Source organism: Arthrobacter sp. 49Tsu3.1M3 (genome assembly GCF_900168135.1).
Taxonomy (GTDB): Bacteria; Actinomycetota; Actinomycetes; order Actinomycetales; family Micrococcaceae; genus Arthrobacter.
Map to the genome: position 1 here is coordinate 1 of NZ_FUZD01000002.1, position 226,066 is coordinate 226,066.

The window sequence follows — 226,066 nt, forward strand, 5'->3', positions numbered from 1 at the left end:
AACCAGACCCAGGTCCAGCTGGACCAGCGGAAAACAGGATTCTCTGACTGCCGCATGAAGGCCAGCAGCACGGCCAGGATAATGGCCAGGACCATAGAGGCGACCGTCAGGACCAGGGTCCAGACAACGCCCTGGACCACCTTGACATCCAGGATGTAAGCGCCGACGACGTCCCAGCGGAAGTTGGGGTTCGTGACGAGACTCTGCAGGAAAAGAGCCAAAGCGCCAAGAATCACCACGGCGCTGATCCAGCGGCCGGGATGGCGCACCGGAACTGACTTGTTCAGTACCGGTGCGGCGTGTTGGTTCTGATGGCTGTCCATCTGTCCACCTGTGGCGTGGCCGGTTGCGGGAAGGCTCAAGACGCGGCCGCCGGGTTGACCTCGGACTTGGTGATGGCACCGTCAGCAGCGCCCCAGCCCTCAAGGATCTTCTTGTACGAGCCGTCTTCCATCAGCTTGGTCACAGTCTTCTGGATGACGTCGGCCAGGGCCGTGTCCGACTTGGCGACGGCAATGCCCTGGGGCGCAGAATCGTAGACATCGCCGAGCTTCTCGAGCTGGCCGTTGGTCTGGGTCAGTGCGTAGCCGATGATGGGGGAGTCCGCAGCCATTGCATCGATGCTGCCGTTGACCAGACGGGTGGTGATGTCCGTCTGGGTCTTGAGCGTCACGATGTTGATGGGTTGCTTGCCCGCGGCGGTGCACTTCTTGTTGCGGTCCGAGAGGTCCGGATCTTCCTGGATGGTGCCTGTCTGCACGCCAACAGACTTGCCGCACAGGTCATCGAGGGAGACCTTCTTCGGGTTGCCCTTCTGGACGGCCCAGCCGGTACCTGCCTGGAAGTAGCTGACCATGTTCACAGCGGCAAGCCGCTCCGGGTTGATCGTGAAGGAAGAGATGCCGAGGTCGTACTTCGGGCCCAGGGCCGGGAGGATGCCGGTGAACTCGGACGTCTGGACCTGGACCTTAAGGCCCAGCATGGCGCCGATCGCCTTGGCCATGTCGACGTCGTAGCCCACAGGGGTCTGGCCGTCGGTGCCGAGGAATTCCGCGGGGGCGTAGGACGTATCGGAGCCCACGGTCAGGGTGCCCTTTGTCTTGATTGCCTCAGGAACCATGGCCGCCAGGGCATCGTCCTTCTTGACCGTGCTCGGGTCAAAGCTGGCCGCGGCGCTGCCCGAAGCGGAAGCCGCGCCGGAGGGGCCGGTCTCGGAGGCGTTCGTGCAGGCCGTCATGGCCAGTGCGCCGACGGCGAGCACCGTGGCGACCTTCAGTGCGGGGTTGCTCAGGAGCGAACGGGAGATCTGCATTTTCTTACCTTTTGTTGCCGGAGGGATGCGTAGCGAAGCCGATTTATAGTGTATCGCCGAACAAGAGATGTACGTCACAGAAAACTAAGTTTCACTATTGGATAACTAAACCAGACCCAAAAGCAATATCTTCAATGCCCGCCCTGTCTGTGATCCCGGATTCCTGTCCGTTTCGCCAGTTCCCGCGGTCCAGATCGGGGTCCGACTCACCGGCCCGGCCGGCGTTGGCGGCCCCGCACCCTAGCTGCTGATGCCGAGCGATTCCAGCATCGGCCGGAATTTCGCCCACGTCTCGGCGAGCTCAGTCTCGGGAACCGAGCCGTCCACCACGCCGCAGCCCGCATAGAGCCGGACCGTGTGCGGGGATTCGATGACGGCGCCACGCAGGGCGATGCCCCATTCGCCGTTGCCGGCCGCGTCGAGCCAGCCGACCGGCCCGGCGTAGGGTCCGCGGTCCAGGTGCTCGAGCTTGCGGATGAGCGCCCCGGCCACGGCAGTGGGGGTGCCGCAGACGGCGGCGGTCGGATGCAGCGCGTTGATCAGGGCCAGGCACGTGGGGACGTGGCCTTCCACCTCGGCCAGTTCAGCCTTCACGTCCGAGGCCAGATGCCACACATTGGGCAGTTCGAGGATGAAGGGCTCGCTGTGCGCGTTCATGGCCTCGGAAAACGGGGCCAGCTGCGTGGTCAGGGACTGGATTGCGATGTCGTGTTCGTGCCGCTGTTTCTCGGAGCCGGCCAGCACCCGTTCGGCGAATTCCAGCGGTGAGCCCGCCTTGCCATCGGCGTCGCGGCGGTCCAGGGTGCCGGCCAGGACGCGGGCCTGCGCGGTGCGTCCCTCCACCTGGATCAGCATTTCCGGCGTGGCCCCCACGAGTCCGTCCACCCCGTACGTCCAGCATTCGCGGTACCGGGCGGACAGCTCGCGCAGCACCTCGGCGGCCTTGACACCGGTGGGGACGGTGGCCACGACATCCCGCGCCAGCACCAGCTTTTCCAGGGCGCCGGTCCGGATCTCCGCGACGCCCGCGGCAACGGCGGCCATCCAGTCTTCCTCGCTGAGCGAGCCGGTGTGCAACGTTGCCCCTGCGGCCAAGGGCAAAGGACGTACGACGGCGCCACCGGCATGCGCGGCCGCCGGCACCGGGTCGTCCGCCAGGGTCACGCCGGTCCCGGGATTGGCGCTGGTGCCGGGATTGGTGCCGGTCCCGGGATTGGCGCTGGTGCTGTGAAGCCAGCGCTCCAGGGCGGCGCGGGCGCCGGCTTCGGTGAGGTCGCCGTCGTCGAACGTGAGCTGGGTCAGCCAGGCCTGGCCGTCACGGAGCCCGACAACGATTTCCGGGACCAGCAGCCGGGACTCATGGGCGGAGGCCTTGGAGAAGGCGAAGGAGCCGAAGGCGACCGGGCCGGTGCCGGGGCAGCCAACACTGTCCTGGATGTCTGCCTCCAGGACCTGGTGGCGCCACCAGATGTCCGCTTCCAGGAACCGCTCGGGCCCGGTGGCGGTAAAACGGGCTATCTCGCCGAAGCCCACGAGACCGGCCTCGCGGCGGGTCCAGCAGAGGACATCGTCCCGGACCAGAAACGACGGCAGGCCCCCGGGGAAAGTTTCGGCATCGAGGGGGACTGTCAAGGTGCGGAACGTGCTCGTCATGATTTCATAACACTAGCCCGTGATCGCCCATTGGGTGGATATACACGTGCCGGCCGGGCCAGCACGGGGCCGCCGCGCCCGTTGCCGCAGGTGAAAGCCGCGTCAATTGGCGGCCCGTTCGTGGGAGCGCCGATCATTTGAGACAATGTCAGGGTGAACCGAGCATCCTTGGATAAGCGTCCGGACGAAGTAGCCACGATGTTTGACGACGTCGCCCCCAAATACGACGTCGTTAACGATGTCCTGTCCCTGGGGCAGACGCGGCGTTGGCGCAAGGTGGTGGTGGAGGCCATGGGCGTATCGGCCGGTCAGCACGTCCTGGACCTCGCCGCCGGCACCGGCACCTCCAGCGAGCCATACGCCGACGCAGGCATCAACGTCATCGCCTGCGATTTCTCCCTTGGCATGCTCAAGGTCGGCAAGCGCCGCCGCCCGGACATCGACTTCATCGCCGGGGACGCCACCCGCCTGCCGTTCGCGGACAGCACCTTCGACGCCAGCACGATCTCCTTTGGCCTGCGCAACGTCAACGAGCCGAAGAAGGCCCTGGCCGAGATGCTGCGGGTCACCAAGCCCGGCGGCCGGCTGGTCATTGCGGAATTCTCCCAGCCCGTGGTGCCGCTGTGGCGCACCATGTACACCGAATACCTCATGCGGGCCCTCCCGGCCATCGCCGTCAAGGCCTCCTCCAACCCCGACGCCTACGTCTACCTCGCCGAGTCCATCCGCGCCTGGCCGGACCAGGACCACCTTGCGGCCTGGCTGCAGGAGGCCGGCTGGGAATCCGTCACCTACCGCAACCTCAGCGGCGGCATCGTCGCCGTGCACCGGGCCCAAAAACCGGCCGACCCCTCAACCGGCCCTGCCGCCGGCGCTGCGGCGCTGGCCGCCCACACCGGACCCGTGGCCAAGCTGCGCCGCAACATCACCCGGCCCGGCCGATAGCCGATCCCTGCTGTGAATGTACTGATCGTCGGGGCGGGCCCGGCCGGATCCACCGCCGCCTACTACCTTGCCAAAGCCGGCATTGACGTCACGGTGCTGGAGAAAACCAGCTTTCCCCGCGAGAAGGTGTGCGGCGACGGACTCACCCCGCGCGCGGTCCGCGAGATCCAGAAGCTGGGACTCGCCCACCCCGAAACCGACGGCTGGCGGCGGAACAAGGGCCTGCGCCTGATCGCCGGCGGCCGCACGATCGAACTGCCCTGGCCGGAGGTTGCCGACTTCCCGCAGTACGGGCTGATCCGTACCCGGCTCGGCTTCGACGAACAACTCGCCCGGCATGCCCAGTCCGCGGGCGCCGTCGTGCTCGAACGCCACAGCGTCACCGAGGCGCTGCGCTCCGAGGATGGCCGGGTCACCGGCGTGCGCGCCGCGCTGCTGGACGACTCCGGGCGCAAGACCGGCGAGACGCGCGACTTCAGCGCCGACGTCGTCCTCGCCGCCGACGGGAACTCGACGCGCACCGCCGTCTCACTGGGCATCGGCAAGCGCGACGACCGGCCGCTCGGCGTGGCTGTGCGGACCTACTTCACCTCGCCGCGGCACGACGACGACTGGATGGAAGGCTGGCTCGAGCTCCCCGGCCGCGACGGCAAACTCCTGCCCGGCTACGGCTGGGTGTTCGGCGTCGGCGACGGCACCTCCAACGTGGGCCTGGGCATCCTGAACTCCTCTAAGGACTTCGGCAAGCTGGACTACAAGCAGGTGCTGCGCGAATGGACCGCCGGCATGCCCACCGACTGGGGCTTCACCCCGGACAACCAGGTGGGCGAGATCCGTGGCGCCGCGCTGCCCATGGGCTTCAACCGCACCCCGCACTATTCTCCGGGCCTGCTGCTCCTCGGCGACGCCGGCGGCATGGTCTCCCCGTTCAACGGCGAGGGCATCTCCTACGCCATGGAGTCCGCCCGCTTCGCGGCCGAATTCATCGCCGACGCCGCTGCCCGGTCTGCGTCCGCCGGCTGGGGGTCCGGGACGGAGGCTTCCAGGGCCGCCGACGCGCACCTCGCCCGGTACGCCGACTATGTGCGGCAGCAGTGGGGCTCACACTTCACACTGGGACGGGCGTTCGCCGCCCTGATCGGCAAGCCGGCCGTCATGAAACTGGCCCTCCGGACCGGCATGCCTGTCCCGGTGCTCATGCGTTTCGTGGTGCGGATGCTGGCCAACCTCACCGATCCCGCCGCCAAGGGCTTCGAGGACCGGGTCATCCGGGTCCTGGAATCCCTGGTTCCCGCCACGTCCAATCAGGCAGCGTCCAACAAGGCCGCATCCACCACGGACAGCGTTCCGCGCTCCAACTCCGCGGTTTCCGCAACAAAAAGTTAGGGTTAACCCGTGACCAACTCTGCAGACCAAAGCTGGACGCACGCCGGACACGGCCTGCCGAGCGCTGAACCCAGCCTCAACACCACCGCGATTGCCACCGGCCTCCAACTGCCGGCAGGCTTCTCGGCCATCGCGGGCGACCCCGAGCTGGGCCCGGCGCTCACCACCAACCTGGCGCGCGTCGAGAAGAAGCTGCGCGAAGCCATTGCCAACTCCGATCCCCTGGCTGACGCAACGTCGCGTCACCTCGTGGAAGCCGGCGGCAAGCGGATCCGCCCGCTGCTGACCCTGCTGTGCGCCCACCTTGGCGACGCCTCCCTGCCCGCAGTGGTGCAGGCCGCCGTCGTCGTTGAACTGACGCACCTCGCCACCCTCTACCACGACGACGTCATGGACTCCGCGCCGTTCCGCCGGGGTGCGCCGACGGCCCACGAGGTCTGGGGCAACTCCGTCGCGGTCCTGACCGGCGACCTCATCTTTGCCCGCGCCTCCATCCTGGTCTCGGAGCTCGGGTCCCGGGCGCTTGGCATCCAGGCCCGCACCTTTGAACGGCTCTGCCTGGGCCAGCTGCACGAGACCGTGGGACCGCGCCCGGACGAGGACCCCTTGGCGCACTACCTCTCCGTCATCGCGGACAAGACCGGCTCGCTCGTGGCAGCCTCCGGTCAGCTGGGTGCGATCTTCTCCGGCGCCGACGAAGCCTACGAGCCCATCCTGGTCGAGTACGGCGAGAAGGTGGGCGTGGCGTTCCAGCTCGCCGACGACGTCATCGACGTCACCGGGATCAAGGTCAAGTCCGGCAAGTCGCCGGGAACGGACCTTCGCGAAGGCGTCCCCACCCTGCCCGTGCTGCTGCTGCGCAACGCGGCCCGCGACGGCGATCAGGCCGCCGTCGAACTGCTGACGCTGATCGACGGCGACCTCAGCTCGGATGAGGCCCTGGCCGCCGCCGTGGCCGGACTCCGGGAGCACCCCGTCACTGCACAGTCCTGGGTGGTGGCACGCACCTGGGCCGATGAGGCCATTGCCGCCCTTGCCCCGCTGCCCGAAGGCGTCGTCAAGGCCTCGCTGACCAGCTTCGCCCACGCCGTAGTGGACCGCAGCAGCTAGCAGTCCCCGGCCTCCGGCGTATCGCCAGGCCTGCCGCTGAGCCTTTACCGCGGTCTCCAGCCGGTCCTTCCGGCGAGGGCGCGGCCTGCCGATCAACCAGGCCTCCGGCTTAAACGGAATGGCCCCGGTTCCTCACAACGTTCGAGTCTTCCGTTGTGCCGAACCGGGGCCATTTCTCCGTTCGCATCAGATCCACCGGAGGCATTTGGTGAACCCACAAACAACTCTATGACAGTTATGTCATAGCGTCCAGACCTATCTGTAAATTTGTTGTCACAAGTTTTCGATTCGTTGCCAAACAATGTCGCGCTGAGTTTCGCCAGGGGCACATTGCGTCGCTGCGGCACTGCGCTGCCGTGCGGGGCCACTTTGCCGCGGTACGGGCTGCTTCCAGGCTGTTTCCTCGGCGTGTTCGTGTCAAAGTGCCCCGCAGCGGCACTGGGTGACGGTCCCGGGGTTTTCCACATGACGCAACCGGAGTGAGCTCATAGGATCCCAGGCGCGGCACATTGGCGGAATGAACGTTGCCACTTATCTTGCTTCGCGGGGCGGAACGGCCACCGCGGCTGACCTTGGCCGGGCTGGATTCAGCCGACACCGAATTGCCGCGGCCGTGGCCCAAGGCACCATGGTGAGGATTCGTCGCGGGCACTATGGACTGCCGCAGGATTCCGGCGTCTACCGGGCGGCGCGCGAACTGAACGGGTTGCTGACTTGCCTGTCGGCCGCTCCGGGCTATGGTTTGTGGACCTTGGTGCCGGCTCAGTCCATGCATTTGTGTCTTGGGCATCGGGCGGTACCGCCCGGCACCGTGGCCCATGGCCGCTGCAGGCATCCCCGGCACCCGTGGCTGCCGGTGGCCGGACTGGCCGACGTCCTGATCCATGCACTCCATTGTCTGCCGGAATTTCGGCCGTGATGGGCAGGTCGCGGCGGCCGTCCGGGGCTACTTTGGCGCCTCAACCGGGGATCACCGGGCTGGGCCTCGGCATGTCCTTGGCAAAGTGCCCCCGTACTGCCGAGCCCGGCCGTTGAGCCTAGTCTTCGTCCTCGTCGTTGAAGGCCCACTCGAACATGTCGAAGACGAATTCGGAGAAGGTCCCTTCCTCGCTCTTCCACTGGCCGCGGGCGTTGTTGCGGCGGTACACGATGGGATCCGGGATGCTGAGGTCCCCGACGCGGAAACCCCAGGTGAACTGCTCTTCCTCGTCCTCGAGGAACATGAGGAAGCCCTCGTCATCTACTTCGAGCTCTTCGGGGTCCCAGAAGTAGTGGTAGGCCTCCATGATGTCCTCGCAGCCGCCGACTGCCAGGTAGAACTCGCGCAGGACCAGCGGGACCTGGAATTGGTGTTCGGCGAGGGCGGCGTCGAGCTCCTCGGCCGGGAGGCCATCTTCTTCCTGCCATTCGTCTTCGAGATACTTCGGGACAAGCGCGCGGAATTTCTCGAGGAACATGTCAGTCATGGTCTTATCCTAGCTAATCCTCAGCGGTCGTTTTCCGCGTTGTCCAGGCCCAGCCGGTGCCAGCCGCGCACCGCAAGCGGAACGTACCAGTGGCGCCGCCAGGCCGTGACCCGGAAGGCGAAGACCACCCCGGCGACGGCGCAGGCGCTCACCGCGGTGAAGGTCCCCGTGAGGGACAGGATCACCGTCGACGCCGACCCGGCGAACGCCGGCAGCGCGTACAGATCCCTGGGGTCGAAGAGCTGCGGGACCTCGTTGGCGGTGATATCCCGCAGCAGGCCGCCACCCACCGCCGTCGTGACACCCAGCAGTACGGCGGCCACGGGATTCATCCCGGCGGCGAGGGCCTTCAGCGTGCCGGTGATGCAGAACAGGGCCAGCCCGCCGGCGTCGAACAGGATCAGCAGCGACGTGAAGCGCTGGACGCTGGAGAACAGAAAATACACCAGCACCGTGGCAAACAGGGGCGGCGCCAGATACGCCGGATTAGTGAACGCGGCGGGCGGGCCCGCGTTGATGATGATGTCGCGGATGACGCCGCCGCCCAGGCTCACCACCGAGGCCAGGAGCAGCGAGCCGATGATATCGAACTGCTTGCGCGCCGCGAGCAGCGAGCCGGAGACCGCAAAGAAGAACACGCCGGCGAGGTCAAGCCAGACCAGGACAAGGCTGAAGGAGAAGGTCATGAAGCGTCCCGGTCGATTGCAAGGGGGCGGATAGGGCGGCTCCAAGGTTACGCTAACGGCTATGAATACCCCCATCCTGATCGCCTGCGCCCACGGCACGTCGAGCCCGCACGGGGCCGCGGAGGTCAACGCGCTCCGGGACGGCATCGCCGGGCTCCGTCCCGGGCTGGACGTCCGCGAGGCCTACGTGGACGTGCAGGACCCGGACCTGCCGGCCGTCGTGGCTGGGCTCCCGGCGGGGGTAACCGCCGTCGTGGTTCCGCTGCTGCTCAGCGTTGGATACCACGTCAAGGTGGACATTGCCCGCGCCGTGAAGAGCCGGCCGGACACCCTGGCCGCGGCGCCGCTGGGTCCGGATCCGCGGCTCGCAGCGTTGCTCGACCAGCGGCTGCGCGAGGCCGGGGTAACGGACAACGACGCCGTGGTCCTCGCCGCCGCCGGGTCCTCCGATCCCAGCGCCGCACAGAATGTAGAGGAACTCACGGAACAGCTCCGTGCCCTGCGTTCCAACCGGATCGTGGCTGCCTACGGCGCCTCCGCCAAGCCCTCGGTTCCCGACGCCGTCGCCATGCTCCGCGAGGAGGCCGCCGGCGGTGCCGGCGCGGGGGAGTCCGCCGGAGCGGTGGACCTTGGCGGACGCGTCGTCATCGCCTCGTATCTCCTGGCGCCCGGCTTCTTCCACGACCAGCTGGCCAAGGCCGGTGCTGACCTGGTGACGGCGCCGCTGCTGCCCTCCCCGGTCCTCGCCGAAATTGCCCTGGAACGCTACGACGCGGCGCTGGCCGGGGCACCGCAACCCCGGCCCTGACGGTCCGCGCAGATGCACAGCCGCAGGGCGACTTCAAGGGTTTCCGGCGGTTCGTGACGAAATGTTGCCCTAGGTGACTCCCCGTTTCTGACCCTTTGTGACGGGATTACGGCCGCCCCTACAGTCGATGCATGACTGATACAGCTCTAGCCGGAGCGTCCACGGACGAGGCTGCCGCCGGCCGCACCAAGCGCCCTCCCCGCCCGGCCGCAAAGCCGCACGGCCAGTGGAAAGTCGACGGCACCACGCCGCTGAACGCCAACGAGACCTGGAAACAGGAAGACAACGGCCTCAACGTCCGCGAGCGTATCGAGTCCGTCTACTCCAAGCACGGCTTCGACTCGATCGACGGCACCGACCTGCACGGCCGCTTCCGCTGGTGGGGGCTCTACACCCAGCGCAAACCCGGGATCGACGGCGGCAAGACCGCCACGCTTGAGCCCCACGAGCTCGAAGACAAATACTTCATGCTCCGCGTCAGGATCGACGGCGGTGCGCTCACCACCGAGCAATTGCGCGTCATCGGCCAGATCTCCGTGGACTTCGCCCGCGACTCGGCCGACCTCACGGACCGCCAGAACATCCAGCTGCACTGGATCCGGGTCGAAGACATGCCCGAAATCTGGCGCCGGCTCGAGGGCGTGGGGCTGTCCACCACGGAAGCTTGCGGCGACGTGCCGCGCGTCATCCTCGGCTCCCCGGTGGCGGGCATCGCCAAAGACGAGATCATCGATCCCACGCCGCTGATCCAGGAACTCGCCGAGCGGTTCATCGGCGACCCGGAACTGGCCAACCTGCCGCGCAAGTTCAAGACCGCCATCACCGGCCACCCCAGCCAGGACGTGGTGCACGAGATCAACGACGTCGCCCTGGTGGGCCTGGTCCACCCCGAACTCGGCATCGGCTACGACCTCTGGGTGGGCGGCGCGCTCTCCACCAACCCCATGCTGGGCAAGCGCCTCGGCGCCTTCGTCCGGCCGGACCAGGCCGCCGATGTGTGGCTCGGCGTCACCAGCATCTTCCGCGACTACGGCTACCGGCGCATGCGCACCAAGGCCCGCCTGAAGTTCCTGCTGGCTGACTGGGGGCCGGTCAAATTCCGCCAGGTCCTCGAAGACGAATACCTCGGCTACAAGCTCTCCGACGGTCCCGCGGCGCCCAAGCCCTCCACGCCCGGTGACCACATCGGCGTGCACGAACAGAAGGACGGCAAGTTCTTCATCGGCGCCACCCCGCTGGCCGGCCGCCTCTCCGGCAGCCAGCTGGTCAAGCTCGCGGACACCCTGGAGGCCCGCGGCTCGCAGCGCCTGCGCACCACCCCGCACCAGAAGCTCGTGGTCCTCGACGTGCCCAAGGATGAGGTGGACCCACTCGTGGCCGAGCTCGACGCCCTGGGCCTGTCCGCCCGCCCGTCCGTGTTCCGGCGCGGCACCATCGCCTGCACCGGCATCGAGTTCTGCAAGCTCGCCATCGTGGAAACGAAGATAACTGCGGCGACGGCGGTTGCCGAGCTGGAGCGCCGGCTGGCCGACCTCGCCGAGAGCAAGCAGCTGCCTCAGGCGCTGTCCCTGCACATCAACGGCTGCCCCAACTCCTGCGCCCGGATCCAGACGGCGGACATCGGCCTCAAGGGCATGATGCTGCCAACGCCCGACGGCGACCCCACCCCGGGTTTCCAGGTCCACCTCGGCGGCGGGCTCGCGTCCGACAGCCGCGAGGAGGCAGGCCTGGGCCGCACCGTCCGCGGTCTCAAGGTCACGGCCGGGGAACTGCCCGACTACGTTGAACGCGTGGTCCGCAAGTTCGTCGCCGACCGCGCCGAGGGCCAAAGCTTCGCCGAGTGGGCCTTCGCCGCGGAAGAGGGTGATCTTCAGTGACCAACGTTCAGCCGCTGGCGGCATCGCCTGGCAACGGCCCTGTTGCACTCCGCTCCCACGACGAGCTCAAGGCCCTCGCCGAGGCCGGCGCCGCCGAGCTCGGCTGGGACGCCCCGGCCCGTGACGTCATTGCCTGGGTGGCCCGCAATTTCGAGTTGCCGACCGTCGCCGTCGCCTGCTCCATGGCGGATGCGGTCCTGCCGGCACTCGTCGCGGACCAGCTCCCCGGCGTCGACGTCCTGTTCCTGGAGACCGGCTACCACTTCCCGGAGACGCACGCGACGCGCGACGAGGTCGCGGCCAACCTGCGCGTCAACGTCGTGGACGTGCTGCCGGAGAACACCGTCGAGCAGCAGGACCGGCTCCTGGGCAAGGACCTCTTCGCCCGCGACCCCGCCCAGTGCTGCGCCCTGCGCAAAGTGGCGCCGCTGCGCCGCACCCTGGCCGGCTACGAGCTCTGGTTCACCGGAGTCCGCCGCGACGAGGCCCCCACCCGCACCAACACGCCGCTGGTCATCTGGGACGAGGCCAACGGCCTGGTCAAGGTCAACCCGGTGGCGGCGTGGACCTTCGACCAGCTGGTGCAGTATTCCGACGACAACCTCCTGCCCGTCAACCCGCTGCTTTCACAGGGCTACCCGTCCATTGGCTGCCAGCCCTGCACCCGCAAGGTGGCGCCCGGCGACGACCCCCGCGCCGGACGCTGGGCAGGAACCGACAAGACAGAATGCGGACTACACGTATGAGCAATGTTGAGACTTTCGTGGCCGTCGACCCCGATGTCGCCACCTTCACCACCACCGCCTCCACGGCATCTGCCGCTCCGGCAATCGGCGTCGCGGCCGCCCGACTCTCCAGCCTGGACACCCTCGAGTCCGAGGCCATTCACATCATCCGCGAGGTGGTCGCCGAGTTCGAGAAGCCCGCGCTGCTGTTCTCCGGCGGCAAGGATTCCGTGGTGATGCTGCACCTGGCCACGAAGGCCTTCTGGCCCGGCAAGGTGCCGTTCCCGGTGCTGCACGTGGACACCGGCCACAATTTTCCCGAGGTCATCGACTTCCGCGACCGCACCGTGGAGCGGCTGGGCCTGAAGCTCGTCGTCGGTTCCGTCCAGGAGTTCATCGACTCCGGTGAGCTGGCCGAGCGTGCCGACGGCACCCGGAACCCGCTGCAGACCGTGCCGCTGCTGGATGCGATCCAGCGCAACAAGTTCGACGCCGTCTTCGGCGGCGGCCGCCGCGACGAGGACAAGGCCCGGGCCAAGGAACGGATCCTGAGCCTGCGCGACGAGTTCGGCCAGTGGGACCCGCGCAACCAGCGGCCCGAACTGTGGAACCTCTACAACGGCCGGCACACGGTGGGCCAGCACGTCCGCGCGTTCCCCATCAGCAACTGGACCGAACTGGACGTGTGGCGCTACATCGAGCGCGAGAACATCGAGCTGCCGGGCCTGTACTACGCCCACGACCGCGAAGTCTTCGCCCGCGACGGCATGTGGCGCGCCGTCGGCGAGGTCTCCCAGCCGCGCGAGCACGAGGAAGTCATCACCAAGACCGTCCGCTACCGGACCGTCGGCGACATGTCCTGCACCGGCGCCGTGGAATCGGCCGCCGCCACGGTGCGCGACGTCGTCATTGAGGTTGCCGCCTCGACCATCACCGAACGTGGCGCCACCCGGGCCGACGACCGCATCTCCGAGGCCGCCATGGAAGACCGCAAGAAGGACGGCTATTTCTAATGAGCACGGAAACGTTTCTCCCGGGCCCGGACCTCGTTGCCGCGGCGCTGCCCACCACGCTGTTCCGCTTCGCCACGGCGGGCTCCGTCGATGACGGCAAGTCCACCCTGGTGGGCCGGCTCCTGCACGACTCGAAGGCGATCCTCGCCGACCAGCTGGACGCCGTCGCCCGCACGTCGGCGGACCGCGGGTTCGGCGGTGAAGGGGCCACCGGCACGAAAGCGATCGATCTCGCCCTGTTGACCGACGGCCTGCGCGCGGAGCGCGAGCAGGGCATCACGATCGATGTCGCCTACCGCTACTTCGCCACGGACCGGCGCAGCTTCATCCTCGCGGACTGCCCCGGGCACGTGCAGTACACCAAGAACACGGTGACCGGCGCGTCCACAGCGGACGCCGTCGTCGTGCTCATCGACGCCCGCAAGGGTGTCCTCGAGCAGACCCGCCGGCACCTGTCCGTGCTGCAGCTGCTGCGCGTGGCACACGTGATCGTCGCCGTGAACAAGATCGACCTCGTGGATTTCAGCGAGGACGTGTTCCGCGGGATCGAGGCGGACGTCCAGCAGGTCGGGCGCGAACTCGGGCTCGGCCGTGACGATACAAATGCAGGCGGGGTCTCCGATCTTTTCGTCATCCCCGTCTCCGCCCTCGACGGCGACAACGTGGTGGACCGCTCCGAGCGGACCCCGTGGTACGACGGCCCGGCGCTCCTGGAGGTCCTGGAGACGCTGCCGGCCGCCGACGAACTCGAAAGCCACCTCGAAAGCTTCCGTTTCCCGGTCCAGCTGGTGGTCCGGCCGCAGGGAGCGCTGGCTCCGGACGCCATCGCCGGCGGACTCGATCCCGAGGCCTACCGCGACTACCGTGCCTACGCCGGCCAGATCACCGAGGGCTCCGTGAAACTGGGGGACCAGGTCAGCATCCTGACCCCGGGCCAGGCCCCGCGCACCACCAGCATCACGGGGATCGACTTCGCGGGCCGCGAGCTCGCCGAGGCGGCCGCCCCGCAGTCCGTGTCCCTGCGCCTGGCGGACGAGTTCGACGTGGCCCGCGGTGACACGATCGCGGCGGCCGGGACGGTGCGCGAGGCATCGGCTGACCTCTACGCCGCACTGTGCTGGCTCTCGCCCAAGCCGCTCCGGGAGGGCTCCAAGGTCCTGGTCAAGCACGGCACCCGCACGGTCCAGGCCCTGGTGCGGAACGTGACGGGCAAACTGGACCTCGCCAGCTTCGGCCTCGAGCCGACCACCACCCTGGAGCTCAACGACATCGGGCACGCGCAGCTCCGGCTCGCCGCGCCGCTGCCATTGGAGAACTACCTGCACCACCGCCGCACCGGGGCGTTCCTCGTGATCGACCCGCTCGACGGCAACACCCTCGCCGCAGGCCTGGTCAACGACCACCCCGGCGACCACGAGGACGAGCGCTACTCGATCTAGGCCACGTGCCACACGGGCGCAGCTTGTTTCCCGGTCGGTTGCCATGGGCGGCGGTCCGGGAAGCAAGCTGCCGTCTTTTGGGGCCGAATGTGACGCTGCGTGAACCCGCGTGACCCCCGGTTTCCGGGCCGTTGAACCCCGAATATGACACTCCCTATGGTGAATGAATGAAGACACAGGAACGGTTCCCCGGCCTGCCCCGCAGGGACTTCCAGGGGCGATGTCGCCGGCGCTGACCAGCCGCCCGGCCCTTCCGCACACACCCCAGAACAGGACTTCACCCATGTCACACACCCCCGAAACCCCCGGGTCCGGCACACAGCCCGGCACCACCCGGATCGTCGCCGGCGAGACCGGCAAACCGAAACGCAAGCGCACCCTGGAGATCGCCCTGGTCGCGGGCCTCGTGCTCCTGATCGGCGCCGGCGCAGCCGTTGCATCCTCGCTGTCGCGCAGCCCGGAAACCGCCCCCGCAGCGGCCACGGCGGACGCCGGCCCGGCCACGGAACTCAGGCTCGGCTACTTTGGCAACATCACCCACGCTCCGGCCTTGGTGGGTGTCAACAAGGGGTTCATCGCCAAGGACCTCGGGGCGACCAAGCTCAGCACGCAGGTGTTCAACGCCGGCCCCGCCGCGATCGAGGCCCTGAACGCCGGCGCCATCGACGCCACGTACATCGGCCCCAATCCGGCCATCAACTCCTATGTCAAGAGCAACGGCCAGTCCATCAGCATCATCGCCGGCGCCGCGTCCGGCGGAGCGCAGCTGGTGGTCAAGCCCGGCATCAACTCGGCCGCCGACCTGAAGGGCAAGACGCTCGCGTCGCCGCAGCTCGGCGGCACGCAGGACGTGGCCCTCCGCGCCTGGCTCGGCAAGCAGGGGTTCAAGACCTCCACTGACGGCAGCGGCGACGTCTCGATCAACCCGACCGAGAATGCCCAGACCCTCAAGCTGTTCCAGGACGGCAAGCTCGACGGCGCGTGGCTGCCCGAGCCCTGGGCCTCCCGCCTGGTGCTCCAGGCCGGCGCAAAGGTCCTGGTCGACGAGAAGGACCTGTGGGAGAAGGGCGAGTTCGTCACCACCGTCCTGATCGTCAACAAGACGTTCGCGGCCGAGCACCCCGCCACTGTGCAGGCGCTCCTCAAGGGCCATGTCGAATCCGTGGACTGGCTCAACGCGGCGCCCGCCGCCGAGAAAGCCACCGTCCTCAACGACGGACTCAAGGCTGCCGCCGGCAAGGCACTGCCGGCCGACGTCATCGACCGGTCCCTGAAGAACATCGTCTTCACCACCGACCCGCTCGCAGGGACGTACAAGAAACTGCTCCAGGACGGCGTCGACGCCGGCACCACCAAGCAGGCCGACATCAACGGCATCTTCGACCTCACGGCGCTCAACAGCGTTCTGAGCGAGAGTGCGGCCGGCAAGAAGATCTCCGCCGAGGGGCTCGGCAAGGAATAGCGCCCCGGCCCCCAGCCATCCGCCACAACAGTAAGGACCAGACCATGCCAGTCGTACTGGAACACCTGGGCAAGCGCTTCGGCGCCGGCGCCCCTGTGCTGGACGACGTCAACGCCACCATCGGGCAGGGCGAGTTCGTCGCCCTGCTCGGTGCCTCCGGCTGCGGCAAGTCCACCCTGCTCAACATCATGGCGGGACTGGAGGCCCCGACGTCGGGCGCCCTGGAAGTGCCCAGCGACGGCGCCGCCTTCATGTTCCAGGACGCGGCGCTGTTTCCCTGGCTGACCGCGCGCGAGAACATCGAGCTGGCCCTGAAACTGCGGGGCGTCGGGAAGGCCGACCGCCGGGTCCGGGCGGGGGAGCTGCTGGACCTGGTACACCTGGGCGGTGCGGGGGACAAACGGCCCCACGAACTCTCCGGCGGGATGCGCCAGCGCGTCTCCCTGGCCCGGTCGCTGGCCCAGGACCGCCAGCTGCTGCTCATGGACGAGCCGTTCGCGGCCCTGGACGCGATTACGCGGGACCTGCTCCATGACGAGCTGGAACGGATCTGGAAGGAAACCGGCCGGACCATCGTCTTTGTCACGCACAACGTCCGCGAGGCCGTCCGGCTTGGCCAGCGCGTCCTGCTGCTCTCCTCCCGGCCCGGCCGCGTGGTGCGGGAATGGCACGTCAGCGAAGAGCACCGCACCGACGCCGGACTGGCCGGCCAGCTCACCGGCGAAATCACCGCCCGGCTACGCGAGGAGATCCGCCGCCATGCCAAGTAACCAGCTTCCCGTGGCGGAAGCCCCGGTCGAGACCCGCAAAGTGCATGCGGCCCTGACCCGTTCCTCCACCGGCAAGGAGGACCTCCGCGAGCTCGAAGCGGGCCTCGACTCCCTGCAGTCAGACTCCATCCGCAAGGTCCGCATCGACTGGAGCCGGATCCTGCTGCCGGTGGCCGCGCTGGCGGTGCTGATCATCCTCTGGCAGTTGTACGTCTCCCTCGGCTTCAAGCGGCGCGACGTCGTGCCCGGCCCCCTGGATGTCATCGGCCAGGTCGGAACCCTGTGGGGCGAGGGCAAGCTTCAAGAGGCCGTCTGGACCTCGCTGCAGCGCGGCGTCGTGGGCTTCCTGATAAGCGTGGTGATCGCGACGCCAGTGGGTCTCGTGCTGGCCCAGGTGGCACCGCTGCGGCGCGCTTTCGGGCCGCTGATCTCAGGGCTGCAGGTCCTGCCGTCGGTGGCGTGGGTGCCGGCCGCTATTCTCTGGTTCGGGATCACGGACGCCACCGTGTATTTCGTGGTGTTCATGGGTGCGATTCCCTCGATCATCAATGGCCTGATCTCCGGTGTGGACCAGATTCCGCCGCAGTACCGCAGCGTCGGAAAGGTCCTGGGTGCGTCCCGGCTCCAGTTGGCCCTGCAGATCATCCTGCCGGCGGCCCTGCCCGGGTACCTCGGCGGCCTCAAGCAGGGCTGGGCGTTCTCCTGGCGCTCGCTCATGGCGGCGGAAATCATCGCCGTCGGCGGCACCATCGGCTTCGGCCTGGGCTCCATGCTGGACCAGGGCCGCGTCCTGTCCGACATGACCATCGTCATGTCCGCCATCCTGCTGATCCTCGCCGTCGGAATCCTGATCGAGCTGCTCGTGTTCGCGCCGATTGAAAAGCGGCTGCTCCGCCGCCGCGGCCTCCTGGCCGGCAGCACCCGCTAGCGTCAACCACCCGGCTCCTCCAAAGCAACGCGGAGTCACTTACGGCCCACATTCCTGAGGTTTATGGGCCGTAAGTGACCCCGCGTTGCTTTTGCGATCGCACCTTGCCGGGGCACGGGCACGGGCCTACACTCACGCCTAGAGGCCGGGTTGCGGCCCCTTCCACGGCTGATGCAAAGCCCGATTCCTAGGAGGTCGCTGTGGCGGCAAAATTTGGCGTGCTGGCCCTGGTCGAAGCCAAAGCGGGAAAGGAACAGGACGTCTGGGACTTCCTGAACGGAGGCCGCGAGATCGTGCTCAACGAGCCCGGAACGCGCACCTGGTATGCCTTCCGGATCAACGAGAACACTTTCGGCATCTTCGACACCTTCGACACCGAGGAGGACCGGCAGGCCCACCTCAATGGCGCCATCCCGGCCGCGCTCGGCGAACACGGTCCCGCCCTGCTCGCCAAGGATCCGGACATCAAGCTGATCGAACTCATCGCCGTGAAATAGGGGCGCCCCGTCCCGGCGCGACGATTGCCATTATGTGACGCGGCGTTACCTTGCGTGAACTGGTGTTGCCGCACCGTTGTTCCGCTATGTGACGCCGCCCTATCGTCGATGCATGGCAATTCAGGACATTTACCCCACGGCGCTGCGCCTCCTCGGCCGTCCCGTGCTGGTGGTCGGCGCCGGACCGGTGGCCGCCCGGCGCACCAAGGGGCTGCTCGACGCCGGAGCCCGCGTCACCGTCGTGGCACCGGCTGCCTGCCCGGCGCTCGCTGAACTTGCCGACGCCGGCCTCCTGAACTGGGAGCCCCGCCCGTACCGCCGCTCCGACGTCGACGGCGTCTGGTTCGTCCAGACCGCCACCGGCGACGGCGCCGTGGACGCCCAGGTCTCCGCCGACGCCGAGGCGCAGCGCATCTGGTGCGTCAACGCCTCCGACCACGAAGCCTCCGCCGCCTGGACGCCCGCCGTCGCCGTGGTGGACGACGTCAAGATCGCTGTCAACGCCGGCGGAGACCCCCGCCGCGCCATGGCCCTGCGCGACGCCGTCGCCACCGCCCTGGCCACCGGAGACCTGCCGCTGCGCCGGCACCGGGTTCCCGGCACGGGGGCAGCTCCCGGATCCGTGGCCCTCGTGGGCGGCGGTCCCGGCGACACCGGACTCATCACCGTCCGCGGCCGCCGGCTCCTTGGCCAGGCCGACGTCGTGGTGGCGGACCGGCTCGGTCCGCGTGAACTCCTGGCCGAACTGGCCCCCGACGTCCGCGTGGTGGAGGTCGGCAAGACCCCCGGCCACCATCCGGTGCCGCAGTCCGACATCAACCGGATCCTGGTCGAGGAAGCCCTGCAGGGCCACCGCGTGGTCCGGCTCAAGGGCGGCGACCCCTACGTGCTGGGCCGCGGCGGCGAGGAAGCCGAATTCTGCCGGCAGCACGGCGTCGAGGTCGAAGTGGTTTCCGGCGTCACATCGGCCATTTCCGTCCCCGCCGCCGCCGGCATCCCGGTCACCCACCGCGGGCTGGCCAAAGGCTTCAGTGTGGTCACCGGCCACGAGGAACTCTCGGAAGTCCCGGCCCGTGCCGACCACACTGTGATCCTGCTCATGGGTGTGGGCCAGCTGCGCGATTCCGCAGCCTCCCTGGCCCGCGCCGGTTTGCCACTTCAGACGCCTGTTGGCATCGTAGAGAATGGATACCTGCCAAACCAGCGGGTGACCATAGGAACCCTCGGGACCATCGCGGACCAGGCGGAGGCCGCAGGCGTAGCGAATCCCGCCGTGATCGTGATCGGCGACGTGGTCCGCGTCAGCCCGTTCGCGCCGTCGCACTTCAAGACCGCGGACTACAGCACCACCTCCCCGAACGCCCCCCGCACCACCAAGACCCGCGTACTGACCCCCTAACACCCGTCGATTGCTCCACAACTGCCGTTATCGAGCCCCAAAAGGGCGCTTGTGGAGCAACGGATGCAGAAGAAAAAAGGAACACAGCCGTGTCAACTAGCACCCCCGTAGGAACCGCCGCCCGCCCGCTGCGCGTCGCCGTCGTCGGCTCCGGTCCCGCCGGCGTCTACGCCGCGGACATCCTGACCAAGAGCGAGGCCGTCAAGAGCGGCGAGCTCACCGTCAGCATCGACCTCTTCGACCGCTACCCGGCACCCTACGGTCTGATCCGCTACGGAGTGGCCCCCGACCACCCCCGCATCAAGGGCATCGTCAACGCCCTGCACAAGGTCCTGGACCGCGGCGACATCCGGTTCTTCGGCAACGTGGACTACGGCACGGACTTGTCCATCGATGACCTCCGCACCCACTACGACGCCGTCATTTTCGCCACCGGCGCCATCAAGGACGCGGACCTCAACATCCCCGGCATCGAGCTCGAGGGCTCCTACGGCGGCGCCGACTTCGTGTCCTGGTACGACGGGCACCCCGACGTGTCCCGCGAATGGCCGCTGGAGGCCAAGGAAATCGCCGTGATCGGCAACGGCAACGTGGCCCTCGACGTGGCCCGCATGCTCTCCAAGCACGCCGACGACCTCCTGGTCTCCGAAATCCCGGACAACGTCTACGCCGGGCTGAAGTCCTCGCCCGTCACGGACGTGCACGTGTTCGGCCGGCGCGGGCCCGCCCAGGTCAAATTCACGCCCCTGGAACTGCGCGAACTTTCCCACTCCAAGGACGTGGACATCATCCTCTACGCCGAGGACTTCGAGTTCGACGCCGAATCGGACCGGCAGATCCAGAGCAACAACCAGACCAAGACCATGGTGGGCACCCTCACCAACTGGATCGCCGAACAGCCCGAGGACCTCTCCGAGCTCACCGCGTCCCGCCGGCTGCACCTGCACTTCCTGCACAGCCCTGTCGAGATCTACGGAGAAAAGACCGACGGCGCCGAGGCGCCCGGCCGGGTCGCCGGGATCAAGTTCGAGCGCACCGAACTGGACGGCACCGGCAACGCCCGCGGCACCGGCGAGTTTGTTGAGTACCCGGTCCAGGCCGTGTACCGCGCCATCGGCTACTTCGGCTCCGCCCTCCCCGAGGTCGAGTTCGACCACAGCAAGGGCGTCGTCCCGAACGACGGCGGCCGGGTCCTGGACGCGGCCGGCACCCACGTGCCGGGGATCTACGCGACAGGCTGGATCAAGCGCGGGCCGGTGGGACTGATCGGCCACACCAAGGGTGACGCCCTCGAAACCGTGACGTACCTGCTTGAGGACCGCGAGAACCTGCCGTTGGCCGCGACGCCCGCCCCCGAGGCGATCGTCGAGCTCCTGGCGGCCCGCGGCGTCGAGTACACCAGCTGGGAAGGCTGGCTGGCCCTGGATGAGCACGAGCGCGCCCTGGGTGAGAAGGCCACCGCCGCCGGCGGGTCGCACGGCGTCGCCGTCCAGCGCGAGCGCATCAAGGTGGTGCCCCGCGAGGACATGGTGGAGATCTCCCGCGGCGCCGCCGTCGAGGTCTAAACGCCCGCCTCGAACTGCAACGCGGGGTCACTTCGCGCCCATAATCCCCTCCGGGACGGGCGCGAAATGACCCCGCGTTGGGTTTTAACGGCGCAATCCCGCCGGGTAGTCAGTAGGCTTACCGTCATGGATGAACACTCGCCCGGGGCCGGCCAATGAGGCTCCGCCACAGCAACGCGTCCGGCCGCGGATACCGCAGGGTCCCCGTCGGGACCGGGTTCAGTTACAAGGACCTGGATGGCTCCACCCTGCCGCCGGGCCCCGTGCGGGAACGGCTCGAGGGCATCGGGATCCCGCCGGCCTGGACCGACGTCTGGATCGCCCCGTACGACAACGGGCACATCCAGGCCACGGGCGTCGACGCGGTGGGCCGGCGGCAGTACATCTACCATCCGAGCTGGCGGGAACGGAAGGATCGGCTGAAGTTCGACCGTTCGCTCCAGCTGGCTGAGACCCTTCCGGCCGCACGCCGCCTGGTGACCATGGACCTGCGCTCCGAAGGGCTGACGCGGGAACGCGTGCTGGCGGCCGCCTTTCGGATGCTCGACAGCGGGTCATTGCGCGTCGGCTCGGAGCGCTACACCAACGAGAACGGCAGCCACGGCCTCGCCACCCTGCTCTGCGCCCACGTCAAGGTCCGCAAGGACGAACTCCGGCTCAGCTTCCCGGCCAAGAGCGGCAAGACCTGGGAGTCGCGGATCGACGACGCCGACCTCGCCGCCGTCGTGCGCCAGCTCAAGCGCCGCGGCGGCAACGCCCGGCTGCTGGCCTACAAGGACGGCCGCAGCTGGCATCCGGTGTCGAGCGCGGACATCAACGAGTACGTCAAGGAGCGCACGGGGGAGGACTTCACCGCCAAGGATTTCCGCACCCTGCGGGGGACGGCGGCGGCAGCGGTCAGCCTGGCGCAGAGCGGCCCCCAGGCGAAAGTCTCGGCCCGGAAGAGCGCGGTGAGCCAGGCCATGCAGGACGCGGCCGCGGTCCTGGGCAACACACCGTCGATCGCCCGGAAAAGCTATGTGGATCCCCGGCTGCTGGACCACTTCGCGGCCGGGGAAACGATCGACCCGAGGCGGCTGGATTCCGCCGAGTCCGAGATCCGCGCCCTGCTGTATCAGGAAGGCGACGTGGTGCCGCTGCGGAAGGCCGCCGGCTAGAACCTGGGCGCGGCCCGGCGGCACCTCAGAACTCGGCGTTGATGAACCCGATGGCAATCGCCGTCCACCAGCACAGCTGCGAGATCACCAGGCAGAGCAGCAGATGGCCCCGTTGCCCGCCAGCCAGGTCCTTGAACGAGGCGTCAGCCTGGCCAGCCGCCGCATGAGCGGAATGAGCATGATCCCGTTCAGGCTGAGCACAAGGACGGCGGCGAGCTTGAGGTCGGTCATCGGGTTGTTCAGGTGCGGGTTCAGGAACACGCCCGTGGCCAGCATGCCGGCCAGGCCGCCCCAGATCAGCGGTGTCGCCGCACCGTCGAGCCTCATAGTTTCGGCCGGGTCGCGTCTGCCGAGCAGCCATAGGAAGCCGTGCCGGTTATCCCCACCCAGAGCGGCGCCTACATCCGGCCGAAGCGGGCCCGGACCAGCGCGAACACGCCGTAGGCAATGAACCCCGCCCCGATCGCCAGGAGCAGGTACGGGCCGAAGGGGTGGTCCCGGAGCGCCTTGAGGCTGCCGTCCAGGCCGGTGGAGGAACCGGGGTTGTTGGTCGCCGCGGCCACGACGAAGAGCAGCCCGGTCAGGATCAGCGCCAGCCCTTTCGAGACGTGGCCGGTGACGCCAAGCGCGCTGATCACCCTGCCGCGGCGGGTCCCTTCGAAATGCTGCAGTTCCTCCTTGAACTTCTTCCCGAAGCCCTTGACGATGAAATACACGCCGATTCCCATGATGGTGAGCCCGAGGCCGGCCAGGGCCGGAACCCCCAAGGGTGACTGGATCAGGGCCGTGCTGAAATCCCGGGTCGAGTCGCCCGAATCACCGCGCTGGCCGAGCCCGAAGCCCGCGAAGCTCAGCCCGACGCTCCCGTACGCTATGGCAAGGAAGCCGGAGGAAATGAGTTTGCCCAGCTGCCCCCGGCGCGGCAGGTGGCGGCCCCGGAGCGTCGCCTCGCTCAGCTGCCAGAGCGCGAGGCCCGCGCAGGCGATGCAGGCCGCCCACATCACGGCCGGACCCCAGGGGTTGGCGGCGAGTTGTTCGATGGCGCCGGTGGGCTCGGCCTGGCCCGGCGCGCCCAGGACCAGGGCGACGGCGATGGCCCCGATCACGATATGAAGCAGTGCCATGACCGCGAATCCGGAACGTGCGACGACGTCGAGCGCCGTGCTGTTCGACGCCGCCTCCGCGGTGTCGACGGCGTCGCCGATGGCGGCTTCGATCCCGGACTCTTCTTCTGCCATGGTGATGCGGCTATTCCTCATTTGTGTCCGGTGGAACGGTGCTGTGCTCCGGCGCCCGCGGCGGTGGAACGGTGTTTGCCCCGGCGGTGTGCCTATGTCGCCGATTCTACGCGCGGCAACGTGGCAGCCGCTTGGACTACCGCGTTTTTGGTAAGTGTGCTTACCATAGCCGAGTCATGGCCCCGCTCGTGGACATGCCGCGGACCGGCAGCCTTGCTGCCCCTGCGATTCGGATTCGAAGACAGATGATAGGAAGCTCAACATGGCAGGTAATCTTGTTGCCCGATCCATTCACGACCTGACGGCAGCCGCCTGGTTCGGCGGTTCCCTGATGGGCGCCATTGGGCTCAACGGTGCCACTGCTGAAGCCAAGGACCCGGCGGAACGTACCCGCCTCTCAAGCCTGGGCTGGAAGAAGTGGGCGCCGTACCAGACGGCGGCGTTTGGGGCGCATTTTCTTTCGGGCCTCGCCGTCATGTGGGAGAACAAGGGCCGGATGGCCAAGCAGGACGGCGTCACGCGCCTGAGCGTCTACAAGTCCGTCGTCACCCTCGCCGGTGCCGCTGTGACCCTGTACGCGGGCCTGCAGGGAGCCAAGGTGGACAAACTGGCCGCCGAGGGCGCCAAGGGTGCCACGGAGCCGAAGCCGGGTGCCTCCGAGGAACTCCGTTCCGCGCAGCAGCAGCTGAAGATCCTGCAGTGGAGCATCCCCGTGTTCGCCGGCTGGGTGATCGTGCTCGGCGCCAAGCACGGCGAAATGCAGCGGCCCAAGAACGTCCTGAAGGGCCTCGTCCGCTAGCCCCGGCATAGCCGGTATACGACACTCTTGAGGGCCGGAGCATCGCGTTCCGGCCCTCAACAGTGGCAGCCGCACTCACGCCGGAACGGCACTCTCACGCCGGAACGGGGGGAGCTGAGACTGCGGCCTGGCCCTTCGATTGCCGGGCCCGCAGGATGATCTTGAAGAGTTCACCGAGGAACAGCAGCACCACGCCCGGCACCAGGCAGAGTAGCCACTGCTGGCCGGTGAGCGGCAGCGTCCCGAACAGGTCCTGCATCACCTTCATCTGGGTGATCAGCATGGAGCCGAGGACGGCCCACGCGAACGCCCAGAGCAGCTTCGGGTTGGACACCGTGGCGGGCCCGAAGGCGCTCTCGGTCGGGTAACGCAGATTGAGCGCCACGAAGATGTTCATCAGCCCCAGCCCCACCACGGCCATGGTCTGGCCGATCTCCAGTGAGCCGTAGGTGGTCTTGCCGATCTGCACGAGGATCAGTGTCGCGGCCGCCATGAAAAGCCCGACGACGAACAGGCGCACCATCATCGACCGGACGAGGATCGGCTGGTTGAAGGGCCGTGGTTTGCGGTCCATGATGCCCGGCGTTGCGAGATCCAGGCCCATCACCGCCCCAATGGGGGCGACGATCGCCATGTGGATCCACAGCACCTGGGCCGGGCTGAGCAGGGCCGTGCCGGCTATGGCGAAGGCCGAAGATCCGATGAACGCCAGAATGAACATGAACAGGTTGGCGACCTGGATCCGGATGAACTTCTGCAGGTTGTCGTACACGAGCCGGCCCTCTTCGACCGCGGCCACGATGGTGGCGAAGTTGTCGTCGGCCAGGATCATCTTGGCCGCGCCCTTGGCGACGTCGGTGCCGGTGATGCCCATCGCGATCCCGATGTCGGCGGCCGCGATCGCCGGCGCGTCGTTCACGCCGTCGCCGGTCATGGCGACGATGTTGCCCTTGCGCTTGAGCACCTCGACCAGCCGTACCTTGTGTTCGGGGGCGACACGGGCGATCACGCCGATGCCGTCCACCTGGCTGTCGGCCTCCGCGTCGCTCATCGCCGCGAACTCGGCCCCGGTCACCGCGCGGCCCCTGATGCCCAGTTCGTCGGCGATTGCCGCAGCGGTGACGGCGTGGTCGCCGGTGATCATCCGGACCCGGATGCCGGCGTGTTTTGCCTTGGCGATGGCGGCCACCGCCTCGGCGCGCGGCGGGTCAACCTCGCCGACCAGCGCGGAGATCTCCAGGTCCTGCATCAGTGCCATCAGGTCGCCCGACGGCTGGAACGTCGCCGGGTCGAACTCGCGCTGCGCCAGGGCGAGCACCCGCCTGCCCTGGCTGGCGATGCGATCGTTCTCGGCAAGCACCTTCCCCCGCATTTCGTCGGTGAGGCGCTCGGCGTGGCCGCCCGGCATCCGGCCGAACGAGGACCTGCTCAGGAGCACGTCGGGTGCCCCCTTGACGTAGGCGCGGATCACGGGCCTGCCATCGGCCCCCGGCATCCGGTGGAACGTGGCCATGAACTTGTAGTCGGAATCGAACGGTACGGACGCCACGCGGGGGTTGTTCCGGCGGAATTCCCTGACGTCCACGCCGCCTTTCTGCGCGAGCACGTAGAGTGCGGCCTCGGTGGGGTCCCCGACCACCTCGCCGTCGTTGATATCGGAGTCGTTGCACAAGGCGCAGGAGAACATCACGTAGTCCAGGTCCCGTTCGGCGTCCCCGGTGGTCCGTTGGATCTGGCCGTCGAAGCTGTAGCCCTCACCGCTGACGGTGTAGTGGTGCTGCACGGTGGTGATCTCGCGGACCGTCATCTGGTTCAGGGTCAGGGTGCCGGTCTTGTCCGAATTGATGGCCGAGGTGGAGCCCAGGGTCTCGACCGCCGGGAGGACCTTCATAATGGCGTTCTTCTTGGCCATGTTGACCGACCCGACGGACAGGATGGTTGTGACGACGGCGGGCAGCGCATCCGGGATGGAGCCGACGGCCAGCGCCACGCCGATCCCGAAGAGCACCGCGAAGGACTCGCCGGAGGCCAGGCCCATCACGACGATGGCGATAAACGCGAAGAGGGCCGCGATGATGATGAAGATGGTGAGCCGGTCCACCTGCTTGGTGAGCGGGGTTTTCTCCACTTTCTGCCCGGACAGCATGTGGGCGATGTGGCCGACCTCCGAGCCCATGCCGGTGGTGGTGACGAGGATTTCGCCGTGGCCCCGCGTCACGTTCGTGTTCATGAACGCCATGTTCAGGCGGTCGCCGATGCCGACGTCGTGCCGGCCGATGGTCTCGGTGTCCTTCTCGACGGCGACGCTCTCCCCGGTCAGGGCGCCCTCCTCGATCTGGAGGGTTGCCGCCAGGATGATCCGGCCGTCGGCGGGGACGCGGTCACCGGCATCAACCACCACGATGTCGCCTGGGACAATCTGTTCGGCGGGGAGCTCCACAACGTCACCGTCGCGGCGCACCTTGGCCATGGCCTTCATCATCTGCCCCAGGGAAGCGGCGGCTTCTTCGGCCTTGCCCTCCTGGTGGTACCCCAGCCACGCGTTGAACAGCGTCAGCAGGGCGAGCCCAATGGCGGTTCCGTATTCCGCGATCAGCAAGCTGACCAGGGCGGCGACCACAAGGACGATCTGCATGTAGTCCTGATAATGCTTGAAGAACCGTTTCCACACGGGCTCCTGCTTTGCGGCGGCCAGGGCGTTCGGACCGTACTCCTGCAGCCGCTGCTGCGCCTCTCCCGTGCTCAACCCGCCAGCCGGATCCACCTTCAGCTCGGCCGCCACTTCAGCCGGTGCCAGCGCGTACCAGCTCGCGTCTGCCTCCGCCGGGGCCACCCCAGCTACTGCTCCGGGATCGTCGCTCATGACTTCCTCCTCATCGCCGGGGCGCTGCTTAGAACGGGGTGGGGATGTGCCGCACGGGCAGTGCCGGCTCGGTGTAACCGCCGGCCTTCTGGCGCTTGGGGAGCTCAACGTCGAGCCCCGGGTACGGCTCGTAGGGCACCTGGCTGAGAATATGGCTGATGACGTTGAGCCGGCCGCGCTTCTTGATGTCATTGTTCGCGGTGTACCACGGTGCCCAGGCGGTGTCGGTCGCCTCGAACATCGCGTCCCGGGCCCGGGAGTAGTCGTACCACCGTTTGTAGGACTTCAGGTCCATCGGAGAGAGTTTCCAGGTCTTGCGGGGATCATCCATGCGGCTCTCGAGCCGCCGGGTCTGCTCGTCCGCACTGACCTCAAGCCAGTACTTGAGCAGGATGATGCCGGAGTCGACCATCGCCTTCTCCACCATCGGGGTCATGTCGAGGAACCTCTGGGTCTGTTCCGGGGTGCAGAAACCCATCACCCGCTCGACGCCCGCACGGTTGTACCAGCTGCGATCGAAGATGACCACCTCGCCTGCCGCCGGGAAGTGGGACATGTAGCGCTGGAGGTACATCTGGGACTTCTCCCGCTCGGTCGGGGTGGGGAGTGCGACCACGCGGAACACCCGGGGGCTCACCCGTTCGACGATGCGCTTGATCGTGCCGCCCTTGCCGGCAGTGTCGCGGCCTTCGAAGACGATGCAGATCTTGGCTCCGGTGGACTTCACCCACTCCTGCATGGCGACCAGTTCACCCTGCAGGACGGCCATCTCCGCTTCGTACTTCTTGCGGGGCATCTTCTTCCCGGCGCGCTCGTCCTCTGCGTCGGAGCCCTTGGACTTTTTCTTCTTCTTGCCCACCATCGACCTCCTCGCGACGTACTTGCTGAGGTAAACCACAACACTGCGACACCGGCGGGACTGTCATCCAACGAGGCCGGCACCTCGGCCGGGGACGGGGGCGCAGCTGCACTTGTCGCGGGCACCCTCGTGCGGCGTCCTGCCATTCCTAGTGTTGACCGCGGCTGGGGTCGGGTCTACGGCACTAAGACCCTAATGGGCGCCCGCGGAACCTGGCGTCTCAGCCGAGCCGGCCCCTGCTGCTGGGCGCAGGGGCCGGCCGTCCGGACTCGGCGCTGACGCCGATGATGACGGGAACCCGCCTGGCTGCGAGGCCGGTGCGCGGGTGGTGGCCGTCACTGAGACAGAGCATCTTCCGCGCACCTTGGGAAAGCCTTGGGTTACTCCTGGAGCCATTCCGCGCAGGAATTCAGGTTACGGGTGACGCTTTCGACGGCGGCCGCCTCGTCGCGGGCGGCAATCGCGGCCACGAGTTCGTCGTGGCCCTCGTGCGGCAGGCCGTTGAAGCCTCCCCGACGCTGCTGGCGGAGCAGGTCATTGTGGAAGACGCTGCCGAAACTGACATACAGCTCATGCAGCAGCGGGTTGGCGGACGCCTGCGCCACGCGCGCATGGAAGTCCCAGTCTGCCCGGGCCCACGCGGCGTAGTCCTCGGCGAGCCAGGCGGCACGGCGGGCGGCGAGCAAACCGCGCAGGGCGGTGAGGTCCTCGGCCGTCGCGTGCCGTGCAGCGAGCCGGGCCGCCTGGGTGTCCAGCCCGACCCGGACCTCGAGGATGTGCTCCTGGGAGTGGTCCTCATACATCCGCTGCGTGGCGCCTGCGATCTCGCTTGTGGCGCGGACGTACGTGCCGTCCCCGCGGCGGACCTCGAGCATTCCGCTGTGGGCCAGGGCTTTGATGGCCTCGCGCAGGGTGCCACGGGAGACCCCGAAGCCGGCCATCAGCTCAGGTTCGGCCGGAATGCGCTGCTGCAGCGGCCACTCGCCCGAGTGGATCAGGGCCCGCAGCTTGGCAGTGATTTCCTCCGCCAGCGGTGGCCGGTGCGAGGCTGTGAGTGTCATCGCCGGGTTCCTTCCGAGGGGTGCGAGACGGCGGCGCGCAGCTTTTTGGCCGCCAGTTCCTTGGCCCGCAGTTCCTTCGGTCCCGCCGAGAGGAGGTGGCCCACCGCGATCTGGCCGAGGGCCACGGCCAGCAGCAGGGCCAACGGCAGCGTCCAGGAATTGGTGGCGCTGTGCAACAGGCCCATGCCGAACGGGCCGAGAGTCGCCAGCAGATACCCGGCGGACTGGGCCACGGTGGACAGCGCGGTGGTCTCGGCCGTGGTGCGGCCGCTGCGGCTGATCATCACCATGACCAGCGGGAAGATGCCCAGGCCGAAGCCCACCAGCACAGCGGTCAGGGGAGACCAGGCAGGGGGCAGGACCAGCATGGCCAGGATGCCCAGGGCCATGGTCACGGTGGCAAGGTAGAACGCCGTCCGCAGCATCCGGGGGCGTGAGCCGATGGCCACCAGCACCATGCCGGCGGGGACGGAGACAAGCTGCATGAGTCCGAACATGAGCCCGCTGTCGGAGGCGGTGAGGCCCATGGTGGCCAGCATGTAGGGGAACCAGCTGAGCACGGCATAGGCCAGGAGCGCCTGCACCGTGAAGCCGAGGGTGATCAGCGCGCCCGTGCGGGTCCGCAGCAGGGGCCATGGCGAGACCCGGGCAGCCTTGGTCCCTGACGCGTTGCGGTGGGCGTGCACCGCGATCGGGAGGAAGCCGAGGCACGCCCCGAGGGCCAGGAAACCGATCGCGCCGACGCCCGCCGACGGCGAGCCCAGGGCTTGGGCCACCGGAACGATCAGCACGGCGGTGGCGGTGGCGCCTGTGGTCATGGTCAGCGTGTAGACGGCGGTCATGAGGGACGTGCGGTCCGCGAAGTGCACCCGGATGAAGGAGGGCATGGCCACGTTGCAAATGGCCAGCCCGGACATCCCCGCCACGGTGCCGGCCAGCAGCATCCCGGTGGACGGGACGCCGCGGAGCAGCAGTCCGGCCGCCAGCATCACGAGGGAGAGCAGGATGGCTTTTTCCAGCCCGAGCTGCCGGGTGAGCCAGGACGTGGCAGCTCCGGCCACCGCGAAGCACAGTGTGGGGATCGAGGGGAGCAGTGCCGCGATCAGCGGGCCGTAGCCCAGGACAGCCTGCAGGTCGTGGAAAAGCGCGGCGGCGCCGGTGATGCCGGCGCGCAGGTTGAGCCCGATGAGCACGAGCGCCACGACGCCGGCCACGATCACGCCCCGCGGGCGGACCCCGCCGGGTGGAGCTGTCTGGGAAAGTGCGGAAACCGCCGAGCTGCTAGCCATAGCTAAAGGTTAGACGTTTGATGTTTGGGACTCAGCCTTTAGTGGCGAATATCTCGGCAAGTGACCCGCCGAACAGCAACACGGGGTCACTTAGCGCCCATAGTGCGGCCCGGAATGGGCGCTAAGTGACCCCGCGTTGCTTGGGTGGTCAACGCGGGTGCCGGGCGCTGAGCCGCTGCACCGCGAGCGCAAGCCAGAGCTGCACCCGGTCCGCCGTCTGCGCGGGGTCGTATCCGGTGAGTTCGGTGATCTGTGCCAGCCGGTAGCGGACCGTATTGCGGTGCAGCGTCAGTTCCTCGGCGACGGCCGCCACCGAGCCGTTGTTGCCGAGGTAGCTTTCCAGCGTGGCCATGAGTTCGGCGCCGTGCGCAGCGTCGAAGGCCCGCAGCGGGTTCAGCGATTCGTTGGCCATGTCCGCCAGCGGAACGTCCTCGCTCGCGAGCAGCAACGAGGTCAGGCTCAGCCGCTCGGGCTCGTTGACGGGCAGCCCGTGGCTGGCCGCGTCGCGGGCCTCGAAATAGCTCCAGCGCAGGCCGTTGGGCTTGGTGTACGCCCCGCCTATGCCGATCGTGGCATGGATCCCGGCCTCGGCGAGGTGGTCGCTGAGGCTGCGGGCCAGGGCGCTTGCGCCGCTGCCGTCGTCGGCCACCACCACCACGAGGTCCTTCCCGACGACGGAGCCGACCGCCGCGGCAAGCGGCTGGGGCAGCGAAGAGCTGCCCAGCTGTTTCTGGTGGGCGGCCGATTCGGCGAGCAGGACCACGTTCTTGCGGGTGCTGTTAATGCCGACGCCGGCCAGGCGCCGGGTGGCTTCGGACGCCTCCAGCGTCCCGTGGATGACGTCGTCGAGGACCTGGCCCGCCAGCGCCCGCTGCGCCTGCCGCTGTTTGACCATGTTGTTGAGCTCAACGCTGATCAGGTTTTGGGCGTAGCCCACGATGCCCGTGTCCTCGAACGGCTGCTTCACCCACAGGGTGCAGGCGTCGCGGCGTCCCGTGGGGATGGGATAGGACGCCCAGCCCTCGGCCTTGGGTGCCGGGTGGCCGGCGACGCTGTTGTACAGCTGGGCGGTGAACTGGGTCAGGACGATCTCGGTGCGCAGCATCGACCCCAGGTGTTTCAGGAGCTCGGCCAGGCCGCCGCCGGTCAGGAGCGCACGGGCCAGGATCTGGTGCCCGGCGATGAGCCGCTCAAGCTTGACCAGGTGGTCCGCGGACTGGGCGTCGGCCACGAGCTTTCCGATCGCGATGAAAGGCGTCTCGTAGGGCACTTCCACCACCGGCAGCCCCCACCGGTTGGCTTCGGCGATCAGGGCCGGCGGAACGGCGTCGTGCGTCAGGCCGACCCCGAACCCGATGCCCACCGCGCCTGCCCGCTGGACCTGACGCACGAACCGCCGCTGCTCCGCGGCACTCTTGAGCCGCATCCCGGTGGTCAGGATCAGTTCGCCGCCATTGAGGAACCGCTGCGGATCCTCCTGCTCGGTGACGGCCACCCACAGAATGTCCTGGTGCCACGTGGTTTCAGCGAGTCCGGCCTTGGTGAGATTCAGGGACGGAACTCCCAGTAGGGCTGCGAGTGAAATGGCCATGGATACAGGATAGCCGGGTGCTGGTCAAGCGCACTAAAGTTCTGCGGGGATGGTGTGCAGGTGCCTATTCCCTGCCTTGGCCTGCTGGCATAGGCTCGTGACCAGTCACACATCCGTCATTGGCAGTAAGAAAGAGGTTGTACACCGTGGTTCAAACCTTGCAGAACTTCATCAACGGCGAGTTTGTCACGCCCGCTGGCACAGGATTGCTGCCCATCGTGAACCCCACCAACGGTGACGTGGTCGCGCAGTCGCCGATCTCGGTGCAGGCCGACGTCGACGCCGCCATGGCGGCAGCCAAGGACGCCTTCAAGACCTGGAAGCACACCACGCCCGGGCAGCGGCAGCTCATGCTGCTCAAGCTCGCGGATGCCGTCGAGGCCAACAGCGATGAGCTCGTCGAGGCCCAGCACCGCAACACCGGCCAGGTCCGCTCGCTGATCGCCTCTGAGGAAGTGGCCGCGGGCGCCGACCAGCTGCGCTTCTTCGCAGGTGCGGCCCGCATCATGGAAGGCAAGTCCGCCGGCGAATACTTCGAAGGCCACACCTCTTACGTGCGCCGCGAGCCGATCGGCGTTGTGGCGCAGGTGGCCCCGTGGAACTACCCGTTCCTCATGGCCATCTGGAAGATCGGGCCGGCCCTGGCCGCCGGCAACACCGTGGTCCTCAAGCCCTCCGACACCACCCCGGAATCCACCCTGGTGCTGGCCCGGCTCGCCGGCGAGATCTTCCCCGCCGGCGTCCTGAACGTGGTCCTGGGCACCGGCGAAACCGGTGCCATGATGGTGGAGCACAAGGTCCCTGGCCTGGTCTCCATCACCGGTTCCGTCCGCGCCGGCATCGCCGTCGCCTCCGGTGCCGCCAAGGGACTCAAGCGCGCCCACCTGGAACTCGGCGGCAAAGCCCCGGCGATTGTGTTCGCCGACGCCGACATCAAGAAGAGCGCCGCGGCGATTGCCGAGTTCGCCTTCTTCAACGCCGGGCAGGACTGCACGGCGATTACCCGGGTCCTGGTCCAGGATTCGGTGCACGACGACGTCGTCGCCGCCATGGTGGAGCACACCAAGACCCTGCACACGGGTTCGCAGAACGACGAAGACAACTACTTCGGCCCGCTGAACAACGTCAACCACTTCAACGCGGTCACCTCCGTTGTCGAGCACCTGCCTGCCAACTGCAAGATCGAGACCGGCGGCCACCGCGCGGGCGAGAAGGGCTTCTTCTTTGAGCCCACCATTGTCACGGGCGCCAAGCAGAGTGATGACATTGTCCAGAAGGAAACCTTCGGCCCAGTCATCACGGTGCAGAAGTTCAGCACCGAGGACGAGGCAGTGGAGCTGGCGAACGACGTCGACTACGCCCTGGCCTCCAGCGTCTGGACGACCAACCACGGCACCGCCATGCGCCTGAGCCGCGATCTCGACTTCGGTGCGGTCTGGATCAACACGCACATCCTGCTCACGGCCGAGATGCCGCACGGTGGCTTCAAGCAGTCCGGCTACGGCAAGGACCTGTCCATGTACGGCGTCGAGGACTACACCCGCATCAAGCACGTCATGTCTGCGTTGGACGCATAACGCAGGCGCATAAACCCAGGCGCATAACGCAGCTAACTCAACCTGACGCATAACTCGCGCGCTCAACCGCACGCTTAGAAAGGCTTTCCCATGACCACCACGGCACATGACATTACCTACCGGCTCGAGCAGAAGCGCCGCGTCCAGGCCGACTTCCCGGGCCCCAAGTCCGTCGCCCTGACCGAGCGCCGCAAGGCGGTGGTCGCCGCTGGCGTCGCCTCCAGCGTCCCGGTCTTCGTGGCCGACGCCGACGGCGGCATCATCCACGACGTCGACGGCAACTCCTTCATCGACCTCGGCTCCGGCATCGCGGTGACGAGCGTCGGCGCCTCGGACCCGGCCGTCGTCGGTGCCGTGAAGGAAGCCGTGGAGCACTTCACCCACACCTGCTTCATGGTCACGCCGTACGAGGGCTATGTCGCCGTCGCCGAGCAGCTGAACCGCCTCACCCCGGGCGACCACGAAAAGCGCACGGTGCTGTTCAACTCCGGCGCCGAGGCCGTCGAAAACGCCGTCAAGGTGGCCCGCCTGGCCACCGGCCGGGACGCCGTCGTCGCATTCGACCACGCCTACCACGGCCGCACCAACCTGACCATGGCGCTGACCGCTAAGGCCATGCCGTACAAGACCAACTTCGGCCCGTTCGCGCCCGAGGTCTACCGCATGCCGATGAGCTACCCGTTCCGCGAGGAAAACCCGGAGATCACCGGTGCCGAGGCCGCCAAGCGCGCCATCACCATGATCGAGAAGCAGATCGGCGGCGAGCAGGTTGCCGCGATCATCATCGAACCCATCCAGGGCGAGGGCGGCTTCATTGTCCCCGCTGACGGGTTCCTGCCCGCGCTGGCAGACTGGGCCAAGGACAAGGGCATCGTGTTCATCGCCGACGAAGTCCAGTCCGGCTTCTGCCGCACCGGCGAATGGTTCGCCGTGAACCACGAAGGTGTTGTCCCGGACATCATCACCATGGCCAAGGGCATCGCCGGCGGCATGCCGCTCTCCGCCATCACGGGCCGCGCCGACCTCCTCGACGCCGTCCACCCGGGCGGCCTCGGCGGCACCTACGGCGGCAACCCGGTGGCGTGCGCGGCAGCACTGGCCTCGATCGGCTCGATGGAGCAGTACGACCTCAACGGCCGAGCCAAGCACATTGAAGAGATCGCCCTCGGCAAGCTGCGCGAACTCGCAACCGAACTTTCTGACAGTTCGGTGATTGGTGACGTCCGCGGCCGCGGCGCCATGCTGGCCATTGAACTCGTCCAGGCCGGTTCCAAGGAGCCGAACCCGGAGCTGACCAAGGCCGTCGCCGCAGCTTGCCTCAAGGAGGGTGTCATCATCCTCACCTGCGGCACCTACGGCAACGTCATCCGGCTGCTGCCGCCGCTGGTCATCAGCGACGAGCTGCTGCTGGACGGACTCGGGGTCCTGGCCGCGGCCATCAAGGCCAACGCCTAGCCCACGGCCCAGTGAGCTGCCGGGAAGGCGATCCTTTCCCGGCGAGCCGGCGCTACCCGAAAACGCACGACACAGCGGAGGAGCCGCGGACACCTTGTCCGCGGCTCCTCCGCTGTTTCCGCTGTTTCCGCTGTTTTTTCGCCTGGTTTTTTCGACCCTGCATCCGGCTCTGCAACCGGCCCGGCATCCGGCCCTACTTCCAGGCGGTCGAGTCCAGCTGGATCGCGACCACGTACAGGTGCTGGCCCTGCTCGATCTTCTCCACCTCAGTGACCCGCACCTTAGTCTCCGGAATCGTGCCCATCGGACGGCCGACGCCGATTCCGTAGCTCAGCACGCCCTCGAAGTCCCCGGCCGGCGCGTAGCTGGTGAGCGCCTCGTATCCGATTGCCGGTGGCGGCGCACTGGTCACGGTGCTGGCCGCGCCGTCCGCGGTGTGCGACTGGGCCCCGCGGAAGGTCACCTCGAGGAGGGTTCCCGTGCCGGGCATCGGGATCGGCAGGCCGCTGCCGTCGTCGACGAGTTCGGGGACCATTTCGACGTCGTAGCTGGGGAAGCCGCCGCTGAACCGGAAGCTCAACTGGTCGTACGGGGGCGCGTCGGAAGGGTGCTGTCCCGCGCCGATGGCGGACAGCGTCGGCAGCGGTGCCGCCGGCGGGGGCGCGATCGGCACAGGGTTCTTGTGGTCCGTGTGGAACGGGGTGGTCGGCCCCGGCACGGACCAGTCGTGGGTGACCGTGGAGGAGATCACCTTGTCGCCCGGCTGCGGCGGTGCCGTTTCGTCGGCATCCCCGGTTGCTGACGGCGACGGGCTGGCGGTCGGGCCTGCGGAGGCGGTGGGCGACTGCGACGGCGGCTGGCTGCCGGCGGAGGGCTGCGGGGCCGGCGGCGTGCAGCCTGTCAGGACCAGCAGGAGCGTGAGGGTTCCCAGTCCCGCGGTCCGCGTCCGGGCCCGTCCGTTGCGCATGGCGTCCATGGTGCGCTCCCCTCGACCATTCCAGCGTAGGTCCGGAAGATTGTGCTGGTCAGGGTAATAAGTCACCACCTTTTGAGGTTCCGCTGGACTAGAGTCGTTCCTATCCACTGCAGGAACGCAGACCGGCCGACGTCGCCCGGAACCCCCGGGGCGCAGCTGGCATCTGCCCCAGACCCAAAAGGGGTTCATACATGCGATACGTAGTCGGCTATACACCCACCGAACGTGGTGCGGACGCCGTTGCCTTGGCCTCGGCCATGGCCCGCGCGCAGGGAGCGCATCTCGACCTGGTCTATGTGGTGGATCGGCACACGCCCTATGTGGCGATGAATCCGGAAGGAAACCAGGTCAGCGCCGCGGAGCAGAAGATCCGCTCAGCCGAACGCCAGGGAATGGAACTGGTCCCCGAGGGGCTGGAGGCGCACTTCCATGTCCGCCAGGCAGAATCGTTCGCGGCTGGCCTCATCGAGGCCGCACTCGAGTACCGGGCCGGCCTGATCGTGGTGGGTGCCGCCAGCAGCGGCCTGTTCAAGCGCCATACCGTGGGCAACGTGGCCAACGCCCTGCTGCACGCCGCCCCGGTCCCGGTGGCGCTGGTGCCGCGCGGCTACCGCCGCACCGAAGCCATCACACGCCTGACCCTCGCCGTGGGCCAGCGCGTCGGAGCGGAGGCGGCGATCGACGTCGCGATCGAATCCGCCGAGCGCCGCGGTGTGCCGCTTCGGCTGGTTTCCCTCGTGGAACTGGACGTCGAGGGGGACGGCGGCGAGAACGTCAACGCTGCCCACATTCACGCCAACACCATCCTGTCCGCCGCGGCGCAGCGCCTGCCGGAGGGCCACCACGTCAGCGTGGAGGTCGCCCACGGGCGCACGATTGAGGAGGCAATCGACGACCTGGAATGGGACGACGGCGAGGTCATGATCGTCGGGTCCTCCCGCCTGGCGGAGAAGTACAAGCTGTTCATCGGCAGCACGGCTTTCAAGGTGCTGCGGGCGCTCCCCGTTCCCATGGTCGTGGTCCCGCGCGACTACCAGCGCGTGGATTCGCTGCCGGAGGTCTGAGGCCTCGGGGCCAGGACCGCCCAGTACGCTGGAATGCTGCCGGGCGGTCCACCGGCCTCCATCGGCACCGTCTTCAGGGCGGTGGGGCCCTCCGCGATGAGGGTCCAGCGGTCCGGGGGAAACACGCGGGAGCGTTGCCCGGCACCGAAGTGGCCCGGTTTCGGCAGCGCGGCAATGGCCTGGCGGAGCGGTCCCGGGATCCGTTTGCCGGTGGCGCCAAGTTGCCGCAGATAGCTCAGGGCGCCGCCCGGGACGTTCGTTTCGACGAGGTAAATCCTGCCCCGGGTGCCCAGGAGCGCTTCGATGGAGCCCACGAGGCGTGCCTGCCGTCGCCGGCTGAGGACATGGAGCACGCCGCGGACGAAGACGTTGGCGTCGCCGAGGTCGCGCGCCAGGGCGGCCGCCGCGGCCGGCTGCGTGGCATCCAGGCTCCGGAAACTGAGGCCCGCGACCTGCGGCTGCGCGGAATGCGCGGCTGCCACGGCTTGGGGTGAGACGTCGACGCCGAGGACCGAGGCGAAGATGTCGGTGAGCCGCCGTGTGATGGTGCCGTTCCCGCAGCCGAGATCGATCACCGGAAGGCTGGTGTCCATCGCGCCGGCCATCACCTGCAGGTGGTGCCGGATCTCTTCGTTCCCCGCGCCCGGGGCGGCGTCCCAGATGACCGGTTCCCGGAGGGATCCCTGCGACACGCCGCCCCAGAAGGCATCCCAGCGCCGGTCCGGGCGGCTGGGACGGTGCAGGGAGAGCACGGCAACCCTGGCCGCGAGCCGGACAGTATCTGCCACCCTGTGCACGCGTGTTCCTGGTTTGCGTGTTCCTGGTTTGCGTCTGCCCGCCGGCACGGGTCCGCTCACGCGACCGCGCCGTCCCTGCGCGCGAGCAGGTCCGTCATGGCCGCCACCGGGAGCGGGCGGCTGAAGAAATACCCCTGGCCGAATTCGCAGTTCAGCTGCCGCAGCCTGTTGGCCTGCTCCCTGTCCTCGATGCCTTCGGCGACGGCGCCCAGCCCGGCCGAGTGGATCAGCTGCAGGATGGCGGCGACGAAGGTCTCCTGCTGCCGGTCCGTGGTCAGCCCGTCGAGCAGCGACTTATCGATCTTTGCCTGCGCGGCGGGGAGCGTGCGCAGGTAGCTGATGGAGGAATAGCCGGTGCCGAAGTCGTCGATCTCGATCCGGACGCCGAGGTCATTGAGCGACTGCATGGTGGCGGCCACTTCGGGGCCGCCGCGCATGATCGCGGTTTCGGTGATTTCGATCGAAATATGGTGGGGCTCGACGCCGTGCTGGGCCAGAAGGCCTTCGACATAGGGTGCCAGATCGACGTGGTGCAGGTCCGCGGGGGAGAGGTTGATGTGCGTGCTGAAGTCCGCGGGAAGCCCCGGATCGGACTTCCAGCGGCCGGTTTGTGCGATGGCGTTCCGGAGCACCCAATGGCCGATTTCCACGGTGAGCCCGGCCTCGTCGGCGGCGTCGAGGAAGGTGTCCGGCCCCAGCAGGCCCAAGGCCGGGTGGCGCCAGCGGATCAGGGCCTCGGTGCCGGCGATCGCTCCGGTGCGCAGGTCCATGATGGGCTGGTACTCCAGCTCCAGCTGGTCCATCGCCAGTGCGGTCCGCAGCTCGGCCACCTGGTGGACCCGCTGGATGGCGGCCTCGTGCATGGCCGCGGAAAACACCAGGAGGGTGTCCCTGCCGCGTTTCTTGGCCTCGTGCATGGCGATGTCGGCATCGCGGATGAGTTCCTCGCTTCGCAGGCCGGGCTCGCCCAGCCGGACACCCGTGCCGGCCGTAAGGGCGACCGCCACACCGCCGGCAACGATTCTGTCCTTCAGCGATTCGCCGAGCCGGGCCGCAGTCTGCAGCACGGACTCCGTGTCCTGGTCCGCGACGAGCACCGCGAATTCATCGCCGCTGAGGCGTGCGATCAAATGGCCCGGCCCGGCCGCGGCGCTAAGCCGCAGGGCCGTCTCGCGCAGCACAGCGTCCCCGGCGGCGTGGCCGAGACTGTCGTTGATGAGCCGGAAGGAATCAAGGTCCATCAGGATCAGGGCCGGCTGGCGTCCCGTGCCCGCCCCGGCAACGGCTTCGGCCACTTTTTCCTGCAGCAGCGAGCGGCTGGCCAGGCCGGTCAGCTCATCGGTGTTGATGACGCGCCGGAGTTCGGCTTTCGCCGCCTCCAGGAGCGCGGTCCGCTCGGCGACCCGGACTTCCAGGTCCTCGTACATGCTCTGGAGCTCTTCGGCCAGCAGGTTGATGCCGGTGGTGACTGCGTCTATCCCGTCCCGGGCCGGTGAGACCGGCAGCCGGTTCGACAGATCGCCCGAGGACAGTACGACGATGCCGTCCACGAGTTCCTCGAGGCGGCGGTCATCATCACGCCCCGTCATGGCCCTGCGAGGTCAGCCAGCGGACCGCCTCTTCGCCGTTGGTGAAAAAGCGTGTGGGAACCGGCGCGGAATTGACGCCGAGGAAGAAGTTGGCGAGGACCCGGTCCACGGCGGAGGAGCCGAGGAGTGCGATTGCCGAGGCGTCGCAGTGCTTGGCGAACACGGCCCGGGCGGCCCGGCTGACGGACTCCGTGGTGGCCATGTCGATCAGCAGCGGCGTGGGCCGGCCGCCGCACAACTCATTGACACGATCCATGGCCAGCTGGGCGTTGGGGGCATCAATCACCACGCCGCGGGCCCACTGAAGGCGCAGGATGCCGTTGCTGTCGAAGTCCAGGGACGAGATGTCGCGCCCGTCCTGAGTTTCACGATCCTCGTGTGGCACCAGCAATCCTCAATTTCGCCCCGACATGTCCCCTTCATGATGACACTAACGCACAGTGGCAGGGGTGCGCAGGCCGCCAACCCGCCGGGGCGGCAGTCCTAGGCGGTGGCGCGGGCCCGTTTCCGGGTCACGGAGTTCTTCCGGGCTGTGTGCAGCATGTCCACGGTCAGTACCAGCAGCGCCAGCCAGACGACGCCGAAACCGGCCCACCGGTCCGGTGTCATGGTTTCCTTGAACACGACGAGCGCCACGATGAACTGCAGGACGGGCGCGAAGTACTGCAGCAGCCCGATCGTGGTCATCGGCAGACGGCGGGCGGACGCGCCGAAGAACAGCAGGGGCACCGCGGTGATGACGCCTGACGCCACCAGCAGCCAGAAATGTCCCGCACCGTTTGTGGCCAGAGTTGCCGACCCGCTTACCGCGAGGAAGATCATGGTGGCCGCAGCCACGGGCGCCAGGACGATCGTCTCCACGGTGAGGCTCGTGATCGCCTCCGCCCTCGGGCCCACGCGCTTCTTGACGAATCCGTACAGGCCAAAGCTGAGCGCGAGTGTCAGTGCTATCCAGGGGAGCTTGCCGTAGGAGACTGTGAGCACCCCGACGGCCACGAAGCCGATGCCGACGGCGGCCCACTGCAGCGGCCGCAGCTTCTCCTTCAGGACGAAGACCCCCAGCAGCACGGAGACGAGCGGGTTGATGAAGTAGCCCAGCGAGGCCTCCACGGCCTGGCCGGTGGTCACGCCGTAGGTGTACGTCAGCCAGTTCACCGCGATCAGCGCAGCGGCGATGGACAGCGGCCCAATCACCGTGCGGTCGCGGAACGCGGCAGCCAGCACCCGCCAGGACCGCGTGACGGTGATGAGCAGGACGCAGAACAGCAGCGACCAGACCACCCGGTTGGCGACAATTTCGACCGCGCCGGCCGGATGCAGGACGTAGAAGTACAGGGGCAGCAGCCCCCAGAGCCCGTAGGCGCCGATACCGAACAGGATTCCCGCCGTCGTGTCCTTGTCCACCGGCGCCGGCCCGGCCGGCCGGACCGGCGCCGGCCCTGCTCCAGCGGCCGGGCCGGCCGGCGCTGTCAGTGGGGCGGGGGACAAGGATCCTTCGGGCTTAGGCACAAGACCAATAACACCACCTGCGCGGCGCCTATTCCTGCCAATCGGAGCGCGAGCGGGCCGGTCACATTTAGAATAGGGGCCTGTGCGCTGTATCTACTGGCGCTGTCCCTAAGACTCAGAAGGGCTCCCGGTGTCCAACTCGGCCGAATCCACATCCTCCCGTCCCCTCCGTGTCGCGATTGTTGGCGCCGGCCCGGCCGGTGTCTATGCCGCGGACATCCTGACGAAGTCCAATGAGGTCAAGGACGGCGACTTCCAGGTCAGCATCGACCTCTTCGAGGCATATCCGGCGCCCTACGGCCTCATCCGCTACGGCGTGGCTCCCGACCATCCGCGGATCAAGGGCATTGTCAACGCGCTCCACAAGGTCCTCGACCGCGGCGACATCCGCTTCCTCGGCAACGTCACCTATGGCCGGGACCTGACCCTGCATGACTTCCGCGCGTTCTACGACGCCGTTATCTTCTCCACCGGCGCCATCAAGGACGCGGACCTGGATATTCCCGGGATCGGCCTGGAGGGATCCTTCGGCGGGGCCGACTTCGTCTCCTGGTACGACGGCCACCCGGACGTGCCGCGGGACTGGCCGCTGGAGGCCAAGGAGATTGCGGTGATCGGCAACGGAAACGTGGCCCTCGACGTGGCCCGCATGCTGGTCAAGCACGCCGATGAACTCCTGGTCACCGAAATTCCGGACAACGTCTACCGGGCGCTGAAGGATTCGCCGGTCACCGACGTCCACGTGTTTGGCCGCCGCGGCCCGGCCCAGGTGAAGTTCACGCCGCTGGAGCTGCGCGAACTCAGCCACGCCAAGGATGTGGACATCGTCCTGTATCCCGAGGACTTCGAATTCGACGAGGCCTCGGACGAGGCCATTCGCAGCAACAACCAGGTCCGGACCATGGTCAACACCCTCACGAACTGGCTCGTCGAGGAGCACGCCGAGGCCGAGGAACCGTCCTCGCGCCGGCTGCACCTGCACTTCCTGCACAGCCCCGTCGAAATCTATGGATCAACAGACGACGCCGCGAACCCCGGCAAGGTCGCCGGCATCAAGTTCGAACGCATGCAGCTGGACGGCACCGGGAACGTCAAGGGCACCGGGGAGTTCCTCGACTACCCCGTCCAGGCCGTCTACCGCGCGATCGGCTACCACGGTTCGCCGCTGGATGAGCTGGAATACGATGCCCGCCGCGGCGTCGTCCCGAACGAAGGCGGCCGGGTGCTCGACGCCGAAGGCAACGCCGTGCCCGGAATCTATGCCACGGGCTGGATCAAGCGCGGCCCCGTCGGGCTGATCGGCCACACCAAGGGCGACGCGCTGGAGACCATCGGCTTCCTGCTCGAGGACCGGCTGACGCTGCCGCCGGCGCAGAACCCGGACCCGCAGGCCATCATCGACCTGCTCCAGGAGCGCGGCATCGAGTACACCACGTGGGAAGGGTGGATCAAGCTCGATGCCCACGAACTCGCCCTCGGCGCCGAGTGGTCCGCGGCGGAGTCCGCCAACGGCATCGAACGGGAGCGCATCAAAGTGGTGCCGCGCGAGGACATGATCGAGATTTCCCGCGGATAGCCTAAGTCCGCGGGCGGCAGAGGCCGGTGCGTTTCCAAACGCCGCGGGCGGAACTAGACTGGGCCGGACGAGGCGGCCTTTGGCACGCCGTCGAGCCCGTCCGGTGGGAGTTCAATGAGGAAACTGGTCCATCCCGAAGCACTGTTGCCGCCGGCAGGCGGAGTACCTGCAGCGCTGCGCCAGCAATATGCCAGCGCGGGCCATGAGCAACTGGACTCCCGTGGGCTGGCGTTCTCCGAGGGCCTGCAGCTGCCCGGGATCAGCAGCCTGATTCAGGAATCGTGGCAGCGCTCCGTCCGGCTGCACGCCAACCCGGACAACCCCGAGGCGCCGCTGGCCATGGACCGCGAGGAACTCGAAGAATACCGCCGCCAGCACCCCCTGGCCGCCATCATGCCCGTGATCCACAAGCTGCTTGTCCTGCCCAGCCACGACAGCGGAATGCTGGTAGCCGTGGGCGACGAGGTCGGCAGGCTCCTCTGGGTGGAAGGGGACGCCGCCCTGCAGCGCCGTGCCGAGGGCATGATGTTCGTCCCGGGCGCGGACTGGTCCGAAGCGACGGTCGGCACCAGCGCCCCCGGCACCGCGCTGGCCTTGGGCCGGGGAATCCAGATTTCCGGCGCCGAGCACTACAAACGCTCCGTGCATCCGTGGAGCTGCACGGCGGTGCCATTCCACGATCCGGATTCCGGGGCCCTGCTGGGGGTTGTGGACATCACCGGCACGGAGTCGGCCGTGGCCCCGCACACGTTGTCGCTCGTGGAGGCGACGGTCGCCGCGGCCCAGGCGCATCTGCGGGTCGAGCGGCTGCAGCTGGCCGCCGCCGGCCAGTCCTCGCAGTCCAGGCGGCGGAACTCGACGCCGAAAACGGCCGGCGGCCCGGGCACCAGCAGCCTCTACCGCAACAGCCTCCAGCTGCTCGGCCGCGACCAGGCCCTGCTCAGCATTGACGGCCGCACCGTGGCCCTGTCCGCCCGGCACAGCGAGATCCTGGCCCTGCTCAGCATCCACCCGGCGGGGCTGAATGCCGAGGAGCTTTGCGCCCTCCTGTACCCCGGGGACGCCTCCACTATGACGTTGCGCGCGGAGATGGTGAGGCTGCGCAAGGTACTTCAGCAGATCAACCCCGATGCCGTCCCGCAATCACGCCCCTACCGGCTGCCGCTGGACCTGGTTCCCGACGCCGGACAGGTCCTGGACTGCCTGCAGCGCGGCGCCCACCGGATAGCGCTGGAAATCTACCGCGGCGCCGTGCTGCCCCGCTCCGAGGCGCCCGGCATCGTGGAACTGCGGGCCAGGGTCTCCGCGCTGATGCGCGAGGCCCTGCTGACGGACGGCAGCGCGGAGTCGCTCCTGAAATACGCCGCGCTGCCCGAAGCAAAGGACGACGTCGACGTCCGCAGCGCCGCGCTGAAGCTGCTGGCACCGCGCTCGCCCAAGCGCGCCGCCGTCGTCGCCGACCTGGAACGGCTGGACCGCGAGCTGAGCGCCTGACCGTCGCGGACCGGCGGAATGCCCCGCCAGTGACCTGGCTCACTGCGGTTGCAACCTGACTGCAACCTTGGCGCGCCTACGCTGGGTGCAACGGGGGCCGGAAGCGCCTTGCAGCCCCCCATCTTGCACAGCAAAGGAGCTAGCAATGACTGTTTACGCCCAGCCCGGAACCGAGGGCTCGAAGGTCACCTTCAAGGACCGCTACGAAAACTGGATCGGCGGCGAGTGGGTTGCGCCGGTCAAGGGACAGTACTTCGAGAACATCACCCCGGTGACCGGCAAGGCTTTCTGCGAGGTGGCCCGCGGCACCGCCGAGGACATCGAACTGGCGCTGGACGCCGCCCACAAGATTGCACCGTCCTGGGGCAAGACCTCCGTGGCCGAGCGTGCCGCGATCCTGAACAAGATTGCCGACCGGATCGATGAGAACACCGAGATGCTCGCCGTCGCCGAGTCCTGGGACAACGGCAAGCCGATCCGCGAGACCCTCAACGCCGACATTCCGCTCGCCGCCGACCACTTCCGCTACTTCGCCTCCGCCGTGCGCGCCCAGGAGGGCCGGCTGTCCCAGCTCGACGACGACACCACCGCGTACCACTACCACGAGCCCCTCGGCGTCGTTGGCCAGATCATCCCCTGGAACTTCCCGATCCTCATGGCCGTCTGGAAGCTCGCCCCGGCCCTCGCCGCCGGCAACGCCGTCGTCCTCAAGCCGGCCGAGCAGACACCGTCCTCGATCCTGGTGCTGATGGAACTGATCAGCGACCTCCTGCCGGCCGGCGTCATCAACGTGGTCAACGGTTTCGGCGTCGAGGCCGGCAAACCGCTGGCCTCCAGCCCGCGGATCCGCAAGATCGCCTTCACCGGCGAGACCACCACGGGCCGCCTGATCAGCCAGTACGCCAGCCAGAACCTGATCCCGGTCACCCTGGAGCTTGGCGGCAAGAGCCCGAACATCTTCTTCAACGACGTCGCCGACACCAATGACGCGTTCTACGACAAGGCCCTTGAAGGCTTCACGCTGTTCGCCTTCAACCAGGGCGAGGTCTGCACCTGCCCGTCCCGTGCCCTGGTCCAGGACGGCATCTACGATTCCTTCATGGCCGACGCGCTGGCCCGGACCCAGAAGATCATCCAGGGCAACCCGCTGGACACCGAAACCCAGCTTGGCGCCCAGGCCTCCAACGACCAGCTGGAGAAGATCCTGTCCTACATCGACATCGGCAAGCAGGAAGGCGCCAAGGCCCTCACCGGCGGTGCCCGTGCCGAACTGTCCGGCGACCTGGCCGGCGGCTACTACGTGCAGCCCACTATTTTCGAGGGCCACAACAAGATGCGGATCTTCCAGGAGGAGATCTTCGGCCCCGTGGTGTCCGTGACGCGCTTCAGTGACTACAACGACGCCATGGGGATCGCCAACGACACCCTCTACGGCCTCGGTGCAGGCGTCTGGTCCCGCAACGGCAACGTTGCCTACCGTGCCGGCCGCGAGATCCAGGCCGGCCGCGTGTGGGTCAACAACTACCATGCCTACCCGGCCGGTGCCGCGTTCGGCGGATACAAGTCCTCCGGCATCGGCCGCGAGAACCACTCCATGATGCTGGACCACTACCAGCAGACCAAGAACCTCCTGGTCAGCTACAACGAAAACAAGCTCGGCTTCTTCTAAGCCGCAATTGACCCGGGCGGGGCGGATCGGCAGTGATCCGCCCCGCCCGCTCCATCTGTATGCCTACGCGGAAGGACGCCGGCTCACCGCACCTGCCTTTTAGCTACACCCAAGCTTGATGACGCAAGGATTTCGCTATGACGACGACAACGACGACTTCAATGCAAGCCGCAGTAGTAACCGAATTTGGCAAGGACCTGCAGATCCAGACCCTCCCCGTTCCCGTGCCGGGCCGGGGTGAGGCGCTCGTCAAGGTTCTGACTACCGGCGTCTGCCACACCGACCTCCATGCAGCGCAGGGCGACTGGCCCGTAAAACCAACCCCGCCGTTCATTCCCGGCCACGAAGGAGTGGGCGAGGTCGTGGCCCTCGGGGAAGGCGTCACCGATCTAGCCGTCGGAGACCTGGTTGGCAACGCGTGGCTCTGGTCCGCGTGTGGCGACTGCCAGTTCTGCCGGACCGGCTGGGAAACACTCTGCGAGGCCCAACAAAACGCCGGCTACAGCGTGGATGGCTCCTTCGGCGAATACATGCTCGTGGACAGCCGCTTCGCCGCCCGCATCCCCGCCGGCTCGGACCCGGTCGAGGTAGCGCCGGTTCTCTGTGCCGGCGTCACTGTCTACAAGGGCCTGAAGATGACCGAGGCCAGGCCGGGCCAGTGGGTCACCATCTCAGGGATCGGCGGACTCGGCCACATCGCCGTCCAGTACGCCGTGGCCATGGGGTTGCGGGTTGCTGCGGTGGACATCGCTGACGACAAGCTGGCCCTGGCGAAGAAGCACGGGGCAGAGCTGACAGTCAATGCCCTGCACGAGGATCCCGCCGAAGTCATCCAGCGCGAAACCGGAGGTTGCCATGGAGTCCTGGTCACGGCTGTGCACCCGTCGGCATTTGGCCAGGCGATCGGAATGGCCCGCCGCGGCGGAACCATTGTTTTCAACGGCCTGCCGCCGGGGGATTTCCCGGCACCGATCTTCGAGATTGTGCTCAAGGGCCTGACCGTCCGCGGCTCGATTGTTGGCACCCGGCAGGATTTGCAGGAAGCCCTCGATTTCTACGCCCAGGGCAAGATCCACCCCACCGTTTCCACCCGGGAACTCTCGGAGGTCAACGCCGTTCTCGACGAGATGAAGCACGCCAAGATCGACGGCCGAGTGGTGCTGAAATTCTGATGCAGGAAGGACTCTGATGCCGGAGGCAAAGCTCGACGCCGCCGTGACCCGCCCCGGGGAGGAATTCTCCCGGGTGGCGCTCACGCGGGAGTCCGTGGACCTGCTCCGTAAGCTCTGGATACAACACGGTCCCTTGATGTTCCACCAGTCGGGCGGCTGCTGCGACGGGTCCTCCCCCATGTGCTATCCGGCGGGGGAGTTCCTGACCGGCGACTCCGACGTCTTGTTGGGACTGTTCGACATCTCCGACGGATTGCAGCCCCAGCCGCTGGAATTCTGGATGTCGCGTGAACAGTTCAACTACTGGAGCCACACGCACCTGACCGTCGACGTCGTCCCCGGCCGGGGGAGCGGCTTCTCGGTGGAAGCGCCGGAAGGCAAACGGTTCCTCATCCGCTCCACCCTGATGGAAAACTGGCCCGTCTGACCCGACACCCCGGCCCGGCCGGGGCCGCCGCGGAACAGCTTCCGCGGCGGCTCCGGCCGGGCCTTTGTCTCACTATGTGGGACAAATCGGGCCGTCCAGTGGATGGACTCTAAGATGGATAGGTCTGTTTCCACCCCAGTTATCGAGATTGCGGACTTTCCTAATGAACCTTTTCCGGACCAAATCCATCGAGCAGTCCATGTCCGACGCCGATGAACCCGGACGCAAGCTGAAGCGCACGCTGAGCACGTGGGACCTCATGATCATGGGGGTCGCGGTTGCCGTGGGCGCCGGGATCTTCTCAGTCGGTGCCAAGGCCGCCGCGAACTTCGCCGGCCCCGCCGTCACGATCTCCTTCGCGATCGCCGCCGTCACCTGCGCGCTCGCGATCATGTGCTACGCCGAGTTCGCCACCGCCATCCCGGTGGCAGGCTCCGCCTACGTCTTCACCTACGCGACCATGGGTGAGATCCTGGCGTGGATCATCGGCTGGAACCTGATCCTCGAACTCTTCACCGCCGGCGCCGTGATTGCGAAGTACTGGGGCATCTACCTCAGCAAAGTCTTTGCGCTCATGGGCGTGGACATTCCGCCGTCGATTTCCCTGGGCGGCGTCGACCTCTACTGGGGCGCCTTCCTGATTGTTGCCATCTTCACCGTGCTGCTGGTCCTCGGGACCAAGCTCTCCGCCCGCGTCGGCAACATCTTCACGCTCATCAAGATCGCGGTGGTCCTCTTCGTGATCGTCGTCGGCTTCACGTACGTGAAGTTCGAGAACTACGCCCCGTTCGTCCCGGCCTCCGAGCCGACCGGAGGCACCGGCACCGCGGATGTCCTCAAGCAGTCGTTCTTCGGCTTCCTGACCGGCGCCGCCCCTGCCCAGTACGGAACCCTCGGGATCTTCGCCGGCGCGGCCCTGGTCTTCTTCGCCTTCATCGGCTTCGACGTCGTCGCCACCTCGGCCGAAGAGGTCAAGAACCCGCAGAAGACGCTGCCCCGCGGCATCTTCGGCGGCCTGGCGATCGTGACCGTGCTGTACATCCTGGTGTCTCTGGCGTTGACCGGCATGGTGTCCTACACCCAGCTGGCTGAGGCCAAGAACCCGACGCTCACCACGGCTTTCGAGGCGGTCGGCAATACCGACGCCGCCAAGGTCATTGCCTTTGGCTCCCTCGTGGGCCTGACCACCGTGATCATGGTGCTGCTCATGGGCCTCTCGCGTGTGGTGCTCGCGATGAGCCGCGACGGGCTGCTTCCGCGCTCCCTGTCCAAGACCAGCTCGGTGCGGGGGACGCCGGCCCGCCTGCAGATCATCTGCGGCGCCGGAGTGGCGCTCGTCGCCGGCCTGACCAACGTGGACCTGCTCGAGGAAATGATCAACATCGGGACCCTGTCCGCCTTCGTGATGGTGAGCCTTGGCATCCTGGTGCTGCGCAAGAAGCGCCCGGACCTGAAGCCGGCCTTCCGTGTCCCGTTCGGCAAGGTGGTCCCGGTCGTCTCTGCGGTCCTGTGCCTGTACCTCATGACGAACCTGGCCGTGGAAACCTGGATCTTCTTCGCCATCTGGCTCGTGATCGGTATTGCGATCTACTTCGCCTACGGCCAGCGCCACTCCCGGCTGAACGAAAAGTTCGCGGAGGCCCGCGCCTCGGTGAACGGTACGGCCACCTCAAGCGCCGTCAGCGCGGCCGGAGCACCCGCGGAGGACCACGAGGACGCGCTCACCCGCTCCTAAACCGGGCGCGATCGGCCCCGACGCATCGAAGTCGCCGGAGCAGTGCGGATTCGCCGGAAATTTCCGGCGTAGTCGCACGGCTCCGGCGACTTCGGCGTTCGGGCGGCGTTCGGGCAGCGTTCCGTAAGGGCGGCGCTCCCTAAGATGGACACATGGCCCGCCCAGCACGACCCGAACGCAAATCAGAGTTGCTGTCGGCAATTCTCGACTACCTCATGGACAAGACCCTGGCGGAGCTGACCTTTCGCGGCCTGGCCGACGGGCTGGGCGTCAGCAGCTACGTGTTGGTCTACCACTTCGGGCACCGCGAACAACTGATCAACGAGATCATCCGCGGCATCGAGTCCCGGCTGGACAGCATCCGCGCCACCGACGTCAGGGACATCGACCGGGACGCGTGGCGGGCCTTCCTGCTTGAGTCCTGGCAGTGGACCATGGCGCAGCGCAACCGGCACCTGGCCCGGCTTGAATTTGAGGCCACCGCGCAGGACATTGTGGCGGCGGTGCCCCGCGGCACAGCGCAGGAGCACTTCCGGATGCTGCACGAGAAGGCCCGGGACTGGCTGGTCATCCAGGGCATCCGGCCGGAATTCGCCGACACCGACGCCCGACTGTTCACCGCCGCGTTCTACGGGCTGCAGTTCGATTTCGTCGTCAACAACCAGCCCGAGGAAGCCAGCAAGGCCTTTGAGCTGATGATGCTGGTCTTCTTCAACAACCTCGACAGGCGCCTCGCCACCGACGGCCAGCACATCTGAGCAGTACCTCAGGGAGCGGCGTAGCGGCCCTCCCACTCCACGAGGGGACGCAGTTGCTCCCAGCGCTGTGCCACTTCCTCCACCGCCCCGGGACCCGCAAGCCAGCCGGGCTGACCCACGTTGACGCCGGCCGTGAGGGATTTATGCTTCAGCAGCTCCGCCCGGGGATGGTCCTTGTCGAAGCCCCTCGGCACCGTCTTTAGCCGTTCGCCCTCCACCGCGAACCCTGCGGCCTCGACCTTCCGCACGATCGCCTGCAGGGCATCGCCGCTGGCGGGATCGTCCACGGCACCACGAAAGCGTGCCAGCTGGGCCGGAGTGTGGGTGTGGCAGCCGCCGCCGATCAGGAGGCCATCGGCGCTGAGCTGGATATAGAAGCCCACGCCTTCGTCCACGGCAGCGAAGGCCCCCTGCGCGGTCTTATAGGGTGATTTGTCCGGCGAGAACCGGACATCCCGGTTGGGGCGAAAGAGCTTGGCCGGTCCGAAGCGTGGCTCCAGCCCGGCCAGCAGCTGGGTCAGCGGCTCCTTCACCGCGGCCTCGTAGACCGGCTTGTGTTCCAGCCACCAGTCCCGGTTGTTGTTCTGTTCAAGATCGGCGTAGAACCGGAAGGCGTCACTTGGGATGCCTGCGAATGGAGTGCCAGCGAAAGCGGTCATGCCCAAATCCTACGGAGCCGCGGCACGCGGAGGCGAGGGGCACGCGCGCCCATGTGGATAACCGCAAAACGCCCCGCCACGGGAGTTCGTGGCGGGGCGTTCTGTTGGCTCCAGCGGCCACCGAAGGCCGGTCACCGGCCGCCCAAGCGGCCGTCAAGTCCGTCAGTCAGGCAACCTTCGACGCAACGATCAGACCTTGTTGGCGGCCTCGGCGTCGGACTCAACCTGGCCGGCACCGAGGTTGGCGCGCAGCTTGGCGCCGAATTCGGCGTCGACGTTGGTCCAGTACTGGATGGCGCGTTCCTTGATGCCGGCGTTCTTGACGCCGCTGACGGCGCCGGTGACGGTCTCCAGCAGGCGGGCCTTCTCGCCCTCGTTGTACACCTCGCGGTACAGCGTGCCGGCCTGGCCGAAGTCGCCGTCCTCGGCGTGCAGGGAGTGCGCGGAGAGCGTGAGCTCGCCGTCGTTCTCCCAGCCGCCGCCTGCAACGCCGGGCTCAACGGCAGCCGGGCCGCCCACGGAGTTCGGTGCGTACACCGGAACGGACGGGGCGTTGAAGTGGTAGCGCCCGGCGCCGTCCTGGCTGTAGTTGTTGACCTGGCTCTTGGGCAGGTTCACCGGGAGCTGGGCGTGGTTGGTGCCGACGCGGTAGCGGTGCGCGTCCGCGTAGGAGAAGATGCGGGCCTGCAGCATCTTGTCCGGAGAGGCGGCGATGCCCGGCACGAAGTTCGACGGTGCGAAGGTGGCCTGCTCGATCTGCGCGAAGTAGTTCTCCGGGTTCTTGTTCAGCTCCATGGTGCCGACCTTGACCAGCGGGTAGTCCGCGTGCGGCCATACCTTGGTGAGGTCGAAGGGGTTGAAGCGGTACGTCTTGGCGTCCTCGTACGGCATGACCTGGACGTGGAGGTCCCAGGAGGGGAAGTTGCCGGCGGCAATGTTTTCCTGGAGGTCGCGGATGTAGAAGTCGCCGTCGGCGCCGGCAAGGGCCTCGGCCTCGTCGCCGGTCATGGACTTGACGCCCTGGTTGGACTTGAAGTGGTACTTGACCCAGAACCGCTCGCCCTCGGCGTTGATCCACTGGTAGGTGTGCGAGCCGTAGCCCTGCATTTCACGCCAGGAGGCCGGCAGGCCGCGGTCACCCATGAGCCAGGTGACCTGGTGGGCGGACTCGGGGGAGAGGGTCCAGAAGTCCCACTGCATGTCGGCGTCGCGCAGGTGGGTGCCGGGGAGGCGCTTCTGGGAGTGGATGAAGTCCGGGAACTTGATGCCGTCGCGGATGAAGAACACCGGAGTGTTGTTGCCCACGAGATCGTAGTTGCCCTCGGTGGTGTAGAACTTCACGGCGAAACCGCGGGGGTCGCGCCAGGTGTCGGGGGAGCCTGCCTCGCCGGCAACGGAGGAGAAGCGGATGAGCATGTCCGTCTCAACGCCGGGCTGGAACAGTGCGGCCTTGGTGTACTTCGAGACGTCCTCTGTGGTCTTGAAGGTACCGAAGGCGCCGCCGCCCTTGGCGTGGACGACGCGCTCCGGGACGCGCTCGCGGTTGAACTGCGCGAGCTTCTCGATCAGGTAGTGATCGGTCAGGATGATCGCGCCGTCGGCGCCGACGGTCTGGGAGTGGGCGTCGGAAGTGACGGGAGCCCCGGACTGTGTCGTGGACACGGCGGGCGCAGAGATGATCTCAGTCATAGTTCTCCTTGGGTTGGGTTTCTTAGTTTCGTTCGGAGGGAAGCTGTTGGGTGCGCTGACACTCCTGGCAGATGCCCTGGTACAGCACGTCCGCGATCTGGATGGTCATCGGCTTGGCGTCCGCGTTCCAGTGCGGGGTCAGGCAGGGCGCGTGGCCCACGGCGCATTCGACGTCCTCCACCCGGCCGCAGCTGATGCACACGGCATGGTGGTGGTTGTCCCCGACCCGCGTCTCGTACAGCGCGGGGGAGTGCGGGGGCTCAAAACGGCGCAGCATGTGCAGATCCGTGAGGTCCCCGAGGACCACGTAGACGGACTGGGCGGTCAGGTCCGGCAATTCCTGCCGGGCGGCGGCAAGAATTGCCTCTGCCGGCGAATGCGGGTGATGTTCGACGGCGGCCAGCACGGCCAGGCGCTGCTTGGTCACCCGGCGGCCGTGGGCACGCAGGGCGGCTGCCCATGCGTCGTGGGTGCCCGAGGAATCCGTCATACGCTCATTCAAGCACTTATTATGACTGTCTCACAATAAGGCGAGGCTAATATTGTCCGGCCGTGTCACAGTGCACTCCCGGTTCGCCACTAGAGTTGCCCGGTGGAGAAATTGTTGGCGGACATCACGCCGTTGCGTGAAAGTCCGGCCTTCCGCCGTCTGTGGCTGGGGTCCGCCGTCTCCGCCCTGGGCAGCCAGCTGACCCTGGTGGCGGTCAGCCTGGAGGTCTACCGGCTGACCCAGGACAGCCTCTACGTGGGCCTGCTGAGCCTCTTCGCCCTGGTGCCGCTGGTCTTTGGGGGCCTCCTGGGCGGATCGATCGCCGACGCCCATGACCGCCGCACCGTAGCTCTCCTGGCCTCATCCGTCCTCTGGCTGACCACCGCCGCGCTCGCCCTCCAGGCCTGGCTGGAAGTGGGCAACGTGTGGCTGCTCTACGCGCTCGTGGCGGTGCAGAGCGGTGCCCAGGCCATCAACCAGCCGGCCCGCAGCGCCATCATCCCGGTGCTAGTGCGCAAGGAGTTGCTGCCGGCCGCGAATGCCCTGAGCATGATGATTTTCGGGCTGACCATGACCGCCGGCCCGCTGCTGGCCGGCGTGCTCGTGGCGTGGGTCGGGTTCGGCTGGACGTACACGATCGACGTCGTCAGCTTTGCGTTTGCGTTCTGGGCCCTCCTGAAACTGCCTTCCATGCCGCCGGGCGAGCACGCCAGGCCGGCCGGGCTGCGTTCCGTGGTGGAGGGGTTCCGTTTCCTTGGCACCAGGCCCAACCTCCGCATGACGTTCGTGATTGATCTCGTGGCCATGATCTTTGCCCAGCCCCGGGCGCTCCTGCCGGCCATCGGCGCGTTGATGATCGGCGGCGGTGAGACCACGGTGGGGATCCTGTTGGCCTCGATGGCTGTGGGGGCGTTCCTGGCCGGCCTGTTCTCGGGGCCGCTCGGCGGCGTCCGCCGGCAGGGGGCCGCGGTGGTGTGGTCTGTGATGGGCTGGGGCGCCTCGGTGGCGGCCTTCGGCCTGGTGGTGGTCCTGGCCGGTCATTCCGGCGACGACGGCGTGGGCGTGTGGCTGCTGCCCGCCGCCCTGTGCTGCGCGCTGGCCGGCATCGCGGATTCCGTGAGCGCAGTCTTCCGGACCACCATCCTGCAGGCCTCCACCCCCGACCATCTGCGCGGGCGCCTCCAGGGCGTCTTTGTGGTGGTCGTCGCCGGCGGGCCCCGGATCGGGGACATGCTGGCAGGCGGCGCGACTAAACTTTTGAACGAGGGGTGGGTCCTGCTGCTCGGCGGCACGTTGTGCATCGCCGTGGCCTGGATATTGGCCCGCCAGCAGCGCGGATTCCTGCGGTACGACGCGCGGAACCCGGTGCCGTAGCGGTTCGTTTTCCTTGGTAGGTCAGTGAATTACAGGGCATCAGCTCGCAGTACACGTATCAGGAGGACCAGTGCACAAGCATCACAACGGACTGAAGACCGCGGCGCTGTTCGGAGTGCTGTGGGCGGTCCTGCTGGGCCTGGGGGCGTTCATCGCCGCGGGGACCCGCAGTGCGGCGCCGATCTGGATCATGGCCCTGATCGGGGTCTGCACCACGGCCTACGGGTACTGGAACAGCGACAAGCTCGCCATCCGTGCCATGCAGGCCTATCCCGTCACGGAGGCCGAGGCGCCCCAGCTGTACCAGATCGTCCGGGAGCTGTCCGGCCGGGCCAACCAGCCGATGCCGCGCATCTACGTCTCGCCCACCATGGCGCCAAATGCCTTCGCCACCGGCCGGAACCCCCAGAACGCGGCGGTGTGCTGCACGGAGGGCATCATGCGCATGCTGGACGCCCGCGAACTGCGCGGCGTCCTGGGACATGAACTGATGCACGTCTACAACCGGGACATCCTGACGGCGTCGGTGGCGGCCGCCGTCGCCGGCGTCATCACGTCGGTGGCGCAGATGATGTTGCTGTTCGGCGGCGGGGACCGCCGCAATGCGAACCCGTTCGCCGCGATCGCCATGGCCCTGTTGGCCCCGTTCGCCGCATCCCTGATCCAGATGGCCATCTCCCGGACACGGGAGTACGACGCCGACGAGGACGGCTCGTCGCTGACCGGAGATCCGCTGGCGCTCGCCTCCGCCCTGCGCAAGATCGAGCAGGGCGTGCAGCTGGCGCCGTTGCCGCAGGACCAGCGGCTGGTCAACGCCTCGCACATGATGATCGCCAACCCGTTCAAAGGCGGAGGCGTGGCCAAGATGTTCTCCACCCACCCGCCCATGGCCGAGCGGATCGGCCGGCTGGAGCGGATGGCCGGGCGGCCGCTCAACTGAAGGTGACTGCGGGTCTGGCGATGCGCGAGTAGTTCCGCGACACGCAAAAGGGCTGGCGACACGGGAACACCGGTGTCGCCAGCCCTTTGGCGCGTCGAGCGGCAATTGGCGCCGCGGACGGGCCGCTAGCTGCGGAAGTTCACGAACTGCAGGTCGGCCTCGTCGAAGCCCTTCAGCAGGTTCATGGTCTCCTGGAGGTCATCGCGGGACTTCGAGGTCACCCGGAGCTCGTCGCCCTGGATCTGTGACTTGACGGACTTGGGGGCCTCGTCCCGGATCAGCTTGTTGATCTTCTTCGCGAGGTCCTGGGCGATGCCCTCCTTGATGGAGGCCTCCAGCCGGAATTCCTTGCCGGAGGCGTAGGGCTCGCCGGTGTCGAGGGACTTCAGCGAAATGCCGCGGCGGATGAGTTTGGACTGCAGCACATCGAGCACCGCGAGCACCCGTTCCTCGGAGTTGGCCTTCATCAGGATCTTCTCGCCGCTGAAATCGACCTCGGCGCCGACACCCTTGAAGTCGTAGCGCTGGGCAATTTCCTTCTGCGCCTGGTTCAGCGCGTTGGCGACTTCCTGCTTGTCTACCTTGCTGACGACGTCGAACGTGGATTCGCCTGCCATGACTTTCCTCCTGATGGTTGCCGGGTGCCTGCATGAGGCCGGGATGTCTGCATTCCAGACTAGTACGGATGCCCCCGATGTGGCTGCCGGCCTTGCGTCCCGGGTTTCACAGTCCGCTCATAGCTCAATCACGGCGGGAACGAAGCCGGGCTGGCCAGAGTTGCAAGAGTTGGAACCGCTGCTGAAAGGCAAGAACATGCACCAAAAGGCCGTCCGCTACGTCAACCGCACCACCGCCGCCGCTGCCAGCACTCTGGCCGCGACGGCGAGCTCCGTTGCCGCCGCCGCGCTGGCGGCGTCCATCATCCTGAGCCCGGCCGCCGACGCATCAGTCCGTATGGACGGGGTCCACACGGACCTGGCCCGTGCCGTCCAGCTGAACCAGGTCACCGCCGAGCAGGCGGCCCGATTCGAGGCAAGGCTGGCGGGGCGGATTCTCGGCGAGGCCTGAAGTTCCGCGGATTCTGGCCCATTTTTGGCCCTTTTATGATCTACTGCGGCGCCGATTCGATTCTTCGGCGGAAGTTCTGTAAAGTTGTCTTGCCCGCGGGTGCTGGAAGCGGAACGGACTGGAAACAGGCGTTCCGGGACTGGAAACCGCGAGTGATCTTCTTTTGAAGTTCGGCAGATTACCCGAGCGGCCAAAGGGGGCTGACTGTAAATCAGCTGGCAACGCCTACGGGGGTTCGAATCCCTCATCTGCCACCCTCGGAAAAGCCTCCGGAACCATTAGGTTCCGGAGGCTTTTTCTTTGTCCATCCCCAACGGCCCGTCTCTACGGTGCAGGGGCCTGTCTCAAAGTCCCGCTCAGTCAATCGGTGGATTTGGAATGGTTATCGTGGTGCCGGCGGGCGGAATCCATTCGCCGCCGTTCAGCAGGTTCAGGTTGGCTATCCGCAAGGCATAGAGCGGGACGCCGTAGCGGCTCGCGATGCCCGCGGGAGTGTCTCCGGCGCTCGCCCTGTAGAGGAGCTGTCCTTGCCCGTCCTGCCCGGTCACCCTGCCGCTGGCCCCTAGCTGGGGCACGTCCACGCCCCTGAGGTCGATGATCTCTCCGGCGGCAACGGACTCCGCTTCGTTGAAGCTCTTGAGGATCTCCGGAGTCATCCGGAAGTGGGCGGCGATGCCCTCCCAGGTGTCGCCGTCGACGGCCGTGTAGCGCATCGGCAGGAGGAACCCGTTCACTTCGGTCGTCCCCCGCAGGCCTCCGGGCGCCGGGGCCGTTGCGGGGGCGGACACTGCCGGATGCCCCGCCGGGGCCCCGCCCGGGGCATCCGCGCCGGAAGAACAGGCTGCCAACAGAATGACGAGAGCCGCCGCGAGGACCGCGGCAAGAAGAACTGCGGCGGCGGGCCGGGCCCGATGTGCGCCGGAACCGAGATTCACCCTGGGTGTCCTGTCGATCGGGGCCTCCCCCCGAGGCCCGTTGCCGCCAATTATTCCATACGTTTTATGAAACTCTTTGTTCTGCCAGGCGGCGCCCGCGTGTTCGGTATAGTGCCGGTCATGGACGACAAAGCGATCTTGCACACCTACCTGCGCACGCGGCGCCAGGACCTCCTCGGAAAGCTCGAAGGCCTCAGCGAGTATGACGTGCGCCGGCCCCTCACGCCCACGGGAACCAACCTGCTGGGACTGGTCAAGCACGTGGCCAGCGTCGAACTCGGTTACTTTGGCGAGGTCTTTGGCCGTCCCAGCGAGCTGAAGCTGCCGTGGTTTGCCGACGACGCGGAGCCGGATGCGGACATGTGGGCAACCCCCGGCGAGACGCGGGAGCAGATCACTGAGCTGCACCGGCTCTCGGCGGCCCACAGCGATGTCACCATCGATGAACTCCCGCTCGACGCGCCCGGTGTGGTGCCCTGGTGGCCGGACGAGCGCAAGCACGTGACCCTGCAGCAGATCCTCGTGCACATGTGCGTGGAGACCGCCCACCACCTCGGACACGCCGACATCCTGCGCGAACTCATCGACGGCAGCGCGGGCCAGCGGCCGGGGGATCCGAACCTTTCGCCGCGCACTGCCGAAGGGTGGGCCGTGCACCGGGCCCGCATCGAGGCGGCCGCCGTCGCTGCCGAAGCAGGGGCGGCAGGCCGCTAGGACGGGCAGCTGGTGGCAGCCAACAGCATCCGCCGGCCACTGCCGCGGACCGCCGACGACGCCGCGCCGTTTCTGCAAGCAAAATCTCAGTTTTCGGCGCGGAGCCAACGTAGGGTAGTCCGGTCCGCTGTTGAAGAAGAAGGAGCATTCGTGAAGTCGTTTGCCTGTGGTGATGTGGTTCCCGGTTGTGACGCCCGCTGGGTGTGCAGTACCGACGATGAAATTCTGGTCAATGTGGCCGCCCACGCGGCGTCCGCACATGGGCTGGAGGAGCTGCCGGCCGACGTCGTGCAGTCGATCCACAGAGCCATCGTTCCCGTTAGTTGATTCACGCGGCAGGCGGCCTCCCGCCCGACGCCGGGGCCGCGCCGGGCCCGGATTGGGAGAAACAGCTGGCGGCCGCCTGCCGGGGTGTTGGCCTTTCCGCGGCCTACCAGCCCATTGTTGATACCGCGCGCGGCACAGTGGTGGGCTACGAGGCCCTGGCCCGGTTTCCGGGTTTCGCCGAAAAAAATCCTGAGAAGTGGTTTGCAGCCGCGCGCACGCACGGCCTGGCAGCCGGACTCGAGGCCGCAGCCTTGCGGGCGGCGCTCGCGGCGCGCCCCACATTGCCGCCGAACTGCTTCCTGACCCTCAACGTCTCGCCCGAGCTGCTGCTGACGGAGGAGATCCGTGCCATCTGGCGCGGGCAGGGAAACCTTGCCGGACTGGTGGTCGAGCTGACCGAGCAGACCCCGATCGACTCCTACCTGGAGCTCGAGCCCGACCTCAACGCGCTGCGCGCCGCCGGCGCGCTGATCGCCGTCGACGACGCCGGTGCCGGCTATGCCGGGCTCCGGCACCTCCTGGCCCTGCGGCCTTCCCTGATCAAGCTGGATCGCGAACTGATCCAGGATGTTGACCGCGACGAAGCCAAGCGGGCCCTGATCTCCATGCTCGGAACCTTTGCCAGCCGCGTCGATGCCTGGATCCTGGCCGAGGGAGTGGAGCGCGTGGAGGAACTGGACGCCCTCGTCGCCCTTGGCGTACCCCTGGTGCAGGGATACTGCCTGGCCCGGCCCGGGCCGGCGTGGGAAAAAATCGATCTCGAGGTCGCTCACCGTCTGGCGGCGAACCCACCGGCGACGCAGCAGAGCATCATCCGGGACATCGTGGAACCCGCGACGACGGCCGCCACCACTGCGACGGCGGCGGCCGCGTTTGATGACAACCCGGCCCTGCAGTCGGTGGTGCTGATGGGCGATCATTTGCGGCCCGTTGCGGTGCTCGACCCCTCCGCTGCGGCCTTGGGCGTCGTGAGCCCTGGAATGCGGGTCAACCTGGACACGCCGCTCAGCGAAGCCCTGGCGCGTTCCATGACGCGGACCCAGGCCAACCGGTTTGACCCCCTGCTGGTGACGGACAACGCCGGCCGCTTTGCCGGCGTCGCCCGCATGGAGCGGATGATCACGGCGCTGGCCGCGGACAGCTAACCGTCCCCCGGGTCCGGACCGCCGGGTTGTCCTTCCCGCAACTGGCCTTCCAGCAGCTGGTCCGTGGCGGGATCGGGCAGGCCATCGAAATAGCGGTCCAGGACGTCGCGGAATACGGGTTCGCCGGGCGCCGCCCGCCGGAACAGCGTCATGGATGAGTGCAGCTTCCGGGTGTCGATGCCGCCGAAAATTTGCACCGAGGACCGCCCCTGAAGGTCGGCCACTGCGGCGGCAGCCTCCCGCAGCCGTGGGCCAAGGACGCCGTGCCGGCAGTAAGCACGGGCCTCGGCCAGGGAGGAGATGGCGTACTTCCGGGCGGTTTCGCTGCGGCCCAGGCCCGCGAGCTGGGGGAAAACGAACCACATCCAGTGACTCCTCTTCGTGCCTGACCGCAACTCAGCCAAGGCGTGCCCGTAGGTTCCGCCGGCGTCCTGGGCCGCCACGAACCGTTCAAGATCGTAAGGGTCTTCCATGCCCGCTAGGCTACGTCCCCCGGTGCCGGAGTGACAGCACGTCGACAGGCCGCCCGCGGGCGAAGGGGTCATTCGGCCGAGGCTAAATTGTCGGTCCCGGGCGTATCGTGTCCCCCATGGCGAATGTCTTGGAGATGGTCGGCGTTGTGAAGCGGTTCGGGCCCGTGGTTGCCTTGAATGGGTTGGATTTTTCCGTCGAGGCGGGCGAGGTCCACGGCTTCCTCGGACCGAACGGTTCGGGCAAATCGACAACGATCCGCCTGTTGCTGGGCATGCTTCGCGCCAATGCCGGCTCAATCCGGGTGCTGGGCCTTGACCCGTGGCGCGACGTCGCGAGCCTCCACCGGCGCCTTGCCTACGTCCCCGGGGATGTGGCGTTGTGGCCCAACCTGACCGGCGGAGAAGTGATCGACCTCCTCGGCCGGCTTCAGGGCGGCCAGGACCTGGCGCGGCGGGCACAGCTGTTGGAGCTCTTCGACCTCGATCCGACCAAGAAGTCCCGGGCCTACTCCAAAGGCAACCGGCAGAAGGTGGCCCTGGTCGCCGCCCTGGCCACCGACGCTGAGCTGTTCCTGCTGGACGAGCCCACCAGCGGACTGGACCCCCTGATGGAGGGGGCCTTCCGCGGCTGTATCCGGGAACTGCGGAACCAGGGCCGCACGGTATTGCTCAGCAGCCATATCCTCAGCGAGGCCGAGGCACTTTCGGACCGCGTGAGCATTATCCGTGAGGGCCAGGTGGTGGAGACGGGGCGGCTTGATGAGCTCAGGCACCTGACCCGTACCTCCGTCACCGCCGATGTCGCGGTGGTGCCGGCGGGCCTGGATGCCCTGCCAGGCGTCCACGACGTCGTCGTCACGAACCACCGCGTCAGCGCCCAAGTGGAACCGTCCGGCCTGGCCCCCTTCATGCGGGCGCTGACCGACGCGGGACTCGTCGCGCTGACCAGCCAGCCGCCCACCCTGGAGGAGCTCTTCCTGCGCCACTACGGCGCGGCGGTGCCCGTGGCCGCGGCCGGGTCGAGCAGCGGACGCACCGCAGATGCGTGAAACGTTGGCGGGGACCGGAGTCCTGATCAGGCTCGGGCTCCGCCGCGACCGATGGCTGTTGCCGGCATGGATCGCCGGATTCGCCGCGACAACGTATTCAACCGCGGTAGCCGGCGCCGAGCTCTACCCCGATGTGGGAAGCCGGGTCGAGGCCGCGACGGCGCTGAATGCCACGGCCTCGCTCGTGGCCCTCTTCGGCAGGGTCTACGACCCCACGTCCCTCGGTGCCCTGTCCCTCATCAAATACACGGCGTTCATGGCTGCCATCCTGGCCGTCCTGATGGTGTTCATCACCGTCCGCCATACCCGCAGCGACGAAGAGTCCGGGCGGCTCGAGCTCCTGGGCGGGGGCCGGATGGGGCGCGACGCGCCGCTCGCGGCCGCCCTCACCATCAGCTTCGGAGCCAGCATTGTCCTGGGGCTGGTCACGGCGGTGTCATTGGCAGCCGGTGGACTTCCGGCCGCCGGCTCGATCGCGTTCGGACTGGGCTGGGCTGCCACCGGCATGGCGTTCAGCGCCGTGGCCGGGGTCACCGCCCAGCTGACGGCCAGCGCTCGGGCGGCCACCGGAATGAGCCTCGGCGTCGTTGCCGTGACCTATACGCTGCGGGCGGTGGGGGACCTCGCCGAACCGGGGCCCTCCGCCCTGTCCTGGCTTTCGCCGATCGGCTGGAACCAGCAGATCCGGGCCTTCGCCGGGGACCAGTGGTGGGTGCTCGCCCTGCCACTGGCGCTGTGCGCCGTACTCGTGCCCGTGGCCCTGGCCCTCCGCGCCCGCCGGGACCTCGGCTCCGGCCTGCGCCAGGAGCGCCCCGGCCCGGCGCGCGGCTCGCTCCGCGGGGTCGGGGACCTCGCCGTGCGGCTCCAGTTCCGGCTGCTGGCGGCCTGGGCGGTCGCCTTCGTGGTGTTCGGCGTGGTGATCGGATCGCTGGCCGGCAACGTCACGGACTTGTTAAGTTCGCCCAACGCGCAGGACTTGATCATGATGCTGGGCGGAACCCAGGCCATGACGGATGCCTTCATTGCCGCGGAGATCAGCATCATGGGACTGTTGGCCGCTGCCTACGGACTGTCCGCGGCCAGCCGGCTCCGTGACGAGGAGACCGACGGCCACGTCGAGGCACTGCTGGGCACCGCCACCACCCGGCCGCGGTGGGCGACCAGCCATTTCGCCCTGGCACTGGCCGGCGTCGCCGTGCTCATGCTGCTGGCCGGAGTGTCGGTCGGGGCCGGCGCAGCCACGGTCCTGGCCGATGCCAATCAACTCGGCCGCGTCACTCTGGCAGCTGCGGCCCAGATCCCCGCGGCCTGGGTCATGACCGCGGCGGTGTTGGCGGTGTTCGGCTGGGCTCCCCGGCTGACCGGGACGGTCTGGGCCCTGCTGTTGCTCTTCGTCGCGCTGGGTGAGTTTGGTGTGCTGTGGAACGCCCCGGAGTGGCTGATGGAGCTCTCCCCGTTCCGGCACTCGCCGCTTCTGCCGTTGGATTCCGGCGCCGCCGGGCCGTTGCTCGGACTTACGGTGACTGCCGCGGCGCTCGCCGCGGTGGGATATGCCGGCTGGCGCCGCCGGGACCTGGCCCCGTAAGCGGGCCAGGCCAGCCACTACTCGCCAATAGAGGGCAGCGGTAATATCAGATTCGAGAGTTCCCGGCGCATTCCGGCACTGACGGGACGCCACTCTCGGGCCGGGTCGGAGGGCGGGATGCAGGACGCATACGGGCTATATACCCCGACCACGCTGGTGGAAATCGGGCTCCTGCTGGCCACATTTATCCTCTGCTCCCTGATTGGCACCGAGCGGCAGGTCCGGCAAAAGGTCGCCGGCTACCGTACCCACGTCCTGGTCGGGCTCGGATCGTGCACGTTCACCCTGATCTCCGCCTACGGCTTCGCCGCCGTCCAGACCGGGGGTACCGTGGACCCGTCCCGTATTGCAGCCCAAATCGTCAGCGGCATCGGCTTCCTTGGCGCCGGGGTGATTTTCAAGGGACGGAACGTAGTCCGCGGCCTGACGACGGCCGCCAGCATTTGGGTTTCTGCCGCCGTCGGCATGGCGTGCGGGGCCGGGATGCTGTCCCTGGCTGTTTCGCTGACCGTTTTCCACCTCATCACGTTGTACGTCGTCTCTCCCGTGATCAGGAAAATCCCGACCCCCGACGCCCACCGGGTCCTGCACCTGGGCTATGCCGACAACCGGGGCGTGCTGCGGCAAGTTTTGGAGATCGCCACCAATATGGGGTTCAGCTCATCAATCCTGAGCATTAATAAGGCGGGCGATGAACAAAAGCCGATCGTCCTCATGGACATCCGCTTCCATGGTCATCTTCCGCTGCGGGAACTCGTTCCCTACCTCCTGGATGTGCCGGGAGTGCAGAGCGTGAACGTTCGCGGCGCCGACCCGAACGAGGACGACGATGACGCCAGCGGTTGAGAGCCCGCCGCCACGCACCACCGAAACTCCCGTGACTGCCGCACGCTGATTGAAGCCGTTCGGGATGACCGTTAGAGTCTGCGGATGACCGAGAACAGCGTCGCTTTGACGGATACCGTGTGCGTGCGGGTGCTGCGCAGGTCCGACGCCGGGCCCCTTGCCGACGCCTACCTGCGGAACCGGGAGCACCTGGCGCCCTGGGAACCGTTGCGGTTTGAGGAATTCTTCACCGCCGGGGGACAGGCCGCCAGCATTGAATCCAAGCTCGGGTTGTTCATCGCGGGAACGGACGTGCCCTGGGTCCTCGTGGAAGGCCCCCGCGTCATCGGGGTGATCAACCTCAGCGGGATTGTCCGGGGGCCATTCCTCAGCGCCCACCTCGGCTACTGGGTGGACAAGGACATGACGGGGCGGGGAATCGGCTCGGCCGCGGTGGAGTTCGCTCTCCAAACCGCGCGCAACGAACTCGGACTGCACCGGCTGCAGGCCTCAACCCTCCCGCACAACGCCGCGTCCCAGCGGATCCTGAAGCGGGCTGGCTTTGAGGAGATCGGTTTGGCAGCCCAGTACCTTCGGATCGCCGGATCCTGGCAGGACCACATCCTGTTCCAGCGGATACTGTTCTGATGGCTGATGTTCCGGTTGCACCGGCGGACTTTGGTGCCCTGCACCACGTAGAACTCTGGGTGCCGGACCTGCAGCGCGCCAGGGACCAGTGGGGCTGGCTGCTGGGCCGGCTGGGCTACGAGGCCTACCAGGACTGGGCCCACGGGTGCAGCTGGCGCCGCGGTCCGACGTACATCGTCGTCGAGCAGTCCCCGGCGCTGACCGGAACCGTCCACGACCGCAAAGCCCCGGGCCTGAACCACGTCGCGTTCAGCGCGGGGACCCGGGAGCACGTAGACGCGATGGCCGGCGAGAGCCTCAGCCACGGCTGGACCGAACTGTTTCCGGACAAGTACCCGCACGCGGGGGGCCCCGGCCACTACGCCGCCTACCTCGTGAATGCGGACGGCTACGAAGTGGAGCTGATCGCGGCCGGCTGATCGCGTCGGTGCCCTACGGGTTTGTTGACGGGGGTGCCTGCTCAGCCTTGAGTTCCTCGCCGTGGGCGATGATCGCGTAGATGATCAGCACGTCCATGGCGATGACGATGACGGACCACCACGGCTGCGCCGGAATGAGCATCAGTTGAACGACCGCGCTGAAGCCGGCAACCACAACACCAACGACTCGAGCCCACGTTGCACCTGAGAATAGCCCGACGGCGGTGAGGATCAAGAGCACCCCGAGGGCGACATTCCACCAGCCCCACCCCTTCGCATCGAAGAGGAACAGGCTTCCCGGGGTCGACAAATAGTAGGTGTCAGGACCGGTGAGAGCCACGAGTCCTTGAAGGCCGCTGAAAACGCCGTTGATGATCAGAATGACTCCGGCGAAACGGACCCAGCCGGTCCAGCCAGTCGAAGCAACAGGATGATGGGCAGTAGTCATAATGCCGACCGCTTTCCGTTGAATGCTCTGCCGTCGGCCTCATGGTCGGCGCAGTCGTGTCGTGAAACTAGTACCGATTCCGATTATGTTCCTCACCCTCCGCGGCGGTCAATCGGCACAGGAACTTTGGCGTCCGCTGAGACTGGTGCAGACACTGATGGCGATTGCCCCGGATCCGGGTACGTTGAACCATGACCATTCTGCTTGTTGGCGGCGGCCCGGACACCGTAACCACGGCCGCCGTCTTCGACCGCTTCGCCAAGGAACTCCGGCACCGGGCCCCCGGCAGGGTTCCGCGCGTCGCTGTGGTTCTCTTTGACCATGAGGGCAGCTCGGAATATTTCCTGCCTGCCTATTTGGATCCGCTGCAGTCACGGACAGCCTGCGACGTGGTTCCGGTCCTCCTCGGCTTCAACCGGGGGGCGGACCCTGCCGTGTTCGACGACGTCGACGGCATCGTCGTCGGGGGCGGGCCGACGCCGGGCTATCTGGAAGGCCTGCTGCCGTCCGCGCAGCCCATCCGCAGTCTGGTCTCTGACGGTGTGCCGTATATGGGATTCTCAGCCGGCGCGATGGTGGCGCCGGTGCGCTCGATCGTGGGCGGCTACCGGATCCGCGGCACCGAGGTCTGCCCAGCGGATTGGTCGGAGGGCCTGGATGAAGTGGAGATCCGTGGCGGCCTGGGCCTGGTGCCTTTCGCCGTCGACGTGCACGCCGCCCAGGCGGGAACCCTCGGCCGGGCCGTTGGGGCGGTGGCAAATGGTCTCGTGGACCGCGCGGTCGCCGTGGATGAGGACACTGCCCTGGTCCTGCACCAGGCGGACCTGGAGGCGCTGGAGGTGATCGGCGCCGGGAACTGCTGGACGATTCGCGGCGCCGGCGCCAAAGCCACCGTCTCGGTTCTGTCGGCGCACAGCTAGGTTCCGGCACCCACCCCTTGGCACACTTGTTACCCGCGGGTAACATATGACTCATGCATCTCCTGTTCCGGACTCTCCTGCTGCTGTTCACATCCTCACGCCGCTCACCGCTAAGCATCTGGGACAACTCCTCGCTGCCGCTGCGGGTCCTGCCCACGGACATCGACATCGCCATGCACGTCAACAACGGCATGTACTTCTCACTCATGGACCTTGGGCGCTTCGATCTCATGGCCCGCAGCGGCACCTGGAAGAAGATGCGCCGCCGGGGCTGGACCCCGGTCGCGGCGGGGGAGACCATCGCGTTCCGCCGTTCCCTGCAGCTCTGGCAGCAGTACACGATCGAGTCCAGGATCATCGGCCTGGACTCGAAAGCCATCTACTTCGAGCAGCGGATGGTGGTGGACGGCGAAGTGTACGCGCGCGCCTATATCGCCACCCGGCTCCTGAGCAAGGGCAAGCCCGTCAGCCAGGAGGAGATCATCCGCGAGTTCGGCGCCCCGCCGGCGGATCTGGAGCTGCCCGAGTGGATCCACGAATGGCGCGAAACCAACGCCCTGCCCGGCGCCAGGCGTCCGGCCCCGCACGCCTGGGCGTGACCTGCCCAGAGCCCCGTCCGGATGTGCCAACAGCGAAATGCCGGGGACAATCCGCGTCCGCTCCCGTACCGTTGACTCATGGCTACCGTAGACATCACAGGTGAACAGTTCGCATCGACAGTCGAGGATAACGACATTGTCCTCGTCGATTTCTGGGCCGAATGGTGCGGCCCGTGCAAGCAGTTCGGCCCCACGTACTCGGCGATCTCCGAGAAGCACCCGGATGTCGTCTTCTCCAAAGTCGACACCGAAGCCGAGCAGCAGCTCGCCGCCGAGGCCGGCATCACGTCGATTCCCACGCTGATGGCCTTCCGCGAAAAGGTCCTGGTATTCTCGCAGCCTGGCGCCCTGAACGCGCAGCAGCTCGAGCAGGTTGTCGACGCCGTCAAGGCCCTGGACATGGAAGAAGTCCACGCCCACGTGGCCCGGTCCCAGGCCGAGGCCGCCGCAGCTGCGGCCAAGCAGGACGGCACCCAGATCCCGGAGGCCTGAGCCTCCACGGCTTAATCCCAGGCTTAAAGCAACGCGGGGTCACTCCGCGCCCATAATTCCCTCAGGGATGGGCGCGGAGTGGCCCCGCGTTGTGGTTGGAAGGGTGGGTTAGAGCGTTTCGAGCTTGACCGGCTCGGCCAGCAGCGCGCTGAGGGATTCGTTCAGGTCCTGGAAGGCGGTGCCCTTGGAGTGCTTGTCGAGGTCCGCCTGGCTGGCCCACCGTTCGGTCAGGACGAGCTTGTCCTCGCTGGCCTCGGTGAGCTCGTAGCGGATGCAGCCGGGCTCGTTGACCACCTCGTCGATCGCGATGTCCAGGGCGAGCTTCACGCGGAAGAATTCGCCGTCGTTGGGGATGAAAATGGCCTGAAGGTCAACGGGTGCACTCATGGCAATCACCCTACCGGGCTGCCGTGCAGGCGCCGGAACATGACCCAAGATTTCATAGGACTTCCAAGCTTTGCTCTTCTTTTGCCCCCGCACTGTTGGTAGCGTCACACCATGCTTGCTTACACAGCCGGGGACACTGACGTCCCGCTGCTCGAGGAAACCATTGGCGCGAACTTCGAACGGATCGCGGCGCGGTTCCCGTACCACGATGCCCTGATCGAGGCGGCCGCGGTACCCGGCGAAGAGGCCCGGCGGTGGAGTTACACCAAGTTGAACGACGACGTCGACCGGCTGGCACGTGCGCTCCTCGCCCTGGGCGTCGCGAAGGGCGAGCGGATTGGCATCTGGAGCCCCAACTGCGCCGAGTGGACCATCCTGCAGTACGCCACGGCGAAGGTCGGGGCGATCCTGGTCAACGTCAACCCCGCCTACCGCAGCCATGAGCTCGAGTTTGTGGTCACCCAGAACGGCATGCGCATGCTGGTCACCGCCCCGTCGGACAGGAACAGCGACTACACCGGGATGGCGCGGCAGGCGCTGGCGGCGTGCCCGGACCTGCGCGAGCTGGTCTTCCTCCCGGACGCCGGCCAGGACGGGCTGACCGCCGGCGAACCCGGCACTGAGGCGGAGCGCACCTATGCCGAGCTGCTCAAGCGTGCCGACGACGTCGGGCACTCCGAGCTGAAGGCGCGCATGGCGGCACTGGACGCGCAGGACCCCATCAACCTGCAGTACACCTCCGGCACCACGGGGTTCCCGAAGGGCGCCACACTGACGCACCACAACATCCTCAACAACGGCTTTTCGATCGGCGAGCAGCTGGGCTACACGGAACACGACCGCGTGGTGATCCCGGTGCCCTTCTATCACTGCTTCGGCATGGTGATCGGGAACCTCGCGGCGCTCAGCCACGGGGCCGCCACCATCATCCCCGGCCGGTCGTTCTCGCCGGCCGCGGCGCTGGAAGCTGTGCAGGACTTCGGTGGAACCTCGCTGTACGGCGTGCCGACCATGTTCATCGCCGAGCTCGCCCTCCCGGACTTCGCCTCCTACGACCTCTCGACACTGCGCACGGGCGTCATGGCCGGCTCGCTGTGTCCCATCGAGGTGATGAACCGGGTCATCACGGAAATGAACATGAAAGACGTCGCCATTTGCTACGGCATGACGGAGACCTCGCCGGTGTCCACAATGACCCGGAGCGTGGACACCATGGCCCAGCGCACCGAGACCGTGGGCCGGACCATGCCGAACCTGGAGAGCCGGATCGTGGATCCGCTCACGGGAGAGGTGCTGGAGCGCGGCGGGATCGGCGAACTCTGCACGCGCGGCTACGCGGTGATGCGCGGGTACTGGAACCAGCCTGACAAGACCGCCGAGGCGATCGACGCCGACGCCTGGATGCACACCGGGGACCTCGCCCGGATGGACGCGGACGGGTACATCGTGATCGAGGGCCGGATCAAGGACATGGTGATCCGCGGCGGCGAAAACGTCTATCCGCGCGAAATCGAGGAATTCCTCTACACCCACCCGGACATCCAGGACGTGCAGGTGATCGGGGTCCCGGACGCGACGTACGGCGAGGAGCTGATGGCCTGCGTCATTTTGAAGCCGGGGGCCGCGCCGATGGACGCCGCCAGCCTGGCCGAGTTCTGCCGCGGCAAGCTGGCGCACTACAAGATCCCGCGCTACGTCGATGTCCGGGAGAGCTTCCCGATGACCGTCTCCGGCAAGATCCGCAAGGTGGACATGCGCCAGGAGGCCGCGGCCCGGCTGGGCCTCCAGACCGGCGCTTAACCACATCGCGGGGTCACTTACGGCCCATCCGGAGCCTCCGAATGGGCCGTAAGTGACCCCGCGTTTTGGCGATTCCTGAGGGCCTGTGGATAACCTCAGCGCCGAGGCTGATCCGCGGTCACAATGGTGCGCATGGTCCGCATCGTGCCTCTCCCCGGAAGCCTCGTCCAGACACCGTTCACCGTGTATGAGTCACGCGCGCTGGGCGTCCGGCCCAAACGTCTGCGGGCCCATGATTTGTCCGACGGCGGCCGCCTTATCTATCTGCCCGCCGGCCGGCACCTCGAGATCGCCGAACGGGCCCGGGTCCTCGCCGCCGCCACCCCTGGCGCTTGGGTTTCCCACGAAACCGCGGCAGTGCTGACCAGCCTCGGACTGCCACCGTGGATGGGCGAGTGCCCGACCATCCACCTCAGCAAGCCCCATGAACTGCCCAGGGTCCGCCGGGCCGGGGTCACAGGCCACCGCGTGCGGTGCCTCCCCGGCGAGCTGACCGAGGCCGACGGCATCCCGGTCACCGCACCACCACGGACCTGGCTGGATCTGGCGGCGGTACTGCCGCTCAACTACCTCATTGCCTTGGGCGACCAGCTCATCCGGCTGCCCCGGCCCAGCCTCGAACTGAGGTCGGAACCTTACGCCTACAAGGACGGCCTGCGGCTGCTGATCCGCCAGCATCCCAACATGAAGGGCGTCGAGAAGGCCCGGCTGGCCCTGGAGGAGATGCGGGTGGGAGCAGACTCCTTCCCGGAGACCTTCCTGCGGCTGGCGCTGCTGGATGCGCGACTGCCGGAACCGGAGCTGCAACTGAGGCTTGATCCGGATGACCGGCGCTCGCCGGCTGCTGACTTGGGTTACCGGAGATTCCGGCTCGCCGTCCAGTACGACGGCGCTCCTCACCTCACCCGGGAACAACAGTCGAAGGATAATCGTCGCGACGAGGCCTTCCGCAGCGCGGGTTGGGCGTACTTCAAAGCCAACGCCGATGACCTCGCCGAGGGTTTCGAGTCCATGATCGCCAGGATCAAGCGGTCGCGAATCCGCCCGGTCTGAGACAACGCGGGGTCACTTAGCGCCCATGAAAGCACGGCGGATGGGCCATAAGTGACCCCGCGTTGCTCCTGGGAAAGAGGTCAGTGGCCGCGGTGGTCCTGGATGGTCATGCGCGGGCCAAAGGTCGGCTTCCGGAAGCCGCTCAGCCCGATCATCCGGACCACCCGCTGCCGGTGGCCCGCCCAGGGAGCCAGCAGCCTGAGCATGCCGGCGTCGTCCGTCCGGCGGCCGGTCAGGGCGGCGCCCACGTAGGCCGCAAGGTGGTAGTCGCCGACCGAGACCGAATCCGGGCAGCCGTGCGTGCGCTGCACCACCTCCGCCGCCGTCCAGACCCCGATTCCGGGCAGGGTCTGCAGCTTGGCCGCCGCCTCCGCGGCCGGAAGGGCGGCGAGCCGTTCCAGCGCGGCGGCGGAACGCAGCGCCCGCATGACGGTTCCCGACCGCTGCGGGCCCACGCCGGCCTTGTGCCATTCCCAGGACGGGATGTGCAGCCACTGCGCGGCCGTCGGCTGGACCAGCAGATTGGCGGGCGCGACGGTGCCGGCGCCCGGCGCCGCCGTCCCGAAGCGGTACATCAGGTAGCGGTATCCGCGGCGGGCCTCGATGACGGTGACCTTCTGCTCCAGGATGGTCGGCACGAGTGCATCGATCATCCTGCCGGTTGCAGGCAGCCGGATCGCGAGGTTCCGGCGTCGGGCTTCAACCACCATGCGCGGGAGCGTGGCATGGAAGGCGGGCTCGTCGAAGCCGGACCAGTCGTCGTCGTTCCCGAGCATGCGCGGGACGGAATCGACGGCGTCCCCCGCTCCGGGACCCCAGGCCTGCGCGTCCACGGCAGGGTCAGCCCGCGTCCCGGCCGTTGCCAGGCGCAGCGTGGCCGGACCGCGGGGGGTCGTGAACGCGAACCAGATCCCGTCCGGGGCGGTGCGGATGGACGGGTCGCCGTGGCCGCGCAGCAGCGTGCCGATGGTTTGCATCAAGTCGAACGGGCCGCCCGGGTGCCACCGCAATGAGGCGTCCGCCGCGGCGGCAATGCCTGCGGGGGCGTCTGCAAGGCTCATTCGAACATGTTCCCACGGCCCGCTGACAGCAGCGGCATCCGCCGCAGCACCGCAGGGGCCGTAGGGCCCTTAACCTCCCGCGCCGCCGGGGCTAAAATCCGCCTGTGGCGTGGTGTGTCCGCGCCCGCCTCTAGGCCCCGAATCCTTGTTCTTAGGAGAGTGTGATGGCTGGTGGAGTGGTACATTTCGAAATCCCCGCAGACGACGAGGGCCGCGCACGGGAGTTCTACAGTTCGGCGTTCGGCTGGGAGGTAAGCCAGGTGCCGGAGATGAGTTACGCCATGATCAAGACGACGCCGACGGATGCCAACGGCATGCCCTCCGTGCCGGGATCCATCAACGGCGGCATGTTCCGCCGCGAAGGCGACCTCACATCCCCGGTGGTCACGGTGGATGTCGACGACATCGACGCGGCGTTGGAGAAGATCAACGCCCTGGGCGGCAGCACCGTCTTACCGCGCGAGCCAATCGGCACCATGGGCTGGGCCGCTTACTTCCGGGACACTGAGGGCAATGTGGTCGGCCTCTGGCAGAACGCCCCGCGTGAGGGCGGCGCCGGGGCAGCGAACGCCGGGAATGACATCGGCGCCTGACGCCGCTGCCGGCGCAGCCGGGCCTCAGTACGTCCACCTCACTGCATCCCGGTGGTGAGCCACAGCGCCACGACCGCCAACGGGACGGTGAGGACGACGGCGGCCACGCCGGCGAGGGCGAAGCCGCCCCAGCGGATCTCCACGTTCAGGGAACGGAGCCGCTCGTGCCACAGCAGCGTGGCCAGGGACGCCCAGGGGGTCACCAGCGGGCCCAGATTCACGCCGATCAGCAGGGCCGCCAGCCGGGCCGGGGAGCCGCCCACCGGTTCCAGGGCCAGATAGGCGGGGAGGTTGTTGACCGCGTTGGCTGCCCCGGCGCCCAGGCCGGCGAGCTGCAGGAGCGACGGCAGGCTCTCGCCCGTGCCGGCGATCCCGGTCAGGAACTGGGTGAGCCCGTTGGCGTGCAGGGTCTCCACCACCATGAACAGTCCGGACGTGAGCATCAGCGGGCGCCAGGGAATCATAGACCAGCGCAGGACGGAGCGCCGGCGCCAGAGGAAAAGCAGGAGCAGTGCCGCCGCCGCCGCGAGCGCCGGGATCTGCACCGGAACCCCGGAGACAAGCGCCGGGAGCAGGACCACCATGACCCCCGATGCCGCGTACAGCAGCACCCGGTCCCGGACCTTATGGACGGGCTGGGGGCCGTACGTGCCGCGCAGGTCCTTCCGGAACGCCAGCCACAGGAGCACCAGCGGCGCGAGGATGCCCACCAGTGCCGGAGCCCACACGAGCGAAGCGAACGCGGCGGGGCTGAGGTTGAGCCGCTCCTGCGCCAGCAGGTTGGTCAGGTTGGAGACCGGCAGCAGCAGCGAGGCCGTGTTCGCCAGCCACACCGTGGTCAGCGCGAACGGCAGCGGCGGAATGCGGGCGTGAATGGCCAGCAGCACGACGACGGGAGTCACCAGCACCGCCGTCGTGTCCAGCGACAGGAACACCGTGGAAACGGTGGCGAGGGCGATCGCGAGGAACCACAGCAAGAGGACCCGGCCGCGGCCCAGGGCGGCCAGCCGCTCCGTGACGACGCGGAAGAGTCCGGCCTCATCCACCAGCTCGGTGACCAGGGACATCGCGACCACGAACGCCAGGATCGGCACGGTGCGTGCTGCCAGCGCCTGGAAGGCGGGGACCGGCAGCAGCCCGGACGCCAGCGCCGCGCACCCGGCCAGCAGCATGCCCGCGGGCAGCGCATAGCTCCTGAACTTCTTCAGCCTGGCGATCCTCTTCACCGCCATATCCTCGCACCTGCCGTGGCCGTGGCCGCGCCGACGTGCCCGCCGTGCCGGAGACGGTAACTTTGTACCTATGAAGTACGCCCAGTCCATCCTGGACCTCATTGGCCATACGCCGCTCGTCAAACTCAACCACGTGACCGATGGCATCGCAGCCACGGTCCTGGTGAAGCTCGAATACCTGAACCCCGGCGGTTCGATCAAGGACCGCATTGCGGTCAAGATGATCGAGGAGGCCGAACGAACGGGCCAGCTCCTGCCCGGCGGCACGATCGTGGAGCCCACCTCGGGCAACACCGGCGTCGGCTTGGCGCTCGTGGCGCAGCAGAAGGGCTACCGCTGCATCTTCGTCGTGCCGGACAAGGTCGGCGAGGACAAGCGGGCCGTGCTCCAGGCCTACGGCGCGGAAGTGGTGGTCACGCCCACCGCCGTCCCGCCGGACAGCCCGCAAAGCTACTACGGCGTCTCCGACCGGCTCGTCACCGAAATCCCCGGCGCCTACAAACCGGACCAGTTCTCCAACCCCGCCGCCCCGGCCAGCCACTATGAGACCACGGGCCCTGAGATCTGGCACGACACCGACGGCCGCATCACCCACTGCGTGATCGGCGCCGGGACCGGCGGCACGATCACCGGCACCGGCCGGTATCTCAAGGAAGTCTCCGCCGGGCGCCCCGGGGCCGAGGGCGGCGTCGTGAAGATCATCGGCGCGGATCCTGCCGGCTCGGTGTACTCCGGCGGCACGGGACGCCCGTACTTTGTCGAGGGCGTCGGGGAGGACATGTGGCCGGCCAACTACGACAAGTCGGTCCCGGACGACGTCATTGCCGTCAGCGACGCCGACTCCTTCGCGATGACGCGCCGGCTGGCGCGCGAGGAAGGCCTGCTGGTGGGCGGGTCCTCGGGCATGGCCGTCGTGGCCGCCATGGAAGTCGCCAAGGACCTCCCGGCCGAGGCCGTCGTCGTGGTCATCCTGCCGGACTCCGGCCGCGGGTACCTGGCCAAGATCTTCAACGACCAGTGGATGCGCTCCTACGGCTTCCTGGCCGGCGGGGACGAGGCGTCGGTGGGCGAGATCCTCAAGGCCAAGACCGGTGAACTCCCGGACCTCGTCCACATCCACCCGAACGAGTCCGTCCGCGACGTCATCAACATCATGAACGAGTACGGCGTCTCGCACATCCCCGTCCTGTCGCAGGAACCGCCCGTCGTCATGGGCGAGGTGCTCGGCGCCGTGGACGAACGCACCCTCACGGCCAAGCTCTTCCGCGGCGAGGCCAAACTCTCGGACAAAATCTCCGAACACATGGAGGCCCGGCTTCCCGTGATCGGCTCGCTCGAATCGATCTCGACCGCCCGCGAACTCCTCTCCGACGCCGACACCCTCATGGTGACGTTTGTCGGCGCCCCGGTGGGGATCCTGACCCGCCACGACCTCCTCGCGTACCTCAGCAACTGACCAGTTCAAGGAGTCCCATGTCTGTGCCTGAAAGCCCGTCCTCGAAAGACCAGGGTTTCAACACCCGCGCCATCCACGCCGGCCAGGCGTTTGAGCCCCGCACCGGGGCGGTGGTGCCCCCCGTGCACTTCTCCTCGACCTATGCCCAGGACGGCATCGGCGGGCTGCGGGCCGGTTACGAATACGGCCGGGGCACCAACCCGACCCGTGACTCGCTGCAGGAGCAGCTGGCGGCCCTGGAGGGCGGGAGCGCCGCGTTCTCCTTTGGCTCCGGCCTGGCCGCCGAGGACTCGATGATCCGAGCCCTCACCCGCCCCGGTGACCACATTGTGCTCGGCAACGACGCCTACGGCGGCACGTACCGGCTCATCAGCCGGGTCCTGGGGGAGTGGGGCATCGGCAACACCCCGGTGGACATGTCCGACCTCGACGCCGTCGCGGCCGCCGTCGCGGCAGGCGGCGCGTCCGGAGGCGCAGCCGGCGGCAAGACCCGCCTGGTGTGGGTGGAGACGCCGTCGAACCCGATGATGAAGATCACCGACATCGAGGCGCTCGCGAAGGTGGCGCACGACGCCGGCGCCCTCCTCGTCGTGGACAACACCTTCGCCTCCCCGTACCTGCAGACCCCGCTGGCCCTCGGCGCCGATGTGGTGGTGCATTCCACCACCAAGTACATCGGCGGGCACTCCGACGTCGTCGGCGGCGCGATCGTGGTCAACGACCCGGAACTCGCGGAGAAGATCGGCTTTGTGCAGTTCGCCGTCGGCGCCGTGTCCGGGCCGATGGACGCCTTCCTCACCACCCGCGGGCTGAAAACCCTCGGCGTGCGCATGGACCGGCACAGCGACAACGCCCAGGCCGTGGCCGAATGGCTGCTGGAGCGCCCCGAAGTCGAGGCCGTGCTCTACCCGGGCCTGCCCACCCACCCCGGCCACGAGCTGGCCAAAAAGCAGATGAAGAAGTTCGGCGGCATGATCTCCGTGCAGTTCAAGGGCGGCGAGGCCGCGGCCCGCAAGGTGGCCGAATCGACCTCCGTGTTCACCCTTGCGGAGTCCCTGGGCGGGATCGAATCGCTGATGAACTACCCGTCCGAAATGACGCACGCCTCGGTCAAGGGCACGGAACTGGCGGTCCCGGTCAACTTGATCCGGCTCTCGTGCGGCATCGAGGACGTGGAGGATCTGATCGCCGACCTCGACGCCGCGATTTCCTCCCTGGCCGCCGGCAGCTAGCTGCACCGTTGCGCCGGCGGATGACCCGGGCGCCCGGGTCATCCGCCGGACCACCCTAGCTTTCTCTAAGAGAGTCAGCTAGGGTGGCCGCATGGCACTTCGATCCGACTGGTCCCAACGGACCTGCAGCATGGCCCGCGGCCTCGACATCCTGGGCGATCCCTGGAGCGTGCTGGTCCTGCGCGAGGTTTTCTTCGGCAACGGCCGCTTCGAGGCCATGAAACATCGGCTGGGGGCGGCCGATTCCGTGCTCACCAAGCGGCTCGCCGGGCTCGTCGCCGCGGGGCTCCTGGCCCGGCGGCCCTACGACGACGGCGGCCGCACCCGCCAGGAATACGTCCTCACCGCCATGGGCGAAGACGCCCTCCCGGTGCTCAACGCCGTCGTGATCTGGGCCGAAAAGCATCTCCCGGCGCCGTCCGGGCAGGCACACATGTTCGTCATCCACAGCGGCTGCGGGGAGAGGACTTCCTCGGCTGACACGTGCACGGCCTGCGGGGAACCGCTGACGGCCGCCAACACGAGCTGGCACAGCCTCTCCCGCACCGCGGACCCCGTGCCGCTGGCCTCGGCCGGCACCGGGACCCCTGTCCAGAACGGAACCGCCGCATGAATCCCCCCGAAACCACCGTGGCCCCGGCGCCGGTCCGCCGCCGCATCCACCCGGCGTGGACCGTCGCGGCCGTGGCTTTCCTCGCGCTGGTCGGCGCGGCAGGGTTCCGGGCGGCCCCTGGTGTGCTGATGGTGCCGCTGCAGACCGAGTTCGGCTGGTCCACCACCGTGCTCTCCGCCGCGGTCAGCATCAACCTCGTGCTGTTCGGGCTCACGGCACCGTTCGCGGCAGCGCTCATGGAACGCTTCGGCATCCGCGCCGTCACGGCCGTGGCCCTGGTGCTGATCGGCGCCGGCAGCGCGCTGACGGTCCTCGTGACCCAGTCCTGGCAGATCCTGCTGACGTGGGGGCTGCTGATCGGGCTCGGCACCGGGTCCATGGCGCTGGTCTTCGCCGCCACCATCGCCAACACGTGGTTCGCCAAGAGCCGCGGCCTGGTAATCGGCATCCTCACCGCCGGCAGCGCCGCCGGACAGCTCGTGTTCCTGCCCTTCATCGCGGCCCTTGCCCAGGACCCGGGCTGGCGGCAGGCCTCGCTCCTGATCGGTGCCGGCGCGCTGGCCGTGGTGCCGCTCGTGCTGATGTTCCTGAAGAACTCACCGGCCGACGTCGGCGTGCTGCCCTACGGGGCGACGCCGCCGGCCCCCGGCCCGGACGCCGGCGCGGAATCCAGCGGGCCCGAACCGACGCGAACGGCCGCCGGGCAGGAAGTGCGGGAGCCCCGCCGGAACGCCGCGGTCCGTGCCCTGCAGGTCCTCAAACGGGCCAGCAAAGTGCGTACCTTCTGGGCCCTGGTGGCCGGCTTCGCGATCTGCGGCGCGACCACCAACGGGCTGATCGGCACCCATTTCATCCCCTCCGCCCACGACCACGGCATGCCTGAAACCACCGCGGCCGGCCTGCTCGCCGTCGTCGGCCTCTTCGACATCATCGGCACCATCGCCTCCGGGTGGCTCACGGACCGCTTCAACCCCCGGATCCTGCTCGCCGTCTACTACCAGTTCCGCGGGATCGGGCTGCTGGTCCTGCCGCTGCTGCTCAGCGCCACCGTCCAGCCCAGCATGATCGTGTTCGTGGTCATCTACGGCCTGGACTGGGTCGCCACGGTGCCGCCGACCGCCGCGATCTGCCGCCAGGTGTTCGGTGCCGACGGGAGCGTCGTGTTCGGCTGGGTGTTCGCGGCCCACCAGCTCGGCGCCGCCGCCGCGGCCCTGGCGGCCGGGGCGGTCCGGGACGCCACCGGCCAGTACACCTACGCCTGGTTCGCCGCCGCTGCCATGTGCACCATCGCCGCCGTTATCAGCGCCACCATCCGCAAGGACGCCCGGAAACCGGAGTCCGTCCCGGTCCCGGCGTAGCTGTTCTGTAGACTGACCCGACAGCGAGGGCGCGTTTGCGCGCCGCCCTGGACGGAACCGACCAAACGGCCAGCGTCTACATCAGCAGCCCGATGGGGGAGTACATGTCAGTGCCCGTTTCAGACCGCAGCCCGGCGCGGTATTCACCCGTCCCGCACCTGTTCCGGCTCTCCGTCATCCCGGCCATCGCCGCGGTGGGCTATTTCCTCTGGATCTCGCTCGGAGTCTGGGGCAAGCACGGCCTGGACTTCAGCGTCTACTGGTACGGCGGCAAAATCCTCAACGACGCCGGCGCGGCACCCTCAGCACTGTATGCGGGCAACGTGGACTGGGCCGGCGGGCCGGGGCTGATGTTTACCTACCCGCCGTTCGCCGCCATCGTCTTCGGACTCTTGGCCCGGCTGCCCCTGGCGGCGGCGCTGACTCTGTTCAACGCCGCCGGGGCGGGGGTGGCGATCCTGGCCGCGGTCCGGACGGTCCGGTACTGGAACGCGAAAGCCTCCTGGCGCGACACTTTCCGGGCACCGGGCAACGGTTGGGCCGCCGCCGTCCTGGTCCTGGCGGTGCTGAACCTGGGTCCCTGGCGCGAGACCCTGGTGTTCGGCCAAATCAACGCCTTGCTGATGGGCCTGATCGCCGTGGACCTGTTGGCCCGCAACCGGCGCTGGGCCCGCGGTTTCCCCGGCAGCGGCTTCCTGGTGGGCGTCGCCGCCGGCATCAAGCTGACGCCCCTGGTGTTCGGGCTCTACTTTCTGGTCCGCAAGGACTGGCGCGGGCTGGGCAACATGGCCGCCGGCTTCACCGCCACCGTGGCGGCCGGCTGGCTGCTCCGGCCCGCCGAATCCCTGCAGTTCTGGCTCCAGATGCTGCCCGACACGTCCCGGATGGGGGGAGCGGGCTATGTGGACAACCTGTCCATCAAGGGCGCACTGCTGCACTTCGGCGTCCCGGAAGCGCACGTCACCGTGCCATGGCTGCTGCTGAGCCTGGCGGTTGTGGCCGTGGGCGCCGCAGTGATCAAGGCCGCCAGCGACCAGGGTGCCCGCGTCGTGGCCGTCTCGGCGACGGCGCTCACCATGCTGCTGATCAGCCCGGTCTCGTGGTCCCACCACTGGGTGTGGGTCGCGGCGGTCTTTCCCGCCTTCGCCTGGACCCTGCGGGAAGCTCCGCGCCGGTACGTCGGGATGCGCTGGACCATGGGCGGCGTGCTGGGCCTGTCGATCCTCGTATTCCTGTTCTCGCCCAAGACCATCGGTACGGCCCTCGGCGCCGAAAACCTCGACATCCAGACGCCCGGGGTGTGGATTATGGCCTCCAGCGCCGGCGTCTTCTGCGCCCTGGCCCTGCTGGTGTGCTGGCTCGTGGCCCTGCGGCGGGATCCGCTGGGGCCGGAGCCGGACCTTGCCCCCGAGCCGGTTGCCGAACGGAACGTCCGGGCCGCCGTCTCCACTTCCGCAGTCTCCCCGTAGGCGCCGCGCACTTAACAGGCGCCGCGCCGGCCGCCGCCGCTAGGCTGTTCGGCATGAGCTCCCCCGACGGACGTAAGACGGCCCTTGTCACCGGTGCCGGCCGGCTCGCCGGAATCGGCGCGGGCATCGCACGCCGCCTCGCCGCCGACGGCTGGGACCTTGTGCTGACTTACTGGCAGGACTACGACGCCCGGATGCCTTGGGGGGTCCAGCCGGACGACGTCGAACGCCTCACCGCCGAGCTCCAGGCGACCGGCGCCGCCGTCGTGGTGCTGCTTGCGGATTTCCAGGACCCGTACGCCGTGGACCGGCTGATGTCCGCCGCCGCGGCGGAGGCCGGCACCTTGCAGGGCCTGGTCCTCAGCCACGCAGAATCCGTGGACTCCTCCATCCTGGACACGTCCCTGGAGAGCTTCGAGAGGCACTTTGCGGTCAACACCCGGGCCAGCTGGCAGCTGATTGCCGCTTTCGCCCGGCAGGCCGGTCCCGACGGCGGGGCCATCGTGGCCCTGACCAGCGACCACACCGCTTTCAACCTGCCCTACGGGGCCTCCAAGGGCGCCCTGGACCGGATCGTGATTGCCGCCGCCCGCGAACTCGGCCCGCTCGGGATCAGCGCCAACGTCCTGAACCCTGGACCGGTGGATACCGGCTGGATGGATGCGCCGCTCCGTGACGAACTGGGCCGCCGGCACCCCGGCGGCCGGCTGGGCACACCGGCAGACGTGGCCGGCACCGTCGCGTTCCTGCTCTCGCCCGAGGGCCGCTGGATGTCCGGGCAGCTGGTCAAGGCCGACGGCGGCTTCTCCGCCTGAGCCCGCCCGCACTGCGGTGACGCTCTGATTCATGGAGCGCGTGTGGTGTTGGGCAGCATCCGGTGGTGGCCGGATCCGGTCAGCCGGCGGTCAGCCGGCGCTCAGCCGGGCGAGGGCTGTTGCCAGTTCGGTGGCGGCGCCTTGGAGGAGGCAGGCAGTCTCCCGTGCCCGGGTCCTGCGTCCGGACTGGAGGTCGGCACCGATGAGGTCGGCGATGAGTTCGAGCCGGCACGCACCGGCCTTGGATGCGGACCAGGACAGGCTTTGGGCGGCCAGGCGCGCGTCCTCCCAGTCCCCGGCGGCCAGGGCCTGGTGAATCTTTTCGACCCGGTGGGGAAGCATGAGCTGGAAGGTGCTGACGAAGTCGTGGAACTTCCACGATTGGACAGTCCCTGTGCTCTCCTGAAGCCGGTCGCGGTTCAGGACGGGTGCCGCGCTGATGCGGGCCCGGTGCCGGTGGGGTCCCTGGTCTGCAGCGGACATGTCCTGGCCGTCCGCGCCCGCGCCGGCAGGGGCGTGCCGTGCCGGAAAGAAACGAAGTGTCCACGCGGCTGGCTTTGCGTTGAGACTCATGATGTCCCCCTTTGGCGATGGCACCACTGTACGAAAGCGCCCCAGGGAGAGCACGAGTGTTGGCTACCCGAAACCCGGCAGTCACCACCTGTATCACTGGCCTCGTCCGTATCGCGTGACGAGCGGACACGGAAACACGGAAACACTGCGCGAAATGCCCCGCGGCTCTCAGCGGAAGGCGGGCAGACCCGTGATGTGCTGGCCCAGGATCAGGATGTGGACCTCGTCGGTGCCCTCGTAGGTCCGGACGGATTCCAGGTTGGCGGCGTGCCTCAGCGGGGAATGGTCCAGCGTGATGCCGTTGCCGCCCAGAATCGTGCGAGCCTCCCGGGCAATGCTGAGCGCCTCCCGCACGTTGTTCAGCTTGCCGAGCGAGATCTGCTCCGGACGCAGCCTGCCGGCGTCCTTGAGCCGGCCCAGGTGCAGGGCCAGGAGCGTGCCCTTCTGGATCTCCAGGACCATGTTCACCAGCTTCTCCTGCGTCAGCTGGTATCCGGCCAGCGGCTTGCCGAACTGCAGCCGCTCCCGGGAGTAGGCCAGCGCGGCCTCGTAGGAATCCCGCGCGGCGCCCATGGCTCCCCACGCGATCCCGTACCGGGCCTCGTTGAGGCAGGAGAACGGGCCGCGCAGCCCCCGCGCCGCGGGCAGCAGCGCCTCCGGGCCCAGCCGGACGGCATCGAACGTGATGTCGCACTGGATGGAGGCGCGCATCGAGAGCTTCTGCCCGATCGGCGTCGCGGTGACGCCCGCGGTGCCGGCAGGGACGAGGAAGCCGCGCACGCCGTCGTCGGTCATGGCCCACACCACCAGCACGCCCGCCACGGAGGCAAGTCCGATCCAGCGTTTCGCGCCGTCGAGGATCCAGCCCGCGTCGTCGCCGGAGCCGTCGCGACGGGCGAAGGTCTTCATCGAGGCAGGGTCCGAGCCGGCCGTGGGCTCGGTCAGGGCAAACGCGCCAATCAGCTCGCCGGCGGCCATCCGGGGAAGCCACTCCTGCTTTTGGTCCTCGGAGCCCCACTTGTGGATGGCCGTCATGGCGAGGGAGCCCTGCACGGAGACGAACGTGCGGACGCCCGAATCGCCGGCCTCGAGTTCCATCGCCGCGAGGCCATATTCGACGGCGGAGCGGCCGGGGCAGCCGTAGCCCTCCAGGTGCATGCCGAGCACGCCGAGCTCGCCCAGTTCCGGGGCGAGCTCGAGGGGGAACACGGCGTCCTCGTACCAGCCGGCAATGCCCGGCCGGATCCGCTGGTTCGTGAAGTCGCGGACGCGCTCGCGCACGGTGCGCTCCTCCGCGCTCAGCAGGGAATCGAGGGCCAGGACATCGGAGACGTCGGAAAGGGTGGCCCCATTGCTCATGCCAGCTTCGTTGCTCATGCCAGCATCCTACGGCCGCCCCTGCGCGGGCACGCCGCAGGCCTACACTGGTGCCATGGAAACCGCATCCGTGCTTGCTGTCTGCAGGGTTCACCAGCTGCTCGATGATCCCGGCAGCGTCGGGGTCACCGCGATCGACAAGCGCCCGGTGGACGGACCGGTGAAAGTCCACAAACTTGGCCTGCGCGGTGATATCCAGGCCAGCAGGATCCACCACGGCGGCGAGGACCAGGCCCTCTACGCGTACTCGCAGGACGACGCCGACTACTGGGCCGGCGAGCTCGGGCGGGACATGCCGCCGGGCATCTTCGGCGAAAACCTCCGGATCACGGGCCTGACCGCCTCCAACGCCGTGATCGGCGAACGGTGGAAGGTCGGACTGGACGTCGAGGTGGAAGTCACCTCCCCGCGCATCCCCTGCGCCACCTTCCAGCGGCGGATGGGCGAGCCGCACTGGGTCCAGCGGTTCACCGAGGCGGGGAGGGTGGGCACCTACCTCCGGGTGGTCCGGACCGGCAGCATCGAGGCCGGAGACCACATCCACCGGCTCTTTGTCCCCGCCCACGGCGTGACGATCGTCAAATGGTTCACCGATCCCACCCTGGAGGACATGGAGGCGCTGCGCGACGCCGACGCCGACGGCCAGATCCGCCTGCAGCCCGAGTACCACCAGAGGTTCGAACAGCTGCAGCGCCGTCTCGGGGTCTAGGGATGGGGAGCCGGTGTGCGCAAGCTCACCAGCCGCCGTCGGCCTCTCAACTACCACTGTTCTGTTCCATGCCCTACACTTGAAATATCCCCCACTCCGGAAATCCCTTATTCCTGCCCAATTCTTGAGGCAGGACTGGCAAGTGTTGGGGCCCGCAAATGTGATGCGGGCATTTTCATAGGGAGAGCCGGCAAAAGAAAACGCTGTACAGACTGCTGGGATAGCAGCCAAGAGATGCAGCGGGAAGTCCTGCCACGGGATTGCGAAAGCGCCGGACTTCTGTGACCCGCCGGTCAACCGTACGCCCGGCAATCGTGTCACGCGTACTGCGGCTCCGCTCACCTCGGGTTGTGCCGCTTGGCCCCTATGGATGAGGAAATTTCACCTATGCCCGAAAATCAGAACAACTCCGTCGACACCGAACTCGCCACCGCGAACAGCCAGGGCGACGTCGAGACTTCTGAAACGGCTGCCCCCGCAGCCGGCTCCGCCCCGGAATTCACCGAGGCTCCTGCGAACGTTGTAGCACCGGCCGCCGAGGCTGCCCCGCAGGCTGAGACCAAGACCAAGACCGAGGCCACCTCCGCCCCGGCCAAGGACGAGGACGCCGAGGAAGAAGGCGTCAAGTTCGTGGACCTCGGCATCGACGGCCGCGTCCTGGCCGCCCTGCAGGACGTCGGCTACGAGAAGCCGTCCCCGATCCAGGCAGCAACCATCCCGCTGCTGCTCGAAGGCCGCGACGTCGTGGGCCTGGCCCAGACGGGTACCGGTAAGACTGCAGCATTCGCAGTACCGGCACTGTCCCGCCTGGCCGAGCTCCACGACCTCAACGGCCCGTCCCGCAAGACCCAGGCCCTGGTGCTGGCCCCCACCCGCGAGCTCGCGCTCCAGGTTGCCGAGGCCTTCACCTCCTACGCCAAGCACATCGACGACTTCACCGTCCTGCCGGTGTACGGCGGCTCCGCCTACGGCCCCCAGCTCGCCGGCCTGCGCCGCGGCGCCCAGGTTGTTGTCGGTACCCCCGGCCGCGTCATCGACCACATCGCCAAGGGTTCCCTGGACCTCTCCGAACTCCAGTACCTGGTACTGGATGAGGCCGACGAGATGCTCCGCATGGGCTTCGCCGAAGACGTTGAGCAGATCTTCCAGCAGACCCCCGCGGGCCGCCAGGTTGCGCTGTTCTCCGCCACGATGCCGAGCCAGATCCGCCGGCTCTCCAAGCAGTACCTGAACAACCCGGCCGAGGTGCAGGTCAAGTCCAAGACCACCACGGGCGCCAACACCCGCCAGCGCTACCTGCAGGTCATGGGCCCGCACAAGCTCGATGCGCTGACCCGCATCCTCGAGGTCGAAGAGTTCGAGGGCGTCATCGCCTTCGTCCGCACCAAGATGGCCACCGAGGACCTCGCCGACAAGCTGCGCTCGCGCGGCTTCCAGGCTGCCGCCATCAACGGCGACATCCCGCAGCAGCAGCGTGAGCGCACGGTCGAGGCCCTGCGCGACGGCAAGATCGACATCCTGGTCGCCACCGACGTCGCCGCCCGCGGCCTGGACGTCGAGCGTGTCAGCCACGTGGTCAACTACGACATCCCGCACGACACCGAGTCCTACGTCCACCGCATCGGCCGCACCGGCCGCGCAGGCCGTTCCGGCGACGCGATCCTGTTCATGACCCCGCGCGAGAAGTACCTGCTGCGTTCCATCGAGAAGGCAACCCGCCAGCCGGTAGAGCAGATGCACCTGCCCACGGCCGAGACCGTCAACACGCTGCGCCTGGGCAAGTTCGCCGAGCGCATCACGGAGACCCTCGAGTCCGAGGACGTCGCAGCGTTCCGCGACCTGATCTCCTCCTACGAGGAAGAGCACAACGTGCCGGCCTCGGAGATCGCCGCCGCACTGGCCGTCATGGCCCAGGGCGGACAGCCGCTGCTGGTCAAGGAACTGCCGGCAGCGCCCGAGTTCCAGAAGCGCGAGCGCTCCAAGGACGGCTTCGGCTCACGCGGCCCGACCCGTACCCTGACCGAGGGCAACGCCACCTACCGGATCGCCGTCGGACGCCGCCAGCGCGTCATGCCGGGTTCCATCGTTGGCGCCATCGCCAACGAAGGCGGCATCTCCTCGGCCCAGATCGGCGGCATCGACATCCGCTCGGACCACTCCCTCGTGGAGCTCCCGGCGGACCTGAGCGCCGATCAGCTCAAGGCACTGTCCCGCACCCGGATCGGCGGCGAGCTGATCCACCTCGAGCTCGACAACGGCCGTAAGCCGGCCGGGGACCGCGGTTCCTACCAGGGCAACCGTGGCGGCGACCGCGGCGGAGACCGTGGCGGCTACTCCGGCGGCAGCGGCAACTTCAAGGGCAACGGCGGCTTCAAGCGCGAATTCCGCAAGAGCGACGGCGAGCGGTCCTCCGCTGACCGTGGCGGCCGCTCGTTCAGCGAGCGTTCCGAGCAGCGCACCTTCGGCGCGGACACCCGCAAGCCCCGCCACGAAGGCGGCTTCAAGCCCCGCAACAAGTGGTAACCACTAGCACCCTCTGAGAACGGGCCGGCTCCCTGAGCCGGCCCGTTCCCGTTTAAGCAGTCGGGCTAAGCATTCAGCCGGTGTTCGCTTCGTCACAGCCGCGGCCTCCGGCCGGTCCCGGGAGCCGGTCCGGGCCCCCAGGACCGCCCCGGGAGCCCGGATTTCCGCTGTTTCCGGCCGGTCCGGCGTCGTGCGGCCGCCGATTTGTTGGTGGGCGAATCTTCCGGTAGAGTATTTACTCGTTGCCCCCCTAGCTCAGTGGTAGAGCGCGTTCTTGGTAAGAACGAGGTCACCGGATCGATTCCGGTGGGGGGCTCTGAATGAGGGCCTGTGTCAAGGCGGTTTTTGACCGGCTTAGCGCAGGTTTTCCTCATTTACGGCGGTGTAGCTCAGTTGGTTAGAGCGCACGACTCATAATCGTGAGGTCGGGAGATCGAGCCTCCCCACCGCTACAGACAAAACCCCTGGAATCCTTGAGATTCCGGGGGTTTTTCTGCACTGTTGCGTGAGTGGCTTTCGAGAGCCGTCTCTTAGATTCTCCAGTAACAACCTCACTTTCTCTGGCAGGTGGCTACTTAATGGCTGCTTCTGGCCCATCGCGGCGCTGCAACGTGATTCATGTGGCCCTGAGCGGCCCTGTGCACCCGCCCCTGCTTGCGCAGTCTGCGTGGGGCCCCTGGGGTGCCGGTCCCTTGGACTACTGCCGCCAGGCGAGCCGCAGGGCCGCTGGTTGGATACCGCCGCTTAGCCGCTTAGACGTGCCCGACCCGAGTTTCTCGCAGCTCCACCGACTCCCGATGACTATGCAACGGGCAGTTGCTGCTCGGGCATTGAAGGGTTCCTCTCCCACGGCCGGAGAACAGTAGAGAAGAGACTCCGAAGATCCGGGGGTGCCCGGGCCAACGGGTACATCAAGAACGCCTACGACGACACCCAGTCCAAGGCGATGAGTGCGCATGGCCACGGTCCCGACAAAGGGGCGACATCGGCTGTCGGCGCGGACCGTTGGAAAGCCGCCCAGTTGGTGCCGTTAGGTGGGCGTGGGTAGACCCGGGGAGTGCGGGGAAGGCGCCTAGCGCCCCTCACAACTCTGCCTCTATCTCAGTACGTTGTGGACCACCCGCGGCAGGGGAGAAACGGTCATCAGTAAATGTGAACTCTGTTGGCCATTTATACCCACGCCGAAAGGAGGGCAGACGTCGGATTCTCCACCGCCAGCACCACCCCAAAACCCATAGGGCGAGCACTGCGACTAGTAACCCGGCCAAGGCCAGCCAAGGACCCCAGAAGCCTTGCTCAGCCAGCCACCGGAGTGGAGCGAGGGGCCATGCCTCTCCTGGTTCGACAGCAGGGACGGAAGCCAGAAGGTCTCGGAGGGGTGGCAAAGCAACAACAAGCCCAATCAGTGTTGCTATCAATGTGATCCACCAAGCCCGGCGGGCTGCGCGTTCAGCACTGCGGGTTGAGTATGCCGAGGCGGAAAGACTTAGCGCGGTTTCAATAGTTCTCCTGATTTCGGGCACTCCGAGGTCATCGAAAACGTGACGCACTATGTCTCGAGCCTCGCCAGACCTTAGGTCACGCTGGCGCAATTCTGAAAACAGCCGTACTGCTGTCCGGTAGCGTGCCCGCAATCGTCGTTCGCCCGCGACCATCCGTGAAACGTCTTCTTCCAAGGCGTGGAGGCGCACGTACGCGAGCAGCGCATACTCCAACACGAGCACGGTATTCAATTCATCGATTCCTCGTGGAGGGGTGCCCTTCCACTGGAGGTAGATAGCTGAGCCCAATTGGGCGAAAAGTGAGTGGTTGCGACTGAGAGATAGGTCTTTTGGGGGAAGTATGTGTTCGGCTACCTCACCATCATGGGAACTCCTAATCGTCAGACGGATAAGGTCTTCCTGATGCGTTCGTTGCCACTCTTCTGGACCACAACAGTGGCTAGATCCCACAATCGCGACGGGATAGGAAGTCCAGTAAGTGTAGGACCGCTTGATGATCCTCAAAACAGCGAGAAAATGCATGTGCAGAAGGTCCTGCATGGACACTGGTTCTGAATGCTCGATTACTCCGAGGGGCTGACCGGCATCGAGCGTGCCCTCGGAGAAGTCCGCCAAAGACTCCCAAGAGGTTCCCTGAATGAGGGGCGCCGACATCTCCGAACGCACGAACATTGGCTCTGGTCCCCACATCATGGCCAACACCTGCCGAACCTCCAGGGAGGTCTCCACGCTCAACGCCAAATCGAGCTGAGCGACTCCCGACTCATGCAACAACAGCCTTGGCTCGAAGACCACATGGTGTCTCTCTTCGGAACCGGGAAGGACAAAATCGTGGTAACTCTCCCTGAGCATCAGCCGCACGAACCCATCGCCATCACGATCCGGCCCCCCGAAAAGGTTTGCATCGCTCTGACGGATCGCGGCAGAAACAATCTGACGGTCTAAGTACCCCTTTTCCGCCTCAGCTAGCATTTCTAACGTGTCGACGTCGTCCTGATCAACCTCCATCTCGGGCTCTGGCATCGACCCTCCGGAGTCCAAGGCATCCTTTGGTCTTTCCACTTCATCCCGTTCGTCATTGCCGCGGGTAAATCGGAGCCTGGGAAGTACGCGCCGCACCGTGACGAACGGATGGAAGAAGAAGAGCCTGACCAAGCTGGTGAAGGATTTGGTTTCCGCGAAATCCTCCACGCGTGGTGCTGCCTTCGTGGAAAGCCACTTTCCTCTCAGATATGGAATCCCGAAACGCGGATGTCGCCTTGCGAAGGCGAATGCTCCGCTCCAGGAGTTTGACTCCGCGGCCTGTTCCATCATCGTGACGCTAGAGCGCAATTTGCGCATACGCCGGGCCTGCTTGCGGTACCTGTAGGGGACTCGCACGGCTGTCTCGGATGGCCAAGCAGCTGAAACGGCAAGATCGGCGTCCAAAAGGTAGCGGACCCATCGTGCCAGGTCCGTATGACCACGCAACGACACAGTAAGGACGTGATGCACTGAGGCGGAAGCGAAGGAAGGCCTATGGGTGTCCCCGACGCTCGGAAATCTGATCCGCGTCCATTCTTGCGGGCCTGTCATGCCGGGGTATCCGCTTCCCTCGATGCATTGGTCATTCCGGTCTTGCCTTTCTGAGTGACTGTTCTGGCCGCGTGATTGTGGGCAGCCCAGCGCAGAGACTAAGGCGGCATTCTGACAGTAGACGATGGCGCGGACCATATCGGTCAGCCGGGCGTGGTAGGCAGTCAGTTTCGACGCATCCCCAGATGTCGTCACCCATTAGGGCGTAATCATGCCCGCCTACCTTTCGTTAGCTCCATCTAACCCGTCAAAAACGACCGTTTCCGACCTGCCCATGGCAAGCCTCCGAAAACGACCCGAATGCCCCAATAGCGGTGGTCAGAACTCGTTGCCGGAAGCAAGGCCGGTCAAAACGTGAGCTGCAGGGTTTTTGACGGGTGGGCCATGTGTGTCGGCACAGTTAGCCGCAGGCGCCTCCCGCGCCTAGCGCTACAGCCGTGTGCGGGCGGGGCGGGTCATTTACCGCCGGGTATGGTGCGTTTGCGGAAGGTGCCAGCGATGGAGAGTTTGCTTGAGTACTGGATGGACCCGTAGCGGAAGAGATGGACGGCGAGTCTGAGGATGAGGAATCCGATGATGAAGAGTTCGGCGATGACGATGGTTGATTCGACGGGGGAGAGGGTGCCGAAGCCGTTGCGGAGCAGAGCGGTCACGGGCGCGGAGAGCGGGAAGTAGGTGAAGATCTGCACGATGGGTGCGTGCGGGTCGGAAATGATCAGTGTCATGGCGTAGAAGGGGACAAAGATCAGCGCCATCAGCGGCCCGAAGATGGTGCCGGCGTCTTTGGCGGTGGGCATGACAGCGCCGATCGCGACCAGGACGCCGGTGAAGACGGTGAAGCCGCCCAGCAGCAGCAGTGCCCCGACGATCATGGTGCCGGGTTCGAAGGTCAGGGTCGACAGGTCGAGGTCGGGCATGGCGAGTTTGTCGCGGAAGAAGGCGTATCCGACGACGATGGGGGTGAGGAAGACCAGGATCTGGACCAGGCCGACCATGAACAGGGCGATGACTTTGCCGATGATCAGGGTGGTCGGGTTCAGGGTGGTGAGGATCATTTCGGTGACCCGGTTTTCTTTCTCTTCCAGGGTGCTGTTGAGCATCTGGTTGGAGAGCAGAATGATCGAGACGTAGAAGATCAGCAGGAACATCAGCGGCGGGACGGCGGATCCGAGGCCGCCGGCGGGCTGGCCGTCCTTGAAGGTCTGGGATTCGGTTTTGACGTCGCCGCTGGCTGCGGCCATCAGTTGCGGGGAGCCGATCGTGGCCTGGGCTGAGGCGGTGAGGAGCTGTTTGGCGACGGCGTCGTACTTGCCGTTGTCGAAGATCCCCTGATCCTGCCCGTAGACCTTGACCGGCTGGGTGGCCGGGTCGGCGGGGTAGGCGAAGTAGGCGTCGGTTGCGCCGTCTTTGACGTCCTGGAGTGCCTTGTCCGGATCGCTGGCCTGCCGGCCGCCCATGGCGTTGGCGATGGCCGGGGTGATGAGTCCGGAGGCATCGGTGTAGGTGAAGGTCAGGGCCGCGGTCTTCTGGGCGTCGGCGCTGGCGGCGGTGGAGGAGTTGCTGAGGTAGATGAGCGCGAAGACGATCGCCATGACCACCGGGATGGCCAGGGTGGCGATCCAGAAGCGGCGTTTTTTCACGGTGCGCGTGAATTCGAACCCGACGACGGTGCCGAGGTTGTGACCGGCAAAGGGGCGCTTGGGCGTGGGCGGCGGGGTGGCCGGTGCCGGGGTGGGGGAGGGGAGCTGCGTGGAGGTTTTCTGTGTCACGGGGTTTATGCCTCCGCCATGTCGTGGGTTTCGCCGTAGACCTTGATGAAGACCTCGTCCAGGGACGTCCTGGCGGTGGTGAAGGACCGGACGGCCACGCCGTGGCCGATGAGCTCGCGCAGGACGGCCGCCTCGTCCCCGCCCGGGCGGGGGGAGAGCTCGGCCTGGCCGCCGCCGGCACTGACAATGTCATACAGGGCAGAAGAGGGCAGGGTCCCGGTGTAGGTGAGCCGGTAGACGGTGCCGCCGAATTGTTCCTGGACCTCGGCGACGGTGCCGTAGGCCCGGGAGGTCCCGTCTTTGAGCAGGATCACCCGGTCGCAGAGCCGTTCGACTTCTTCCATCTGGTGGGTGACCATGATGACGGTCGCGCCGGCGAGTTTCTGGTCTTCGATGATGTCCATGAGCAGGCGCCGGTTGACCGGGTCGAAGCCCTTGGTGGGCTCGTCCAAGATCAGCAGTTCGGGGTCGTTCATGATGGTCACGCCGAGCTGGATTTTCTGCTGCTGCCCGCCGGAGAGCTTGTCCAGCCGCATGCTGGCCTTGTCGGCCAGGTCCACCCGCTCCAGGTACTCCCGGGACCAGGCCTTCGCCCGGGCCTTGTCCAGGCCCTTGAGCCGGCCGAAGTACACCATCACGTCCAGCACGGACTCTTTCTTGTAGAGGCCGCGTTCCTCGGGCAGGTACCCGAGCCGGGAGCCGTCCTGCGGGGTGAAGGGTTTGCCCCCGATGTGCAGGGTCCCGGCGGTCGGCTGGTAGATCCCCAGCAGCGCCCGGAGCGTGGTGGTCTTCCCTGATCCGTTGCTGCCGAGGAACCCGAAGGTTTCCCCGGCCCGGACATCGAAGGACAGGTCTCTGATGAACGTCGTGTCCCCGAAGTCCATCCGGAAGTCTTTGATGTGTACCAGCGGCTCGGCGGCCGTGTCCCCCAGTGTCATGGCACCACTGTAACCGGCCCGTCGTCGGCGCCGGCGGCGATTGTGCAACGGCCTGTTGCACAATCACGGATCATCGGCGGAGTTGCGGGTGGAGGGCGTCTGACGACTCAGGTGCGGGTAACCGTGAGTGTGACGTTGGGGCAGGAGTCTGCGTAGCGGATGAGCGCGGCCTTTTCCGTGCTGTCGACGCGCCGGCCCCAGCGGATCTTCACCGCCACCCACTGGCCGATGTACGCGCAGCGGTTCTTCGGCGGCAGCCACGTCTCCGGGCCCTTGGCCTGCTTTGAGGAGTTGAGCGCGGACGTTCGGGTGGCCAAGGTGCGGGTGTCGCCGAGGTCGTTGTAGAAGGCCACGCGCCGCGCCTGGGCCCAGACGTTGCCCCGGATCCCCAGGCCTCGTGAACCGGGACCGTGTGGTCGATCTGCACCGTCGACGCGGAGGTGTGGACGCGGTTGTCCCACGATGTCACCCAGCGTCCCGTGCTGGCCGTGCAGCCGCGCGTGGTACACGACACGGCAGCTTTGGACTCCTGGACCAGGACGAGCCCCACGCTTGGAGACGGACTTTCGTGAGCCCACCGGGCCGCATTCCCGAACCGACGCGGTGAATCATCTGGGGACTACGGAGGAGAACCGTATGGCTGACGAGCCGGCTTCGGGCTAATCTCACGGCGAATCGGCCAGTGTGCCCAGAACTCGACCTAACCTGTTGCGGAAATTCGTCTGCTGTCCGGTGCTCGGAAACGGTATCCGTTCGCGGATGAAGCGCGCCCCGATCCGGGACTTCGCTACTTCGCTCAGCCCGTCCTGGACCGTCGCCTTTACCGGTATGGCCACGAAATCGTTGGGTCCCACGATGCGCAACCTATTCAGCAAATCTTCCTGGCTGGCGCTGATGGCCCGTTTGCGGAGAGCCGGCTTGCGGAGGGCGACCCGTCCCTCGATGGCGTCGACCAGCAGGTAGCCGTCGTCGGCGAAGCGCCGCAGCAAGGCCGGCTTGTTGGTCCGCATGTAATCGGTGCCATTGGTTCTCATTTCCGGGTAAAGGACCCCCAGCAGTTCCAGAAAAAGGTAATCATGCCGGGCGCTTCCGGGTAGTAGAAGTAGCGTTCTTCAGGGGGTGGTGCTTCAGCGATGAACACCACCCGCGTGTGATCCGGAATGTGGGAGCGCCAAGCTGCCCGCCGACTCTCCAGATCCAGGTCCGGATGGGCACTGATCGAATCAGACACGGGTCTAGTCTTCGCCGAGTTTTTCAGCGAGTAGGCCCAATAGGTCCTCCGCGTTGCCAGTCGGGACTGAATCTCCGACTTGCAGGAATGCTTTCAGGGCTTGCCTTCGATCCTCAGGCAGCTCGTGCAGCAGTGGGATGGAGACTGCGAGTACATCCTTAAGCAGTGGCGTTCTGGTCGTTTTTGCATTGACGAGACTGGTCTTGAAGTTCAGAGCTAATTGGCCCTCGGGGAGTGGTACGACAGCCTTGACCACTGTGCTGTTGGAGGATAGGCCCTGGGCGAGCTTGGCCAGACGTTCGTCGTGCCCCACGCCCTCATTGGAGGTGAATTGCACCGTCGCACCGCCGTCCCTCAGCGTGACTTCGGTGAGTTCGTACTCTGCAACTCGTCTGCTGAGGGTTTCCACGTCGAGGCCATTGGTGGAAGCGAGGTCGCCGGCAGCGACCTTGCCCTCCACAAGTTCCTTCCGGTCAGCGACGAAAGCGGTAAAGTCCGGACCTTCCAGGGCAAGCGTTTTGCGGCGGATTGACCAAAGGAACGGCTCCCTGTCCGCTGAAAAGAGGGTTTCCGCGCCGGAAGCCACAGCAGCCGCCCTGCAAGGTATGACATCCAAATTCGCGTTTATCAGGTTCTGAAAGCTCTCCTCGTTGGAGGCGTTCAGGCTCATACGGGACAGCTGAGAAGTTGTCAGGAACCTGCCGATTCGGCGCCAAAAATTCCTATCGCTGGCCGAGACGACATCGAGAATGTATTGCAGAGAATCGTCGTTGAGACTTTTCGAGAGGTCAGCCGGGCCCGGAAATTGGTCTATGCGGCCGTCGCTTCCTTCCCAGACCGCTTGCAGTACTCGGGTCATACGCGCGGCCTGAGGATCGTCGAGGTATTGAGCTATGGCATCTACAGCCAATCGCGTCGGTGCGCTTTGCGTTTCGAGGGCAGCGCTGAAGCCCTCTGAAACTGTTTTTGCCACTGCCTCGGCTTGAGGTTGGGCAAGAAGCCCGCGTCCACCTCGGGTCAAGGCTTGGCCTAGCAAATTGACGCCCGCGTCTTTGCTCCGCTGATTGATCAGCGTTTCAATGCCGTCAGCGTCAGTTATGAGGGCGTGGTGATCCTGGGCGGATTGCTCTAGTTGGGGAAAGCCTTCAGCATCTTCCTGGGGACGCGTAAGGCCAAATACAAAGGCGTTCTCAAAATCAAGCCTTGAAATTCCTTCACGTAATTCAAGGAGGTTGTCCGTGAACCGGAGGTAAACGGGGCGCTCGGTTGTTGCATCCCAGTTGAGAATCAGATCGGGAGCGTAGGTGTGATTGAAGTACGACGTGTCTCTGATGCTCACAGATCGGTCGAGGGTCTCCAGCTCCTTAATAACGGCATTTTTGATGGCGTTGATGGAGTCCTGGGGAGAACGTACACCCAATGCGTTTACGATCTCTTGCGCGAAGCCAGCTGATCGAACTTCGGTCACCTTCGCCCCCTCTCGGTGTCAAACTTTTCGATGAGGCCCCGATGCTCGGCCGAGACGGTTAGTATCTCCTGCCGCTCTGACAAGACGATTATCCAGAGCCTCTCGGCTACCGCGATGCAAGCCTCCATGTTGATGGCAGCCTTGGCTTCGGCCTCTTCTTCTATGCCCAAGGTGTTCAAGCGGTGAGACAAGACCGCATCTCGGACTTCCTCGGCGGAGCAGAGCTTTGACCACTTCGTAAGGCTGAAGGGATGCCAAGTGATCCACATGAAATTGTCGCAGTATTTGGGGCTGTCCAGATAGGCGCAGTAGCACTTGGCTAGGTACTCGACGTACTCCGCACCTTGGTTGTTACTGGCGTTCGTGTAGTTCTTCACCTCGGCGTAGAACGCCCGGCCTTCAAGATCACCGCGAAGCAGGAGGCCGCCGAGGTCATAGGAGAAAGGCTGTCTTTTTCCGGCAGCCCAGGGGAATGTCAGCTTCTCAACGGCGAATTTGTCGGGGTTCACCCAACAGGCATTTACGCGAGTGGTTGACTCAAGCCACTCTTTGGCGCGGCGCGCGCCTTCACGACCCTTTTCATGGGCCTCTTCCCCCGACATGGAATGACAATAGCAAGCCTTGGCTCCCAGTGAGGACGCCATCGACTGGGACCACTCAAAAACGACCGTTTCTGACGCGCCCATGGCAAGCCTCCGAAATACGACCCGAATGCCCTCATAGTGTCAGTTAGAACTGGTTTTCAAAAAGAAAGCCGGTCATGTCGCGTTATCCGCCCAGCGGCTCGGTGGAGCAGACCAGCGTGCGCCGACGCCCTCGTCTGCGGCTTCGTCATCGGGTTGAAGAGGGTGCATTTTCCGAGGGAGAGGCATCCGCAGCCGATATAGCCGTCGAGGTTGGACGCGAGGCGTTGAAGCTGCTCGATGCGCTTCGCGACGAGGCGCGCCCAGTTGCGGGACATATGTGTCCAGTCTCGCTGGGTCGGGGGAGTTCGTCCAGGGCGTGCGCGATTTGCTGCAGACTGAGTCCGATGCGCTGACCGGCGGCGATCCATTTCCCCACAAACCGTGAAGAGCCCGCGCTGGGAGGCTGGGAACCGCCGCCGCTAACTGCAGCCCGGGGAGGAAGGTTATTCCTGCTTCGCGGAGCGGTCAGGATTCAGCGTCTAGTGGCGAACGTGGTCGACGGACGATGTCCCGCCCGAATCCGAGCCCAGAACCTTTGTGAGATCCTCACCGCGCTGCTCGCGACCGTAACCAATTACATTGAGCCCAACTCGAGTAAGCGAGGCTAGTTCGGCTGGCTTATTTGTGGAGGCCAAGGAGCCTGCGAAATCCACCTCGACAGAAGTGAACTCATTCTCCTCGCCACCGGGGACGGATAGGTTCAGCTCAACTTTTTCGACAAAGTAGTCGTCCTCGACCGAGTCGGCTACTTTAGCAACGTCCTTGTTAATGTCGTCGCTTTGCTTGGCTTCAACTCTTAGCGAACGCTCAATTCCTGACAGACTGACTGACTGGAGTTTGTACTCACTGAAGTGAGATTTAACCGTTTCCCAACGCGGGGACGATGAACCGGGACGGCTCTTTAACTTGTTGCCGCTGTAACTTACCCTGACCATAAGTTCCCGTATCCCGAGCCCAAGTGTCCCGCCACTGAATCTCCACGTGGGATTTTCCGGGTAGCTCCCGTCTTCCGTGACGTTCAGCCCCAGGTAGCACCTCCTGGCGGACCAGTGGTGTGCGTTGGCGCGAATCAGCGGTGTGACGTCGATGCCCTCTATTTCAGAGGCTATTTGTTCGAGCTGCTCAAAGGTCATCATCGCGCCCAAGCGCGCCCAGAAAGTGGAGTTTTTGTTCGAGGTCTCTTGGCGAAGTATCCAAGGCAGCACGTTCCTAAGTTCTTCTGTAGACATGCGACCTTCAAGGGCCAGGGAGTCTACGGCGCTGTCGTCCTCCGCATCCGCGAGAGCCCACTGCACAAGTGCAGCAGTTCGTTCCATCCGGAACACTGCATCGTCAAAGAACTTATCGCGAATTAGATCACTTACGCCTGTGCCTCCAGCCTGAGGAAGGCCATGCACCAGAGCTTCGGCCACAGACTCATCGACCAGGCCGCGTGCTCCGCGGAGAAAGTTCGACTTGACCACAGAAGCCAAGGGATTGGAGTTGTCGGCCGGGGCTGATATCTCCATCAACGCCGAAGGATCAGTAAGGAGAGTGTGCTTTGCGTTCGTGGTGGCTGCGACCAAATCTTGCTGAGTTATCTCAAAGCCTGGTTCGGCGTAGGTCTGCTGCTCATCCAGCGAAACGAAGATCGGGTCGCCAGTACGGATCTGTTCCGGCTCATTGGCGGCCATGATGGCAGCGTACGATGACCGAATATAGACGTCGCGTCGGTTCTTGCCGCTGTCCCAGGTCATGACGAAATCCGGTATGGCGCTATGGTTGAAGTACAAAGTGTCTTCAATCTTTGCCCCATTCTGTAAGCCAGTCAGGTGATCTTCAACCAAGCGTTTAACTCGGGTTGAGTACTCGTCGCGGACGTGGTTACTGCGAACTTCTCGTAGCGCCTGTACTAAATCGTTCACAGCGTGCGGACCTTTCTTGCCAGGATTGGACGGATCTTTTCGAGCTCGAGTCGCGTTAGGCTCAGGTCCTCTTGTTTCGGGTTAAACACCAAAACGGTTACTCGATTGGCAACCTGGCCGACAAGGTCATCATCAACGCTGTGGCCTTTGACATACTCGGGATGCTTGGTCAGTGCCATCTTCATATGGCTGACAGTTTCGAACTTTGACCAGTTATCTAGGTTGAAAGGATGAAAAGTTACCCAGAAGTAACGAGCCTCGCGAGAAGTGCCATACTCCTCGACCTCCTTCGCAGTGTGGGCGTATGCGATCGCTAGGAATTTTACGAACTCGTTGTACTGTCCGCCGGCGGACTTGTATTTCTTAGATTCGATGATCACCGGGCTCTTGTCGCCTGCGAGCATATAGCCAACAAGATCGAACTGCTTCTTTCCCCCGAAGGTGTCGACCATGCAATCAATCTTGTTGTTATAAGCGTCAAACGGTAATTCGATGTAGGTTGTGGCCTCTAACCATCGCTTGAGCGTTGCCGCACCTCGCCGACCAATCTCCTGGATTTCCTCTGCCATAGCATCACATTAGCCTGCGGCAACGTGTAGAGAGGCAGGAAAGGCGCCCGCCGCGCCCGATCCTGCTGTCAGGACGCCAAATATCTGTAGACGCTGGCTGAGACTGGGACCGAGCTTCCTAGCAATGTCACTGCAGGCCGGCCACAGTAGCGGTCCAGCCCCATGGGATTGGGATGGACCCGGCGCGGTAGGGACTGCGGCGGCCTTGACCGACACGGTGACTACGGCATGCGTTGGACGATGCGGTAGATCGTGCTCCTAGCGACCTTGAACAGCTCAGCGATTTCGGCGGTGTGTGTTGTCCTCCCTTATATAGGGAGACGAGGTGTACAGGGAGACGAAGTGGGCTTCCTGGCTTTTGCTGAGTTTGGGTGGCTTGCCGCGGAGCCAGCCTTTGGCTTTGGCGACCTGCATCCCTTCGCGGGCGCGGATGAGATCTGATTCGAATTCGGCGACCATGGCCAGGACGTTGAAGAGGAGCCGGCCGACTGGGTCGGTGGGGTCGTGGATGGATCCGCCGATGCTGAGGTTCACGTTCCGTTTGGTGAGGTCTTCGATGACGTCTCTCGCGTCCGGCAGGAGCGGGCGAGCCGGTCGAGTTTGGTGAGGGCGAGGGTGTCGCCGGCCCGGACGGCGGCGAGGGCTTGTCGGAGTCCGGGCCGTTCCTTGTTTCTGCCGGTCAGTCCGTGGCCGACGTAGATCCGGTCATCAGGAACGCCGAGGGCGGCGAGGCCGTCGCGCTGCGCGGTCAGGTAATTAGGCCGAGTGGACCAACCTGACTGTTCGTTCGGGCTTTTCCTGCGGGACGGATGTTGAGCGGGAAGCGCCCTGCGGGGAGGGCGGATGGCCTGATCGTTAACTACCAAGGCGGTACTGCGGGGTTACCCAGTCGCGGTACCAGTTCAGCGGTTCGGACAAGGCTGCTACCCGGGCGAACTCCTTTAAGTACTGCTGCGCCACGTCGACATCGTGGATTTCCACCGCGTTTTCGAACGAGTTTCCCCCATTCTTCGAGAAGTTGAACGAACCTGTCCAGACTGCTGAAGCAACGACCCCGTCATCCGACTCGTCTACACGGACCAGAAATTTGTGGTGCATCCTGGGCGCGGCAGCTCGCCGGTCGGAATTGTGATTCCCGACACAGCTAACCGGGTCCACTGTGGGGTCGCCGGAGTAGTTCATCATCCCTAACGGGTAGGGGAACCGGTAACGAGCGAAACCATTAGTGATTGCACCGTAGCTTTTCCGGAGCGTTTGTCGCCAAGCGTCTGTCTGCCCTTGGTCAGGGCGAAGAAAGTCTTCCTTCTGGACGACGATCGCCGTGTCGACCTCTGAGAGCGCCTCAAGAATGGGAGTTGCGGTCAACCATGCGACGCAACCAACAACAGCGTGGGAGCCTCGAATGAAGTCGACAACTGGTTCCGTGAGGTCACCGAAGTGCGTCGTGATGACCCCTGTCCTCGTAGACCGAGTCCGCTGATTATCCCATTGTCCTTCCTCCAAATGAGGGTATGCCAAATGCAGATCCTTATCCGCGCCCTGGGGCGAAAAACTCAGGTCCGGCACCCATCGATCCATCTCGCGGTCTCTTCGTTCAAGCCAGCCTTCAGTCATGACATCCCCCAAATAGGTATCTGCTCAATAGGAAGATCGATTGTGTCACACCGGGGCTAGCAGGCGTCAGCGTGAAGGTATCTCTCCTTGTCGACTCGGGGGCCTGTCCCACACCAAGGAAGTGGGACACCCCGCATAGCTCTACGGATGTGCCATCCGTCGGGGGACCCAGCGTAAATTGGATCGGTGGCGGCTTACGCTGCACCTTTACCCGAGACAATCAAGTGGGGGCATAGTGGCAAAGATGTGGCAACCCGCCAGCGAGGCAGACATCGTGGAGGGCATCCGAAGCGGAGCGTTGTCTGAGTCGCATTACGTTGAAGTCAAGGAACAGGCACGAAACGAACAAATTGCCCAGACACTGGCGAGTTTCGCCATCGACGGGGGAATGTTCATCATCGGCATCGCGGAGGTGAAGGCGGGCAATGGCTCCAAGCGGCTCGTTCCCAAGCCTCTCGCCGTCGAGGGAATGATCGAACGCGTAGATGGCATCTCACGGAATGCCATCGAGCCGCCGCTGCCGGTAACGACCCGAGTGATCCAGGTAGGTGATGGCACAGGTTTCGTAGTGGTCACAGTCCCGCCGTCACCGCTCGCCCCGCACATGACAGGGAGCAAATACTACGGGCGAGGGGACGCATCGAAACACGCGTTATCAGACGCCGAAGTACTAAGGCATCATCAGCGCCGCCGAGAGCAAGCCGACCTCGGCATAAGACTTCTGGACATCGCCGAGGCGAGTGATTCCATTCACCCCAGCGAACGCGAGTACGGGCATATATATCTCATCGCCGAACCGTTGATGCCAGTCAATGGCACGCTCGTGGAGCAGTTTATGGACAACAACGAAGCCCTCCTCAACTTCCTAGTTTCCGGTCATAACAAATGCAAGCCGAACCTTGTCGATTTTTACCCCACGCCTCAGTACGCCACAAGAATCAAGCATCGGGAACTCGGCGTCTCGATGATGAATAACGACGCTGACGGTGCCACCCAGGTGCCGAGGCCCCCCGGTTTTGACGAAAAATCAATTCTCGATGTCCAGCTGCTGGAATCGGGAGGGATCCGCATTCTGATAGGACGCGGCACCACCAGGTGGACCCCGGAAGAGTCGATCATCTGTGATGGGCTGGCGGTGGCATATGCCCAGCGGTTGACCTTCTGGACGAGCACTCTTAGCGAACGTTACGGATACCGTTCCCTGTGGACTCTTGGCCTGCGGATCAATGGCGTCAAGGGGCTACGGTCACACATGATGATGGACGACTGGAGCAGTTTCGAACCTCCTAGAACCATGCCCAGTGATGTTTACTCACGCACGATCACGGTCAGTGCCGATGCGCTGGAAAGCTCACCCGAGGATGCAGTCGAGTCATTGGTCGGCCGCCTCCTTAAAATGCTTGGGACCACCCAGCATCATCTAGGCAATGTGCGCTAATGACGCGGCCGCCGCGTTTTTGTGGTGGTGATGGTTGCCGCCCTTGGCTGTGGCAATCGCCGACAGTGACCCCAGCGCTAGCCCCCTGAGCGCCTTAAAGCCCGGACCCGCCCTTGATGGTTCCGTTGCACGGAACCCGGACAGTGGAGGCGTGTCCCACAGGGGTGTTCCGCTTCTAAGGAAGTGGAACACCTACCGTTTTGGTGATCCAGTCCACGTGGTGCCCGGTAGATTTTGGAGATGTCTACCGAATTATCTGAAATTGCTGCGCGCCTGGGAATTGATCTCGGTATTGGGCCGACCAAAGAGCGACTCCTATCGGCTATCGATAGTGAACTCAAAGACCTGCAAGTGCCTCAGGCCACCGCAGCACAGCACGAACGGCAAGTTGCTCTCGTGGCGGCGCGTGCCGAACTTAGAGGTACAGGGAGCGGCCATGTCGATCCGTCTAAGGATTTAGTTGTTCCCCTATCGCTTATCAGCCAGGTGGTGGCAGCCATGCAGACGGGCGCAGCGAAGGAGCCGATGGGCACGGCGCAACCTCGAAGAACGCATCACCGAAGCCGAACAACACGGCTGGATCGGCGACGCCGAAGGACTGCGGGTCACGCTCAACGGCGCCGAAATCAAGCTCGCTCAGATGTATAAACTCCAGACCCATAACGAGCGGGAAATCGTTGAGCTTGGGACCCCACGAGTCAGGCAAGCAAACAACCGCTGACTGGAGCCCACGCCAGGGAGACCCACTATCGTGGCTCCTAGGTACCTCTGAGTAGTAGCAGACTGAATTGGAGAAGATCATGCAGGAACCTTTGACTCCCGCCAGATCTGCTTCTTCCGCTGATTGGTTGGTCCGCCCGTTCGGCGGGCCTCCGCTTCTGGTGAGCACGTTCGCGCCGGAGAAATTCCCGTCCGTAGTTCGCGTACTGAACCCTTTAGTCGACGCCGAAGGAAGAACGACGTCGTGGAGCACTGTTGCTCAGGAGCTAGGTATTTCTTTGGAACAAGTAACAAACGGGGATCGCCTTTGCCAGGATTACTCGGCCAAAACGGGTGAACGAATCAACGTCGACTACGGGACAATAAGCCACGACGTCGCCGCTCCTTTGGCAGACGTGCTCAGCCGACACACGTCTACTCCGGACAAATGCTTCTTCGCCGTTTGGACCGGATATTCAGGAATACGGAACGAACTTGCCAGCGCACCAGTGGTGCTACTTCCGCCTGAACGCGAGATGTATCTCTTCGAGGGAACCATCGACTCCGCAACCGAAACCGTCGACGAACCGCCTTATCGGCGCTGTTTGCGCTGGTGGCCAGCGGATCAAACGTGGTGCGTGGGCAACGACATCTATGCCGATTCGGTCTATGTTGCTGGTTCCCCAGAGTGCATCTCTGACCTTCTGCATGAAACTCGACTGGAAACACTCGCGGCTGCACACACCGACCCGCACCCCGGGACCTACGCCTAAGCCAGCACGACAGGCTTCCAAAAGAAACCAATCCGACGTCAGTAGTCCGGATAAGAAGACCCTGACGAGCTGGCGCATGACCGGTTCGGGGTCTTCCATCAGTTCCGAGAGCCAGCGGTGCACCTGCGCGAGGGTCGGCAGCGTGAACTCCGTCCGGATGCCGGCCCAGGTCTGGTTGCTGATCGTTTGAGGAGTCACTGCGCCCTAGTCGCTGATGCTTTCCATCAGCCACTGGGTCGAGAGCGGGACCCGGCGCAGCGTGAACGTCCGCAGCGCGGAGTTGGACCCGAGGCGGACCTGCACCTGCCAGAACTCGATGCTCACCAGATCCCCGCTGCCCACGGCCGCGGTAAGCCGGGTGTCCCACCAGGCGTCCCGGGCGAACCAGTGCACCGGATCGGCCGCAACCGCCCAGATCCTTCCCTCGTGCCGGACGGCCAGGGGCGTGCCGGCCGGGGTGAACCTGACCTCGACGTCAACGTCCAGGGTTGTTTCATTCGCTACTGCTGTCACGTTCTACGCGCTCTCCCAAGTTCCTGGTCATCATTTCTTCCCGGCGGGTGACCGCCGAACTCCACACCCAGGTCCGGTAGGTCACCGGACCGTCCTTCCACGTCACTTCAGCGGCCTTGGCTGTCCAGGCGTACACCTCGCCGTCCACCAGCTCGGCGCAGTTCGGGAACCGGATCCACGCCTTCACCGGGATCCCGGGGAACCCGTTCTTGGCGGGAAAGTGCTCGAAATCGAGCTCTTCCACCGTCAGCCCAATCGGGCCGGCGCGGCGCGCGTACTGCGCCTGCAGCCGGGTCGCCTGTTCCCGGTTCATATCCTCAGTTTAGAACTGATATTCGATGACAAATTTCCAGCCTAGTAAGTTTATTCGAAAAGATGTGTGCAGGATTGAGTATGGGGGAGGGGTCCGACAAGCAAACGGGTTGCACCCAGCTGGGACAGCCTGAGCTGTACGGGAGGCTCCCCTGCCCCCGATGGGCACAACCGGGGAAGGGGTATTGCTGCGACCTATGGGGAAAGCCTCCGCGCGAATCCATGGACTCAAGCGCGGAGGCTCCCGGTTCTCCAAGCTGGGGGGACTGGAGAACCGGTGTAACTCTACTAGCTGGCGTGACGTCCCTGGCCCGCGGACCGCTGGGAGGGGCGACCTTCGGGCTACCTACGGGGAGGGCGGCCCCGGGTTCTTCCGGTCTGCCACCCGGGAACTGCGTCGTCCAGGAGCTTGACCTTCACTGGGTCGAGTTCGCCGCGGCGGTGTTTGTACCGCTGGGTGTGGATCCACACCCCGAGCGTGTGTTCCTGCTCTGAGTCGGCCTTCCCGTGCCGGGGCCAGTCGTTGCCCTCGTGCCGGAAGTCCTCGAGCTGTGCCAGGCGGCGGTGCCAGCGGGCCTCGTCCTCGGCGTCCCTGAGGTTTCCCAGCCACCCGGGCACGTGGGTCAGACCGTTACGGTAGGCCGGGTCCAGGGTTCCCACGGCCGCTTCACGCCGGCGAACGGACAGCCACCTCGCCATCGACCGTTCGCTCCGTTGCCCGGAGCGGTCACGGGGGAGCCGGCCTTCGGCCTTGACCCAGGCGATGACCACTTCCATGCGGGCGAGGTCCGTGGGGGAGGGGTACGGAATGGGTGTGGCGTCGGCGGCGGCCTGGTGTTCGGCCTCGAGGCCGGGGTCCTGGCGGCGGGCGATGGCCAAGTGGTATCCGACGGCGGCAGCCGGTACGCGCACGAGGGCAGCGATGCGTTGCCGACTGAGCCCGAGCCGGTACATCAGCACCCATTCGGCGTCAGGAGCGCGCCGCAACCGCCTGTCCATAATGGACCCCATCCTGCCATCAAACATGCTGCAAGGGCCCACCTCGATCACTTTCACCTCGAGGTTAACGTCAGCAGCGACGCTCGCTCGAGTGCGACCTCATCAAGCATCAAGGAACTTGGGTTCCTGGCCCCGTGATTGCCCATCGCATGCGCTCGGTCAACAGCATGAATTGCGACGTCAAACTTCCATCGTGGCGGCTTAGTGTGAAGGTTTTCCGAAACAGGTCGCCGGACTATGGCACGGTCATGTCCGTGTTGCGCGCGTATCCAGCTCAGTAAACCGGCAGCGACTGGAGCAGCGGGCCAAAGCCGCAGGGACGCCAAGCCAGGCCTGGATGGGCCTTCGGTGAGGATGCCAACGACGTGTAAGAAAATTCGTCACAGTTCTGATGGCCTCTCCCTACGTTGCACGTCATTGTGGATGGAAGGCCTCGCGGTCTTGACGACGCAATGGGCCGCAGGCGGTCTTCGAACAAGCAAAGGGAAGGGTGAAATGACGAAAAGCCCGAGCACCGTGATCGGTGCCTCGTGGACCACGCTTGAACCCGGCCAGTCCATCGACTTGTTTCTGAACGGCGTCAGCCACTTCAGCGGCGTGGTCGACGCCAGGACCGAAAATGGCGAGATTATCTGGCTGATAGGCCCACAGAGCGAAAGACGGATGTTCCACGTAGGTGAGGGCTGCGTTGCATTTATCCGGGAGCTCTCCGTCGGATGAGTGCCCTGAAAGAAGCTCTGAGCCTGCTAGTGGATGAAGCCAAATCGACCGTAGGGCGGCTTCAACCAGAAGCTGGAACCGACTGTGACAAGTTCTGCCACTACTGCCGGGGCCCCGAAACAGACTAGGACGACCATACGGCGCCCTCACACTAATCCTCCGTTCCGTTGATGCTACGGGTCGGAACTAAAGCCACCGGGGCCTCCCGTTTCTCGCAACTCGGGAGGTTCCGGTTCCAACCGCTCCGGCCATGGATTGGTATCGATGCTGTCTTGCGGGTCGTCGCACGTTTCCGGCAACACGGTCCAGCCCGCTAAAACCACCATGCTCCACACCTGCGAGACGTACAGGAAGCTGGTCGATCCTCCAGATGAGATCCAAGACGTCGCCGGAAAGTGCGGGACGAGGTGCCCTTATGGCATTCGGGGCCGTGTGGGCCGGCCAACTAGGGGGCGCGGTTTCGGTTGAATTATTCGACCGGATTAGTCCAGCGGACCTAACGTGGTTGCGCCTGGTCTGGGCGAGCGTCATTCTCTTCGCCATAGCGCGTCCGTGGCGGCAATCGTTCAGCCGTGCAGGGCTTCTGACCTGCACGTACCTCGGAGTGACTTCCGGCGCCATGACCTTGCTCTACATGATCTCGATTACCCGGCTCCCGCTTGGCACAGCCACTGCCCTGCAGTTCCTCGGGCCACTGAGTGTGGCCGTCGTCCGCTCGCGAAGTGGTGATAAGTGGCGACTTGTGGTCCCGGTCGTTGGAGTCATCATGCTCACCGAACCGTGGCAGGGCACTTCAGACATGCAGGGAATCCTGCTTGCTCTGGCAGCCGGCCTTTGCTGGGCTTTCTATATACTGCTGACCCAGCGCGCAGGAGATTACATAGGTGGCTTCCATGCACTAGCCGTCTCCGTTCCGGTCGCAACCGTTGTGGCAACATTGGCGGTGGGGCCAGCGGTGATAACGCGTATACCTCTGCAAATGGTATTCATGGGGCTCGTCGTGGCGCTGCTGCTTCCCGTGATTCCCTACATTCTGGAATTACTTTCCCTTCGTCGGCTTACTGCTGGCGCCTTCGGTATCCTGATGAGCCTGCAGCCAGCCGTTGCAGTAATCGTCGGCCTATTCTTCCTTGGCCAGGTCCCCCACCTGAGCGCGCTGTTTGGAATATTGCTGGTTGTTGTCGCCGGCATTGCCGCCACCCGTGGGGGGACGCGGAACAGGATGGGAACTGGCCATGCCGAATCGCCAGACCTTCCAGGAGCCCCGGGCGCCGACGTCAAGGCGAAGCCTTAGAAGCTAAGACTCCAGTTAGGGGACGCGCCCGTGGGCTGTGTTGCATTCCCCACGAAAGTGGACACGCCAGCTCGCCAGTTCGCAATAGTCACGATGACTCCACTCAAGCTTTGGAAATCTTCCCATTCTTCATCTCCACACACGCCCGTACGGTCTTAATCACCACCGGCGTCGAACTGGGCCGGTCCGAGCGTGAAGACTTTGAAAGAGAGGGCGCTGTGAAGGCGACAGACCCAGCCGAAGACAAACTCGTAGCAACCGCCGGTGTTCCAGCCAAAGGAAGCGGCATCGCAGCGGAAGCGCGGAACGTAATTGTCGACTTCCATGGCCACAAAGCCGTCAACGGCGTCGATCTGAAGCTTGCCCGCGGTGAAGTCGTCGCGCTGATCGGTCCTAGTGGGTCCGGGAAGAGCACTCTGTTGCGGACATTCAATCATCTACAGGAACCCACCTCGGGGGAGATCCTCATCGGCGGAAAGCCGACGACAGGGGCTAACCGTGCCGACCTGTTGGCCCTGCGCCGTAAGGTGGGAATGTGCTTCCAGTCCTTCAACTTGTTCCCCCACCTGACTGCACTGGAGAACATCGAACTGGCTCAGGTTCATGCTTTGGGTCGCTCGCGTAAGGAAGCGAAGGAGCGTGGCCGAGACCTGCTCAAACGTGTAGGACTTGAGTCAAAGGCGGATCAAAAGCCGGCAAACTGCTCGGGCGGACAGCAGCAGCGGATTGCTATCGCGAGAGCCCTGGCCCTAGATCCGGAGATCATTCTTTTTGACGAGCCTACCTCGGCTCTTGACCCGGAACTTGGCGTCGAAGTCCTGAACGTGATGCGCGAGCTCGCCGAGAGCGGTATGACCATGATGGTCGCCACACATGAGATGCACTTCGCTGAGGACGTGGCGGACCGCGTCATCTTCATGGCTGACGGACAGATTCTCGAATCCGGAGAGCCCAGCGTCGTCCTGCGCACCCCGCAACACGCTCGGACGCAGAAATTCCTGCAGGCGGTGATCGGCAGGTGACCGGATTTCTGGGCGCAATGCAGACTATTGCCGGGGGCTTGGGAACAACGTTCGTTCTCACCGTTTCCAGCTTCATCATAGGAGGGGTCCTGGCCTTTCCTCTGGCGATGGCCAGAGTAGCCAAGAATCCTTTTCCGCGACGTTTGTCTGGAGCCTACATATCGATTGCCCGCGGCATCCCGCCGATTGCATGGCTGTTTGTCATCTTCTTCGGACTGGGTCAGCTGGGCTTGAAGCTGAACAGCCTGACGGCCGCGATTGTTGGACTGTCAATTATTTCGGCCGGCTACCTGGCCGAAATCTACCGGTCCGGTCTGCTTGCCGTACCGGCCGGCCAGCGAGAAGCATCTACGGCGCTGGGCTTGTCCTCGTCGATTGCCCTTCGGAAGGTCATCGTCCCCCAGGCCATTGTGACTGTCCTGCCGATCGCCATCGCCTTCTTCATTGGGCTGCTGAAGGACTCTGCCGTGGCGTCAGTCATCGGTGTTCAGGACGTGACAGCCTTCGCCCTCTCGCTTAGCCGGCGTGAAGCGGACAGCTTCGGTGTGTTCCTTGCCGCCGGAGCCCTGTACCTGATTATCAGTATCCCGATCGCCGTCTTCGGACGCTGGTTGGGCCCATGGACCGCCCGTCGAGTTGGAGTGGCATCATGATGGATTCCTGGGCCATGTGGCTCGTCGACCTGCTTCCTGGACTTGGCCTGAGCTTGGCCCTGACCGCATCGCTGCTCGCGTTTGGGCTGCCCCTTGGTCTCGTCTTTGCCGTTGGCCTAAGTCAAAAGAGCCGTCTCGTCCGGGGAATCGCTATTGCCCTAGTGGAGTTCGCGCGTGGCGTGCCAGCCCTGATCCTCCTCTACGTGGTGTACTTCGGATTCCCTGAATTCAACTTCATTATCGATTCCTTCCCGGCCGCTGCCCTTGCCTTGGGCTTCAGCTACGCCGGGTACGTCAGCGAAGTGTTCCGATCCGGTCTGGAGGCCGTCGGTAAGGGGCAACGTGAGGCGGCCACCGCACTGGGACTATCCAACTGGACTTCGTTCAGCCGGGTCATATTCCCCCAGGCCATCAAGATCGTGATTCCGCCCCTCCTGGGTTGGTCGATTAGTTTCTTCCAGGCGACATCGCTGGCATTTGCCATTGCTGTTCCCGAGCTGATGAGCCGCGCATATGTCCTCGCCACCACCAACTTTGCCTACCTGGTGATTCTTTCCTTGGCCGCGGTCCTGTACGCCGTTGTTTCCATCCCCCTTGCACACCTTGCCGAGCGGCTAAGCCAGGGCCGAACGGCGAAACGCGCTCCCGTACCGCTGCCGCTCGCACCGATCAAAGAAGGAACTCCGCGTGCCTAACTGACAGATCCGCCTATTCGCTGCCGTCGGCATGGCCCTGTCCTCATGCGGGCGCCTCAGCTCCGGTTTCAGCAGATTGCGTCCCCAAGTTCGACGTTCCGGCCCCTGGCGGGTTGTGTGAGCGTACCCCCGAGCCGGCATATGGATTTCTCACAACGGGGGCTGTCTGTTTTGGGGGCGAAACCAATTGCTCCTCCTCCCTGTGCGTCCAATGACTTCAGTAGTCCTCTGCTCACACACTCCTCTGATCCTGTTGAAACGGGAAAGACAATCGAACCAAGGAGTTCTGAATGAAAATCACGAAGATCAGCCTCTATGACCTCGAACTTCCGCTCCACCAGCCCTACCTTCTCTCGCGTGGCCGTACCTTTACGAAGTTCGACTCGACGTTCGTGAAGATTGAGACTGATGAGGGCATCACCGGTTGGGGAGAAGTATGTCCGTGGGGCTCAACCTACCTGCCCGCGTTCGCTGGAGGAGTGCGGGCAGCTCTCGCGGAAATCGCACCGCAGCTGCTGGGTCATGATCCGCGTGAAGTCGAGAAGATGAACCGCCTGATGGATCGGGTCCTCTCCGGCCACGTGTACGCCAAAGCGGGTATCGATTATGCGCTGTGGGACATCAGCGGGAAGGCTGCCGGGCAGCCGATTCATGCATTGCTTGGCGGCGCCGAGACTAAAGAGGTGCCGATGATCAGCAGCATCCACGTCGATTCCCCCGAGAACATGGCGGCGGACGTTGAACGCTGGCGTAATCTCGGCTATCGGCGCCACTCGATCAAGGTCGGTGAAAGCGTCGACGGAGACATTGCACGCATCCGGCACCTCACGGAGTTCCGTCAGTCTGATGAAATCTTCGACTACGACGCCAACGGAGGATGGAACCCTTGGGAAGCCATCCAGGTTATGAACGCCGTACGCGACACCGACGCATGGTTCGAGCAGCCTTGTCTGACGTATGAGGAATGCCTTACGGTACGCCAGCAAACAAGCCAGGCGCTCTCCCTTGACGAGTGCATCACCGGGGTGCGTGAGGTCGTACGAGCCATCTCGGACCGCAGCTGCGACGTCGTCAATGTCAAACTTGCCCGCGTCGGAGGCATCACCCGCGCACGCTGGATCCGCGACATCTGTCTGGAATTCGGCATTCCCATGATGCTGATGGACATGGCAGGTACCGTAACGAACGACAGCGTTGTTGCTCACTTCGCGAGCACGCTGCCGGAGAACCGATGCATCGGTACCTGGAGCTGTCAGGACATGGTTTCCGTCGATTCGGCACCCGGACAAGGCGCCCGGAACGTGAACGGCCGGCTGACGGTACCGGAAGGACCCGGCCTCGGTCACGAGCCCGACGAGGACATTCTGGGTACGCCCTTCCTGGTTGTGAAGTAGCCGGTTCAAGGCAGAAAGCGAGAATCAAATGCCTAAAGAATCAAACAACATCCCGGCCCAGATGAGGGCAGCAGTCCTCACCGGCCACGGCGGCCTCGAAGTCATTGAATACCGCACCAATGTTCCCGTTCCTACGCCAAAAGCCGATGAGGTGCTGGTGCGCGTCGGAGCCTGCGGGGTCAACAATACGGACATCAACACGCGCACGGCCTGGTATAACCGGGACGTGGCAGCAGAACTTTCCGAGGAATTCGGTGTGAAGGGCCGAAGTGATACGAGCACAAGCACCGCCTCATCATGGAACACCGGAAGCGTGACCTTCCCAAGGATCAGCGGCGCCGCTACGGTCGGTTATATCGCAGCCGTTGGTGCCGAAGTTGATGGAGGTCGCGTTGGAGAACGCGTCATCGTCGATCCCTGTGTCCGGGACCCGAAGGCTCCCCTTCGGGCGCAGCTGGTGGAGTACGTCGGTAGTGAACGGGATGGCGGCTTCGCGGAGTACATGACGATCCCGTCCATAAATGCCCATTCGATCGAGTCTCCAATGACCGACGCTGAGCTCGCCACCTTCCCTTGTTCATATGACACTGCCGAGGAGATGCTCGAACGAGCACGGCTTGGTGAGGGTGAGACAGTGCTGATCACCGGTGCAGCAGGGGGTGTCGGCACAGCGCTGATTCAACTGGCACACATTCGCGGTGCGAAGGTGATCGCGGTGGCCGGCGCCTCAAAAGAATCACGTATCCGGAAACAAGGCGTTGAACACTTCATCCCCCGCGAAACGACGGACCTGCTAGCCGTGGTCGAAGAACTTGTCGGCTCACGCGCTGTGGATGTAGTCGCAGACGTCGTCGGGGGCCCAAGCTTCGGGGGCCTGCTCAAAATGCTCACCCGCGGCGGCCGGTATACCACTGCTGGCGCCATCGCTGGTCCGGTGCAAACCATTGACCTGCGCGATCTCATCTACAAAGACCTTGAGCTGTACGGTATCACTTGCCCCACGGCATCGACTTTCAAGCGCGTGGTCGACCTGATTGCGGCCGGCAAGCTCGCACCCATGCTCGAGAGTGAGTTCCCCCTTGAGAGCCTTGCGGACGCACAGGCTGAGTTAGTAAAACGCCAGCACGTCGGCAAGTTTGCTGTAGTTCCCAAGGGATAGAGTCCAACTCGTGGCGGCGGCTGCTGGTGATCTCCAACGGTTCCAGGCGGCCCCACCGTCGCCCTTTGGCCGGGCTGACCCGTCGATAGCCCGGTCCATCGGCTTATACCGGGAGGGCGCACATCACAGGACCTTCGTCCGCAGCGTTGCTTCACAGCATCCTGGGTGGTTTGGGCGTTTCCAGTGCCTGCTTCGGAGGCAGAGTGATCAAACGCTGTTGTCTTTCGCCTCGAGGCCAACCGCGCTTGGGTGGAGTACCTCTCCGGACCGGGCCCTACGAGGGGTCATGCTCACCAATCTGTAGGTAGACCGGTAATGAGCTTTCGACGCACGGCGTTGCGGCCTGTCTCAACAAACGACCGGCCTCGGTCGAAAATCATGCGTGAGCGGCTGCAGGTCATGGCCCCGAAGCCACTCCCGATGCAGATCACACCCGTCGTCTACGGTCCCATTGCCGCAAAGGCCTATGTTCTGTTCCGGAATCTGCCCAGCTGGGATGATTAGTTGTTCCGCAGCAAGATCGAGGAGGAATCCGGGTACGATCGGCCCACAGCGGCACCGCGCGGCACTCGCGAGATCGTCCGGCAGCTCGACAGCGCACTCGACGCCACGCTGGTAGCGGCTTGGCGGGCAGCAAGGACCCAAAGATCAGTTGTCGCTGGGCCCGTACCGATGGCCCGGAACCTCGGCCGGAGACGCGGCACGGCTGCTGCTTGCCCGTCGCCCCTGGACTGTCATCTCCGGCGTGGAGGGTGAACACGTAGCCAAGTTGTGTTTGTGGGCGCCGATCCCTGACTGGATGATGTCTCGCCCATCAGGGTCATCGTAGACATGCGGGCCAAGGATGTGGCGGCCGCAACGGCACGGCCATGACTGAAGAAAAGTTCGCCGGTTGACAGGAGTCTGTTCCAGTAGAGGCCCGGCCTACGTGGAACGGGTAGGTTATAACCTCCAACACTGCTGAGGAAGCGGTGAATTTGTGATTGGCATGGTGAAAACGGCCGGGGCTGCCCCAGCCGTAAGATCCTCCATAGATTGTCTCAGTGCCAAAATTGGTTCGCACACGATCCAGCTCATTGGCGACCAGGTGAAATGCTTCGTCCCACCCGACTTCGACAAAAGCTTCAGATCCCGTGGCATCCGTTGACCCCTGACCGTACTTGAGCCAGCTTTCGCGAACTGAGGGACGTCGGATACGTGCGCCGCTGCGCGGGATGCCCCGATAGCTCTGTCAATGTCAGGTCAAGTTCAGGAAGGCCGGGATGGGTCAAAAAGTGACGTTGAGTTATGGAACGGGACCTCGACGAAGATCCCGAGCCGACCGCAAACCCACAGAAGGCCACCAACCCCGCCATCCGCCAGCTCCAGAGCCTCGGCTACAGCGTCATCATCGCCCCAGCCAATGCCTGACGCCGCCTCATACTCCCGTATTCGATCCGAACGGCCCCCTTGTGCAATGGGTGGATTCTAACGATCGTCGCAACACCTGAGCATTTCAGGAGTTCAATGGCGGTAGAGAAGAAACGGCAGTTGAATCCGGGCCCGGCGGGGAAGACGGCCGAGCGGGCGCGCTATATTCGGCGCATGAAGCAAGGATTCAATAATTCTGAAGCCTGCCGGATCGTCGGAGTGGGCGGAAGACCGGTTCGCACTCGCGTAACGGCCGCACGGTCCGGATCCCGCGACGGTGCGGGTTCGCAGTTACGCGGCCATCACGATGGTGCCGGAGCAGCCGGCGGTGATCTCCGCCCGGTACTTGTCCGAAGAGGAGCGGATCACCATTGCCGCCCGGCACCGTTGCGGGGTGAGCCTGCGGTCGATAGCGGCGGGGCGGGGCAGGGCCCCGTCCACGGTCAGCCGTGAACTGCGCCGGAACCGGAACGCGGCGGGACAATACCGCCCGCACTACGCCCAGAACAAGGCCAGGACCCGGCGTCAGCGACCACGGCAGGGGAAGATCGCTGGGCTCCCTGAACTGAAGGCCTACGTCCAGGCAATGCTGGGCCGTTGGTGAAGTCCTGGCCCGATCTCCCGTCAACTGAAGAAGGCCCTCCCGGGGCCCAAAGGATCTGCACATCGTCCACCAAACGATCCACCAGGCCCTCTACATCGGCGGCCGCGGCGGGCTCTCCAGAGAACTCGTCAGATGTTTTGGACCGGCGCAAACCCAACAGATCAATTGCCAGAAGATCCTCCAGGTTCGCCGGCGACGTGTTGATGATCAGCGACCGGCCAGACGGAGCCGGCGACCGTTCCGTTCCGTTCTCTCAGCATGGGAAGGTGACCTGATCATGGGCACCCAGAACCGTTCCGCGATCGCCACGTTGGTGAAAAGGAGTACCCGCTATCTGCTCCTGGGGCGCATGCCCGGAATCAACCGTGCAGAGGACCTGCGCGACGGACTCATCAAGGCGTTCAATCAGCTGCCGCCCGGTTGCGAACATCGCTGACCTGGGACCAGGGAAGTCACCCACCCGCCGGACGGGAGAGACTGGGTGGGTGGCCATTCGTTGGAGAGGACGGGGCATCGTATTTACCGACGGGGTAGGTGATGCTGGACGCGTTGAAATGCTGGCCGTCGAGATTTCGGTGAGATGCAGAGCAGGGTGCAAGCGGTGTTAGCCGTTTGCACCCTGCCTGCTTGTCGCGGCTCCCGCTAATTTGTAGCCGGGTTGGCTTCCTTCGGATCGATGCCGTATTCCTGGAGAATCTTGGCGAGGGATCCGTCCTTGCGGATCTTGTCCAGGTAGGAATTGATCGCTGCCGTCAGTTCAGGATTGTCCTTGGCGTGGGGCAGATTGGTGACTGCGGGATGCTGCGTTGCCTCGATCAGGTGCGTCTTTTGCAGTGATACATAGGACAGCCCGGACCCTGAGGATTTGCTCAGCCTGTAGGCTGCTTCGTTCACGGCCATCACGGCCACATCGATACGGCCGTTGACCAGATCTTGATAGACGGCATCAGGTGACTGGTAGAGCTTCACGTTATCGCCGCCCCACTTCACCAAGTCGTCGACCCATAGGTATCCCTGGGTCGTTCCGACCTTCTTGCCCGTGTAGTCTTCAATGCGTCCCGACGGGTTCTTGCCCACGAGTACTGAAGGGTCTCCGTACGCGGTTTCGCTCTGGGCGACAACCTTTGCCCGTTCCGCGGTCGGATACCAACCACCGGCAGCGATGTCCGCCTGACCGCCCTTCAGCGTTTCGACGACGGATGCGGCCGGGAGCACTTTCGTGTCCGTGGTGAGGCAGTTAGCTTCAGCGAATCCCTGAAGGATCTTGCCGTCGACGCCGCCCAGCGTCTGGTTCTCATAAGTAAACAGCGGGGGGTAGTCGGGTCCGACGACGGACAGGCTGCCTGCGTTAAGTGTCTTAAACGTCGAGGCGGGTGTGCAGCTTGCCGATACGGTGCTAGCTGAACTACTGGCACACCCGGACAACATCGCTGCAGCAGCGATTACGGCCGAGACGGTGACGTAGATACGTGTCTTCATTGAATCCTCTTCTAGTGGGTCAACGAGCGGCGCAGGGCTGGCGAAAGCGATCGCTCGGATCCCCAGGATGGCCAGGGTTGAGCTCGAAGGCTGTCCGCTTTGCATTGCTCTTAATGCAAGGCTAGGGCGGCGCCAGAGGGCGAGGAATTGGAAAACTACCGAAAGATAGTTTGGGGACTTGTGGCCGGGCTCACGTCGGGCGCGGTTTCGCGACGTCGCGTGTGCTGTTATATCGCCGAGACATGTGAGTTTCTTTCGGCGGCTGACCAATATAGAGTCCGCGCAGTTTCGTTGAAGATTAGGACTATCGTCCAAATCCAAGATCGGCGCTGCCGGGGGATGCTTTTTCTATTGATCTTGGAGGGGCCGTGCGGGCTGCGCACCGGGACGGTGTCAAGAAATCTATGGAAGGAAGCTCAAGTGAGGCGTCAGGAAATCAACTCGGCAAGGAACGCCGAGGCAGGACCGCAGTACAGCCAGGCGGTGTCATACGGAAATTTGCTCTTCACGACCGGCCAGCTGCCTGTCGACGCGGAGGGAAAAACCGTAGGGGACAACATCGTTGATCAGGCAAGGCAGGTCTTTGCAAACTTGGGGAATATCCTTGAGGAGGCCGGAAGTAGTTTTTCCAATGTGATTAGAACGACCATCTATGTCACGCACCTGCATTCGATCGCAGAGCTTGCGTCCTTGCGCAGTGAAGTGTTCGGCGATGTCCGGCCGGCGAGCGTAGGCATAGAGGTCCCGCGTTTTTGGGACTCCGAGCACCTTATTGAGATTGAAGTTGTAGCGGCCATTCCGCAGTAGGGCCGCCCCGGAAGCAAATGGGAGCCCCTCCGCCGGGGGCTCCCATTTCGGTTCGCAGATCATCGCTTCCGGAACTGTTCAGTGCGCAATGCACCCGAGCCGGCAGCACACTGGTGGACGGCACCAGACACTGGCGAGCCTCTGCTTAGTCCTGCCAGCAGGCAGCGATGTCGCTGATCGGTGCAAACCACACGCCGCTGTGCCCTGACACATGGTCGAGGAACTTCTCCAGCATCATCAGATGGTGGCCGCGCCCGATCGTCTGGGGGTGCAGGGCGAGGGAGAACACGCCGTGGGGAACGCGGTTGTAGGCGAAATCAAAGAGGTCAGTCCACCGTTGCAGTACGTCCCCGGTCGAGGACATGCTGATGCTGCGTGGAAGATTTTCCAAAGCAGGAAAATCATCCAGGTACCAGGAGACAGGGATTTCCAGTACGCTGCTGGGCAGCCCAAAAACGTTACCTTCTTCGCGGTCTTGACTGATGACAGGTCGTGGCTTGTAGGCTTCAAAATCACGGCCCATGAGAGACGAATCCCAAGCGAATTCGAACTCTTCCAAGAGCTGCAGCGTAGTGTCAGAGAAGTCCCAGGCCGGTGATCGGTAGCCCCTGGGGCGGCGGCCGACAAACTTTTCGTGCTGGGCCAGCTGCAGCTCCATCAGCCGGCGTTCCTCCGCCGGTTCAAGCTTGGTAATGGCCTCATGATAGACACCGTGCGCGGCTATCTCATGGCCATCTTCGATTACAGCCTCGCATTGCTTGGGGAAAGTCAGCATGGTGTGGGTGGGGATGCACCAGGTGGTCTTGATGCCGTACCGCCGGAAGGTCTCCAGCAGCCTGGGCACGCCGACCTCCGCGCCGAACTCGCCGCGCGAAAGGTAAGTGGGTGATGCAGTTCCGAATGTTCCCATCCAGACGCTGTGGGCATCAAAGTCAGACGAAATGGATATGGCCAGTCTTTTGCCAGGGGGTAAAGCCAAAGGCATTGTGGTCTCCGGACTAAGTGGGACGAAAAATTGTCAGATCCAGCTGAGGTCGGTACTGCCGGAGGCAGTCTTGTTCCCGATGAGGGCATTGAGAACGCCGTTGGAGCCTTCGCCCGCTAGGAAAAGTGTGGCGTCGCGCAGCAGTCGCGCGAAGCGGTTGTCTTCGATGTAGCCGCTGCCGCCAGCCAGTTCCATCGCCTTCAGCGCTATCTCAACGGCCGCCTCCGCGGCGACCACCTTGGCGGCGGAGGTCTCGACATCATGCCGGCCACCTTCGTTCTTGCGGCTGGCCGCCCACAGCGTCAGGGCCTTGGCTGCTGCCAACTTGTTGGCCAGCACGGCGAAGGTGGTTTGAACGGCTGGCATACTGGCCACCGCCGTTCCGAAGGCCTCCCTGGTTTTGGTGTATTCGACGGCGTTCCAGAGAGCGCTGCGTCCCAGGCCCACGGCGGCGGACGCAACGGCAAGTCGTCCGACTTCCAGGGCGTCCATGACGTGGGCGAAGCCTTTTCCCGGGATGCCGCCGATCAGGCGGTCCTGCGGTACGTAGAGGGCATTGACTTCAATCTCGCAGGTCTCGATGCCCTTTGTGCCAAGTTTGGGCAGTTTGCGGATCACGTGCCATTCCTCGCGCCGGAGCATGAACAGGGAAAGGCCCGGGTTGCCGGGTTCCCAGGGAGCGGTGCGGACGAGGATCATCATCGAGTCACTGTGGTCCGAGTGCGTGATGTAGGTCTTGTGGGCGTCAATGACCCATCCGTTGTCCTTCGGCTGGGCTGTGGAACGGGTGTTTTGCAGGTCTGATCCGGCGTGCGGCTCTGAGAGTCCGAGGCAGGAAACGATCTCTCCGGACTTCAGGGATTCCAGCCACGTGCCCTTCTGCGCCTCCGTGCCGTGGTTCTTGATGGTCCAGACAGAGGAGGTATGCGCGTTGGCCACAGGGATCAGGCTGAGCCACCCGCGTGCTAGTTCCTCCAGGGCAAGAGAGTACGTGACCAGAGATCGTCCGCTTGCCGCGAAGAATCCCAGTTCCTTCATGCGCTTGATCAGAACAAGTGGGTATTCCTCGGCGGCGTCCTGTCCGTCTGCGGCGGGAATTACTTCCTCGTCGACGAAGCGGGTTATTTCGGCGAGGAAATGCTGGTCGTCCTCAGATACGTTGTCCTGCATAGGTGTCTGTGCTTTCTGTGTCGAAACCTGTGGAAAGGGTTGGGCGGGACAGTGCGAAAGTTTCCAGGGGCATTGAGGGCGTCTCTCCCGTGACAAGCTGGGCCATCAGCTCTCCGGCAAATGGTCCGGTACCCGCCCCCGATGAATGCCCGGTGTTAATGTAGAGTCCGTCGACTTTGTCGATGATGGGCAGCCGGTCCGGGGTGTTTCCGACGATGCCGGCCCAGAGGCCGGTCACGCCTAATTCCCCGTATTCGGGCCGTCGTTGCAGGATGGTGTCGATCATTGTGCGCGATGACTCCATGGTGATGTGCGGGTTCAGTGAGTTCGCCGCGTCCAACGTGTGGCCGATGAGGAGATTTCCGTCCCCGTCCTGGACGACGATGTCTTCATATCCGGGCTTTCCGGCTTCTGGAGGGCTGGCGTCGAAGACCGTGGCATCGAAATCAGGCAGAGCCTTCAGCGCACTGACGTGCCGCGCCCCGAGCGGGCCCCGCGTCATGGACCGTAGCGTGGCGCGGATCGGCTGCGTGGTTAGCAATCCAACCCGGACGAGTTCCAGCGGCAGTTCAATACCTTCTGCGTCGAGGTTCGCGGCCCATGGTCCGGCGCACCAGACGACACCGCCGCCCATGACGTGCCCGCGGACGGTACGGATGCCGGTGATGGCGTCGCCGCTTCGGATCAGGCTGAGTGCAGGAGTATTCTCATAGACCCTGATACCGAGTCGCCGGGCCACCTGCCCGAGTCCGCGCACGAATTTCGAAGTGCTCATCTTGGCGTCATCTGCTGAATAGACCGCACCGATAGCCGAGTCGGGCACGCCGGGGCCTGCCTCCCTGGCTTCGGCCGCCGTGATGAATTCGGCAGAGATGCCCAGCTTTTTCCTGTCGCTCACGTAGGGCTTCAGGGCCTCGCGCTGAGCATCCGTTTCGAAGAAGAACTGCCCCCCGGAGCGGGAGAAATCGAATGTTGCTCCCATCTCACTTTCGAAGTCGGTAAGCATGGCGACGCCCCTCCGCACGAGGTCCAGTTCGGCACCGGCAGCCATGGACTGGACCCAGATACCGCCCGAGTTCCGCCCCGAAGCACCGAAAGCCAGGAACCGCTGTTCAACCAGTACGACGTCGTAGCCCCGTTTCTTCAGAGCATAAGCAGTGGAGAGTCCGACTATTCCGCCGCCAACGACGACGATGTCCGCCTGGTCCAACAACATTTTTTGATCCTTTGGTTCCGGGGCACCGCTAGGTAGCGTGCCATCCTCCGTCTACGTGAATGACCTGACCTGTAATGTACGACGCGTGCGGGCTCGCCAGGAACAGCACCAGTTCAGCAACCTCTTCGGGCTGGCCCGAACGCTTCATGGGGATCAGGAAGTCCATTAGTTCGGGCGAAGCCCCAACGCCGCGGTTCATGTCGACCAAGTTACCAAGTTCCTTGCCCGAATTTGCCCGGATGTTCGTGGCGGTCACGCCCGGGGCCACGACGTTGGCCGTGATCCCGTCCCGGCCCACATCTACGGCCAGACGCCGCGTCATGCCCTCGATGCCGGCTTTGCTGGCGGCGTAGGCCAGGCCGTCTGCGGCACCATGCTGTCCGGCCACCGAGCCGATGTTGATGATGCGGCCGTTCTTGCCGCTCATGGCCGTTCGTGCCGCTTTGCAGCCGTTGAAGTATCCGGTGAGGTTTACGTTGATGATCTTCTGCCACAGCTGCGGAGACGTTTCATCGATGCTGGCGTATCCGTCGAACAGACCGGCGTTGTTGACCAGAACGTCCAGGCCATCGGTGCCTGAGGCCTGTTGGATGAATGCTTCCATTGATTCGTAGTCGGAGACGTCCAAATGAACAGTGTGAACGTCCCCGTCGATGGCAGCTTTCGCTTCGGCCAGCCGGTCCTCGGAGATGTCTCCGAGATAAACGCTGTCTCCCTGTGCGGCGAAACCTGCGGCGATAGCGCGGCCAATGCCCGCGCCCGCTCCTGTAATGGCTACTCTGCGGCCCATCCGGCGTCACTCCAATCCCGGTTAAAGTTCTTTTCTGACAAGTCGTAGTCTGCCGTTCCTTCGGGAACGGTACGGATGGGGCGTCCCTGGCGGATTTCCTCCGCTACGTGGGCGATGACGCCTGGAATCGTGGACAGGATCGCCAACCCGGTGGTTTCCTCCGGCGTGAAACCCATTTCCACCAGAACCAAGGCCATCATGCCAATGTCGTTCAGAACGATGGATTCCTTGCCGGGAAGGCGGGTAAACGCCCGGAAAATCTCTTCGAAAAATTCGGCCCTGGGACCCCAGACCCCGGCAGCTACGGCATGGTCGCGGAGCTTTTGTGCTCGCGGGTCCACGTACCGGAACGTGGGGTGGCCCAGTCCAGGGATGCGCTGCTTCTTCCCGCGCAGTTCCTCCACGATCTCCGCCGCCAGCAATTCCGGTGCCCTGTCGCTGGCTTCGTAACGCGCGTAGGCGTCAACGCAAAAGCGCGCGGTGTCGGAGGGGTCCATGGTGTTTTTACCCACGCCCAGTATGCCGGTAGCCAGGGCTGCGGCCATGTTGGGGTTTGCCGACGCCACGTAGCGAGCCGCTACAGTTCCTGACTTTTGAAGTGAGTAGTCGAGGATGGCGGATAGGACAGTGTCAAGGAGGCCAGCCTCGGCCGGAGTGGGAAGCCTGCCCCGCAGCAAGAGGAACGTTGACGCTGCGAACGGCACCTGGCCGATCATGTCCTCAAGGTCGTAACCCCGGATGTACACCTTTGACGGCGTTACCCGGCTGACGGTGGTGGACCAGTATTTGGGCGGGTCTGCGGCAGGCTGCGCGAGAATCGCCGGGCCTGCGGCGGTCGAGGTATTCGCCTCTGTCGTGGGCGCTGAATTTGCGTGCATATGGGAAGCCTATGCCGCGCCTACCCAGCCGGATACTGTGAACTTTCCATCTTCCTTCAGTGGTTTTCGTATTTTCCACTACAGCCCTGGCCGCCTATTTTGAGGCCCGCAAGATTAGAATTAGGGGCATGCTCCCTGTTCCTCTCCGTGCTGCGGCAGACTGTTCACCGGCCTGCCCCTTCATCGTTCGGGGGGCCCCGTGACCGCTGACTCAATGCCCTGCACAGTATCCGACGTCATCACTCATCCCGCGTTGCAGTTACGCCCTCTTAACGTCTCTGCCGCGGACCGTAAACGAGTCATAGCTTCGGCGCAGATCGTGGTCGAAGTCGAGGATATGGATGGCCTCGGGCAACATGAACTCGTTCTGATTCTTGGTTCCATGCCTCGGTCAGCCGAGGATTTGGAAAAGTTCGTTCAAAAAGTCGTGGAGATCGATGCCGCCGCTGTGGCCATGCCGGAAAGTTACCGGCCTGAGTCACGGCCACGGCTCATCCAGGACTTGGCTGAGCGGCAGATCCCGGTGTTGGAAGTCCCCCAGACGACCCGGTTTGCAGATCTCATAGATACGGTAAACCGGTTCCAGTCCAGCCCGGATGCTGTGAGGTTCAACAAGATGCTGACCATGCAGCAGTCGTTGGTGGCAGCGCTCGGCCCCCACGAAACGGTGAGCGCGCTCCTGGGTCGCCTTGCCAAGCTGTGCGGGGCCGCTGCCGGCATGACATCGCCCCTGGGCGATGTTGAAGTGTCCGAGGGGGTGCTTCCCTTCAAACTGCTGCGGGACGAGATCGCTGGCTCCTCCTTTCCCGAGTTGGAACTGAACGTCTCCGGTTGGAATGCCTTGGCCATCCGTCTCGAGGAGTCCCTGGCGAAGCCGGTCAGATGGCTTATCGTAGGTAGCCGCCGGGAGCAGTTCGTGAATTCGTTTGTCCGAGCCGCTGCGCGTGTCACCGCCTCTCTGATCGATGCGGCGGACCGCATCGACGTTCTGGTTGACAACCAGGACCGCGCTGTTCGGAGCTCGATCCTTAGCCAGCTGTTGGAGCTGGAGCCACACGACAATCCCGAAACACTTGCTGAGCGGGTATCGGCGCTCGGCGTTAGTTTTGCCAGGGAAGTGCGTGTGTTGGACCTTGTCCGATTCGGCCCGGAGTCGAAGGGGACAGCGGCGGCGGTTCCGTTGGCAGAACGCGTGGTCAAAGCCTTCGGCCAGGATGCGGATGCGCTGCTGGTTAGCCATCGAGCCACCGGAACCGTTGTGCTGGTTGAAGCTGACTCAAAAGTCAGAGAAGCGGCCTTGGGGAGGCTTCTCAATGAGGACAAGGGGCTGCTGATCGGCATGGGCCGGGCTATCGGACACGTCCGCGATGTGCGGACGTCTCATCATGACGCGATCCTCGCGCTCCAGCAGGCGCGTCGGCTGCGCGGCGCCCGCCTGTTCACCTATGACGAGTTTGAATTCACAACGCGTTTGCTGGCCCACGTCGGGATCGAACGCATGGCTGAGTGGTCGGCCGGCATCATCGGACCTATTAAGTCCAAGCCGATTCTGTTGGAGGCGCTCCAGGCGTTCTTTGAGGCGGAACTGGACGTCATGGCGGCGGCCCGGGCCCTGCACATTCACCACAACTCCCTGCGTTACCGCATCCAGAAGATTGAGGAGATCGTGGGCGGTTCCTTGCGATCGCCCGAGACCATAGCGGCCGTTCAGTTGGCACTGATGGCAGAGGGCGCCCGAGACGATTCCAGGACCGTCCGTCCGCGCGTGCTCGAAGCCGTGGGCGGAGCCGTGGCAAGAAATGCCGCGGCCGTCGAGAGTCCCCTCGAGTCTCCTGGGCGTGCTCCTTCCCCCTCGGGTCTCGGCGCCGTGCTCCCGGAGTAAAGCGCGTTCTGGTGTGTCACGGATAAGGCGCGGTGGCTCTGTGCCTCCCGCAGCAGAGACGCAAGTGGGCCGGCCAAGGATAGTTCCTCGGACGGCCCAGCGACAGCCTCTGTCCTAACGTGCCAGACGCTTCAAGAGAGATTCGGCTTGGGCGACCATGTCGGTCACGATACGGCCCGCCGGAAGAATCTCGGTCACTGTCTGGATGCCCTGTCCGGCCGGCATCATCCCCTGGGCCATGTCTCCATCCTGGTAGCCGGTCTCCACGAGCGGTCCAGCTACCGCATATTGACCCGGGAACCCTTGGATTTCCCCGGTCCGGTCTTCCCACGCCGCGGTCCAGTCGTTGCGGAAAGCACGGAGAGGTTTGCCCGTATACGACCGAGTAAGGACGGTGTCCTTACTCTGGCCATCGACAACCCGTTGCTTGAAGGCGTCGTGCCCGTAGGCCTCCTCCGATGCGATGAACCTCGTTCCCATCCAGACGCCGGAGGCACCCAGCGCCAGTGCGGCAGCAAGTCCGCGGCCATCACTGATACCTCCGGCTGCCAGCACCGGAATGGACACCGCATCGACGATGCCTGGTATCAGCGCCATCGTGCCGACATGGCCGGTGTGTCCGCCGCCTTCCGTTCCCTGCCCGATGACGAAGTCGGCCCCGGCCTCCTCGGCTTTTCGTGCTCCGCCGATGGATCCGGTCAGAGCACCGACGAGGATGCCCCGGCTGTGACACCGGGCGATGAAGTCTCTGGGCGTGGCGAAGGTCAGGATGATGACGGCCGGCGCCTCGTCAATTACCACCTCAATCTGGTCCCGGACAGCTCCTTTGGTAAGAAGGGCTTCCACGCCTTTCAGCTTCGCCCGGTCGGCGCTAGATAGGCTGTCCCACAGCTCCCGCACGGGCGCCCAGCCGGAGTCCTCATCTGAGGTAAGGACGTCCGGAAGCAGCAGGTTCACGGCGAAGGGTTTGCTGCAACGTGATTTGATGTTTCTGATCTCCGCCTGCAGTTCCGGCGGCATGAAGCTGACACCTCCCAGGCATCCCATACCGCCGGCGTTGCTGACCGCAACCACCAGATCGGCCTGGGAAACCCTGGCCATACCCGCAGACAGAACAGGGTGCTCGATACCGAGGAGTTCGGTGATATCAGTTTTCATTGGTTTCCACTTCTCCGGCCGCCGATACTGGCTGCAGTCTGGAGGCCTGAATTCGTTGGGCTATGGCCTCGGGGATGGGTCGTGACGTACCGGTCACTGGGTTCACATTGACGTAAACGCTCTCGATGTTGCAGGCCTGCTCGCCGGCGACCATGAAGGAGAACGCGAGCGTGAAACTCGACGTTCCGACCCTCGTACAGCAGACTTCAATGTCCATGAGGTCATCGAGGTAGATGGGCCGCAAATAGTTGATCGCCGTCCTCACCACGGACGGATCGAAGTCCAGGTCCAAGAGTTCGGGATAGCTCCAGCCAAGATCTCTGAAGTACTCGGCCATGGATACATCCGCATATTCAAGGTAACGGGAGTTGAAGACAAACCGCTGGGGGTCGGTTTCGTGGTACCTGACCCGGAGTCTGTTGACGAACGTTGTCTCAGGCACGCAGTGACTCCCCTGAACGCAGAGCTTCGTAGAAATCGGACCTCACATACTTCAGGCCCGGCGGCTCCGGGTTCGCCCGTGATGCCTCGACCAGCGCGAGGTCCAGGTCGGCAATGATGAAGCCCTCGCGTCGATTATCTTCGTGGGCAGCCAGGACGCCGTCGTTGATGCCGAACGTGCGGTCCAGCGGAGTTGTTACCATGGCGTAGCCGGTGCAGTGCAGGGCTGCTCCTTGCGGGATACCGTTCGAACCGACCAGCGGTGACACAGCGACGTACAGCTGGTTTTCCATGGCCCGGGCGTGGGCGCCGTATCGGACGCGGTTTGCGCCTCTGCTGTTCCACGTCAGGGAAGGGGCCAGGATCAGATTGGTCCCCTCAAGAGCGAGATGTCGGCTGACCTCAGGGAACTCGATATCGGCGCAGATCTGCAGCGCAACGGTGAATCCCTCGATCTCGACGGTCGTGACGGTGTCGCCGGCGGTAATGCCCATCGCACGTTCCGGCGGTGTCAGGTGAAGTTTGTCCTGAGAGTCGACGTTGCCGTTCGGATGGAAAAGGTAGGCCGTGTTGCGAAGGCTGTCATCCGGCAGCCGGCGGATGTTGCTTGCACCGCCGATGATGATGTTATGCCTTTTCGCAATTGAGCTCATCAGGTCGACATAGTGGTCCGCGATGAGCGGAAAAAGCGTTCGGTACACGTCTCCGATGTGTGCTGCATCCAGTTCTGCTGAGTTCCGGTGGCTGGCAAGAAGACCGGTCGTCACAAGTTCCGGCAACAGCACGAGCTGAGCCCCGTCGGCCGCTGCGGCGGCAACTATGCCATTGACGTGTTGCGCGAACGTATCCAGCGATGATTCGGCCCGCAGCTCGAATTGAGTGCTGGCGATACGCAGGGTACTCATGCGAGACTTCCTTCCTTGAAGAGTCGGACCTTGAGGGCGCGGCGGTCCACTTTTTCCGTGCGCGCATTAACCGGGAGGGAATCGACGGGGATGAATTCGCCGGGCACTTTGTACCCGGCCAACCGGGAGGCGCAGTAACTGCGCAGATCCTCAGCGTCTAGCCGCATTCCTGGCTGCAGGATCACGGCCGCAACGACCTGCTCGCCATAGTGTTCGTCCGGAAGGCCAACAACGGCGGCGGACCGGATGGAGGGATGGGCGTTCAGAACACCTTCGACCTCGGCCGGTGAGACATTGCTGCCTCCTCGTATGATCATGTCCGACAGCCTGCCTTGAACAAAGACGTAGCCTCGCTCATCGACTCTGACCAGGTCGCTGGTACGGTACCATCCGTCTGCCGTGAGAACCTTTCGTGTCTGGTCAGGATCCTTCCAATAACCGAGGAAAAGAGCGGGACCCTGCCAGAGTGCCTCCCCGGCTTGACCGGGGGGAACGTCGTTCCCTGAGACGTCGACGATGCGCATCTGCGCTCCCGGCGCCACTTTGCCGGAAGAGCCCGGCACCGGTGCCGGGTCCTGGTGAGGATCGTAAGTCACGGCGGGGAAACACTCGGAGGCGGCGTAAACATCATGGACCGGGCAGCCCGTGAGAGCGGTCCAGCGGGCGAATACCGGCTCGTTGCGCGGTTCGCCGCCGGAAATGCACAGCCGAAGCGAACTCATATCCGGTTTGACCGCCACTTCTTCTAGGCGCTCGGCGAGTTTAACGAACATCGTTGTGACACCGGCCAGGAACGTCCCCCTCAGCCGGGATACGGCATCGATAATGAGATCCGGCTTGGTGCGGGCCAAAACAAGTACTTCCCCGCTGGAGACTAGAGTCGCCATCGACGTGGTCACGAGGCCGAAGGCCCATGCCATGGGCAGACAGACGATCGTCCTGTCAGACGCTGAGAGATGCCATACGGCAGCATAAGCGTCGGCTGCGTCGAGGAGCCCGGCGTGGGAATGCATGACCGCTTTCGGTCGCGCCGTCGATCCGGATGTGTAGCAGATCAGGGCCAGCGCTGCCGGATCAACTTCTGCATTCGGGGTAAAGGGTTTGATCTGGACCTTGGCAGACGGGCCGTAAAGCTCGCCGTCATCGAGAACCTGAACGGGCGGGTGCTCTTCAATCCGGCGAACAAGCGCTGCTGCGCGTGAATCCGCCACCACCAGGGTTGCCCCGGAGTTCTCGAAGGCATAGGCCACCTCATCCGGCAAGGAAGACGCGTAAAGGGTGGTGAGCACAGCGCCCGTTCGCCAGATCGCCACAGCCGCGGCAAGGTACGCTGCGGAGTTATCGGCCATCAGAATCACACGCGTGCCGGCCTTTGCTCCGGCTGCTGCCAGATTTTGGGCCAAACGGTCAGCGGCTTGGTCGAGTTCCGCATAACTCACGGACAACCCTTCCTGGGTCAGTGCTGTTCGTTCCGGATGCCGGGCGGCCAGCGCCCGCAGTCGGTCAGGGAAGGTCTTCGGTGTCATCAGGCGCCCCGCTTGAACATCACGACCCACTGGCCGTCCTGGCACACTTCGCCGTCCTGGTTTACTACCGAAACATCAAAGGTGACAATGCCTCGGTCGGGTTTGGACGAAGATGGCTTCTTGGTCGCCACACTTTGCTCGACATGGATTGTGTCGCCGATCCGCACGGGGCCTTTCAGGTTCCAGGTCATGCCCAGGAACGCAATGGCTGTCCCTTCCTTGATGCCGAGCCGGGATTCCAGTCCGGTCGCAACGGCGAAGACGCCCGGACCGTGGAAAATCCTGCCACCGAACTGTGTTTGCTTTGAAAACTCCTCATCGGTATGCAGCGGGTTGAAGTCACCGGAAATCCCGGCAAACATCACCACGTCGGCTTCAGTGATCGTGCGGGCGGGGCTGGTCCATGCCTGGCCGATCTCAAAGTTGTCAAAATACAGGCCGGCAGAGTTCGTTACTTGAGCGGTCGTCATTGGGTTGTGTCCTCAGTTCCAGTTAGTAGTGCTTCCTGAAAGGACCGCACTCGCGTATATGTCTAGTGCCATGGTGAACCAGAATCGCCACTGCATCCATTGGCTATCCACTCAAAGGCTTCGACCTTATTCATCAGGATTCCAAAATCCTCACCCCATAAGCTCACCACTCAGCCACCCTGCTCTGAATTGGAGCGCTAATGAACATTGGGCCACTTTCTTGGAATCTTTACGATTCCTTCCGTGTGCTGCGTCTCGTAGTGTCTGTTTCAGGAAGACCACGAACGTCCTTAGAACGGAGTCAAAATGCGAATCTGCTTCCTCAACCCTTTTGGGACCGACAAGTATGACGGAATCATCAAGGAGGTTTTGAGCGCGTCGCTGCGGGCCAGCACGGAGCTTGAAGTCTGGCATCTGACAGCGGGGCCACGGAACCTTGACTACTTCGCGCCGAAGCAGGTTGTCCAGGTAGAAATCCTCAAGGCAGCGAAGGCCGCCGAAGAAGCAGGTTTCGATGCCATAGTTATCGGCTGTCTTTACGACCCGGCGCTCACCGAAGTGCGCGAACTGGTCAATATTCCGGTCATCGGACCCCTGGAGTCGTCTACGGCCGTAGCCCGCATGTTCGGGCACCGGTACGCCATCGTGACCGACCACCATAAAGCCGTGCCGGAGCTGTTGGATCGCCTTCGTGTCTATGGGACGGACGCCAATTGCCTGTCAGTAGAGGCCGTCGGGTGGTTCGTCGATGACATGATCAAAGACCCCATGGCCGTGGCCGACGAAACGTATCAGCATGTCCAGGACATCATGGCCCGCACCGGTGCGGAGACAGTAATAATCGGCTGCACCATCGTTTCAGCCTGCTACGAGCTTGCCTATCAGCGAGGAAACAAGAAGCTGGGCGAGCTGTCCGTCATCAATCCCAATCTCATTGCGATTAAGTCAGCAGAGATGTTCGTTGACATGAATAAGGCGGGTCAGTACCGGATCTCGCGGGCCGCCTACTATCAGAATCTACAGGACCACGATCCTGTCGAAGCCGCCGATAACGCCCATTTCTTCCAGCTTCCCGTCGCGGAAAGGATCCAGTCATGACCAGCTCAGTTCTTATTGTCGGAGGGGGCCTCGTCGGCACCTCCAGTGCATACTTCTCTGCCCGAGAGGGCCTGAACGTCACATTGCTAGAACAGAAGAGCATCGGCTTTGGCGCCTCAGGCCGCAACCCAGGGTTCGTGTGGCTCCACTGCCGAAACCCAGGCTGGGCACTCAACGTCTCCAAGAAGGGCCGCGCCCTCTACGACGAACTCCGCAACGACCTGCCGGTTCCCTTCGAATTCCGGGCCGACGGCGGGCTCATCTACTTCCATGACGAACGCCAGGCTCCTATCTTCAAGGAATTCGTGGCCGCCCGGCAGGCCGACGGTCTCGACATGACACTGCTCGGGAACAAGGAGGTCCGTGACCTGGTTGGCCCGATCCGTGAGGACGTCGTCGGAGCCAGCTACTGCGCCGAAGACGCGCAGATCAACACGCCGACTGTGGTGGCCGCACTCGCCGCGGGAGCTCGGGCCCACGGAGCCGACCTCCGTGAAGGTATCACTGTCTCCAAGCTCATCTTCTCCGGCGGCCGTATCATGGGCGTCGAAACCAATGAGGGTAACTTCTTCGCCGACAAGGTCGTCATCGCATCCGGTGCATGGACCGAAAAACTGATGCGGGCTAGCGGTCTGGAGGTCCCGATCGGGCGCGAACGCCTCCAGGTCATGGCAACCAAACCGTTGCCCATGCAGATCAAGCCAGTGGTCTACGGCCCGACCGCGGCGAAGGCATATGGCCTCTTTCGCAACCTCCCGAGCTGGGACGACGCCCTCTTCCGCAGCAAGATCGAAGAAGAGTCCGGCTATGAAATGCTGACCCTCGCCTCACAGCGGGCCAACGGTGAGATCCTGATCGGATGTCCCATGGATTACCCCTCTGAGGTCGACCTGTTCCCGACACTCGATGGCCTCAAGGCCATCGCCGACGACATCATCACGGACTTCCCCGGCCTCAAAAAAGCGGGCATCGACCGCGTCTGGGCAGGAGTGCTGCCCTTTACATCGGATCTGGTCCCGGTGATTGACGAAATTGCGCCGGGGCTCATCATGGCGGCCGGACATGTGTTCGGCAATTCGGCCGGACCGATGACCGGAAAACTCATAAGCCAGCTACTCACGGAAACCGAGCCTGAGATTGACATGACGGAAGTACGCTGGAACCGCGAACTGGACCCGGTCATCCCAGGCGCCACTGTTCACTGGTGAGTTGAACGACCCGCGGTGGTGTTGGTCGCGTCCAGTCGGCAGCGGCCAACACCACCGCCTGCGGTGACAATCCCGCTGCGCCTCCCAAGAGAAATGGACCAGCCTGTGAACGTCGTACACAGCCGGAAGCTCCGGGTGGCCCTCGGGGATGTAGATGCAGCCAGGGTCATTTACTTTCCTGCTGTATTCCGGTGGCACGAATACAATTTCTCCGAATGGCTCGCGCTTAGATACAAACCCCTGAGCGAGCTTCTTGCTTCAGGGTTCGGTCTCCCCGTAGTGAACTGCTCAGCAACGTACACGACCTCCATCCGTCAGGACGACGTCGTCAGGCTCGATTCTTGGGTTGCAGACGTCGGCGAGTCCTCTTTCACTTTTGGCACGAGCGTCCTCAGCGGCGACGATACAGCGTCCACAGTGGAAACCCGACATGTCTGGGTCAAAATAGCCCACGACGGAACTTTCGCATCCGCAGGCTTGCCGCCGGAGCTTCGCGGGGAAATGGCTGGCTAGGTCCGGCACTCGACCTGGAACTATGAGCGCGCGTTTGGAACGAAGCCAGAGACCTCAATGATGACGCGTCTCGTGAAGAGGGCACGCGCACCGGCGGAGCCCGGCTTCTTCAAGAACCCCTGTTGCCCGGAAAACAGTCGGCAGTCCCAAAGGCATCTGTGCCCGCTTCCGAGACAACCGCGGCATTACAGGAGGCACCTTCTTCCAAGGTGCGCTCTCCAGAGCTCCACAGCGTTGAAGAAGGAGGAGACTTGAGTTTTCTTTCGCCCGAAGAGGCACCAAAAAGTTCCGTGGTTGTCTTCCACGACCCTCTGGCAATCCCGGGCTCAAAGGCGCCCCCGGGCGGCCGGCGGAAGGTCCGCCGCGACTATCCGGACGCGAACAAGACCTCCCGCACGGCGCGAAAGCGGGCGGCGTTGACGCGGACGCAAGCAGTCAACAAGGTCATTGACGACCTTGACCGGCTGCGGTTCGCGCGGACCCGTCCCGAGGTAGTGGGCTCGGCGGGAGCACTTCACGAGAGTGTCGGTGATGACGTGACATCGGATTTAGGACGGCCCCCACAGTTTCCGTGCCGATTCGTAATTCTTCCAATGGAGGCGATATGACTCAGGTCATAGTCTCGAATAGTTGATCCAGACAACACGGTGTTTGGAGAAATAGCGGAGGGACGCTGAAACGATGAGTTTCCACTTCGCACACCGCACAGCCTTCGCGTTTCAAAAACTACTGGTAGGCAGTCGGACGATCATATTCCCCCGCCTGCAGACTGAGGCATCTTGTATAACGTTTGGAGAAGCTCGATGAGCAGTACTGAAGTAATCGAAAGCGGTGACGACGGCTTGAGCCAGTCACCTCCCGGGGTAAAAAGGACGGGCCAAGGTCTTGTAGGACACCTCGGAACAGCAGACCTGGTTCTCGCCGCGCTGGCCTTCGCTGGCCCCCTGGCTGGCACTGCGGGCTACATCACCATCATCATCGCCGCCGGCAACGGTATCGGCGCGCCCGGTACGTTCATCGCCGTCATGGCCGTCCTCCTGCTGTTCTCAGTGGGCTACGGTGCCATGACCAGGTCCGTTCCCAACCCTGGGGCATTTTATGCATACATCACCGCTGGCCTTGGCCGGCGCATGGGCTTGGGATCGTCCTTCCTTATCCTGGCATCCTATGTGGCGATCGGGGTGGGCTTCTACGGTTTTGCGGGGCTGGCGGTTCAGGGGTTTGTCGTCAGCCACGGCGGACCAGACATCCCGTGGTGGGTATTTTCGCTGATGTTTTGGGTCCTTGTCGGAACCCTGGCCTACTTTAGGGTCGACGTCTCCGCCAAGGTTCTCGGTATTCTCCTGGTCTGCGAGGTTGTTGTCGTTGTTGCCTTCGACATCGCCGTGTTCAGCCAAGGTGGCGCCACGGGAATTTCGTTTGAGCCCTTCACACCGGCCGCTTTCACCTCGGGTCACCTCGGCATTGCGCTCGTGTTCGGCGTGGCCCTCTTTACGGGCTTCGAGGCGACAGCGATCTACCGGGAAGAAACCCGTAATCCGAACAAGACGATCCCGCGGGCCACTAAGATCACCGTCTTACTCATCGGGATTTTTTACACCATCACGTCCTGGGCGCTCATTACAGGGCTGGGAACCTCGAACGCACTCGACCGTGCCACTGAAGATCCGGCCGGTGCCTTCTTCGCAGTAGCAACACAATTTGGCGGCCCCCTCCTAAGTGATGCTGCCAACCTCCTGCTCGTCACCAGCATCCTGGCGGCTCACCTCGCGATTCAAAACGTCACGACCCGATACACCTGGTCGCTGGCAGTTGACGGCATCCTCCCCGCCACTCTGGGCAAGGCACACCCCAGGTTTCAGTCACCCCACCGTGCCTCAATGACCGTGAGCTTCACCTTCCTGATCCTCACTGGATTCCTCGTCGTTGTCGGACTCACGGCCGAAGAGATATACGCGTGGTTTGCAGGAGCGGCTGCGTTTACGATCATGGTGGCCATGACGCTGACCAGCCTGGCGGCGGTCTTCTACTTCAGGAAGAACCCCGAGCCTGGGCTTTCCAAGTGGAAATCGTCCATCGCACCGTCCATCGCATTCGCGGCGCTTGCAGTCATGGTAGTGCTGGGCATTATCAACTTCCCCTCCCTTATTGGCGGATCGCAGCTGCTGGCGAACATCATGCTTCTATCGTCATTGCTCATCTTTGTCATTGGCGTCGTCACAGCAGAAATCCTGCGGCGGAAGAACCCGAACGTGTACCAACGCATTGGAAGGCAGTAACTCAGTGAAAGACCAGACTGAATTCGATTACATCATCGTTGGAGGCGGCAGCGCCGGGGCCGTTCTGGCCAGACGTCTCGCCGACGACGAAACGGTGAGCGTATGCCTGATTGAAGGAGGCGCGGCCTTCGAACACGATCCCAAGGTACTCCTGCTGAAGGAATCTCTTGCCTTGGTCGGCAACCCGAAGTATGACTACGATTACCCCCTTGTCGAACAAGAACGCGGAAACTCCCTGCTCCGCATCAGCAGGGCGAAAATGCTTGGCGGATGCAGCTCACACAATGACTGCTGGGCGTTGCGGGCGCCGGACGAAGACATGAACCGCTGGAGCAGCCTTGGCGCAACCGGCTGGGACGCGGCCGGAACAGCTAAATACTTCGACCAGGTCTTCCCAGAGATGAGGGTTCACCCTGTCACCCAGAACGCCGAACTGTCGAAGGCTTGGATCGAAGCGGCCAATGAAGAGGGCTTCAAAACGATCGACAACACTGTGGGAGATTACGCAGACGGCATCTCCTGGGTCTCCCTCAACGAAGAATTCGGCGTCCGAGTCTCGACAGCCGTCGCCTACCTTTACCCCACCTCTGAACTGCCGTCCAACCTGACTCTTCAGCTGGAGACCCTTGCACATCGCATTCTTGTCCAGGACGGGCGTGCCGTGGGGATCGAAACTGACCATGGGACATTCCGGGCCTCCAAGGAAGTCATCATCTCGGCCGGTGCCATCGACACCCCCAAGCTGCTCATGCTCTCCGGCATTGGGCCCGCCGAGCACCTAAAGGAACACGGCATCGAAGTCGTCTTGGATCTCCCGGGCGTCGGATCCAACCTCTCTGACCATATTGAAACGCCGCTGACCTGGGAATCCGCAAAGGAACCTGGCGAAAGCATCAACGGGCTGGACCTGGGCTTCTACGCTGACGTACTGGGCGAAGGGGAATTCAATATTCAGGTCACCATCGGGCATTTCAGCTACTGGCTGCATGAGCCTCCCTTCGATGACCTGCCCAGGCCCGAGCGTGCCTTTACGTTCGCACCCAACGTTGCCCGCCCGGCAAGCAAGGGGACGGTCCGTCTCGCATCGGCCAACCCGAAGGACAAACCCCTGATCGATCCTCGGTACTTCACCGATCCCGAAGGCCGCGATGAAAAGCTCCTCGTGGAGGGAATCAGGCTCGGACGGAAGCTCGCAAAGACCAGCGCCCTCAAGGACTGGATCGTTCGGGAAGTCTCCCCTGGACCTGACGTGCAGTCCGACGAAGAGCTCGGCGCCTATGCCCGCCGATATTCCAACACGGTCTACCACCCCAGTGCCACGTGCAAGATGGGTGCAGCCGACGACGTGGAAGCTGTCGTTGACCCCCGCCTCCGGGTCCGAGGAATCGAAGGCCTCCGGCTGGCCGACGCCTCAATCTTCCCGGAACTAGTTAGGGTCAACCCCAACATGACAGTGGTCATGGTCGGCGCCAAGGCTGCCGACCTCATCAAGGAAGACAACCGATGACAGCAGAAGCAACTCTCACCGACATGCAACTCCAGCACTTCGTCAACGGCCAGTGGCTCGACGGCCAGCGAGCAGAGTCATTCCCGCTCATCGACCCGAGCAACGGAAAAGAAGTATCACGCGGGCCTATAGCATCCCCCGCTGTCGTCGACCGCGCGGTTGCCGCTGCGCGGGAGGCCTTCGCGGAATGGCGCCTCACCACCCCGAAGGAAAGGGCACAGTACTTACTCAAACTCGCCGACAAGGTTGAGGAAGCCTCCGACGAGCTTGCCCTGCTCGAGTCCCGAAACGTCGGGAAACCCATCGCCAACGCCCAGGAAGAGCTGCCCCTGATCGTTGATCTCATCCGTTTCTACGCCGGTGCCGTCCGCGTCAGCGAAGGGACGGCGACGGCCGAATACGAGCGCGGCAGCACGTCGCTTGTCCTGCGCCAGCCAATAGGCGTCGTCGGACTTATCACCCCTTGGAACTATCCGCTGCTGGAAGCCGTGTGGAAGATTGGCCCCGCATTGGCTGCCGGCAACACCGTGGTGCTCAAGCCCTCCGAGATGACTCCCGTGACAACAGTCATGCTGGCACGATTGGCCGAGGATATCTTCCCTGCCGGGGTCTTCAATGTCGTCCTGGGCGACGGATCAACGGGCGCTGCTATCGTCAACCATCCAGATATTGGGCTTGTTTCCCTCACCGGTGACACAGGGACCGGAAAAAAGATCGCGACAGGGGCCGCCGATTCCCTCAAACGCGTTCACCTAGAGCTGGGCGGCAAAGCGCCCGTTTTGGTCTTCGACGATGCGAACCTCGACCACACAGCAGACCAGCTGTCCCTAGCGGCATTTGCTAACAGCGGACAGGACTGCACCGCTGCCTGCCGGATCATCGTCCATGAAAAGGTTTATGACGCGTTCCTTGAGAAATTCCTAAATCGCGTGGGGAACGTTGTTGTGGGGGATCCCGCGGATTCGGCAACTCAGATTGGCCCCGTGGTATCGGAGCGCCAACTCGACCGCGTACTCGGGTTCCTTGACCGCGCCAAGACGACCCCGGCCCGCGTACGCGCCGGCGGACAGCGACTGGACCGCCCGGGCTTCTTCCTTCCGTTGACCGTCATCACAGACGTTGACCAGGACAGCGAACTCGTCCAAAAGGAAGTCTTTGGGCCAGTAGTCACCATCCAAAAGGCCACATCCGACGACGAGATGCTTCGCTTTGCCAACGGTGTGCCGTACGGCCTTTCTGCGAGCGTCTGGACGTCCAGCCTCAAGCGGACTATGCGGTTCATGCGAGACCTGAACTTTGGAACTGTCTGGATCAACGGACACCTAACCACAGTTCCTGAGATGCCATTCGGCGGCTTCGGCGAATCGGGTTACGGCAAGGAACTGTCCTCGCATTCCATCGACGAATACTCCCAGGTCAAGCACGTAATGATCACGAGTATCGACTAACGTTCCCGAATCCAGCGACCAGGCGCAGGCCGCGGGTGAGGCGGGAGATACGAGTCTTGTCTGAACTTGTCTCTTCCTCACCCGCGGAACAGCTCTGGAAACCATCCCGATGGGAGTCAACAAGTTGGATACAGATCAGATTGTTGCTGATTTCAGCGTCAACGATCAAAGTCAGCTGCACGAAAGGCTGAACGCAGCGGTCGCAGTTGCTCGCGCCGAAGGCCTTGCCGACAGAACCCGCGGTGTTCTTGTCACTCGGCACGACTTTTACCGGTTCTCCGTGACCCTGTCGCGCAATGTTCCATTCGGTCTCGTCGTTGAGCGCGACCATGCACGCCGGCCCTAGGATGGAGCCGTTCGGGGCAGAAGACGCTTAATCCCGCGCAGGCGGCACGACCATGTAGGCGCTCCGGCAGGTTCCATTGGCGCTGGCGTATCCCTGCTGTCCGCGACTCCGAAGACACGCGGAAGTGCGGGGCCGGCGGCCAGGGCCAGGCCGTGAGCCTTGGTCGTCGGCGTTAAAGTGACGGCACGGGCTTCCAGGCCCTTCAGACCAAATGACGCACTTCAGGGCGTCAATGGAGCGCAGCCCCGTCGACAAGGCTTCGTAATTCCCGTCTCCAGGCTCTTAGGGATCGGGAGGCTGCGCGGCCCAACAGCGCCCTTGCATGGGGTGCAGCGATTCCCCTGCGGGCTACCCGCCCATGGACCGCCGACCGCCTCGGTATGGGGAGTTCTTTGCGGCTGATTCCGGTGGCAACAGAAGCTGGCTCACTGGAACATCCAGAACGTCAGCGATATCCCAAAGTCGCTCGTAAGCCACGCTCTTGCGGCCCCACTCGATCCCTATGATCATGTTCCGACTCAACCCGGACTCTAGGGCCAATGCTTCCTGGGAGAGATCCTGCTCAAGTCGGAGCTCACGTATTCTCGCCCCGACCATCGCCCTGCGTTCAGTCCACCGGCGTGTCTGCTCCTCGGAGGACTGGTACGGGCGGGTGGGCATTTATCCATGTCAACTGACAACGTCAGCCTTGTCTGCTCTACTAGTGATACATGCATGCGATTCAGTGCATCCTGTCGAGAGAAAGTCAGGTGCGGACTATGGAAGCCAGCGACCGGAAGCCATGATCCGGGCGTATAAGTTCCGCATGTACCCGACATCGAAGCAGGAGGACCTGCTCCGGGCGATGCTGGCCGATCACTGCTTCCTCTATAACGCGGCCCTGGAGGCACGAGCGGGTGCCTGGACGCGTTCACATGTTGGGATTCGGTACGCTGACGAAACTGGCCAGCTCACCGCCATACGGGCGTACGATCCAGACTATGCACGCTGGTCATTCACCAGCCAGATGGGGACCCTCCGCCGACTGGAGAGGGCCTTCCAAGGGTTCTTCCGCCGGGTCAAGGCCGGCGAGACGCCGGGCTACCCGCGGTGGAAGAAATCCGGTCGCTTCAATACGGTGGTCCACCGCAACGGAGACGGCGCCAAGTGGGACTCGGTGCCGCATCCGACGCAAACCAGGGTCTACTTCCAAGGCATCGGCCATGTCAGGGTCAGGCAGCACCGCCCGGTCACGGGCAGGGTCAAAACGGTTTCCGTCAAACGTGAAGGCAAGCACTGGTACGTCGTCCTGGCCGTCGAGCAGGACCTGCCGGCCCCGCTGCCGAAGACCGGCGCCGTGGTCGGCCTCGACCTCGCCACCGGCTCCAACGGACTGGCCTATACCTCCCTCGGGGAGCGGATCGGAAACCCCGCCTACGGCAAGGTCTCCCTCGAAAAGCTGGCTGACGCCCAGCGGGCGGTGAAGCGCACGAAGCCGGGATCCAACCGCAACCGCAAGGCCCGGGGCCGGGTCGCTGGCATGCACCGGAAGACCCGCAACCAGCGGCACGACTACCTGCACAAGGCGGCGCACCAGCTGGTGGCCCGCTACGACGTCATCGTGGCCGAGAAACTCACAATCGCCGGCATGACCCGGCGCGCGGCACCCCGGCCCGACGGGGCCGGGGGCTACGAACCCAATGGAGGGAGTGCAAAGACCGGACTCAACCGGTCCATACTCGATGCAGGATGGGGAATCCTCCTGGGCATGATACGCGCCAAGGCTGAAAGCGCCGGGCGGCAACTCATCCTGGTCAACCCCGCCTACACGTCCCAGACCTGCAGTGAATGCGGGCACCGGGAGGCGGCCAACCGGAACGGCAAGGACTTCCTTTGCCTTTCGTGCGGGCACCGGGACGACGCCGACGTCAATGCGGCGGTCAACATACTCAGGGCCGGGCTGGTCCTGCGGGACACGGCGAAAGCCGTGTCCCGAGAAAACCTGAGTGGTTCGGGCGGGGTCACCGCCTCTCAATCAGGCGAAGTCACGTCGGCTTTATTGCTGGATCGAGCACGACGGCACGCTCAGGGAGAGCTAATCGACTCATGAATGGAGCATATGGTTGGCGCGGCCCCGTCGGGGCCGGCGTAGGCCTCCCGCTGGAGCACGCCGATCACGCCGCGGAAGTGAGGGCCTGCCGCGAGGGCCAGCACGTGCTTGGGTGGTTGCCGCCGGATCGACGGCACAGGCCTCCGGGCATTGAGATTGATGACCCGCTTGAGAGCGTTAAAATTCAGCAGTGCAGGGCCTGTGAGGGGCATGCCAGCGCCGACGAGGAAGTCGTCGACATGTCGAAGTGGCCTTTGAACGTCCCCTCGGGATCCGAATCGGTCAGGTCCGCCAATGGCTCATCTTCGTACTTCCAGATGACGGGGTTCACGGTGGTGGTGACCTGAGGCCCGTCCTCGTCGTCGAAGTCAATGGCGTCGGATCCCTGACCGGAGATGCGCTCCACCCTCTGGCCTGGGCCCTGTCGAAGCGGAGCAGGGGCCGATTGGATCTCGTTGGCCTTGTTCCGGTGGCTGGCCACGATGGGATGGGTCTCCAGCACCTTGGTTTCAAGCACGAGAGTAGTCTTGCCCGGACATAGCGGCAGACGCCGCACACCACGACGGCACCCAGGGTGCTGGTGGGTCTGGCTCGTAGCTGGTGAGCGCGTGCGGGGGCAGCCATTGATCTTGACCTTGTTGCTCCGACCCGGTGCTTGGACGCCGGCACTATCTGAGATCACAACCCCGGCGGAATCCTCGTCATAGCCGATACAGGCGGCACTGACCGTCGGCGCTGCTTGTCCTGCGATGAGCCGATGCAGGCCGAGTTCGCAGAACGCCTCGTTGCCGCGTGTACGCCCAAGGCACCATGCGCCCCCGCCGGAGCAAGTGGCGACTGCCCAACCGAAGCGCAACGTTGCGCTGGCAGCGCATGCTCTAAGCCGGTGACCGCACCCAACGGCAACCTTTCAGCCAGGGTGGCGCCACTCCCGCCAATCATTGATCACCACCCTTGAATTTCCTGTCATGGAAGTGCCCCGGACGGCTTGAGATAGTGATACCTTCCGCCTATTATCCAAGGAACTTGATCGGTGGTGCCGGTGGATGCATTTGAACCGTAAGTGATCGGTCTCATCGATGGAGGGAGCCGGCGTGACGGGCAAATTTGATGACTGGATCCCGTTCTTCGAATACTTGGCCTCGTCGGCTGCCGCTTTGCTGGGATTAACGTTCGTCGCCCTCCAGATTAACCGCAATCACCTAGTCGGAAATAAGCTCTTCGCCGCATCCGCACGGACCTCGTTGATGGAACTAAGCGCGCCCTTGTTATTTGCGCTTATTGTTCTAATGCCCAGCCACCAATGGGAAGCGGCAGCCATCTTGGTCGCGATATTGGGCTACTGCGTGATCTTTTGGCATTTCGTCAGCTACGTGGTTCACAGGCGCGACGCCAATAGGTTTCACAACTGGCAGGCGGCCCTCTTATCAGTGCTCTTGCTGGATTTCGGATTTCTGCCGTTCGTATCAAATGACTGGCAAGCCATCCTCGTCCTCTGGATGACTTTCTCGGGCCTGATTGAAGCTGGATGGATGCTGTTCAGTGCACACTCAGACGAGGGCCCGCCTGCACTCCCGTCCAGCGCAGGGCGACTTGGCGAAGGTTAGCTCGGCTCGCTAGGTTGACGGGCGGCATCGTCAGGCAGGGCCGGCACATGACCGGCGACGTGCGTCTCTTGCACCGATGCGTTGAGAGTTGGGGCACCTGCATCTCCTGCAACGAGGTGCTGATGGTGACGCCCATCTGCGCCTCGGCAATGCCCCGGACTACGCCTTGTGGCACACCTGCGCCTCTCGCCATGGCGCACGGCACCAGCTGGACCGGTCCTGCCCAGACCCGTGGACAGGGAATACGATCCCTGAGACTCCCGCATCTCTTGCGGCGATGCGCTGGGAGTCATGGTTCGACCGGGTCTCGGTCCCCGCGGCGCCCTTCCAGCCCTGGTGGGTTCCCAGGACGGGGGGTGAATCAAGCGCCGTCTTGGACCATGGCGGCAGGAACAGCCTCGACGGGGTGGGGGCCCAACGCGATGCCTCCGGCGACCACTGTATGGCCGGGACTCTGCCCGAGGTGCGATCAGGCGACCGGAATCGGCTGTCCAGAAGGTGGAACCGTTCGTATGATCGGGCCGCCTGCGTCGTGATGCACCGGTTTTGATGTCACGACCGTCGGCGTCTACGTCGGAGAGCCCTCGCCGCCAACACCACGCCGAGTACCACGACAGCGTAGAGGCTCGAGGCGAAGCCGCTGATTTGATTGGTCACGATAAGCACGCCGAAGATCACCACGAGCACCACCCAAAGGACCTGCAGGGCGTCCACCCCACGCTTCGCCGTCGTGCGCTTCATCGAGCACCATCCCTTGACGTTGGATTGTCTGAAGAATATGCCGGTGTAGGGCGTCGGCGCACTGGACCAATGCAACTGTGCCAGTGATTCAACTCGGGTTGCACACTGGTCAGGCGCGGGTGGTGGTGCAGCGCCATCGCCTGCACCACCGCTAGATACGCTGCTGACATGCAATAGGTATCCCCGACGTCAACATTGCCTACGGCGGCACCGGCATCCGCCGGACTCGGAAACCCGCGGTCAGGCTGGGCCCTGTGGCGCCGGGCAACTGTGGCGGGCACCGTGACAGTCGCCCTGCCTAGCGACACTGCCTCCCTATCGAACGGGTGGGGGTCACCCCCACCTCGTCTGCGGTCACGCCCGCGCGATAGCGACTAGGAACACGTACGGGTTCAGGCAATTAAAAATGATTTATTATCCTGATGTCGGCGGGGAGAACGATGTCCGGCGGCACCTGGCCCATCCCTGTATCGACGACTCGGCCCGCATAGGCCGACAGGTTCGCATGGGGACTAGGTCTGCGACACTTAGCTGTTAAGAGGTTCCGCCGTTAGGTAAGGCCGCACCAGATTTAGCGATGCAGGCACAAGCCCTGATAAGTATGTAGTTGTCTGGAACCGGAATCATGGACTATCTCGAGGCCTCGTACACCCGCAAACGCCCCAATGCCAAGGCCGGGCACCGGACGCCGGCGGCCGCCCTGGCAGCTCATCACCCCCCGACGGGCAGGAACCCCTGGGCTCGTAACCAACAAAACAACGATGGCTCTGCCTAAAAGAACCTGACGTGCGCATACACTGCGATCATGTGCGTCTTTGATACTTCATTCGACTACAAGACCGACGAGTCTCGGAAGGCCAAGCGGGGCAACGCCGGCGGCTTACCACCGGACTCACCCTCAGTCGCCCAAGAGCTGGGCGACCCGGACTCGAACAGCCTAAGGCTCCGGGCGGACCATGAGCTGCTGTGGACCAAGAAGCTGAACTCTGGCGCCCTTTTCGCCCCGAGCGCATCAGCGGCCCGCTGGAACGAGTACCTCATTTATACAGACGACTCCGGGGCGAGGCATTGCTACGGCAGCGATGCCATCACCAGCTCCTACACCGGCCGGTCAAACCCGCATTCCCTGGCTGACGCGATGGCCGGTCTGAACGAGGAGCAGCGGGCCCGCTACCTCAACCCGCCGTACACCATCGGCAGTGCGATGATTTGGCCCGTCAGGGCGAAGGACAAACCCACGATGAACCAGGCCCGGGGGTTCGGTGCTGAAGGTCATCAGATTGCTGACCGCATGGACCTCACCCTTGAGTGCATCCGGCGTCACTACGCAGGAGAGTCAGATAGCCCCCTCGCCAATGTCATCAAGGCCTACAAAGACTTCTTCGAGATCTTCGATGGGTTCGTTGAGTTCGTGGACTTCTTCCACCTGCAAGACCTCGTGACGCCCGACTACAAAGACATTAGGTTCTTCGTGCCCTTTGAGGGCTTTGAGCCTTCCGGGATACCGGCGGACTACATCACGTATCGGGAGGCCACGCTGCAGTTCATCGCAGGGCGGGGCCGCCGGATGGCCGAATGGGTCACGAAGAACCACCCCGAGATGGAGGTTCGTTGCCCTTGGTGGCGACCCTCATGAGCCAGAGACGGCTTGGGGTCCGGGTGTCCCAACGGTGGGTGGTCCAGGCCTCGCGGATCAGGCAGCGGACGATGATGATCGCGTTGGCCACAGCGACGAACGCGTCGATGACGCGGACGCGACGCTATGTGGATCCCGGCCCGGCGGAGCTGCGCCCTAACCGAGCTGCCCCAGCCTGGATCTCAGTCGGGCATACACATCGCCTTCCGCTGAGGCCGCCGGCGGCGCCGGCGCGCTGCCGGTCTCCGCACCGAGCTGCTCCAGCCTGGCTCTCAATTGGGCATAGACGTCATCCACTTCGACCGGCTGCGGCTTCGACTGACCCTCCGCCCGCTCCTCGGCGTTCTTGATGATCTCGTCGAAAGCATGGTCCCACTCGTCCTTGTCCTGTCCGACTGCCCACTTGTGGGTCCCGTCCCACTTCGGCCAGTACACCGGCGGGGCTGGCTCCTTGGGCTTCTCCGGCGCCGGTTTGGGCGGCTTCACCACGGGCACCGGCTTCGACTCCACCTTGGCCCTGGCGCGGCGGACCGAGATATAGCAGGCCGTGAGTGCCACCAAGCCGATGATGATCAGGAAGAACCACCAGAAATAGTAGACAACGGCCGCCGCAAAGAGAAACCCCCAGGGCCCCACCCCGACGAGCCCGAGCCCGACCAGCCCTGCGGCGGAGCCACCTTTCTTCCTAGCCATTTCCCCACCTTCAGCAAAGTTGACGAATGGCGTCATCTTCTCACCCTGGGCCTAAGAAAAACAGATCCGCTGGACATTAACCGGCTCCGCAATCATGCTCATTCCACAGCCGGAAGGTAGCCCTTGATGACCGTCCGCTACCTGTCGCTGTTATCGGGGGTGGGCGGGTTGAATCAGGCCTTCAGGGCTGCAGTTGTGGGAGCGTCGATCGGCTCAGTGCCGCACATGGGCCGTACTCGGGGAGGAAGGTGGCATACGCCATCGGGGCGCGGAGTTATCGGTAGTGACAACACCACCACCGGGACGGCGACAGAGTCATCGGCGCTCGGGGCTCCAGCCTCCGGGCCCAGCGGGGGGCTTGCGAAGGGCCCCGCTTGGAAAGGCTCCGGTTATGGAAACTGCACGCCGTGATCCAGCGGCCTCATCCCAGCCGGGGTATGAACGATGCCTGCCATGTCATGTGCCCGCCCGACCGGCTTCACGCACTCCTTCACTGCCAACGCCTACAGCGCGCCAGCGGCCCTTCTGGTGGCGCTGGCAGCCGGCGAGAGACTTCTGGCGCCGTGCGCCGGCACCGTTGTCAGAGATTCCTCGCACAGGGCCTGTTGCGTACCTTTGGCCCGTATCTCGGCGGAGAAGTGCTCGCCGTGGCCTGGATGAAACGGGTCGCAGCCAGGTCGGCGGTACCGACGTCACCTCAGCCGGGGCCCTCCGGGCATCATTATCTTGGAAGCGCGATCGTGTACGCGACCGAACCATGGCGTGCCCGGAATCGTGCTAGCAACATCCATGTGGGAAGCGGCAACGGCTTGCCCGAAGGGCCGGAATAGTCCCGCCGGCTCCTCATCCCGCAACGGTTTAACAGCGCGGCCCCCACGGCGCATTGATTGACGCTGTCAGGCGGGACCGGCATTCCGGGTGCGGCGCGCCAGTACCGTTGTCAGAAATTCCTCGCCCAGGGCCGGGCGTGGCTAACCCTTTCCGGAGCCAATCGAGGAGGAGAACTTGGCCCCGCGGCGCGGAGAGCGGGACCTCCATAACCCCGGTTTGTCGACCGGGAAGGTGTCGATAATCGGCTGGCAGTCGTGGCAGGGCGGATTGATCCTGGAGAACCCCAACTGGTGGCCCCAGGCCGCCTGGGCCGCGCAGACGCGGCAAAGTCCCAAGCGCTCGTAATGGCGTTTCATCGTCTTGAAGGTCCTCGCCTGCCAGAGTGTTTCAGGACGGTCCTGGGCGCGCCGGGACGTGGAATCTTTCATGGTGACCTCGGGTTCTTGTCGTTGGGTTGGTTGAAATCGACACAGGGCAATGCAACGGATCGTTGAGTTACGCGGAGCTTGCTCCGCCCTTCGGGCTGCGCTGTGCTCCGCCTCCCCTGGACTGGCCGAAACGTTAATTCGGTTGCGGGGCGGTCCCACACCCCGCCGATGGCCTTGCCCCATGGCAAGGTCATCGCTGTCCTTGACCAGGCAACAGTTGGTCCGGGACATTGCGGTCTCTCCCGTCTTTCTTCCGGAAGGGGGTGGCCTTGCCCCAAGGTAAGTTCACCGGTCTCCGCCCCTGGTGGGGCGTCGAACATGTGCCCAGGACGGGTACAGGTCTACTGAGGTAGAACACCGCAGCGGGTCCTCAGACCCCCGCCCTTGTCGGTAATGGACTTCGCCGCCCGTCAGGGGCGTCGAAATCGTGAGGTAGATCAATTGAGGTAGTTCCAATTGGGTAGAACTTTTTAGGTAGTTCTACCCAAGGTAGAGAGGTGAGGTAGTTAGGCAGCGGTATTTCCGGGGTCCCGGGGAATGAATCCCGGGGTAGGAGTAGAGCGACTGTCCCGGGGTCCCCCGGGGGCTTTTGCCAGCCCCCGGCGGTTGTCTTCCGGGCTACCTCACGCGGTCTTGCGGGGTGGTGTTAGGACCGCTCGTGAGGGCTGCCAGCTTGGCTCGTTCCTGCGAAACCCAGTCCCATATCGGCATTTCCGTCCCCGTGCCGGCGATCTCCGTGGTCGGCGGTTCTTCGACGATGGGAACCGTGATGGTGTAGATGATTGAGCTGTCTTTTCGGCGGTCCTTGCGCAGGTAGCCCTTTGCCTCGGCGAACCCTGTGTGCTTTGACACGTACGGCGCGGAGATCCCGGTAGCTTCTGCGAGCGTTGCGACAGTCGGATAGGCAATACCGGTGTTGTTGTTGGCATAGGTGGCCAACGCCCAGCAGACAGCCCTGACCCCGGTCGGCAAATCGGACTCCCGGATCGCTTTCGAGTACTGCAGGGGACGCGACGGCGTGCTCGGAACCGTGGTCACAGTTCCTGCTCCGGCAGCGACAGTGACCACCCGCGGGACTTGTTGTAGCGGTTGCCCTGGAAGCGGCCCAAGTAGCCAGCCGTCTGGAGTTCACGGATGCTTTCGAACACCCCGAAGTCAGTCCTCTGGCGGTCGAGCGAGACATTCACCCGCTGCCAGTTGGTGAAGGCCACGCGGCCGAGGGTGACGGATCGGGCCAGGACGGTTGCCACCATGAAGGCCTCAGGCGACAGTTGGCTGTCGCCGCCGACAACTTCGAGCCAGAGGTCCAGGAAGGGATTCACCGCGGCGAACGCGGAGTTGTTGCCGCCGAGATCATCGGCAGTCGGCGACTCGGCTGTCTGCGGCGCAGGACCTGCTGCAAGCGGCGGTTCGGTTAGTGGGAACATATATATCTCCAGTGAATAGGCTTGAAAGGTATGACGCAGGCGGGAAGGGCCCGGTCGAGGACGCGTGGTGATTTCGAGCGGATGGACGGGCCATCCGCCATTGGCACCAGAGAATTCCGGTATCAGACGAACAGTTTGGAAGCCGGCTGCATTCTCGGCTAAGCGGCGCGTTGATCGTCCTGCGAGGAAGCGGTACCGGCCTTTTCTGTGCGTTCCGGGGGACCGCCGCCGACATTGCCGGAGGCCGTGGCACGCCTCCGGGGCAGGCCGCCCCCTTCGCTTGCTACCGGGTGATTTCCTGCTGGCGCATCCAGCGCTCCACGTCTGACAAGCGGTAGACAATCTTCGACCCCACCCGCAGGCGCTTGGGTCCGTCGGTCAGGTGGGTGGCAAGAAACTTCTCGCTCACGCCCATGAATTTCGCAGTGGTGCGGCGGGTCATGTACAGGGACTGGCTAATCTGCTGTGCCTTTTCGACACTGGCGTTGTCATGAACGGGGATAACGGACAAGGAATCTCCAGATGGTTGGGCCGTCGGCTGAAGGCCGACCGGCGACGTGCACGTTGAATGCGAATAGGGCAGGCGCCATTGCGGCACATGACGGAATCAGGAAAGGGGAACGCTTCCCCAGGGGCGGGACTTGAGCAGATACTCGGTGGTTCCGGGACCTGCGGAGGACGTTGGAGAAGGCCCGGTACGAATATTGTGTGGCTGGAGGATTCCCTTTGGAGTTCGCGAACGCACGACTTTCTGGCTACTGTTGCGGCATGGCGATCACCAAGCTTGCGAACGGGAAGTACCAGCACGACTACCGTGTCGACGGCAAACGTAGATATAAGCGGTTCAGGACGAAGGGCGAAGCGCAGGCGCACGAGTTGCAGATCAACACAGCGAAGGCTGGTGGCACCCTCGTGGACACCCGGAAGGGTGGCAGGATTCGGTTTCACGACCTCCACGAAGAATGGATCGTGCGTATTGAAAAGGTCGGTGCGAGGGGCATGCGCCCTGCATCGCCAGTCACCGTGGCTGGATATAAGCGGATTTATGAAACACACATGAGGCCCCACCTTGAGCACCGGGCCATTGCCACCATCACGCTTACGGTCATCAATGACTGGCTCAAAACGTTCGCCACGGACGATGCCCGCCAGCGTTCATACCGCCAGCTCGGGCGGATGCTCGAATACGCTGTGGGCAGTGGATATCTGCCTGCCAATCCCGCCCGCAACGCAACGATCAATAACGTGCCAAGGCCGGAACCGATCCGGGAGCCGGCCGCGCTGACGGTTTCGCAACTGAAAGCGCTCGCCGAACAGGCAGCAACCGGTGGACGGTACTGGAGGACACCCCACGACGCATACGGGTTGCTGATCTTGTTCGCAGGCACTACGGGCCTACGGTGGTCTGAGATTGCCGGTCTCCAAGTTGACGCGCTGACTTTGGGTGCCGAGCCTCAGGTTATTGCTCGGACGGCCTTGGTTTCAGTGGACGGGCACCTCCAACTCAGGGGAACCACAAAGGGACGCAAGCCCCGGGGGATTCCCATCCCGGCATCGGTGGCCGAGTTGCTGAAGATCCACGTCGACGGAATGCGGCCGGGAAGCCTCGTGTTCACATCTCCGTCAGGTGGCGAGTTAAGGTCATCCAACTTCGCGCGCCGAACATTGCACCCCGCCATCGCGCGATGCCAGGAAGTGGACCCCGACTTTCCTTCGATCGTGTTTCACGACCTGCGGAGAACGGCGGTCACACTGTGGGTCAGTGCGCGCTCCAACATCAAGGCCGTCCAGCAGATTGCCGGTCACAGCTCCGCCGTGACCACACTGGACGTGTATGCCCAGCTCCTGGCGGACGATGTGCAGGCGTCTGCCAGGGCAGTGGACGACCTGCTGAACCACGCCCTGGCTTAGTCGAGCGTGTGGCAGCTAATCGATTGCCGTAAACCACATGGCTGCTAAATGGCTGCATATCATGCCTGAAAGCCTTCCAGCCTGGGGGTTTACAGCACGACTCATAATCGTGAGGTCGGGAGATCGAGCCTCCCCACCGCTACAGGCAAGACCCCCGGAATCCGCGAGATTCCGGGGGTTTTTCTGTCTTCCCACTGTCAGTCATCGCTTCCCTTGTGCTTGTCGTCGCCGGACTCGTTTTCGCCCTGCCCGCCGTGGTCGTCGCCCCGCCGGGGTCACTGGTCCAGCTCGTGGTCTCCCACGGTCAACAGCCAGGCACCGTCGAACTGCACATCCTGGACGAAGGCCCAGGGCGATCCCGGAAGACTGCCAACGGGCAGTTGGCCGCTTCTGGGGCGGCACCCAGGGCGGCGAGGGCAGCGGCCTCGGCCCGCTGATCGTGCACCAACTGGCCCGGGCCAGCGGGGCAGAAGCAGCACTCAGGCCCCGAGCCCCTGGGCCCGCACCGGGCACCACCGGCCTGGACGCCTGCGTCCAATTCAGATCAGCCTAGAAATCAACGCCGTCAGCGCAGTGCGGGCACGCCCGGACACCGGCTGAACCGCCTCCTGGTCAGCGGTGTGCCCTCCCGCACGGCGAGCCCGTGACAAGCGGCGTGTTTCACCGTAGCTTTGCAGCATCTGACGGTTGGGGGTATCGGTGGACCTTCTTGGCACCATCCTGGCGCCGTTCAAATGGCTGGTCTCAGCCATGCTGGCGGGTTTCCATGACGGGTTCAGCGCCGTCGGCATGCCGCCGGCCAGCGGCTGGACGTGGACGCTGGCCATCATCGGGCTGGTGCTGGTGATCCGCGCCGCCCTGATCCCGGTGTTCCTTAAACAGGTCAACGTCCAGCAGCGCATGAGGCGGTTGCAGCCGGACCTGAAGAAGCTCCAGGAAAAATACGAGGGCAAGACCGATCCGCTCTCCCGCCAGGCCATGGCGCAGGAACAGATGGCCCTCTACAAGGCGCACGGCACCAACCCGTTCTCGGCCTGCCTGCCCCTGCTGATCCAGATGCCCTTTTTCTTCGCGCTGTTCCAGATGCTGTCCGGCATCAGCGCCGCGGCCGGCCAGGGCGAAGCCGTCGGGGCCATGAGCCCCGAACAGGTCGCGCAGTTCGACGAGTCCACGATTTTCGGCGCCCCGCTCTCGGCCTCGCTGCTGCACGGCGGCGGCGGCAGTCAACTCTCGGTATGGATCCTCTCCATTGCGATGATCCTGGCCATGACGGCCTCGCAGCTCATCACGCAACGGCAGATCATGGCCAGGAGCTTGTCCGGCGAGGCCGTGGCGACTCCACTCATGGGCCCGCAAAAGGTGCTGCTGTACAGCCTGCCGGTCGTCTTCGGTGTGGGCGGGATCGTGTTCCCCATCGGCGTCCTGATCTACTGGACCACCACCAACCTGTGGACCATGGGGCAGCAGTTCGCTGTCCGGTGGGACAGAATGGGACCATGACGCGCATCGCAATTATCGGCGGCCACGGCAAGGTGGCTTTGGAACTGTCCAGGATCCTCGCGGCGGAAGGGCACGGGGTCACCTCCTTTATCCGCAACCCGGACCATGCGGCCGACGTCGCGGCCACCGGCGCAACGCCGGCGCTGCTGGATGTGGAGAACGCGACGACGGCGCAGATCGCCGGAGCCCTCCGCGGACACGACGCCCTAGTGTGGTCGGCCGGGGCCGGCGGCGGCAGCCCCGAACGGACCTACGCAGTGGACCGCGACGCCGCGATCCGTTCCATGGACGCCGCGGCGGAAGCGGGCGTCAGCAGGTACGTCATGGTGTCCTATTTCGGCGCCGGGCCGGACCACGGAGTCCCCGCGGACAACGGCTTCTTCGCCTACGCCGAAGCCAAGGCTGCGGCGGATGAGTACCTGCGCGGTTCAGGCCTTGACTGGACCGTCCTGGGCCCCGGAACGCTGACCACGGGACCCGGCAACGGGATGATCGACGTCGACCCAGCCGACACGTCGGACGGCACCGAAACCGCCCGGGCCAACGTCGCCCTGGTGGCGGCGGCGGTCCTCGGGCTGCCGGCCACGATCGGGCGCACCATCGAGTTCCGGGACGGCACCCTCCCGCTCGCGGCAGCGCTGGAACCTTCGGCCTAGCCCAGGACTGTTCCCGATAGGGTGGTGAGGGCGGTCCGCGCATCCACCCGGGATGCCCCGGCCCGCCTCCGGGGAAAGCGGGCACATGGATCAGTTGGCACTCATCGTTGGACTTCTGCTGGCTACGGTGGGCGCTGTCGGTCTCGGGGAGAAGCTGAGGCTGCCCTACCCGGTGCTGATGCTGATCCTGGCCGTTGCCCGGACGTTCATCCCGGGCTTCCCGGAGATCCAGATCCCGCCTGAGCTGATCCTGCCCATCTTCCTGCCCCCGCTGCTCTTCGCGACAGCGCAGCGCAGTTCGTGGGCTGTGTTCCGCGTCCGCTGGCGCACGTTGCTGATGCTTGCCGTCGCGCTGGTGGTGGTCTCAACGGCGGTGGTCGCGGGCGCGGCCTGGCTCATGATCCCGGGCATCGGCATACCGGCTGCGATCGCCCTGGGCGCCATGGTGGCCCCGCCCGATCCCGTGGCCGTGGACTCCATCGCCAGCCGGGTCCACATGCCGCGGCGGCTCATCAACGTCCTCCAGAGCGAGGGCCTGTTCAACGACGCCGCCGCCATCGTCATCTTCCAGGCAGCCGTGGCCGCCGCCGTCGCCGGCACCAAGATCGCCTCCGACGTCGTCCTCCAGTTTGTCCTGGGAGCCGCGATCGCGGTGGTTGTGGGGATCGGCATGGGCTGGCTCACGAGCCTGATCACCCGCCTGGTGACCTCCATGGTGGCCCGCAGCGCCGTCACCCTCGTGGTGCCGTTTGCCGCCTACATCCTGGCCGAGGAGGTGCATGCCTCCGGGGTGATCGCCGTCGTCGTGACCGCGCTGGAAATGCAGCGCCACTCCCGGCCCGGGGACGCCGCGGAGAGGGTCACCCGCACCGCGTTCTGGGACGTCGTGGAACTGCTGGTCACCGGCCTGGCGTTCGGGCTGGTGGGGCTGGAAGTACGGCAGGTCATCCACGACGAAGGCAGCGCCGTTTTCGGCATGGTCGGGACGGCCGCGGTGGTGTGCGTCCTGGTGTTCGCCGCACGCTTCGCCTGGCTGGCCATGATGTCCGGCCTCTCCCGGGCCAGGAAGGACGTCCTGCGCCCCACGTCGGCCAAGGACGTGCTGATACTGACGTGGTGCGGCATGCGCGGCCTGGCCACCCTGGCGCTGGCCCTGGCCCTGCCGCTGACCGTCGCGGACGGCACGCCGTTCCCGGCCCGCAGCGAGCTGCTGGTGATCGCCTGCGCCGTGCTGCTGGCCACCCTGGTGCTGCCCGGGCTGACGCTGCCGTGGCTCATGCGGGTCCTGAAGGCGTCCGAGGACGGTTCCGAAGAACGCGACGCCGCCCGCGTGTTGGCCCGCCGGGCGCAACAGTCGGCGATCGCGGCCCTGAAGGACAACGAGCTCATGAAGGAGCTGCCGGCGGATAAGGTGGCGCTCGTGAAGGAGAAAATGACCCGGCTGCACGCCGAGCTGCTGGACGGGAGCCTGCGGAATGAAAGCGCGGGGGAGCAGCGCAAGCGTGGCCGGGAACTGGCGATTGCGGTGCAGACGATCGCCCTCGATGCGGCCCGCCGGGAAGTCGTAGCGGCCCGGAACGAGCCGGGCATGGACCCGGAAGTCGCGGACCGGGTGCTGCGGCAGCTGGATCTGCGCACCATGATCATGCCGGACTAGGGCTCAGGCCGGGCCGGGGAGGGCCAGCTCCAGGGCATTCGCCTCGACGTAGTCCAGGGCGTGCCGGACCGCGCCGGCCGTGACGATCGCGTCGCCCAGGGGTGAGACCGTCACCCGCGGGGGAGTCGCGGTGAAGCGGGGAAGCAACGCTGTGATGCCCGGCAGGAGCGCCCCGGCGGACTCGGCGACGGCGCCGCCGATCACCACCTGCTCGGGGTTGATCAGGCTCGCGATCGAGGCGATGACCCGGGCCATGCGCTCCGAAATCCGGTCCAGGATGGCCAGGGCCGCCGGGTCTCCCGCGGCCGCGTCCGCGAAGACCCGCGGCGCACTGGCAGGGCCGCCCGCGGAGGGTCCGCCGCCGGCCGCCGACCACTGCCGCACCAGGGCAGCGATGCCGTCGCTGGAGCCAACACCCTCCACCATGTCCAGATAGCCCATCTCGCCGGCGGCCCCGCCGCGGCCGTGGAGCAGACGGCCGGATTCCATCACGCCGGCGCCCAGGCGTTCGCCGGCCAGGAGCACCACCAGATCATCCACGCCCACGCCGGACCCGCGCCAGCGCTCACCGAGCGCAGCCAGGTTGGCGTCGTTCTCCAGGAGCACGGTCCAGCCGTGCAGCTCCTTCAGCGCGGACCGGAGCCCGACGTCGAACAGGCTCCAAAACCGCTGCGTCACCAGAACGTTGCCTTCGCGGTCCACCGGCGCTGCGATCCCGGCGCCGACGGCCAGGACCCTGCCCGGGTCCGCTCCCGCGGCTTCCAGGGCCTCGCGGCAGGCGAGATCGACGACGCCGATCCGCTCCTGCGCGGGGATGTCCGCCGCGCGGAAGCTCCCGCTGGAACGGCCGATGACCGTGCCGCGGAGGTCGGCCACGGCGGCGGTGGTGGTCGCGGCACCAATGTCCAGGCCCAGCACGAAGCCAGCTTCCCGGTTGAAGGCAAAACGCCGGGCCGGCCGGCCCTTCCGCGGACTGGCGGGGTCTGCGGGCTGGTCCTGCTCCACGATCCAGCCCCGGCCGATCAGGTCCTCGCAGACAGCAATCACCGAGGCCCGGGTCAGCCCGGTCAGGGCCATCAGCTCGGTTCCGGTGGCAACATCGGCGCCGCGGATGTGGCGCAGCACGGCCTGGGCGTTGACGCGGCGCAACAGCTGCGGGGTGGCGGCGGCTGCGTGCGGCATCACTTCTTGACCTCTCCTGTCCCCGGACCCATAATTGTTCAGGCAATATATTTAGCTTGTATCTAAATTACCAGAAGCCCTCCCAGACCCGAAGGAATCTCCTTTGACCAACACCGCCACGCTGGCAACCCTGTCCGGTTCCGATCTCGCCGCCGACCCCAACTGGTGGCGCCAGGCATCGGTGTACCAGATCTACCCGCGGAGCTTTTCGGACTCCAATGGTGACGGCCTGGGCGACATCAAGGGCATCACCGCCAAGGTCCCGTACCTGAAGGAACTTGGGATCGACGCCGTCTGGCTCTCCCCGTTCTACCCCTCGGCCCTCGCCGACGGAGGCTACGACGTCGACGACTACCGCGACGTGGACCCCAAGCTCGGCACCCTGGCGGACTTCGACGAGATGTCCGCCGCGCTGCACGCCGCCGGCATCAAGCTCATCGCCGACATCGTCCCCAACCACTCCTCGAACCGGCACGAGTGGTTCCGGGAGGCCCTGGCCTCCCCGCGCGGCTCCGCGGCCCGCGAGCGCTACATCTTCCGCGACGGTCTCGGCGACAACGGCGAGCTCGCGCCGTCGGACTGGGAATCCGTCTTCGGCGGCCCCGCCTGGGAGCGCATCACCGAGCCCGACGGCACGCCCGGCCAGTGGTACATGCACATCTTCGCCAAGGAACAGCCGGACCTGAACTGGGCCAACCGGGAAATCCGCGACGACTTCCTCAAGACGCTCCGCTTCTGGTCCGACCGCGGCGTGGACGGGTTCCGCGTCGACGTCGCCCACGCGCTGACCAAGGACCTCACCGAGCCGCTGATCTCCAAGGTGGAGCTCAGCGCCGCCAACACCGGAACGGACGGCTTCCCGGACGGCTCGCACCCGTTCTGGGACCGCGACGAAGTCCACGAGATCTACGCCGAATGGCGCGAGGTGTTCAACGAATACAACCCGCCGCGCACCGCCGTCGCCGAGGCCTGGGTGCACGCCACCCGCCGCGCCCGTTATGCCAGCCCGGAGGGCCTGGGCCAGGCGTTCAACTTCGACCTCCTGCAGGCCGACTTCGACGCCGGCGAATTCCGTGAAATCATCTCCCGGAACCTCGCCGAGGCCACCGAGTCCGGTGCCTCCTCCACCTGGGTTTTCTCCAACCACGACGTCGTCCGCCACGCCACCCGCTACGGCCTGCCCCAGGGCGGCGGCAAGCACGCCCGGGGCCAGGACGGCAAGGGCTGGCTGCTGGCCGGCGCCCCCGTCGAGGAGCTCGACGTCGAACTCGGCCTGCGCCGCGCCCGCGCCGCGACCTTGCTGATGCTGGCCCTGCCGGGATCGGCCTACCTCTACCAGGGCGAGGAACTGGGCCTGCAGGAAGTCGCGGAGATCCCCGACGCCGAGCGCCAGGACCCCACCTTCTTCCGGAACAAGGGCGTGGAGATCGGCCGCGACGGCTGCCGCGTGCCCCTGCCCTGGGCCCCGGAGGGCACCTCGTTCGGCTTTGGCGCCGGCGGGGCACACCTGCCGCAGCCGGCCTGGTTCAGCCGGTACGCGGTGGCAGCCCAGGACGGCGTGGAAGGCTCCACCCTCGAGCTTTACCGCAAGGCCCTGAAGCTGCGCCGCGAACTGCAGACCTCGGAGGAACTGCAGTGGCTGGAGTCCGGCAACGCCGACGTCCTGAGCTTCAGCCGTCCCGGCGGCTGGCAGACGGTGACCAACTTCGGCGACGCGCCGGTTGACCTGCCGGCCGGCGAGGTGCTGGTCAGCAGCGGCCCGCTGGATGGCGGACAGCTGCCGGCCAACACCACCGTCTGGCTGCGGTGAGTCCCGCACCGCAGGCTTCGCCCGGCACGCCTGCCGGCGCCGGGAACCTCCCCCAGGAACTCGTCTACGGCTGCATGGGCCTGGGCGGCGACTGGTCGGCCGAGCCGTACTCGTCGGCGCACGTGGACGAGGCGGCCGCGGCCGTCGAGGCCGCCCTCAAGGCGGGCATCACACTGTTCGATCACGCGGACATCTACACCAGCGGCAAGGCCGAAGCCGTCTTCGGCGAGGTCCTGGCCGGCACCCCCGGGCTGCGGGAGAAAATCCGGCTGCAGACCAAGTGCGGCATCCGGCTCAATGAGCAGGGTCTGGAGGCCTACTACGACCTCAGCCGGGACGGCATCCTGGAGCGGGTCAACGAAAGCCTCGCCCGGCTCCGGACGGACTTCGTCGACGTGCTCATGCTGCACCGCCCGGATCCCCTAATGGATCCGGCGGAGGTTGCCTCCGCCGTCGGGCAGCTCATGGCCGAGGGCAAGGTGCGGGCCGTGGGCGTGTCCAACATGTCGGGCCCGCAGATCGAGATGCTGCAGGACCGGCTCGAGGTCCCAGTCGTGGGCAACCAGCTCGAAATGAGCCTGCTGAAACGGGCGTGGCTGGAAAGCACGGTGCTGGTCAACCATGCCGAGGGCACGGACTACAGCTTCCCGCACGGCACCGTGGAGCACTGCGTCCGGAACGGCATCCGGCTGCAGGCATACGGGTCGCTGGCCCGCGGCCTCTACACCGGGGCGCCGGCGGCCGCGCGGACGCCGGCCGAGGAGGCCGCCACCTCCCTCGTGGCCGCCCTGGCCGCCGAGAAGGGGACCACGGGGGAGGCGATCGTGCTCGGCTGGCTCATGAAGCACCCTGCCGGCATTGCGCCCGTGGTCGGCACCGCGAACCCGGACCGGATCCTCGCCTGCGCCGGCGCCGCCGAGGCCGCCGCGGCGATGACGCGCGCCGAGTGGTACGGGCTCTGGGTTGCGGCCCGGGGAAGCAACATCCCGTAGCCAGTCCCGCCCCACCCAACTGGCCGGCCGCCTGGCCGTTGTGAGCCTGAAGACGGTTCTGCCGCCGGCCAGCTGGGCAGCGATGTGATTTTGGTCGTAATGGTCGCCGCTGAGGGCCGGATCGCTTAGCGGCAAGTGCCTCCGGGCGGCTAGCGTAGATGCATGACCTCTACGACCACCGCCGAATCACTTCGGCCCCAACGCAACATCCCGGCCGACATCGCCCGCTCCTGGCTACTGGTTAACGCGATGAAGACCGACCTCTTCGACCAGTCCGCCGTCTCCCGGGCCGATGCCATCATCCTCGACATCGAAGACGCGGTGGACCCTTCGCAGAAGGACGCCGCCCGCGCCAACGTCGTGAACTGGCTGACCGCCGGCGGCAGCGCGTGGGTCCGGATCAACGACGCCACCAGCCCGTTCTGGGCCGACGATCTCGCCGGCCTGCGCGGTACCCCCGGGCTGCTGGGCATCATGCTGGCCAAAACCGAATCGGCCGACCAGGTCACGGAGAGCTTCCACCGGATGGACGGCAAGACCCCGGTGATCCCCCTGGTTGAGTCCGCCGTCGGCATCGAGGAAGCCAACAACATCGCCAAGGCCCAGGGCGCCTTCCGCCTGGCCTTCGGCTCGGGCGACTTCCGCCGCGACACCGGCATGGCGGCCACCGCCGAAGCCATGGCCTACCCCCGCGCCAAGCTCGTTGTGGCCAGCCGCGTCGGCAACCTTCCAGGCCCCATCGACGGCCCCACCGTCGGCACCAACCACCCGATTCTGCGCGAACAGACCGGCATCACGGTGATGATGGGGATGACCGGGAAGCTCTGCCTCGCGATCGACCAGACGCCGGTCATCAATGAGGTCATCAGCCCCACGCCGTCCGACGTCGCCTGGGCCACGGACTTCATGGCCGACTTCGAGGCCAGCGGCCGCGTCATCCGGGACGGCTCCGACCTGCCGCGCCTGGGCCGCGCCGAGAAGATCATGAAGCTCGCCGTGGCCTTTGGCGTGCAGCCGGCCCTGTAGCCGCCACGCCACCGCAGGAGACCCCGTGACCGAGACCCGCTATCTGGTGCACGGGGTCTTTTGGGATGGTCCGGCGCCGGGGCCCGCCGCAGCATCCGGCGGCAGGTCTCCGGCGATGCGCCTGCAGGACCCTGGCGGCGCCCTGACCGCACTGACGCTCGACGCCGGCACCCGCCTCGGTTTCCGGCTCGCGGCCGCGGGCAGGCACTGCCTCGGGCACCACCTGGTGCACGGGCCCGCGGACCGGGACCACGTGCTGTGTCCGGACCGGGCAACCGCCGCCAAGGGCAGCCAGTGCGAGCGGTGCTTCGTGCTGGACGACTCCCGGCTGATCCATGACTTCCACCGCGGCGGCCGGGTCCCGCCGGGCCTGCGCGCTTACCTGATGCAGCCGCACTGGCTCTACGTCGCCACCTTCGCCAACGGGGCCAGCAAGGTAGGGACCGCGTCCCACCTGCGCAAATGGAACCGGCTCGCAGAGCAGGGCGCCGTCGTCGCCCGGTACGTCGCCCGTGCCGGGGACGGCCGCGTGGTCCGCCTCCTCGAGGACATGATCACGCGCGAGGCCGGGCTGCCGCAGCAGGTCCGCGCTGCCGCCAAGGCCGCCGCGCTGCTCGCCCCGGCAGCCGCCGTCGACCTCGATGCCCTGAACGGACGGCTGGCAGGGGAGGCCCGGACCCTGCTCGCCGGTGCCGGCGGGGAGGGCTTCGTGGTGGTGGATGAGCGGTGGGCCCGGCCGGAGCTCTCCGCGAGGGCGTGCTCCCCGGCCGCCCGGCATGCCTATCCGTACGACCTGGCGGCCGGAGCGCACGGGTTCCGCATCGACGCGCTGAGCGGCAGCATTGCCCTCGCATCGCTGGATGGCAGCGGACTGGAATTCGTGGTGAACCTGGGCCAGCTCAAGGCCCGGGTGGTCGAACTCGGTGACCACGGCTCGGACGTCCCGGCCGTGCAGGAAGCCCTGTTCTGACGCTGGAATTGCCCCGCGATAGTGCCGCCAGGAATTTTGCGGCTCGCGGCGTCGTCCGCCCGCCCCGGTAGACTGGCACGGTGCTGAATGAATTCTGGGCCACCGCGCCAACCACCTACAAGGTGCTCGTCTTCGGCGCCATGGGCCTGATCGCCCTCGGCATCATCCTCAGCGTGGTGGGCAACAGCACCGGCAACCAGCCCCTTGCCCTCGCCTCACTGGCAGTGATCGGGCTCGGCCTGATCCTGCACATTGCCGGGCTTGTGGTCCGCGGCCAGGCGATCCGGAAGAACCTCAAGCGCTAGCGGCCGCGTTCCGCACCACATGGCTCCGGGCATGCTCCACCGCGTCCGCGAGGGATGTGAACAGATGCTTGTGATGCCGCAGTGAGCGGATGACCCCCACATTGGTCACGAGCTCGAGATGCTGCGGCTGGACCCCCTTGAGCAGGACCGTGACCCCGCGCAGCTCCAGCGCGGAGACCACCTCAACGAGCATGTGGGCGCCCGTGGCGTCCAGCATCCGCAGCTGGGACAGCCGGATGACGGCCACCTGGATGTCCCTGACCTGGCTGATCTCCTGCAGGACCCGCTCCGCTGCGCCGAAGAACATGGCCCCGTCCAGCCGGAAGATGGCGATGTGCTCGTCGCCCGGAACCGGCGGACCCGGGATTTCCTCCCGCCGGACCCCGCTCAGGGAAGCGAAGGTCCGCAGCGTGAACACGGCGGCCGCGGCGAGTCCGATCTGGATGGCCACAATGAGGTCGAAGGCGACGGTAATGAGGGCGGTGATCACGAAGACCGCGGCGTCGGCCCGGGTGGAGCGCAGGATCGCCGTCACGGTGTGCCGCGAGACCATGCGGACGGCCGTGACCATGAGGATGCCGGCCAGCGCCGCCAACGGGATCCTGCCGACGAGCCCCGCCGCCAGGTAGATGATGGCCAGCAGCACGAGGGCGTGCACCACCGCGGAGAGCCGGGTCTTGGCCCCGGAACGGACGTTCACGGCGGTCCGGGCGATGGCGCCCGTGGCGGGCATGCCGCCGAAGAATCCGGCAGCGATCGAGGCCAGCCCCTGGCCGGTGAGCTCCCGGTCCGGGCTGTACGCGCCGGACGGACGGCCGTCGGGGCCGACCATGCCGGCGGCCACCCGCGCCGAGAGCAGGGATTCGATGGCGGCGAGCGTCGCGATGGACACGGCAGGCATCAGCAGGCCTCCCAGCGCGGCCGGATCGACCGAAGGCATCGAGGGCGCCGGCAGGGAGTGCGGAAGCGCGCCGATCCGGGGTATGTCCAGCGCCAGCAGCTCCGTCGCCGCGGTGGTGAGCAGCACCGCGATCAGGCTCGCGGGCAGGGACTTATTCAGCCTGGGCAGCAGGTACATCACGGCCGCGACACCCGCCACCACCGCGAGCGTCTGCAGCACGGTCGGCATGGTGGCCTGCGACGCACTCTCGACGGCGGCCAGGAGGGTGTTGTGGCCCGGTGTCCCCTCGGTGCCCGTGGCCAGCGGAACCTGCTGGAGGAAGATGATGGCGGCGATGCCGAGCGTGAAACCCTCCACGACCGGCCATGGGATGAACGCGACGGCCCGGCCCAGCCCGCTGGCGCCCAGGATCATGACCAGCAGCCCGGCCAGTACAGAGACCAGGGCAATGCTGCCGACGCCGTGTGCGGCGACCACCGGGGCCAGGACCACCACCATGGCGCCGGTCGGGCCGGAGACCTGGACGTTGGATCCGCCCATGACGGCGGCGACGAGTCCTGCCACCACCGCGGTGATGAGTCCGGCCTCCGCCCCGACCCCGGAACTGACCCCGAAGGCCAGGGCCAGGGGGAGCGCCACAATGCCCACCGTGATGCCGGCGAACAGGTCCGTTTTCCAGGCAGACCGCAAGAGCTCGTAGTCGCGGCGGGACGGCACAAACCGGGCGAAGCGTCCCCGGGCCGTGCCAGAAGCCGTCGCTGGGTCTGCTGCCTGGGCCGCGCTCACGGTGCCGTGCCGTCGAGGGGGCCGGTGCTGTCGGCGGGGCCCGCGCGGTCGAGGTGGCCTGCCGGCAGCTCCTGCGCTATCCGGAGCTGTTCGCTGGAACCGGCCAGGGTGTCCAGCAGGAAGACCCGGGCGATCGCGAGCAGCTCCTTGATCATGGGATGAGCCAGCCGGTAGGTCACGACATTCGCCGTCCGGACCGACGTCACCACACCGTGCCGGCGCAGCGTGCCCAGATGCTGGGACAGGTGCGAGGGCTCCAGCCCCGTCTCGGCGAGCAGGTAACTGACCGGCGCCGTAGTGTCCGGCGCCGCCGCCAGCAGCTCGAGGATCCGGATTCGGGCCGGGTGCGCCAGGGCTTTGAAGAGGTTGGCCTTGATTTCGTATAGGGGGGTCTGCGCGGCGGAGATCATGGCGGGGAAACACTTTCTCGCATCCGTTCGCGGCGCGGTCCGGCGGCGTCCTGGCGATTCGGATTGATGGATTGATGTTTTCATCATATCGCGCCGGTCAAGACCCTCCGGGGCACCCGTCAGTGCCCGTCCGGTCCCCGGCGCGCACCCTGTCACGAAGCCGGACGGCCCCGGGCGTGGCGATAGGCTGGAACCATGACTATCAATCCGGACCTGCAGGGGCGCAGCTACCCTGCCGCAGAGGTGTATGACGTCGGCCGCGAGAAGATCCGCGAGTTCGCGCGCGCGGTCAAGGCCACCCACCCCGCCCACTTCGATGTTGCCGCCGCCGAGGCGCTGGGTCACAGCGACCTCGTGGCGCCGCCGACCTTCGCCATTATCGTCGCGCAGCGCGCCGACGCACAGCTGATCGAGGATCCGGAATCCGGGATCGACTTCTCCCGCGTGGTCCACGCCGACCAGCGGTTCACGCACCACCGCCCGATCGTCGCGGGCGACCGGCTGGTCGCCGAACTGCACGTCGACGGCGTCCGCGCCATGGGCGGCGGAGCCATGATCACCACCCGCTCGGAAATCTTCGCCCTTGCCCCCGGCGACGCCGCCGGCGTCCGGGAGCCGGTCGCCACCACCACCTCGTCCATCCTGGTCCGCGGAGAGGGACAGTAGCCATGAGCACAGCATCTTTTGCTCCCAAGTTCGCGGAACTCACGGTCGGCCAGGACATTGGCAGCCGCAGCATTACCGTCACCCGCACCGACCTCGTCAAGTACGCCGGTGCATCCGGTGACTTCAACCCGATCCACTGGAACGAGGCCTTCGCCACCGGCGTCGGCCTGCCGGGCGTGATCGCCCACGGCATGTTCACCATGGGCGCCGCCGTCCAGCTCGTGACCGACTGGGCCGGCGATCCCGCCGCCGTCGTCGACTTCCAGACCCGCTTCACCAAGCCGGTGCCCGTCGCTGACACGACGGGAACGCCGGAGGCCGGTGCCGTGATCGAGGTCAGCGGGGCCATCGGGGCCCTCGACGCCGGCGCCGGCACCGCCCGCGTCGACCTCACGGTCGTCTCGGCCGCCCAGAAGGTCCTCGTCAAGGCCCAGGCCGTCGTCAGGGTGGCCTAGCCCATGACGCTGCTGTGAATCTGGCTGCCGTGAGCAAGGAAGTCTTCGTCCCGCCCGCCGAGATCACGCACTGGCGGAACGCCGTGGTGGTGGCCTACGCCGCGAGTGGAATAGCTTTTTCCACGTGGGTGTCCCGGCTGCCGGCCATCCGCGACGGCCTGGACCTGACCCCGGGCACAATCGGGCTGCTCCTGCTCTGCATGACGGCGGGATCCTTCGTGTCCGTGTCCGCCTCGGGCCTGATTGTCCTTCGCCTTGGCTCCAAGCGCACCATCCGGATCGGCGGCATCATGGTCGGATTCGGGCTGGCGCTGGCAGGCTTCGGCACCTCGGTGCTCGCCAGCCCGGTGGCGGTGGCCGCGGGACTGGCCATCATCGGGCTGGGAACCGCCAGCTGGAACACCGCGTCCAATGTCGAAGGGGCCGCGGTGGAACGCGCCGTCCGGCGGCACATCATGCCCCGGCTCCACGGTTCCTTCAGCCTGGGCACAGTGGCGGGCGCCGGGCTGGGCGCCTGGGCTGCCGGCGCCGGGATCCCCGTCTTCCTGCACCTGGCCGTGGTGGGACTGCTGGTGGCCGGCTCGGTGACCACCGCGGCGGCCTGGTTCCGGGCGGACATCACGCCCCTCGAGGCGGAGCAGCCCTTCAAGGCGTCCGGGACAGATACCTTCGAGGATCCCTCCACCGGCCCCATCCCGATCGTCCGGCAGGCGGACGCGGTCCCGGAGCCGCCGCTGGACAACAAACGCCTCATCGCCCAGGCCTGGCGTGACAGGCGCACCCTGCTGCTGGGCGTCCTGGTCCTCGGGCTTGCCCTGGCCGAAGGAGCGGCGGGGGACTGGGTGGCGCTGGCGCTGGCCGACGGCCACGGCCAGACCGACGCCGCCGGAGCCGCCGGGTACGGGCTGTTCGTCACCTTCATGACCATCGGCCGCTTCGCCGGCACCCTGGTCCTTGACCGCTTCGGCCGGGTCCCGGTGATGCGCTGGTGCGCCGCGCTGGCGGTTCTGGGCCTCGGCCTGTTCGTCTTCGCCCCGGTACCGTGGCTGGCCTACGTGGCCCTGGCCATCTGGGGACTCGGCGCGTCCCTGGGCTTCCCGGTCGGCATGTCCGCCGCGGCCGACGATCCCGTCAAGGCCGCCGCGCGGGTGTCCGTGGTGTCCACAATCGGCTACGGAGCATTCCTGTGCGGGCCGCCGCTGCTGGGCCTGCTGGCCGAGCACGTCGGAATTCTCCACTCTCTGCTGGCCGTCGTGGTGATGCTGATCGTCAGTTTCCTGCTCTCGCCCGTGGCCCGCAAACTCCCCGCGCCCGCGCCCGTGCCGGGACAGCACAGCTAGCCAGGTGCGGCCAGTACCGGCTTAGGCGTGCGGATGATCCCGGCTAGGCTGGTCAGGTGACCCAGATCCAGCTCTCCGCCCTGACCACCTCCGCCGTCGGCGGCCCCGCCGGCAGCTACATCGAGGCCCGCACCGAGGCCGCGATCATCGACGCCGTGCGCACGGCGGACGCCGCCGGCCAGTCCCTGCTGATCATCGGCGGGGGCTCCAACCTGTTGGTCTCCGACGCCGGGTTCCCCGGCACGGTGCTGAAGATCGCCTCGGAGGGGTTCACCGTCGACGCCGAGGACTCCTGCGGCGGCGTGGCGGTGGTGGTCCAGGCCGGCCATAACTGGGACGCCTTCGTTGCACACGCGGTGAAGCATGCCTGGTCCGGCGTCGAAGCACTCTCCGGGATCCCCGGTGCCACGGGCGCCACCCCCGTGCAGAACGTCGGCGCCTACGGGGCCGACGTCTCCCAGACGATCGCCGTGGTGCGCACCTGGGACCGGGAGCGCAACGCGGTGAAGACCTTCACGAATTCCGAACTCAAGTTCGGCTACCGGGACTCCATCCTGAAGCAGACCACCGTCAACGGCTCACCGCGCTATGTGGTGCTCACCGTGGAATTCCAGCTCCCGCTCGGCCGGATGAGCGCCCCGGTCCGCTACGCCGAACTCGCCCGGGTGCTCGGCGTCGAGCAGGGCCAGCGGGCCTACTCCACCGACGTCCGGCGTGAGGTGCTGCGGCTCCGGGCGTCCAAGGGCATGGTCTGGGACGCGGACGACCGTGACACCTATTCCACGGGATCCTTTTTCACGAACCCGGTCGTGACCGAGGACGTTGCGGCACGGCTGCCGCAGGAGGCCCCGCGGTACCCCGCCGGCGCGGACGGGCTGACCAAGCTCTCGGCGGCGTGGCTGATCGACCAGGCCGGGTTCGCCAAGGGCTTCGGCCTGGACCCGGACAGCGTCTCGGGCGGCCGGGCCTCGCTGTCCACCAAGCACACCCTCGCCATCACCAACCGCGGAGGGGCGAGCGCGGCGGACATGCTGGCCGTCGCGCGGGAGGTCCGCCACGGCGTCGTCGAACGCTTCGGCATTGAACTGCACCCCGAGCCGCTGCTGATCGGCGTCCATCTCTAGGGGGCGACTTCCAGGGAAGGGCGGGCCCCAGGAAAGGGCCGCTGCCGGGCTTGTCCGGGGCAGCACCGGCAGGGCGCCCCCAACGCCCCGGCTACGGTTCCGTGGGGCGGGGCGCCACCTTGCTGAAAAGCATGAAGGTGAAACCGGAGGCCGCGGCACCGAGCAGGAAGACCTGGCAGAACGCCACGGACTGGACACTGGGCCCGCTTTGCAGCACCAGTCCGGCGCACGCAAACGCCACGGCGCCGGCGAGGAACGCCAGGGAGCCGAGCAGGAAGGCCTGTACGGTGGCCGGAAATTCGCCGCCATAGTCGAGCTGGAGCTCCCGGCCCTGCGGGGCGATGCTGCCGTGCTTCACGGCCGCCTGCACCCGTGACTGAGACCGTGACTGAGACCGTGACTGAGACCGTGCCCGAGACCGCGCCTGAGACCGTGCCCGCGGCTGCAGCGCCGCGGCCGTGACGAAGCTGGCCACGGACACCCCCATGGACAAGGCGGCAACCAGCTGCAGGGTGCTCATCATGGGCGAGAGCCGGGTACCGCTGGCGATGGCGACGGCGAGCCCGGCAGCCATGCCGGCGGCGCTGGCCGCCCAGCCCAGCAGGGCCAGCTTCCGGCACAGGGGCCGCAGCAGCGGCCACACCTCACTCATAGTCATGGTTCAAGGGTAGGGAAGCCTGCTGGATGGCGGCTGGGAACAGCCGGGCAACAACCCGACAGGCAGCAGACGCGACTTACCATGGTTCCATGGCAGCAGTGACGGGCATCGGCCGGCTTAGCCCCGGAATCATCGGCAGGCTGCGGCTGGCCGCCCAGGGACTGCTGGGACCGGGGTTTCAGTCCGTCCCGGACGCCGTCCGCGGCATGACGGCGATGCAGGCCCAGGACCTGCAGGCCGTGCTCTGGGCCGTCGGCCAGCGTGTGCCGGGTTCCCGCGCCGAAGACGTCCGCGGGGCGCTGGACCGGGCGGAGATCGTCCGTTCCTGGCCAATGCGCGGCACCTTGCACGTGTTGGCCCCCGAGGACTTGAAGTGGATGCTGGCCATCACCTCCGATCGGCTGATCCAGGGCCTGGCCCGGCGCCACCGGGAGCTCGAGATCACTGCCGCGGACGTCGACGCCGCCGCGGCAACTGCCCTGCAGCTGGTCTCCGGAGGAGCTGCCAGCCGGGCGGAGCTGTTCCAGGCCTTCGAACGGGCGGGCCAGTCCACGGCGGGCCAGCGCGGCATCCATCTGCTCGGGATCCTGTGCCAGCGGGGGTTGCTGGTGCAGGGTCCGCTGGCCGGCAACCAGCAGCTGGTCGTGGCCTTCGGCGACTGGATCACCGAGTCGCGGACCGTGGACCGTTCCGACGGCATCGCCGAGTGGCTGCTGCGCTACTTTCGCAGTCACGGTCCCGCCACGGAACGTGATTTTGCCTGGTGGGCCGGCATCCCGCTGACCGAAACCCGGGCGGCCCTGGCCCGGGTATCGGACCAGCTGGCGGAGCTGGAGTTTGAGGGGACCAGCTACTGGCTCGCTCCAGAGACAGCCGCGCTGTTCGACGACGGCGTCCCCGGCCAGCGCACGGTGCTGGCGCTGCCGGGGTTCGACGAATTCCTCCTCGGCTACGCGGACCGGTCCGTCGTGCTGCCGCCGGAGCACGCCGACAAGATCGTCCCCGGCGGCAACGGCGTGTTCAAGAAGACCATCGTGGCCGGCGGCGGCGTGATCGGCACCTGGGCCGGGCCGCCGGGCGGCCGGGGCGCCGGCGTCGTGCCCGAGCCCTTCGACGCCGTTAACGGGCTGCGGCCTGCCGCCCAAAAATCCTTTGGGCTGCAGGCCGCGAAATACCGCAGATTCCTTGGCGCCTGAACAGGTGCCGGAACGGCTCCCTACAGGTTTCCGGTGGCGATGCGGAGCATGCGCCGCAGCGGCTCCGCCGCGCCCCACAGCAGCTGGTCGCCCACCGTGAACGCGCTGATGTACTGCGGACCCATCTCGAGCTTGCGGATCCGGCCCACCGGAATGTCCAGGGTGCCGGACGCAGCCACGGGCGTGAGCTCGGCCATCGAGGCTTCCTTGGTGTTGGGCACCACGCGGGCCCACTGGTTGTCCGCGTCCACGAGCTTCTCGATCTCGGCGACCGAGAGGTCCTCGCGCAGCTTCAGTGTCAGGGCCTGGGAGTGGGAGCGCATCGCGCCGATCCGGATGCACAGACCGTCCATGACGACGCGGTTCGCGGCGGAGGTGCCAAGGATCTTGTTGGTCTCCACCCCGGCCTTCCATTCCTCCTTGGACTGGCCGTTGCCGAGGTCCGCGTCAATCCAGGGGATCAGGGAACCGGCCAGCGGAACGCCGAACTGGGTGGCGTCGATGCCGGCGCGCTGGTGTGCCAGGACCTTGCGGTCGATCTCGAGGATCGCCGACGCCGGGTCGTCCAGTTCGGTGCTGACCTCGGCGTTGAGGCTGCCGAACTGGTTCAGCAGTTCACGCATGTGGCGCGCCCCGCCGCCGGAGGCCGCCTGGTACGTCATGGACGTGCCCCATTCGACCAGGTCGTTCTTGAACAGCCCGCCCAGGCCCATCAGCATGCAGGACACGGTGCAGTTGCCGCCGATGTAGTCCTTCACCCCGCCGGAGAGGCCGGCGTCGATGACGTCCCGGTTGATGGGGTCCAGCACGATGATGGAGTCCTCATTCATGCGAAGCGTGGAGGCGGCATCGATCCAGAGGCCGTCCCAGCCGCGGCTGCGGAGCTCGCCGTGGACCTGCTTGGTGTAGTCCCCGCCCTGCGCGGTGACAATAATGGGCAGCTTCGCCAGCGTCTCGAGGTCGAACGCGTCCTCAAGCTTGCCGGTGGCGCCAGCAGCGGCGCCGGCCAGGTCCGGGGCGGCACCGCCCACGTTCGAGGTGGAAAAGAAGACCGGGTTGATGTTGGCGAAGTCGCCCTCATCCTGCATGCGCTGCATGAGGACGGAACCGACCATGCCACGCCAACCGACCAGGCCGACGGACGGGGTAGCTGCTGTAGTCATGCGCCCAGTTTAGACTTCACAGCCCGCCGGGCGCAGTCGGTTACGTCACGCGTTGTAGTCGCCGCGGGGCTCTTCCAGCAGTGCCGCCTTGCGCCGGCGCAGCGCGAAAACCGCCCCGAACGTGAAGACCTGGGTCACCACCACCAGCACTATCGCCCCGAGGATCTTGTTGCCGCCCAGGATCATGGTCAGCCCCACGACCGCGGAGAGCAGGGCGAGCAGGGGCAGGAGCATGTATCCCAGGACAAAGAGTGTCTCGGGCTTCCGGAGCATTACTTGGCCTCCGTCCGGCGCCACAGCGTGATCCGGTAGCGGGTGCCGTTGGCGGAGGTCAGCCAGCCGTTGGCCGGGAGGCTGGCCGAGACGGTCCAGTCGTAGCCGAGTTCCGGAGCGAAGGTGTCCCCTTCGGCGCTGGTGTCGATGGTGGTGACGACGGCGACGTCGGCAAGGTCCAGGGACTGGGCAAAGATTTCGCCGCCGCCGATGATCCACACGGTCTCATGGCCAGCCACGAACTGGGATTCAAGCAGGGCGTCATCGAGCGACGCGACCGGGACGGCGCCTTCCGCGCCCGGGGTGTCCCGCCAGGCGGCCTGGCGGGTGATGACGATGTTCGTCCGGCCCGGCAGGGGGCGGTACTTGTCCGGGAATGACTCCCACGTCTTGCGTCCCATGATGACCGGGTGGCCGGTGGTGAGGCGGCTGAAGTGCGACATGTCCTCGGGGAGGTGCCATGGCATGGTGCCGGCTTTGCCGATCACCCCGGTGCTGGTCTGGGCCCAGACCAGCCCGAGGCCGGTGGTGGACGTTCGGAGTTGCTCCGTGAAATCGCCGGGCTGCACGCCCGCGGTGTTGTCGTTGCTCATACGGCTATCGGGGCCTTAATCGTCGGGTGGTGCTGGTAGCCGACCACCTCGAAGTCCTCGAGGGTGTAGTCGAAGATGGAGTCCGGCTTGCGGGTGATGTTCAGCTGGGGGTAGTCGTAGGGCTCGCGGGCAAGCTGCTTGAGGACCTGGTCCATATGGTTGTCGTAGATGTGGACGTCCCCGCCGGTCCAGACGAATTCGCCCGGTTCCAGGCCGGTCTGCTGCGCGATCATGCGTGTCAGCAGGGCGTAGGACGCGATGTTGAAGGGCACGCCCAGGAAGGTGTCAGCCGACCGCTGGTAGAGCTGGCACGAGAGCTTGCCGTCCGCGACGTAGAACTGGAAGAACGCGTGGCACGGGGGCAGGGCCATGTCCTTGAGTTCGGAGACGTTCCAGGCCGAGACGATGTGCCGGCGCGAATCCGGGTTGGACTTCAGGTTCTCGATGAGCTCGGCGATCTGGTCGATGTGGCCGCCGTCGGGCGTGGGCCAGGAACGCCACTGGACCCCGTAGACCGGACCGAGTTCGCCGTCGGCGTCGGCCCATTCGTCCCAGATGGTGACGCCCTGGTCCTGCATCCATTTGACGTTCGTGTCGCCGCGGAGGAACCAGAGAAGCTCCACCGCCACGGACTTGAAATGCACCCGCTTGGTGGTGATCAGCGGGAAGCTCTTGCTCAGGTCGAAGCGGAGCTGGCGGCCAAAAACGCTCAGGGTGCCGGTGCCGGTGCGGTCCGATTTGTGCGTGCCGTGCTCGAGGACGTCGCGCAGGAGGTCTTCATAGGGCGTAGGGATGCTCACCGTTCCAGTCTACTGAGAACTCGCCGGCTCTCCTTATTTGTGTGACCCTTCCTGCCGCCCCCGCAGGATCGCCAGCAGTGCCGCGTCGTCGAGACCGGCAGTGCGGCCTTCGGCAATGCAGCGGTCGACGGCGGCGATCACCGCCTCCGGGACGGGGCCCGGCGGAGGTGCGGGCGGGGTCAGGACCGGCGGGCTGGCGGCGACCACCGTGCCGTTGCGCCGCCGGGTTTCGACCAGTCCGGCCAGTTCGAGTTCCTTGTAGGCCCGCGCGACTGTCCCGGCCGCGAGGCCCAAGTCCGACGCGAGGCTGCGGACAGTCGGCAACCGGGTTCCCGCTGCCAGTGTCCCGAGGCTGATGAGGGTGGCGATCTGCGTCCGGATCTGCTCGAAGGGGGGAACTGGCGAACGCAGGTTGATGGCGATGCCTGCCGTCACGCGGCGACTTCCTTCCGCGGCAGGGGAGCGCGGGTCTTCCAGGCCAGGCCGCCCACGGGGATGACGGCGATGACCACGGCACTGGCGGCCAGGACAGCGCCGGCCAGGGTCGCGGGCCACCACGATCCGGCGGCCGGATCGACGGCGTCGCCGAACGCACCCGACCCGAACACCGCGGCCCAGGCATTGGCCTGGGTCAGCAGCAGGACCCCGGCCTGGGCCGTGAGGGTTGCGGCGAGGGTCCGCACGATGCGGTGGACGGTAATGGCGCGCAGGGCGGCGTCCAGGCCGCGCGGGGCGTCGCGGACGCCCTGGCGGGACCGGGCGCGGAGGAACGCCGGCAGGGCGGCAACGCAGGTTCCGGCGGTGAGCAGTGCAGCCGGAAGCCAGCCGGGATCTTCGGCCAGCAGGGCCTGCCCCGCGGCGGTGGCGGCGAGGGTAGCCAGGAAGACCAGCAGCGCCAGGACCGCCGTGGTCAGCAGGGCGGCGCTGACCGGCTGCCGGGGCCAGGTGCGCGGCGCCTCCGGCGATCCGTAGTTGCGCTGCAGGACCAGCTCGCCGCTGGCGATGACCAGCAGGACGCAGGTGCCCGTCAGGGCCACGAGGCCCGCAAGTCCGTAGCCGGCGGCCGCCGTGATCACGGGGGCGAGGAAAGCTCCGGCGGCCAGCGGCACGGCGGCCAGCGGCACGGCGGCCGCGAGGCCCAGGAGCGCCCCGAGGGAGGAAACCAGCCTGGCGGCCGGGTGCTGGCAGCCGGTGGCGATCCCTGATTCCGGCCGGTTCCGGACGCCCAGCCCGGCGGAAGCAAGCCGAGGGGGCTGCCACCGCCACATCACGAGCAGGACCACGGTCGCCGCGAGGCCGGCGAAGTTGGTCCACGATCCCGTTTGCTGGGCCGGGTCGGGACGGGCCGCGAAGTTTCCCGCGATGACCGTCAACCCGGCAGCCACTGTGGACACTGTGCGCAGCAGCCGGTTCATCGCGATGGTCCGCAGCGCAGCGTTGTCCGCCGCGTCAAGGGACTCCAGCTGCCGGCGACGGGCGATCAGCCACAAAACCAGCCACGTGCCGACGGCCAGCACCAGCAGGGCGCCGCCAAGCCAGGCGGCCACCTCCGGTCCGGGGATACGGCCCTCGCCCCCGACTGTGTCGTAGTAGTTGTTGTTCGCGCCGTCGCTGACCGTAGTGGGAGCCACGGCCGCGAACCCGGGCAGCGTGGCAGTCCGGGCGATGGCCGCGGCAGCCGAGACGAAGATCGCAGCCGTGGTCAATGCCAGCCTGCGGGGCAGGAAGTCTATGATGCGCCGCACGGACAGCACGGCCTGCCGCCTCATTCGCCGCGGACCCGGGTAGCTGACCTGTCCGAGGGCATGCACGCCCAGGCAGCCCAGGACCGGCCATGCCAGCGCCGGGATGATCGAGTCGGCGCCCACCACGGCGGACGCTGACGGATTAGCCGGGATGATGCCCACGGTCATGGCGCCCTGGAGTGAGCTCGCGAGCCAGCCGATCACACCTACCCACAGCCCGTGCTTCGACACTGTCTGCGGCGACGTTCCGGTTCCGGGAGCCCAGATCACCCACCGCAGAACGGCATACACCAGCAGCGTGGCGACCGCCGGGCCAAGCAACAGCAGCGGCGGCACGTTCAACAGGACCGGCACGGACACCCCCAAGATTCAGCAGTAATGTATCAAGCTATTGATACAAACTAGACTGAGGGCCCCCGGGGTCAAGGCCTCAGTCGTCGAACGGCTTGAACCGCTCCACCGCAACCACTTTTTTCTTGCTGCCGCGCGCGACGTGGCAGACCACGATCTCGCCCGGCGCCAGGAACGGATCCGAGGACGGCAGCAGGTCCCGCAGCCGGGAGTTCATGTGCTTCGCGAGTTGTTTCAGGACCGTGGGCAGGGCCGGACGGTGCGTGCACAGGGCCACGGCCCGCTGCTTGTCGAACAGCCCCTCGACGACGGCTGCCGTCTTGTGCGGGCTGCGGTTGTGCCGGTGCTCGGTGAGGGCCTCGTTGAGCTTGACCTTGGCGTCGGCCGCCTTGGCGTAGGGCGCGATGGTGGCCACGCACCGCAGCCATGGGCTTGAGACGATCCGCGCGGGCTTCCACGCCTGCAGGAGCCGCCCCACAGACTGCGCCTGCCGCATGCCGGTGGCGGCCAGCGGGCGGTCGCCCTCGGCCTTGGACCAGGACGAGCGGGGCTTGGCCTTCGCATGGCGCACGATCAGCAGCGGCCAGGTCTCCAGCTCCCCGCGGTCGTGGGCGTTCACCAGGTGCTGCAGCGGCTCGATGTCGCTCGGGTTGCTCAGGAGGCGGGCGGCCTTCTCGGGCGGGCACCACATGACGCTGTCGACTTCGGTGCCGTCCGGGATCAGGACGGCGCCGTCGACGTCGACCGCCCAGTAGTGGACCACCTTCAGCCCGGCCGCCACGTGGTAGTGGATGGGCGGGAGCGGGATCCCCAGGGGAGCGGTGAGCCCGATCTCCTCCTCCACCTCGCGCACGGCGCACTCCGGGATGGTCTCGCCGGCGTCGATTTTGCCCTTCGGCCAGGACCAGTCGTCATACCGCGGACGGTGGATCAGCAGGACCTCGAGCTGGTCCTTGTTTACCGAATTGAGGCGCCACGGGATGGCGCCCGCCGCCGTGACGGAAACTTCTTCGCCTGGTTGGTCAGCCTGGTCCGCAACCAGTGCATCGCTGCTCACACTCACGATCCCTACCGCAGGCTGGTCGAGCGCTGGCGCGAGCGGGAGGCGAGCAGCCAGGACTGCACGTCCTTGAGGTCCTGGCCGTCTTCCGCCAGGTGGTGGCGGGTCCATTCACCCTGATTGTCCAAATGCCAACTCGCCGTTTCGGGCACCATGTAGCGGTTCAGCAGGTCCAGGACGTAGCTCGTGTCGTCGCCGCTCGTCAGCTGCACGAGGGCTTCAACCCGGCGGTCGAGGTTGCGGTGCATCATGTCGGCCGAGCCGATGTAGACCACCGGGTCGCCGGCGTTGGCGAAGGCGAAGACGCGGGAGTGTTCCAGGAAGCGGCCCAGCACGGAGCGGACCGTGATGTTCTCGCTCAGGCCGGGAACGCCGGGCCGCAGGGAGCAGATGCCGCGGACAATGACATCCACCTGCACCCCGGCCTGTGACGCGCGGTACAGGGAGTCGATGATGGCCTCGTCCACCATCGAATTGACCTTGATCTGGACGCGGGCGGGGATGCCGGCCCGGGCGTTCCTGATCTCGGTTTCGATCCTGTCGATCAGCCCGGAACGGACCGAGCGCGGCGCGACGAGCAGCCTCTTGAACGTGGACTTCGGCGCGTAGCCGGAGAGCTGGTTGAACAGCTTCGAAAGGTCTTCGCCGACCTGCTCGTTGGCCGTCAGCAGGCCCAGATCCTCGTAGTAGCGGGCCGTGCGGGGGTGGTAGTTTCCGGTGCCGATGTGGCAGTAGCGGCGCAGGCCGTCCACTTCCTGGCGGACCACGAGGGAGAGCTTGCAGTGGGTCTTGAGCCCCACGATGCCGTACACCACATGGACGCCGGCCTGTTCCAGTTTCCGGGCCCAGGAGATGTTCGCCTGCTCGTCAAAGCGCGCCTTGATCTCCACGAGCGCCAGGACCTGCTTGCCGGCCTCGGCGGCGTCGATCAGGGCATCGACAATCGGGGAGTCACCGGAGGTGCGGTACAGGGTCTGCTTGATGGCCTGGACTTTGGGGTCCGCGGCTGCCTGTTCCAGGAACGCCTGGACGGACGTGGAGAAGGAATCGTACGGGTGGTGCAGGAGGATGTCCCGGCGCCGCATGGCGGCAAAGACGTTGGCCGCCTTGGACGTTTCCGATTCGTTGAGGTAGCGCGAGGTGTGCGGGACGTGCTTGGGGTAGTGCAGGTCCGCCCGGTCGATCCCGGCAATCACCGAGAGCCCGCGCAGGTCCAGCGGCGCAGGGACGGAGTAGACCTCGGATTCCTCGACGCCGAGCTCGCGGATCAGCAGGGCGCGGATGTTCGGGTTGATGTCATTGGTGACCTCAAGCCGGACGGGCGGGCCGAACCGGCGGCGCAGGAGTTCCTTCTCCAAGGCCTGCAGCAGGTTTTCGGCGTCGTCCTCTTCGACCTCGACGTCCTCGTTGCGGGTCACGCGGAAGATGTGGTGTTCCAGGACCTCCATGCCGGCGAACAGCTGGTCCAGGTGCACGGCGATCACTTCTTCGAGCGCGATGAACCGTGCCACCCGTCCGGGGACGGAGCCGGCGCGGGCGCCGTCGATGGAGATCAGGCGCGGGAGCTGGTCAGGGACCTTGACACGGGCGAAGAGCTCCTTGTCGCTGACCGGGTTGCGGACCACTACGGCGAGGTTCAGGGACAGCCCGGAGATGTAGGGGAACGGGTGCGCCGGGTCCACGGCCAGCGGCGTCAGGATCGGGAACACCTTTTCCGCGAACATGGCGCTGAGCTGGTCCTTGGCCTGAGAGTCGAGTTCCTCCCAGTGCATCAGGTGGATGTGCTCATAGGCCAGCGCCGGGCGGATCTGTTCGGCGTAGACCCGGGCGTGGCGCTGCTGCAGCCGGTGGGCCTCCTCGCCGATCTGCTCCAGGACCTGCATGGGGCTCAGCCCGGCAGGGGAGGGGACGGCGAGCCCCGTGGCGATCCGCCGCTTCAGCCCGGCCACCCGGACCATGAAGAACTCGTCCAGGTTGGAGGCGAAGATGGACAGGAAGCTGACCCGCTCCAGCAGGTACAGGTTGGGGTCCTCGGCCAATTCCAGAACCCGCGCGTTGAACGCAAGCCAGCTCAGTTCCCGGTCCAGGAACCGGTCGGGGCGGATGTCGCCTTCCGGTTCCAGGTTCGGCGCGAACTCCGGAATGTCGATCCGGTCCTGTGTGGCGCGGGAGGCCGGCACTTCGGAGGAGCCAAAGCGGGCACGTACCGGACGCGCCCCCTTTTCCGGCGTTGCTGGTTCAGACGTGGATGTCCGGGCGGTATCCCGTGGCATGGTGTCTCCTCAATGCTGGCGCGATGTAGCTTCAACCTTACAAGCAATCATGGCCGGATGACCCCAGGTTTCGGCCCGGGCCGGGACGGTTATCCGCCGACTTGACTAACGCCGTCCGGCGCGGGAGCGGCGTCCGGCGATGGCTGCTGCGGCAGCGGCGCGTACATCACATCGACATCCCAGCGGGTGAATCCGAGCCGGCGGTAGAGGGCGACGGCGGGGGTGTTGTCTGCATCGACGTAGAGCATGACGGCGTGGAGCCCCAGGCCCTGGAGATGCCTGATGCCGGCGACAGTAAGGGCCTTGCCCAGCCCGGACCCCTGGGCATCGGGCGTCACGCCCACCACGTAGACCTCGCCCATCGCGGGGTGGTCGCCGTGCCGGGGGTGCACCTTGGTCCAATGGAATCCCAGGAGCTGGTCCGCCGGGTCGACGGCCAGCAGGAAGCCCGCGGGATCAAACCACGGTTCGGCCATCCGGGCGTCCAGATCGGCCCGCGTCATGTTGCCTTGCTCCGGGTGGTGGGCGAAGGCGCCCTTGTTTGCGGCCAGCCAGGCGTCCTCGTCCCGGCCCGGCACGAAGGCGCGGAGCTGTACGCCGTCCGGGAGGTGGACCTCCGGCAGGGCCGCCGCCGCCGTCATCAGCCGCATCTTCCACAGCTCACGCACGGCGCCGTAGCCGTAGCGGGCCGCGAGGTCGGCCGCGGCCTCGTGGTTTCCGTGGGACCAGGCTTTCAGGCCGGCGAAGCCGCGGACGGTCTTCAGTTCGCCCAGCAGGCGGTCGCCCACGCCCTGGTTGCGGTAGCTGGGATGGACGGCGACCTCGAGGACCCCGGTGCCGTCGGGTTCCTCGATGACGACGGCGACGCCGGCCAGGTCCTGCGCCGTCGCGGGATCCAACTTGTCGTCAGGGGCATAGAGGGCCAGGGCAAGCACCGAGTGCTCGCCCGCATCGCCGGCGCGCAGCGTGACAAGGGTCTGTTCGGACAGCGGCGGATTGCCGTCGGACTCTTCCGCCGCGGCGACAAGGGCGGCGACGTCCCGCAGCAGCGCGGCGTCCACGGCTCCTTTTTCAGTGTGTACGGGCCAGTTTTCCGGGTGCGCAGGGCTCATGGTGCAAGGCTATCGGGTGCATGGGGGTCAGCGGCCGATTTTGTCGAACTGCGGACGGCCGCGTATAGTCGTTATCTCGTCCGGCGTTGAGCCAGATGCGAGGGGGATCCACCACTGGGGTGGCCTCGATACGTTCGACCCGTATGTCCTCCACTGAGAAGTAAATACTGAGAAGTTTGTGCCGCTGGTTTGGTGCACCAAGAAGGCCCCGGACTCTGGATTCCAGAGTCCGGGGCCTTCTGCGTTCGGTGCCTTCGTTGAGTGCTCGTGTACGTGCCCTGCCGCGTTGTGGCGGCCGTGGCGCGCTCAGGCCTCGGTCAGTTCATCCTCGGGCTGGCGGACCAGGGTCAGGCGGTAGCCGACGTTGCGGACGGTGCTGATCAGGTTCTCGTGGTCGGCGCCCAGTTTGGCCCGCAGCCGCCGGACGTGGACATCCACGGTGCGCGTGCCGCCGTAGTAGTCGTAGCCCCAGACTTCGGTCAGCAGCTGCTGGCGGGTGAACACCCGGCCGGGGTGCTGGGCCAGGTATTTCAGCAGTTCAAATTCCTTGAAGGTCAGGTTGAGCGCGGCGCCGTTGACCCGTGCGGTGTAGCTGGCCTCGTCAATCACGACGCCGGCGGCCCGGATTTCGGTCGGCACGTCCTCCTTCTCCGGAACGGCGCGCGCGACGCCGAGCCGGATCCTGGCCTCGACCTCTGCCGGGCCCGCGGATTCCAGAAGGATGTCGTCCACGGCCCACGCCGAGGAGACCGCCGCCATGCCGCCCTCGGTGAGGATCAGCATCAACGGGGCGCTGAGGCCGGTGGCCTTCAGCAGCTGGGTGAGGGAACGTGCGCCGACCAGGTCCTTGCGGGCATCGAGCAGGACGATGTCGCAGGGGTCGGTCTCGAGCAGGGCAGTGGGCTCGGCCGGAAGGATGTGCACCCGGTGGTTCAGCAGTTCCAGAGCAGGCAGGACGTCCACGGATGTTCCCGTGCTGTTCGTCAATAGCAGGATGTGCGACATTGTTCCTCCAAGGGGTGTCCGCGCATCGTTGAGCGTCTTGTTGCTGAAGTTGAGTATACCTAAAGGCCCCATTCCGGCCATGGTCCCGTCACCTCCGGTGCCTCCTTTTGCGACACATACCGTTCACATAGGGCAGGATTGAACCGTCAGGGCCGCGGCCCGTCGAAATTGAGCCGAGTCGAATTGGGGTCCGCAGTGAGCGAAGGTCTGGCCATGCTGGGTCTGCCGATGGCGAGCAGACAGTGAAGCCGTGGAGCGTCGGGATCATCGGCCTGGCCGGTCTCGCGGCGATTGTCGCCGGAGCCTACGCCTCGCCTGAGGCCCTCCTGGCCGTCGCGGCGCTCGCCGCCGCCGGCATCGGTATCGGCTGGCCCTACTTTCTCGGCATCCCCGCCAAGAAGACCCTCGCGGTCTTGATTGGCCTGCCCGGCGTGGGGTCGGCGGTGGCCGCGACCTACCTCCCGGCTCCGGGTTTCCTGGACTGGACGCCGTCGTTCATGGCCGTCGGGGTCATGGCCATCTTCGTTATGCAGCTGATCCGGGGCACCGGCCAGGCCCAGCGCCTCGAATCCACCCTGGGCTCGTGCGCGGGTGTCCTGCTCTCCTGCCTCGGCGCCGGCTGGATTGCGAGTTCGCGCTTCAACGGGGTCCGCGAAATGATCCTCGTGGCGGCCATCAGCTCGGCGATCGCCCTGCTGGCGGGGCTGATCCGCTGGCCGGACCGGATCGTGGCGCCGCTGGGCATCGTGGCCGCCGGCCTTGCCGGGCCGCTCGCCGGCCTGGTGTTTTCCGACATCGCCGTGCTGCCGGCCGCCCTCGTCGGCGTCGTCGTGGGGGCGGTGCTGGTGAGTTTCCGCCGCCTCGTCATCCTCAACGGTGAGGGCCTGAATGTTTTGGCGGCCGTGGGCATGGGGCTCGGGCCGGTGTCTGCGGTCGGTTCCCTGGCCTACTTCATAGACAAACTACTCATCTACTAAGCGTTAGGATGGCATCATGTCCGTACTTGCATATGAGATCTTTTTCCTTGTCCTGCTTGGCGTGGCCAGCCTGTCCATGGCGTGGTTTGCCGGCTTTGTCGTGTACCGCCTCTTCAAAGGCCAGAAGTAACACGTTCCAGACCCCGTAGCTTCCAGAGGTAGATGCCGTGCCGATTGAAATCCCTACTGATCTGACCCCCGAAATCGTTCCGCTGTCCTGGCTCATTGGTGAGTGGGAGGGCAGCGGCCGGCTGGGGGCTGGAGACGAGGACTCCGAGCACTTCCTGCAACACGTCTCGTTTACGCACAACGGCCTGCCGTACCTGCAGTACCGCGCCGAGAGCTGGCTGACCGACGACGAGGGCACCAAGCTGCGTCCCCTCACCGTCGAGACCGGCTTCTGGGCGCTGGAGCGTAAGCAGCGCGAGGAGGACGGCGGCCCCGGCCTGATACCGGCGGACATCGTCCCGGTGCTCAAGAGCGCCGACGAGGTCGAAGCCCTGCGCAACAGCGACGGCGGCTTCGACATCTCGGTCTCCATCGCCCACCCCGGCGGGATTTCGGAGCTGTACTACGGCCAGATCAAGGGCCCCCAGATCCAGCTCAGCACCGACATGGTGATGCGCGGCAGCCACTCCAAGGAGTACACGGCGGCCACGCGGATCTTCGGGCTCGTGGAAGGAAACCTGCTGTGGCGCTGGGACGTGGCCACCGGCAAGAATTCGACGGCGGGCGGCGGCCTGGAGGCCCACGCATCGGCCATCCTCGCCAAAGTAGGCTGATTACGCGGTCTCACTGATTTTTCCGTTGTCACCATCGACCCAGGAGAAATACCGTGAATGACACAGTCGCCAGCTCAGCCGGCAGCACAGCACCCGGCAGCGCCAGCTACGCCGACCTCAAGGCCGTGTTCTTCAACGGCACGCTCAAGAAGTCCCCCGACGTGTCCAACACCCAGGGCCTCATCGAGGTCAGCCGCCGGATCATGGAGAAGCAGGGCGTCACCACCCGCGTGATCCGCACGGTGGACCACGACATCGCCAGCGGGGTATACCCGGACATGCGCGAACACGGCTGGGCCACCGATGAGTGGCCGGAACTCTACCCGGCCGTCCAGGAAGCGGACATCGTCGTCGTCGCGGGGCCCATCTGGCTGGGGGACAACTCCTCGCAGACCAAGAAGCTCATCGAGCGCCTGTACGCCCACTCCGGGCAGCTGAACGCGAAGGGCCAGTGGGCCTACTATCCGAAGGTGGGCGGCTGCCTCATCACCGGCAATGAGGACGGCATCAAGCATTGCGCCATGAACGTCCTCTACAGCCTCCAGCACATCGGCTTCACCATCCCGCCGCAGGCCGACGCCGGCTGGATCGGTCCCGTCGGGCCCGGACCGAGCTACCTTGACGAGGGGTCCGGGGGGCCGGAGAGCGATTTCACCAACCGCAACACCACCTTCATGACCTGGAACATGCTGCACCTGGCGCGGATGCTCAAGGAGGCGGGCGGCATTCCCGCCTACGGAAACCTGCCCGACGCCTGGAAGGCCGGCACCCGCTTCGACTTTGAGAATCCGGAATACCGCTAGGGCCGGCCTGCCCACAGTCCGGCCGGAATACGCACAGAGCTAAGGACGTTCCTTTCAATATGACTATCAAAAGCCCCCTGTTGTCGCGCCCGGCCGCGGTTGAGGCCGGCGGCGCCGACGCCGGCGTCGCCGCCCACTACGGCGAGCCGCTCCGGGAGCAGCGGGCGCTGGCCGCCGGCACCGCCGTCGTCGATCTCTCGCACCGCGGCGTGGTGACGGTCAGCGGGCCGGACCGCCTGAGCTGGCTCAACACGCTGTCCTCCCAGCAGCTCACCTCCCTGGCCCCTGGCCAGTCCACCGAACTGCTGTTGCTGAGCGTTCAGGGCCGGATCGAATTTGACGCCAGGGTGGTGGACGACGGCGCGACCACCTGGCTGATCGTCGAGGCAGCCGAGGCGGCCCCGCTCGCCGAATGGCTCAACAAGATGAAATTCATGCTTCGGGTCGAGATCGCGGACGTTTCCGCCGACTGGGCCGTACTCGGCTCCACGCACCGCATCCCGGAATGGGACGCGCTGCAGGCCTGGGCGGACCCGTGGCCGCACGTCGGCGCCGGCGGCTACTCCTACGCCGTGGTGGGCGAGGACGCCCATCCAGGCCTGGAACGGCCGTGGTTTGAGTACCTGGTTCCCGCGGACGAGCTGGTCTCGACGGTGGGCGACCGCGCCCTGGCCGGCACCATGGCGTCCGAAGCGCTGCGGGTTGCGGCCTGGCGGCCCCGGTGGGGCGCGGAAACGGACGACAAGACCATCCCGCATGAGCTCGACCTGCTCCGCACTGCCGTGCACCTGGCCAAGGGCTGCTACAAGGGCCAGGAGACGATCGCGCGCGTCCACAACCTGGGCCACCCGCCGCGCCGTCTCGTGTTCCTCCAGCTCGACGGTTCCCAGCACACCCTCCCCGCCGCCGGCAGCGAGGTGCGTGCCGGCGAACGCAAGGTGGGCACCGTGACCTCCGTGGCGCAGCACTACGAGATGGGCCCCGTCGCCTTGGCCGTGATCAAACGCTCCGTCGCCCCGGACGAGGTCCTGACCGTCGTCGACGGGGACGAGCCCTACTCCGCGGCCCAGGAAGTCATTGTGGCCCCCGACGCCGGCCAGGTGGTGGGCCGCCAGACCGGCTTCCTGCGGGGCACCCGATGAGCGGCGGAGGCGCCGCGCCCGACGACGAGACGCTCGCGCTGGCCCACGCGCTCTTCGACGCCGCCCGCGAGGGCAACTCCGCGCTGCTGGGCAGCTACCTGGCCGCCGGCGCCCCGGCCACACTGACCACGTCCTCCGGCGACTCGCTGGTGATGCTGGCGGCCTACCACGGCCACGCCGGCACTGTCCGGCTGATCCTGGACCACGGCGGCGACGCCAACACACCGAACGACCGCGGCCAGACCCCGCTGGCCGGTGCTGTCTTCAAGGGCTACACGGACGTAGCCCGGGAACTGCTGGACGCCGGGGCCGACCCGGACGCGGGCACGCCCACCGCGCGGGCCGCCGCGCAAATGTTCGCCAGAACCGACATCTTGGCCCTCCTCGGCTGACCAAACCCGCCCGGGCCCGGGGCGCGGCCGGCCTGGGGTAGGGGAGGATTGCCCCCAAATACTCCACGTGGAATAATCATCAGTGGAGTAACCGCCGTTTAGGCCGAAAAGAACTCTTCCAAACCGAGAAGGACTGCACCATGGCCCGGGCAACCGCATTGACACCCCTGGGTGTCGCCGCACTTTCCCTGCTCGTGGAAGAACCTATGCATCCCTACGAGATGTACCAGCTGCTGATCGCACGGCACGAGGACCGCCTGGTCAAGGTGCGGCCAGGAACGCTTTATCACGCCGTCGGGCGGCTCGAGGATCAGGGGCTGGTCGCAGCCACGGGAACGGACCGGGGAGGCAACCGTCCGGAGCGCACCACGTACACGATCTCGGCTGCCGGCCGCGAAGCGTTCACGACGTGGCTGCAGGACATGCTCGCCGCCCCGGTCAACGAATACCCGGCTTTCCCGCTGGCCATCTCCGAGGCCTACAACCTGCCCGCCGGGGTCGTCGTCGAACTCCTCGACCGGCGCCTTCAGGCGTTGGAGGAGCAACTCGGCTTCCTGGTATCGGGTGAGGACCTGCTCGCGAAGAAGGGCGTGGAGCGCAAGTACTGGATCGATGTCCAGTTTCAGCAGAGCACGCTGCGCGCCGAAATCGCCTGGATCCGCAACCTCCAGGACCAGCTCCGCTCCGGCGAACTGCCGTGGTGAACCCCGCACAGGACCGCGGCGGGGACCCGGCCGCCCACACACAGCCCACCCACCGTTTCACACCAGCCTTAAGGAACCGCATGGAAAACGTAGCCCGGCCATGGCCGGCACTCTGGTCCCTGGTGATCGGCTTCTTCATGATCCTGATCGACACCACCATCGTCTCGGTGGCCAACCCCAGCATCATGGAGGGCCTCAACACTGACATCAACTCGGTGATCTGGGTCACCAGCGCCTACCTGCTCGCCTATGCCGTGCCGCTGCTGATAACGGGCCGGCTCGGGGACCGTTTCGGTCCGAAGAAGCTTTACCTCTCCGGACTCGTCGTCTTTACTGTGGCATCGCTGTGGTGCGGCCTCTCCGGCAGCGTCGAGATCCTCATCGCGGCCCGTGTGGTCCAGGGCCTCGGCGCGGCCATGATGACACCGCAGACCATGGCCGTCATTACCCGGATCTTCCCCCCGGACCGCCGCGGAGCGGCCATGGGCATCTGGGGTGCCACGGCCGGCGTCGCCACGCTGGTTGGCCCGATCCTCGGCGGCGTGCTGGTGGACGGCCTCGGCTGGGAATGGATCTTCTTCATCAACGTTCCCGTCGGGATTGTCGGGTTCATCCTCGCCCAGCGTTTCGTCCCTTCGCTGACCACGCACCCGCACAAGTTCGATATTCCCGGCGTGCTGCTCAGCGCCCTCGGCCTCTTCCTCGTGGTCTTCGGCATCCAGGAAGGCGAAACGTACGACTGGGGCACCATCGTCGGCCCCATCACCGTCTGGGGCCTGATCATCAGCGGCATCGCCGTGCTGGTGGTCTTCGTCCTGTGGCAGCGCTTCAACACAGGTGAACCGCTGCTGCCCCTGTCCCTGTTCAAGGACCGGAACTTCTCGCTCGCCAACATTGCGATCACCACGGTGGGCTTCACCGTCACCGCGTTCAGCCTGCCGCTGATCTTCTACTACCAGATCGTCCGGGGCCTGACCCCCACCCAGTCGGCGCTCATGATGGTGCCGATGGCGCTGATTTCGGGCGGGCTTGCCCCCGTCGTCGGCCGGATCATCGACAGGGTCAACCCGAAATTCATCACCGCGGCCGGCCTGGTCCTGATGTCCGTGGCGCTGTTCTGGAACGCCCTGCTCATGCACCCTGATACCCCCATCTGGCTGTTCCTGCTGCCGAGCGCGGTGCTGGGCTTCGCCAACGCGGGCATTTGGGCGCCGTTGAGCTCCACGGTCACGCGGAACCTGCCGCCGCGGCAGGCCGGAGCCGGCTCGGGTGTCTACAACACGACCCGCCAAATCGGCGCCGTGCTCGGCAGCGCCGCCATCGCCGTCCTCATCCAGGCGCGGCTGGCGGCCGAGCTCCCCGCCCGGCCCGGGGCTGGCGCCACCAGCCCGATGGGCTTCGGCGGGGCCCTGCCCGCGGAGCTCCAGGAGGGGTTCTCGACGGCGATGGGCCAGTCCATCCTGCTGCCGGCGGCGGTCATCCTGCTCGGCGCTGCCGTGGCGCTCTTCTTCGCCAAGCCCAAGCCGGTCCAGGGCTGGGGCGAACCAGATGCTGCCGCGGTTGCGGGAACGGGCACAGCAGACGCGGACACTACGGACGCGGACAAGGCAGCCACAGACCAGGCGGACACCGCCGCAGCGGCGGACACGGAGAGGGCAGCCGCGGAGCGCGGCTAGCCTGGCGGCATCCCGATCAGCCCAGCAGCACGCTGGTCTGGATGCCGCCAGCGGAAAATCCCAGGCTCCGGGCCAGCGCCAGCGACCCCTTGTTGCTGACTTCTGAACGCCACTGCAGCGTCAGTCCTGCGGCGAGGGCCTCGTGGGCGGCTATCGAGGCGGCCAGCTTGCCCAGGCCGTGGCGCCGCCATTCGGGCGCGACCAGCACGCCCATATGGGCCAGGAGCCCTTCCCATTCGGCATACGCCCCGCAGGCCACCGGTGTCCGCCGCCCGTCTTCCAGATGCAGGACGGTGAAGCGGTGTTCCAGGTCGGCGAGGCCCACCTCGTTGACGTCATCGGGCGGGCAGAACGTCTCCAGTTCGATCGCTTCCGGGTTCCCGTGTGAGACCGTCAGCTCCCCGGCAGGCTGCTGCAGGGGGAGGTCGTCGGCGAAGAAGAGTGCGGCGGCGCCGAGCCCGTGGCCGCCGTGCCCGCGGGTGATGGTCAGCAGAGTCACGTGCTGGGCCAGTTCCTCGTCCGAGAGGCCGTCGGCGGCGTCCAGCGCCCACTGCGGGCCCACCAGGGCGGAGTTGCCGAACAGGCGGACGAACTGCAGGGACCGGGCTGTCTCATCGGCCCGGGTGAGCCTCACGCCGGCGGCAGCCGCGAAGGCGCCGTCGTCGAACCCAAGGCGGCGCGCCCACGCGAGCTGGACAATTTCTGCGGAACCGGGCTCAAGAGTCATGAATCAACCCTACCCACCGCGGCCGGGCGTCCGGCCTCACGGGCCGGACCCGCCGGTGTCCCGCTTAGCCGAAGAGGACCGCGGCCTCGTCGTAGCGGCTCTGCGGTACGGACTTGAGGTTGCCGAGTGCGGCGTCGAAACCGACGTGCACAATATCCGTGCCGTGCAGCGACACCATGGTGCCCCAGCGCTTTTCCACTACCGAATCGATGGCGGCCATGCCCAGACGGGTGGCCAGGACCCGGTCGAACGCCGTGGGGACGCCACCGCGCTGGATATGGCCAAGGACCGTCGCGCGGGTCTCGATGCCGGTGCGTGCCTCCAGTTCGGGGGCAAGCATTTCGGCGATGCCGCCGAGGCGGGGCCGGCCAAACGTGTCGAGGCCGCGCTCCGAATGCGGGGACTCCTGGCCTTCGGGCACAAACCCCTCGGCGACGACAAGCAGCGGGGCGCGGCCACGGTCGTGGGCGGAGACGACCCACTCGGCGATCTGTTCCATGGAGGCCTTCTGCTCCGGGATCAGGATGGCGTGGGCGCCCGAGGCCATGCCGGCGTGCAAGGCGATCCAGCCCACATGCCGTCCCATGACTTCGGCAATCATGCAGCGGTGGTGGGACTCTCCGGTGGTGCGCAGCCGGTCGATTGCCTCGGTGGCGATTTCCACTGCCGTGTCGAAGCCGAAGGTGTAGTCCGTGGCGTCGAGGTCGTTGTCGACCGTCTTGGGCACGCCCACGATTTTGAGGCCGGCGTCCGTGAGCCGCTTTGCGGCGGCCAGGGTGCCCTCGCCGCCGATGGCGATGATGGCGTCGATCCCGAGCCGGTCCATGTTGGCTTTGATGACCTCGGGGCCGCCGCCGTTCTCAAACGGGTTGGTGCGGGACGTGCCCAGGATGGTGCCGCCCTGCTTGGCGATGCCGCGGACCATGGTGCGGGGAATTTCCACGATGTCGCCCTCGACAACGCCGCGCCAGCCATCCTTGAATCCTACGAACTGCTGGCCGTGGACCGCGATTCCTTTGAGGACGGCGCCACGGATGACGGCGTTCAGGCCGGGGCAGTCTCCGCCGCTGGTGAGGATTCCAATTTTCATGTCTTGGCTCAAATCCTGGTTTGAAGGGGTACAGGCAGAGCGCCACGCTGAGCTCACCCTAGAGTCTAGTGGCGGGTGTGGGGCAGGACACAAACGGTTACAAAAGGTGCCCCCGCCATGATGGCGGGGGCACCTTTTCGTGGTGCGGCGCAGCTACCGGGGCCGGATGCCGCTCGGCCGGGACGGCCTGTGATGAACGGCCTGTGGCGGATGGCCTGTGATGAACGGCCTGTGGCGGATGGCGTGTGACGGATGTCAGGGCCGGATGTCAGGGCCGGGAGGAACGCTTCGAAAGGAAGCCTTCGAGGACGATTGCGTTGCGCTGGTCCGGGAGGAGGAGCCAGGCCGCCAGGTAGGCCACGAACGCCGGGCCGGGGAGCAGGCTCAGGAGCAGGTAGGCGATCCGGACATAGGCCACATCAACGTTCAGTTTGGCGGCAACCCCGCCGCAGACGCCGCCAACCCAGCGCTGCGGACCACGTTTCAGGCCAAGGCCCCGGATGGTGTCGAAGAATTTATCCATGGGTCAAGACTTCCTTGTAGTTGACTTATTGTCACGCCTGCGTGCCGAGACCAGGCCGCCCATGACCAGGGCGCCCCCGGCCCCGATCATCAGGCCGATCAGCACATAGGTGCCGTTGAGGGCCACGAGGCCGAGCCGGTAAATGATGATCAGCGCGGCCAGGGCCACCACTGTCAGTCCCCAGACCACTGTGCCCACCCGGGCGGGGGAACCTGCTTCCGGGTCGTGGCCGGCATCGGCCAGCGGCGAGTCGTCATAGCTGCTCATGTCAGTTGCCTTCCTTGATGGTCACGTTGCTGACGGTGCCGGAGATCTCCAGGACCAGCCGGGCGCCCGGCTTCGCGGTGTTGTAGTCGCTTTGCTGCGTCGTCATGCCGCCGCGGTCCTGGTTGCCGTCGTGGAGGTTGCCCATGGTCATGTCCGCCTGGACGTGCACCGGAACGGTGGCGGGGATGACGACGGTGAGGTTGCTGGCCGTCGCGTCGATCGGAACTACGACGTCGGAGCCCAGGGGCGGATTCAGCGCCAGTTTGGTCAGGTCCACGGTTCCGGCGCCGCCGGTGATCTCGAAGCCGCCTTGGGCCTGCTGAATGCTGGCCGGCGTCCAGTCGGCGTTCTGGAAGCGGAACCGGTCCCCGTGCGGGACCACGCTGAAAATGGCGCCGATCAGCAGGGCCACGACCGCAAAGAAGCCCAGGATCCCGGAGGTCCGGCCCCGCAGCCCTGCGAACAGGATCCCGAGGCCCAGGATGGCCGCGCCGAAGGCCCAGACCAGCGCGTTGCCGGCATCGCCGAGATCGATCACGTTGGCGGCGTCGAGGGCCTTGATGCTCCCGCCCACCAGGAGGGCGGAGCCGACGGTGATGGCGACCGCCGGAGCGCCCGGGCCAAGGTTGCGCGCGGCCGGGGTGGGCGGCGTGGCGCCGGACCCGTAGCCGCCGGACCCGGGTCCGTAGCCGCCGGACCCGTAGCCGCCGGGGGGAACAGGACCGGTGGGAACAGAGCCGGTGGGAACAGAGCCGGACGCGATGGGTCCCGACGGCGGAGGCGGACCCCAGTCCGGGCCGGTGCCGGTGACGCGAGAGCTGTCAGCCGGGTCGCCATATGTCTGGCCGCCGCCCTGAGGGAAGCTGCCTGCTGATTGCGGCCCGGCATCGGTGCGGGGGCTCGCCACAAAAGCCGCGCCACCGGCCGGGCTGCCGGAGTTGTAACGCGATGGCATGGCAGTGGCTCCGTCCCGGATCTTGTTGCGTTGGGTCAGGAAGTAGACGAGGTAGATGGCGCCGCCCACCCAGAAGACGGTCCAGACGAAGGTGCCGAAGCCGAAGCGGTCCCAGCCCCAGACCCCGGTGCCCAGGCTGGGGAACCCGATGACCGAGGTGATGAGCGCGCCGGTCATGCCGGCCGTCCACCGCCCTGCGGCGGCCTCCTGGACGTGAATGCGGCCGTCGGGTTCGGGCAGCAACGCCCAGGCCAGGCCGTAGGCGAGAACGCCGACACCGGCGAAGACGGTCAGGACGATCAGGACGCCGCGGATAATGAGCGGGTCGACGCCGAGCCGGTGGGCTATGCCGCTGGCCACGCCGCCGATCCAGCGGTCGCGCCCGCGGTAAATGCCCTGGCTGCGGATCCAGTCGAAGAAATTCTGGGTTTGCCGGCCGGGTAACGGCCCACTCGGATCGCCGGGCGGGTACAGCCGCGGCGGCTCCGGCGGCGCGCCGCCCGGCCCGGAGAAAGCCGGAGCGGGCTGGCCTGTGCCTGGAAGTTCGGGCTCGGGACGTTCCGAGTGCGGAAGTTCCGTGCCGGAAACTTCCGGTTCTGGAAGTTCCGCGGCGGGAGCTTCCGGTTCTGGAAGTTCCGGGTGGGATGGATCCGTGGCCGGCCGGTCTGCGGAGGCCGGGCCTTCATCGGGGTGCGGAGTGTGCGGGTTCATACTTCGATCCTTCCCGTTCCCGGCGCCGGGCTCTACTGGGGAACACCCTGAACGGTCCCTGAGTGGCCCCCGGTTGGGCCCTCAAACGCGTCCGGGAAACCCCGATCCGTGCTTGGATTGAGGCATGACAACCCCGCCCGCCCGCCCGCCGCTGGTCCGCAGCAGCGACCGCGTGATTGCCGGCGTGTGCGCGGGCCTCGCCAACCACCTGGGCTGGCCGGTGCGCATGGTCAGGATCGGCATGGCCGTGGCTGCGCTCGCCGGCGGGGCGGGGGTGGCGTTCTACGCCTGGCTTTGGATCATGGTCCCCACGGCGGATGAAAGCGCCCGGCGCAACGCCCGCCGCCCGGCGTCGCCCATCGCTCCGGCGGTGAGCTTCCCGGACACCCCAGGCGTCGCAAACATGCCCGTCGCCCCCGGCATGCCGGGAACCCCCGGAACCAGTGGAACGCCAACGACGGCGGCGCGGGGATCCTGGCGGTCCAAAGTCTCCGGCATGCCCTTCGGCAAGGAGATCCTGCTGGGCGCGGGCCTGTTGCTGGCCGCCGGGATCCTGATCGCCCGGCTTCTGGGGGTCGACGTGCCGCTGGGTACCCTCATCCCGGTCGCGGCGATCCTGGGCGGCGCCGCGATCGCCTGGATGCAACTGGACGAGACCCGCCGGGCGGGGCTCGTGGACAAGACCAAAGCGGACCAGGCCGGCGGCTGGGCCCGCCTCGCGGCCGGGCTTGCCCTCGTCGTGGCCGGCGTGCTGGTCATGGTGTCCGGCTCGGGGTCCTGGGAACAGACCTGGCTCGCCCTGCTGGCCTCGGTGGCCGTGCTCGGCGGCGTGGCCCTGGTGCTCCTGCCCTGGGGGCTGAAGTTCTGGCGCGACCTGGAAACCGAGCGCGCGGGGCGGGTCCGCGCCACCGAGCGTGCCGAGATCGCCGCCCACCTCCATGACTCCGTGCTGCAGACCCTCGCCCTGATCCAACGCCGGGCCGGCAACGAGCACGACGTCATCAGGCTGGCCCGCGCACAGGAGCGCGAGCTGCGTGGCTGGCTGTACCGGGACGCCGACAAGGAATCCGGCCAGCTGTCCGACGGCATCAAGGCCGCCGCAGCCGAGGTCGAGGACGCCCTGGGGAACGCCGTCGAGGTGGTCAGCGTGGGGGACTGCGCCATGAGCCAACGCCACGAGGCCCTCGTCCAGGCATCCCGGGAGGCCATGCTGAACGCCGCCCGGCACGGCGGCGGCGCCGTGTCCGTGTACCTGGAAGTCACCGACGCCGCCGCGGAAGTTTTCGTCAAGGACCGGGGCCCGGGCTTCGACCCGGATTCCGTTCCCCCGGACCGGCTCGGCGTCCGGGAATCGATCATCGGCCGGATGAACCGCCACGGCGGCACCGCCGCGATCACCAGCAGCCAGGACGGCACCGAAGTGCGGCTCAGGCTGCCCGTCGCCTCGGCCTCTGCCGGAACTGCCGCGGCCGCCGCCAACAACGCCAACGGAGAGGCCAAACCGTGACCAGCCCAGCATCAGCAAGCCCTGTGCAAGGAAATCCCCCGCCGATTCGTGTGGTGATCGTGGACGACCACGCCATCTTCCGCTCCGGGTTGAAGGCGGACCTGGACCCGGACATCGTCGTCGCGGGGGAGGCCGGAACGGTGGAGGAGGCAATCGCCGTCATCGCAGTCCAGCGCCCCGACGTCGTGCTCCTTGACGTCCATCTTCCCGGCGGCCGGGGTGGCGGCGGACGCGAGGTCCTGGCCGGCTCCGCACCCCTGCTTGGCACCACGCGGTTCCTGGCGCTGAGCGTCTCCGACGCGGCGGAAGATGTGGTGTCCGTGATCCGGGCCGGCGCGCGCGGCTATGTCACCAAGACCATTTCCGGCGCGGAGATCAGCGGCGCCGTCCGCCGCGTGGCCGGCGGCGACGCCGTCTTCTCACCCCGGCTGGCGGGCTTCGTCCTGGACGCGTTCGGCACGGCCCCCGCGGACATCGCCGACGACGAGCTGGACAAGCTCTCGGCGCGGGAGCTCGAAGTGATGCGCCTTATCGCCCGCGGCTACAGCTATAAAGAGGTGGCCAAGGAACTGTTCATCTCGATCAAAACCGTTGAAACCCACGTCTCGGCCGTGCTGCGCAAGCTTCAGCTCTCCAGCCGCCACGAGCTGACCCGCTGGGCCGCTGAGCGCCGCCTCCTTTAAACCCGCCTAAACCCGCCCGAACGCTCCCTCAGTTCCGGCGCCGGAACGACGAACGCTCCCTCAGTTCCGGTGGCCGCACGACCAACGCTCCCTCAGTTCCGGTGGCCGAATGACCAACGCTCCCTCAGTTCCGGTGGTGGGACGACGAACGCTCCCTCACCCGTGAAACTGCACGGGTGAGGGAGCGTCGGGGTTTTTGCTGCGAAAGGTGAGGGAGCGTCCGGGTTTTTCCTGCGAAAGGTGAGGGAGCGTCCGGGATGTTCCTGCGAAAGGTGAGGGAGCGTCCTACTTCGCCTTGCCGAGGAAGTCCTGCAGGCGGGCGACGCCCGTGGCCAGGTCGTCGTCGCCGAGTGCATAGGACAGCCGCAGGTAGCCGGACGGGCCGAACGCCTCGCCGGGAACCACAGCCACCTCGACCTCGTCCAGGATCAGCGCCGCGAGTTCGGCAGAGGTGGCCGGCCGCACCGGACCGTTAGCAGACGGGAACTCCTTGCCCAGCAGCGCGCGGACGTCCGCGTACACGTAGAACGCGCCCTTCGGCGTCGGGCAGTCAACACCGTCAATGGCGTTCAGGCCCGCGACGATCGCCTTGCGGCGGCGGTCAAATGCCACCTTCATCTCATCGACGGCGGTCAGCGGCCCGGACACAGCCGCGAGGGCGGCGACCTGGGGGATGTTGGAGACGTTCGAGGTCGCGTGCGACTGCAGGTTGGTGGCGGCCTTGATCACGTCCGCGGGTCCGATCATCCAGCCCACACGCCAGCCGGTCATCGCATAGGTCTTGGCGACGCCGTTGAGGATGACCACCTTGTCGCCGAGCTCGGGCACCGCGGTGGCGATCGAGGTGAACGGCACGCCGTCGTAGGTCAGGTGTTCGTAGATCTCGTCGGTGACAACCCACAGGCCCTTGGACGCTGCCCACTGGCCGATCTCCTTCACCTGCTCCGGCGAGTACACGGCGCCGGTGGGGTTGGAAGGGGAGACGAAGAGCAGGATCTTGGTGCGCTCGGTGAGGGCCGCTTCCAGCTGGTCCACGGTGACCAAGTAGCCCTGCTCCGGGCCCGCGAAGACCTCCACCGGCACGCCGCCGGCCAGCCGGATGGCTTCCGGGTAGGTGGTCCAAAACGGGGTGGGAACAATGACCTCGTCGCCCGGATCCAGCAGGGTGGCGAAGGTGTTGTAGACGGCCTGCTTGCCGCCGTTGGTCACCAGCACCTGGGACGCCGCCGCCTGGTAGCCGGAATCCCGGAAGGTCTTGTCCGCGATGGCCTGCTTCAGTTCGGGGAGCCCGCCGGCGGGGGAGTAGCGGTGGTATTTCGGCTGGCGGGCGGCCTCGATGGCGGCCTGCACAATGTAGCCGGGGGTCGGGAAATCGGGTTCCCCGGCACCGAAGCCAATGACCGGACGGCCGGCTGCCTTCAGCGCCTTCGCCTTGGCATCGACGGCCAGAGTGGCGGATTCGGCTATGGCGGAAATGCGCTGGGAAATGCGGGCAGCAGACATGGGCGGGTCCGTTCTTCGCTTGCAGCTGGAAGGCTGGATATGGGATTCGACGAAATCTACTCTATGCTGTTCAGCGGATCCCCCGGGGTGCCTGAACCCGAATGTGACTGACGGCTGTCAGTTGGTTTTCGCAGGCACACAGGGGTCCGGAAGAGGGCCGGTTCGACGTAGACGCAGTTGTTGCGTAGACTGGTTCTCCGGTGTTGAAAACACGATGATGGCCTGCGCCTCAGGGAAGCCTGTGGGACGCATCGGCCGGAGCGATTTTTCTCCCCGAAGGGTAGTGGCGCAATTGGTAGCGCAGCGGTCTCCAAAACCGCAGGTTGCAGGTTCGAGTCCTGTCTGCCCTGCGCATGCTGTTCCGGATTATCCGGAACCAGCGCAGCAACCATGGTTCAGTTCAGAGCCGGGTATCCGATCATTGCGAGGATGAGTGAGGACCAGGTGACCGAAACAGCTGCCAGCAGCTCCAAAGGCCGCCCCGCCAAGAATGCCGCCAAGCCCGGCTTCTTCGCTCGTATCGCGATCTTCATCCGCCAGGTCATTGGCGAACTGAAGAAGGTCGTCGCACCGACCCGTAAAGAACTGATCAACTACACACTCGTGGTACTGGTGTTCGTGACCATCATGATGGTGATCGTCACCTTGCTGGACCTGGCCTTTGGGACCGCGGTCAGCTGGGTCTTCGGCGGCAGCAGCCCCACGGACAGCTAAGGCGACCGGTCCGCAGACTGCGTGGATGCCCCGGGAAACCGGAGATTCCGCGGGGTGTGCGGAATTGAGTCATTTAAATAGGCATGTTAGGCAATGAGGAAGCAGGAGACCAAGTGTCTGAGCAGGAGCTCGAGGTAACTGAGACTGAGCTGGATAAGAGCCAGGACGCCGCGGTGGAGGCCGCGGAAGAGTCCGAGGCTGTGTCTGCTGCGCCCGAATCCGACGTCACTGACGAGGCCGTAGCCGCGGAAGAAGAAGCGGCGGACGACGCCGAGGCAGCAGTTGCAGCCGACGACACCGACGCTGATGAGACCGACGCTGACGACGCCGACGTGCTGGCAGCGGCAGCCGCCAAGGCCGACGTCGACCCCGCGGACGAGTTCAAGGCCAAGCTGCGCCGCCAGGAGGGTGACTGGTACGTCATTCACTCCTACGCAGGCTACGAGAACCGCGTCAAGGCCAACCTTGAGACCCGCATCCAGACCCTGGACATGGAAGATTACATCTTCGAAATCCAGGTTCCGATGGAGGAAGTCGTTGAAATCAAGAACGCCCAGCGCAAGGTCATCAACCGGGTCCGCATCCCCGGTTACGTCCTGGTCCGCATGGACCTGACCGACGCTTCCTGGGGCGCCGTCCGCCACACCCCCGGTGTCACCGGCTTCGTGGGCAACGCCCACAACCCGGTCCCGCTGCGCCTCGACGAGGTCTTCTCCATGCTCGCGCCGGTCTTCGAAGAAGAGCAGGCCGAGAAGGGCAAGCCGGTCAAGCACGCCGCCGCCCAGGTCGACGTCGACTTCGAGGTTGGCGAGTCGGTCATCGTCAAGGAAGGTCCGTTCGAGACCCTCCCCGCCACGATCTCTGAGATCAAGATCGATTCCCAGACCCTCGTGGTACTGGTGTCCATCTTCGAGCGCGAGACTCCGGTCACCCTGGCGTTCAACCAGGTCAGCAAGATCTAGCTGTTCCCTAAGAATTCGCCCCGGGCTGCCCGCTTAGCAGCCACGGAGCGGCCGGCCGCCTTGCCATGGCGGCCACCAACCTGAGGCACGCTCCTGTGCCCCAGGACGTATTTGAGAGAAGGACCTACATTGGCTCCCAAGAAGAAGGTCACCGGCCTCATCAAGCTGCAGATCCAGGCAGGTGCCGCTAACCCGGCCCCGCCGATCGGTCCTGCGCTTGGCCAGCACGGTGTCAACATCATGGAATTCTGCAAGGCGTACAACGCTGCGACGGAAGCCCAGCGCGGCAACGTTATCCCCGTGGAAATCACGGTCTACGAGGACCGTTCCTTCACGTTCATCACCAAGACCCCGCCGGCTGCAGAGCTCATCAAGAAGGCTGCAGGCGTCGCCAAGGGTTCGGCTACCCCGCACACCGTCAAGGTTGCCAAGCTGACCCAGGCCCAGGTCAACGAGATCGCCACCACCAAGATGGAAGACCTCAACGCCACCAGCCTCGAAGGCGCAGCGAAGATCATCGCCGGCACCGCCCGCTCCATGGGTATCACCGTCGAGGGTTAATTCCCCATCGCTGATGCGCCGGGATCGGGAAACCGGTCACGACGCCGTCAGCACCGCCGGCCAGCCGGCACCACCTAAACAATGAAAAGCGGAATTCCGGAACGGATACACCAGCCGGAATGCCGCCTGTGGCAGGGCCCAGCGCGGTCCGCAGACCACAACTGCACAAGGAGAAATAAGCAGCATGGCAAAGCGCAGCAAAGCATATGAGGCAGCCGCGGCCAAGATCGACGCGGAGAAGTTCTACGCGCCGTTCGAGGCAGTGACGCTCGCCAAGGACACCAACCCGTCCAAGTTCGACGCCACCGTTGAGGTCGCTTTCCGCCTCGGCGTTGACCCGCGTAAGGCCGACCAGATGGTCCGCGGCACCGTCAACCTGCCGCACGGCACCGGTAAGGTCGCCCGCGTCCTCGTCTTCGCGACGGGCGACAAGGCTGAGGCTGCAATCGCAGCCGGCGCCGACTTCGTTGGTTCCGATGACCTGATCGAAAAGATCGCCGGCGGCTGGACCGACTTCGACGCCGCCGTCGCCACCCCTGACCTCATGGGCAAGGTTGGCCGCCTCGGTAAGGTCCTGGGTCCGCGTAACCTGATGCCGAACCCGAAGACCGGCACCGTGACCGCTGACGTCGCCAAGGCCGTCAACGACATCAAGGGCGGCAAGATCGACTTCCGCGTCGACAAGCACTCGAACCTGCACTTCATCATCGGCAAGGTTTCGTTCGACGCCATCAAGCTGGCCGAGAACTACGCAGCCGCACTGGAAGAGGTCCTCCGCCTCAAGCCGTCCGCTTCCAAGGGCCGCTACATCCAGAAGGCCACCGTGGCCACCACGTTCGGCCCGGGCATCTCGGTTGACCCCAACGTCACCAAGGTCCTGACCGAGGTCTAGTCCTCACCGGATCCTCGGAACCGCCGGCTTCGCTGACGTCGCCGGTTCCAGCCAAAGGCCGTCCCGCAACTGCGGGGCGGCCTTTTGCCGTCCTTGGCCGGGACCCCGTGGCGTGTGAAACGCTTGGCATCCTGGACCCTTGGTGCCGCCGGACTTGCCGGTTAGGCTGTCCCGGTGACTACGCCGTCGTACCTCATCGAGGAACTCTCCCTGCCCGCCAGCCTTGAAGCCGCCGACCCCGCTGACACGGCGGAGTTCCTCGAATTCATGGAACTCTGCGATGAGCTCATCCTGCAGACCTGGGGCAACCTGGACCGGGCATCGTCCGCGGCGGCCCGCCTGCAGTACTGGCGGGACACGGCGTACACCCGGCTGCGGCTCTTCTTCGTCCGCGTCGACGGGCGCATGGCGGCCACCTCCTGGGTCCGCTGTGAACTGCAGGAGAATCTGGGCAGTGCCCTGCTGCACGTGGGCGTCCTGGATGCCTTCGCCGGGCGGGGGATAGGCCGTGCACTGCTGGAGCACGCCGAGGCGCTGGCCGCCGGCCAGGGGCGCACAATCCTGCAGACCTTTACCGAGCACCCGGCTGATTTCGACGTCGATGGTCCCAACCTCATCAAGCCCGCCACGGGGACCGGGGCGCTGCCTGCCGGCGCGGCGGGTGTCCGCTTCGCCGGAAAAGCCGGCTACCGTCTGGAGCAGGTCGAACGGTTCAGTTCGCTCGACGTCCCGGCCGCCGCTGACTTTGACGCCCTGGAACGGGACGCACTGGCCCGCGCGGGGGACTACGAGCTGCTGCACTGGATCGATTCCTGCCCGGAGGAACATGCCGCGCAGCTCGCGGTGCTCATGTCCCGCATGAGCACCGACGCCCCCTCCGGAGCGCTGAGCTATGAACCGGAAATCTGGGACGTCGCCCGGGTCCGCCACGTCGAGGACACCTGGCGGCGCGCCGGCCAGTCCTCCCTCGTGGTGGCGGCACGGCACCGGGCCAGCGGCGAACTGGCCGCCTATACCGTCCTGCAGACAACAGCCGACAAGCCATGGCTGGCCAACCAGGACGACACCCTCGTCGCGGCGGGCCACCGCGGCCACCGGCTTGGCATGCTCATCAAGATCCGCAACCTGCGCCTGCTGCAGGAGTCCTACCCCGCAGTCCGGCGCGTCCTGACCTACAACGCCGCCGAAAACGATCACATGCTCGGCATCAACATCGCGCTGGGCTTCAAACCGGCCGGCTACGACGGCGAGTGGCAGCGGACCGCTGTCGCCGCGGGCGCAGCCACCGGCAATGAGATCGGGAACTGACCGGGCGCCGAATGGGGCAGAAGCTGCCGGGCGCCCACTGGAGCGGAAACTGCCCGGCGTCACCAATGGAACAGCGGCCCAAACCAGCATATGCTGGCGGTTGAAAGCCCGGTTTGAGCCGGGCCGTACCGATGGTGGATGGCACAACGGCTGGGAAGATGCCCTCTATGGCAAACGATGTACGGATTGAGCAGCTGTGGATCCCCGATTCCCTTGACGCGCCCGATGCCGCCGACTTCCTCGCCGCCATCGAGGTGGGGCGCAGGGTCCGGATGCAGACCTGGGGCACCGACGACCTCGCCTACGCGCCGCAGGAAAAGCTTCTCGAGATGGCGGACCCCTACGAACGCCAGGTGATCCTCGTTGCCAAGATCGACGGCGTGATTGTCGGGACGGCGGACATCGCCCTGCCGCTCGTGGACAACCTCGATCTCGCCGAATTCACGCTCGACATCCTGCCGGAATTCCGGCGCCAGGGCGTCGGGCGGCAGCTGCTGGCGGCCGCCGAACATTTCGCCCGGGACGAGGGCCGCCACACGATCCTGATCGACACGAACCACCCGGGATCAACCCTGACGGACCCGGAGGCCGAACAGCTCGTGCCCGGCAGCGGCGTCGGGTTCGTCCCGCTGGGCAGCCGTGACGTGGAATTTGCCCGCCACACCGGCTACACCCTGCAGCACATCGAGCAGTTCAGCTCCTGCGCGTTGCCGCTGGACACCAAACTCGTCGCCGACCTCGAGGCCGAGGCCGAGGAAGCCAATGCCGGCCGCTACCGTCTGCACCACTGGACGGACCGGTGTCCTGACCAATGGCTTGAGGCCGTCGCCGCGCTGGAAAACCAGGCAGGCGAGGACGAAGTGCCGGGGCCGGATGCCCAGGAAATGGTGTTCGACGGCGGCATCCTCCGGGAAGCGGAGGAAGTCACCATAGCCCAGGGCCGCCGGACGGTGGTCACCGCCGTCGAGCACATCGCCAGCGGAACGCTCGTGGGCCTGACCACCATCAGTGTCCTGGCCCTGCGCCCGGACGTCGTCTTCCAGGACGACACGGTGGTGCTGCAGGAACACCGCGGCAACAAGCTCGGGCTGCTGATCAAGGTCGCCAACATGGAACGGCTCAGCGAACAGTTCCCGGACGCCCGGGTCCTTTACACCTGGAACGCCCCGGAGAACCGCTACCTCCTGAAGGTCAACCAGCAGCTCGGCTTCACGACAGCGGGCGTGACGGGTCTCTGGCAAAAAGAACTCCCCAACTTCGGACCGGCTGTCAGCTGAAGTCCCGGGCCGACGTCGGACGCTAAAGTCCTGCGCTGAAGTCTTCCTCTCAAGTCCCGCTCGACCCTGTCCGCCGGGCCCGATTTGGAACACGCGCGCCGCGTCCCGTAAGCTTGGAGGACCAAAGACCGTCGGTTGTTGGAAATCCACTCTCCCAAGCAAGACTCACCTCTGCAGTCGCGCCGGGAGAGCGCAGTGGATTTCCGGACGAAGGACCCTGAACATAGGGCGGCCGGCGCAGGTGAACGAAGCAAAGCTCCGCGGTCATGGACCGCGTCGAGACAAGCCCCGTGCATCTGCGCGGGGCGTTTTTTAGTTTTAGCTCTTTTGAGCGGGGACCCGGACATACCGGCACTATCCCCGGAAGGAGGGTTATGGCAACGCCTAGCAAGGTTTCAGCGGTAGCTGAGATCACTAACGATTTCAAGGAATCGAACGCCGCTGTCCTGACCGAATACCGCGGGCTCACCGTTGCACAGCTCAAGCAGCTGCGTGTCTCTCTCGGCCAGGAAACCAAGTTCTCGGTCGTCAAGAACACCCTGACCGCCATTGCAGCCAAGGAAGCTGGTGTCGAAGCATTCGACGGTCAGCTCGCCGGCCCCACTGCAATCGCGTTCATCAAGGGTGACGCAGTTGCAGCTGCCAAGAGCCTGACGGATTTTGCCAAGGCCAACAAGCAGCTGGTCATCAAGACCGGTTACTTCGAGGGCAAGGCACTGAACGCCAGCGAAGTTGCTGCCCTGGCAGCACTCGAGTCCCGTGAGCTGCAGCTCGCCAAGGTTGCAGGGATCCTCAAGGCTCCTGCCGCCGCCGCTGCACGCATCATCGACGCTCTGCGCCTCAAGCTTGAAGAAGAGAACGGTGCCCCGGCAGCAGCCGAAGCACCCGCCGCTGAAGAAGCTCCCGCAGCAGATGCAGCAGCCGAGGCCGAAGCACCGGCCGAAGCCGCAGCCCCCGAAGAGAACTAGTCCTCTTCTCCATAAGACTCCGGTGCGACAGCGAGCCTCAGGGCCGCCGGGCACCACTATAGGAAGGACGCCACACCATGGCGAAGCTCACCAACGAAGAGCTCATTGAAGCTTTCAAGGAACTGACCATCATCGAGCTCTCCGAGTTCGTCAAGCTCTTCGAAGAGACCTTCGAAGTTACCGCTGCCGCTGTTGCCGTTGCCGGCCCCGCTGCCGGTGCTGCAGAAGAAGCTGAAGAGAAGACTGACTTCGACGTCATCCTCGAAGCTGCTGGCGACAAGAAGATCGCAGTGATCAAGGAAGTTCGCGCCATCACCTCCCTGGGCCTCAAGGAAGCCAAGGACCTGGTTGACAGCGCTCCCAAGGCTGTCCTCGAAGGCGCCACCAAGGAAGCTGCCGAGAAGGCAAAGGCTCAGCTCGAAGAAGCTGGCGCCCGCGTTACCCTCAAGTAACACCCGCCGTCCGGGTCAATCGCGGTCCGCACTGCTCACAGGAAACCCCGTCCACCCAGTGGGCGGGGTTTCCTGCGTTCTGCAGAAGGAAAACGACTGGCCGGCGCGGAAACAACCGCCGGTGAACGGTACCCAAGGATTCGGCAAAGGTTTTCTGATACCCCTGTCGCACTTGATGGCTCGACCCTAGACTTTGGATTTGTGCCCACCGGCCCCAACGTCCAGGAGTTCACCCACATGACGGACCCAAACACTTCCCCCTCGCGCCGCGCCATGCTTGCGGCAGCCCTCGTGGGCGGCGGAGCAGCCGCTGCCGCGCTGGCCGGACCCCCGGCGGCACAGGCCGGCGGCCCGGCTCCAGGCAAAACAACAGCCAAAAAGCAGTTCACCCTGACGGTGCTCGGCACCACGGATCTGCATAACAACGTTTTCAACTGGGACTACTTTAAGAACGTGCCCTATGCCGATGCCGCAGGGAACAAGATCGGGATCGCGCAGGCCGCGACCCTGATCAACGCCATGCGGGCCGAGCGCGGCGCGGCCAATACGCTGACCATCGACGCCGGGGACACCATCCAGGGCACGCCGCTGGCCTACTACTTCGCCAAGATCAACCCCATCTCGGCAACTGTGAAACACCCCATGGCCCTGGCCATGAACGCAATCGGCTACGACGCCGTGGGGCTGGGCAACCATGAGTTCAACTACGGCATTGGGCTCCTGCGGACCTGGGAGCGGCAACTGGACTTCCCGCTGCTGGGCGCCAACGTACACGACGCCGTCTCGGGCGGGCGCGCCTTCACCCCCTACGTCCTGAAACGGATCAAGACGGACAGCGGCTTGCTGACGGTGGGCCTGGTCGGCTTTGTGACGCCGGGCTGCGCCCTCTGGGACCGCGACAACGTCCAGGGCAAGCTCGACTTCAACGGCATCGTCGAAGAGGCCCGGACGGTCATCCCGCAAGTGAAGGCGGCCGGGGCCGACGTCGTGATCGTCACGAGCCATTCGGGGGCCACGCCCGGATCCTCCTACGGTGACGCCCTGCCCTTCCCCGAGAACGCATCTACCCAGCTCGCCGAGGAAGTCCCCGGCATCGACGCCATCCTCGTCGGGCACGCCCACCTGGAGATCCCCGAGCGCTTCGTCACGAACAAGGACACAGGCAAGCAGGTGCTCCTGACCGAGCCGCTCAAGTGGGGCATGCGCGTCTCCGTCATGGACCTCGAGCTCGCCAGGGACAAGGGGCAGTGGACCGTCACCGCGGCGCATTCGCACCTGTTGGACGCCAAGACCGTCGACGCCGATCCCGCCGTCGTCCGGTCCGTGGAGGCCGGGCACAAAGCGACGGTGAACTACGTCAACGAGGTCATCGGGACATCGACGGCGCCGCTCAGCACGGCCACCGCCTGCTGGGAGGACTCCGCCGCGATCGATGCCATCAATTACGTCCAGGCCAGCACCATCAAGGCCGAGCTCGCCAACACTGCGTCGGCAGGACTGCCCGTCCTGTCCATTGCGGCGGCCTTCTCCCGCGCCGTCGACGTCAAAGCCGGACCGCTGACCATCCGCGATGTCGCCGGCCTGTACATCTTCGACAACACGCTGCTCGCGATCAAGGTCACCGGGGCGCAGGTCAAGGCCTACCTGGAGTGGTCCGCGCAGTACTTCCAGCCGGTGGCCACCACCACGGCCAGGGCCCAGGATGTCACCAACGCCGTGACGGCCGTGGCCCCGAACGGCACACCCGACTACAACTACGACGTCGTCTACGGACTCGACGCGCCGCTGAACTACGACATCGACCTCGGCCGCCCGGCGGGGGACCGGATCGCCAACCTCAGCTACGGCGGCCAGGCGCTGGCGCCCGGGCAGGAATTCGCCCTGGCCATCAACAACTATCGTCAGAGCGGCGGGGGCAACTTCCCGGCCGTGAAGAGCGCGCCGGTGCTCTCGAACAGCCAGCAGGAGATCCGGCAGCGCATCATCGACTACGTCGTGGACCGCGGCACCCTGGACGTCGCAGTGTTCAGCCAGGCCAACTGGCGGCTCACCGTCAACGGGGCACCCCTGACAGTCACCGCCTGATCCGCCCCTTTAAAGCAAACGCGGGGTCACTCAGCGCCCATTCCGACCGTCCGGATGGGCGTGAAGTGACCCCGCGTTGCTTTTTAACCCGGGCGGGCTAGTTGGGTTCGGTGATATCGGCGACGACGGCGCCCAGCGCCGCCGTCAGGGCGTCCGCGTCCACGAACGCGCTGTAGCCATGCTCCCCGGCGCCCATGGAGATCCGCCGGCCCGCGATGGTCTGGTCGGCGTAGACCGGCCAGGGGCGGATGCTGCCGAGCGGTGTGATGGTCCCGCGCTCGTACCCGGTGGCCTCGAAGGCGGTATCCGCCGCCGGCAGCGAGAGCTTGTTGACGCCCAGCAGCGCCCGCAGCTTGGGCCAGGAAATCTGCCGGTCGCCGGGGACCAGAGCGAACAGGAAACTGCCGTCCTTGTGCTTGACCACGAGCGACTTCACGATATCCGCGGGCCGGATCCCGAGGATGCCGGCCGCCTCCTCAAGGCTGCGGGCGGCGAGGCGTTCGACGACCTCGACGTGCAGCCCGCGCGCCGCGGCGTCGGCAAGGAACCGCTCGCGGCCGCTGGCCGTTTTCTGCTCTGGCATCGCGTCAAACCTTCCTGACTCCTGGTGGCTGTTCCCGGTCCGCCCCGGCCGCCTGGTGTTCCGGGGCGCCGGTTGCCGGTTTTAGTCGCGGTACAGCAGCAGCGCCTCGCCCTGGCCGCCGCCGCCGCACAGGGACACGGCCGCCTTGCCGGTACCCCGGCGCTTGAGTTCGTGGGCCGCGTGCAGGGCCAGCCGGGCCCCGGAGGCCCCGATCGGGTGGCCCAGGGCGATGGCCCCGCCGTGGATGTTGCACTGCTCCAGCGGATAGTTGAGGTCCTTCAGGGACTGCACCGCGACAGAACCGAAAGCCTCATTGATTTCGATGAAGTCGAGGTCCGTGGCGGACCAGCCGGCCTTGTCCAGGGCGTTCTTGATGGCGTTCGACGGCTGGGAATGCAGCGAGTTGTCCGGCCCGGCGACCTGGCCCGGCTTGCCAACCACCGCGAGGTACTCGAGGTTGTTGTCCTCGGCGAACTTCCGGCTGCTCAGCACCAGGGCGGCAGCGCCGTCGGACAGGGGAGAGGAGTTGCCGGCGGTGATGGTTCCGTCCGTGACGAACGCCGCGCGCAGGCCGGCCAGCGATTCCACGGTCGTGTCCGGCCGGATGCCTTCGTCGGAGGTGACGGCGATCGGATCGCCCTTGCGCTGCTTGACGCTCATCGGGGCGATCTCGCCGTCGAAGACGCCGTCCTTCGCGGCCCGGGCGGCACGCTGGTGCGACTGGGCCGCCACCTCGTCCTGGGAGGCCCGGTCGATGCCGAGGGTCAGGTTCTTGCTCTCGGTCGACAGTCCCATGGACTGTCCGTCGAAGGCGTCGGTCAGGCCGTCGTGCGCGGCCACGTCCAGGGCCTGGACCGTGCCGTACGCCCAGCCCTGCCGGGAACCGGGCAGCACGTGAGGTGCGCGGGTCATGGACTCCTGGCCGCCGGCGACCACCACCGTGGCGTCCCCGCTGCGGATCATCCGGGCGGCGTCGATCACGGCGGTGAGGCCCGATAGGCAGACATTGTTGATGGTCACCGTCGGCACGTTCCAGCCGATGCCGGCGCCGATGGCGCTCTGGCGCGCAGGGTTCTGGCCCGCTCCGGCCTGCAGGACCTGGCCGATGATCACGCTGTCCACCTGGTCGGCCTTGACGCCGCTGGCGGCCAGGGCCGCGCGGATGGCGTGGGTGCCGAGCTCGACGGCGGTGAAGCTGGCCAGCTGCCCGTTCAGGCGCCCCTGGGGGGTGCGGGCGGCGGCGAGAATGACAACATCGTTGTTGTCTGCGGGATTGCTCATGGTGTTTTCTTCCGATCTACTTTCGACTATGTCTACGTTATCGTGAGCCCCGTCACCTATCCATTCGGCAGGGTGGACGCCGTCGCCGCGAGGAGGCCGGGAAAATTCCGCCAAACTTCGTGCTTGCATTCCCGCCGGAAGTGGGGTAGACAAGTAGGTTGCTTTGCCGTATCGTAGATATTTGCGTCTTCCCTGTTTACCTTCAGCCTTCATATAGCGGTGGGCTTAGCCTGACAGCTGTTCCATCAATGTGCCGTCTACCACGTGCACCAGCTATGGACAGCGCGGGTCCCGGGTCATATAGCGGAACCGGACTGGTAGCGCTGCGGAGTCATTCTGCAGAGTGCATAACGGGGGAGATCTGACAACGCCTGAAGGTCTGTGGAAGGATCCCTCTTGGTCGCCTCGAGCACCTCTAATGTAAACAACGCTACCGCTATCAATGCCGACAGCACCGACGGTGCAACCCGCCGGCTCTCATTCGCAAAGATTCACGAACCCCTTGATGTTCCGAATCTGCTCGCCCTGCAAACCGACAGCTTTGACTGGCTGGTCGGAAACGAACGCTGGCAGGCGCGCGTTGCGAAGGCCGTCGAAGAAGGCGACCTCAGCGTCGCCACCTCCTCGGGTCTGTCCGACATCTTCGAAGAGATCTCCCCGATCGAAGACTTCCAGGGCACCATGTCCCTGAGCTTCTCCGAGCCGGAGTTCGCTGACCCCAAATACACCATGGCTGAGTGCAAGGACCGGGACGCAACGTACTCGGCTCCGCTGTACGTCAAGGCCGAGTTCATGAACAACAACACGGGCGAAATCAAGCAGCAGACCGTGTTCATGGGTGACTTCCCGCTGATGACCGAGAAGGGCACCTTCGTCGTCAACGGCACCGAGCGTGTCGTCGTCTCCCAGCTGGTCCGCTCGCCGGGCGCCTACTTTGAGCGCACCGCCGACAAGACCAGCGACAAGGACATCTTCACCGCGAAGATCATCCCCTCCCGCGGCGCCTGGTTCGAGCTCGAAATCGACAAGCGCGACCAGGTCGGCGTCCGTCTTGACCGCAAGCGCAAGCAGTCCGTCACCGTGCTGCTGAAGGCCCTCGGCTGGACCGAAGGCCAGATCCTCGAGGAATTCGGCCAGTACGACTCCATGCGCGCGACGCTGGAGAAGGACGCCACCGAGACCCGCGAAGACGCGTTGCTGGACATCTACCGGAAGCTGCGACCGGGCGAGCCGCCCACGGTTGAGGCTGCCCAGTCCCTGCTGGACAACCTGTACTTCAACTCCAAGCGCTACGATCTGGCCAAGGTCGGCCGTTACAAGATCAACCGCAAGCTTGGCATCGACCGCTCCCTTGGCGACAAGGAAGCTTCGGTCCTGCACGTTGAAGACATCGTGGCCATGATCAAGTTCCTGGTTGCCCTGCACGCCGGTGAGAAGACCCTCATGGGCAAGCGCGACGGCCAGGACCACGAGCTCCGCGTCGAGATCGATGACATCGACCACTTCGGCAACCGCCGCATCCGCGCCGTCGGCGAGCTCATCGAGAACCAGGTCCGCACCGGCCTGTCCCGCATGGAGCGCGTTGTCCGCGAACGCATGACGACCCAGGACGTCGAGGCCATCACGCCGCAGACCCTGATCAACATCCGTCCCGTCGTGGCAGCCATCAAGGAGTTCTTCGGAACTTCCCAGCTGTCCCAGTTCATGGACCAGAACAACCCGCTCTCGGGTCTGACCCACAAGCGCCGCCTGTCCGCGCTTGGCCCGGGTGGTCTGTCCCGTGACCGTGCCGGCATGGAAGTTCGTGACGTGCACCCGTCCCACTACGGACGTATGTGCCCCATCGAAACTCCTGAAGGCCCGAACATTGGTCTGATCGGTTCGCTGGCTTCCTACGGACGCATCAACCCGTTCGGTTTCATCGAAACCCCGTACCGCCTTGTCGCCGAGGGTGTCGTCTCCGATGAGGTCAAGTACCTCACGGCCGACGACGAAGCCGAGGTCCTGATCGCACAGGCCAACGCACCGCTCGACGAGAACAAGCGTTTCGCGGAAGAGACCGTCCTGGTCCGTGCCCGCGGTGGTGGAGGCGAGCCCGTGCTGGTTCCCGCCGCCGACGTCGAGTTCATGGACGTTTCCCCGCGCCAGATGGTGTCCGTGGCTACCGCCCTGATCCCGTTCCTCGAGCATGACGATGCCAACCGTGCACTCATGGGTGCCAACATGCAGCGCCAGGCCGTGCCGCTGGTCCGTTCCGAGGCACCGTTCGTCGGTACCGGCATGGAGCGCGCCGCAGCCGTCGACGCCGGTGACGTTGTCATCGCCAAGAAGGCCGGTGTGGTGACCGAGGTCTCCGCTGAGCTGGTCATCATGCTCAACGACGACGGTACGGAAACCAACTACCGCATCAACAAGTTCGCCCGTTCCAACCAGGGCAACTGCTACAACCACCGTGTCCTGGTAAGCGAAGGCCAGCGCCTGGAGGTCGGCGGCATCATCGCTGACGGCCCGGCAACGGACCAGGGCGAGCTCGCCCTCGGTAAGAACCTGCTCGTGGCATTCATGTCATGGGAAGGCCACAACTTCGAGGATGCCATCATCCTTTCCCAGCGCATCGTGGCCGAGGACGTCCTGTCCTCGATCCACATCGAGGAGCACGAGATCGATGCCCGCGACACCAAGCTTGGTGCCGAGGAAATCACCCGTGACATCCCGAACGTGTCTGAGGAAGTCCTGGCAGGCCTGGACGAGCGCGGCATCATCCACATCGGTGCCGAGGTTGAGGCCGGCGACATCCTGGTCGGTAAGGTCACCCCCAAGGGCGAGACCGAGCTGACCCCGGAAGAGCGCCTGCTGCGCGCCATCTTCGGTGAGAAGTCCCGCGAAGTGCGCGACACCTCCCTGAAGGTGCCGCACGGCGAGTCCGGCACCGTGATCGGTGTCCGCGTCTTCGACCGGGACAACGACGACGAGCTGCCCCCGGGCGTCAACCAGCTGGTGCGCGTCTACGTGGCCGCCAAGCGCAAGATCACCGACGGCGACAAGCTCGCCGGCCGTCACGGCAACAAGGGTGTTATCTCCAAGATCCTTCCGATCGAGGACATGCCCTTCCTTGCCGACGGCACCCCCGTTGATATCGTCCTGAACCCGCTGGGTGTTCCGGGCCGCATGAACGTCGGCCAGGTGCTGGAAACGCACCTCGGCTGGGTTGCCAAGACCGGCTGGAAGATCGAGGGCGAGCCCGAATGGGTCAAGCAGCTGCCGAACCTGCCGCGCGAGAGTGGCCAGACCACTGTGGCGACGCCGGTCTTCGACGGTGCGCGTGAAGAGGAAATCACGGGCCTGCTCGATTCCACCAACGTCACCCGCGACGGCGACCGCCTGATTAACTCTTCCGGCAAGACCCGTCTGTTCGACGGCCGCTCCGGCGAGCCGTTCCCGGATCCGATCTCGGTCGGCTACATGTACATCCTGAAGCTCCACCACCTGGTGGACGACAAGATCCACGCCCGCTCCACCGGCCCGTACTCCATGATCACGCAGCAGCCGCTGGGTGGTAAGGCACAGTTCGGTGGCCAGCGCTTCGGTGAAATGGAAGTGTGGGCGCTCGAGGCTTACGGCGCCGCGTACACGCTCCAGGAACTGCTGACGATCAAGTCGGATGATATCCACGGTCGTGTGAAGGTCTACGAAGCCATCGTCAAGGGCGAGAACATCCCCGAGCCGGGCGTTCCTGAGTCCTTCAAGGTCTTGATCAAGGAAATGCAGTCGCTGTGCCTGAACGTGGAAGTGCTTTCCACGGACGGAACCACAATTGAAATGCGTGACTCTGATGACGCAGTCTTCACGGCTGCGGAAGAACTGGGCATCGATCTGTCTCGTGCAGAGCCCAGTTCCGTAGAAGAGGTTTAGCAGGTGGGGCACCGGGAAAAGCAAGCGGCACCGCCGCGCTGACTTTTCCCGGTGCATCACCTCCCTCTTCCCGTAACCCAAGACTTCAGAATTTAGAGAACAAGAGAGAACAGGGACCATATGTCCAGCGAATCCTCCTTCGGCCTCATGCAGATCGGCCTCGCCACCGCGGAAGACATCCGTGGCTGGTCGTACGGCGAGGTTAAGAAGCCGGAAACCATCAACTACCGCACGCTCAAGCCCGAGAAGGACGGCCTCTTCTGCGAGAAGATCTTCGGCCCGTCCCGCGACTGGGAATGCTACTGCGGCAAGTACAAGCGCGTGCGCTTCAAGGGCATCATCTGCGAGCGGTGTGGCGTTGAGGTCACCCGCGCGAAGGTCCGCCGTGAGCGCATGGGCCACATCGAGCTCGCCGCCCCGGTCACGCACATCTGGTACTTCAAGGGTGTTCCCTCCCGTCTGGGCTACCTCCTTGACCTGGCACCGAAGGACCTCGAAAAGGTCATCTACTTCGCCGCCTACATGATCACGAGCGTCGACGCCGACAGCCGCCACGAAGAACTGCCCAACCTCCAGGTTGAGCACGACATCGAGAAGAAGCAGCTGATCGACAACCGCGACTCGGACATCGCCACGATCGCCCGCGACCTTGAGAACGAGCTTGCCCGTCTCGAAGGCGAAGGCGCGAAGGCTGCCGACAAGAAGAAGGCCCGCGACTCCGCTGACCGCCAGATGGCGAACGTCCGCAAGCGTGCCGACGCCGAAATCGAGCGCCTCGAGCAGGTCTGGGACCGCTTCAAGAACCTCAAGGTCGCAGACCTCGAAGGTGACGAAGGCCTGTACCGCGAACTGCGCGACCGCTACGGCATGTACTTCGAAGGCTCCATGGGTGCCGAGGCCATCAAGAAGCGTCTTGAGAACTTCGACATGCAGGCCGAGTCGGACATGCTGCGCGACATCATCGCCAACGGCAAGGGCCAGCGCAAGACCCGCGCCCTGAAGCGGCTCAAGGTGGTCAACGCGTTCCTGACGACCAACAACAGCCCGCTCGGCATGGTGCTGGACGCCGTCCCGGTGATCCCGCCGGAACTGCGCCCGATGGTCCAGCTGGACGGTGGCCGCTTCGCGACCTCCGACCTCAACGACCTCTACCGCCGCGTGATCAACCGCAACAACCGCCTCAAGCGCCTGCTTGATCTCGGTGCTCCGGAGATCATCGTCAACAACGAGAAGCGCATGCTTCAGGAAGCTGTTGACAGCCTCTTCGACAACGGCCGCCGCGGCCGTCCGGTCACCGGACCGGGCAACCGTCCGCTGAAGTCCCTGAGCGACATGCTCAAGGGCAAGCAGGGCCGTTTCCGCCAGAACCTCCTCGGCAAGCGCGTCGACTACTCCGGCCGTTCGGTCATCGTCGTCGGCCCGCAGCTGAAGCTGCACCAGTGTGGTCTGCCCAAGCAGATGGCCCTGGAGCTCTTCAAGCCGTTCGTGATGAAGCGCCTGGTGGACCTCAACCACGCCCAGAACATCAAGTCGGCCAAGCGCATGGTGGAGCGCTACCGTCCGCAGGTCTGGGACGTCCTCGAAGAGATCATCACCGAGCACCCCGTGCTGCTGAACCGTGCACCTACCCTGCACCGTCTCGGCATCCAGGCATTCGAGCCGCAGCTTGTTGAAGGCAAGGCAATCCAGCTGCACCCGCTGGTTTGTGGCGCTTTCAACGCCGACTTCGACGGCGACCAGATGGCAGTCCACCTGCCGCTGAGCCCCGAAGCCCAGGCCGAGGCCCGCATCCTGATGCTCTCCTCGAACAACATCCTGAAGCCGTCTGACGGCCGCCCGGTGACCCTGCCGTCGCAGGATATGATCATCGGTCTCTACCACCTGACCACCAAGCGTGTCGGTTCAGCTGGCGAAGGCCGGATCTTCTCCTCGGTCGCGGAAGCCATCATGGCCTACGACCTCCACGAGCTGCACCTGAACTCCAAGGTGAAGATCCGCCTCGAGGGCTTCGTGCCCTACGCCGGCTGGGAAGCCCCGGAGGGCTGGGAGCCCGGTCAGACCGCACTGGTCGAGACCTCCCTCGGCCAGGTCATCTTCAACCAGACGCTGCCCGCGGATTACCCGTGGGTTGAGGATGTTGCCGACAAGGGCGAGCTGTCCCGGATCGTCAACGACCTCGCCGAGCGCTACCCGAAGGTGATCACGGCGGCAACGCTGGACAACCTGAAGGATGCCGGTTTCTACTGGGCCACCCGGTCCGGCGTGACCGTCGCCATCTCCGACATCGAGGTGCCCACGGACAAGCCGCGGATCCTCGCCGGTTACGAGACCATGGCCGCCAAGATCCAGGGCCAGTACGACAAGGGCCTGATCGACGACGACGAGCGTCGCCAGGAACTGATCGAGATCTGGAACAAGGCAACGAACGAGATCGCCCAGGCGATGCGTGACAGTCTGTCCCCGATGAACACGATCAACCGCATGGTGTCCTCGGGTGCACGTGGTAACTGGATGCAGGTCCGTCAGATCGCGGGTATCCGTGGCCTGGTGGCCAACCCTAAGGGTGAAATCATCCCGCGTCCGATCAAGTCCTCCTACCGCGAGGGCCTCTCGGTGCTGGAATACTTCATCGCCACGCACGGTGCCCGTAAGGGTCTGGCTGACACCGCCCTGCGTACCGCCAACTCGGGTTACCTGACCCGTCGTCTGGTGGACGTGTCGCAGGACGTCATCGTCCGCGAAGAGGACTGCGGCACCGAGCGCGGCCTGATGACCGCCATCGCGGTGGCCGACGCCAACGGCGTCCTCGTCCTGGACGAGAACGTCGAGAACAGCGCCTACGCCCGCACCCTGGCCGTCGACGTCGTCGACTCCAAGGGCAAGGTCCTGGCAGCTGCCGGCACCGACTGCGGCGACGTCGTCATTGCCGAACTGTTCGCAGCCGGCATCACCGAGGTCAAGGTCCGCTCCGTACTCACCTGTGAGTCCAGCGTCGGCACCTGCGCCCTGTGCTACGGCCGTTCGCTGGCCACTGGCAAGACCGTCGACATCGGTGAGGCCGTGGGCATCATTGCCGCGCAGTCCATCGGTGAGCCGGGTACCCAGCTGACCATGCGTACGTTCCACACCGGTGGTGCTGTCTCCGCCAGCGGTGGCGACGACATCACCCAGGGTCTGCCCCGTATCCAGGAGCTCTTCGAAGCCCGTACTCCGAAGGGTGTCGCACCGATTGCTGAAGCAGCCGGCCGCATCACCATCGAAGAGTCCGAGCGCCAGATGCGCCTGGTAATCACCCCGGATGACGGATCTGAAGAGATCGCCTACCCGGTGCTGCGCCGTTCACGTCTCCTCATCGAAGACGGCGATCACGTCAGCGTTGGCCAGAAGCTCATCAACGGCCCGGTCGACCCCAAGCAGGTGCTGCGCATCATGGGCCCCCGTGCCGCGCAGAAGTTCCTGGTGGACGAAGTCCAGGGCGTGTACCGCAGCCAGGGCATCGGTATCCACGACAAGCACGTCGAGGTTATCGTCCGCCAGATGCTGCGCCGCGTCACGGTCATCGAGTCCGGCGAATCGGATCTGCTGCCCGGCGAGCTCGCCGAACGCAGCCGTTTCGAGGAGGCCAACCGCCGCGTTGTGTCCGAGGGCAAGACGCCGGCATCCGGCCGTCCCGAGCTCATGGGCATCACCAAGGCGTCCCTGGCGACCGAGTCCTGGCTGTCCGCAGCTTCCTTCCAGGAGACCACCCGCGTCCTGACGCAGGCGGCCATGGAAGGCAAGAGCGATCCGCTGCTCGGCCTCAAGGAAAACGTCATCATCGGTAAGCTCATCCCGGCCGGCACGGGTCTCCCGCGCTACACCGAGGTCACCGTGGAACCCACTGAAGAAGCAAAGGCCAACCTGTTCACCGGCCCCAGCGCATTCAGTGACTTCTCCTACGACTCGCTGGGCGGCGACGGAGCTCCCGAGTTCCACGCCATCCCGCTGGATGACTACGATCTCGGCAGCGACTTCCGCTAAAGGGCAGGGCGGGCCCTTTCGTGTCGCGTTCCGCGCCACGTAGGGACCCGGCCGCCCTGCCCTTGCAGCTCGACGTCGGGCCCCGTCACCACTCCGCTTTTCAGCGGAGCGGGGGCGGGGCCCTTCCGTTTGACCCCGTTCAACGATCGACTGCTGAGGTACGGCCCTTTTGAGGCTTCAAAAGCGCGGTCACGGACCAACCGACGGGGAAAGGGGCCGACGTCGGGACGGCGCCTCCCGCCCGCCGATTAAGGGCTGGGACCCGTCCGTGTTAGACTTGAGACTAATTGTTATTGTGGCAGTGGATGAGTGCGCCGGTTTGGGTCAGACAGCTTGCAGCTGAAAGGTTCAACCAGGACGACGTTTCCGGTTTGCAGGGTTCTTGTGCAACGTATGCCACATTTTCGCATGCCTAGGGGCAGTTCGGGTCGAAAGTCCTTGGACCCCGGCGTGCGGTCCGACTATTAAGGCTTCGCCTCAGCTGCTCTGGAGAGAACTTCAAAGCTCGGGCGGCGAGGCGCAGCGACAAGAGAGCGGCCGCCAACGGCCGCTCCGGATAAAACGGAGAACACGAGAGTGCCTACGATTAACCAGCTGGTCCGCAAGGGCCGCACGCCTAAGGTCAAAAAGACCAAGGCTCCCGCGCTTAACGGCAGCCCGATGCGCCGCGGTGTTTGCACCCGCGTTTACACGACGACCCCGAAGAAGCCGAACTCGGCTCTGCGTAAGGTTGCTCGCGTGCGCCTCAACGGCGGCATTGAAGTCACCGCATACATCCCCGGTGTGGGCCACAACCTGCAGGAGCACTCCATTGTGCTCGTCCGCGGCGGCCGCGTGAAGGACCTTCCGGGTGTCCGCTACAAGATCGTCCGTGGCGCCCTCGATACCCAGGGTGTCAAGAACCGTAAGCAGGCTCGCAGCCGCTACGGCGCAAAGATGGAGAAGAAGTAATATGCCTCGCAAGGGTCCGGCCCCCAAGCGGCCGCTAGTTCTAGATCCCGTTTACGGCTCCCCGCTGGTCACCCAGCTCATCAACAAGGTGCTGGTTGACGGCAAGAAGTCCACCGCAGAGCGCATAGTTTACGGTGCCCTCGAGGGTGCTCGCGCCAAGTCCGGCGGCGACCCCGTTGCAGCCCTCAAGAAGGCCATGGAGAACGTCAAGCCTTCGCTTGAGGTCCGCTCCCGCCGTGTTGGTGGCGCCACCTACCAGGTTCCCGTTGAGGTCAAGCCGGGCCGTTCCACGGCCCTCGCCCTCCGCTGGCTGGTTGGCTACTCCAAGGCCCGCCGCGAAAAGACCATGACCGAGCGCCTCCAGAACGAAATCCTGGATGCCTCGAACGGTCTCGGTGCCGCTGTGAAGCGTCGCGAAGACACCCACAAGATGGCCGAGTCCAACAAGGCCTTCGCACACTACCGCTGGTAATACTTCCCGGACGCCGCCGGCTCGACTGAGCCGGCGGCGAACGTGCAGTCCATCCGAAAGGGAGACACCGTGGCACAGGACGTGCTTACCGACCTTAGCAAGGTCCGCAATATCGGCATCATGGCCCACATCGATGCCGGCAAGACCACTACTACCGAGCGCATCCTGTTCTACACGGGTGTGAACCACAAGATCGGCGAAACGCACGACGGCGCTTCGACGACTGACTGGATGGAACAGGAAAAGGAACGCGGCATCACCATCACGTCTGCCGCCGTGACCTGCTTCTGGGAAAACAACCAGATCAACATCATCGACACCCCCGGCCACGTTGACTTCACGGTCGAGGTTGAGCGCTCCCTGCGCGTCCTCGACGGCGCAGTCGCCGTGTTCGACGGCAAGGAAGGCGTGGAGCCGCAGTCCGAGACTGTTTGGCGCCAGGCTGACAAGTACAACGTTCCGCGCATCTGCTTCGTCAACAAGATGGACAAGCTCGGCGCTGACTTCTACTTCACCGTCGACACCATCATCAGCCGCCTCGGTGCCAAGCCGCTCGTCATGCAGCTGCCGATCGGCGCCGAGAACGACTTCATCGGCGTCGTCGACCTCCTTTACATGCGTTCGCTGGTCTGGCCCGGCGACGCCAAGGGTGACGTCACCATGGGTGCCAAGTACGAGATCCGCGAGATCCCGGCTGACCTCCAGGCGAAGGCCGAAGAGTACCGCGCAACGCTCATTGAGACCGTTGCCGAGTCCTCCGAGGAACTCATGGAGAAGTACCTTGAGGGCGAAGAGATCAGCATCGATGAGCTCAAGGCCGGCATCCGCAAGATGACGATCAACTCTGAGATCTACCCGGTCTTCTGTGGTTCTGCATTCAAGAACCGCGGCGTTCAGCCCATGCTCGACGCTGTGGTGGACTACCTGCCGAACCCGCTCGACGTCCCGCCGATGATCGGTCACGATCCCCGCGACGAAGAGAAGGAGCTTACCCGTAAGCCCTCCTCTGAAGAGCCCTTCTCCGCACTGGCGTTCAAGATCGCCGCGCACCCCTTCTTCGGCCAGCTGACCTTCGTCCGCGTGTACTCCGGTCACGTGGAAGCAGGCTCGCAGGTGGTCAACTCCACCAAGGGCAAGAAGGAGCGCATCGGCAAGCTGTTCCAGATGCACGCCAACAAGGAAATGCCCGTCGAGGGCGCTACCGCCGGCCACATCTACGCAGCGATCGGCCTCAAGGACACCACCACGGGCGACACCCTGTGCGATCCGGCCAACCAGATTGTCCTCGAGTCCATGAGCTTCCCGGAGCCCGTGATCTCGGTTGCGATCGAGCCGAACACGAAGGGTGACCAGGAGAAGCTCTCCACGGCCATCCAGAAGCTCTCCGCTGAGGACCCGACCTTCCAGGTCTCCCTCAACGAGGACACCGGCCAGACCATCATCGCCGGCATGGGCGAGCTCCACCTGGACATCCTGGTGGACCGCATGCGCCGCGAATTCAAGGTCGAGGCAAACGTTGGCAAGCCGCAGGTTGCTTACCGCGAAACCATCAAGCGTGCTGTAGAGCGTCACGACTACACGCACAAGAAGCAGACCGGTGGTTCCGGCCAGTTCGCAAAGATCCAGATCGCGATCGAGCCGCTGGACACCTCAGGTGGAGAGCTGTACGAGTTCGAGAACAAGGTCACCGGTGGCCGCGTTCCGCGCGAGTACATCCCGTCGGTCGACGCCGGCATCCAGGATGCGCTTAACGACGGCGTCCTGGCCGGTTACCCGGTTGTCGGCATCAAGGCGACGCTGATTGACGGCGCTTACCACGATGTTGACTCCTCGGAAATGGCGTTCAAGATCGCCGGCCGTATGGCTTTCAAGGAAGCCGCACGCAAGGCGAACCCTGTCCTGCTCGAACCGCTGATGGATGTCGAGGTCCGCACCCCTGAGGAATACATGGGTGAAGTTATCGGTGACCTCAACTCCCGCCGTGGCCAGATGCAGTCCATGGAAGATGCCCAGGGCGTCAAGGTTATTCGCGCACACGTCCCGCTGTCCGGCATGTTCGGCTACATCGGTGACCTGCGCTCGAAGACCCAGGGCCGCGCTGTGTACTCCATGACGTTCAACAGCTACGCCGAGGTCCCGAAGGCAGTCGCCGACGAGATCATCCAGAAGAACCGCGGCGAGTAGTCCCCAGGACGCCTCGCAGCAACAAGAAACTCGGGTGCGTCTCCGCCAGCGGAGACACATCTGGTGTAAGCGGCCGGACTCCGGTCAGCTGCAGTCCGGCCAGGCCGGAGTGCGGCCGCCTGCACGAACAGGCTCTAGGCACTAGCATTAGTACCTGAATCTGCAATTTCATCAATCCAAAGCCCCCCAAGTAGACTTACTGGAGTTTCTGCCGCGACAAGCGCGGCCGAAGGGTAAGTCAATTTGAAAACGTTCTAGGAGGAACCTGTGGCAAAGGCAAAGTTCGAGCGGACTAAGCCGCACGTTAACATCGGTACCATTGGTCACGTTGACCACGGTAAGACGACGCTGACGGCCGCCATTTCCAAGGTGCTGTACGACAAGTACCCGACTCTCAACGAGAAGCGTGACTTCGCGTCGATTGACTCTGCTCCCGAAGAGCGTCAGCGCGGCATTACCATCAACATCTCCCACGTTGAGTACCAGACCGAGAAGCGCCACTACGCACACGTAGACGCTCCGGGTCACGCTGACTACATCAAGAACATGATCACCGGCGCTGCTCAGATGGACGGTGCAATCCTCGTGGTTGCCGCCACTGACGGCCCGATGGCTCAGACCCGCGAGCACGTTCTGCTCGCCCGCCAGGTTGGCGTTCCCTACCTGCTGGTCGCGCTGAACAAGGCTGACATGGTTGACGACGAAGAGCTCCTCGACCTCGTTGAAATGGAAGTTCGCGAGCTGCTCAGCTCGCAGGGCTTCGATGGCGACGAGGCTCCGGTTGTTCGCGTTTCCGGCCTGAAGGCCCTCGAAGGCGACCCCGTCTGGGTCAAGTCCGTTGAGGACCTCATGGCAGCTGTCGACGAGTCCGTTCCGGACCCCGTACGTGACCGTGACAAGCCCTTCCTGATGCCGATCGAAGACGTCTTCACGATCACCGGCCGTGGCACCGTTGTTACGGGCCGCGCCGAGCGTGGAACCCTCGCCATCAACTCCGAGGTCGAGATCGTCGGCATCCGCCCGGTCCAGAAGACCACGGTTACCGGTATCGAGATGTTCCACAAGCAGCTCGACGAAGCATGGGCCGGCGAGAACTGTGGCCTCCTGCTCCGCGGTCTGAAGCGCGACGATGTCGAGCGTGGCCAGGTTGTCGTCAAGCCGGGTTCCATCACCCCGCACACCGACTTCGAGGCTAACGTCTACATCCTCTCCAAGGACGAAGGCGGACGTCACAACCCGTTCTACTCCAACTACCGCCCGCAGTTCTACTTCCGCACCACGGACGTAACCGGCGTTATCACCCTGCCGGAAGGCACGGAAATGGTTATGCCCGGCGACAACACTGAGATGACCGTTGCACTCATCCAGCCGATCGCCATGGAAGAGGGCCTCGGCTTCGCTATCCGCGAAGGCGGCCGCACCGTTGGTTCAGGACGCGTCACCAAGATCATCAAGTAATTACTTGCCGATCTGATGCTCTGCCCCTGATCAGCCAGCCGTCTGGCAGCTGACAGAGGATCGGGAACAGCCCCGCTGCACTTGCAGCGGGGCTGTTCCTTTTAAGTTCCTGATACCTTTGCAGGAAGGGAAGGGAGCTCACCATGGGCTGGTTCATTTTTCTGCTGATCGCCGCAGCGGTCGTCGTCGCGTTCTTTTGGGCGAAGAGGCACTTCCGCCAGGAGATCGAGCGCGCCAAGCGCATCAATAGGTCCAACCGCAACCAGTAGCAGCGGCCGGTCGGGACTCAGACCCGGCGGGCCCGGCCACGCCGCCGGGTGACTCCGGCCAGCATTGTGCGGAAATCGACCGGACTGCAACTCCGGCCCGCACGTTTGCCCCTCAGGAAGAATCTGTCGGGTAGGGTACCTGCTATGGCCGAAGCACGCACAGCCGAAAAGCCGGATAGCAGCACCCACAGCGCCGTCGGTCTAAGTCCAAATCCCCGCTGGGCTTGGCTCCTGGCGTGCGTTGCCTTCGTGCCGCTTGCGCTGGCCCGGGCGGAAATCTTCAGCGAGTCGGACACGTTCTGGCAGATCCGTGCCGGAATGGAAATCATCAACAACCAGCAAATTCCCGCCGTTGACCCGTTTTCATGGACCGCCTCCGGTGAAAGCTGGACGCTGAACTCCTGGGGTTTTAACGTGCTGTTGGCTTTGGCCTTCCAGACGGGCGGTCTGGTGCTCGTTGCGCTGGTGTGCGCGGGGTTGGCCACTGCCGTCGCGGTCCTTATTCTGGTGTTGGCCCGGGACCTCAAGGCTGCGCCGGCCATTTCCGGGTGGATCCTTGTGATCGTCTCGCCGCTTCTTATCGCCTGGCTCTCCGCCCGACCGCATCTGGTGGACTATTTGGCCGTGCTGGTCCTGGTCATCATCCTGCGGCGCCTGCTCGAGAGGCCTTCGCTGAGGCAACTCGGTGGGCTTGGCGTGCTGTCGGTCGTTTGGGTAAACCTGCACGCCGCCTCGTTGCTGGGCGTGGGCATTGTCGCGGGAACGGCAGCACTGGCCGCCTTCTCACCGGTTGCGCGGCAGCGTATCGGATGGCTTCTGGGCGCAGCCGGGATTGTCCTCCTCGGCAGCCTTATCAACCCCTACGGCGCCGGGCTCTTCACGCAGACGGCACAAGTCAAGACGGCGTCCGCGGGCATTGCCGAGTGGCAGCCCCTGAACCTGGGCGATCCGGTGCAGACGGTCACGTTCGCCCTGGGGCTGTTAGCGCTCGTGATTGCTGCCGCGCGGCGGGACGTCGTGTTCTCAGGTGCCCTCCTGGTGGCGGGAGCCGGCTCTGTAGTCGCGCTCCGAATCCTGCCGGTGTTGCTGCTGCTGGCGATTCCGGTGCTGATGTCGGGCGCGTCGCGGTCCTTCGTGTTGCACTACTTCCGAAGCCGGCGCAGGATGCTGGCGCAGGGTGCGGCGCTCGGAATGGCGGTCATCACGGGGCTGGTGGCCTTCAGTCTTCCGGCCGTGGGTCGCCCGAACCCAGCCGTCTACCCGTCCGGCATCATCCAAGCGATTCCGCCGGGGTGCCATGTGTTCAATGACTATATGCTCGGCGGCCTCTTGATCCTCGAGCGACCGGACGTCAAGGTCTCACTGGACTCGCGGAATGACTTATACGGGGCCGACCGCGTTTCCGCACTCGCAGGCTTCATCGAGAGCGGCGATGGGGATCTTGCGGTCAAACTGTTAGGGGCTGATTGCGTGCTGGTCCCGCCCGGCACCGGGCTCGCCACGAGACTGCGGACTGATCCAGGGTGGAAACTGGAAGGGGAGGAGCGCAACGCAGCGCTCTTTACCCGCGTCCGGCTGGCATCGAGCCGCTAAGGGAGTCCATCATCAACCGTGCCCCGCGGCCCGGCGGGCCCGCGCGAGTGCCTGGTACCAGTAGTACGAGTCCTTCGGCGTGCGCTTAAGGCTCGTGAAATCGACGTGCACCAGGCCGAAGCGCTGCGAGTAGCCGGCCGCCCATTCGAAGTTGTCCATCAGCGTCCAGACGTAATAGCCGAGCAGGTCGACGTCGTGGGCCACGCCCCCGGGGGAGGTGGCCTCAACCGCCTGGCTGAGGTGTGCGGCGATGTAGCTGATCCGGCCGGCATCGGGAATGGGACCGGTGACGTGGTCCGGTTCGGGGAAGCTCGCCCCGCTCTCGGTGATGTAGAGCGGCGGCAGCGAGGACCCGTACCGGTCCTTCAGCTCCCGGAGCAGGATCCCCAGGTGGTCCGGAGCGACCGGCCAGCCGAATCCTGTGCGTTCGTACTCCGGGAACGCGGCCATGTGGAAGGGGACTTTCAGCATCGCCTCCGCGGTTGCCGAGGGGCTGTCGACGCCGCGCCCCGTGGCCACCTTCACGGGGTAGTAATAGTTCAGGCCATAGAAATCCAGCGGCTGGTGGATCGTGGCCAGGTCCGCGTCGCTGATGCTCCGCATTGAACGGAACCACGGCCAGGCGATCAGCGGCAACCGGGGAAAGCGGCCCAGGAGGATCGGGTCAGCGTAGAGCCGGTTCAGCACGAAGTCGAACACCCTGGCCAGCAATCTGTCTGTGGGCGAACCGGAAGCGGGCCGGACGGGGGAATGCAGGTTCGTGACGCCGACAGCGCCGGCGACGCCCTGCGCGCGCAGCGCCTGGACCGCCAGCCCGTGCCCCAGGAGCTGATGCCGCACCGACGGCAGGGCCTCGAAGAGCAGGCCGCGGCCGGGAGCGTGGACGCCCAGGGCGTAGCCGTTCAGGGTAACCGAGGCGGGCTCGTTCAGCGTCACCCACTGCGCCACGCGGTCGCCGAACCGCTTGCCGGCTGCCGCGCTGTACTCGGCGAACCGTTCCGCCGTCGAACGGTTCATCCAGCCGCCCCGGTGCTCGAGGGGCAGCGGAGTATCCCAGTGGTAGAGAGTGGCCATGGGGGAGATGCCGGCGGCGAGGAGCCGGTCGATCAAGCGGTCGTAGAAGTCCAGCCCGGCCGCATTGAAGCGCCCGCTGCCCTCGGGCTGGACCCGCGGCCACGAGATCGAGAAGCGGTAGGAATCGATCCCGAGATCGCGCATCAGTTCGATGTCTTCCTCGGCGCGGTTATAGTGGTCGCAGGCCACGGCGGGGGAGTGCCCGTGCAGGATGTTGCCGGGCTTTTCAGCAAAGGCGTCCCAGCCGGAGGGTCCGCGGCCGCCGGCGGCCAGGCTGCCCTCGATCTGGAAGGCCGCGGAGGAAACACCCAGGGTGAAGCCCGGGCTCAGGCGTGCGGCGAGGGCCTGAACTGCCACAGAGTCCTGCACAGTCATGCCCCTATCATCCATTCGACGGCGATTCAGGACAATGGCCCTCCGGCAGGGATTGGACTGCTGCGGTTGCAGTGCTGCGAATGCACGGCGCCCAGTGCACCCCCGCGCAACGGGCTGATTCGCTTCTGCCCGCAATTTCCGGCATACTAGATGAGTTGTTCAAGCGCTCTTTCGCGTCCCGATCCGGATAATGCCGGGTGCCAGGGTCCAAGTGAGAGACCAAACATAACCCACTCCCCATGGAATTGCGGACGAGTACGTGTGAAAACACGCGACACGCCCGACCGCGGGGGTCGGTTGCGCCGGCAGGTTGAGGAACCCGGATCTTTCCGGATTCAGCTTGTGCGGCGGATGGTAGTCACGACTTCAAATGCTTCGGCAGCCATACAACGAGTAAGTGAACAGGGCAGCCCTAATCAGGGGAAGCACAGACTGAAAGAGAGTCAGGCGACATGGCGGGACAAAAAATCCGCATCCGGCTGAAGTCATATGACCACGAGGTCATTGACGTTTCAGCACGGAAGATCGTTGAGACGGTCACGCGCGCAGGCGCAACTGTAGTTGGCCCCGTGCCGCTGCCGACGGAGAAGAACGTTTACTGCGTTATCCGCTCTCCGCACAAGTACAAGGACAGCCGCGAGCACTTTGAAATGCGCACGCACAAGCGTCTTATCGACATCATCGATCCCACGCCCAAGGCTGTTGATTCGCTCATGCGTCTCGACCTGCCGGCCGACGTGAACATCGAAATCAAGCTGTAGGGAGGTGCTGAGAGACTATGACCGCAACCCGTAACGTAAAGGGCCTGCTGGGCACGAAGCTCGGCATGACCCAGGTCTGGGACGAGAACAACAAGCTCATCCCCGTCACTGTGGTCCAGGCTGACTCGAACGTCATCACGCAGCTGCGCAACGCAGAAACTGATGGCTATGTCGCCGTTCAGATCGGCTACGGCCAGATCGATCCCCGCAAGGTCACCAAGCCGCTGGCTGGTCACTTTGAAAAGGCAGGCGTCACGCCTCGCCGCCACGTCGTAGAACTGCGCACCGCAGATGCTGACTCTTACGAGCTGGGCCAGGAGCTCTCCGTAGAGCTCTTCGAAGCCGGCCAGAAGATCGACGTCGTTGGCACCACCAAGGGTAAGGGCTTCGCCGGTGTTATGAAGCGTCACGGCTTCCACGGCGTTGGAGCTTCCCACGGTGCCCACAAGAACCACCGTAAGCCCGGTTCAATCGGTGGCGCATCCACCCCGAGCCGCGTCTTCAAGGGCATGAAAATGGCCGGCCGCATGGGCGCCGTTCGTCACACCACGCTGAACCTCACGGTCCACGCGGTTGACGTCGAGAAGTCGCTGCTCCTGATCAAGGGCGCCGTTCCCGGCGCCCGCGGCCAGGTCGTACTCGTACGCACCGCCGTGAAGGGAGCCTAGTTCAATGACTAGCACTGTCAAGGTTGACCTGCCTGCAGAGATCTTCGACGTACAGACCAACGTGCCGCTGCTGCACCAGGTCGTCGTTGCCCAGCTCGCTGCTGCTCGCCAGGGTACCCACAAGACCAAGACCCGCGCCGAGGTTTCCGGTGCAGGTCGCAAGCCGTTCAAGCAGAAGGGCACCGGCCGCGCCCGTCAGGGTTCCATCCGTGCTCCTCACATGACCGGTGGTGGCGTTGTCCACGGCCCCACGCCGCGTGACTACAGCCAGCGCACCCCCAAGAAGATGATTGCTGCTGCACTGCGCGGCGCACTCTCGGACCGCGCCCGCAACGGCCGCGTCCACGTCGTTGCTGACCTGGTTGCCGGCTCCAAGCCGTCCTCCAAGGAAGCACTGGCAACCCTGCGCGGAGTCTCCGAGCGCAAGAACCTGCTCGTTGTCATTGAGCGCGCCAACGATGTTGCTGCACTGTCCGTGCGCAACCTCGAGGAAGTTCACGTTCTGTACGCAGACCAGCTGAACACCTACGACGTTCTCGTTTCCGACGACGTAGTCTTCACCAAGGCTGCCTACGAAGCATTCGTTGCTGACAAGGTTGCAAAGAACGAGGAGGATGCCAAGTGAGTGCAGCCACCATCAAAGACCCGCGCGACGTCGTGCTTGCACCCGTTGTCTCGGAAAAGAGCTACGGCCTGATCGACGAGGGCAAGTACACCTTCCTGGTGGACCCCCGCTCGAACAAGACCGAGATCAAGCTGGCCGTGGAGAAGATTTTCTCCGTCAAGGTCGAATCGATCAACACCATCAACCGTGCCGGTAAGCGCAAGCGCACCAAATTCGGCTGGGGTACCCGCAAGAACACCAAGCGTGCAATTGTGAGCCTCAAAGAAGGCACTATCGACATCTTCGGCGGTCCGCTTTCATAGCGGAGACCACTTTAACGAGGAAATAAATTATGGGAATCCGTAAATACAAGCCGACTACCCCGGGCCGTCGTGGCTCGAGCGTAGCGGACTTCACTGAAATCACGCGGTCGACGCCGGAAAAGTCGTTGGTACGTCCCCTCCCGAAAAAGGGTGGCCGTAACAACTCCGGTAAGATCACGACCCGTCACAAGGGTGGTGGACACAAGCGCCAGTACCGTCTGATCGACTTCCGTCGCCACGACAAGGACGGCGTCAACGCCCGCGTTGCCGAAATCGAGTACGACCCGAACCGCACGGCTCGGATCGCCCTCCTGCACTACGTTGATGGCACCAAGCGTTACATCATCGCCCCGAACAAGCTGTCCCAGGGCGACTTCGTAGAGGCCGGCGCCGACGCTGACATCAAGCCCGGCAACAACCTTCCGCTGCGCAACATCCCGGTCGGTACCGTAATCCACGCAGTCGAACTGCGTCCGGGTGGCGGCGCCAAGATGGGCCGCTCCGCCGGCGCGTCGATCCAGCTTGTTGCAAAGGAAGGCCGCTTCGCCCAGCTGCGTCTGCCTTCCGGCGAAATCCGCAACGTTGACGTGCGCTGCCGCGCAACCGTCGGCGAGGTCGGCAACGCCGAGCAGTCGAACATCAACTGGGGCAAGGCCGGCCGTATGCGGTGGAAGGGCGTTCGCCCGACCGTCCGTGGTGTCGCCATGAACCCGGTTGACCACCCCCACGGTGGTGGCGAGGGTAAGACGTCCGGTGGACGTCACCCCGTCAACCCGAACGGTAAGCGCGAAGGCCGCACCCGCCGTCCCAACAAAGAGAGCGACAAGCTTATTGTTCGTCGCCGTCGTACTGGCAAGAACAAGCGATAGGAGCCTGGACACATGCCACGCAGCCTGAAAAAAGGTCCTTTCGTTGACCAGCACCTCTTTGTAAAGGTAGCCAGGGAAAACGAAAAGGGCACCAAGAACGTCATCAAGACCTGGTCCCGCCGTTCGATGATCGTCCCCGACATGCTCGGCCACACGATCGCCGTACACGACGGACGCAAGCACATCCCCGTGTTTGTCACTGAGTCGATGGTCGGGCACAAGCTCGGCGAATTCGCTCCCACGCGGACATTCCGCGGCCATGTCAAGGACGACCGTAAGGGCAAGCGCCGCTAGGCGCCTGCACTTACGTCAAAGACGAGAGAAGGAAAGCAATGGAAGCCAAGGCAATTGCGCGTCACATCCGCGTAACGCCTATGAAGGCCCGGCGCGTCGTCAACCTTGTTCGTGGTAAGCAAGCGAATGAGGCTCTGGCAATTCTGAAGTTTGCCCCCCAGGCAGCTTCGGAGCCGGTATTCAAGGTAGTTCAGTCGGCAATCTCCAACGCCCGGGTCCTCGCGGACCGCGACGGCGTGGCGTTTGACGAAGGTGACCTCATCATCAGCGAAGCGTTTGTTGATGAAGGCCCGACCATGAAGCGGTTCCAGCCGCGAGCCCAGGGTCGTGCATTTCAGATCAAGAAGCGCACGAGCCACATCACCGTGGTAGTCGCTACCCCGGAGAAAGAGGAGGCTCGCTAAGTGGGACAGAAAGTTAACCCGCACGGGTTCCGACTCGGCATCACCACCGATCACGTATCGCACTGGTTCGCCGACAGCACCAAGGCCGGCCAGCGGTACAAGGACTTCGTTCGCGAAGACATCCGTATCCGCCAGCTCATGTCCACGGGCATGGAGCGCGCCGGTATCGCCAAGGTCGAAATCGAGCGCACCCGCGACCGTGTCCGTGTGGATATCCACACGGCACGTCCGGGCATCGTCATCGGCCGCCGCGGCGCTGAAGCAGACCGCATCCGCGGCGAGCTTGAGAAGCTCACGGGCAAGCAGGTTCAGCTGAACATCCTCGAGGTCAAGAACCCCGAGATGGAAGCCCAGCTTGTTGCCCAGGGCGTTGCTGAGCAGCTGACTTCCCGCGTGGCTTTCCGCCGTGCGATGAAGAAGGCCATGCAGTCCGCACAGCGCGCCGGTGCCAAGGGCATCCGGATCGCTTGCTCGGGTCGACTGGGCGGCGCAGAAATGTCCCGCTCGGAGTTCTACCGCGAAGGCCGTGTGCCCCTGCACACCCTGCGTGCGAACATCGACTACGGCTTCTACGAGGCCAAGACCACCTTCGGCCGCATCGGCGTGAAGGTCTGGATCTACAAGGGCGACGTCACTGCCAAGGAACTGGCTCAGCAGGCAGCTGCTGCTCCGTCCCGTGGCCGTGCCGGCGACCGCCCGGGCCGCCCGGGTGGCGCCGACCGTGGTGACCGCCGCCGTCGTCCCGACCGCCCCGCAGCCGAGGCAGCACCTGCCGCCGAAGCTCCGGCTGTCGAAGCAGCAGCTGCACCGGCAGTAGAAGGAGGACAGGCTTAAATGCTTATCCCACGTCGAGTAAAGCACCGTAAGCAGCACCACCCGGGTCGTTCCGGCGCTGCTACGGGCGGCACCCAGGTCTCCTTCGGTGAGTGGGGCATCCAGGCTCTGAGCCCTGCCTACGTCACGAACCGTCAGATCGAATCTGCCCGTATCGCGATGACCCGCCACATCAAGCGTGGCGGAAAGGTCTGGATCAACATTTACCCGGACCGTCCGCTGACGAAGAAGCCGGCCGAAACCCGCATGGGTTCCGGTAAGGGTTCTCCGGAATGGTGGGTCTCAAACGTCAAGCCGGGCCGGGTTCTCTTCGAACTCTCCGGTGTCAGTGAAGAGGTAGCTCGCGAGGCCCTGCGCCTGGCAATCCACAAGCTGCCGTTGAAGGCACGCATTGTGCGTCGCGAAGGTGGTGAGTAGAAATGGCAGTAGGATCCAAGGAACTTGCATCCGCACAGCTGGACGGTTTCGACAACGAGCGTCTCGTTGAAGAACTCCGCAAGGCCAAGGAAGAGCTGTTCAACCTGCGTTTCCAGTCCGCCACCGGTCAGCTGGAGAACCACGGTCGTCTGCGCGCGGTAAAGAAGGACATCGCCCGCATCTACACCGTTCTCCGTGAGCGCGAGCTCGGCATTCGTGCCGAGGTTGCCGCACCGGTTGTGGAAGCCAAGGAAGAGAAGAAGTCCAAGAAGGCTGCAACCAAGAAGGCCGAGAAGGCTGAAACGGTTGAATCCGAGGAGGATGCCAAGTGAGTGAAAAGGACGAGAACGTGACGGAAACTGTTTCCGACGCAGCCAAGGCTGACGAGCGCGGTTACCGTAAGACGAAGCGCGGCTACGTCGTCTCGGACAAGATGGAAAAGACCATCACTGTCCAGGTCGAAGACCGCGTGAAGCACGCCCTCTACGGCAAGGTCATCCGCCGCAACGCCAAGATCAAGGCTCACGACGAAGAGAACAGCGCCGGCATCGGCGACCTCGTGCTCCTCGCCGAGACCCGCCCGCTGTCCGCTACCAAGCGGTGGCGTCTGGTCGAGATCCTCGAGAAGGCCAAGTAACACCTGCACCTGTGCCTGGTGATACAGCAGAAGCCCTCGTTCCCCTTTGGGGGAGCGGGGGCTTCTGCGTTGCCCGCAGCCGCCGCAGCCGGCAGCCTGCGCCCGGCGGCAGCCGTTTACCGTGCGCGTCACGCGGAGCAGCCTTTGGGGGCTTACGCCGCCGGGCCGGGTTCCCGGGCGTGCCCGGCGGCAGGCCGTCCCAAAGCCTGTCCGGCGTGGCGGCGTCGCGGCTGCGGGGGAGGGATGTGCAGGCGCCATGGCTGTGATATGGGGATACGCCCAAAACGTGCTAAGATTTTGAGTTTGTATGGCGCCTTTTGCGCGCCGTCATCAACCTCGTAAACAATCGTGCCACGGCATAGTGCCCCCTTGCGCCCCGATCCGTCGGGAACCGCCTGGGAAGCAAATGTTTTTGGCACGGGCGTTTAGGCCTGGTCTGGCAAAATCCAGGCAGGTCAAGAGACACCCCGATCAACCGTTCCGCAAGGCTCATTCCGTAGGAAGATTTTCGGTCTGAGAACCAGCGCGACGCAAGGAGTAAATAGTGATTCAGCAGGAGTCGCGACTCAAGGTCGCCGACAACACGGGTGCTAAGGAAATCCTTACCATTCGCGTTCTCGGTGGATCTGGCCGTCGCTACGCAGGCATTGGCGACGTAATCGTCGCTACCGTCAAGGACGCAATTCCGGGCGGCAACGTAAAGAAGGGCGACGTCGTCAAGGCTGTCATCGTCCGTACCAAGAAGGAACGCCGCCGTGCGGATGGTTCCTACATCAAGTTTGACGAGAACGCAGCCGTCATCCTGAAGAACGACGGTGACCCCCGCGGTACCCGTATCTTCGGACCGGTTGGTCGTGAACTTCGCGACAAGAAGTTCATGAAGATCGTTTCTCTGGCTCCGGAGGTGCTCTAGTCCATGGCTAAGATCAAAAAGGGTGACCTCGTTCAGGTCATCACTGGCGCCAAGGCTGAGCGCGGCGGCGACAAGGGTAAGCAGGGCAAGGTTCTGCGCGTATACCCGGAGACCAACCGCGTGTTGGTTGAAGGCATTAACCGCGTAACCAAGCACACCAAGGTCGGTCAGTCGCAGCGCGGCACCAAGACCGGTGGCATCGAGGTCGTCGAGGCTTCGATCCACATCTCCAACGTGGCTCTGGTTGACCCGTCCACCAAGAAGCCCACCCGCGTCGGTTTCCGCACCGAGACCGTTGAGCGCGATGGCGTGAAGCGTGAAGTGCGCGTCCGCGTGGCCAAGAGCTCAGGGAAGGACATCTAATGACTGAGACTCTCGAGACTCCGGCAAGCAAGATCGTTCCTCGTCTGAAGACCAAGTACGCCGATTCCATCAAGAACACGCTGACTGAGGAATTCAAGTACCAGAACGTCAACCAGGTTCCCCGCCTGGTGAAGGTCGTTGTGAACATGGGTGTTGGAGATGCCGCCAAGGACTCCAAGCTGATCGACGGCGCTGTCCGCGATCTGACCCTGATCACCGGCCAGAAGCCGCAGGTAACCAAGGCCCGCAAGTCGATCGCACAGTTCAAGCTGCGCGAAGGCATGCCGATCGGTGCACACGCAACCCTGCGTGGGGACCGCATGTGGGAATTCCTGGACCGTCTGGTCACGCTGGCCCTGCCGCGTATCCGCGACTTCCGTGGCCTCAGCGGCAAGCAGTTCGATGGCAACGGCAACTACACCTTCGGTCTGACCGAGCAGGTTATGTTCCACGAGATCGACCAGGATTCCATTGACCGCGTTCGCGGTATGGACATCACCGTCGTGACCACTGCCAAGACCGACGACGAAGGCCGCGCGCTGCTGAAGGCGCTTGGCTTCCCGTTCAAGACCGAAGACTAATCTAGCTACGTAAAAGGTCCGCCCGCGCTCCCTTCCGAACTCTGTTCGGGACAACCTGCACGGCGGAAACCGTTATGAGGAAGGGCAAGAGCCCACATGACAATGACAGATCCCGTCGCAGACATGCTTACGCGTCTGCGCAACGCTAACTCGGCATACCACGATTCCGTGACCATGCCGTACAGCAAGCTCAAGGCACGCGTTGCCGACATCCTGAAGGCTGAAGGTTACATCGCCTCCTGGAAAGAAGAAGACGCTGAGGTTGGCAAGAAGCTGACCCTCGAGCTCAAGTTCGGTCCGAACCGCGAGCGTTCAATCGCTGGCGTTCGTCGTATTTCCAAGCCGGGACTGCGCGTTTACGCAAAGTCCACCAACCTGCCGCACGTGCTCGGTGGCCTGGGTGTCGCAATCCTGTCCACCTCTTCCGGCCTCTTGACTGACAAGCAGGCCGGCAAGAAGGGCGTGGGCGGCGAAGTCCTCGCTTACGTCTGGTAACGGGAAAGGAAGAGAATAATGTCACGTATTGGACGTCTCCCCATCACCGTTCCTGCCGGCGTTGAGGTCAAGGTTGACGGCTCTGTCGTCAGCGTCAAGGGTTCCAAAGGCGAGCTGAGCCACACTGTGGCCAGCCCGATCGAGGTTTCCCTGGAAGATGGCACCCTGACTGTCGCCCGCCCGAACGACGAGCGCGCCTCACGTTCGCTGCACGGCCTGACCCGCACCCTGATCGCCAACATGATCCAGGGTGTCACCGCAGGCTACGAGAAGAAGCTTGAGATTGTCGGTACCGGTTACCGCGTCCAGGCCAAGGGTTCTGACCTTGAGTTCGCTCTGGGCTACAGCCACCCGGTTAACGTCTCGGCACCGAACGGCATCACCTTTGCAGTTGAGACCCCGACCAAGCTCTCTGTTTCAGGTATCTCCAAGCAGCAGGTCGGCGAGGTTGCTGCCAACATTCGCAAGCTGCGGAAGCCGGACCCCTACAAGGGCAAGGGCATCCGTTACGCAGGCGAAGTCATCCGCCGCAAGGTCGGAAAGGCTGGTAAGTAACCATGGCGATCGCAATTAACAAGAAGCGTACGAACAAGAGCAAGTCTGCCCAGCGCAGCCGCCGCCAGCTTCGTATCCGCAAGCGCATCTCCGGTACGGCTGTACGCCCGCGTCTGGTCGTCAACCGCTCCGCACGTCACGTATTCGTCCAGGTTGTCGATGACACCAAGGGCCTGACCGTGGCAAGCGCCTCCACACTGGAAGCCGACCTTCGTGCATTCGACGGTGACAAGACCGCCAAGGCCAAGCGCGTTGGCGAACTGGTCGCCGAGCGTGCCAAGGCTGCCGGTATCGAAGCAGTTGTCTTCGACCGCGGTGGTAACAAGTACCACGGCCGGATCGCCGCCGTCGCTGACGGCGCACGTGAAGGTGGGCTGGCACTGTGACCGAAAATAACGAAAAGGACATTCAGGTGACTGAAGCTGTAGCTGCTCCGGCAACTGAGACCGCTGCGCCTGCTACCACTGACGACCGCCGTGGTGGCGCTCGTCGTGGCGAGCGTGGCGACCGCGGCCAGGGCCGTGGCGACCGTGGCGGCCGTGGTGGCCGTGACGGCGGCCGCGAGGCCGAGAAGAGCCAGTTCGTAGAGCGCGTCGTAACCATCAACCGCGTTTCCAAGGTCGTCAAGGGTGGTCGTCGCTTCAGCTTCACCGCCCTCGTCGTCGTCGGTGACGGCAACGGCATGGTTGGCGTCGGCTACGGCAAGGCAAAGGAAGTTCCTGCCGCTATCGCGAAGGGCGTTGAAGAGGCCAAGAAGTCCTTCTTCCGCGTTCCCCGCATCGGCAGCACCATCCCGCACCGCGTTCAGGGTGAGGCCGCCGCAGGCGTCGTCATGCTGCGCCCGGCTTCCGCCGGTACCGGTGTTATCGCCGGTGGCCCGGTCCGTGCAGTACTGGAGTGCGTGGGCATCCACGACATCCTCTCCAAGTCGCTCGGTTCTTCCAACGCCATCAACATCGTTCACGCGACCGTTGACGCGCTGAAGCGCCTCGAAGAGCCGGCAGCAGTGGCAGCACGCCGCGGCCTCCCGCTCGACGAGATCGCCCCGCCGGCAATGGTCAAGGCGCTCCTGAACCAGAAGGCAGGTGTCTGAGTCATGGCTAAGAACGTGCTTGTCTCCGACGCAAAGTTGGAGATCACTCAGATCAAGTCCGCCATTGGCGGCAAGCAGAACCAGCGCGACACCCTGCGGTCCCTCGGCCTGAAGCGGATTGGACACACCGTTGTCCGCACCGCCGACGCCGTAACCGTCGGGATGCTCAACACGGTTCCGCACCTGGTAAAGGTAGAGGAGGCGAAGTAAATGGCAGAGAAGAACACCGCCGAAAAGGCACAGGGCGCCGCTGAGAAGCAGAACGCACTGAAGGTTCACCACCTGCGTCCCGCCCCGGGTGCCAAGACCGCCAAGACCCGTGTTGGTCGTGGTGAAGGTTCCAAGGGTAAGACCGCTGGTCGCGGTACCAAGGGTACGAAGGCCCGCTACCAGATCAAGGCTGGCTTTGCCGGCGGCCAGCTGCCGCTGCACATGCGCCTGCCGAAGCTGCGCGGCTTCAAGAACCCGTTCCGGGTTGAGTACCAGGTTGTAAACCTGGACAAGCTCAACGAGCTGTTCCCGGAAGGTGGCGCTGTCACCGTGGAGAACCTGGTCGAAAAGGGTGCCGTTCGCAAGAACCAGCCCGTCAAGGTGCTGGGCACCGGCGACATCACCGTCAAGGTTGACGTCACCGTCCACGCATTCTCGGCCAGCGCTGCTGACAAGATTGCTGCAGCAGGCGGAAGCACCACCGCCCTCTAACGAGGCGGCGGGGCAGTTGCCCGTTGTTGAAACTCCCGGTACCAGGGGCTCAGGCCCCCGGTGCCGGGAGTTTTTTTCATTTTCCGGGCCCCGCCGATTGTTCGCGGGGCGCATCCACCCGTTAGACTCGGTTGTTGGGTTTATTTGACCTGTCTCACACGACTTTACTTATTACTCAGGAGGACGCTTGCTTAGCGCATTTGGCCGGGCCTTTCGCACGCCTGATCTGCGACGCAAGTTGTTGTTCACGCTGGGAATCATCACAATCTTCCGCTTGGGTGCCTTCATCCCCTCGCCTGGTGTGAGCTACCAGAATGTCCAGCAATGCTTGCAGAACGGTCAGACCTCGGGCGGGATCTACCAGCTCGTCAACCTGTTCAGCGGCGGTGCATTGCTGCAGGTGTCCATCTTTGCCCTCGGCATCATGCCGTACATCACCGCCAGCATCATCGTCCAGCTGCTCCGGGTGGTCATTCCCCGCTTCCAGCAGCTGTACGAGGAAGGCGCGTCAGGGCAGTCGAAACTGACCCAGTACACCCGCTACCTCACGATCGC

At 65.4% G+C, this 226,066-nt stretch carries 224 protein-coding genes, 4 tRNA genes and 3 pseudogenes (1 of these 231 cut by a window edge); 141 read left to right on the forward strand and 90 right to left on the reverse strand.

The window, feature by feature from the left end; translation table 11 throughout:
- The 3 genes and pseudogenes from B5X90_RS02870 to B5X90_RS02880 all read right to left on the reverse strand — a co-directional run.
- Positions 1 to 323 (reverse strand): annotated as a pseudogene (locus B5X90_RS02870) (amino acid ABC transporter permease); the annotation flags it as partial.
- 35 nt (positions 324 to 358) lie between these two features.
- Positions 359 to 1,312 carry an ABC transporter substrate-binding protein gene (locus tag B5X90_RS02875; RefSeq protein ID WP_079550015.1) on the reverse strand — a complete coding sequence of 318 codons (954 nt, stop codon included), beginning with the start codon at positions 1,310 to 1,312 and terminating at the stop codon, positions 359 to 361.
- 240 nt (positions 1,313 to 1,552) lie between these two features.
- Entirely contained in the window at positions 1,553 to 2,965 is a 1,413-nt protein-coding gene (locus tag B5X90_RS02880) for an isochorismate synthase (protein WP_079550016.1), read from the reverse strand.
- A 153-nt stretch (positions 2,966 to 3,118) separates the two neighbouring features.
- Here B5X90_RS02880 and B5X90_RS02885 point away from each other — a divergent pair, with 153 nt between their 5' ends.
- From B5X90_RS02885 to B5X90_RS02900, 4 genes are all read left to right on the forward strand, one after another.
- A complete protein-coding gene (locus tag B5X90_RS02885; RefSeq protein ID WP_079550017.1) occupies positions 3,119 to 3,910 on the forward strand; it encodes a demethylmenaquinone methyltransferase in 792 nt (263 codons plus the stop codon).
- 12 nt (positions 3,911 to 3,922) lie between these two features.
- A complete protein-coding gene (locus B5X90_RS02890) occupies positions 3,923 to 5,296 on the forward strand; it encodes a geranylgeranyl reductase family protein (protein ID WP_143264634.1) in 1,374 nt (457 codons plus the stop codon).
- 9 nt (positions 5,297 to 5,305) lie between these two features.
- Positions 5,306 to 6,406 carry a polyprenyl synthetase family protein gene (locus B5X90_RS02895; RefSeq protein WP_079550018.1) on the forward strand — a complete coding sequence of 367 codons (1,101 nt, stop codon included), beginning with the start codon at positions 5,306 to 5,308 and terminating at the stop codon, positions 6,404 to 6,406.
- A 517-nt stretch (positions 6,407 to 6,923) separates the two neighbouring features.
- Positions 6,924 to 7,325, forward strand: coding sequence for a type IV toxin-antitoxin system AbiEi family antitoxin domain-containing protein (locus B5X90_RS02900; protein ID WP_179129028.1), 402 nt, complete (start codon positions 6,924 to 6,926; stop codon positions 7,323 to 7,325).
- Between the two features lie 118 nt (positions 7,326 to 7,443).
- Here B5X90_RS02900 and B5X90_RS02905 read toward each other — a convergent pair whose 3' ends face one another.
- Both B5X90_RS02905 and B5X90_RS02910 read right to left on the reverse strand, forming a co-directional pair.
- On the reverse strand, positions 7,444 to 7,872 hold the full coding sequence (locus B5X90_RS02905) for a hypothetical protein (protein ID WP_018775149.1): 429 nt from the start codon (positions 7,870 to 7,872) through the stop codon (positions 7,444 to 7,446).
- A gap of 20 nt (positions 7,873 to 7,892) precedes the next feature.
- Positions 7,893 to 8,558, reverse strand: coding sequence for a trimeric intracellular cation channel family protein (locus B5X90_RS02910; protein WP_079550019.1), 666 nt, complete (start codon positions 8,556 to 8,558; stop codon positions 7,893 to 7,895).
- 61 nt (positions 8,559 to 8,619) lie between these two features.
- Between B5X90_RS02910 and B5X90_RS02915 the strand changes: the two genes are divergently transcribed.
- The 12 genes from B5X90_RS02915 (at position 8,620) to B5X90_RS02970 (ending at position 22,198) form a co-directional block, all read left to right on the forward strand.
- Positions 8,620 to 9,366 (forward strand): sirohydrochlorin chelatase, encoded by a 747-nt coding sequence (locus tag B5X90_RS02915; RefSeq protein WP_079550020.1) that lies wholly within the window; start codon positions 8,620 to 8,622, stop codon positions 9,364 to 9,366.
- A gap of 131 nt (positions 9,367 to 9,497) precedes the next feature.
- The gene (locus B5X90_RS02920) at positions 9,498 to 11,243 is read left to right on the forward strand and encodes a nitrite/sulfite reductase (RefSeq protein ID WP_079550021.1); all 1,746 of its coding nucleotides are present in this window, start codon (positions 9,498 to 9,500) and stop codon (positions 11,241 to 11,243) included.
- A 14-nt stretch (positions 11,244 to 11,257) separates the two neighbouring features.
- Positions 11,258 to 11,989, forward strand: a complete 732-nt coding sequence (locus B5X90_RS02925) for a phosphoadenylyl-sulfate reductase (RefSeq protein ID WP_079550476.1) — start codon at positions 11,258 to 11,260, stop codon at positions 11,987 to 11,989.
- Positions 11,986 to 12,981 carry a sulfate adenylyltransferase subunit CysD gene (gene cysD / locus B5X90_RS02930; protein WP_079550022.1) on the forward strand — a complete coding sequence of 332 codons (996 nt, stop codon included), beginning with the start codon at positions 11,986 to 11,988 and terminating at the stop codon, positions 12,979 to 12,981. The genes B5X90_RS02925 and cysD overlap by 4 nt, the downstream gene beginning before the upstream one ends.
- On the forward strand, positions 12,981 to 14,420 hold the full coding sequence (locus B5X90_RS02935) for a sulfate adenylyltransferase subunit 1 (protein WP_079550023.1): 1,440 nt from the start codon (positions 12,981 to 12,983) through the stop codon (positions 14,418 to 14,420). The genes cysD and B5X90_RS02935 overlap by 1 nt, the downstream gene beginning before the upstream one ends.
- 283 nt (positions 14,421 to 14,703) lie before the next feature.
- Positions 14,704 to 15,882, forward strand: coding sequence for an ABC transporter substrate-binding protein (locus B5X90_RS02940; protein ID WP_079550024.1), 1,179 nt, complete (start codon positions 14,704 to 14,706; stop codon positions 15,880 to 15,882).
- A 44-nt stretch (positions 15,883 to 15,926) separates the two neighbouring features.
- The gene (locus B5X90_RS02945; protein WP_018775157.1) at positions 15,927 to 16,652 is read left to right on the forward strand and encodes an ABC transporter ATP-binding protein; all 726 of its coding nucleotides are present in this window, start codon (positions 15,927 to 15,929) and stop codon (positions 16,650 to 16,652) included.
- The gene (locus B5X90_RS02950) at positions 16,642 to 17,580 is read left to right on the forward strand and encodes an ABC transporter permease (RefSeq protein ID WP_143264635.1); all 939 of its coding nucleotides are present in this window, start codon (positions 16,642 to 16,644) and stop codon (positions 17,578 to 17,580) included. The genes B5X90_RS02945 and B5X90_RS02950 overlap by 11 nt, the downstream gene beginning before the upstream one ends.
- Positions 17,581 to 17,780: 200 nt before the next feature.
- A complete protein-coding gene (locus B5X90_RS02955; RefSeq protein WP_079550025.1) occupies positions 17,781 to 18,077 on the forward strand; it encodes a putative quinol monooxygenase in 297 nt (98 codons plus the stop codon).
- A 112-nt stretch (positions 18,078 to 18,189) separates the two neighbouring features.
- Positions 18,190 to 19,476 (forward strand): uroporphyrinogen-III C-methyltransferase, encoded by a 1,287-nt coding sequence (gene cobA, locus B5X90_RS02960; RefSeq protein ID WP_079550026.1) that lies wholly within the window; start codon positions 18,190 to 18,192, stop codon positions 19,474 to 19,476.
- Positions 19,477 to 19,565: 89 nt separating this feature from the next.
- Positions 19,566 to 21,041 carry an FAD-dependent oxidoreductase gene (locus B5X90_RS02965; protein WP_079550027.1) on the forward strand — a complete coding sequence of 492 codons (1,476 nt, stop codon included), beginning with the start codon at positions 19,566 to 19,568 and terminating at the stop codon, positions 21,039 to 21,041.
- A 155-nt stretch (positions 21,042 to 21,196) separates the two neighbouring features.
- Positions 21,197 to 22,198, forward strand: a complete 1,002-nt coding sequence (locus B5X90_RS02970) for a DNA topoisomerase IB (protein ID WP_079550028.1) — start codon at positions 21,197 to 21,199, stop codon at positions 22,196 to 22,198.
- 84 nt (positions 22,199 to 22,282) lie between these two features.
- On the opposite strand, the gene B5X90_RS02975 is transcribed toward B5X90_RS02970, so the two are convergent.
- The gene (locus B5X90_RS02975) at positions 22,283 to 22,525 is read right to left on the reverse strand and encodes a hypothetical protein (protein ID WP_179129029.1); all 243 of its coding nucleotides are present in this window, start codon (positions 22,523 to 22,525) and stop codon (positions 22,283 to 22,285) included.
- A gap of 71 nt (positions 22,526 to 22,596) precedes the next feature.
- Positions 22,597 to 23,436, reverse strand: coding sequence for a DUF1206 domain-containing protein (locus B5X90_RS02980; RefSeq protein ID WP_079550029.1), 840 nt, complete (start codon positions 23,434 to 23,436; stop codon positions 22,597 to 22,599).
- 262 nt (positions 23,437 to 23,698) lie between these two features.
- Between B5X90_RS02980 and B5X90_RS02985 the strand changes: the two genes are divergently transcribed.
- Positions 23,699 to 24,235, forward strand: coding sequence for a hypothetical protein (locus tag B5X90_RS02985; RefSeq protein ID WP_079550030.1), 537 nt, complete (start codon positions 23,699 to 23,701; stop codon positions 24,233 to 24,235).
- A 94-nt stretch (positions 24,236 to 24,329) separates the two neighbouring features.
- On the opposite strand, the gene B5X90_RS02990 is transcribed toward B5X90_RS02985, so the two are convergent.
- The 6 genes from B5X90_RS02990 to B5X90_RS03010 all read right to left on the reverse strand — a co-directional run bounded on the left by B5X90_RS02990 (position 24,330) and on the right by B5X90_RS03010 (position 31,898).
- Positions 24,330 to 27,098 (reverse strand): cation-translocating P-type ATPase, encoded by a 2,769-nt coding sequence (locus B5X90_RS02990; protein ID WP_256860025.1) that lies wholly within the window; start codon positions 27,096 to 27,098, stop codon positions 24,330 to 24,332.
- Between the two features lie 28 nt (positions 27,099 to 27,126).
- Positions 27,127 to 27,996, reverse strand: a complete 870-nt coding sequence (gene ppk2 / locus B5X90_RS02995; RefSeq protein WP_256860026.1) for a polyphosphate kinase 2 — start codon at positions 27,994 to 27,996, stop codon at positions 27,127 to 27,129.
- 181 nt (positions 27,997 to 28,177) lie between these two features.
- Positions 28,178 to 28,309 (reverse strand): hypothetical protein, encoded by a 132-nt coding sequence (locus tag B5X90_RS21510; RefSeq protein ID WP_256860027.1) that lies wholly within the window; start codon positions 28,307 to 28,309, stop codon positions 28,178 to 28,180.
- A 28-nt stretch (positions 28,310 to 28,337) separates the two neighbouring features.
- On the reverse strand, positions 28,338 to 29,018 hold the full coding sequence (locus B5X90_RS03000; protein ID WP_079550033.1) for a FadR/GntR family transcriptional regulator: 681 nt from the start codon (positions 29,016 to 29,018) through the stop codon (positions 28,338 to 28,340).
- Positions 29,015 to 30,307, reverse strand: a complete 1,293-nt coding sequence (locus B5X90_RS03005; protein ID WP_079550034.1) for an MFS transporter — start codon at positions 30,305 to 30,307, stop codon at positions 29,015 to 29,017. Before B5X90_RS03005 ends, B5X90_RS03000 begins: the two co-directional genes overlap by 4 nt.
- A gap of 148 nt (positions 30,308 to 30,455) precedes the next feature.
- Complete coding sequence (locus tag B5X90_RS03010; RefSeq protein ID WP_079550035.1) at positions 30,456 to 31,898, reverse strand: PucR family transcriptional regulator; 1,443 nt, start codon at positions 31,896 to 31,898, stop codon at positions 30,456 to 30,458.
- 146 nt (positions 31,899 to 32,044) lie between these two features.
- On the opposite strand from B5X90_RS03010, the gene B5X90_RS03015 reads away from it, so the two are divergent.
- Together B5X90_RS03015 and gabT are read left to right on the forward strand one after the other, a co-directional pair.
- Positions 32,045 to 33,475 (forward strand): gamma-aminobutyraldehyde dehydrogenase, encoded by a 1,431-nt coding sequence (locus tag B5X90_RS03015; RefSeq protein WP_079550480.1) that lies wholly within the window; start codon positions 32,045 to 32,047, stop codon positions 33,473 to 33,475.
- 90 nt (positions 33,476 to 33,565) lie between these two features.
- Positions 33,566 to 34,930: a 4-aminobutyrate--2-oxoglutarate transaminase gene (gene gabT / locus B5X90_RS03020; protein ID WP_079550036.1), complete on the forward strand. Its 1,365-nt coding sequence runs from the start codon at positions 33,566 to 33,568 to the stop codon at positions 34,928 to 34,930.
- A 193-nt stretch (positions 34,931 to 35,123) separates the two neighbouring features.
- Here gabT and B5X90_RS03025 read toward each other — a convergent pair whose 3' ends face one another.
- The gene (locus B5X90_RS03025; protein ID WP_079550037.1) at positions 35,124 to 35,906 is read right to left on the reverse strand and encodes an AMIN-like domain-containing (lipo)protein; all 783 of its coding nucleotides are present in this window, start codon (positions 35,904 to 35,906) and stop codon (positions 35,124 to 35,126) included.
- 191 nt (positions 35,907 to 36,097) lie between these two features.
- Here B5X90_RS03025 and B5X90_RS03030 point away from each other — a divergent pair, with 191 nt between their 5' ends.
- On the forward strand, positions 36,098 to 36,970 hold the full coding sequence (locus B5X90_RS03030; protein ID WP_079550038.1) for a universal stress protein: 873 nt from the start codon (positions 36,098 to 36,100) through the stop codon (positions 36,968 to 36,970).
- Here the strand turns inward: B5X90_RS03030 and B5X90_RS03035 are convergent.
- From B5X90_RS03035 to rarD, 4 genes are all read right to left on the reverse strand, one after another.
- On the reverse strand, positions 36,937 to 37,758 hold the full coding sequence (locus B5X90_RS03035) for a class I SAM-dependent methyltransferase (protein ID WP_143264636.1): 822 nt from the start codon (positions 37,756 to 37,758) through the stop codon (positions 36,937 to 36,939). The two genes, B5X90_RS03030 and B5X90_RS03035, sit on opposite strands and share 34 nt — an antisense overlap.
- A 65-nt stretch (positions 37,759 to 37,823) precedes the next feature.
- Entirely contained in the window at positions 37,824 to 39,356 is a 1,533-nt protein-coding gene (locus B5X90_RS03040; RefSeq protein WP_079550040.1) for a putative bifunctional diguanylate cyclase/phosphodiesterase, read from the reverse strand.
- A complete protein-coding gene (locus B5X90_RS03045; RefSeq protein ID WP_079550041.1) occupies positions 39,343 to 39,747 on the reverse strand; it encodes a DUF7793 family protein in 405 nt (134 codons plus the stop codon). The genes B5X90_RS03040 and B5X90_RS03045 overlap by 14 nt, the downstream gene beginning before the upstream one ends.
- 92 nt (positions 39,748 to 39,839) lie before the next feature.
- Complete coding sequence (rarD, locus tag B5X90_RS03050; protein WP_372702865.1) at positions 39,840 to 40,865, reverse strand: EamA family transporter RarD; 1,026 nt, start codon at positions 40,863 to 40,865, stop codon at positions 39,840 to 39,842.
- A gap of 130 nt (positions 40,866 to 40,995) precedes the next feature.
- Between rarD and B5X90_RS03055 the strand changes: the two genes are divergently transcribed.
- From B5X90_RS03055 to B5X90_RS03085, 7 genes are all read left to right on the forward strand, one after another.
- A complete protein-coding gene (locus B5X90_RS03055; protein WP_079550043.1) occupies positions 40,996 to 42,441 on the forward strand; it encodes an FAD-dependent oxidoreductase in 1,446 nt (481 codons plus the stop codon).
- A gap of 114 nt (positions 42,442 to 42,555) precedes the next feature.
- On the forward strand, positions 42,556 to 43,935 hold the full coding sequence (locus B5X90_RS03060) for a GAF domain-containing protein (protein WP_079550044.1): 1,380 nt from the start codon (positions 42,556 to 42,558) through the stop codon (positions 43,933 to 43,935).
- A gap of 145 nt (positions 43,936 to 44,080) precedes the next feature.
- Entirely contained in the window at positions 44,081 to 45,604 is a 1,524-nt protein-coding gene (locus B5X90_RS03065; protein ID WP_079550045.1) for an acetaldehyde dehydrogenase ExaC, read from the forward strand.
- Positions 45,605 to 45,765: 161 nt separating this feature from the next.
- A complete protein-coding gene (adhP, locus tag B5X90_RS03070; protein ID WP_079550046.1) occupies positions 45,766 to 46,776 on the forward strand; it encodes an alcohol dehydrogenase AdhP in 1,011 nt (336 codons plus the stop codon).
- A gap of 16 nt (positions 46,777 to 46,792) precedes the next feature.
- Positions 46,793 to 47,203, forward strand: coding sequence for a DUF779 domain-containing protein (locus tag B5X90_RS03075; protein WP_079550047.1), 411 nt, complete (start codon positions 46,793 to 46,795; stop codon positions 47,201 to 47,203).
- Positions 47,204 to 47,366: 163 nt separating this feature from the next.
- Positions 47,367 to 48,938 carry an amino acid permease gene (locus B5X90_RS03080; protein ID WP_079550048.1) on the forward strand — a complete coding sequence of 524 codons (1,572 nt, stop codon included), beginning with the start codon at positions 47,367 to 47,369 and terminating at the stop codon, positions 48,936 to 48,938.
- 152 nt (positions 48,939 to 49,090) lie between these two features.
- Entirely contained in the window at positions 49,091 to 49,696 is a 606-nt protein-coding gene (locus B5X90_RS03085) for a TetR/AcrR family transcriptional regulator (protein ID WP_079550049.1), read from the forward strand.
- Positions 49,697 to 49,704: 8 nt separating this feature from the next.
- Here B5X90_RS03085 and B5X90_RS03090 read toward each other — a convergent pair whose 3' ends face one another.
- The 3 genes from B5X90_RS03090 to B5X90_RS03100 all read right to left on the reverse strand — a co-directional run bounded on the left by B5X90_RS03090 (position 49,705) and on the right by B5X90_RS03100 (position 52,534).
- Positions 49,705 to 50,355, reverse strand: coding sequence for a DUF2461 domain-containing protein (locus tag B5X90_RS03090; RefSeq protein WP_079550050.1), 651 nt, complete (start codon positions 50,353 to 50,355; stop codon positions 49,705 to 49,707).
- A gap of 189 nt (positions 50,356 to 50,544) precedes the next feature.
- Positions 50,545 to 52,044: a catalase gene (locus B5X90_RS03095; protein ID WP_079550051.1), complete on the reverse strand. Its 1,500-nt coding sequence runs from the start codon at positions 52,042 to 52,044 to the stop codon at positions 50,545 to 50,547.
- A gap of 22 nt (positions 52,045 to 52,066) precedes the next feature.
- Positions 52,067 to 52,534 carry a Fur family transcriptional regulator gene (locus B5X90_RS03100; RefSeq protein WP_079550052.1) on the reverse strand — a complete coding sequence of 156 codons (468 nt, stop codon included), beginning with the start codon at positions 52,532 to 52,534 and terminating at the stop codon, positions 52,067 to 52,069.
- Between the two features lie 102 nt (positions 52,535 to 52,636).
- Between B5X90_RS03100 and B5X90_RS03105 the strand changes: the two genes are divergently transcribed.
- On the forward strand, positions 52,637 to 53,908 hold the full coding sequence (locus tag B5X90_RS03105) for an MFS transporter (protein WP_079550053.1): 1,272 nt from the start codon (positions 52,637 to 52,639) through the stop codon (positions 53,906 to 53,908).
- A 70-nt stretch (positions 53,909 to 53,978) separates the two neighbouring features.
- Positions 53,979 to 54,848 carry a zinc metalloprotease HtpX gene (htpX, locus tag B5X90_RS03110; protein WP_079550054.1) on the forward strand — a complete coding sequence of 290 codons (870 nt, stop codon included), beginning with the start codon at positions 53,979 to 53,981 and terminating at the stop codon, positions 54,846 to 54,848.
- 125 nt (positions 54,849 to 54,973) lie between these two features.
- Here htpX and B5X90_RS03115 read toward each other — a convergent pair whose 3' ends face one another.
- Entirely contained in the window at positions 54,974 to 55,465 is a 492-nt protein-coding gene (locus B5X90_RS03115) for a YajQ family cyclic di-GMP-binding protein (RefSeq protein WP_018773569.1), read from the reverse strand.
- Positions 55,466 to 55,661: 196 nt separating this feature from the next.
- Between B5X90_RS03115 and B5X90_RS03120 the strand changes: the two genes are divergently transcribed.
- Positions 55,662 to 55,916, forward strand: coding sequence for a hypothetical protein (locus B5X90_RS03120; RefSeq protein ID WP_026266458.1), 255 nt, complete (start codon positions 55,662 to 55,664; stop codon positions 55,914 to 55,916).
- Positions 55,917 to 56,088: 172 nt separating this feature from the next.
- A tRNA-Tyr gene (locus B5X90_RS03125) sits at positions 56,089 to 56,170 on the forward strand.
- Between the two features lie 102 nt (positions 56,171 to 56,272).
- Here the strand turns inward: B5X90_RS03125 and B5X90_RS03130 are convergent.
- Positions 56,273 to 56,650, reverse strand: a complete 378-nt coding sequence (locus B5X90_RS03130) for a LysM peptidoglycan-binding domain-containing protein (protein WP_143264637.1) — start codon at positions 56,648 to 56,650, stop codon at positions 56,273 to 56,275.
- Between the two features lie 267 nt (positions 56,651 to 56,917).
- Between B5X90_RS03130 and B5X90_RS03135 the strand changes: the two genes are divergently transcribed.
- From B5X90_RS03135 to B5X90_RS03145, 3 genes are read left to right on the forward strand one after another with little or no spacing between them, the layout of a single operon-like run.
- Positions 56,918 to 57,565, forward strand: a complete 648-nt coding sequence (locus tag B5X90_RS03135; RefSeq protein WP_372702866.1) for a DinB family protein — start codon at positions 56,918 to 56,920, stop codon at positions 57,563 to 57,565.
- Between the two features lie 12 nt (positions 57,566 to 57,577).
- The gene (locus B5X90_RS21515; RefSeq protein ID WP_256860028.1) at positions 57,578 to 57,892 is read left to right on the forward strand and encodes a DUF1059 domain-containing protein; all 315 of its coding nucleotides are present in this window, start codon (positions 57,578 to 57,580) and stop codon (positions 57,890 to 57,892) included.
- Positions 57,889 to 59,037, forward strand: coding sequence for an EAL domain-containing protein (locus tag B5X90_RS03145; protein ID WP_079550057.1), 1,149 nt, complete (start codon positions 57,889 to 57,891; stop codon positions 59,035 to 59,037). Before B5X90_RS21515 ends, B5X90_RS03145 begins: the two co-directional genes overlap by 4 nt.
- Here the strand turns inward: B5X90_RS03145 and B5X90_RS03150 are convergent.
- A complete protein-coding gene (locus B5X90_RS03150) occupies positions 59,034 to 59,510 on the reverse strand; it encodes a DUF1810 domain-containing protein (RefSeq protein WP_079550058.1) in 477 nt (158 codons plus the stop codon). The two genes, B5X90_RS03145 and B5X90_RS03150, sit on opposite strands and share 4 nt — an antisense overlap.
- Before the next feature lie 116 nt (positions 59,511 to 59,626).
- Here B5X90_RS03150 and B5X90_RS03155 point away from each other — a divergent pair, with 116 nt between their 5' ends.
- The 5 genes from B5X90_RS03155 (at position 59,627) to B5X90_RS03175 (ending at position 64,036) form a co-directional block, all read left to right on the forward strand.
- A complete protein-coding gene (locus B5X90_RS03155) occupies positions 59,627 to 60,559 on the forward strand; it encodes an ABC transporter ATP-binding protein (RefSeq protein ID WP_079550059.1) in 933 nt (310 codons plus the stop codon).
- Positions 60,552 to 62,144 carry an ABC transporter permease gene (locus B5X90_RS03160; RefSeq protein ID WP_079550060.1) on the forward strand — a complete coding sequence of 531 codons (1,593 nt, stop codon included), beginning with the start codon at positions 60,552 to 60,554 and terminating at the stop codon, positions 62,142 to 62,144. Before B5X90_RS03155 ends, B5X90_RS03160 begins: the two co-directional genes overlap by 8 nt.
- Before the next feature lie 117 nt (positions 62,145 to 62,261).
- The gene (locus tag B5X90_RS03165) at positions 62,262 to 62,990 is read left to right on the forward strand and encodes an MgtC/SapB family protein (RefSeq protein ID WP_079550061.1); all 729 of its coding nucleotides are present in this window, start codon (positions 62,262 to 62,264) and stop codon (positions 62,988 to 62,990) included.
- Between the two features lie 84 nt (positions 62,991 to 63,074).
- The gene (locus B5X90_RS03170; RefSeq protein ID WP_079550062.1) at positions 63,075 to 63,617 is read left to right on the forward strand and encodes a GNAT family N-acetyltransferase; all 543 of its coding nucleotides are present in this window, start codon (positions 63,075 to 63,077) and stop codon (positions 63,615 to 63,617) included.
- Complete coding sequence (locus B5X90_RS03175; protein WP_079550063.1) at positions 63,617 to 64,036, forward strand: VOC family protein; 420 nt, start codon at positions 63,617 to 63,619, stop codon at positions 64,034 to 64,036. The genes B5X90_RS03170 and B5X90_RS03175 overlap by 1 nt, the downstream gene beginning before the upstream one ends.
- A 13-nt stretch (positions 64,037 to 64,049) precedes the next feature.
- Here the strand turns inward: B5X90_RS03175 and B5X90_RS03180 are convergent, their stop codons facing one another.
- A complete protein-coding gene (locus B5X90_RS03180; RefSeq protein WP_256860029.1) occupies positions 64,050 to 64,484 on the reverse strand; it encodes a DUF7144 family membrane protein in 435 nt (144 codons plus the stop codon).
- Between the two features lie 191 nt (positions 64,485 to 64,675).
- On the opposite strand from B5X90_RS03180, the gene B5X90_RS03185 reads away from it, so the two are divergent.
- The 3 genes from B5X90_RS03185 to trxA all read left to right on the forward strand — a co-directional run bounded on the left by B5X90_RS03185 (position 64,676) and on the right by trxA (position 66,495).
- Positions 64,676 to 65,404 carry a Type 1 glutamine amidotransferase-like domain-containing protein gene (locus B5X90_RS03185; RefSeq protein ID WP_079550064.1) on the forward strand — a complete coding sequence of 243 codons (729 nt, stop codon included), beginning with the start codon at positions 64,676 to 64,678 and terminating at the stop codon, positions 65,402 to 65,404.
- Between the two features lie 53 nt (positions 65,405 to 65,457).
- Positions 65,458 to 66,003 (forward strand): acyl-CoA thioesterase, encoded by a 546-nt coding sequence (locus B5X90_RS03190; RefSeq protein ID WP_079550065.1) that lies wholly within the window; start codon positions 65,458 to 65,460, stop codon positions 66,001 to 66,003.
- 78 nt (positions 66,004 to 66,081) lie between these two features.
- Positions 66,082 to 66,495 carry a thioredoxin gene (gene trxA, locus B5X90_RS03195; protein ID WP_018773584.1) on the forward strand — a complete coding sequence of 138 codons (414 nt, stop codon included), beginning with the start codon at positions 66,082 to 66,084 and terminating at the stop codon, positions 66,493 to 66,495.
- 108 nt (positions 66,496 to 66,603) lie between these two features.
- Here the strand turns inward: trxA and B5X90_RS03200 are convergent, their stop codons facing one another.
- Positions 66,604 to 66,882 carry a putative quinol monooxygenase gene (locus B5X90_RS03200; protein WP_079550487.1) on the reverse strand — a complete coding sequence of 93 codons (279 nt, stop codon included), beginning with the start codon at positions 66,880 to 66,882 and terminating at the stop codon, positions 66,604 to 66,606.
- 111 nt (positions 66,883 to 66,993) lie between these two features.
- Between B5X90_RS03200 and B5X90_RS03205 the strand changes: the two genes are divergently transcribed.
- Positions 66,994 to 68,682, forward strand: a complete 1,689-nt coding sequence (locus B5X90_RS03205; protein ID WP_079550066.1) for an AMP-binding protein — start codon at positions 66,994 to 66,996, stop codon at positions 68,680 to 68,682.
- Positions 68,683 to 68,814: 132 nt separating this feature from the next.
- On the forward strand, positions 68,815 to 69,735 hold the full coding sequence (locus B5X90_RS03210) for a hypothetical protein (RefSeq protein WP_306292812.1): 921 nt from the start codon (positions 68,815 to 68,817) through the stop codon (positions 69,733 to 69,735).
- Positions 69,736 to 69,815: 80 nt separating this feature from the next.
- On the opposite strand, the gene B5X90_RS03215 is transcribed toward B5X90_RS03210, so the two are convergent.
- On the reverse strand, positions 69,816 to 70,796 hold the full coding sequence (locus B5X90_RS03215; protein WP_079550068.1) for a DNA-3-methyladenine glycosylase family protein: 981 nt from the start codon (positions 70,794 to 70,796) through the stop codon (positions 69,816 to 69,818).
- Between the two features lie 164 nt (positions 70,797 to 70,960).
- Between B5X90_RS03215 and B5X90_RS03220 the strand changes: the two genes are divergently transcribed.
- A complete protein-coding gene (locus B5X90_RS03220; protein WP_079550069.1) occupies positions 70,961 to 71,389 on the forward strand; it encodes a VOC family protein in 429 nt (142 codons plus the stop codon).
- A 38-nt stretch (positions 71,390 to 71,427) separates the two neighbouring features.
- On the opposite strand, the gene B5X90_RS03225 is transcribed toward B5X90_RS03220, so the two are convergent.
- Positions 71,428 to 72,621, reverse strand: coding sequence for an SLC13 family permease (locus tag B5X90_RS03225; protein WP_079550070.1), 1,194 nt, complete (start codon positions 72,619 to 72,621; stop codon positions 71,428 to 71,430).
- A gap of 70 nt (positions 72,622 to 72,691) precedes the next feature.
- On the opposite strand from B5X90_RS03225, the gene B5X90_RS03230 reads away from it, so the two are divergent.
- The 6 genes from B5X90_RS03230 (at position 72,692) to B5X90_RS03255 (ending at position 79,564) form a co-directional block, all read left to right on the forward strand.
- Complete coding sequence (locus B5X90_RS03230; RefSeq protein WP_079550071.1) at positions 72,692 to 74,077, forward strand: cystathionine beta-synthase; 1,386 nt, start codon at positions 72,692 to 72,694, stop codon at positions 74,075 to 74,077.
- Between the two features lie 17 nt (positions 74,078 to 74,094).
- Positions 74,095 to 75,309: a cystathionine gamma-synthase gene (locus B5X90_RS03235; protein ID WP_079550072.1), complete on the forward strand. Its 1,215-nt coding sequence runs from the start codon at positions 74,095 to 74,097 to the stop codon at positions 75,307 to 75,309.
- 91 nt (positions 75,310 to 75,400) lie between these two features.
- Positions 75,401 to 75,922, forward strand: coding sequence for a winged helix-turn-helix transcriptional regulator (locus B5X90_RS03240; RefSeq protein WP_079550073.1), 522 nt, complete (start codon positions 75,401 to 75,403; stop codon positions 75,920 to 75,922).
- On the forward strand, positions 75,919 to 77,280 hold the full coding sequence (locus B5X90_RS03245; RefSeq protein WP_079550074.1) for an MFS transporter: 1,362 nt from the start codon (positions 75,919 to 75,921) through the stop codon (positions 77,278 to 77,280). Before B5X90_RS03240 ends, B5X90_RS03245 begins: the two co-directional genes overlap by 4 nt.
- A 110-nt stretch (positions 77,281 to 77,390) precedes the next feature.
- Positions 77,391 to 78,749: a glycosyltransferase 87 family protein gene (locus B5X90_RS03250; RefSeq protein WP_256860030.1), complete on the forward strand. Its 1,359-nt coding sequence runs from the start codon at positions 77,391 to 77,393 to the stop codon at positions 78,747 to 78,749.
- A 53-nt stretch (positions 78,750 to 78,802) separates the two neighbouring features.
- A complete protein-coding gene (locus B5X90_RS03255) occupies positions 78,803 to 79,564 on the forward strand; it encodes an SDR family oxidoreductase (protein WP_079550075.1) in 762 nt (253 codons plus the stop codon).
- A 90-nt stretch (positions 79,565 to 79,654) separates the two neighbouring features.
- On the opposite strand, the gene B5X90_RS03260 is transcribed toward B5X90_RS03255, so the two are convergent.
- Both B5X90_RS03260 and B5X90_RS03265 read right to left on the reverse strand, forming a co-directional pair.
- Positions 79,655 to 80,137, reverse strand: coding sequence for a hypothetical protein (locus B5X90_RS03260; protein ID WP_143264638.1), 483 nt, complete (start codon positions 80,135 to 80,137; stop codon positions 79,655 to 79,657).
- A gap of 168 nt (positions 80,138 to 80,305) precedes the next feature.
- The gene (locus B5X90_RS03265) at positions 80,306 to 81,514 is read right to left on the reverse strand and encodes an acyl-CoA dehydrogenase family protein (RefSeq protein ID WP_256860031.1); all 1,209 of its coding nucleotides are present in this window, start codon (positions 81,512 to 81,514) and stop codon (positions 80,306 to 80,308) included.
- A gap of 55 nt (positions 81,515 to 81,569) precedes the next feature.
- Here B5X90_RS03265 and B5X90_RS03270 point away from each other — a divergent pair, with 55 nt between their 5' ends.
- The 4 genes from B5X90_RS03270 (at position 81,570) to B5X90_RS03285 (ending at position 85,198) form a co-directional block, all read left to right on the forward strand.
- Positions 81,570 to 82,223: an MOSC domain-containing protein gene (locus B5X90_RS03270; protein ID WP_079550077.1), complete on the forward strand. Its 654-nt coding sequence runs from the start codon at positions 81,570 to 81,572 to the stop codon at positions 82,221 to 82,223.
- A 387-nt stretch (positions 82,224 to 82,610) separates the two neighbouring features.
- Positions 82,611 to 84,746 carry a DEAD/DEAH box helicase gene (locus B5X90_RS03275; RefSeq protein WP_079550078.1) on the forward strand — a complete coding sequence of 712 codons (2,136 nt, stop codon included), beginning with the start codon at positions 82,611 to 82,613 and terminating at the stop codon, positions 84,744 to 84,746.
- Between the two features lie 244 nt (positions 84,747 to 84,990).
- A tRNA-Thr gene (locus B5X90_RS03280) sits at positions 84,991 to 85,062 on the forward strand.
- 62 nt (positions 85,063 to 85,124) lie between these two features.
- A tRNA-Met gene (locus B5X90_RS03285) sits at positions 85,125 to 85,198 on the forward strand.
- A gap of 630 nt (positions 85,199 to 85,828) precedes the next feature.
- Here the strand turns inward: B5X90_RS03285 and B5X90_RS03290 are convergent.
- The 12 genes and pseudogenes from B5X90_RS03290 to B5X90_RS03340 all read right to left on the reverse strand — a co-directional run bounded on the left by B5X90_RS03290 (position 85,829) and on the right by B5X90_RS03340 (position 98,002).
- On the reverse strand, positions 85,829 to 87,439 hold the full coding sequence (locus tag B5X90_RS03290; RefSeq protein WP_079550079.1) for a hypothetical protein: 1,611 nt from the start codon (positions 87,437 to 87,439) through the stop codon (positions 85,829 to 85,831).
- 839 nt (positions 87,440 to 88,278) lie between these two features.
- Entirely contained in the window at positions 88,279 to 89,592 is a 1,314-nt protein-coding gene (locus B5X90_RS03295) for an ABC transporter permease (protein WP_079550080.1), read from the reverse strand.
- A gap of 5 nt (positions 89,593 to 89,597) precedes the next feature.
- Positions 89,598 to 90,530 (reverse strand): ABC transporter ATP-binding protein, encoded by a 933-nt coding sequence (locus tag B5X90_RS03300; RefSeq protein WP_079550081.1) that lies wholly within the window; start codon positions 90,528 to 90,530, stop codon positions 89,598 to 89,600.
- 107 nt (positions 90,531 to 90,637) lie between these two features.
- The gene (locus B5X90_RS21520; protein WP_256860032.1) at positions 90,638 to 90,883 is read right to left on the reverse strand and encodes a hypothetical protein; all 246 of its coding nucleotides are present in this window, start codon (positions 90,881 to 90,883) and stop codon (positions 90,638 to 90,640) included.
- 312 nt (positions 90,884 to 91,195) lie between these two features.
- Positions 91,196 to 91,564 carry a hypothetical protein gene (locus tag B5X90_RS03310; RefSeq protein ID WP_079550082.1) on the reverse strand — a complete coding sequence of 123 codons (369 nt, stop codon included), beginning with the start codon at positions 91,562 to 91,564 and terminating at the stop codon, positions 91,196 to 91,198.
- Positions 91,561 to 91,761 carry a hypothetical protein gene (locus B5X90_RS20935; RefSeq protein ID WP_143264639.1) on the reverse strand — a complete coding sequence of 67 codons (201 nt, stop codon included), beginning with the start codon at positions 91,759 to 91,761 and terminating at the stop codon, positions 91,561 to 91,563. Before B5X90_RS20935 ends, B5X90_RS03310 begins: the two co-directional genes overlap by 4 nt.
- A 4-nt stretch (positions 91,762 to 91,765) precedes the next feature.
- Positions 91,766 to 93,229: a hypothetical protein gene (locus tag B5X90_RS03315; RefSeq protein ID WP_143264640.1), complete on the reverse strand. Its 1,464-nt coding sequence runs from the start codon at positions 93,227 to 93,229 to the stop codon at positions 91,766 to 91,768.
- Positions 93,226 to 93,738, reverse strand: coding sequence for a hypothetical protein (locus B5X90_RS03320; protein ID WP_079550084.1), 513 nt, complete (start codon positions 93,736 to 93,738; stop codon positions 93,226 to 93,228). Before B5X90_RS03320 ends, B5X90_RS03315 begins: the two co-directional genes overlap by 4 nt.
- Positions 93,739 to 94,394: 656 nt before the next feature.
- On the reverse strand, positions 94,395 to 95,819 hold the full coding sequence (locus B5X90_RS03325; RefSeq protein ID WP_143264642.1) for a hypothetical protein: 1,425 nt from the start codon (positions 95,817 to 95,819) through the stop codon (positions 94,395 to 94,397).
- On the reverse strand, positions 95,816 to 96,388 hold the full coding sequence (locus tag B5X90_RS03330; RefSeq protein ID WP_079550086.1) for a hypothetical protein: 573 nt from the start codon (positions 96,386 to 96,388) through the stop codon (positions 95,816 to 95,818). The genes B5X90_RS03325 and B5X90_RS03330 overlap by 4 nt, the downstream gene beginning before the upstream one ends.
- Positions 96,389 to 96,609: 221 nt before the next feature.
- Positions 96,610 to 97,140: pseudogene (locus B5X90_RS03335) on the reverse strand (recombinase family protein).
- Between the two features lie 103 nt (positions 97,141 to 97,243).
- A complete protein-coding gene (locus B5X90_RS03340; RefSeq protein ID WP_079550087.1) occupies positions 97,244 to 98,002 on the reverse strand; it encodes a phospholipase D-like domain-containing protein in 759 nt (252 codons plus the stop codon).
- 244 nt (positions 98,003 to 98,246) lie between these two features.
- On the opposite strand from B5X90_RS03340, the gene B5X90_RS03345 reads away from it, so the two are divergent.
- Positions 98,247 to 99,440, forward strand: coding sequence for an AlbA family DNA-binding domain-containing protein (locus B5X90_RS03345; RefSeq protein WP_079550088.1), 1,194 nt, complete (start codon positions 98,247 to 98,249; stop codon positions 99,438 to 99,440).
- Positions 99,441 to 100,228: 788 nt separating this feature from the next.
- Entirely contained in the window at positions 100,229 to 100,912 is a 684-nt protein-coding gene (locus B5X90_RS21190) for a hypothetical protein (RefSeq protein WP_179129030.1), read from the forward strand.
- 204 nt (positions 100,913 to 101,116) lie between these two features.
- Here B5X90_RS21190 and B5X90_RS03360 read toward each other — a convergent pair whose 3' ends face one another.
- From B5X90_RS03360 to B5X90_RS03370, 3 genes are all read right to left on the reverse strand, one after another.
- On the reverse strand, positions 101,117 to 101,425 hold the full coding sequence (locus B5X90_RS03360) for a hypothetical protein (protein ID WP_179129031.1): 309 nt from the start codon (positions 101,423 to 101,425) through the stop codon (positions 101,117 to 101,119).
- A complete protein-coding gene (locus B5X90_RS03365) occupies positions 101,406 to 101,738 on the reverse strand; it encodes a hypothetical protein (RefSeq protein WP_079550090.1) in 333 nt (110 codons plus the stop codon). The genes B5X90_RS03360 and B5X90_RS03365 overlap by 20 nt, the downstream gene beginning before the upstream one ends.
- Positions 101,739 to 102,079: 341 nt before the next feature.
- Positions 102,080 to 102,736, reverse strand: a complete 657-nt coding sequence (locus tag B5X90_RS03370; RefSeq protein WP_079550091.1) for a helicase associated domain-containing protein — start codon at positions 102,734 to 102,736, stop codon at positions 102,080 to 102,082.
- Positions 102,737 to 103,231: 495 nt separating this feature from the next.
- Here B5X90_RS03370 and B5X90_RS03375 point away from each other — a divergent pair, with 495 nt between their 5' ends.
- From B5X90_RS03375 to B5X90_RS03405, 7 genes are all read left to right on the forward strand, one after another.
- Entirely contained in the window at positions 103,232 to 103,456 is a 225-nt protein-coding gene (locus B5X90_RS03375) for a hypothetical protein (RefSeq protein ID WP_079550092.1), read from the forward strand.
- Positions 103,457 to 103,871: 415 nt separating this feature from the next.
- Positions 103,872 to 104,750, forward strand: a complete 879-nt coding sequence (locus B5X90_RS03380) for an EamA family transporter (protein ID WP_218670170.1) — start codon at positions 103,872 to 103,874, stop codon at positions 104,748 to 104,750.
- A 110-nt stretch (positions 104,751 to 104,860) separates the two neighbouring features.
- Positions 104,861 to 105,772 (forward strand): amino acid ABC transporter ATP-binding protein, encoded by a 912-nt coding sequence (locus B5X90_RS03385; protein ID WP_256860033.1) that lies wholly within the window; start codon positions 104,861 to 104,863, stop codon positions 105,770 to 105,772.
- Positions 105,769 to 106,425: an amino acid ABC transporter permease gene (locus B5X90_RS03390; protein WP_218670171.1), complete on the forward strand. Its 657-nt coding sequence runs from the start codon at positions 105,769 to 105,771 to the stop codon at positions 106,423 to 106,425. The genes B5X90_RS03385 and B5X90_RS03390 overlap by 4 nt, the downstream gene beginning before the upstream one ends.
- Complete coding sequence (locus tag B5X90_RS03395; protein ID WP_218670172.1) at positions 106,422 to 107,120, forward strand: amino acid ABC transporter permease; 699 nt, start codon at positions 106,422 to 106,424, stop codon at positions 107,118 to 107,120. The genes B5X90_RS03390 and B5X90_RS03395 overlap by 4 nt, the downstream gene beginning before the upstream one ends.
- 290 nt (positions 107,121 to 107,410) lie before the next feature.
- Positions 107,411 to 108,514, forward strand: a complete 1,104-nt coding sequence (locus B5X90_RS03400) for a mandelate racemase/muconate lactonizing enzyme family protein (protein ID WP_079550095.1) — start codon at positions 107,411 to 107,413, stop codon at positions 108,512 to 108,514.
- A gap of 28 nt (positions 108,515 to 108,542) precedes the next feature.
- A complete protein-coding gene (locus B5X90_RS03405) occupies positions 108,543 to 109,673 on the forward strand; it encodes an alcohol dehydrogenase family protein (RefSeq protein ID WP_079550096.1) in 1,131 nt (376 codons plus the stop codon).
- Between the two features lie 820 nt (positions 109,674 to 110,493).
- Here the strand turns inward: B5X90_RS03405 and B5X90_RS21820 are convergent.
- Positions 110,494 to 110,889, reverse strand: coding sequence for a molybdopterin-dependent oxidoreductase (locus B5X90_RS21820; protein WP_372702869.1), 396 nt, complete (start codon positions 110,887 to 110,889; stop codon positions 110,494 to 110,496).
- 71 nt (positions 110,890 to 110,960) lie between these two features.
- On the opposite strand from B5X90_RS21820, the gene B5X90_RS21525 reads away from it, so the two are divergent.
- Positions 110,961 to 111,083 (forward strand): hypothetical protein, encoded by a 123-nt coding sequence (locus B5X90_RS21525; RefSeq protein ID WP_256860034.1) that lies wholly within the window; start codon positions 110,961 to 110,963, stop codon positions 111,081 to 111,083.
- A gap of 291 nt (positions 111,084 to 111,374) precedes the next feature.
- Here B5X90_RS21525 and B5X90_RS21530 read toward each other — a convergent pair whose 3' ends face one another.
- Complete coding sequence (locus tag B5X90_RS21530) at positions 111,375 to 111,524, reverse strand: hypothetical protein (RefSeq protein WP_256860035.1); 150 nt, start codon at positions 111,522 to 111,524, stop codon at positions 111,375 to 111,377.
- On the opposite strand from B5X90_RS21530, the gene B5X90_RS21825 reads away from it, so the two are divergent.
- Positions 111,478 to 111,687: a helix-turn-helix domain-containing protein gene (locus B5X90_RS21825; RefSeq protein WP_372702870.1), complete on the forward strand. Its 210-nt coding sequence runs from the start codon at positions 111,478 to 111,480 to the stop codon at positions 111,685 to 111,687. The two genes, B5X90_RS21530 and B5X90_RS21825, sit on opposite strands and share 47 nt — an antisense overlap.
- A 277-nt stretch (positions 111,688 to 111,964) precedes the next feature.
- On the forward strand, positions 111,965 to 112,123 hold the full coding sequence (locus B5X90_RS21195; RefSeq protein WP_179129032.1) for a hypothetical protein: 159 nt from the start codon (positions 111,965 to 111,967) through the stop codon (positions 112,121 to 112,123).
- Positions 112,124 to 112,329: 206 nt separating this feature from the next.
- Here B5X90_RS21195 and B5X90_RS03420 read toward each other — a convergent pair whose 3' ends face one another.
- Positions 112,330 to 113,166, reverse strand: coding sequence for a substrate-binding periplasmic protein (locus B5X90_RS03420; RefSeq protein WP_179129033.1), 837 nt, complete (start codon positions 113,164 to 113,166; stop codon positions 112,330 to 112,332).
- A gap of 420 nt (positions 113,167 to 113,586) precedes the next feature.
- Here B5X90_RS03420 and B5X90_RS03425 point away from each other — a divergent pair, with 420 nt between their 5' ends.
- Positions 113,587 to 113,973, forward strand: coding sequence for a RidA family protein (locus B5X90_RS03425; protein WP_179129034.1), 387 nt, complete (start codon positions 113,587 to 113,589; stop codon positions 113,971 to 113,973).
- Between the two features lie 145 nt (positions 113,974 to 114,118).
- Here the strand turns inward: B5X90_RS03425 and B5X90_RS03430 are convergent, their stop codons facing one another.
- From B5X90_RS03430 to B5X90_RS03450, 5 genes are all read right to left on the reverse strand, one after another.
- Positions 114,119 to 114,883, reverse strand: a complete 765-nt coding sequence (locus B5X90_RS03430; protein ID WP_218670173.1) for a polysaccharide deacetylase family protein — start codon at positions 114,881 to 114,883, stop codon at positions 114,119 to 114,121.
- Between the two features lie 108 nt (positions 114,884 to 114,991).
- Positions 114,992 to 116,128, reverse strand: coding sequence for an acyl-CoA dehydrogenase family protein (locus B5X90_RS03435; RefSeq protein WP_079550101.1), 1,137 nt, complete (start codon positions 116,126 to 116,128; stop codon positions 114,992 to 114,994).
- Positions 116,109 to 117,344 carry an NAD(P)/FAD-dependent oxidoreductase gene (locus B5X90_RS03440; RefSeq protein ID WP_079550102.1) on the reverse strand — a complete coding sequence of 412 codons (1,236 nt, stop codon included), beginning with the start codon at positions 117,342 to 117,344 and terminating at the stop codon, positions 116,109 to 116,111. Before B5X90_RS03440 ends, B5X90_RS03435 begins: the two co-directional genes overlap by 20 nt.
- Positions 117,345 to 117,372: 28 nt before the next feature.
- The gene (locus B5X90_RS03445; protein ID WP_079550103.1) at positions 117,373 to 118,134 is read right to left on the reverse strand and encodes an SDR family NAD(P)-dependent oxidoreductase; all 762 of its coding nucleotides are present in this window, start codon (positions 118,132 to 118,134) and stop codon (positions 117,373 to 117,375) included.
- Positions 118,119 to 119,012 (reverse strand): citryl-CoA lyase, encoded by an 894-nt coding sequence (locus B5X90_RS03450; RefSeq protein WP_079550104.1) that lies wholly within the window; start codon positions 119,010 to 119,012, stop codon positions 118,119 to 118,121. The genes B5X90_RS03445 and B5X90_RS03450 overlap by 16 nt, the downstream gene beginning before the upstream one ends.
- 214 nt (positions 119,013 to 119,226) lie before the next feature.
- Between B5X90_RS03450 and B5X90_RS03455 the strand changes: the two genes are divergently transcribed.
- Positions 119,227 to 120,894: a helix-turn-helix domain-containing protein gene (locus tag B5X90_RS03455; RefSeq protein WP_079550105.1), complete on the forward strand. Its 1,668-nt coding sequence runs from the start codon at positions 119,227 to 119,229 to the stop codon at positions 120,892 to 120,894.
- A 114-nt stretch (positions 120,895 to 121,008) separates the two neighbouring features.
- Here B5X90_RS03455 and B5X90_RS03460 read toward each other — a convergent pair whose 3' ends face one another.
- The 5 genes from B5X90_RS03460 to B5X90_RS03480 are packed head-to-tail and all read right to left on the reverse strand — an operon-like array spanning position 121,009 to position 125,394.
- Positions 121,009 to 122,052, reverse strand: a complete 1,044-nt coding sequence (locus B5X90_RS03460) for an NAD(P)H-dependent flavin oxidoreductase (RefSeq protein ID WP_079550106.1) — start codon at positions 122,050 to 122,052, stop codon at positions 121,009 to 121,011.
- Positions 122,042 to 122,494 (reverse strand): acyl-CoA thioesterase, encoded by a 453-nt coding sequence (locus B5X90_RS03465; RefSeq protein WP_143264644.1) that lies wholly within the window; start codon positions 122,492 to 122,494, stop codon positions 122,042 to 122,044. The genes B5X90_RS03460 and B5X90_RS03465 overlap by 11 nt, the downstream gene beginning before the upstream one ends.
- A complete protein-coding gene (locus tag B5X90_RS03470) occupies positions 122,487 to 123,398 on the reverse strand; it encodes a nitrilase-related carbon-nitrogen hydrolase (protein ID WP_079550107.1) in 912 nt (303 codons plus the stop codon). Before B5X90_RS03470 ends, B5X90_RS03465 begins: the two co-directional genes overlap by 8 nt.
- Positions 123,395 to 124,924: a class I adenylate-forming enzyme family protein gene (locus tag B5X90_RS03475; protein WP_079550108.1), complete on the reverse strand. Its 1,530-nt coding sequence runs from the start codon at positions 124,922 to 124,924 to the stop codon at positions 123,395 to 123,397. The genes B5X90_RS03470 and B5X90_RS03475 overlap by 4 nt, the downstream gene beginning before the upstream one ends.
- The gene (locus tag B5X90_RS03480) at positions 124,924 to 125,394 is read right to left on the reverse strand and encodes a MaoC/PaaZ C-terminal domain-containing protein (RefSeq protein ID WP_079550109.1); all 471 of its coding nucleotides are present in this window, start codon (positions 125,392 to 125,394) and stop codon (positions 124,924 to 124,926) included. Before B5X90_RS03480 ends, B5X90_RS03475 begins: the two co-directional genes overlap by 1 nt.
- Before the next feature lie 306 nt (positions 125,395 to 125,700).
- On the opposite strand from B5X90_RS03480, the gene B5X90_RS03485 reads away from it, so the two are divergent.
- The 6 genes from B5X90_RS03485 to B5X90_RS03510 all read left to right on the forward strand — a co-directional run bounded on the left by B5X90_RS03485 (position 125,701) and on the right by B5X90_RS03510 (position 133,447).
- Complete coding sequence (locus B5X90_RS03485; RefSeq protein ID WP_079550110.1) at positions 125,701 to 126,492, forward strand: aspartate/glutamate racemase family protein; 792 nt, start codon at positions 125,701 to 125,703, stop codon at positions 126,490 to 126,492.
- Positions 126,489 to 127,700, forward strand: a complete 1,212-nt coding sequence (locus B5X90_RS03490) for an NAD(P)/FAD-dependent oxidoreductase (protein WP_079550111.1) — start codon at positions 126,489 to 126,491, stop codon at positions 127,698 to 127,700. The genes B5X90_RS03485 and B5X90_RS03490 overlap by 4 nt, the downstream gene beginning before the upstream one ends.
- A gap of 105 nt (positions 127,701 to 127,805) precedes the next feature.
- Complete coding sequence (locus B5X90_RS03495) at positions 127,806 to 128,213, forward strand: acyl-CoA thioesterase (RefSeq protein WP_179129035.1); 408 nt, start codon at positions 127,806 to 127,808, stop codon at positions 128,211 to 128,213.
- A gap of 803 nt (positions 128,214 to 129,016) precedes the next feature.
- A complete protein-coding gene (locus B5X90_RS03500) occupies positions 129,017 to 130,492 on the forward strand; it encodes an APC family permease (protein WP_079550113.1) in 1,476 nt (491 codons plus the stop codon).
- A gap of 4 nt (positions 130,493 to 130,496) precedes the next feature.
- On the forward strand, positions 130,497 to 131,999 hold the full coding sequence (locus B5X90_RS03505; RefSeq protein ID WP_179129036.1) for a GMC family oxidoreductase: 1,503 nt from the start codon (positions 130,497 to 130,499) through the stop codon (positions 131,997 to 131,999).
- Positions 131,996 to 133,447 (forward strand): aminobutyraldehyde dehydrogenase, encoded by a 1,452-nt coding sequence (locus tag B5X90_RS03510; protein ID WP_256860036.1) that lies wholly within the window; start codon positions 131,996 to 131,998, stop codon positions 133,445 to 133,447. The genes B5X90_RS03505 and B5X90_RS03510 overlap by 4 nt, the downstream gene beginning before the upstream one ends.
- On the opposite strand, the gene B5X90_RS21200 is transcribed toward B5X90_RS03510, so the two are convergent.
- Both B5X90_RS21200 and B5X90_RS21830 read right to left on the reverse strand, forming a co-directional pair.
- Positions 133,431 to 133,778: a hypothetical protein gene (locus B5X90_RS21200; protein WP_179129037.1), complete on the reverse strand. Its 348-nt coding sequence runs from the start codon at positions 133,776 to 133,778 to the stop codon at positions 133,431 to 133,433. The two genes, B5X90_RS03510 and B5X90_RS21200, sit on opposite strands and share 17 nt — an antisense overlap.
- A 363-nt stretch (positions 133,779 to 134,141) precedes the next feature.
- Positions 134,142 to 134,453 carry a helix-turn-helix domain-containing protein gene (locus B5X90_RS21830; protein ID WP_079550116.1) on the reverse strand — a complete coding sequence of 104 codons (312 nt, stop codon included), beginning with the start codon at positions 134,451 to 134,453 and terminating at the stop codon, positions 134,142 to 134,144.
- Between the two features lie 121 nt (positions 134,454 to 134,574).
- Here B5X90_RS21830 and B5X90_RS03525 point away from each other — a divergent pair, with 121 nt between their 5' ends.
- Entirely contained in the window at positions 134,575 to 135,882 is a 1,308-nt protein-coding gene (locus tag B5X90_RS03525) for an RNA-guided endonuclease InsQ/TnpB family protein (RefSeq protein ID WP_256860037.1), read from the forward strand.
- Positions 135,883 to 136,066: 184 nt separating this feature from the next.
- Here the strand turns inward: B5X90_RS03525 and B5X90_RS03530 are convergent, their stop codons facing one another.
- The gene (locus tag B5X90_RS03530) at positions 136,067 to 136,399 is read right to left on the reverse strand and encodes a hypothetical protein (protein WP_079550117.1); all 333 of its coding nucleotides are present in this window, start codon (positions 136,397 to 136,399) and stop codon (positions 136,067 to 136,069) included.
- Between the two features lie 577 nt (positions 136,400 to 136,976).
- Between B5X90_RS03530 and B5X90_RS03535 the strand changes: the two genes are divergently transcribed.
- Entirely contained in the window at positions 136,977 to 137,489 is a 513-nt protein-coding gene (locus tag B5X90_RS03535; protein WP_079550118.1) for a hypothetical protein, read from the forward strand.
- A gap of 552 nt (positions 137,490 to 138,041) precedes the next feature.
- Here the strand turns inward: B5X90_RS03535 and B5X90_RS03540 are convergent.
- A complete protein-coding gene (locus B5X90_RS03540; protein WP_143264645.1) occupies positions 138,042 to 138,305 on the reverse strand; it encodes a hypothetical protein in 264 nt (87 codons plus the stop codon).
- A 730-nt stretch (positions 138,306 to 139,035) separates the two neighbouring features.
- Here B5X90_RS03540 and B5X90_RS03545 point away from each other — a divergent pair.
- The gene (locus B5X90_RS03545; RefSeq protein ID WP_256860038.1) at positions 139,036 to 139,866 is read left to right on the forward strand and encodes a DUF6994 family protein; all 831 of its coding nucleotides are present in this window, start codon (positions 139,036 to 139,038) and stop codon (positions 139,864 to 139,866) included.
- Positions 139,867 to 139,873: 7 nt separating this feature from the next.
- Here the strand turns inward: B5X90_RS03545 and B5X90_RS21535 are convergent.
- From B5X90_RS21535 to B5X90_RS03570, 5 genes and pseudogenes are all read right to left on the reverse strand, one after another.
- Positions 139,874 to 139,990 (reverse strand): annotated as a pseudogene (locus tag B5X90_RS21535) (IS5/IS1182 family transposase); the annotation flags it as partial.
- A gap of 32 nt (positions 139,991 to 140,022) precedes the next feature.
- Positions 140,023 to 140,559, reverse strand: coding sequence for a hypothetical protein (locus tag B5X90_RS03550; protein WP_079550121.1), 537 nt, complete (start codon positions 140,557 to 140,559; stop codon positions 140,023 to 140,025).
- Positions 140,560 to 142,436: 1,877 nt separating this feature from the next.
- On the reverse strand, positions 142,437 to 142,856 hold the full coding sequence (locus tag B5X90_RS03560) for a helix-turn-helix domain-containing protein (protein WP_179129038.1): 420 nt from the start codon (positions 142,854 to 142,856) through the stop codon (positions 142,437 to 142,439).
- On the reverse strand, positions 142,853 to 143,245 hold the full coding sequence (locus B5X90_RS03565; RefSeq protein WP_079550124.1) for a hypothetical protein: 393 nt from the start codon (positions 143,243 to 143,245) through the stop codon (positions 142,853 to 142,855). The genes B5X90_RS03560 and B5X90_RS03565 overlap by 4 nt, the downstream gene beginning before the upstream one ends.
- A 283-nt stretch (positions 143,246 to 143,528) precedes the next feature.
- Complete coding sequence (locus B5X90_RS03570) at positions 143,529 to 143,756, reverse strand: helix-turn-helix transcriptional regulator (RefSeq protein ID WP_079550125.1); 228 nt, start codon at positions 143,754 to 143,756, stop codon at positions 143,529 to 143,531.
- Positions 143,757 to 144,013: 257 nt separating this feature from the next.
- Between B5X90_RS03570 and B5X90_RS03575 the strand changes: the two genes are divergently transcribed.
- The 5 genes from B5X90_RS03575 to B5X90_RS03590 all read left to right on the forward strand — a co-directional run bounded on the left by B5X90_RS03575 (position 144,014) and on the right by B5X90_RS03590 (position 148,969).
- Positions 144,014 to 145,156: a tyrosine-type recombinase/integrase gene (locus B5X90_RS03575; protein WP_079550126.1), complete on the forward strand. Its 1,143-nt coding sequence runs from the start codon at positions 144,014 to 144,016 to the stop codon at positions 145,154 to 145,156.
- Positions 145,157 to 145,371: 215 nt separating this feature from the next.
- Positions 145,372 to 145,593: a hypothetical protein gene (locus B5X90_RS20945; protein WP_143264646.1), complete on the forward strand. Its 222-nt coding sequence runs from the start codon at positions 145,372 to 145,374 to the stop codon at positions 145,591 to 145,593.
- Positions 145,594 to 145,855: 262 nt separating this feature from the next.
- Positions 145,856 to 146,656, forward strand: a complete 801-nt coding sequence (yidC, locus tag B5X90_RS03580) for a membrane protein insertase YidC (protein ID WP_079550127.1) — start codon at positions 145,856 to 145,858, stop codon at positions 146,654 to 146,656.
- Complete coding sequence (locus B5X90_RS03585; RefSeq protein ID WP_079550128.1) at positions 146,653 to 147,312, forward strand: NAD(P)H-binding protein; 660 nt, start codon at positions 146,653 to 146,655, stop codon at positions 147,310 to 147,312. Before yidC ends, B5X90_RS03585 begins: the two co-directional genes overlap by 4 nt.
- An 85-nt stretch (positions 147,313 to 147,397) precedes the next feature.
- Positions 147,398 to 148,969 carry a Na+/H+ antiporter gene (locus tag B5X90_RS03590; RefSeq protein ID WP_079550129.1) on the forward strand — a complete coding sequence of 524 codons (1,572 nt, stop codon included), beginning with the start codon at positions 147,398 to 147,400 and terminating at the stop codon, positions 148,967 to 148,969.
- Positions 148,970 to 148,972: 3 nt separating this feature from the next.
- Here B5X90_RS03590 and B5X90_RS03595 read toward each other — a convergent pair whose 3' ends face one another.
- Positions 148,973 to 150,151 carry an ROK family transcriptional regulator gene (locus tag B5X90_RS03595; RefSeq protein WP_079550130.1) on the reverse strand — a complete coding sequence of 393 codons (1,179 nt, stop codon included), beginning with the start codon at positions 150,149 to 150,151 and terminating at the stop codon, positions 148,973 to 148,975.
- A gap of 103 nt (positions 150,152 to 150,254) precedes the next feature.
- On the opposite strand from B5X90_RS03595, the gene B5X90_RS03600 reads away from it, so the two are divergent.
- From B5X90_RS03600 to B5X90_RS03620, 5 genes are all read left to right on the forward strand, one after another.
- On the forward strand, positions 150,255 to 151,961 hold the full coding sequence (locus tag B5X90_RS03600) for a glycoside hydrolase family 13 protein (protein WP_079550131.1): 1,707 nt from the start codon (positions 150,255 to 150,257) through the stop codon (positions 151,959 to 151,961).
- On the forward strand, positions 151,958 to 152,953 hold the full coding sequence (locus B5X90_RS03605) for an aldo/keto reductase (RefSeq protein WP_079550132.1): 996 nt from the start codon (positions 151,958 to 151,960) through the stop codon (positions 152,951 to 152,953). Before B5X90_RS03600 ends, B5X90_RS03605 begins: the two co-directional genes overlap by 4 nt.
- Positions 152,954 to 153,115: 162 nt before the next feature.
- The gene (locus tag B5X90_RS03610) at positions 153,116 to 153,979 is read left to right on the forward strand and encodes an HpcH/HpaI aldolase/citrate lyase family protein (protein WP_028276509.1); all 864 of its coding nucleotides are present in this window, start codon (positions 153,116 to 153,118) and stop codon (positions 153,977 to 153,979) included.
- A 25-nt stretch (positions 153,980 to 154,004) separates the two neighbouring features.
- Positions 154,005 to 154,949, forward strand: a complete 945-nt coding sequence (locus tag B5X90_RS03615; RefSeq protein ID WP_179129039.1) for a DUF2797 domain-containing protein — start codon at positions 154,005 to 154,007, stop codon at positions 154,947 to 154,949.
- 80 nt (positions 154,950 to 155,029) lie between these two features.
- A complete protein-coding gene (locus B5X90_RS03620) occupies positions 155,030 to 155,254 on the forward strand; it encodes a DUF3188 domain-containing protein (protein WP_079550133.1) in 225 nt (74 codons plus the stop codon).
- Here B5X90_RS03620 and B5X90_RS03625 read toward each other — a convergent pair.
- Both B5X90_RS03625 and B5X90_RS03630 read right to left on the reverse strand, forming a co-directional pair.
- A complete protein-coding gene (locus B5X90_RS03625; RefSeq protein WP_079550134.1) occupies positions 155,244 to 156,941 on the reverse strand; it encodes a SulP family inorganic anion transporter in 1,698 nt (565 codons plus the stop codon). The genes B5X90_RS03620 and B5X90_RS03625 overlap by 11 nt on opposite strands.
- On the reverse strand, positions 156,938 to 157,351 hold the full coding sequence (locus B5X90_RS03630) for an ArsR/SmtB family transcription factor (protein WP_079550135.1): 414 nt from the start codon (positions 157,349 to 157,351) through the stop codon (positions 156,938 to 156,940). The genes B5X90_RS03625 and B5X90_RS03630 overlap by 4 nt, the downstream gene beginning before the upstream one ends.
- A gap of 195 nt (positions 157,352 to 157,546) precedes the next feature.
- Here B5X90_RS03630 and B5X90_RS03635 point away from each other — a divergent pair, with 195 nt between their 5' ends.
- The 4 genes from B5X90_RS03635 to B5X90_RS03650 are packed head-to-tail and all read left to right on the forward strand — an operon-like array spanning position 157,547 to position 160,936.
- Complete coding sequence (locus B5X90_RS03635) at positions 157,547 to 158,017, forward strand: FAS1-like dehydratase domain-containing protein (protein WP_079550136.1); 471 nt, start codon at positions 157,547 to 157,549, stop codon at positions 158,015 to 158,017.
- 2 nt (positions 158,018 to 158,019) lie between these two features.
- Positions 158,020 to 158,472, forward strand: a complete 453-nt coding sequence (locus B5X90_RS03640; protein ID WP_079550137.1) for a MaoC family dehydratase — start codon at positions 158,020 to 158,022, stop codon at positions 158,470 to 158,472.
- Between the two features lie 29 nt (positions 158,473 to 158,501).
- Positions 158,502 to 159,812, forward strand: coding sequence for an MFS transporter (locus B5X90_RS03645; protein WP_079550507.1), 1,311 nt, complete (start codon positions 158,502 to 158,504; stop codon positions 159,810 to 159,812).
- A 56-nt stretch (positions 159,813 to 159,868) separates the two neighbouring features.
- Positions 159,869 to 160,936: a UDP-N-acetylmuramate dehydrogenase gene (locus B5X90_RS03650; RefSeq protein ID WP_079550138.1), complete on the forward strand. Its 1,068-nt coding sequence runs from the start codon at positions 159,869 to 159,871 to the stop codon at positions 160,934 to 160,936.
- A gap of 91 nt (positions 160,937 to 161,027) precedes the next feature.
- On the opposite strand, the gene B5X90_RS03655 is transcribed toward B5X90_RS03650, so the two are convergent.
- A complete protein-coding gene (locus tag B5X90_RS03655) occupies positions 161,028 to 161,594 on the reverse strand; it encodes a hypothetical protein (RefSeq protein WP_256860039.1) in 567 nt (188 codons plus the stop codon).
- 89 nt (positions 161,595 to 161,683) lie between these two features.
- Between B5X90_RS03655 and B5X90_RS03660 the strand changes: the two genes are divergently transcribed.
- Entirely contained in the window at positions 161,684 to 162,790 is a 1,107-nt protein-coding gene (locus tag B5X90_RS03660; protein WP_079550140.1) for a winged helix DNA-binding domain-containing protein, read from the forward strand.
- Between the two features lie 20 nt (positions 162,791 to 162,810).
- Here the strand turns inward: B5X90_RS03660 and asd are convergent, their stop codons facing one another.
- From asd to B5X90_RS03710, 10 genes are all read right to left on the reverse strand, one after another.
- Entirely contained in the window at positions 162,811 to 163,953 is a 1,143-nt protein-coding gene (gene asd, locus B5X90_RS03665) for an aspartate-semialdehyde dehydrogenase (protein ID WP_079550141.1), read from the reverse strand.
- 45 nt (positions 163,954 to 163,998) lie between these two features.
- Positions 163,999 to 164,226: an NF038396 family protein gene (locus tag B5X90_RS03670; protein WP_028276519.1), complete on the reverse strand. Its 228-nt coding sequence runs from the start codon at positions 164,224 to 164,226 to the stop codon at positions 163,999 to 164,001.
- Positions 164,226 to 164,819, reverse strand: coding sequence for a dihydrofolate reductase (locus B5X90_RS03675; RefSeq protein WP_079550142.1), 594 nt, complete (start codon positions 164,817 to 164,819; stop codon positions 164,226 to 164,228). Before B5X90_RS03675 ends, B5X90_RS03670 begins: the two co-directional genes overlap by 1 nt.
- The gene (locus B5X90_RS03680; protein ID WP_079550143.1) at positions 164,816 to 165,619 is read right to left on the reverse strand and encodes a thymidylate synthase; all 804 of its coding nucleotides are present in this window, start codon (positions 165,617 to 165,619) and stop codon (positions 164,816 to 164,818) included. Before B5X90_RS03680 ends, B5X90_RS03675 begins: the two co-directional genes overlap by 4 nt.
- A gap of 33 nt (positions 165,620 to 165,652) precedes the next feature.
- Complete coding sequence (locus B5X90_RS03685; protein ID WP_079550144.1) at positions 165,653 to 166,054, reverse strand: GntR family transcriptional regulator; 402 nt, start codon at positions 166,052 to 166,054, stop codon at positions 165,653 to 165,655.
- Complete coding sequence (locus tag B5X90_RS03690) at positions 166,051 to 167,718, reverse strand: hypothetical protein (RefSeq protein ID WP_256860040.1); 1,668 nt, start codon at positions 167,716 to 167,718, stop codon at positions 166,051 to 166,053. The genes B5X90_RS03685 and B5X90_RS03690 overlap by 4 nt, the downstream gene beginning before the upstream one ends.
- A gap of 76 nt (positions 167,719 to 167,794) precedes the next feature.
- A complete protein-coding gene (locus B5X90_RS03695; RefSeq protein WP_079550145.1) occupies positions 167,795 to 168,772 on the reverse strand; it encodes an NUDIX hydrolase in 978 nt (325 codons plus the stop codon).
- A gap of 11 nt (positions 168,773 to 168,783) precedes the next feature.
- Positions 168,784 to 171,048, reverse strand: coding sequence for an RNA degradosome polyphosphate kinase (locus B5X90_RS03700; RefSeq protein ID WP_079550146.1), 2,265 nt, complete (start codon positions 171,046 to 171,048; stop codon positions 168,784 to 168,786).
- 89 nt (positions 171,049 to 171,137) lie between these two features.
- The gene (mshD, locus tag B5X90_RS03705; RefSeq protein ID WP_079550147.1) at positions 171,138 to 172,160 is read right to left on the reverse strand and encodes a mycothiol synthase; all 1,023 of its coding nucleotides are present in this window, start codon (positions 172,158 to 172,160) and stop codon (positions 171,138 to 171,140) included.
- Between the two features lie 306 nt (positions 172,161 to 172,466).
- Complete coding sequence (locus B5X90_RS03710; protein ID WP_028276526.1) at positions 172,467 to 173,165, reverse strand: winged helix-turn-helix transcriptional regulator; 699 nt, start codon at positions 173,163 to 173,165, stop codon at positions 172,467 to 172,469.
- 242 nt (positions 173,166 to 173,407) lie between these two features.
- Here B5X90_RS03710 and B5X90_RS03715 point away from each other — a divergent pair, with 242 nt between their 5' ends.
- From B5X90_RS03715 to B5X90_RS03745, 7 genes are all read left to right on the forward strand, one after another.
- On the forward strand, positions 173,408 to 174,142 hold the full coding sequence (locus B5X90_RS03715) for a permease (RefSeq protein WP_079550148.1): 735 nt from the start codon (positions 173,408 to 173,410) through the stop codon (positions 174,140 to 174,142).
- 167 nt (positions 174,143 to 174,309) lie between these two features.
- Positions 174,310 to 174,924: an FABP family protein gene (locus B5X90_RS03720; RefSeq protein WP_079550149.1), complete on the forward strand. Its 615-nt coding sequence runs from the start codon at positions 174,310 to 174,312 to the stop codon at positions 174,922 to 174,924.
- Between the two features lie 53 nt (positions 174,925 to 174,977).
- Positions 174,978 to 175,727, forward strand: a complete 750-nt coding sequence (locus B5X90_RS03725) for a flavodoxin family protein (protein ID WP_079550150.1) — start codon at positions 174,978 to 174,980, stop codon at positions 175,725 to 175,727.
- Between the two features lie 59 nt (positions 175,728 to 175,786).
- Positions 175,787 to 176,869, forward strand: a complete 1,083-nt coding sequence (locus tag B5X90_RS03730) for a CAF17-like 4Fe-4S cluster assembly/insertion protein YgfZ (RefSeq protein WP_079550151.1) — start codon at positions 175,787 to 175,789, stop codon at positions 176,867 to 176,869.
- Complete coding sequence (locus tag B5X90_RS03735; protein ID WP_079550152.1) at positions 176,866 to 177,261, forward strand: ankyrin repeat domain-containing protein; 396 nt, start codon at positions 176,866 to 176,868, stop codon at positions 177,259 to 177,261. The genes B5X90_RS03730 and B5X90_RS03735 overlap by 4 nt, the downstream gene beginning before the upstream one ends.
- Positions 177,262 to 177,401: 140 nt before the next feature.
- A complete protein-coding gene (locus tag B5X90_RS03740; RefSeq protein ID WP_079550153.1) occupies positions 177,402 to 177,965 on the forward strand; it encodes a PadR family transcriptional regulator in 564 nt (187 codons plus the stop codon).
- A gap of 80 nt (positions 177,966 to 178,045) precedes the next feature.
- Positions 178,046 to 179,641, forward strand: coding sequence for a DHA2 family efflux MFS transporter permease subunit (locus B5X90_RS03745; protein WP_079550154.1), 1,596 nt, complete (start codon positions 178,046 to 178,048; stop codon positions 179,639 to 179,641).
- Positions 179,642 to 179,657: 16 nt separating this feature from the next.
- Here the strand turns inward: B5X90_RS03745 and B5X90_RS03750 are convergent, their stop codons facing one another.
- The 5 genes from B5X90_RS03750 to B5X90_RS03770 form a co-directional block, all read right to left on the reverse strand.
- Positions 179,658 to 180,368 (reverse strand): GNAT family N-acetyltransferase, encoded by a 711-nt coding sequence (locus tag B5X90_RS03750; RefSeq protein ID WP_079550155.1) that lies wholly within the window; start codon positions 180,366 to 180,368, stop codon positions 179,658 to 179,660.
- Between the two features lie 64 nt (positions 180,369 to 180,432).
- Positions 180,433 to 181,458 (reverse strand): 6-phosphofructokinase, encoded by a 1,026-nt coding sequence (locus tag B5X90_RS03755; protein WP_018773638.1) that lies wholly within the window; start codon positions 181,456 to 181,458, stop codon positions 180,433 to 180,435.
- Between the two features lie 268 nt (positions 181,459 to 181,726).
- The gene (locus B5X90_RS03760) at positions 181,727 to 181,981 is read right to left on the reverse strand and encodes a PspC domain-containing protein (protein WP_079550156.1); all 255 of its coding nucleotides are present in this window, start codon (positions 181,979 to 181,981) and stop codon (positions 181,727 to 181,729) included.
- A 3-nt stretch (positions 181,982 to 181,984) separates the two neighbouring features.
- Positions 181,985 to 182,248 (reverse strand): hypothetical protein, encoded by a 264-nt coding sequence (locus B5X90_RS03765; RefSeq protein ID WP_079550157.1) that lies wholly within the window; start codon positions 182,246 to 182,248, stop codon positions 181,985 to 181,987.
- Position 182,249: 1 nt separating this feature from the next.
- Positions 182,250 to 183,914: a PspC domain-containing protein gene (locus tag B5X90_RS03770; protein ID WP_079550158.1), complete on the reverse strand. Its 1,665-nt coding sequence runs from the start codon at positions 183,912 to 183,914 to the stop codon at positions 182,250 to 182,252.
- A 124-nt stretch (positions 183,915 to 184,038) separates the two neighbouring features.
- On the opposite strand from B5X90_RS03770, the gene B5X90_RS03775 reads away from it, so the two are divergent.
- Both B5X90_RS03775 and B5X90_RS03780 read left to right on the forward strand, forming a co-directional pair.
- Positions 184,039 to 185,421, forward strand: coding sequence for an ATP-binding protein (locus tag B5X90_RS03775; RefSeq protein ID WP_079550159.1), 1,383 nt, complete (start codon positions 184,039 to 184,041; stop codon positions 185,419 to 185,421).
- A gap of 50 nt (positions 185,422 to 185,471) precedes the next feature.
- Complete coding sequence (locus B5X90_RS03780; protein ID WP_079550160.1) at positions 185,472 to 186,104, forward strand: LuxR C-terminal-related transcriptional regulator; 633 nt, start codon at positions 185,472 to 185,474, stop codon at positions 186,102 to 186,104.
- Between the two features lie 285 nt (positions 186,105 to 186,389).
- Here the strand turns inward: B5X90_RS03780 and B5X90_RS03785 are convergent, their stop codons facing one another.
- Positions 186,390 to 187,607, reverse strand: a complete 1,218-nt coding sequence (locus B5X90_RS03785) for a pyridoxal phosphate-dependent aminotransferase (protein ID WP_079550161.1) — start codon at positions 187,605 to 187,607, stop codon at positions 186,390 to 186,392.
- Between the two features lie 277 nt (positions 187,608 to 187,884).
- On the opposite strand from B5X90_RS03785, the gene B5X90_RS03790 reads away from it, so the two are divergent.
- From B5X90_RS03790 to B5X90_RS03835, 10 genes are all read left to right on the forward strand, one after another.
- Positions 187,885 to 187,957, forward strand: a tRNA-Trp gene (locus B5X90_RS03790).
- A 79-nt stretch (positions 187,958 to 188,036) separates the two neighbouring features.
- Complete coding sequence (gene secE, locus B5X90_RS03795; RefSeq protein WP_079550512.1) at positions 188,037 to 188,321, forward strand: preprotein translocase subunit SecE; 285 nt, start codon at positions 188,037 to 188,039, stop codon at positions 188,319 to 188,321.
- A gap of 113 nt (positions 188,322 to 188,434) precedes the next feature.
- Complete coding sequence (gene nusG, locus B5X90_RS03800) at positions 188,435 to 189,283, forward strand: transcription termination/antitermination protein NusG (RefSeq protein WP_079550162.1); 849 nt, start codon at positions 188,435 to 188,437, stop codon at positions 189,281 to 189,283.
- Between the two features lie 129 nt (positions 189,284 to 189,412).
- On the forward strand, positions 189,413 to 189,844 hold the full coding sequence (rplK, locus tag B5X90_RS03805; RefSeq protein ID WP_018773647.1) for a 50S ribosomal protein L11: 432 nt from the start codon (positions 189,413 to 189,415) through the stop codon (positions 189,842 to 189,844).
- A gap of 184 nt (positions 189,845 to 190,028) precedes the next feature.
- Positions 190,029 to 190,736, forward strand: coding sequence for a 50S ribosomal protein L1 (gene rplA / locus B5X90_RS03810; RefSeq protein WP_018773648.1), 708 nt, complete (start codon positions 190,029 to 190,031; stop codon positions 190,734 to 190,736).
- A gap of 174 nt (positions 190,737 to 190,910) precedes the next feature.
- Entirely contained in the window at positions 190,911 to 192,044 is a 1,134-nt protein-coding gene (locus B5X90_RS03815; protein ID WP_079550163.1) for a GNAT family N-acetyltransferase, read from the forward strand.
- Positions 192,045 to 192,211: 167 nt separating this feature from the next.
- Positions 192,212 to 193,321 (forward strand): GNAT family N-acetyltransferase, encoded by a 1,110-nt coding sequence (locus B5X90_RS03820; RefSeq protein WP_028276541.1) that lies wholly within the window; start codon positions 192,212 to 192,214, stop codon positions 193,319 to 193,321.
- Positions 193,322 to 193,695: 374 nt separating this feature from the next.
- Complete coding sequence (gene rplJ / locus B5X90_RS03825) at positions 193,696 to 194,289, forward strand: 50S ribosomal protein L10 (RefSeq protein ID WP_018773651.1); 594 nt, start codon at positions 193,696 to 193,698, stop codon at positions 194,287 to 194,289.
- Positions 194,290 to 194,366: 77 nt separating this feature from the next.
- Entirely contained in the window at positions 194,367 to 194,741 is a 375-nt protein-coding gene (gene rplL, locus B5X90_RS03830; RefSeq protein WP_018773652.1) for a 50S ribosomal protein L7/L12, read from the forward strand.
- A 237-nt stretch (positions 194,742 to 194,978) separates the two neighbouring features.
- Positions 194,979 to 196,826, forward strand: coding sequence for a bifunctional metallophosphatase/5'-nucleotidase (locus B5X90_RS03835; RefSeq protein ID WP_079550514.1), 1,848 nt, complete (start codon positions 194,979 to 194,981; stop codon positions 196,824 to 196,826).
- Between the two features lie 97 nt (positions 196,827 to 196,923).
- Here the strand turns inward: B5X90_RS03835 and B5X90_RS03840 are convergent, their stop codons facing one another.
- Positions 196,924 to 197,409, reverse strand: coding sequence for an aminoacyl-tRNA deacylase (locus tag B5X90_RS03840; protein WP_079550164.1), 486 nt, complete (start codon positions 197,407 to 197,409; stop codon positions 196,924 to 196,926).
- An 81-nt stretch (positions 197,410 to 197,490) separates the two neighbouring features.
- A complete protein-coding gene (locus B5X90_RS03845) occupies positions 197,491 to 198,690 on the reverse strand; it encodes an acetyl-CoA C-acetyltransferase (RefSeq protein ID WP_079550165.1) in 1,200 nt (399 codons plus the stop codon).
- A 396-nt stretch (positions 198,691 to 199,086) separates the two neighbouring features.
- Between B5X90_RS03845 and rpoB the strand changes: the two genes are divergently transcribed.
- From rpoB to B5X90_RS03880, 8 genes are all read left to right on the forward strand, one after another.
- Positions 199,087 to 202,602: a DNA-directed RNA polymerase subunit beta gene (gene rpoB / locus B5X90_RS03850; RefSeq protein ID WP_028275121.1), complete on the forward strand. Its 3,516-nt coding sequence runs from the start codon at positions 199,087 to 199,089 to the stop codon at positions 202,600 to 202,602.
- A gap of 120 nt (positions 202,603 to 202,722) precedes the next feature.
- On the forward strand, positions 202,723 to 206,622 hold the full coding sequence (locus B5X90_RS03855) for a DNA-directed RNA polymerase subunit beta' (protein WP_018773657.1): 3,900 nt from the start codon (positions 202,723 to 202,725) through the stop codon (positions 206,620 to 206,622).
- A gap of 576 nt (positions 206,623 to 207,198) precedes the next feature.
- On the forward strand, positions 207,199 to 207,573 hold the full coding sequence (gene rpsL, locus B5X90_RS03860; protein WP_018773658.1) for a 30S ribosomal protein S12: 375 nt from the start codon (positions 207,199 to 207,201) through the stop codon (positions 207,571 to 207,573).
- 1 nt (position 207,574) lies between these two features.
- Positions 207,575 to 208,045: a 30S ribosomal protein S7 gene (gene rpsG / locus B5X90_RS03865; RefSeq protein WP_011692813.1), complete on the forward strand. Its 471-nt coding sequence runs from the start codon at positions 207,575 to 207,577 to the stop codon at positions 208,043 to 208,045.
- A 69-nt stretch (positions 208,046 to 208,114) separates the two neighbouring features.
- Complete coding sequence (fusA, locus tag B5X90_RS03870) at positions 208,115 to 210,229, forward strand: elongation factor G (protein ID WP_079550516.1); 2,115 nt, start codon at positions 208,115 to 208,117, stop codon at positions 210,227 to 210,229.
- 267 nt (positions 210,230 to 210,496) lie between these two features.
- Positions 210,497 to 211,687, forward strand: a complete 1,191-nt coding sequence (tuf, locus tag B5X90_RS03875; protein WP_018773660.1) for an elongation factor Tu — start codon at positions 210,497 to 210,499, stop codon at positions 211,685 to 211,687.
- A 143-nt stretch (positions 211,688 to 211,830) separates the two neighbouring features.
- Positions 211,831 to 211,956: a hypothetical protein gene (locus B5X90_RS21540; protein WP_256860042.1), complete on the forward strand. Its 126-nt coding sequence runs from the start codon at positions 211,831 to 211,833 to the stop codon at positions 211,954 to 211,956.
- Positions 211,957 to 212,100: 144 nt separating this feature from the next.
- The gene (locus tag B5X90_RS03880; RefSeq protein ID WP_079550166.1) at positions 212,101 to 213,549 is read left to right on the forward strand and encodes a hypothetical protein; all 1,449 of its coding nucleotides are present in this window, start codon (positions 212,101 to 212,103) and stop codon (positions 213,547 to 213,549) included.
- Positions 213,550 to 213,561: 12 nt separating this feature from the next.
- Here B5X90_RS03880 and B5X90_RS03885 read toward each other — a convergent pair whose 3' ends face one another.
- Positions 213,562 to 214,998, reverse strand: a complete 1,437-nt coding sequence (locus tag B5X90_RS03885) for a GH1 family beta-glucosidase (protein ID WP_079550167.1) — start codon at positions 214,996 to 214,998, stop codon at positions 213,562 to 213,564.
- Between the two features lie 452 nt (positions 214,999 to 215,450).
- Between B5X90_RS03885 and rpsJ the strand changes: the two genes are divergently transcribed.
- From rpsJ to secY, 21 genes are all read left to right on the forward strand, one after another.
- Positions 215,451 to 215,759 (forward strand): 30S ribosomal protein S10, encoded by a 309-nt coding sequence (rpsJ, locus tag B5X90_RS03890; RefSeq protein WP_003803825.1) that lies wholly within the window; start codon positions 215,451 to 215,453, stop codon positions 215,757 to 215,759.
- A 17-nt stretch (positions 215,760 to 215,776) separates the two neighbouring features.
- Positions 215,777 to 216,427: a 50S ribosomal protein L3 gene (gene rplC, locus B5X90_RS03895; RefSeq protein WP_003803812.1), complete on the forward strand. Its 651-nt coding sequence runs from the start codon at positions 215,777 to 215,779 to the stop codon at positions 216,425 to 216,427.
- A gap of 4 nt (positions 216,428 to 216,431) precedes the next feature.
- Positions 216,432 to 217,052: a 50S ribosomal protein L4 gene (rplD, locus tag B5X90_RS03900; RefSeq protein ID WP_026537568.1), complete on the forward strand. Its 621-nt coding sequence runs from the start codon at positions 216,432 to 216,434 to the stop codon at positions 217,050 to 217,052.
- Positions 217,049 to 217,354, forward strand: coding sequence for a 50S ribosomal protein L23 (gene rplW, locus B5X90_RS03905; RefSeq protein ID WP_018773664.1), 306 nt, complete (start codon positions 217,049 to 217,051; stop codon positions 217,352 to 217,354). The genes rplD and rplW overlap by 4 nt, the downstream gene beginning before the upstream one ends.
- A 29-nt stretch (positions 217,355 to 217,383) precedes the next feature.
- A complete protein-coding gene (gene rplB / locus B5X90_RS03910) occupies positions 217,384 to 218,223 on the forward strand; it encodes a 50S ribosomal protein L2 (RefSeq protein WP_026266473.1) in 840 nt (279 codons plus the stop codon).
- A 12-nt stretch (positions 218,224 to 218,235) separates the two neighbouring features.
- On the forward strand, positions 218,236 to 218,517 hold the full coding sequence (rpsS, locus tag B5X90_RS03915; RefSeq protein ID WP_018773666.1) for a 30S ribosomal protein S19: 282 nt from the start codon (positions 218,236 to 218,238) through the stop codon (positions 218,515 to 218,517).
- 38 nt (positions 218,518 to 218,555) lie between these two features.
- Positions 218,556 to 218,921: a 50S ribosomal protein L22 gene (gene rplV / locus B5X90_RS03920; RefSeq protein WP_003803798.1), complete on the forward strand. Its 366-nt coding sequence runs from the start codon at positions 218,556 to 218,558 to the stop codon at positions 218,919 to 218,921.
- The gene (gene rpsC / locus B5X90_RS03925) at positions 218,922 to 219,755 is read left to right on the forward strand and encodes a 30S ribosomal protein S3 (protein WP_018773667.1); all 834 of its coding nucleotides are present in this window, start codon (positions 218,922 to 218,924) and stop codon (positions 219,753 to 219,755) included.
- A complete protein-coding gene (rplP, locus tag B5X90_RS03930; protein WP_018773668.1) occupies positions 219,756 to 220,172 on the forward strand; it encodes a 50S ribosomal protein L16 in 417 nt (138 codons plus the stop codon).
- 2 nt (positions 220,173 to 220,174) lie between these two features.
- The gene (gene rpmC, locus B5X90_RS21785; protein ID WP_018773669.1) at positions 220,175 to 220,504 is read left to right on the forward strand and encodes a 50S ribosomal protein L29; all 330 of its coding nucleotides are present in this window, start codon (positions 220,175 to 220,177) and stop codon (positions 220,502 to 220,504) included.
- Positions 220,501 to 220,809, forward strand: a complete 309-nt coding sequence (gene rpsQ, locus B5X90_RS03940; protein WP_018773670.1) for a 30S ribosomal protein S17 — start codon at positions 220,501 to 220,503, stop codon at positions 220,807 to 220,809. The genes rpmC and rpsQ overlap by 4 nt, the downstream gene beginning before the upstream one ends.
- Before the next feature lie 544 nt (positions 220,810 to 221,353).
- On the forward strand, positions 221,354 to 221,722 hold the full coding sequence (rplN, locus tag B5X90_RS03945) for a 50S ribosomal protein L14 (RefSeq protein WP_003803789.1): 369 nt from the start codon (positions 221,354 to 221,356) through the stop codon (positions 221,720 to 221,722).
- Between the two features lie 3 nt (positions 221,723 to 221,725).
- On the forward strand, positions 221,726 to 222,085 hold the full coding sequence (gene rplX, locus B5X90_RS03950) for a 50S ribosomal protein L24 (RefSeq protein ID WP_018773671.1): 360 nt from the start codon (positions 221,726 to 221,728) through the stop codon (positions 222,083 to 222,085).
- On the forward strand, positions 222,085 to 222,666 hold the full coding sequence (gene rplE, locus B5X90_RS03955) for a 50S ribosomal protein L5 (protein ID WP_018773672.1): 582 nt from the start codon (positions 222,085 to 222,087) through the stop codon (positions 222,664 to 222,666). The genes rplX and rplE overlap by 1 nt, the downstream gene beginning before the upstream one ends.
- A gap of 96 nt (positions 222,667 to 222,762) precedes the next feature.
- The gene (gene rpsH, locus B5X90_RS03960; protein WP_018773673.1) at positions 222,763 to 223,161 is read left to right on the forward strand and encodes a 30S ribosomal protein S8; all 399 of its coding nucleotides are present in this window, start codon (positions 222,763 to 222,765) and stop codon (positions 223,159 to 223,161) included.
- A gap of 18 nt (positions 223,162 to 223,179) precedes the next feature.
- A complete protein-coding gene (rplF, locus tag B5X90_RS03965) occupies positions 223,180 to 223,716 on the forward strand; it encodes a 50S ribosomal protein L6 (protein WP_011692797.1) in 537 nt (178 codons plus the stop codon).
- 2 nt (positions 223,717 to 223,718) lie between these two features.
- Positions 223,719 to 224,102: a 50S ribosomal protein L18 gene (gene rplR, locus B5X90_RS03970; RefSeq protein WP_018773674.1), complete on the forward strand. Its 384-nt coding sequence runs from the start codon at positions 223,719 to 223,721 to the stop codon at positions 224,100 to 224,102.
- A gap of 26 nt (positions 224,103 to 224,128) precedes the next feature.
- Complete coding sequence (gene rpsE, locus B5X90_RS03975) at positions 224,129 to 224,809, forward strand: 30S ribosomal protein S5 (RefSeq protein ID WP_173403037.1); 681 nt, start codon at positions 224,129 to 224,131, stop codon at positions 224,807 to 224,809.
- Between the two features lie 3 nt (positions 224,810 to 224,812).
- On the forward strand, positions 224,813 to 225,019 hold the full coding sequence (gene rpmD / locus B5X90_RS03980; RefSeq protein ID WP_018773676.1) for a 50S ribosomal protein L30: 207 nt from the start codon (positions 224,813 to 224,815) through the stop codon (positions 225,017 to 225,019).
- The gene (rplO, locus tag B5X90_RS03985; protein WP_018773677.1) at positions 225,020 to 225,511 is read left to right on the forward strand and encodes a 50S ribosomal protein L15; all 492 of its coding nucleotides are present in this window, start codon (positions 225,020 to 225,022) and stop codon (positions 225,509 to 225,511) included.
- A gap of 187 nt (positions 225,512 to 225,698) precedes the next feature.
- Positions 225,699 to 226,066, forward strand: partial view of a preprotein translocase subunit SecY gene (secY, locus tag B5X90_RS03990; protein ID WP_026266474.1) — the beginning only. It continues 943 nt past the right edge of the window; 368 of the gene's 1,311 nt are visible here — the first part of the coding sequence; its start codon is at positions 225,699 to 225,701; the stop codon falls past the right edge of the window.

Bases quoted from the DNA above. Each gene is read 5' to 3' on its own strand.
- B5X90_RS02875 (WP_079550015.1), bottom strand. From the start codon at position 1,312: ATGCAGATCTCCCGTTCGCTCCTGAGCAACCCCGCACTGAAGGTCGCC.
- B5X90_RS02880 (WP_079550016.1), bottom strand. From the start codon at position 2,965: ATGACGAGCACGTTCCGCACCTTGACAGTCCCCCTCGATGCCGAAACT.
- B5X90_RS02900 (WP_179129028.1), top strand. From the start codon at position 6,924: ATGAACGTTGCCACTTATCTTGCTTCGCGGGGCGGAACGGCCACCGCG.
- B5X90_RS02905 (WP_018775149.1), bottom strand. From the start codon at position 7,872: ATGACTGACATGTTCCTCGAGAAATTCCGCGCGCTTGTCCCGAAGTAT.
- B5X90_RS02910 (WP_079550019.1), bottom strand. From the start codon at position 8,558: ATGACCTTCTCCTTCAGCCTTGTCCTGGTCTGGCTTGACCTCGCCGGC.
- B5X90_RS02915 (WP_079550020.1), top strand. From the start codon at position 8,620: ATGAATACCCCCATCCTGATCGCCTGCGCCCACGGCACGTCGAGCCCG.
- B5X90_RS02920 (WP_079550021.1), top strand. From the start codon at position 9,498: ATGACTGATACAGCTCTAGCCGGAGCGTCCACGGACGAGGCTGCCGCC.
- cysD (WP_079550022.1), top strand. From the start codon at position 11,986: ATGAGCAATGTTGAGACTTTCGTGGCCGTCGACCCCGATGTCGCCACC.
- B5X90_RS02935 (WP_079550023.1), top strand. From the start codon at position 12,981: ATGAGCACGGAAACGTTTCTCCCGGGCCCGGACCTCGTTGCCGCGGCG.
- B5X90_RS02940 (WP_079550024.1), top strand. From the start codon at position 14,704: ATGTCACACACCCCCGAAACCCCCGGGTCCGGCACACAGCCCGGCACC.
- B5X90_RS02945 (WP_018775157.1), top strand. From the start codon at position 15,927: ATGCCAGTCGTACTGGAACACCTGGGCAAGCGCTTCGGCGCCGGCGCC.
- B5X90_RS02950 (WP_143264635.1), top strand. From the start codon at position 16,642: ATGCCAAGTAACCAGCTTCCCGTGGCGGAAGCCCCGGTCGAGACCCGC.
- cobA (WP_079550026.1), top strand. From the start codon at position 18,190: ATGGCAATTCAGGACATTTACCCCACGGCGCTGCGCCTCCTCGGCCGT.
- B5X90_RS02970 (WP_079550028.1), top strand. From the start codon at position 21,197: ATGAGGCTCCGCCACAGCAACGCGTCCGGCCGCGGATACCGCAGGGTC.
- B5X90_RS02975 (WP_179129029.1), bottom strand. From the start codon at position 22,525: ATGAGGCTCGACGGTGCGGCGACACCGCTGATCTGGGGCGGCCTGGCC.
- B5X90_RS02980 (WP_079550029.1), bottom strand. From the start codon at position 23,436: ATGGCAGAAGAAGAGTCCGGGATCGAAGCCGCCATCGGCGACGCCGTC.
- B5X90_RS02985 (WP_079550030.1), top strand. From the start codon at position 23,699: ATGGCAGGTAATCTTGTTGCCCGATCCATTCACGACCTGACGGCAGCC.
- B5X90_RS02990 (WP_256860025.1), bottom strand. From the start codon at position 27,098: ATGAGCGACGATCCCGGAGCAGTAGCTGGGGTGGCCCCGGCGGAGGCA.
- B5X90_RS21510 (WP_256860027.1), bottom strand. From the start codon at position 28,309: ATGCTCTGTCTCAGTGACGGCCACCACCCGCGCACCGGCCTCGCAGCC.
- B5X90_RS03000 (WP_079550033.1), bottom strand. From the start codon at position 29,018: ATGACACTCACAGCCTCGCACCGGCCACCGCTGGCGGAGGAAATCACT.
- B5X90_RS03005 (WP_079550034.1), bottom strand. From the start codon at position 30,307: ATGGCTAGCAGCTCGGCGGTTTCCGCACTTTCCCAGACAGCTCCACCC.
- B5X90_RS03010 (WP_079550035.1), bottom strand. From the start codon at position 31,898: ATGGCCATTTCACTCGCAGCCCTACTGGGAGTTCCGTCCCTGAATCTC.
- gabT (WP_079550036.1), top strand. From the start codon at position 33,566: ATGACCACCACGGCACATGACATTACCTACCGGCTCGAGCAGAAGCGC.
- B5X90_RS03025 (WP_079550037.1), bottom strand. From the start codon at position 35,906: ATGGACGCCATGCGCAACGGACGGGCCCGGACGCGGACCGCGGGACTG.
- B5X90_RS03030 (WP_079550038.1), top strand. From the start codon at position 36,098: ATGCGATACGTAGTCGGCTATACACCCACCGAACGTGGTGCGGACGCC.
- B5X90_RS03040 (WP_079550040.1), bottom strand. From the start codon at position 39,356: ATGACGGGGCGTGATGATGACCGCCGCCTCGAGGAACTCGTGGACGGC.
- B5X90_RS03060 (WP_079550044.1), top strand. From the start codon at position 42,556: ATGAGGAAACTGGTCCATCCCGAAGCACTGTTGCCGCCGGCAGGCGGA.
- B5X90_RS03065 (WP_079550045.1), top strand. From the start codon at position 44,081: ATGACTGTTTACGCCCAGCCCGGAACCGAGGGCTCGAAGGTCACCTTC.
- adhP (WP_079550046.1), top strand. From the start codon at position 45,766: ATGCAAGCCGCAGTAGTAACCGAATTTGGCAAGGACCTGCAGATCCAG.
- B5X90_RS03075 (WP_079550047.1), top strand. From the start codon at position 46,793: ATGCCGGAGGCAAAGCTCGACGCCGCCGTGACCCGCCCCGGGGAGGAA.
- B5X90_RS03080 (WP_079550048.1), top strand. From the start codon at position 47,367: ATGAACCTTTTCCGGACCAAATCCATCGAGCAGTCCATGTCCGACGCC.
- B5X90_RS03085 (WP_079550049.1), top strand. From the start codon at position 49,091: ATGGCCCGCCCAGCACGACCCGAACGCAAATCAGAGTTGCTGTCGGCA.
- B5X90_RS03090 (WP_079550050.1), bottom strand. From the start codon at position 50,355: ATGACCGCTTTCGCTGGCACTCCATTCGCAGGCATCCCAAGTGACGCC.
- B5X90_RS03095 (WP_079550051.1), bottom strand. From the start codon at position 52,044: ATGACTGAGATCATCTCTGCGCCCGCCGTGTCCACGACACAGTCCGGG.
- B5X90_RS03100 (WP_079550052.1), bottom strand. From the start codon at position 52,534: ATGACGGATTCCTCGGGCACCCACGACGCATGGGCAGCCGCCCTGCGT.
- B5X90_RS03115 (WP_018773569.1), bottom strand. From the start codon at position 55,465: ATGGCAGGCGAATCCACGTTCGACGTCGTCAGCAAGGTAGACAAGCAG.
- B5X90_RS03120 (WP_026266458.1), top strand. From the start codon at position 55,662: ATGCACCAAAAGGCCGTCCGCTACGTCAACCGCACCACCGCCGCCGCT.
- B5X90_RS03135 (WP_372702866.1), top strand. From the start codon at position 56,918: ATGAAACTCTTTGTTCTGCCAGGCGGCGCCCGCGTGTTCGGTATAGTG.
- B5X90_RS03150 (WP_079550058.1), bottom strand. From the start codon at position 59,510: ATGGAAGACCCTTACGATCTTGAACGGTTCGTGGCGGCCCAGGACGCC.
- B5X90_RS03155 (WP_079550059.1), top strand. From the start codon at position 59,627: ATGGCGAATGTCTTGGAGATGGTCGGCGTTGTGAAGCGGTTCGGGCCC.
- B5X90_RS03160 (WP_079550060.1), top strand. From the start codon at position 60,552: ATGCGTGAAACGTTGGCGGGGACCGGAGTCCTGATCAGGCTCGGGCTC.
- B5X90_RS03165 (WP_079550061.1), top strand. From the start codon at position 62,262: ATGCAGGACGCATACGGGCTATATACCCCGACCACGCTGGTGGAAATC.
- B5X90_RS03170 (WP_079550062.1), top strand. From the start codon at position 63,075: ATGACCGAGAACAGCGTCGCTTTGACGGATACCGTGTGCGTGCGGGTG.
- B5X90_RS03175 (WP_079550063.1), top strand. From the start codon at position 63,617: ATGGCTGATGTTCCGGTTGCACCGGCGGACTTTGGTGCCCTGCACCAC.
- B5X90_RS03180 (WP_256860029.1), bottom strand. From the start codon at position 64,484: ATGACTACTGCCCATCATCCTGTTGCTTCGACTGGCTGGACCGGCTGG.
- B5X90_RS03185 (WP_079550064.1), top strand. From the start codon at position 64,676: ATGACCATTCTGCTTGTTGGCGGCGGCCCGGACACCGTAACCACGGCC.
- B5X90_RS03190 (WP_079550065.1), top strand. From the start codon at position 65,458: ATGCATCTCCTGTTCCGGACTCTCCTGCTGCTGTTCACATCCTCACGC.
- trxA (WP_018773584.1), top strand. From the start codon at position 66,082: ATGGCTACCGTAGACATCACAGGTGAACAGTTCGCATCGACAGTCGAG.
- B5X90_RS03200 (WP_079550487.1), bottom strand. From the start codon at position 66,882: ATGAGTGCACCCGTTGACCTTCAGGCCATTTTCATCCCCAACGACGGC.
- B5X90_RS03205 (WP_079550066.1), top strand. From the start codon at position 66,994: ATGCTTGCTTACACAGCCGGGGACACTGACGTCCCGCTGCTCGAGGAA.
- B5X90_RS03210 (WP_306292812.1), top strand. From the start codon at position 68,815: ATGGTCCGCATCGTGCCTCTCCCCGGAAGCCTCGTCCAGACACCGTTC.
- B5X90_RS03215 (WP_079550068.1), bottom strand. From the start codon at position 70,796: ATGAGCCTTGCAGACGCCCCCGCAGGCATTGCCGCCGCGGCGGACGCC.
- B5X90_RS03220 (WP_079550069.1), top strand. From the start codon at position 70,961: ATGGCTGGTGGAGTGGTACATTTCGAAATCCCCGCAGACGACGAGGGC.
- B5X90_RS03225 (WP_079550070.1), bottom strand. From the start codon at position 72,621: ATGGCGGTGAAGAGGATCGCCAGGCTGAAGAAGTTCAGGAGCTATGCG.
- B5X90_RS03230 (WP_079550071.1), top strand. From the start codon at position 72,692: ATGAAGTACGCCCAGTCCATCCTGGACCTCATTGGCCATACGCCGCTC.
- B5X90_RS03235 (WP_079550072.1), top strand. From the start codon at position 74,095: ATGTCTGTGCCTGAAAGCCCGTCCTCGAAAGACCAGGGTTTCAACACC.
- B5X90_RS03240 (WP_079550073.1), top strand. From the start codon at position 75,401: ATGGCACTTCGATCCGACTGGTCCCAACGGACCTGCAGCATGGCCCGC.
- B5X90_RS03245 (WP_079550074.1), top strand. From the start codon at position 75,919: ATGAATCCCCCCGAAACCACCGTGGCCCCGGCGCCGGTCCGCCGCCGC.
- B5X90_RS03255 (WP_079550075.1), top strand. From the start codon at position 78,803: ATGAGCTCCCCCGACGGACGTAAGACGGCCCTTGTCACCGGTGCCGGC.
- B5X90_RS03260 (WP_143264638.1), bottom strand. From the start codon at position 80,137: ATGAGTCTCAACGCAAAGCCAGCCGCGTGGACACTTCGTTTCTTTCCG.
- B5X90_RS03265 (WP_256860031.1), bottom strand. From the start codon at position 81,514: ATGAGCAACGAAGCTGGCATGAGCAATGGGGCCACCCTTTCCGACGTC.
- B5X90_RS03270 (WP_079550077.1), top strand. From the start codon at position 81,570: ATGGAAACCGCATCCGTGCTTGCTGTCTGCAGGGTTCACCAGCTGCTC.
- B5X90_RS03275 (WP_079550078.1), top strand. From the start codon at position 82,611: ATGCCCGAAAATCAGAACAACTCCGTCGACACCGAACTCGCCACCGCG.
- B5X90_RS03300 (WP_079550081.1), bottom strand. From the start codon at position 90,530: ATGACACTGGGGGACACGGCCGCCGAGCCGCTGGTACACATCAAAGAC.
- B5X90_RS03310 (WP_079550082.1), bottom strand. From the start codon at position 91,564: ATGAGAACCAATGGCACCGATTACATGCGGACCAACAAGCCGGCCTTG.
- B5X90_RS03330 (WP_079550086.1), bottom strand. From the start codon at position 96,388: ATGGCAGAGGAAATCCAGGAGATTGGTCGGCGAGGTGCGGCAACGCTC.
- B5X90_RS03340 (WP_079550087.1), bottom strand. From the start codon at position 98,002: ATGACTGAAGGCTGGCTTGAACGAAGAGACCGCGAGATGGATCGATGG.
- B5X90_RS03345 (WP_079550088.1), top strand. From the start codon at position 98,247: ATGTGGCAACCCGCCAGCGAGGCAGACATCGTGGAGGGCATCCGAAGC.
- B5X90_RS03365 (WP_079550090.1), bottom strand. From the start codon at position 101,738: ATGAACCGGGAACAGGCGACCCGGCTGCAGGCGCAGTACGCGCGCCGC.
- B5X90_RS03370 (WP_079550091.1), bottom strand. From the start codon at position 102,736: ATGGACAGGCGGTTGCGGCGCGCTCCTGACGCCGAATGGGTGCTGATG.
- B5X90_RS03375 (WP_079550092.1), top strand. From the start codon at position 103,232: ATGACGAAAAGCCCGAGCACCGTGATCGGTGCCTCGTGGACCACGCTT.
- B5X90_RS03380 (WP_218670170.1), top strand. From the start codon at position 103,872: ATGGCATTCGGGGCCGTGTGGGCCGGCCAACTAGGGGGCGCGGTTTCG.
- B5X90_RS03395 (WP_218670172.1), top strand. From the start codon at position 106,422: ATGATGGATTCCTGGGCCATGTGGCTCGTCGACCTGCTTCCTGGACTT.
- B5X90_RS03400 (WP_079550095.1), top strand. From the start codon at position 107,411: ATGAAAATCACGAAGATCAGCCTCTATGACCTCGAACTTCCGCTCCAC.
- B5X90_RS03405 (WP_079550096.1), top strand. From the start codon at position 108,543: ATGCCTAAAGAATCAAACAACATCCCGGCCCAGATGAGGGCAGCAGTC.
- B5X90_RS21525 (WP_256860034.1), top strand. From the start codon at position 110,961: ATGGAACGGGACCTCGACGAAGATCCCGAGCCGACCGCAAACCCACAG.
- B5X90_RS21195 (WP_179129032.1), top strand. From the start codon at position 111,965: ATGGGCACCCAGAACCGTTCCGCGATCGCCACGTTGGTGAAAAGGAGT.
- B5X90_RS03420 (WP_179129033.1), bottom strand. From the start codon at position 113,166: ATGAAGACACGTATCTACGTCACCGTCTCGGCCGTAATCGCTGCTGCA.
- B5X90_RS03430 (WP_218670173.1), bottom strand. From the start codon at position 114,883: ATGGGAACATTCGGAACTGCATCACCCACTTACCTTTCGCGCGGCGAG.
- B5X90_RS03435 (WP_079550101.1), bottom strand. From the start codon at position 116,128: ATGCAGGACAACGTATCTGAGGACGACCAGCATTTCCTCGCCGAAATA.
- B5X90_RS03440 (WP_079550102.1), bottom strand. From the start codon at position 117,344: ATGTTGTTGGACCAGGCGGACATCGTCGTCGTTGGCGGCGGAATAGTC.
- B5X90_RS03445 (WP_079550103.1), bottom strand. From the start codon at position 118,134: ATGGGCCGCAGAGTAGCCATTACAGGAGCGGGCGCGGGCATTGGCCGC.
- B5X90_RS03450 (WP_079550104.1), bottom strand. From the start codon at position 119,012: ATGCACGCAAATTCAGCGCCCACGACAGAGGCGAATACCTCGACCGCC.
- B5X90_RS03455 (WP_079550105.1), top strand. From the start codon at position 119,227: ATGCCCTGCACAGTATCCGACGTCATCACTCATCCCGCGTTGCAGTTA.
- B5X90_RS03460 (WP_079550106.1), bottom strand. From the start codon at position 122,052: ATGAAAACTGATATCACCGAACTCCTCGGTATCGAGCACCCTGTTCTG.
- B5X90_RS03470 (WP_079550107.1), bottom strand. From the start codon at position 123,398: ATGAGTACCCTGCGTATCGCCAGCACTCAATTCGAGCTGCGGGCCGAA.
- B5X90_RS03475 (WP_079550108.1), bottom strand. From the start codon at position 124,924: ATGACACCGAAGACCTTCCCTGACCGACTGCGGGCGCTGGCCGCCCGG.
- B5X90_RS03480 (WP_079550109.1), bottom strand. From the start codon at position 125,394: ATGACGACCGCTCAAGTAACGAACTCTGCCGGCCTGTATTTTGACAAC.
- B5X90_RS03485 (WP_079550110.1), top strand. From the start codon at position 125,701: ATGCGAATCTGCTTCCTCAACCCTTTTGGGACCGACAAGTATGACGGA.
- B5X90_RS03490 (WP_079550111.1), top strand. From the start codon at position 126,489: ATGACCAGCTCAGTTCTTATTGTCGGAGGGGGCCTCGTCGGCACCTCC.
- B5X90_RS03500 (WP_079550113.1), top strand. From the start codon at position 129,017: ATGAGCAGTACTGAAGTAATCGAAAGCGGTGACGACGGCTTGAGCCAG.
- B5X90_RS03510 (WP_256860036.1), top strand. From the start codon at position 131,996: ATGACAGCAGAAGCAACTCTCACCGACATGCAACTCCAGCACTTCGTC.
- B5X90_RS21200 (WP_179129037.1), bottom strand. From the start codon at position 133,778: ATGGTCGCGCTCAACGACGAGACCGAATGGAACATTGCGCGACAGGGT.
- B5X90_RS21830 (WP_079550116.1), bottom strand. From the start codon at position 134,453: ATGCCCACCCGCCCGTACCAGTCCTCCGAGGAGCAGACACGCCGGTGG.
- B5X90_RS03525 (WP_256860037.1), top strand. From the start codon at position 134,575: ATGATCCGGGCGTATAAGTTCCGCATGTACCCGACATCGAAGCAGGAG.
- B5X90_RS03545 (WP_256860038.1), top strand. From the start codon at position 139,036: ATGTGCGTCTTTGATACTTCATTCGACTACAAGACCGACGAGTCTCGG.
- B5X90_RS03550 (WP_079550121.1), bottom strand. From the start codon at position 140,559: ATGGCTAGGAAGAAAGGTGGCTCCGCCGCAGGGCTGGTCGGGCTCGGG.
- B5X90_RS03565 (WP_079550124.1), bottom strand. From the start codon at position 143,245: ATGTTCCCACTAACCGAACCGCCGCTTGCAGCAGGTCCTGCGCCGCAG.
- B5X90_RS03575 (WP_079550126.1), top strand. From the start codon at position 144,014: ATGGCGATCACCAAGCTTGCGAACGGGAAGTACCAGCACGACTACCGT.
- B5X90_RS03585 (WP_079550128.1), top strand. From the start codon at position 146,653: ATGACGCGCATCGCAATTATCGGCGGCCACGGCAAGGTGGCTTTGGAA.
- B5X90_RS03590 (WP_079550129.1), top strand. From the start codon at position 147,398: ATGGATCAGTTGGCACTCATCGTTGGACTTCTGCTGGCTACGGTGGGC.
- B5X90_RS03595 (WP_079550130.1), bottom strand. From the start codon at position 150,151: ATGCCGCACGCAGCCGCCGCCACCCCGCAGCTGTTGCGCCGCGTCAAC.
- B5X90_RS03610 (WP_028276509.1), top strand. From the start codon at position 153,116: ATGACCTCTACGACCACCGCCGAATCACTTCGGCCCCAACGCAACATC.
- B5X90_RS03630 (WP_079550135.1), bottom strand. From the start codon at position 157,351: ATGATCTCCGCCGCGCAGACCCCCCTATACGAAATCAAGGCCAACCTC.
- B5X90_RS03635 (WP_079550136.1), top strand. From the start codon at position 157,547: ATGACTATCAATCCGGACCTGCAGGGGCGCAGCTACCCTGCCGCAGAG.
- B5X90_RS03640 (WP_079550137.1), top strand. From the start codon at position 158,020: ATGAGCACAGCATCTTTTGCTCCCAAGTTCGCGGAACTCACGGTCGGC.
- B5X90_RS03655 (WP_256860039.1), bottom strand. From the start codon at position 161,594: ATGACTATGAGTGAGGTGTGGCCGCTGCTGCGGCCCCTGTGCCGGAAG.
- B5X90_RS03660 (WP_079550140.1), top strand. From the start codon at position 161,684: ATGGCAGCAGTGACGGGCATCGGCCGGCTTAGCCCCGGAATCATCGGC.
- asd (WP_079550141.1), bottom strand. From the start codon at position 163,953: ATGACTACAGCAGCTACCCCGTCCGTCGGCCTGGTCGGTTGGCGTGGC.
- B5X90_RS03670 (WP_028276519.1), bottom strand. From the start codon at position 164,226: ATGCTCCGGAAGCCCGAGACACTCTTTGTCCTGGGATACATGCTCCTG.
- B5X90_RS03675 (WP_079550142.1), bottom strand. From the start codon at position 164,819: ATGAGCAACGACAACACCGCGGGCGTGCAGCCCGGCGATTTCACGGAG.
- B5X90_RS03700 (WP_079550146.1), bottom strand. From the start codon at position 171,048: ATGCCACGGGATACCGCCCGGACATCCACGTCTGAACCAGCAACGCCG.
- mshD (WP_079550147.1), bottom strand. From the start codon at position 172,160: ATGAGCCCTGCGCACCCGGAAAACTGGCCCGTACACACTGAAAAAGGA.
- B5X90_RS03710 (WP_028276526.1), bottom strand. From the start codon at position 173,165: ATGTCGCACATCCTGCTATTGACGAACAGCACGGGAACATCCGTGGAC.
- B5X90_RS03730 (WP_079550151.1), top strand. From the start codon at position 175,787: ATGACTATCAAAAGCCCCCTGTTGTCGCGCCCGGCCGCGGTTGAGGCC.
- B5X90_RS03735 (WP_079550152.1), top strand. From the start codon at position 176,866: ATGAGCGGCGGAGGCGCCGCGCCCGACGACGAGACGCTCGCGCTGGCC.
- B5X90_RS03740 (WP_079550153.1), top strand. From the start codon at position 177,402: ATGGCCCGGGCAACCGCATTGACACCCCTGGGTGTCGCCGCACTTTCC.
- B5X90_RS03745 (WP_079550154.1), top strand. From the start codon at position 178,046: ATGGAAAACGTAGCCCGGCCATGGCCGGCACTCTGGTCCCTGGTGATC.
- B5X90_RS03750 (WP_079550155.1), bottom strand. From the start codon at position 180,368: ATGACTCTTGAGCCCGGTTCCGCAGAAATTGTCCAGCTCGCGTGGGCG.
- B5X90_RS03755 (WP_018773638.1), bottom strand. From the start codon at position 181,458: ATGAAAATTGGAATCCTCACCAGCGGCGGAGACTGCCCCGGCCTGAAC.
- B5X90_RS03760 (WP_079550156.1), bottom strand. From the start codon at position 181,981: ATGGATAAATTCTTCGACACCATCCGGGGCCTTGGCCTGAAACGTGGT.
- B5X90_RS03765 (WP_079550157.1), bottom strand. From the start codon at position 182,248: ATGAGCAGCTATGACGACTCGCCGCTGGCCGATGCCGGCCACGACCCG.
- B5X90_RS03770 (WP_079550158.1), bottom strand. From the start codon at position 183,914: ATGAACCCGCACACTCCGCACCCCGATGAAGGCCCGGCCTCCGCAGAC.
- B5X90_RS03775 (WP_079550159.1), top strand. From the start codon at position 184,039: ATGACAACCCCGCCCGCCCGCCCGCCGCTGGTCCGCAGCAGCGACCGC.
- B5X90_RS03785 (WP_079550161.1), bottom strand. From the start codon at position 187,607: ATGTCTGCTGCCCGCATTTCCCAGCGCATTTCCGCCATAGCCGAATCC.
- secE (WP_079550512.1), top strand. From the start codon at position 188,037: ATGAGTGAGGACCAGGTGACCGAAACAGCTGCCAGCAGCTCCAAAGGC.
- rplA (WP_018773648.1), top strand. From the start codon at position 190,029: ATGGCAAAGCGCAGCAAAGCATATGAGGCAGCCGCGGCCAAGATCGAC.
- B5X90_RS03820 (WP_028276541.1), top strand. From the start codon at position 192,212: ATGGCAAACGATGTACGGATTGAGCAGCTGTGGATCCCCGATTCCCTT.
- rplJ (WP_018773651.1), top strand. From the start codon at position 193,696: ATGGCAACGCCTAGCAAGGTTTCAGCGGTAGCTGAGATCACTAACGAT.
- rplL (WP_018773652.1), top strand. From the start codon at position 194,367: ATGGCGAAGCTCACCAACGAAGAGCTCATTGAAGCTTTCAAGGAACTG.
- B5X90_RS03835 (WP_079550514.1), top strand. From the start codon at position 194,979: ATGACGGACCCAAACACTTCCCCCTCGCGCCGCGCCATGCTTGCGGCA.
- B5X90_RS03840 (WP_079550164.1), bottom strand. From the start codon at position 197,409: ATGCCAGAGCAGAAAACGGCCAGCGGCCGCGAGCGGTTCCTTGCCGAC.
- B5X90_RS03845 (WP_079550165.1), bottom strand. From the start codon at position 198,690: ATGAGCAATCCCGCAGACAACAACGATGTTGTCATTCTCGCCGCCGCC.
- B5X90_RS03855 (WP_018773657.1), top strand. From the start codon at position 202,723: ATGTCCAGCGAATCCTCCTTCGGCCTCATGCAGATCGGCCTCGCCACC.
- rpsG (WP_011692813.1), top strand. From the start codon at position 207,575: ATGCCTCGCAAGGGTCCGGCCCCCAAGCGGCCGCTAGTTCTAGATCCC.
- B5X90_RS21540 (WP_256860042.1), top strand. From the start codon at position 211,831: ATGGGCTGGTTCATTTTTCTGCTGATCGCCGCAGCGGTCGTCGTCGCG.
- B5X90_RS03880 (WP_079550166.1), top strand. From the start codon at position 212,101: ATGGCCGAAGCACGCACAGCCGAAAAGCCGGATAGCAGCACCCACAGC.
- B5X90_RS03885 (WP_079550167.1), bottom strand. From the start codon at position 214,998: ATGACTGTGCAGGACTCTGTGGCAGTTCAGGCCCTCGCCGCACGCCTG.
- rpsJ (WP_003803825.1), top strand. From the start codon at position 215,451: ATGGCGGGACAAAAAATCCGCATCCGGCTGAAGTCATATGACCACGAG.
- rplC (WP_003803812.1), top strand. From the start codon at position 215,777: ATGACCGCAACCCGTAACGTAAAGGGCCTGCTGGGCACGAAGCTCGGC.
- rplD (WP_026537568.1), top strand. From the start codon at position 216,432: ATGACTAGCACTGTCAAGGTTGACCTGCCTGCAGAGATCTTCGACGTA.
- rplB (WP_026266473.1), top strand. From the start codon at position 217,384: ATGGGAATCCGTAAATACAAGCCGACTACCCCGGGCCGTCGTGGCTCG.
- rpsS (WP_018773666.1), top strand. From the start codon at position 218,236: ATGCCACGCAGCCTGAAAAAAGGTCCTTTCGTTGACCAGCACCTCTTT.
- rplV (WP_003803798.1), top strand. From the start codon at position 218,556: ATGGAAGCCAAGGCAATTGCGCGTCACATCCGCGTAACGCCTATGAAG.
- rplP (WP_018773668.1), top strand. From the start codon at position 219,756: ATGCTTATCCCACGTCGAGTAAAGCACCGTAAGCAGCACCACCCGGGT.
- rpmC (WP_018773669.1), top strand. From the start codon at position 220,175: ATGGCAGTAGGATCCAAGGAACTTGCATCCGCACAGCTGGACGGTTTC.
- rplX (WP_018773671.1), top strand. From the start codon at position 221,726: ATGGCTAAGATCAAAAAGGGTGACCTCGTTCAGGTCATCACTGGCGCC.
- rplE (WP_018773672.1), top strand. From the start codon at position 222,085: ATGACTGAGACTCTCGAGACTCCGGCAAGCAAGATCGTTCCTCGTCTG.
- rpsH (WP_018773673.1), top strand. From the start codon at position 222,763: ATGACAATGACAGATCCCGTCGCAGACATGCTTACGCGTCTGCGCAAC.
- rplF (WP_011692797.1), top strand. From the start codon at position 223,180: ATGTCACGTATTGGACGTCTCCCCATCACCGTTCCTGCCGGCGTTGAG.
- rplR (WP_018773674.1), top strand. From the start codon at position 223,719: ATGGCGATCGCAATTAACAAGAAGCGTACGAACAAGAGCAAGTCTGCC.
- rpmD (WP_018773676.1), top strand. From the start codon at position 224,813: ATGGCTAAGAACGTGCTTGTCTCCGACGCAAAGTTGGAGATCACTCAG.
- rplO (WP_018773677.1), top strand. From the start codon at position 225,020: ATGGCAGAGAAGAACACCGCCGAAAAGGCACAGGGCGCCGCTGAGAAG.